The following is a 228,597-nucleotide window of genomic DNA, read 5'->3' as shown; positions in this document are numbered from 1 at the left end:
TTGCCGCGCAGGCCGGTGGAAATGTACGGATGCGTCTTGGCGTCGACGTTCGGGTTCACGCGCAGCGAAACGCGAGCGCGCTTGCCCGCTTGCCCGGCCACTTCATTGAGTCGGTCCAGTTCCGGACGCGATTCGACGTTGAAGCAGAAAACGTTCTTTTCCAACGCGTAGCGCATTTCGTCGGCGTGCTTGCCGACACCCGAGAACACGGCGCGCTTCGGATCGCCGCCCGCCGCGATCACGCGAGCGAGTTCACCGGCGGACACGATGTCGAAACCCGCACCGAGCTTGGCGAACACGCCTAGCACGGCGAGGTTCGAGTTCGCCTTGGCCGCGTAGTGCACGGCGGCGTTGCGGCCTTCGCAGGCCTTGGCATACGCCTGATAGGCGCTTGTCAGAGCCGCTTTCGAATAGACGTACAGCGGCGTGCCGAAACGCTCGGCGAGGGCCGGCAGTGCAACGCCCTCGGCATGGAGTACGTCGTTGCGGTAGGAAAAGATGGCGTCGGACATCGCGAAAACTCGGTAATCAACTAGGGCACGCCGCGGAGGCGGATGGCTTCCGGCCGGCTGAATTCGGCCTGTTCCGCATTGTCGTGGCTTATTCCGGCTTCGCCGCCGGAAGCGACGCGGCCGGCGGCACGTCCACCGACGGGCCTCGCTGTGGCTCGGGCACGAGCGGTGGCGGGGGCAGCGGGGCCCCCGGCGGCGGCGTCGGTTTCACCGGGCGGGCGGGAATGTACAACGGCCCGGCCTGACCGCAACCGGCCAATACGCTCAACAGGGCAATCGACGCTACAATCGCGCAGGTTCGAATAGGTGCAGTCATGGGGGTATCGCCGCGTGGTGCGGCATGCAAACGATGACGCAAACCGTGGAGTTTAGCATGACGGAAAGTGAATTCCTGGCGCTGGCCGAAGCTGTGTTGGCGCAGGTCGAGGCGACTGTCGAGGACAGCGACGTAGATATCGATTGCGAACGAACGGGCAACGTCCTGACGCTCGAATTCGAAGATGGCAGCAAGATCATCGTCAACCTGCAAACGCCGATGAGCGAAATCTGGGTGGCCGCGCGTTCGGGCGGCTACCACTACCGTCTCAAGGGCGACGAATGGCGCGATACGCGCGACGGCACCGAACTGTTTGAGGCCCTGTCGCGCTTCGCGTCACAACAGGCGGGCGAAACGGTAACGTTGCAGGCCGACTGACAGCGAAACCGCAGCGCGGCGGGCGCACCGAAATCGAGGCCGCCGTGCGGACCCGGCGGTCGGGGAGATTGCCGCGCCGCCGCCCATTCACCCTTCAGGGCTTGTTGTTGAACATGTCCAGGATGCGCTGACGCTCCTGACGGTCCACCGGCGCGGGACTCGGCTGGGCGGGCATATGACCGGGCAGCGGTCCCGCCGACGGCCCCAAACCCGCCGAGCCGTCCGGCACGGTATCGGCGCTCAGGCCGACGGTACTCACCGCGCGTCCCGGCGGATAGTCGTCAAAGTAGTAATCGCCATTCGCCTGAATGATCCCCGGTGGTACTGCACGTGTCGATTCCGGCACGCCACGCAAGGCTTTGGCCATGTAGTCGATCCAGATCGGCAGTGCCAGACCGCCCCCGGTTTCGCGGTCCCCCAGATTACGTGGCTGATCGAAGCCGATCCAGGCAACGCCAACCAACTGCGACTGAAAGCCGGCAAACCAGGCATCGTGCGAGTCGTTTGTCGTTCCAGTCTTGCCTGCCAGATCACTGCGTTTGAGCACATTGGTCTTGGCGGCCGTGCCGCGCGTCGCAACGTCGTGCAACATCGAATCCATAATGAACGCGTTGCGCGCCGAAATGGCCCGGATCGATTCGTCGCCCGCAGTGGACGGCTTTTCCTCCATGATCACGTTGCCCTTCGAATCGGTGATGCGCGCCACGATGAACGGATTCACGCGGAAGCCGCCATTGGCAAACACGGCGTAGGCGCTCGCCATTTGCAGTGGCGTGACCATCCCCGCGCCCAGCGCCATCGGCAGATAGGCCGGATGCTTGTCCGCCTCGAAGCCGAAGCGTCCAATGAATTTTTGCGCGTAGCCTGGGGTAATGCTCTGCAGGATACGAATCGACACGAGGTTGCGCGAGCGCATCAGCGCGACGCGCATCGGCATCGGCCCATCGAAGCCGCCTCCGTAGTTCTTCGGCTCCCACGGCTGCCCGCCTGTCTGCGCCGCCGAGAAGTACAACGGTGCGTCGTTGATGATCGTTGCCGGTGCGAAGCCCTTTTCGAGCGCCGCCGAGTAAATGAACGGCTTGAAACTGGAGCCCGGCTGGCGCCAGGCTTGCGTGACGTGGTTGAACTTGTTTCGGCTGAAGTCGAAGCCGCCGACGAGCGAGCGAATCGCGCCGTTCTGCGGGTCGAGCGACACGAATGCCGCTTCGATGTCCGGCATCTGCACAATCCGCCAGTTGTGCTTCGCATCCTGCGTCACACGGATCACCGAGCCCGGGCGAATCTTCTGCTTCGGCTGGGCCTTCGCGCTCAATCCCGCGGCCGCGAAGCGCAGGCCCTCGCCGGTCACGGTCACGTCGTCACCGTTCAGGAGCACGGCTTTAACCTGCTGCGGCGATGAAGAGAGCACGACGGCGGCGACCATATCGCCGCTGTCCGGATGCTCGACCAGCGTGTCGTCGATCAGTTGTTCGCGCTCGCCCTGGTCGTTTGGAAGGTCGATATTGGCTTCGGGCCCGCGATAGCCATGACGTAACTCGTAGGCCATGACGCCGGCGCGCAGCGCTTCGTAGGCAGCTTCCTGATCGGCCGAATTGATCGTCGTGTAGACGTTCAAGCCGCGCGTGTAGATCTCGTCCTTGAACTGCGCGTAGAGCAGCTGGCGAACCATTTCGGCCACGTATCCGGCATGAACGCTGAACTCGCTGCCCAGCCCGCGTACCACCAGTTCCTGCGCGATGGCCTGGTCGTACTCGGACTTCGAGACGTACCCAAGGTCGTACATTCGCTTGAGGATGTACTCCTGGCGGATGCGGGCGCGCTTGTAATTGACGATCGGGTTATAGGCCGAAGGGGCCTTGGGCAGGCCGGCGAGCATGGCGGCCTCGGCGAGCGTGATGTCCTTCAGATCCTTGCCGAAATAAACCCGCGCAGCGCTGGCGAACCCATAAGCGCGTTCGCCGAGATAGATCTGATTCATATACAGCTCGAGAATCTGATCCTTCGTGAGGCGCGACTCGATCTTGTAGGCGAGAAGCGCTTCGTAGATCTTGCGCGTGTACGTCTTTTCGCTTGAGAGGAAGAAGTTGCGCGCGACTTGCATCGTGATCGTGCTGGCGCCTTGCGCGGATCCGCCACGCGCGAAGTTGGCGACGCCCGCGCGGAAGATGCCGATGAAGTCGACCCCGCCGTGCTGATAGAAGCGGTCGTCCTCGATGGCGAGGACGGCCTTCTTCATCACGTCGGGAATATCGGAGAAGCGCACCAGATTACGGCGCTCCTCACCGAACTCGCCAATCTGGATGTCGTCGGCGGTATAGATGCGCAGCGGAATCTTCGGCCGGTAGTCGACGATCGTGTCGAGCGACGGCAATTGCGGCGTCATCACCACCAGGATGTACCCCGCGAGCAGCGCGCCACAGACGACCATCGCGGCGAACAGGCCAGCGAACCACAGCGTAATGCGCAGCCAGAGAGAGCGGCGCGGCTTGGGTGGGCGCTTGTCGCGGGGTGTCTCGGTTTGGGGTTTGCTTGCCATGGGGGAACCGGAAAAATCAATGAACCGATTATAACGAACGACTCGACGCCTCTCGCCGCAGGCCCCCGAAATCGGAGTTCTGGCCTATGGGGTATAGGAGTGGGACGAGAAAGTACCGGCGCGGATTCCTAAACCGCGTCGCGTTTGCCCGGCGGCCGTGAGGATTCAGACTGGTCCGATTGGGCTGCTGCGTCGCGCTGGATAGCATCGATGACATCGACTGGGTGAGAAACGGGAGGATGTCATGATCGAAGCAGTTCTGCGCGGTGTGCGCCACATGGGCAGCCAAATGGCGGCGGCGTTGCCGCGTGCCGGGGGCGGCGGTTGCGGTATTCATTTCGACGCCGGCGGCATGCATTTCGTTCGCCTGACCCGGGTGGCCGGACCCGCGCAGTTGCGTCTGGACGCCTGCGGGACTGCCGTGCTCGAGGACGACATATTGCGCGGCGCATCGATCGTCAAACCGGAGGCCGCCGCGCGTCGGCTGGAGGAGCTGTTGGAGCGACTCGGCATCCATGCGCAGGATCTGCGCGACGACACCCTCGTACTGGCACTGCCCGCCCACGGACTGAAAACGCAGGTCGTCGAGTGTCCGGAGGATTTGCCACCGCGTGCGTTGCGAGCGTGGTGCGAGCGCCGTGCCGCCTTGCTGCTGCCCGGTGACGGCGATCCCGCCTTGCGCCATCGCGTGGGCGTGACGTGGGCCGACCCGGGCAACTATCGGCTGCGTTTGTACGCCTGTGAGGCGGAATTGGTCGATAGCCGCGTCGCGGTGCTCGAAATGTCGGGACTTCGGGTGCACGCGACCGATGCGGCGCACGAGGCCGGGCGGCGGGCTTTCCGGTGGGCATGGCCGGTCGGTGGCGACGCCATCGCGCAGGCGTCGCCGCACGCCCCGATGGGGTTGCTGCAAATCGACGCGCATCACCTCGATTTATCGGTCTTCGATGGACATACCTGCGTGGCTGACGTCAGAGAACGTTTCGACGGTATCGGTGGCCATCCGGACGCGTTGGCAAGCGTGGTGCGCGAGTTGTCGGGCAAGCTGCCCGTCGCCGTAGGCGTCATGCATATCGCGACGCAAGGCGCGAGTCCTGGGGAACTCGTGGCGATCTGCGACGCGCTCGGCGCGGCCTGCGGTATCCCTGTGCGGCCGTTCGATCCGCTGAGACGATTCGAATCGTCGCGTCCGTCCGGGCCACGACGCCAGACTTTCGCGCAGCGGACTGCGCTTGCCGTGCCGTGCGGACTGGCGTTGCGTGCCATGTCGATGAGGGGCGTGACATGCGAATGAAGGTGCAATTTCCTCCCCTCGATTTCCTCCCCACGCTCGCCCAGCGCCGGCAGCGCGAGTTTGGGCGGCAATGGCGCATATGGATGTGCGTGGCCGCGTGTGGTGGGCTCGCATCGCTCGCGCCGATGGCTCGCGACATCTCCCTGCGCCAGCAAACGCAGGCGCAAATGATGACGCTACGTGCGGCAAGCGAGAAACTCGGCGGGCAGATCACTGCGTTCGAGACGGCCGGGCGCGCGTTGGCGGCCATGGATGCCCATCGCCGGGCGGCTGCGGCGTTGATCGAGCGTCGGCAGCCCGTCGCAAACCGATTGCTGGACATCATGCGCGCGTGCGCCGACGGCGTGCGATTGACATCCGTAAAAATCGGCGAGGATCAAGCGCGCATCGAAGGCTATGCAATGACGCAATCACGAGTGCGCGAAACGCAGAAGCGATTGAGAACGCTGCCATGGGTGCGCAAAGTCGCGGAAGTCGAATCGAGCGTGGTCCCGGAGACCGTCAGGCGTCAGTGGACCGGCGCAGCGACTCAGGCCTCCGTGCCGACCCTTCGCCGCTTCACATTGCGTATCGAACTCAAGCGCGCACCGAGGCCCGTTGCGCTTTCGGTCAACGCGGAGGTCGATGGGCTGCCGAGTGAGGAGGTGCCCGATGTACGGTGAACGCCCTCCGCCGGATGATGTCCGCGACATTTTTCGTGATGTAACAGACCGCTGGCGTGCGCGATGGACGGCGTGGACGTCAGTCTCGCCGGCCGAGTGGGCGCCGCCGGTGCGCTGGGGGCTGGCCATCATTGCCTGGCTGGTGGGGCTGCTGATGGCGTGGTCGGTCTGGTGGCTGGTCGGCCTGCCCGTAAGGGCAACCTTGCTGAGGGATCTTGACGCCGAGCAGCAGAGGTGGGATCGGGCGAACGACGCCGCGCGTCGCTTACCTGCGTTGATGGCAACGCTGCGTGAGGCCGAGGCCGAGACGATGGCGTGGCATCGCCGGCTTCCGCTCGCTGCACAGATCGTGGGGGACGCGGCAGCTGAGACGAGCGAAGGCGCGGGCGCGTCGGCACAGCACCCGGCGGCATACTCGCTACCGGACCTCGCTGACGACACGCGCTCGGCGTGGCGTGCCGATCTCGAGCGCCTTGCTGCACGTTCGGGCCTGACGCTGGAGGCAGCGCGGCCGGGGCCCGCCGCGTTGAGCGGAGACCTCGAAATCGAGCGTGCCGAAATGCGTGTCGGGGGGCGCGTCGCGAATCTGCTCGATTGGCTCGCCGAGGTCGACCGGATGCCTCGGCATCTATCGATCGAGCACCTGTCGCTTCAGGGCCCAGCGTTGGGAACTTCCGGTGCGACGGCAGTGGCGGAGGCCGAGGCGGGGGGCACGGTCATGGTGGCCGCCTACGCCTGGCGACGTCCCGCAGACCTCCCCGGTATGCCCGCTGGGCGGTCCTTGCCGGCGTTACCGCCGCCGGCCCCTCCTTGGCAGATGCCGGCGGACACGATCGACGTGTTTCGTACGCCACTGACGCGCCGCTCAGGACAGGACGCCGTGACGATGGCGGCCTCCGGCCCGCAGTCGCCGGTCGACGACGGCACGCCTGTCGGATCGATGCGTGCGGGATCGCGTCGGGTCGTGCTTCACCGGACGTCGGCTGCCGGATTGGCGGCGACCTGGAGCGAAGGTCCGCCGCGACAGGGGCCGGCGGCGGAAGACTCCGACACGTTGAGCGTCGACGTAACGCTTCATGGCGTGGAGGCCGCCGATGCGCTACGGGCGTTCGCCCGTCTGACCGGGCGCAGCGTGGTGATTGGCGAGCGCGTCGTCGGGCGTCTCGACATGGAAGTGCAGCGCGTCTCGGCGGCCGTGGCGTTTGACGTCATGGTCCGGAGTGCTGGTCTCGGCGTTCAATCGTTGAACGGCGTCGACTGGATTGCCCCGCGTGCCGATCTGCTGGCGGACGAGCAGACGCAACTCGAAGCGGCCGCCAAGCGCGAGGCGTTGCTGCCGCTGGCCAGCCGTCGCTTCACGCTGAACTACCCGCGTGCGTTGGCGCTGCGGGAGATCATCATGGGCGAGAAGGACCGCAAGGGGCAACGATTGTTGTCCGTGCGAGGCAGCCTGATTGCCGATCCGCGCACGAACCAATTGTTCGTGACCGATTTGCCGGAAAAGCTCGATGCGCTGGCTAAATTCATCGCACGAATCGACGTTCCGGTCCGTCAGGTGCTGATCGAGGCCCGCATTGTCGAGGCCGACGACCGCTTCAGCGAGTCGCTTGGTGTCAGGCTCACGGGACACCACGGTCGCGGCGAAGGCCAGCAAAAGCCCGGCGAGCGGCAGGCCGCGGAGGGTTCGCGGGGTGTCGGGGGCACGAATGACGGAGGTGGAACGCCATCGGGTAGTGTGCTCGACATTGGCTTGCCCGCGGCGGCGCTGGCCGGCGTGGTGCCGCCGAGCTTGGCGATCACGCTTTTTGGCCGCTCCGCCACGCGCTTCCTGCAACTGGAACTCTCGGCATTGGAGACAAGTGGGCGCGGTCGCGTCGTCTCCCGGCCTCGCGTGGTCACGGCGGATAAGGTTCAGGCACTCATTGAACAGGGCACGGAGCTGCCTTACCAGACGCAAAGTGGCCGCCGCAATGCAACGTCGATCCAATTCCGCAAGGCCACGTTGAGGCTCGAAGTGACACCGCTCATTACCCCGGACGGTCAGGTGATTCTGGATGTCGACGTGCGCAAGGACAGTGTCGGGCAGGCGGTGGCACAGGGATTCGCCGTGGATACCCGACACGTCAAGACGCAGGTGCAGGTCGAGGACGGAGGGACGGTGGCCATCGGCGGGATCTACCAGGAAGAACGGCGCGACAGTCGAGCCGGCGTGCCGTGGTTGAGCGATGTGCCGTTGCTGGGCGCGCTGTTTCGCAACCGCGCCAACGAAGACCGCCGTACGGAGCTGCTGGTGTTTCTGACGCCCAGTGTGGTGCCCGAGGGCCGGAAGGGCGGCGTGGCCGAGGATAAGGGGGCCTCCTCAGGCGCCTCGCCCGAGCCCTCGAAAAACGACCTGCCGTCCGGTCATCCCCGGCTCACCGGAGTGCGCTCCGAGTTGACGCGTTCCGCACGCCCGACGCATATCCCGGTATCATCGGGGGCTGGAACCCAAATATCAGCGATTTATGCTGGAAAACGTAATACTTGTCGGACTGATGGGGGCGGGCAAGACCACGGTTGGGCGCGCAGTGGCGCGACGTCTTGGGCGACAGTTCTATGACTCCGACCATGAGATTGAAGCGCGCACGGGTGTGCGCATTCCGATCATCTTCGAGCACGAAGGCGAGGACGGCTTCCGTCAGCGCGAAGCCCAGACCATCGACGAACTCACCCAACGCAGCGGAATCGTACTCGCCACCGGCGGGGGCGCTGTGCTGCGCGCGGAAAATCGCGAACACATCAAGTCGCGCGGCACGGTGGTCTATTTGCGCGCCAACCCGCATGACCTCTGGCTGCGCACACGTCGTGACAAGAACCGCCCGTTGCTGCAAACGGCCGATCCACGCGCGCGTCTCGAGCAGTTGTTCAAAGAGCGCGACGCGCTATATCGCGAGTGCGCCACCTTCGTCATCGAAACGGGGCGGCCGAGCGTGAATGCGCTCGTCAACATGGTGTTGATGCAACTGGAGGTCGCGGGAATCGTTCCCAGCAGCGCCGGTCTGCCATCCGATTCGCCTGACGATCGGCATGACAGCGTGCATGATGGCGTGCATGGCGACGAGCCGGACGGTGCGCACGGTGACGGTGAAGCCGCTCGGATGGCCGGGGGCGACGCGAAGCTGGCGCAGGCCGACCGCGATGACGCATCGCAGACAACGTCCGTATCGCCTGCGCCCGACACCTTTCCTCGCTGATAGCGCCGATATCGCTGACCATGACAACAAGCGGCATGAAGACCCTCAAACTCGATCTGGGCGAGCGCGCCTATCCGATTCACATCGGCACCGATCTGCTCACGCAGGAGGCCTTGTTCGCGCCGCACGTGCGCGGCACGCACGCCGTGATCGTGACGAACACGACCGTCGCCCCGCTTTACGCCGAGCGCGTCGCGGCAACGCTCCAACGGCTCGGAAAGCGTGTGGTCACCGCTGTGCTGCCCGACGGCGAGGCGCACAAGAACTGGCAAACGCTCAACCTGATTTTCGACGAACTGCTTGGCGCTCAGGCGGACCGCAAGGCGACATTGATCGCGCTGGGCGGTGGCGTCGTCGGGGACATGACCGGGTTTGCCGCGGCCTGCTACATGCGCGGTGTCGCGTTCGTGCAGGTGCCAACCACACTGCTTGCGCAAGTGGATTCGTCGGTCGGCGGCAAAACGGGGATCAACCACCCACTCGGCAAGAATATGATCGGAGCGTTCTGGCAGCCGAGCGCCGTGCTGGCCGACATCGGCACGTTGTCCACGTTGCCGGATCGTGAGCTGGCCGCCGGTCTGGCGGAAGTGATCAAACATGGCACGATCGCCGATGAACAGTACTTCGACTGGATCGAAGCGAATATCGAAGCGTTGAATGCCCGCGATACGGCGGCACTTACCTACGCCGTGCAGCGCTCGTGCGAGATCAAGGCGCAGGTCGTCGCCAGCGACGAACGCGAACAAGGCCTGCGTGCCACGCTGAATTTCGGTCATACGTTTGGCCATGCCATTGAAGCGGGACTCGGGTATGGCGAATGGCTGCATGGCGAGGCGGTCGGGTGCGGCATGGTCATGGCGTCCGATCTGTCGGCGCGTCTGGGCTTTATCGACGCGGCGTTTGTCCCGCGAATCAAGGCGCTGATCGTGGCGGCCAAGCTGCCGGTCACGGGGCCGGATCTGGGAGAGGATCGCTACATCGATCTGATGCGCGTCGACAAGAAGGCGGAAGGCGGGGACATCCGCTTCGTACTACTCAACCGGCTGGGGCAGGCGTTCATGACGGGCGTTCCCGAGGCCGAGCTTCGCGCGACATTGCGCGCCAACATCTAGGAAAGGAGGGCTGGCGATGATCGATTACGAAGCGTCGCTTGCCTCCTACGCGGCGCGCTCGAGCGCGTCACGCGGACGGCGGTTTGCGGAACCTGCGCCTACGACGCGGACCGAATTTCAACGCGACCGCGACCGCATCATTCATTCGACGGCGTTCCGCCGGCTCGAATACAAGACGCAAGTGTTCGTGAATCACGAGGGGGACCTGTTCCGCACGCGCCTGACACACAGTCTGGAAGTGGCGCAGATCGGCCGGTCGATCGCGCGAAATCTGCGCGTCAGCGAGGATCTCGTCGAGGCGATCGCACTGGCGCACGACCTCGGTCACACGCCCTTCGGTCACGCCGGGCAGGACGCACTCAACGCCTGCATGCAAGACTACGGCGGCTTCGAGCACAATCTGCAGAGCCTTGTCGTTGTCGACGAACTCGAAGAGCATTACGGCGGTTTCGACGGGTTGAACCTTTGTTTCGAGACGCGCGAGGGCATTCTCAAGCACTGTTCGCGCGCGAATGCGAGAGGGCTGGGTGAGCTTGGCGAGCGATTTCTGAAGGGGCTGCAGCCTGGGATGGAAGCGCAGATCGCCAATCTTGCGGACGAGATCGCTTACAACAATCACGATATCGACGATGGTTTGCGCTCCGGCTTGTTGTCGCTCGATCAACTCGACGACGTGCCGCTCTGGAAACGCTATTGCGCCGAGGCGCGGCTTGCATGGCCGGAAATTTCCGGCCGGCGGCTGGTGCACGAAACGACGCGGCGGATTATCAATGCGCTGATCGTCGACCTGATCACGACCACGCGTCAACGCGTGGCCGACGCTTCGCCGTTCTCCATTGACGATGTGCGCGGCGCGGGACCGTTGGTGGCCTTTAGCGGCGAGATGCGCGAGCAGGCCGGGCGACTCAAGCGGTTTCTGTTCGAGAATCTATACCGGCACTATCTGGTGATGCGCATGGCGGCGAAAGCGCAGCGCATCGTTCAGGAGTTGTTCAACGCGTTTCTTGCCGATCCCCGCTTGCTGCCACCCAACTACCGCACCGAGCACGCCGCGGATCAGCCACGCTGGATCGCGCACTACATTGCCGGGATGACGGATCGCTACGCAATCAAGGAATACAGCCGTCTCTTTACCATCGAGCCGACGCTCTGACGCTTGCCTTGGGAGTCGATGCGAAACAGCCGGCTTTCGCCGGCTGGTTCGCTATTGCCACCTCGCGTGTGACGATGAGGGCCGGTGTCCCGACGCGTCACGTCACATGTTTGCAGGTGCACAACGGCACCGCCGTCGAGTGAGTTAGCTGCGTCCCGCAATGAATCCGAGCACGAGCGCCACAGCCGCTACCGTGCCAACGGTCTGCCATGGGCGCTCGTGGACATAACCGTCGGCTTCTTCCCAGACCTCGTTGGCACGACGGCGCAGGTTGGCGCGGGCATCGCCAAACTCGCTGCGCGCTTCACGAAGCTTGTCGCCGATCTCGGCGCGCAGAGCCTCAACATCCGATGCCGACTTCGCGTTGGACAGCGCGTGGTCCAGATCGTCGAGTAGATCGCGCACGCGTGACGAGACGTCCTGACTCGCCAGACGTGCTGCGCGTGCGGTACGTCGGCCGGCAAAGCGCGCATCGTCGAGGCTGCTGTTGAGTACCGTTTCCGCTTTCGAGGCAATTCCCATTTTCAGACTCCCAAGAGGTGGTATCGAAATGCGGCGTCCGTCAGACTCGGAGAACGACGACGCCGGTGGAACCCTGAGGCGAACGGCCATTATGGCGCGACCGTTCGCGTGCGTACACCTTCAGAGACTTGCGGGAAACGAAGAAAGTTGCGTCGCGTTGGCTGAAGATCGTGTAAGACGGGGCTGACATCGCGGCCGGAAATGCGAAAACGCCGCACGGGGCGGCGTTTTCTGAACAGCCTGAATCGATTTCGTTGCGCCGAGACAGACCGAATGCACGCGCTGGCGCGAGCCGGAACGCTCGCTTGGCGCGGGACTTAGAAGCGGTAACCCAGCGACAGGAACGTGACCACCGGATTCAGCCTGACCTTGGATTCACTGGTCGTGGTAATCGGGCCGCGAGTGGTCGTCAGCTTGGCCGTGGTGCTGACCGGGATGTACGACACGGAGAATGCAAGCGTCCAGTGCTTGTCCATGTTGTAGTTGATACCGGCGTTGAACACCGGCGCCCATGAATTGGTCAGCTTGGCCGTCGTGTTGCCGCCCGGGCCGCCCGTCAGTGCATTGCTGGCCAGCGATTGGAAGCCCGGCGTCAGCTCAATGTTCGTGTACCAGAAGTAGCTGACCCCGAGGCCGACGAATGGGCGCCATGTGTCGTTTGCCTGTCCGAAGTAATACTTCAGCAACAACGCCGGGCTCCACTGCTTGGCCGATGCCAGCGAACCGCCACCTGGCAGCGCGAGGTTGCCCTGTCCGTAGAGGCGGAACTTCGGCGCGAAGCCGGTGACGGCTTCCACGGCGATGTTGTCGGTAAAGAAGTGGGCAAACGTGAGGCCCGCGGTGTCGGCGTCGTCGACTTGAGCACCCGTATTGCCCAGTCGGCTGTTCACTGCCGCGGCCAGACCCGGAACGTTCGATCCGGTCACGTGCAGCGGATCGCTGGAAACCTGGGGCGAGAGGTGGAACCAGCCAAGGTTGACAACGTTATCGCCGGCTTGCTGTGCAAACGCGGCCCCGGACACCGTGAGCGTGGCCACGGCAGCCATCGTCAAATGCTTCAACTTCATCGATTCGTCTCCTGCTCAAGATTCTTTATTGTCGAGAATTTCGGTAAATGAAATTCAGGGCCATTATGCCGACGGGGCATAGCAGCGGAAAGCAAGAGTCTGGAGTGCGCGCTCTAAAGGTGTTGTTTCCATGCATCGACTCATGGAATGCCCCTAGAAAAATGCGCTGGACGGGCGAAAAGCGTGCCCTGACGCCCAGGGCACGCCTTTAGGATTTCACTGCGGAGTCCGATATGTCGAACGCATTATGCGTCCCGCACGCTGAGTCTAGAACTTGTAGCCGAGCGAGACGAAGGTGACAATCGGGTTCAGTTTGATCTCGGCGTCGGAGGAGGAGAGGACCGTTCCGTCCTGTGCCTTGATCTTGATGTTCGCGGTGGTCTTGAGGGGAACGTAAGAAACTGAGGCGCTGGCGACCCAGTGTTTGTCGAAGGCATAGGACACGCCGGCATTGAAAACGGGTTGCCACGACGCCGACGATTTCGCTTCGACGGTGGTCGGCCCGTTATGCCCGGAAGTGAACGCGAGCACGCTGCCGAAATTCTGATTCAACGCCGCTTCGAAATTCGGATTGAGATTGACGTTCGTGAAGAACGTATAACTCACGCCGACGCCCAGAAACGGGCGCCAGGTGGAATTCGCCTGGCCGAAGTAATACTGGAACACAAGCGCCGGACTCCATTGACGAACGCTCTGCACAATCGGATTGTTTTGTGGCGCGCCAAGGTCGATACTCGTGAGCGCGCCGGCCAGTCCCGGGGGGGCGATCACGCCTTGTCCGGTAAGCTTGAACTTGGCGGGAATGCCGGCAACCGTCTGCACGGCAATGTTGTCGGTGACAAAGTGGGTGATGACGAGGCCGAGCGTGTCGGCGTTACTGACCTTCGCGCCGCTGCCGGGGGACGTGAAGCTCGACGGCACCAGGCTCGGGGTCAGCCCTTCCTGGGTGACGCGAGTGGTCATCGGCTTGCTGGAGTCTTGCGGCGCGATGTGAAACCATCCGAGATTGACGACGTTGTCGCCGGCTTGTTGTGCAATGGCGCGGGTAGGCGCCAGGGAAACGAAGAGTCCGAGCGCGCACAAGCACGCCGCGGACCGATAGGCCCGAGTTGTCATTTGTCTATCCTCCCAAGATTATTTATTTATTTTTCGATGCATTATGCGCTTGGGATTTCACGGCGCAATCGCCGTGTCTAGAGCTTTTGTACGAATCAACGGGGTTTGGCTAGATATCAGTATTTAAAGGGGTTTTTTATGATGAAAGTCCCTCGACGATCGTGATATCGAGCTTTAAAGAATTACATTTGAATCCGCATGGCCCGATTACCGCGACTTTTCATTCCACGCCAACCGCAGCATGTGATTCTGCGCGGCAATAACCGGCAGGCGATCTTCGTCGACGACGAGGACCGGCGTGTATTTCACGACCGGTTGCGCGACGCCGCGCGCGCCAACGGACTGGCGATTCACGCCTGGTGCATGATGCCGAACCACCTGCATCTGGTTGCCACGCCCGCAGACGAGCGCAGCCTTCCGGCCACGCTTCAGGCCGTTGGTCGCTACTACGTGTTGTATTTCAATCGGCGTCACCAGCGCACCGGCACGCTTTGGGAGGGCCGGTATCGCGCCACGGTCATCGAAGCGGAACACTATCTGCTGCTTGCCAGCCGGTACGTCGAGCTCAACCCGGTGCGCGCGGGGCTGGCAGATGCCCCGGGAATTACCGATGGTCGAGTTACCTCCATCACGTCGGCCTCACGGTCGATAGTCTGGTAACGGACCACGCGCTGTATTGGGCGCTCGGCAATACGCCGTTCGAACGTCAACGTGCCTACGCCGAGGGGTTCTCGATCCCGCTGCCGGCACCTGAGATTGACGCATTGCGTACGGCAACGCAGAAAGGATGGCTGCTCGGCGGGCCCGATTATCAGGCTCGCATGTCACTTGCCGCCAACCGGCGCGTGAGTCCTCTCACGCGCGGTCGTCCACGCAAAGCGATCTCGGACGCCCTCTGACGCTTGCTGGCCGCAGGCCCGTCCCGGTCTGCTTCGCTTTCTCTAGCTATTTGAAATCACAGAATTTTTTCGTGGGCACAGGTCGGACGAAATTTATCTGACCCTAATAAAAAGCAATCTTCGGTCGGCGCGGTTTTTAATGCGAATCTGACCCTATTAAAATGTTTTGTCTTTGTGAATTCCTTGGCGTATATTCCAACTTCGGCCGATTGGTGCGATGCGCAAAAGCGTGCGCGCTGAGTTGGCTCCCTGTGGCGACGCCCAAGAACGACCTTCGACGCGCGCGAATCCGCAGTCCTGGCCCACCCGGCCACCCCCACTTAACCCGGTCGAGCGCGACGAGCATGCGCGCGGCGACCTCGCCAAGAGACGGTGTAACTCGTGGAAAAGAAACAGCAACCGATTGCAGCGGCCGTAGCGATGCCGGGTGAGGCGTACTTGGCGCCGGACGCTCAGGGCATGTACGACCCGGCCAACGAACATGACGCCTGCGGCGTCGGCTTCGTGGCCCACATCAAGGGCGTGAAGAGTCATGCCATCGTCGAGCAGGGCCTGAAGATTCTCGAAAACCTCGATCACCGGGGCGCCGTGGGCGCCGACCCGTTGATGGGCGACGGGGCCGGCATCCTGCTCCAGATCCCCGATCAGTTCTACCGCGAAGAGATGGCCCGGCAAGGCGTGACCCTGCCGCCGGCCGGCGAATACGGTGTCGGCATGATCTTTCTGCCGAAGGAACACGCGTCGCGTCTGGCCTGCGAACAGGAACTCGAGCGGACCGTGAAGGCCGAGGGGCAAGTCGTGCTGGGCTGGCGCGACGTCGCGATCGATCGCGACATGCCGATGTCGCCCAACGTGAAGGCGACGGAACCGGTGATTCGTCAGATCTTCATCGGCCGTGGGCAGGACATCATGGTGACGGATGCCCTCGAGCGTAAGCTCTACGTCATTCGCAAGACGGCAAGCCATCGCATTCAGGCGCTCAAGCTCAAGCACGGCAAGGAATACTTCGTGCCGTCGATGTCGGCACGCACGATCGTCTACAAGGGGCTGCTGCTGTGCGATCAGGTGGGCCGCTACTACCGCGACCTGGCCGATCCGCGCACCGTCTCCGCGCTCGCCCTCGTTCACCAGCGTTTCTCGACCAACACGTTCCCCGCATGGGAACTGGCGCACCCGTACCGCATGGTCGCGCACAACGGTGAAATCAACACCGTCAAGGGCAACGTCAACTGGATCAACGCCCGCACGGGCGCGATCTCGTCGGCCGTGCTCGGCGACGATCTGCAGAAGCTGTGGCCGCTGATCTACCCGGGCCAGTCGGACACCGCATCGTTCGACAACTGCCTCGAAATGCTCACGATGGCCGGCTATCCGCTCGCCCACGCCGTGATGATGATGATCCCGGAAGCCTGGGAGCAGCACACACTGATGGACGACAATCGCCGCGCGTTCTACGAGTATCACGCCGCGATGATGGAACCGTGGGACGGCCCCGCCGCCATCGCCTTCACCGACGGTCGTCAGATCGGCGCGACGCTCGACCGTAACGGTCTGCGTCCGGCGCGCTTCGTGATTACCGACGACGACATGGTCATCCTGGCCTCGGAATCGGGCGTGCTGCCGATTCCCGAGTCGAAGATCGTCAAGAAGTGGCGCCTGCAGCCGGGCAAGATGTTCCTGATCGACATGGAGCAGGGCCGCATCATCGACGACAAGGAACTCAAGGACAACCTCGCCAACGCGAAGCCATACAAGAGCTGGATCGACGCCGTGCGCATCAAGCTCGACGAGATCGAGCCGAAGGTCGAAGAGGCCAGCGCGCATCACGATTCGGCCACGCCGCTGCTCGACTTGCAGCAGGCGTTCGGCTACACGCAGGAAGAAGTGAAGCTGCTGATGACGCCGATGGCGATCAACGGCGAAGAAGCCGTGGGCTCGATGGGCAACGACAGCCCGCTCGCGGTCATGAGCAACAAGAACAAGACGCTCTATCATTACTTCCGCCAGTTGTTCGCCCAGGTGACGAACCCGCCGATCGATCCGATCCGCGAGAACATGGTGATGTCGCTGGTGTCGTTCATCGGCCCGAAGCCGAACCTGCTCGACACGAACAACATCAACCCGCCGATGCGTCTTGAAGTGTCGCAGCCGGTGCTGGACTTCAAGGAAATCGCGAAGATCCGTCACATCGACAAGTACACCGGGGGCAAATTCCGCTCGTACGAGCTGAACATCTGCTATCCGGTCGCGTGGGGCAAGGAAGGCATTGAAGCGCGCCTCGCGTCGCTGTGCGCCGAAGCCGTTGACGCGGTGAAGTCGGGCTACAACATCCTGATCGTGTCGGACCGCCTGACGAATCGCGAACAAGTCGCCATCCCGGCGTTGCTCGCGACCTCGGCCGTGCACCAGCATCTGGTCGCGCAAGGTCTGCGCACGAGCACCGGCCTCGTGGTCGAAACCGGTTCGGCGCGCGAAGTGCACCACTTCGCATTGCTCGCGGGCTACGGCGCGGAAGCCGTTCACCCGTACCTCGCGATGGAGACGCTCGCACAGATCGCCCGCAAGCAAGGCGGCGACCTCACGCCCGAGAAGGCGGTCAAGCACTTCGTCAAGGCGGTCGGCAAGGGCCTGCACAAGGTCATGTCGAAGATGGGCATCTCGACGTACATGTCGTACACCGGCGCGCAAATCTTCGAAGCCATCGGCTTGTCGCAGGAACTGGTCAAGAAGTACTTCCAGGGCACGGCGTCGAACGTCGGCGGTATCGGCATTTTCGAAGTGGCCGAGGAAGCGGTGCGTCTGCATCGCGACGCCTTCAGCGACAACCCGGTGCTCGCAAATATGCTCGACGCCGGTGGCGAGTACGCGTTCCGCATTCGTGGCGAAGACCATATGTGGACGCCGGACGCCATCGCCAAGCTCCAGCACTCGACCCGTTCGAACTCGTACCAGACGTACAAGGAATACGCGAACCTCATCAACGACCAGAGCAAGCGTCACATGACGTTGCGCGGTCTGTTCGAGTTCCGCGTCGATCCGCAGCGCGCGATTCCGCTCGATCAGGTTGAATCGGCCAAGGACATCGTGAAGCGTTTCGCCACCGGTGCCATGTCGCTCGGCTCGATCTCGACCGAAGCGCACGCCACGCTGGCCGTTGCCATGAACCGTATCGGCGGCAAGTCGAACACGGGCGAGGGCGGCGAAGATGCGCGCCGTTATCGCAACGAGCTGAAGGGAATTCCGATCAAGAAGGGCGAATCGCTCGCATCGATCGTGGGGCACGACGTCATCGAGGCCGATATCGAGCTCCAGGACGGCGATTCGCTGCGCTCGAAGATCAAGCAGGTGGCCTCGGGCCGCTTCGGCGTGACGGCCGACTATCTGGTCTCGGCCGATCAGATCCAGATCAAGATGGCGCAGGGTGCGAAGCCGGGCGAAGGCGGTCAGTTGCCGGGTCACAAGGTGACCGAATACATCGGCAAGCTGCGTTACTCGGTGCCGGGCGTCGGCCTGATTTCGCCGCCCCCGCACCACGACATCTACTCGATTGAAGATCTGGCGCAGCTCATCCACGATCTGAAGAACGTGAACGCCTCGTCGTCGATCTCGGTGAAGCTCGTGTCCGAGGTGGGCGTGGGGACGGTCGCCGCCGGTGTCGCGAAGGCCAAGGCCGATCACGTGGTGATCGCCGGTCACGACGGTGGTACGGGCGCTTCGCCGCTGTCGTCGGTGAAGTACGCCGGCACGCCGTGGGAGCTGGGCCTGGCCGAGACGCAACAGACGCTGGTGCTCAATCGCTTGCGCGGTCGTATCCGTGTGCAGGCTGACGGTCAGATGAAGACCGGTCGCGACGTGGTGATCGGCGCACTGCTGGGTGCCGACGAATTCGGCTTCGCGACGGCGCCGCTCGTCGTCGAGGGCTGCATCATGATGCGCAAGTGCCACCTGAACACCTGCCCGGTGGGCGTGGCGACGCAAGACCCGGTGTTGCGCAAGAAATTCCAGGGCAAGCCGGAGCACGTGGTCAACTACTTCTTCTTCGTGGCCGAAGAAGTGCGCGAAATCATGGCGCAACTGGGCATCTCGAAGTTCGACGATCTGATCGGCCGCGCTGACCTGCTCAACACCCGCGCGGGCGTGGAACACTGGAAGGCGAAGGGCCTGGACTTCGCGCGCATCTTCCATCTGCCGGAAATGGAAGCGGACGTGCCGCGTCTGCATGTCGAAACGCAAGATCACGGTCTGGCCGCCGCACTCGATCACGCGCTCATCGAAAAGGCGCTGCCGGCGCTCGAGAAGGGCGAGCATGTCTCGTTCATTCAGCCGGTGCGCAACCGTAACCGTACGGTCGGTGCGATGCTTTCGGGCGAAGTGGCCAGGCGTTACGGCCATGACGGCCTGCCGGACGACACGATCCACGTGCAGCTCAAGGGCACGGCCGGCCAGAGCTTCGGGGCGTTCCTCGCACGCGGCATCACGCTCGATCTGGTAGGCGACGGCAACGACTATGTGGGCAAGGGCCTGTCGGGCGGGCGCATCATCGTGCGTCCGACCAACGACTTCCGCGGCAACGCCGAAGACAACATCATCGTGGGCAACACCGTGATGATCGGTGCCATCGAAGGCGAAGCCTTCTTCAATGGCGTGGCCGGCGAACGCTTCTGCGTGCGGAACTCGGGCGCCACCGCCGTGGTGGAAGGCTCGGGTGATCACGGTTGCGAATACATGACCGGCGGTACGGTGGTCGTGTTGGGTGAGACCGGGCGTAACTTCGCGGCGGGGATGTCGGGCGGCGTGGCCTACGTGTACGACGCTGACGGCACGTTCGCCGCCAAGTGCAACACGGCGATGGTCGCGCTCGACCCGGTGCTGCCGCACGGCGAGCAGGAGCGCACGGTGAGCCAGGGGTTGTGGCATCGCGGCCAGACCGACGAGGCGCAACTGCGCGAGCTGATCGAGCGTCACTTCCAGTTCACGGGCTCAACGCGTGCCAAGGCGCTGCTCGAAGACTGGGACGGCGCGCGCCGCAAGTTCGTGAAGGTGTTCCCGAGCGAATACAAGCGGGCCCTCGGCGATATGGCCAAGGCCAACGAAAAACAAGCACTGGCGGCCTGAACCCGCTAGCGCGGCGGCGCCACGGGGTGAGGGCCCCGATGGCGTGCCGCGCGCGCGGGTGAGGCACGGTAACCACAAAACTTTCCGACTGAAGAAACATGGGCAAGGTCACAGGTTTTCTCGAATTCGAGCGCCAGGGCGAGTCTTACGAAGCACCGCTGGCACGCGTAAAGCATTACAAGGAGTTCGTGCTCGCACTCTCCGACGAGCAGGCAAAGGTGCAGGGCGCGCGCTGCATGGACTGCGGCATTCCGTTCTGCACCAACGGTTGCCCGGTCAACAACATCATTCCCGACTTCAACGACCTGGTGTATCGCCAGGATTGGAAGTCGGCCATCTCGGTGCTGCACTCGACGAACAACTTCCCGAGTTCACGGGCCGTATCTGCCCGGCGCCGTGTGAAGCCGCCTGTACGCTGAATATCAACAGCGACGCGGTGGGCATCAAGTCGATCGAACACGCGATCATCGACAAGGCGTGGAGCGAAGGTTGGGTCGAGCCGCAGCCGGCGAAGCACAAGACCGGCAAGACGGTCGCCGTCGTCGGCTCGGGCCCGGCGGGCATGGCCGTGGCGCAGCAACTTGCGCGTGCCGGTCACGACGTCACCGTGTTCGAAAAGAACGACCGTGTGGGCGGACTGCTGCGCTACGGCATTCCCGACTTCAAGCTGGAGAAGTGGCTGATCGATCGCCGCATGCGTCAGATGGAAGCCGAGGGCGTGACGTTCCGCACGGGTGTCTACGTCGGCAAGGACGCGCCGGAAGCGCACGTCAACAACTTCTCCAAAGAGACGATCTCGCCGGAGCAGTTGCAGGCGCAGTTCGACGCCGTGGTGATCGCGGGCGGTGCAGAACAGCCGCGTGATCTGCCGGTGCCGGGGCGCGAGCTGGAAGGCATCCATTTCGCGATGGAATTCCTGCCGCAGCAAAACAAGGTCAATGCGGGCGACAAGCTGGCCAATCAGCTGCTGGCCACGGGCAAGCACGTGATCGTGATCGGCGGTGGCGACACCGGCTCCGATTGCGTGGGCACGTCGAACCGTCACGGCGCAAAGAGCGTGACGCAGTTCGAACTGCTGCCGCAGCCGCCCGAGCACGAAAATAAGCCGATGGTATGGCCGTACTGGCCGACCAAGCTGCGTACATCGTCGAGCCACGAAGAGGGTTGCGAGCGCGACTGGTCGGTGGCAACGAAGCGCTTCGAAGGCAAAAACGGCAAGGTCGAGAAGCTGATCGCCGTGCGTCTCGAGTGGAAGGACGGCAAGATGCAGGAAGTACCGGGCTCGGAATTCGAGCTCAAGGCCGACCTGGTGTTGCTCGCGATGGGCTTCGTGTCGCCTTTGCAGACCGTGCTCGACGCGTTCGGCGTGGACAAGGACGCGCGCGGCAACGTGCGTGCCTCGACCGAAGGCGAGCGCGCCTACACGACGAACCTGCCGAAGGTGTTCGCGGCCGGTGACGTGCGTCGCGGTCAGTCGCTGGTGGTGTGGGCGATTCGCGAAGGCCGTCAGTGCGCCCGTGCGGTGGACGAGTTCCTCATGGGCTACTCGGAACTGCCGCGCTGAGCGCGTGAGAGGGTAATGCCTGCCAAAACCACAAATACGGGGTTGAGAGGAGGGGCGCGGAGGTAGGTCTCTGCGTTGCCGTGAAGAAACCGTCCGGGCGACAACGTCCGGGCGGTTTTTTCTTGCCCGATCGCTTTGCATGTCTTCGTTTGCACGGTATTCGGGCGGCCGGGAAATGCACAAGATCGATAAATATAGGATGTCGTATGACGCGGTCGATCTTGCATTATTGGCCTTCAGGAAAACATTCCTGGCATTGGTGGGCGCCAATGAATACAAGGCTTATCGCGTCGATAAGAGGCGTCGAGCGAAATACTAGGGATTCTCCGTAAACCGACCAATTGGCCATTGTCATCGTACATCGTCTGACGTAGGATGCCTCTCCATGCGACCCCCACGTTCGCGATGAGCGTCGAGCGCGCCGACGCGGCGCCGGGTTTGTTGTGGCAAGGCGTCGTCGCATGCCCTGCGATCTACCGATGAACAAGGACTGATATGAGCCAGACATCCGACAAACCCTTCCGTCGTCTGCTGCTGACCGGCGCAGCGGGCAATCTTGGCAAACAACTGCGCGGCAAGCTCGCCGAGTGGGCGGATATCGTGCGCGTGAGCGACATCGTGCCGCTCACGGCCGATGCGCCGCACGAAGAAGCCATGCAGGTCGACCTCGCGGACCGCGCCGCCGTGCACGCGCTGCTCGAAGGCGTCGACGCGCTGGTGCACCTGGGCGGCATCTCCGTCGAGGCGCCGTTCGACGACATCATGCAAGCCAATATTCTCGGCATGTACAACGTCTATAGCGCGGCGCAGAAGCAGGGGGTGAAGCGCATCGTCTACGCCAGCTCGAATCATGCGGTGGGTTTCCATCCCGTGACGGAAGTGCTCGATGTCGACGCGCCGCACCGTCCGGACAGCATGTACGGTATCTCGAAATGTTTCGGTGAAGACCTGTCCCGCTACTACTTCGATCGCTTCGGTCTGGAGACCGTGTGCCTGCGCATCGGCTCGTCGTTCGAGCAGCCGAAGAATCCGCGCATGATGGTGACATACCTGAGCTATCGCGATTTCGTCGAACTCGTGCGCTGCTCGTTGTTCACGAATCGCGTGGGCCATGCCATCGTCTATGGCGTGTCGAACAACCCGACGCTGTGGGTCGACAATACGAAGGCCGCGTTTCTTGGCTTCCGAGCGCAAGACAGCTCGGCGGAATTCGCCGGCCTGTTTCCGGCGCAGGCGCCCGATCCGCGCATGGACGATGTGACGCAGCGCTACCAAGGCGGACCGTTCGTGCTGCTGGGTCCGATGGAACCCAAGGCATGACGGTGTCGATCGAACGGCTTGAACCGTCGCGACAGGCGCCTCATGCCGTTGGCGAGAGCCCATTGTGGCGCGCCGACGAGCAGGCGCTCTACTGGGTGGACATCCCCGCGAAGCAACTGCATCGCGTAACACCCGCCGACGGCGATCATCGGCAATGGACATTCCCCGAGCAGATCGCGTGCTTTACCTTCGACGCCTCGGGCATGTTGCTGGCGGGCTGCGAAACCGGGCTGTTCGCGGCGCGACTGGGGCCGCCGGGCACGCTTGCGGCATCTGATTGGCAGCGACTGGCCGCGCCGGTGTTCCCGTTGCCGGGCATGCGCTTCAACGACGGACGCTGCGATCGGCAGGGCCGCTTCTGGGCCGGCACCATGGTGCAGGACATGTCGCTCGCGAGCGACGCAGGCGCGCTCTTCTGTTTCGACGCGCAGGGCCGTCTGTCGGCGCCGCTCGTCGAGGGCCTGGTGACGCAGAACGGTTTGGGCTTCTCGCCGGACAGCCGCACGATGTACCTGAGCGATTCGCATCCGACGCGCCGTCGCGTGTGGGCGTTCGACTTCGACGCCGATAGCGGGGCGATCAGCGGGCAGCGGCTGTTCGTCGACATGCATGACTATCCGGGCCGCCCAGACGGCGCGGCCGTCGATGCCGACGGCGCTTACTGGACGTGCGCCAACGACGGCAGCCGCTTGCTGCGCTTCACGCCCGCGGGCGTGCTGGACCGCGAGATCGTGTTGCCGGTGTCGAAGCCGTCGATGTGCGCGTTCGGCGGGCGCGATTTCGACACGTTGTTTGTTACGTCGATTCATCCGGCAACCGGCGCGACCGAACACGACGGCCATGTGTTGGCCGTGCGTTGCGGCGTGCAGGGATTGCCGGAGGTGCCTTATGCCGGCTAGGCCGCGTCGACCACCCGTGGCGGCGCGACGTCGCCCGCGGCATGCAGCGTCATGGTGTGTTGATGGAAGCGGCCGAGCGTTTCCCGATGGGCCACGCTGACCATCGTGGTGCTCGGTAGGCGCGCATGCAGCGCTTCATACACCGCCTCCTCGGTTTCCACGTCGAGCGCGCTGGTCGCTTCGTCGAGGAACAGATAATCCGGCTTTTGCAGCAAGGCGCGCGCGGTGGCGAGTCGTTGTTGCTCGCCGCCGGACAAGCGGCGAGCCCAGTGAGCGACGGTCAGTAACTCGTCACGATACTGCTCGAGGTTGACGGCACTCAGCACGTCTCGGCATTCGTCGTCGGTAAAAGTATCGGCATGCGAAGGAAAGGCCAGGGCCGCCTTCAGTGTGTCGATCGGCAAATAGCTTTGTTGTGACAGGAACAGCACGCGGGCGTCGGCGGGAACTTCGATGCGTCCGCTGCCGAACGGCCACAGGCCGGCAAACGCGCGCAGCATGGTGCTCTTGCCGCAGCCTGAGCGGCCACGGATGAGCCAGCGCGAGCCAGGCGCGAAGGCAAACGACCCGGCGACCGCGAGCGGCGCACCGTCAGGGAGCGCGAGGCGAAGGTCGGTGGCCGTGAAGGCTGCCGAGGGCGAATGGGCGGCCTTCACGAGCGCAATGCCACCGGTGCTCGGTGCTTGCGGCGGTGCATCGATGACGCGCGTGAATTCGCGCAGCCGGTTGATCGTCGCTTTCCAGTCGGCCAACGTCGAGAAGCTATTCACGAACCACGAAAAACCGTCGCTCACTTGCCCGAACGCACCGATGATCTGCATGAGCACGCCGAGCGTGAACGCCCCGGCGAAATAGCGCGGCGCGGCCGCCATGATCGGGAACACGATGGCGATCTGCCCGTAGATCGAATTCGCGAAGATCAGCCGTTTCGTCACGACCATGATCTGCCACCAGTTGTCGCGCACGGCCCCGAAGGCCGACGTCAGCCGCGACAATTCAGCCCCTTCGCCGCGATAGAGCGCGACCTGCTCCGCCGACTCGCGCAGACGCACCAGCAGAAAGCGGAAATCCGCTTCCACCTGCTGCTGCCGATAGCTCAGCCCCACGAGCGGCCGGCCGACCTTGAAGATGAAGAACGATCCCACCAAGGCGTAGAGCGCCGCGACCCAGACCATGTAGCCGGGAATCGTCACGTTCATGCCGCCCAGCACAAATGACACGGCGCCCGAGATCGTCCAGAGAATGGTGATGAACGAAAACAGCGAGACCAGCGTCGTGAGCAAATCGAGCGACAGCGCCAGCGATGAGCTGACCAGCGTGCGGATGTCTTCCGAAATACGTTGGTCGGGGTTGTCCGCCAGATGGTCGCGCTCAATGCGGTAATAGGCCTGATGCGAGAACCACTTCGACAGGTTGGCATCGGTCACCCACTGCCGCCAGCGGATTTCGAGCATCTGGCGAAAGTAGGTACGGAAGGTCGCGATAACGATGAAACTGAACGCGAGTACCGCGAATTCGAGCAGCGACGACTTGAAGACAGGCCAATCGCGCTTGTCGAGGGCGTCATAAAAGCCGGCGTTCCACGCATTCAATCGTACGTTGATGAACACCACGGCAAGATTGAGCGCCACGACGAGTGCGAGCAACCGACGGCCCTCCCAGCGCTTCTCCGACGCCCAGTAGGGCCGGATCAACTGCCATGCGGTGGGGTGCTTCGGTGGCTTGGGGGCCGGGGCGGCCGTGTTGCCGGGAGACGGCGCCTCGGGAGGCGGTGAAGACATCGGCGTGTGGGCCATGATCGTCTGGCGGGGTTGCCGCGGAAATGCAACGTGTTATTAGGATCGACGGCCCATTTGACCGCAGTTCCGGCGGGTGCGTTGCACGATTTCCGGATCGGGGCGCTTGTCACGTCGGCTTTCAGTTTACGTGGGGTTACACGGCTCGGGGGATTCATCAAAAAACGAGACGCATCGCGCGTGCAACCGTCCGGGGCTCCTGCTTGCACGGGCGTCGGCATCTATGTTGTAATGGCTGCGGGCGAAACAGGGGTGCTCCGTGTCGAACGCAGGCGTTGACCATGCGTAACCATTCGACGTGGGGCTGAGAGAGACCCTTTGCACCCGACCCGGGTAATACCGGCGTGGGAAGTTTCCGACTCCTCCAGTGGGGTAAGGTGTTCAACACCGTTTCGTCCTTTTGCTTTCATGAGGAAAGGACCCCATGCGCTGCCTTCCGCAGATTCCTGCGCTTATCCCTGCGGTTTTCGCCGCAACGACTTCCGAGATTCCGCTCGCGAGTCTATCTTTGCCTGCTTTCGAGTGCCTGCGCGCCGTCCCGGCTTGCGCGGCAGAACGCGTATGAGCGCTTGCGCTTCGCGTCCCGACGTCGCCGTGCTCGGCGGTGGCCTGGCCGGGCGTCTTCTGGCGTGGCAACTGATTCGTGCCGGCGCACGCGTGGCGCTCTACGAGCGTGGCGATGCCGACGGGTCGTCGGCTGCCGGCTGGGTGGCAGCGGCCATGCTCGCGCCCTTGGCCGAAGCCGCCGTGGCCGAGCCGAGCATCGTCGAGATGGGCGCCGTCGGCCTGGAACGTTGGCCGGCATTGATCGACGGCCTGCCCGAACACGTCTTCTTCCAACGCAACGGCACGCTGGTCGTGTGGCACCAGCCCGATCGCGCCGAGGCGGTGATGTTCGACCGACGCATGCGCGCCAATGCCCCGCCGGCCTTGCTGCGCGAGGGTGTGCGCCGCGTGTCGGGCGCGCAATTGGCCGAGGTCGAGCCGGCGCTGGCCGGACGCTTTCAGGAAGGCTGGTGGCTGCCGAACGAGGGCCAGCTCGACAACCGGCAACTGTTGCGCGCGCTGGCGGCGGGTCTTGCGAAGGCGGGGGCGGCGCTGCATTGGCATACCGAGATCGCCGAGGGCGCGTATCCGGACGCCGGTCTGGTCATCGATTGCCGCGGGCTGGGCGCGCGCGCCGCGCTCACGCAATTGCGCGGTGTGCGGGGAGAGGTGGTGCGAATTCACGCGCCGGGCATTGGGCTGCGCCGGCCGGTGCGGTTGCTGCATCCGCGCTATCCGATCTATATCGCGCCCAAGGAAAACGACCTGTATGTGATCGGCGCGACCGAACTCGAGTCGGAAGATATGTCGCCGATGACCGTGCGCTCCGCGCTCGAACTGCTCTCGGCGGCCCATTCGCTGAACCCGGCGTTCGGCGAGGCGCGCATTGTCGAGCTCAATGTCAACTGCCGTCCGGCATTGCCCGACCATCTGCCGCGGGTCCAGTGGGACGGTGCACGGGTGCTGCGCGTGAACGGTTTGTACCGGCACGGTTATTTGCTCGCGCCGGCGGTCACGGGAGAGGCGTGCGCGCTGGCGCAGGCATTGATGCAAGCGACGAGCGCGCGAGTGGGCCTTGGGCACGCGTTCGACTGGGAGATGTGGCGAGCCAGCCGGCCGTGGCCGGACCTGTTCCGTCAGGCATGAGAGGGGAGGGACACAATGGATATTCATATCAATCAACAGACACTGAGCGTGGCCGAGGCGTCGACGCTGGCCGAGGCGCTCGCCGCCTACGGTGCCAAGCCGCCGTTCGCCGCGGCGATCAACGGGCAGTTCGTGCCCAAGACGCAATATGCCGCCCGCGCGCTCGCGCATGGCGACAAAATCGATGTAGTGCAACCGGTGGCCGGAGGCTGACATGAACGCATTCACCGAATCGGCCAATGTGGCCGCAGGCAGCGTGCGCGACGCGCTCACGCTGTATGACACGCGCTTCGGCAGTCGCTTCCTGCTCGGCACGGCGCGCTACCCGTCGCTGCAGGCGCTCAATGATTCCATCGACGCCGCCCGCCCGGGCATGGTGACGGTGGCGTTGCGCCGACAACTCTCGGGCACCGGGGCGCAGGCGTCGGAAGGCCATTTCTGGGACACGCTGCGCCGTCTCGCGGTGCCGGTGCTGCCCAATACAGCGGGTTGCCACTCGGTGCAGGAAGCGGTGACCACGGCGCAAATGGCGCGCGAAGTCTTCGAGACCGACTGGATCAAGCTCGAACTGATTGGCGACGACTACACGCTCCAGCCCGACCCGTTCGGTCTGGTGACGGCCGCCGAGCAACTGATTCGCGACGGCTTCAAGGTGCTGCCGTATTGCACGGAAGACCTGGTGCTGTGCCGTCGCTTGCTCGACGTCGGCTGTCAGGCGCTGATGCCCTGGGGGGCGCCGATCGGCACCGGCAAGGGCGTGATCAATCCGTACGGCCTGCGACTGCTGCGCGACCGTCTGCCGGATACGCCGCTCATCGTCGATGCCGGCCTCGGTCTGCCGTCGCACGCGTGTCAGGTGATGGAGTGGGGCTTCGACGGCGTGTTGCTCAACACGGCCGTGGCGCTTGCGGCCCAGCCGGTGGAGATGGCCGGCGCGTTCGCCGCCGCGATCAAGGCGGGCCGCGCGGCGTGGCTCGCCGGACCGATGGCCGAGCGCGAGAGCGCCGAAGCCAGCACCCCGGTCGTCGGGGTGCCGTTCTGGCATCAGACGGGCGCGTGACCCCCGAGGAGACGCGCTTGAATTCCACCGCAACCTCGCACCGCCTGACCCACCGGGAATCTTCATGACGACGCATAGCGGCGGCGCCACCCTGTCTCACGTGCAATGCCTGCCGGCTGACGCACCCCTCGCCACGGCATGGCAACAGGCCGCCGTCGGCATCCGCGCGCGCCTCGCGCCGTGGCCGGACGACCCCGCTACGCCAAGTTGGCGTGTGCACGCGCAGACGCCGGACCGCGCGGGGGCAGGGGACGTAGTCTGGTGGCCGCTCTCGCCGCAGGGCGCTCCCGGAACCGAAGCCGCCGTGCAGATCGACGCATGGCGGGCGGCGCACGCCGTTGTCCTTTGCTCGCGGGCGTTGCCGGCGGGGCAGGTGGAAGACACCTTGTACACGTACGACGCCGTTTATCGTGTCGCGGGCGCGGACGATCCGGCCTTCTTCCCCGCGTTCGCTGCGTTCCTCGACTGCGGATTCGCCCCGCACGACGCGCTCGTGCTCGCGCGCGCATGGCGCACTGACGGCAGCCACGCGCGCGCGGCCGATGCCGACACCCTCGGGGCATGGCCGACGGTGCTCGAAACCTTCCCGGTCGTGCTCGGCCAAGTGCCGTCACCCGGCCGGTTCCCGGCCTGCCCGTCACGCCTCGGTCTGTATCCGGTGCTGCCAGATGCCGGCGCTTGCGAGCGCATGGCCGATCTTCAGGTCGGCACCGTGCAGCTGCGGATCAAGGATCCCGCGGATCCGACGCTGCGCTCGGAGATCGAACGGACGGTGGCGGCGGCGCGGCGCGTGATGCACGACAGTGCCTGGTTCATCAACGACCATTGGCGCGAAGCCGCGCAAGCGGGTGCCTATGGCGTGCACCTCGGACAAGAGGATATGGCGGCGCTTTCCGCCGACGAGGTCGCGGCGCTGTTTGCGACCGGCATGCGCCTGGGCATCAGCACGCACGGCTATTACGAGATGCTGGCGGCGCATCACTTCCGGCCTAGCTATCTGGCCGTGGGGGCCGTGTTTCCCACAACCACCAAAGTGATCGCGACCGCCCCGCAGGGACTCGCGAAGTTGGCGCGGTACGTGAAGCTCATCGCACCGCACTATCCGCTTGTCGCCATTGGCGGCATCGATGCGGACAACCTCGCGCAAGTGCTGGACACCGGGGTGACCAGCGCGGCCGTGGTGCGAGCCGTCACGCAGGCCGTCGATGTGGCGGCGGCGGTGAAGGGAATGCAGCAGGCGTTCGCGCAACGCGCGTGATGTCTGCCGCGCGCGGCCCGTTATAGCGTGCACGTCATGAACATGGCGCCGTCGCCGTATCCGGACAACTTCACGGCCATCTGCGGCGAGACGTCGCTCGTTTCGGCATAACCGAAGCGTGCCCAGAACTCCTGCGATTGCTGCACCGCAACAAGGGCCGACGCGCGCAATCCTGACGACCGTGCCACCGCCAGGGCCGCCGCGTAGAGTTGGCGAGCCACGCCCGCGCCGCGCGTGCGTGGGGCCAGCGCCATGTCGTGCACGTACCAGCAATCGGCCGTGTCAGGCAGGGCCTTGAGGACGGTATCCAGTGGCGGCGGGGCGGCCATGCACCACGGGTGCGTCAGTAGATAGCCGACCACGGACGTATCCGTCGGCCCTGTTCCCTCCGCAACCCAACACGTTGACGGCGACAGCGCATGACGTGAGGCCAATGTGGCCTCCGACTCACGCATCGGACCGCGATACGCTGCTGCCTGTACCGTCAGGACTTGGGGAATATCGCAGGATTGCATCGGACGAATCCGAAATTCGATCTTCTCCGTATCTTGCGGCAGAAGGGGACGGAAAGGCGTTTGGGTGGTGCGCGGCATCGGGGTCAACGATTTGTTGCGTGAAACGGCGTATTGTAGCAACGGCGCAACACCCGGCACCCCGAGGTCTCGATAAGTCCTTGCTGGCGTTACGTTTTTTGTTCGTTGTGCCGGTCGGCGCACGACAAGGCGAATGGACGCCGGCCCTGTAGAATGCCGCGGGGCAGCGCCAATCCTCGATTTCGTCCATCGCCGTTGGGCGGCATCAATCGGCATTCCCCCTATAATTGGCGTTTTGCGCCGCACTATAAGACCCGAAACGTGCCTATCCCGAATCCGGAAAATTTGCTCGAATTGCGCGACGTCAGCTTTGGTTATGGCGAACGGTTGGTGCTTTCCGGGTTGAATATGCGGTTCCCCCGCGGCAAGGTCGTTGGGGTGATGGGGGGGTCCGGCTGCGGCAAGACGACCGTGCTGCGCCTGATCGGCGGGCTCGTCCATGCCAGCCGTGGCACCGTCGAATTCGACGGGACGGATGTCGCATCGCTCGATCACGCTGGCTGGTACCGCCTGCGGCGTCGCATGGGCATGTTGTTCCAGTTCGGTGCGCTCTTTACCGACATGACGGTGTTCGACAACGTGGCGTTTCCGCTGCGCGAACACACCCGGCTCGACGATGCGCTCATTCGCGACCTCGTGCTGATGAAGCTCAACGCCGTGGGCCTGCGCGGCGCACGCGACATGAAGCCGGCCGAGATTTCGGGAGGCATGGCGCGACGTGTGGCGCTGGCACGCACGATGGCGCTGGACCCGGACCTCATCATGTACGACGAGCCGTTCACGGGGCTCGACCCGATCTCGTTGGGCATCACCGCGAATCTGATCCGTAAGCTCAACGACGCGCTGGGCGCCACGTCCATTATTGTGTCGCATGATGTGACGGAGACCTTTGCCATCGCCGACTACATCTATTTCATTAGTGAGGGGCGCATCGGTGCCGAGGGGACGCCGGAGGCGCTGCGAGCCTCGAATGACCCGACGGTGCGCCAGTTCATCGATGCGCAACCGGACGGGCCCGTAAAATTTCAGTATCCCGCGCCGCCGCTTGCGGACGATTTTGGGATGGGAGCGCGTGCATGATCACGACCCTCGGCAGTTTTGTTCGCGGTCACGTAGAGCGCCTGGGGTACGGTGCGCGAATGTTTTGGCGCGTGCTCGCGTCGAGCGGGGCGATGCTGCGCCGGCCGCGTCTGGTGACCGACCAGATCCATTTCGTCGGCAACTATTCGTTCGTCATCATTGCGGTCTCGGGCCTGTTCGTCGGCTTCGTGCTGGGCCTGCAAGGCTATTACACGCTTAACCGGTACGGATCCGAACAGGCGCTGGGTCTGCTCGTGGCGCTGTCGCTGGTGCGTGAGTTGGGGCCGGTGGTCACCGCACTGCTGTTCGCGGGACGCGCCGGAACCTCGCTCACCGCCGAAATCGGTTTGATGAAGGCGGGGGAGCAATTGACCGCCATGGAGATGATGGCGATTGATCCGATCGCGCGCGTGGTGGCCCCCCGCTTCTGGGCAGGCGTGATCGCCATGCCGATTCTCGCGGCCATCTTCTCGGCGGTGGGTGTGTTTGGCGGTTACCTGGTCGGCGTGAAGTTGATCGGCGTGGACCCGGCGCGTTCTGGTCGCAGATGCAAGGCGGCGTGGACGTGTGGTCGGACGTCGCCAACGGCGTCATCAAAAGCGTAGTGTTCGGGATTGCCGTCACCTTTATCGCGCTGTACCAGGGGTTCGAGGCGCAGCCGACGCCAGAGGGCGTGTCGCGTGCGACTACCCGTACGGTGGTGCAGGCGTCCCTCGCGGTACTCGGTCTCGACTTCCTGCTCACGGCCCTCATGTTCAGCTAACGGGCCTGCGTGCCCGCCAAGACATAGATAGATTGCGCACACTGACACAATGAAAAAACACCCCCTCGACTTCTGGGTTGGCCTGTTCGTCGTTCTCGGCTTCGCAGCGCTGCTGTTCCTCGCGCTCAAGGTGGGCAACATGAGTTCGCTGTCGTTCTCGAGTTCGTATCCGGTGACGGTGCGCTTCGACAACATCGGCGGCCTCAAGCCGCGAGCGCCTGTCAAGAGCGCGGGCGTCGTGGTCGGACGCGTGGCGTCGATCAACTTCGACGACAAGCGGTACGTGGCCGACGTGACGCTCAACATCGATTCGCAATATCACTTCCCGAAGGACTCGTCGGCGAAGATCCTGACGTCGGGGCTGCTCGGCGAGCAATACATCGGGCTTGAGGCGGGCGGCGACGATCAAATGCTCAAGGCCGGTGATACGATCACGCTCACGCAATCCGCAATCGTGCTGGAAAATCTGATCGGCCAGTTCCTGTACAACAAGGCGGCAGATGCCGGGGGCGCCCAACCGGGCGGGGCATCGGCCGCACCGGTATCGACCGCACCCGCTGCTTTGCCGGCGTCTGGGGCGGCCACGGCAACCCAAGGAAAATAAAAAGATGACCCGCTTCCGTACTTCGGCAGTGCTGGCCGCCGGCGCGATGGCGCTGGCAGGGTGCGCCACTGTCACGAATCCGAGTCCCGCCGACCCCATCGAAGGGTTCAACCGTTCGATGTACACGTTCAATGACACGCTCGACAAGACGGTCATGACGCCCGTGGCCAAGGGCTACCGCTTCGCCGTGCCGCAACCGGCGCGCGACATGGTCACGAACTTCTTCTCGAACGTGGGCGATGTGTACAACTTCGCCAACAACCTGTTGCAACTGGAAGTCACGGCTGCCGTGCAGGATCTGATGCGCCTGACGATCAACACCTTCCTCGGTGTGGGCGGTCTGGTCGACTTCGCCACGCCGGCCGGCTTGCCCAAGCACAGCCAGGACTTCGGTGTGACGCTCGGCAAGTGGGGCCTGCCTGACGGCCCGTACCTCGTGCTGCCGGTGCTCGGCCCGAGCACGGTGCGCGACAGCGTCGGCATGGCCGGCAACATGTTCATCGACCCGACGTCGTATATCAATCCGACTTGGGTCAGTTACTCGATCTTCGGCGTTCGCATCGTGAATACGCGCGCGAACCTGCTCGACGCATCGAACCTTCTCGAAGCCGCCGCCCTCGATCCATACTCGTTCACGCGCGATGCCTATCTGGCACGACGCAAGTATTTGATCAATGGCGGGGCTGCGGGCAACGCGGCGTTGCCGAATTACGAAGAGGAAGACGGCGCTGGCGGCACGAACGCGCAGCCGATGCCTGCCTCAGGCGTTCAAGCCGAACCTGCCTCGGGCGTCAAAGCCGAACCGGACGCGCCGCAAGGTTCGCCCGTACCGGGCAAGATCGTGCCGGGCGGATTGCCGTTCCGCCGGTGATCGGCGCGAGTCACCTGCCGCAAGGCATCGATGCCTCCTGATGACAGGGCGCCCCGCCTTACGGGGCGCCGTTGGCAGGCCTGTCGGGCAACAGTTTGTTACACGACACTGCCGGTATTTCGCGAACTCCAGACACAACACGGGTATCCAATCCCGCAACACCCGTCACTCGAAAGAGGAAGTCCACAATGAAGAAGTTCTGGCTCATTCCCGTCATGGCTTTGATGACGTACACCGCCGCCGGCGCCGCCGTGGCCCAGGCGCAAGCCCCTGACGTTCTGGTCAAGCAGACCGTGAACGAAGTGATGGCCGCCGCCAAGTCCGATCCGAACATCCAGAAGGGTGATCTGAACAGCATCACCAAGCTGGTCGAGCAGAAGATCTTGCCGCACGCCGACTTCGCGAAGACAACGCAACTGGCGACTGGCGCCGCATGGCGCACCGCCACGCCGCAGCAACGGCAGCAACTGACCGAGCAGTTCAAGACGCTGCTGCTGCGTACGTACGCGGGCGCCATCGCGCAGATTCGTGACCAGCAGGTCAACTACAAGCCGTTCCGTGGTCAGCCGGGCGACACCGACGCCGTGGTCTATACCGATGTGCTCAACAACGGTCAGCAGATCGAGCTCGACTATCGTCTGTACAAGTCGGCCAGCGGCGAATGGAAACTGTATGACCTGAACGTGCTGGGCGCCTGGCTCATCCAGACGTACCGCAATCAGTTTGCCGAGCAGGTGAACAAGTCGGGCGTCGACGGTCTGATTCAGTTCCTGACGCAGCGCAACCAGCAACTGGCCGGCGGTAAGTAAGCGCATGCTCGCGTTGCAGACCGACCTCACGCACGACACCGCCGGCGACGTCCTCGCGCAGGCCATCGATCGCATCGACGCGGGCGAAACCCAGATCGATTGCGCCGGGCTGAAGCAGTTCGACTCATCGGCGCTCGCCGTGTTGCTGGCCCTGCGCCGCCACGCGGTACGGCGTGGTGCGACGTTGGCGTTCACTAACCTGCCAGCGGGACTGGCCAGCCTTGCGCTGGTGTACGGCGTCGACCAGTTGCTCTCGATCTGATTCGCCTGGCCGGGCCGCCGTCCCGCAGGAAAGCGCCGTCTCGCAACGGCGCTTTTTTTATGTGCAATGCGGTGACGCCGGCCGAGCGCGACGCATACCCGGCCCGAAGGGGCTTGCGGGCGTCGCGCGCGTGATCGACGTTTCCCTGGGGGCGCTGGACCGGGCGTGAGCACGGCCGCCACCGGCTTCCTTTATAATCAGGGGTTTTCTGCCGACTTTTGGGCAGTTACCCTCATCCGGGCACCCACGCCGCCGATATGGCTGCTGCCGCGATCCCCGCGGTTGCGCCGACGCGCGGGCGTGGCCGGAGAATCTATATGGCGCGCTCGCCAAGGCGGGTGCGTGCAGTCCATGGCCGCCATCGAAATCCGTAACGTCAAGAAACGCTATCAGGCATTGCAGGCGCTCAAAGGCGTCAGCTTTTCGATCGAAGAAGGGGAATTCTTCGGTCTGCTCGGTCCCAACGGTGCCGGCAAAACCACGCTGATCAGCATTCTCGCCGGCCTCGCGCGCGCGGATGCGGGCAGCGTCAGTGTGCTTGGCCACGACGTGGTGCGCGACTACCGCAATGCCCGCCGCAAGCTCGGCGTGGTGCCACAGGAACTCGTCTTCGATCCGTTCTTCTCCGTTCGCGAAACGCTGCGTATCCAGTCCGGCTACTTCGGTCTGACGCGCAACGACGACTGGATCGACGAAGTCATGGCGAACCTCGACCTGACCGACAAGGCCGGCGCGAACATGCGCCAGCTCTCGGGCGGCATGAAGCGGCGCGTGCTCGTCGCGCAGGCGCTCGTGCATCGCCCGCCGGTGATCGTGCTTGACGAGCCGACCGCCGGGGTCGACGTCGAACTGCGCCAGACGCTCTGGAAATTCATCTCGCGTCTGAACCGTGAAGGCCACACCATCGTGCTGACCACGCACTATCTCGAAGAAGCGGAAGCGCTGTGCGACCGCATCGCCATGCTCAAGCGCGGCGAAGTCGTGGCGCTCGAGCGCACCGCCTCGCTGCTGCAGCGTTTCGCGGGCACGCGTCTCGTGCTGCGCTTCAAGCACGGCACGCTGCCCGACGCACTACGCCCGTTGCTGGTCGACCCGCAGGATACGAACGGACCTCAGTTCGCGCTGCGTCTGGCGGGCTGCGATGAAGTCGAATCGATTCTCGCCACCTGCCGGGCGGCGGGCTGCATCGTTGAGGACATCGACATCCAGAAGGCCGATCTCGAGGACGTGTTCGTGCAGATCATGTCCGGTTCGCGCGCGCAGGAGGTGGCAGCATGATCGGCGGATGGGTTGGCGGATGGGTCGGATTCCGCACGCTGTTCTACAAGGAAGTGTTGCGTTTCTGGAAGGTCAGCTTCCAGACCGTGGCCGCGCCCGTGCTCACCGCGCTGCTGTACCTGATGATCTTCGGCCACGTGCTTGAAGACCGCGTGAAGGTCTATGACCAGATCACGTACACATCTTTCCTCGTGCCGGGCCTGGTGATGATGAGCGTGTTGCAGAACGCGTTCGCGAACAGCTCGTCGTCGCTGATCCAGTCCAAGATCACGGGCAACCTCGTGTTCGTGCTGTTGCCGCCGCTGTCGCATTGGGAGATGTACGGCGCGTACGTGCTCGCCGCCGTCGTGCGTGGGTTGTGCGTGGGCGCGGGCGTCTTCGCGGTCACGGTCACGTTCACGCATCTGACGTTCGCCGCGCCGCTGTGGATCGTCGGCTTCGCGTTCCTTGGGGCGGCGATTCTCGGCACGTTGGGTCTGATCGCAGGCATTTGGGCGGAGAAGTTCGACCAACTCGCGGCGTTCCAGAACTTCCTGATCATGCCGGCAACGTTCCTGGCGGGCGTGTTTTACTCGATTCACTCGCTGCCGCCGCTGTGGCAGGCTGTCTCGCACTTCAATCCGTTCTTCTACATGATCGACGGGTTCCGTTACGGCTTCTTCGGTGTGTCCGACGTTGCCCCGCAGACCAGCCTTGCCGTTGTGGGTGCGACTTTTCTGATACTCGCAACCGTGGCGCTGACTTTGCTGCGCCGTGGTTATAAATTGCGTCACTGAACTTCTCTAGGATCGGCCATGCTGCCTACCCCCGAACAAATCAAACAGTACATCGAAGCCGGTCTGGCTTGCGAGCACGTGGCCGTCGAAGGCGATGGCCAGCACTTTTACGCGACCATCGTGAGCGAGCAGTTCGACGGCAAGCGTCTCATCGCCCGCCATCAACTCGTGTACGCCGCGCTGGGCGATCGCATGAAGGCTGAAATTCACGCGTTGTCCATGAAGACCCTCACGCCTGCGGAGTATCGGGCGCAATGAGGATTACGCAAGAAAGCGCCGGCGTCGCCGGCAACGGCGAGACCGCCACCGGCGAGCGCATGGCCGCAGACCACCTGGTGATCGAGGGCGGCGAGCGGCTGGCGGGAGAGATTACCGTATCGGGTGCCAAGAACGCGGCGCTGCCGATCCTGTGTGCGTGCCTGCTGACGGCCGAGCCGCTGGTGCTCGGCAACGTGCCCGATCTGCACGACGTGCGCACCATGCTGACGCTGCTCGCACGCATGGGCGTGAAGGTCGAGCGTCACGGCGAATCCGTGACGCTCGATGCGTCGCAGATCACCGAGCCGGCGGCCCCCTACGAGCTCGTAAAGACCATGCGCGCGTCGATTCTCGTGCTCGGCCCCTGCTGGCCCGTTGCGGCGAGGCGCGCGTGTCGCTGCCGGGCGGGTGTGCGATCGGGGCGCGACCTGTTGATCAGCACATCAAGGGCCTGCAGAAGATGGGCGCCGAAATCACGCTGACGCACGGCGACATCGTCGCCAAGGCAACGCGTCTGCGTGGCGAGACGCTCGTGACCGACATGATCACCGTCACGGGCACCGAAAACCTGCTCATGGCGGCCACGCTGGCCGACGGCGTTACGGTGCTGGCCAACGCCGCCCGCGAACCCGAAGTGACGGACCTGGCCGAGCTGCTCGTGAAGATGGGTGCGAAGATCGACGGCATCGGCACCGATCGTCTGGTCGTGACGGGCGTGCCGCGCCTGTCGGGCGCGACACACGATGTTGTGCCCGATCGGATCGAAGCCGGCACGTTCCTGTGCGCGGCGGTGGCGACGCGTGGCGATATCACGCTGCAACGCGTTGTGCCGGGCACCCTCGACGCGGTGATCGAGAAGTTGCGCGAAACCGGCGCAAACGTGACGGCCGGCGCGGATTGGCTGCGCGTGACGATGGATCGGCGCGCGCGGGCGGTCAGTTTCCGAACGTCGGAATATCCGGCGTTCCCGACCGACATGCAGGCCCAGTTCATGGCGTTGAATTGCGTTGCCGAAGGGGCGTCGCAGGTCGTCGAAACGATCTTCGAGAACCGCTTCATGCACGTGCAGGAGTTGACGCGTCTGGGCGCGAATATTGGCATCGACGGCAACACGGCGCGGATTTCCGGCGTGAATCGCCTGTCGGGTGCGCATGTGATGGCGACCGACCTGCGCGCTTCCGCCAGCCTGATCGTCGCGGGTCTGACGGCCGAGGGCCGCACGCTCGTCGACCGTATTCACCACCTCGATCGCGGCTATCATCGCATCGAGGCCAAGTTGTGCGCCGTGGGCGCGCAAATCCGGCGCGTCGAAGCGCGCCAGGGAGAGATTGCATGAGTTCCGCCAAGCCCGCCCAGCCGCTCGCTCAACCGCTGACGCTGGCGCTCTCGAAAGGGCGTATCTTTACCGAGACGCTGCCGTTGCTGGCGGCCGCCGGTATCGAAGTCACGGAAGACCCCGAGACCTCCCGCAAGCTGATTCTGCCGACGACGGATCCGAACCTGCAGGTCATCATCGTGCGCGCGACCGACGTGCCGACCTACGTGCAATATGGTGCCGCCGACTTCGGCGTGGCCGGCAAGGACGTGCTCATCGAACACGGCGGCGGCGGTCTGTATCAGCCAATCGATTTGAACATTGCGCGTTGCCGCATGTCTGTTGCTGTACCGAAGGGCTTCGATTACGCGAATGCCGTACGTCAAGGGGCACGTTTGCGCGTGGCGACCAAGTACGTGCAGACGGCGCGCGAGCACTTTGCGGCCAAGGGTGTGCACGTCGACCTGATCAAGCTGTACGGCTCGATGGAGCTGGGCCCGCTCGTGGGTCTGGCCGACGCGATTGTCGATCTGGTGAGCACCGGCGGCACGCTGCGGGCCAACAATCTGGTGGAAGTGGAAGAGATCATGGAGATCTCCTCCCGCCTCGTGATCAATCAGGCTGCACTCAAGTTGAAGCGCGAGTCGTTGCAGCCTATTCTGGATGCCTTCGAGCGGGCGTCCCGGCAAACAGCATGAAACTCGATATTCGCAAACTCGATTCCTCCGCCGAAGGCTTCGCGGCGCAGCTTCGCGATGTTCTGGCGTTCGAGGCGAGCGAAGACGCCGCCATCGATCGTGCGGCGGCCGACATTCTCGCCGACGTGAAGGCGCGCGGCGATGCGGCCGTCATCGAATACACCAACAAGTTCGACCGACTGAGCGCACCCGGCATGGCGGCGCTGGAGCTGCCCATTGAAGCGCTGGCGGCGGCGCTCGAGAGCCTCGAGCCGAAGCGTCGCGCGGCGCTCGAAGCCGCGGCCGCCCGCGTGCGTGCCTATCACGAGAAGCAGCGCATCGAGTGCGGCAGCCATAGCTGGCAGTACACCGAGCCGGACGGCACGGTGCTGGGCCAGAAGGTTACGCCGCTCGATCGCGTGGGCATCTATGTGCCGGGCGGCAAGGCGGCTTATCCGTCGTCGGTGCTGATGAACGCCATTCCGGCGCGCGTGGCGGGGGTGAAAGAGATCGTTATGGTGGTGCCCACGCCGGATGGCGTGCAGAACCCGCTGGTGCTTGCCGCCGCGCAAATCGCCGGGGTGGACCGCGTGTTCACCATCGGTGGCGCACAGGCGGTCGCCGCGCTGGCCTATGGCACCGCGACGGTGCCTGCTGTCGACAAGATCGTTGGCCCGGGCAACGCTTTCGTGGCTGCCGCCAAGCGCCGCGTGTTTGGCACCGTCGGCATCGACATGATCGCCGGGCCGTCCGAAATCCTCGTCATCTGCGACGGCACGACCGATCCAGACTGGGTCGCCATGGACCTGTTCTCGCAGGCCGAACACGACGAACTCGCGCAGTCGATTCTGCTGTGCCCGGACGCCGCTTATATCGCGCGCGTGCACGCCTCGCTGGAGCGCCAGATCGACGAGATGCCGCGCCGCGAAGTGATTGCCGCCTCGTTGCGAGGCCGTGGCGCGCTGATCAAGGTGCGCGACATGGCCGAAGCGTGCGAAATCGCCAACGTGATCGCACCGGAGCACCTCGAGATTTCGGCCGAAACCCCGCAGCAGTGGGGCGACAAGATTCGCCATGCCGGCGCGATCTTCCTCGGCAAGTTCACGAGCGAGAGCCTGGGCGATTACTGCGCCGGTCCCAACCATGTGCTGCCGACGTCGCGCACGGCGCGGTTCTCGTCGCCGCTGGGCGTGTACGACTTCATCAAGCGTTCGAGCCTGATCGAAGTGAGCGAGGGCGGGGCCCGCATGCTTGGCGAGATCGCCGCGGAATTGGCCTACGGCGAAGGACTGCAGGCGCACGCGCGCAGCGCCGAATACCGTCTGCATCGCGAGTCCTGACATGCGCGACGACGCCCTGCGGCCCGCGTATTGTCCAACGACGTCGGCCACCGCTCGGCGTCGGCCCCGCGCCATCGCGCCGTCCCCGGGGTCATTGTCGTGGCCGCTGCCGGCCCGCCTCGCGCGCGCTGTGCGCAGAGTGGCTGTCGTGTGCGCCCTCGCGGCCGCGAGCAGTCCCTCGGCCTACGCCGCCGGTCAGTATTGCCAGCACGCCACCTTCGAGGGCACGTCGGTCGAGCGTATGACCGTGTGCGTGAGTCGTCAGGCGTTCGACAACGATATTTACGTGTTGCGACTCGGCGGCAAGACCGCGCTGCGCGGCACGGACGACGAAGTGGCCCACGGCGTGTTCGGCCGCGTTGGCAACCGCCTGGTCGCCATGCGTTGCGAGGCGGATGCCGCGCGCGCGCATGTGAGCCCGGCGGCGGCGCAGGCGCTGTCCTGGCAGACCGGTGTGCGGTTGCAGCGCATTACCGATGCCCTCGGCAGTGTGGAAACCGGCCGGCGCTGCGTCGTCAAGATCGACGGTGCCGACGCCGGACGGCTGACATTCGCCTTCAACTGATCCTTTATCAATGATTCCGCGCGATGTCGCGCGATCCTCCTCTACTGCCATGTCCGTCGACTCAGTGATCCGCTCCGATGTGCTCGCCATGAGTTCCTACGCCGTCCCTGACGCCAGCGGTTTCCTCAAGCTCGACGCGATGGAGAATCCGTACGGTCTGCCGCCGGCGTTGCGCACTGCGCTGGGGCAGCGACTGGCCGACGTGGCGCTCAATCGTTACCCGTCGCCGCGTCCGCAGGTGTTGCTTGAGACGCTCGCCCGCACGATGGGTGTGCCGGCCGGGGCCAAGTTGTTGCTGGGCAACGGCTCGGACGAGATCATCAGCATGATCGCAATGGCCACCGCTCGGCCGGATGCCACGGTGATTGCGCCCATGCCGGGCTTCGTCATGTACGAGATGTCGGCGCGCCTGGCGGGCATCGAGTTCGTCGGTGTGCCGCTGCGCCCCGATTTCTCGCTCGACATGCCGGCTATGCTGGGCGCCATTGCGGCGCATCCGGGCGCGGTGGTGTACCTGGCCTATCCGAACAATCCGACGGGCAATCTGTTCGCCGACGACGACATCGAGACGCTGGTGCGTGCCGCCAGCCGCGGCCTCGTGGTGATCGACGAGGCGTACCAGCCGTTTGCCGGGAAGACGTGGATGCCGCGTCTGCCGGAGTTCCCTCAACTGCTGGTCATGCGCACCGTCTCGAAGCTCGGGCTGGCGGGCATCCGGCTGGGCTATGTGGCGGGCAGCGCGCAATGGCTCGACCAGATCGACAAGGTGCGTCCGCCCTATAACATCAATGTGCTCACGCAGGCATGCGCCGAATTCATGCTCGATCACCTTGGCGTGCTCGACGCCCAGGCGGCCGAATTGCGCGCCGAACGCACGCGGCTGGCCGCCGCCGTGGCGGCGCTGCCCGGGGTGAGCGTGTTCCCGAGCGACGCGAATTTCCTGCTCGTTCGCGTGCCGAATGCCGACAAAACCCACGCGGGCCTGCTCGCACACAAGGTGTTGATCAAAAACGTGGGTAAAATGCACGTATTGCTGGCCAATTGCCTGAGATTGACGGTCGGCACCCCCACGGAGAATGCGGCAATGGTGAAAGCCCTGGCCGCATCACTCTAACAAGCCATACGACGAGAACTCACCACCATGCGCATTGCGGAAGTCGTTCGCGATACCAGCGAAACGCAAATACGCGTCAAGATCGACCTGGACGGCACCGGCCGCAAGGCCCTCGATACCGGCGTGCCGTTCCTGGATCACATGCTCGACCAGATCGCGCGCCACGGCCTTATCGACATGGATGTCGAAGCCCGCGGCGATACCTTCATCGACGATCACCACACGGTGGAAGACGTCGGCATCACGCTGGGCATGGCGGTGGCCAAGGCGATCGGCGACCGTAAGGGTATCGTGCGCTACGGCCACAGCTATGTGCCGCTCGACGAAGCGCTGTCGCGCGTTGTGATCGATTTCTCGGGTCGTCCCGGTCTCGAATTCCACGTGCCGTTCACGCGGGCGCGTGTCGGCAATTTCGACGTGGATCTGACCATCGAGTTTTTCCGCGGCTTCGTCAATCATGCGGGCGTCACGTTGCATATCGACAATCTGCGCGGCATCAACGCCCACCACCAGTGCGAAACGGTGTTCAAGGCGTTCGGCCGCGCGCTGCGCATGGCGGTCGAGATCGATCCGCGCGCAGCGGGTGTCGTGCCGTCCACGAAGGGAAGCCTGTAACGCGAGACGGGTCGGCGCAGCCGGTCCGGTAGCCCGATAGCCCGCCGGCCCGCAAGGCCGGCGCCCCTGCGACGATTCATCGACCGGCCGGCCGCCGGCGCCGCGTGCCCCCTATGACGCTCGACGCCTTCAAGTTCTTCATCTCGCTGCTGGCCCTGATCAATCCGCTCGGGGCGATCCCGCTTTTCATCAGCTTGACGTCCACCCAGACGCGCGATGAGAAGCGCCGTACGATCAATGTCGCGGCGATTGCGGTCGCGCTGGTGGTCGCGGGCTCGGGGCTGTTCGGTGAAGCCATCATCCGCTTCTTCGGTATTTCGATCGCGTCGCTTGAAGTTGGCGGCGGCATCATCATGTTGCTCATGGCAGTGAACATGATCAACGCGCAGACGGGGAACACACGCTCGACGGCCGAAGAGCGCGACGAAGCGGAGGAGCGGCCGAACATCGCCGTGGTGCCGCTCGCAATCCCGCTGCTCACTGGCCCGGGCACGATCAGTACCGTGATCATCTACTCGGGGCGTGCACACGGCTGGGCGCAGATCCTGATGCTCCTGGCGATCGGCGTGGGCCTGGGCGCGGTGTGCTGGGTGGCGCTGCGCAGCGCCGGGCGCCTTGAAGGCTGGCTCGGGCGTACGGGCATCAATATCGGCACGCGTCTGATGGGGTTGATCCTCTCGGCGCTGGCCGTGGAATTCATTATCGATGGTTTGAAAATACTGCTGCCGGGTTTGAGATGAATAAGATTGCGATTGTCGACTACGGAATGGGCAACCTGCGCTCGGTCTATCAGGCGCTGCGTGCCGCCGCGCCGGAGGCCGATGTGAGCATCAGCAGCGACGCCGCCGAGATTCGCGCCGCCGACCGCGTGGTGCTGCCGGGGCAGGGCGCGATGCGCGACTGCATGGGCTGCCTGAACGAGTCGGGCCTGCGCGACGCGGTCGTCGAGGCCGCCGCTACCAAGCCGATGTTCGGCGTGTGCGTGGGCGAGCAGATGCTGTTCGACATGTCGGATGAGGGCAACACACCCGCGCTCGGCCTGCTGCCGGGCCGCGTGGTGCGCTTCGACCTCGAGGGCCAGTTGCAGGACGACGGCTCGCGCTTCAAGGTGCCGCAGATGGGCTGGAACCGTGTACACGAGACGCAGCCTCACCCGATCTGGGCCGGCGTGCCCGATGACAGCTATTTTTACTTCGTGCACAGCTATTACGTTGTGCCTGCAAGGCCCGAGTTGACCGTCGGCGAGACGGTCTACGGGGTGCCCTTTACCTGTGCGGTGGCCCAAGATAATATCTTTGCCACCCAGTTCCACCCGGAAAAGAGCGCTCAGGCGGGCCTTACCCTTTATCGCAATTTTGCGCAGTGGAAGCCTTGAGCGTGACCCGTCTGGCGCATTCGCGCCCGGATGTCACTCGGAGCATGCCCTGCGTCACGGCTTATACTGTGTGTCATGTTGATGAATCCGATCCCGACGTGCCGATGCCCGGCAAGGCAGGGGTCGGTTTTGTATTGTCCGCGTAATTTGCGAATTTCTTTTACCTCCCTCTAGCGACGTTTCACGATTGCCTATGCTGCTCATTCCGGCCATCGACCTTAAAGACGGTCAGTGTGTTCGCCTCAAACAAGGCGACATGGATCAAGCCACCGTATTCTCGGAGGACCCCGCCGCCATGGCTCGACATTGGGTCGAGCAAGGCGCCCGCCGCCTCCATCTGGTGGACTTGAACGGCGCATTCGTCGGCAAGCCGCGCAACGAAGCGGCCATTCGCGCCATCATTCAGGAAGTCGGCGCCGATATCCCCGTGCAACTGGGCGGCGGCATTCGCGACCTGGCCACCATCGAGCGCTATCTCGACGACGGTTTGTCGTACGTCATCATCGGGACGGCGGCGGTGAAGAATCCCGGGTTCCTCAGGGACGCATGCACGGCATTCGGCGGGCACATCATCGTCGGTCTCGACGCCAAGGACGGCAAGGTCGCCACCGACGGCTGGAGCAAGCTCACCGGCCACGAAGTCGTGGATCTGGCGCGCAAGTTCGAGGACTACGGCGTCGAATCGATCATCTACACCGATATCGGCCGCGACGGCATGCTCCAGGGCATCAATATCGACGCGACCGTGCGCCTCGCGCAGGCCGTGACCGTGCCGGTGATTGCCAGCGGCGGCCTGTCGAACCTGGGCGATATCGACGCGCTGTGCCAGGTTGAGCGGGAAGGCGTCGAAGGCGTCATCTGCGGCCGCGCGATCTACTCGGGCGACTTGAATTTCTCGGCGGCGCAAACGCGTGCGGACGAGCTTTCCGGAGGAGCGGCATAAGCGAGACCACGGCTTCGGCCGCCTCGCCTGCCAACATCATGGCTCTCGCTAAACGCATCATCCCGTGTCTGGACGTGACGGCCGGCCGCGTGGTCAAGGGTGTCAATTTTGTCGAACTTCGCGACGCGGGCGACCCCGTCGAGATCGCCCGCCGCTATGACGAGCAGGGCGCCGACGAATTGACGTTCCTCGACATCACGGCGACCTCCGACGGGCGCGACCTCATTCTGCCGATCATCGAGGCGGTGGCCGCGCAAGTCTTCATTCCGCTGACCGTGGGCGGTGGCGTGCGCGAAGTGGCCGACGTGCGCCGCCTGCTCAACGCCGGTGCCGACAAGGTCAGCATGAACTCGTCGGCCGTGGCCAATCCGCAACTGGTGGCCGACGCGGCCGCCAAGTACGGCGCGCAGTGCATCGTCGTGGCAATCGACGCCAAGCGTGTGTCCGCCGACGGCGAAACGCCGCGCTGGGAAGTCTTCACGCACGGTGGCCGCAAAGCCACGGGCCTCGACGCCGTGGCCTGGGCCAAGCGGATCGAGGCCCTGGGCGCGGGCGAAATCCTGCTCACCAGCATGGACCGCGACGGCACCAAGAGCGGCTTCGACCTCGCGCTCACGCGCGCTGTGTCAGATGCCGTGAGCATCCCCGTGATCGCCTCGGGCGGGGTGGGGTCGCTGGCCGATCTGGCCAACGGCGTGACCGAAGGCCATGCGGATGCCGTGCTCGCCGCGAGTATCTTCCACTACGGCGAGCACACGGTCGGTGAAGCGAAGCGCTTCATGGCCGAGAAGGGCATTTCGGTGCGGCTCTGAACGGAATTCCACGGATCATGACGCAAGATTGGCTGGACAAGGTAGCTTGGGACGCGCAGGGCCTCGTGCCCGTGATCGCGCAGGAACTCGGCAGCAACGATGTGCTGATGTTCGCGTGGATGAATCGCGAGGCGCTCGCGCGCACCGTCGAGACCGGCGAGGCCGTCTATTATTCGCGCTCGCGCAAGCGCCTGTGGCACAAGGGCGAGGAGTCGGGCCACGTACAGAAGGTGCATGAGATTCGTCTCGATTGCGACGAAGACGTGGTGCTGATCAAGGTCGAGCAGATCGATGGCATTGCCTGCCACACCGGTCGCCATTCCTGTTTCTTCCAGAAGTTCGAGGGCAGCGTCGAGGATGGCCATTGGGCATCCGTCGAGCCGGTGCTCAAGGACCCGCACAAGATCTACAAGTGAGCACCATGAACGATACGCTGGAGCGTGTGGCCGAGGTCATCGCCTCGCGCAAGGGAGCCGACCCCGACAAGTCGTACGTTGCCCGTCTGTTCCACAAGGGTGACGACGCCATCTGCAAGAAGATCGGCGAAGAAGCCACCGAAGTGGTGCTCGCGGCGAAGGACATTCGCATTGGCGGGGCCGACAACCTGCGCCAGAAGCTCGTCAACGAGACGGCCGACCTGTGGTTTCATTGCATGGTACTGCTCGCGCATCACGACCTGAGCCCGAACGAAGTGCTCGCCGAACTGGCGCGCCGCGAAGGGTTGTCGGGTCTCGTCGAAAAGGCGCAGCGCGGCATCCGTGGCGAACACGCCGACTGATTTCCGTTGGCCTCCATGGCCGTGATCATCGATATGCCGCGCTGGCTCACGCGAGGAGACGCTTCATGAACGATTCGCAGCCCCGGGCGCGACCGGATCGCCCGGCAGCCCCGGCAATCCTTACCTCGCGACACCCCGAATGCGCCCAGCGCCGAGCAGGAGCGCGCGTTGCGCAAGCTCACGCACGTGCTTTATGCGCTCTATGCGCTGTTCTGGCTCACGGGCGGCGTGACCGCCATCGTGGCGATCATCATCAACTACATCAAGCGCGATGACGCCGCCGGCACGCTCTACGCCTCGCATTTCACGTGGCAGATCCGTACGTTCTGGTGGTCGGTGGTCTGGGGGTACTCGGCGTGGCGCTTGCCATCGTGATGGTCGGCTTCGCGATTCTCTGGGTGCTGGGCATTTGGGCGCTGTATCGGATCGTCAAGGGCTGGCTCTACCTGAACGACAACAAGCCCATGTACGCCGCGCGCGCCTGAACGATACCGAGCGGCACCTAAGCTCCCTACACGCATTCGAGAGGAAGACACACGCATGACGCACGACAACTGTATCTTCTGCAAGATCATTGCCGGGCAGATCCCGAGCGCGCAGGTCCATGCCGACGACGATGTCGTGGTGTTCAAAGACATCAATCCGGCGGCCGACCTGCACCTGCTCATGGTGCCGCGCAAGCACATCGCCACATTGCAAGACTGTCAGCCGGAAGACCAGGCGCTGCTGGGCAAGATGATGCTGCTCGCGCCGAAGCTGGCCGCCGAGCAAGGCTATCGTTTCGACGGCGATGCGTCGAACATCGAAGGCAACGGATTCCGCGTTGTGATGAACACCGGACCGGGTGGCGGTCAGGAGGTTTATCATCTTCATATGCACATTCTGGCCGGACCGCGGCCGTGGAAGCGCATGTGAATGCCGCCGGCGGCACGACGCGACGCTTTGCCGCGCTGTGCTGCCGGAGCGTGCAAGTGTTCCGCATCGACGACGGTTTCACGAAACATTTATTTCTACCCGGTGTCCGACCCGGTTACGATGCAGGACGTGCCGCGCAATGTGCCACAATGGGGCACATTGCTGCGGGCACAGCGGCAAACATGGAGCGATTGTTCGTGGCTGGCACGCCCCGGGCAACCGTGCACGACAAGATCCCGTCGCGACGCGGCAGGGGTGGGGAAACGCAAGGAGAGTGGTCATGGGTTCGTTGAGTATTTGGCACTGGCTGATCGTGCTGGTGATCGTAATGATGGTTTTCGGTACCAAGAAGCTGCGCAACATCGGCACCGATCTGGGAGGGGCCGTCAAGGGGTTCAAGGACGGCATGAAGGAGGGCGAAGGTGCCCCGGCCGCCAAGGATGACCCGGCGACTGCCAAGGAACTGCGCGACTCGACCACGATCGACGTGCAGGCCAAGGACACGAGCGATCGCAAGCAAGGCTAAGTCGGCGTCGACATGATCGATCTCGGTCTTTCCAAACTGATGTTGATCGGCGTTGTTGCGCTGGTCGTGATCGGGCCCGAGCGCTTGCCTAAAGTGGCGCGCACGGCGGGCGCGCTCTTTGGCCGCGCACAGCGCTATATCAACGATGTGAAGGCTGAGGTGAGCCGCGAAATGGAACTCGACGAGTTGCGCAACATGCGCACGCAGTTCGAGGACGCGGCCCGCAGCGCCCAGAACACCATTCAGAAGCAACTGCACGAGCAGGAGGCGTCGCTCAACGACGCCTGGGCGAGTGCCACGGGTACGTCGTCCGGCGAGATCGCCGGCGGCGGTACGGATGCGGCGACCGGGTATTCCGACAGCTACCTTTCCGAACCCGTCGTGACGTCCGGTATCCGCGCATCGACCAAGCGCCGCAACTGGCGCGTACGCCGGACTGCTACGCCGATCTGGTTCAAGCAGGCCAGCGCCACGCGCACGCAGGTGCAGTCGGGGGCGGCGCGTGTGGCGCGTCACACACCGGCCAAGCTGCGCCGGCCCGTCAAGTTCTTCTGAGGCGCTTGCGCACCGAACTTCCCGCCATCTGGCACTGTGCCGGCTTCATTCCTGGATAAGTCGACGTGAGCGACGACAAGCAAATCCCCGACGGGGGCTCCGAAGAGACCTTCATCTCGCATCTGATCGAGCTGCGCAATCGCATCATTCGCGCGGGCGCGGCGGTGATCGTGGCGTTCCTCTCGCTGGTCTACTGGGCACCGGACATCTTCCGCCTGCTCTCCCGCCCGCTGATGCAAGCGCTGCCCGCGGGCGGCAAGATGATCGTCACCGATATTACCGGCTCGTTCTTCGTGCCGATGAAGGTCACGATGATGGTGGCGTTCGTCATCGCGCTGCCCGTTGTGCTTTACCAGGCCTGGGCGTTCGTGGCGCCAGGGTTGTATCAGCACGAGAAGAAGCTGGTGATGCCGTTGGTCGTGAGCAGCTACACGCTGTTCCTGCTGGGCATGTCGTTCGCCTACTTCCTGGTGTTCCCGACCGTGTTCCACTTCATGGCGCATTACAACGCGCCATTGGGCGCGGAGATGAATACCGATATCGACAATTACCTGAGCTTTGTTCTCACGATGTTCCTATGCTTCGGGGTGACCTTCGAAGTGCCGGTGGTCGTCGTGGTGCTCGCGCGCATGGGCGTGGTGAGCATCGAGAAGCTCAAGCAGATTCGGCCGTACGTGGTGGTGGGTGCCTTTGTGCTGGCCGCCGTCGTGACGCCGCCGGACATGCTCTCGCAACTGATGTTGGCGATCCCGCTCTGTATCCTTTATGAGTTGGGCCTGATCGCGGCGCGGCTGTTCGTCAAACAGGGGCATCGGCAAGACGAAGGCAGCGAGGGGAACGGCGAGGCGACGCCGTAACCTTGGCGTGACTTGCCGCGGCACAATCGGCTCGCGACATCGATAACGCAGATTCAGGAAAGCACGGGCCTCATGGTCCGTGCTTTTTTTGTGGGCGATCGCCGCGGGTGAGGGCCGAAGATGCACGAGGGCAGGCGTGACAATGAGCGAGGCCCGTCGCAGCGATGAAAATGAAACGGCCGCGCCCAAGCGCAGCCGTTGTGTCCTTCCACTTCCAGGCCGTTCGACGCGGTCCGGCGCCCTCAGTCGGCGCTGTTCCCGTCGGTGCCATCGCCGCCGTCGGTACCGTCTCCACCGTCCTGCGCCGGTCGCTTGGGCGGCGGTGGGCGCTTGCCGATCGTCACGGTAAGATCCATCGCTTTCTTCTTGCGCGTGACGTTCAGCTTGGCCTGCGTGCCCGGCTTGATCTGGGCGATGACATTGAGCAGTTCGGTGGTGTCGCGAATCGACGCGTCGTTCACCTTTGTCAGGATGTCGCCCGGCTGGACGCCGGCCTTGTCGGCGGGGCCACCCTGCACGACGCCGGCGATGATGACGCCCGAATCCTGCTGCAGGCCAAACGACTCGGCGATATCCGAGGTGATGTCCTGCGGCTCGACCCCGACCCAGCCGCGCGTGACCGAACCGGTGGTGATGATGCTCTCGAGCACCGAGCGCGCCGTCGACACGGGGATCGCGAAGCCGATGCCCATGTTGCCGCCGCTACGCGAGTAGATCGCCGTGTTGATGCCAAGCAGGTTGCCGTTTACGTCGACCAGCGCGCCGCCCGAATTGCCGGGGTTGATGGCGGCGTCCGTCTGGATGAAGTTCTCGAACGTGCTGATATCGAGGTGATTGCGCCCCAGCGCGCTGATGATGCCCATCGTAACGGTCTGGCCGACGCCGAACGGGTTGCCGATGGCGAGGACCACGTCACCCACGCGCACCTGTTCCATGCGGCCCAGCGTGATGGCGGGGAGGTTGTCGAGCGTGATCTTGAGCACCGCGAGGTCGGTCTCGGGGTCGCTGCCGACCAGCTTGGCGCGGGCCTTGCGGCCGTCGGCGAGGGCAACTTCGATCTCGTCGGCCCCGTCCACCACGTGATGATTCGTGAGAATATAGCCTTCGCTGCTCACAATCACGCCCGAGCCGAGGCTCGAGACCGGGTCTTGCCGCATTGTGCCGCCGCCGTCGCCAAAGAAATACCGGAACAACGGATCATCGAGGCGCGGATCGCGATTCTGCTTTTGTTCCTTGCTGGAAAAAATGCTGACGACCGCGGGCATCGCCTTTTGTGCGCCATCGGCGTACGAGCCGGTCGACGGCTTCTCGGACAGACTCGGCGCGACTTCCTGCAGGGCGATGATGGGATTGGCCAGTTGCTTGCCGAACGAACCCTGGCGTTGCAGCCACTGAGGTTTGAGGGTGGCGACGATGAAGAGCAACGCAAGCAGCACGGTGACCGCTTGCGCGAACAGTAGCCAGAAGCGTCTGAGCATGAAAGAGCGAGACCTTATATGAATCGTGTTGAACTCGAATTGTATCTGAACGATACCCTGCAAATCGCGCAATTTCGCGATTACTGCCCGAATGGCCTACAGGTCGAAGGGCGCGGCGAAATTCAGAAAATCGCCAGTGGCGTGACCGCCAGCCTGGCTTTTCTCGAAGCCGCCCGCGACTGGGGCGCCGATGCCGTCCTCGTTCACCATGGTTACTTCTGGAAGAGCGAAGATGCCAGAATTACCGGGATGAAGCGACGTCGTTTGGGGGTGTTGATCGGTCACGACATCAATCTGTTCGCCTACCACCTACCGCTCGACGCCCATCCCGAACTGGGCAACAACGCGCAACTCGGCAAGTTGCTGGGTTTCACCGACGACGGCGGTCGTTTTGGCCCGGATCAGCTTGGATGGCTTGGCGCGCCCGCCGCGCCGACGACATTGGCGGCGCTTGCGGCGCACGTTGAAGCACGGCTGGGGCGCGCGCCTCTGTTGCTGGGCGACCCGAACCGCGAGGTGCGCCGTATCGCGTGGTGCACCGGCGGGGCGCAGGGCTTCTTCGAGGCCGCCATCGGGGCGGGTGCGGATGTCTATATCAGCGGCGAAGTCTCCGAGCCCACCCAGCATCTCGCGCTCGAGAGCGGCGTGGGCTATCTGGCGGCGGGGCATCATGCGACCGAGCGTGGCGGCGCCAAGGCCGTTGGCGAGCACATCGCGGCGCGGTTCGGGCTCACGCATCGATTCTTCGATATGCCGAACCCGGCCTGACCTGAGGCGCCTTCCGGGGCGGCGCGTGGCCGCCCTGCGCGGTCTTACCCGTTCTGCTTCTTGAGGCTGTCGCGGATTTCGCGCAGCAGAACGATGTCTTCCGGCGTGGCTGCGGGGGCCGCCGGGGCTTCCGGCGCCGGACGCTTGAGCCGGTTGATCTGCTTGACCATCAGGAAAATGATGACGGCCAGGATCAGGAAGTTCAGGGCCACGGTGATGAAGTTGCCGTAACCGAAGACGGCCACGCCGGCTTTGGTCAGATCGGCGTAGGACGTCGGGTTGCCCTTGAACTCGGGCGGGATGGTGCCGAGCAGAATGAACTTGCTCGAGAAATCTAGGCCACCGAAGATTGCACCGACGATCGGCATGATCAGGTCTTTGACGACCGAATCGACGATCTTGCCGAAGGCCCCGCCGATGATCACGCCGACGGCCAGATCGATCACATTGCCCTTGACGGCAAATTCCTTGAATTCCGACATGAAGCTCATGCCATTTCTCCCTGTTATGTTGAGTGACCCGGGGAGCATCGCGCTACACCGGCACTCACGAACTGGCATTGATTGACCGGTAATTCCATGCGGGCCGCACGGCTGCGGCGGGGGTCGCGTCAAATAATGTCACGCGAATGCCACAGGCCGCGCACGATGTCACCGGGACGAGACAGGGAAAATGATGACTAAATGTCGTGCACGCGTCAACGAAAGCGGCGATCATGACGGTTCTCGTGCAGCATCCCAGAAGCGAAACCCCGGGTGAGCGCTGGCCACCCGCAGGGTACGTTAATCCTTTGAAAATACGCGAAAACCACTAGGAGGCTGGGGCGTTTTGCCGTTGTTTCAGGCATTCACGCTCGCGTATGATTTAAGGTTGACGGAAATACCAATTCAACCGTGTGGGGCTTGTGATGAGTGACAATCAAGAAAAGGCCGTCGACAGTAGCCGTCGGAATCTGTTGATTGCAACGTCCGTAGCGGGAGGCGTGGGCGGCGTTGCAACGTTGGTTCCCTTTGTCAGTTCGCTCGAACCCTCGGAGCGCGCCAAGGCGGGCGGGGCGCCGGTCGAGGCAGACATCAGCAATCTCAAGCCGGGCGACAAGATGACCGTGGCTTGGCGCGGCTTGCCCGTGTGGATCGTGCGTCGCACGCCTGACGAGATGGCTTCGCTGTCCAAAGTGACGGCGGAGTTGGCTGATCCGGACTCCAAGGAAACGTTTTCCTATCCGATGCCCGACTATTGCAAGAACGCGTTCCGTGCGCGTGTCGAGCACAAGGATCTGCTTGTGGTCGTCGGTATCTGCACTCACCTCGGTTGCATCCCTTCCGGCCCTTACCAGGCGAACGCCAACGCCGCGCTGGGCCCCGATCCGGGCTTCCTGTGCCCGTGCCACGGGTCGACCTACGATATGTCTGGCCGTGTCTTCAAGAACAAGCCGGCGCCAAAGAATCTCGACGTTCCCCGGTTCATGTTCGTGAACGACACCAAGCTCGTGATCGGTAAAGACGAAAAAGGAGAAGCGTAATCATGGCCGCCGACAAACAGGTCGACACGACGGGCTTGCTGGGCTGGATCGATCGCCGGTTTCCGCTCAGCCAGCTCTGGAGGGAGCACGCGTCCGAGTATTACGCGCCCAAGAATTTCAACTTCTGGTATTTCTTCGGATCGCTGGCCATGCTGGTGCTGGTGATTCAGATCCTCACCGGTATTTTCCTGGTGATGAACTACAAGCCCGACGCCAACCTCGCGTTCGCGTCGGTCGAGTACATCATGCGCGAAGTGCCGTGGGGCTGGCTCATTCGCTATATGCACTCGACGGGCGCATCGATGTTCTTCGTCGTGGTGTATCTGCACATGTTCCGCGGGCTGTTGTACGGTTCCTACCGCAAGCCGCGTGAGCTGGTGTGGGTGTTCGGGTGTTTGATCTTTCTGTGCCTGATGGCTGAAGCGTTCATGGGCTATCTGCTGCCGTGGGGGCAGATGTCGTACTGGGGCGCGCAGGTGATCGTGAATCTGTTCTCGGCGATTCCGTTCATCGGTCCGGACCTGTCGCTGTGGATTCGCGGCGACTACGTGGTGTCGGATGCCACGCTCAACCGCTTCTTCGCGTTCCACGTAATCGCCGTTCCGCTGGTGCTTATCGGGTTGATCGTCGCGCACATCATCGCGCTGCATGAAGTCGGGTCCAACAACCCCGACGGCATCGAGATCAAGGACAAGAAAGACGCCAATGGCCGGCCGCTCGATGGCATTCCGTTCCATCCGTACTACACGGTGCACGACATCATGGGCGTGGGCGTGTTCCTGATGGTGTTCTCGGCGATCGTGTTCTTCGCGCCGACGATGGGCGGTTACTTCCTTGAAGCGAACAACTTCATTCCGTCCGACTCGCTCAAGACGCCGCCGCACATTGCGCCGGTGTGGTACTTCACGCCGTTCTACTCGATGCTGCGTGCCACGACCGACGACTTCAAGCATTTGTTGATGGGGCTGGCGGTGATCGTCACGGCGATCTGGTGGGTCAAGGGCAAAGCGGCCGCGACCACGAAGGTGGCGGCGTCTGGCGGTGTCGTGTTGCTGCTGCTGGCGATGTATCTGACCGAGGCCAAGTTCTGGGGCGTGGTGGTGATGGGCGGCGCGGTGGTCACGCTGTTCTTCCTGCCGTGGCTGGACCATAGCCCGGTGAAATCGATTCGTTACCGTCCCGGATTCCACAAAGTGTTGTTGGGTATTCTCGTCGTCGTTTTTGCGGTGCTGGGGTATCTGGGCATTCAGGAACCGACGCCCATGAAGACCGCGATTTCGCAGGTCGGCGCGCTGTACTACTTCGGATTCTTCTGGCTGATGCCGCTGTGGAGCAAACGCGGCACGTTCAAGCCGGTGCCGGATCGCGTGACCTTCGCGGCGCATTGAGCGCCCGCCAACGACTAGGGATATCACGATGAGAAAACTGTTGCTTGTCCTGGCGCTCCTGAGTGGTTTCGCGGCGCCGGTCTTGGCTGAAGAAAGTATGGCGCTGGATACGGCGCCCAATCGGATCGACGACCTGGCCTCGCTGCAGCGAGGCGCGAAGCTGTTCGTGAACTACTGTCTGAACTGCCATTCGGCGGCGTCGATGCGGTATTCGCGCCTGAAGGATCTGGGATTGTCGGATGCAGAGATCAAGAACAATCTGCTTTTCACGACGGACAAGATTGGCGACACGATGACCGTGGCCATGCGTGCGGCGGATGCCAAGGAGTGGTTTGGTGCACCGCCGCCGGATCTGTCGGTCGAGGCCCGAGCGCGGGGGACGGACTGGCTGTATACCTACTTGCGTACGTTCTATCGGGACGATGCGCGGCCGACGGGGTGGAACAACCTGGCGTTCCCGAATGTGGGCATGCCAAACCCGCTCTGGCAGTTGCAGGGACAGCGGGGATTGAAGCATGGGGAGGGGGCGGAGCATGGTCCGGCCCAGTTCGTGCAGATCACGCAGGGGACGATGAAACCGGTGGAATTCGATGCTGCCGTGGCCGATCTGGTATCTTATCTGGATTGGATGTCGGAACCGGCGCAACGCACACGCCGGCAGTTGGGTGTCTGGGTTTTGTTGTTCTTGGGACTCTTTACGGTACTTGCCTGGCGCCTGAATGCGGCCTATTGGAAGGACGTGAAGTAAAATAACGTCTGTACGACGGGGCCAGGGTTTGGGGAGCGTCGATTTCCCGCCCCGGCCCCGTTGGTTTTTAAGGAAGACGCGCTATGATGGTTTTGTACTCGGGCACTACGTGCCCCTTCTCCCAGCGTTGCCGGCTGGTTCTGTTCGAAAAAGGCATGGATTTCGAAATCCGTGACGTCGACCTGTTCAACAAGCCGGAAGACATTGCGGTGATGAATCCGTACGGTCAGGTGCCGATTCTTGTCGAACGCGACTTGATTCTGTACGAATCGAACATCATCAATGAGTACATTGACGAACGATTCCCGCATCCGCAGTTGATGCCGGCCGATCCGGTGCAGCGTGCGCGTGCGCGGTTGTTCCTGTTCAATTTCGAGAAAGAGCTGTTCGTGCATGTGAGCGCGCTCGAGAACGAAAAGGGCAAGGCGGCGGAGAAGACGCATGAGAAGGCGCGTGCGTCGATTCGCGATCGTCTGACGCAGCTTGCGCCGATCTTCGTGAAGAACAAGTACATGTTGGGCGAGGAGTTCTCGATGCTCGACGTGGCGATTGCGCCGTTGTTGTGGCGTCTGGATCACTACGGCATCGAGTTGTCGAAGAATGCCGCGCCGTTGATGAAGTATGCCGAGCGGATCTTCAGCCGTCCGGCGTACATTGAAGCGCTGACGCCGTCCGAAAAGGTCATGCGTCGCTGATGCGTTGATTGAACCGCTGGCGAGGCTGGCCTGCCGAGTGCGGTGGGCGGGTTTCGCGGCGGGATGAGTTGGTCATATGCCTGAAACGTCTACCAAGCCTTACCTTTTGCGCGCGCTGTACGAGTGGTGTACCGACAACGGGTACACACCGTATTTGGCCGTGCATGTCGATGCCAGGACGCGAGTACCGCGCGAGTTTGTGAAAGATGGCGAGATCGTGCTGAACATCAGCTTCGATGCCACGAGCGGATTGCAGATGGGCAACGACTGGATTGAATTCAGCGCCCGCTTCGGCGGCATTTCACAGAAAGTGGAAGTGCAGGTGCCGAACGTGCTGGCGATTTATGCTCGTGAGAATGGACAGGGGATGGCGTTCCCGGTCGACAAGCAGGCGTCTGCGGAAGAGGGGGCCGAGTTGGAAGCGGTGCCGTCGATGCAGGCCCCAGGCGATGACGATTCGGATCCGACGCGCCCGGGTGGCAATGGCGCTGCGGGCGGCAACACCGGACGCGCTCGCCTGAAGGTGGTGAAGTAATTCGTGAGGGTAGGTGTGCGGGGTGAGCGCTTTGTGCGCATTACCCCAATCGCTAGCGTCCACGAACAATTTTGCCCTGACAGGGAGTCGTCAGTGACCGATGAATCGGTTACAATACGCGACTTCGCCGGCTTAGCTCATCTGGTAGAGCAGTTGATTTGTAATCATCAGGTGGCGGGTTCGAGTCCTGCAGCCGGCACCAATCAATTCAAAGGGCCACGTGATTTTCACGTGGCCCTTTGACGTTTTCAATAGTTCCCGCGCTGCCAGTGTGCCGCTTGAGACGGCTCACTAACGTTCCCGGTGCAGGTCGCCGCAGGGACGCCCGACGACGCTCAGTCGCGAGGATCAGCCCGGCGAAACAAATAACGCCACGCCAAAACAATCGCCGCACCCAAACCAGCGGATCAACGCGACTGCCGCTTGTATCCTTCGCCGCCGATGCGTGCTCGGTCTACCGCCGCAATTCGGTTGCGTCCCTGATCTTTTGCCTGATAGAGCTGCGCATCAGCCAGATTGATAAACGCGGTGATATCGATGTCTCCGGTCGGCACGACGGTGGCTACCCGAAGCTTGCCGTGACTCGCTGACCGTGCGGGGAGCGCAGGTGGGCGATGGCTTCCTCCGCGATCAGCGCGCGGCAACGCTCCGCGACACGCACGGCGTCATCGGCATTCGTATCTGCGAGCACGAGTATGAATTCTTCCCCGCCAAACCTGCCCAGGAACGCGTTCGGCCCAACTGCCTCTTCGAGCACGCGCGCAAGGCGTTTCAGACATTCGTCGCCTTGAAGATGACCGTAATAATCGTTGTACGATTTGAAGAAATCGATGTCGATCATCACGAGCGAAAGCGGGTTGCCCGATGCCGCCGCGCTCGCCCATTCGCGGGCAATGACCGTGTCGAACATGCGACGGTTGCCGACCCCGGTCAAACTGTCTGACAACGAGAGCCGCTCCAGTTCGCGCTGGAGTTCCGCGAGCCGAGCCTCGGTGCGCTTACGTTCACTAATGTCGAACATAAAGCCGATCAGCGCGTCAACGTCACCGTTCTCTTTGCGCACGACGTGGACAACGTCGCGAATCCACACATACCCGCCGTCCGCAGTCAGCGCACGATAGTCCGCCTCATGATCGGCGCCCGCTTGCGACTGTGCGACGCAAAATTCCACAACCGCCTCCCGGTCCTCCGGATGCATCCGCGAGGCCCAGTCCTCGACCGTTCTCCATGTCGACGGCGCGTAGCCGAGCAGTTCCTCAATCTGCGGGCCGATATAGGTGAACTGCATTGTCGCCCAGTCGATCTTCCAGGGGATCGCTCGGGTTGACTCGAGCAACGTGCGATAAACCGCGGGGTTGTCCTCGCCGGGCTGGTGTCCGGACGATACCAGGCTGTCCTCGTGGCGCAGAAATGCGGCTTGAAGCGAGCTGGGAGCTAAATCCTTTTCTTCGTGACTCATCATGATCTTCCAATACCCTGTAAATCCATTATCGGCAGGTCCGGCAGGGCCTTGAGCACAGCGCGATGATTGAGCGCCTGCAGACCTGTGACCTGTCCGGAAAATCTCCTACCAACCGAATCTAGAGATTACGGCTCCTCAGCTCATGCGTGGTGAACGTTGGGGAGATCATGGTGGAGACGTGAATCACCGAAGCCGACCATCGCGCCAACATTGGTGTCCAATCCCCCGGCGCACGAGACTCACCATCAAACTCGAAGGGTCGTGAAGCGAGGCCCGCCGACATCGACGGGCCTCGGTCATCGCTACCCCCTCACTTTCGGCGGCAGCCCCTTGCCCGGCGAGTAGAGGATAAGACTCGGGCTAATCAATTTGTCCGACGCGACTACGGCATGTGCCAAGGTGTCGAAATAGATGGCGTGCTCCGGATCGGCAACCGGGGACTTTTTGATTTCCCTCGCCAACTCGTCCCACTCGAAGCCGAGGTATTTCCTGTGTTCGTAGAACCAGACGACGTGTCCTTCCCTTGCGAGCGACTTCGGGATGTCGCGTCCGTCATCTCTTCCATCTGCACCGCCCTTTCCGTTGTCATTGTCTGAAGTACTCATCAAGGCCTCCTGTGATGTGCGCGGGTTCAGCCGAGCTATCGGCCAAGCGCATCATCGCAGCAGTGTCGATCCTTGAGTTTCAGTAACTTCCGAATAACTTCGCCGATGTGTCGACACTCGAAACGTATCGGCCACCGACAAAAACGCTCGCGACGTACGACGGGTTGAAAATACGGATGCGTCACTCCCTTGCGGCTTCCCGCTCCCGCCGCCGGTTTCCCGCTTCTCCGCGAAGCCGGACGTCGCGTTCGATGCGCACCCGCGCGGCGCAAACGGCGGGCGATGCCGGTGTCACGCCAATCCTTCTGCTTTCAGACGCCGATACAAGGTGCGCTCGCTCAACCCCAGATGGGCCGCCAATGCCTTGCGCGTGCCCTGAAAATTGCGAACCACCGTGGCGAGATCGGCCTCGCCGCCAGCCGTGCGCATCGCCGTCTGGCGGGTTGTCGCCACGTCGAGTGCGAGGTGCTCGGGCCTGATCACGCCGTCGTCGGCAAACAGACGCGCGCGCTCAAGCACGTTTCGCAACTCCCGAATGTTGCCTGGCCAATCGTATCGAACGAGTTGCGCCATGGCCTCCGGCGAAGTATGCAGTCGTTGATCGGGTTCTTTGCCCCCTCGCTGGAGCAGCGACTCCACGAGCAGGGGAATATCGTCGCGCCGCTCCCGTAACGCGGGCAGGTGAATGGGGAAAGCGCTGATCCGGTAATAGAGATCCTGACGAAACGCGCCTTCGGCCACCATCGTTTGCAGCGGCTTGTGGGTGGCGGCGACCAAACGGAAATCTGCCTGTTGCGTGTCGACGGAACCGACCCGGCGGTAGGTGCCCGACTCGATCAGCCGCAACAACTTGACCTGCATCCCCAGCGGTACGTCACCGATTTCGTCGAGGAAAATGGTGCCGCCTTTTGCCGTCTCGACGAGGCCAGCCTTGCGCGTATGCGCGCCGGTGAATGCCCCCTTCTCGTAGCCGAACAGTTCGCTCTCGAACAGGGTTTCGGTCAGCCCCGAGCAGTCGACCACCACAAACGGGCCGCGCGAGCGCTGGCTCGCCTCATGCAACGCGCGCGCAAACAACTCCTTGCCGCTGCCCGACTCTCCCAACAGCAGCACCGGCAATTCGGCAGTCGCCACCCGCTGCAGTTCGCCGAGGGCGCGATTGAACGCGGGCGACTTGCCGACCAGCCCCTGACGACTGGCTTGCACCGACGCGTGTCGTACGGTTTGCAACCGCTCGACGAATCCAACGACTTGATGATGGCTGTCCACGATCGGCCGGAGTTCAACGTCGACATGCTCCGGACCCCGCGGCGTGTGGTGGATGTGGAGAACGCGATCCGGCCCCTTGCTGATCAGCGCGCTTTGCATAGGGCAATGCTCGCCGGCCTGATCGCAGGGCACCGCGTAATGGTGCGACATCGCATAGCACTTGTGGCCGACGTAAGGCTTTCCTGCCGTCGCGAACTGGCGCTTGTAGGCCGTATTGGCCGCCAGGATCTCGTAATCGGTGTTCATCACGATCATGGGCGCGGATTCGTGATCGAGATAGGAAATCAGGGCCTGGACCTGGAAGGCCTGAAGCACTTCGGGAACGGGGTGCATAGCGGATGCTCGCGATAGTTGAACGATAACGACTGCCAGTACTGCCATTTGGCAGTATGCCACTGCCAAATGGCACTGTCACGAGCGACAGAAATCGCTCAGTCTCATCCGAGATCAAAATTTTTATTATTTGAATCATTGAGTTAACGGAATTTCGCGAGTTGGCACGAATTTTGATAGGTATCGGACATTCGACTGATTCATGAGGAGGAGATCATGGAGAACCTGTATATCGAGGGCAACTTCGACCCGGCGACCAGCACCATCAGCTATATCGTGCTGGATCGCGCCACAAACCACTGCGCATTGCTCGACACTGTGCTTGATTACGACCCGAAGTCCGGCCGGACCTCGACACACAGCGCCGACCACCTGATCGAGCGGGTTCAGGCGCTGGGCGCGACGGTGCAGTGGATTCTGGAGACCCACGCTCACGCCGACCATTTGTCGGCCGCGCCCTATCTCAAGCAGAAGCTGGGCGGTCGTATTGGCATCGGCGAGCATATTCGCCAGGTGCAGGATGTGTTCGGCAAACTGTTCAATGCGGGCAGCGAATTCGCGCACGACGGAAGTCAGTTCGATCACCTGTTCGCGCACGGCGAGCATTTCCAGATCGGCGATCTGAAAGCCCGCGTCATGCATACGCCGGGGCATACCCCCGCGTGCATCACATACGTCGTCGAGGAAGGCGACCAGATCGCCGCCTTCGTGGGTGACACGCTCTTCATGCCCGACTACGGCACGGCGCGTTGCGATTTTCCCGGCGGCAATGCGCGCACGTTGTTCCACTCCATCAACGAGGTCCTCAGCCTGCCGGCACATACGCGGCTCTACCTCTGCCACGACTATCAACCCAACGCCCGCAAGCTGGAGTTCGTCACCACTGTCGCCGACGAACGCAAGCACAACGTTCATGTGCGAGACGGAATCAGCGAGGAAGAGTTCGTGGCCATGCGCACGACACGCGACGCGACGCTGGACATGCCGACGCTGCTGCTTCCGTCAGTCCAGGTCAACATGCGCGCGGGGCAGTTGCCGCCTGCGGAAGACAACGGCGTGCGCTACCTGAAGATTCCCCTTAACGCTGTTTGATCACGCGAGGCGCCATCATGAATATCAATGTGGGCGGTGTGGACCGTGGCCTGCGAATCGTCGCCGGCGCGGTGCTGATCTTGCTTGCGGCCACCGGAACCGTCGGGTGGTGGGGGTGGCTGGGGCTGATCGCTTTGATCACCGGACTGGTCCGGTTCTGTCCGCTTTACTCGCTGTTCGGCATCAGCAGTTGCAAGACACGGGGTCTCTGACCCATCGCTCGGTCGGCACCGGCGCGGCTTTGCCCCCGAAATGCCAACGCCGAAGCGCCTATCGTCACCGAGGAGACACTCCATGAATATCAAGCAACTGACGGCGCAATTGTCCGTCTGCGCGCAGGTCTCGCCTGCCGACGTTCCGGACATTGCTGCCGCTGGCTTCAAGTCCATCATCTGCAACCGGCCGGACGGCGAAGCTGCCGACCAACCCAGCTTTCGCGAAGTGGAGCAGCAGGCTCAGGCGGCGGGGCTGGAAATCCGCTACCTGCCGGTGACACCCGGCAGGGTGTCCGACGAACAGGCTGCCCAGTTCGATCAACTGCTCGACGTGTTGCCCAAGCCGATCCTTGCGTATTGCCGCAGTGGCATGCGAAGCACGACGCTGTGGGGACTCTCGCGCGCCGATCGCCTGTCCACCGGCGAAATCCTCAAGCGCGCCGAAGCGTGCGGCTACGATCTGAGCGCGCTGGTGCGCCGGATCTCACAGACCGCTGCCACGCCGTTCGCTGTCGCCGATTCGACCCACCGGGTCGTCATCGTGGGCGGCGGTGCGGCCGGCATATCGGTGGCGTCGAGTCTGCTGGCCCGCCAGCCGGGACTCGACATCGCCATCATCGATCCCGCCGACGTGCATTACTACCAGCCTGGGTGGACGCTGGTGGGCCGCGGGGTATTCAAGCCCGCACAGACCGCCAGGGTCATGGGGTCGCTGATTCCGCGCGGCGTGCGCTGGATCAAGTCGGCTGTCGCAGGCTTCGAACCGGAGCGCAACGCGGTCTTGCTCGAAGGCTGCCGGGTCGTGAAGTACGAGCAGTTGATTGTGTGCCCGGGGTTGAAACTGAACTGGGAGGGTATCGAAGGGCTCACGGATACGCTGGGGCGCAACGGCGTGACGTCGAATTACCGTTACGATCTCGCGCCCTACACGTGGGAGTTGGTCGAGCGCTTCAAAGGCGGCAACGCGCTGTTCACCCAACCGCCGATGCCGATCAAATGCGCCGGCGCGCCTCAGAAAGCGATGTACCTCTCGTGCGACGCGTGGCGACGCGCCGGTGTGCTCGGCCAGTCTCACGTGAAGTTCTTCTCGGCCGGTAATGCGCTGTTCGGCGTGCCGGAATACGTGCCGGCCCTCATGGCGTATGTGAAGTCTTATGCCATCGACCTCAATTTCGGCCACAACCTGACGGCCGTCGACGGCGTACGCAAGGTCGCGACCTTCAGCGTGGCGTCCGCCCAGGGCGACGCCGGGAAAATCGAAGTTCCGTTCGACATGATCCACGTGGTGCCGCCACAAACGGCGCCCGACTTCGTCAGCCGCAGTCCGCTGGCCGATCCCGCCGGGTGGATCGATGTCGATCAGGGGACGCTGCAACACAAGCACTTCAGCAATATCTTCGGACTGGGAGACGCCAGTAATTCGCCCAACGCGAAAACGGCTGCGGCCGCGCGAAAACAGGCGCCGGTGGTGGCGCACAACGTGCTCTTCAATCTTGGCCTCAAACGCGGGCAGGCACGCTACGACGGTTACGGATCGTGCCCGCTGACGGTGGAGCGCGGCAAGATCGTGCTGGCCGAGTTCAACTACGGTGGAAAGCTCGCGCCCAGCTTTCCTTCCTGGCTGATCGACGGCACGCGCCCCTCGCGTCTGGCGTGGCTGCTCAAGGAGCGCATTCTGCCGCCGCTCTATTGGGAAGGCATGCTCAAAGGCCACGAGTGGATGGCACAACCGGAAATGGTCGGCTGATGCGCGCTCGTTCCATGACAACCCATCGAGATCCTTTGCCATGACTGTCAGTCTGTTGCTGGGCGCTATCGTCGGCTGCATCATGGGCCTGACCGGTGCCGGCGGCGGTATCCTCGCGATTCCGCTGCTGGTGTTCGGCCGGCATCTGAGCGTGCCGGAGGCCGGTCCGATCGGCCTGCTGGCCGTGGGCATCGCGTCTGCCATGGGCGCATGGATGGGCGTGCGCGCCGGTATCGTCCGTTATCGCGCGGCAATGCTCATCGCCACCATTGGCATTGTGCTTACGCCATTGGGTTCATGGTTGGCGCATCACATGAATACCCGCTATCTGACGCTATTGTTCGCGGCAATCATGATTTGGGTGGCACTCAAAGGGTTATGGGAAGCACGCCGCGGCAAGTCGCTGGCGCAGGTGCGGCCCGACTGCCCTTGCTTGCGCGGCGAAAGCGGCCGCTTCGTCTGGACGCCGCGCTGCGCCAGCCGGCTCGCGGTGATGGGCAGCGTGGCGGGGGTGCTTTCCGGTCTGCTCGGTGTGGGCGGCGGATTTGTCATGGTGCCGGCGTTACAACGCTTTACCGATCTGGCGATGCACTCGGTCATCGCGACCTCGCTGGCTGTGATCGCGATGATCTCGCTGGTGAGCGTCGGTACCAGCATCTATGGCGGCCATTTCGATCTGACGATCGGATTGCCGTTCTCGGCAGGTGCGGTGGCCGGCATGCTGGTCGGCGGCAGACTGCTGACTCGATGGCATCCCTCGCATCTCAAGCAGGCGTTTTCCGTGGTGTGCATGATCGTCTCGATCGGTCTGATCGCCAAGTCGATCTGAGCGTTGCCCTGACGTGTTCCGCGACGAACCGTCGGAGAACCGCCCTTGGAATCCGGAAAACAGGGGTGCGTTCTGCACGGGCGGCCTCAGCGCGACGCGGCGAAGCCGATACGTTGAACGTGGCGGTTGCCGGGAGCGTCGCGAGCCAGTCAACTGAACGTCGCGCATCGGGTACCTCTGTATCGCCTCACTGCATTCAGGCCGCCGGCGCCGGCGCCTCACGCCGGTGCCAGTGCGGCGGCACGTCCAGCGGCTCCAGGGCGCTTGTCTCGTCCAGATGAAACACTGCATCGAACTGGTGGGCGAGTGATGTCCAGAAATAGTGACTTTCACGTTCGCTCTGAGGCAGGTAGATCACGCCGATCGCCCGCTCAAGCATGGCTGCACGAAGCGGCTCCGCCGCAACCTCGTTGAGTGGCAGGAAAAACCGGTCTAGCCCGGTGCTGTGAAACAGGTATTCATAGCTGTCATGCAATGCCGGACGCACCCACTTGTGCTCGACGTCGCCGTCCCATTGAGACGCGGCGGATACGTGCCCTGTGTAGGTGCTGAAGCCGACCAGCAGCGCCTTTTCACCGACGGCTTCACGCACCAGTTGACCAAGATTCCACTCGCCATGCTGATGCGACTCGGTCGCGCGCGCGTCGCCTAGATGCGAATTGTGTGCCCAGACGACAACGCGCCCCCGTCCGCCACGTTGCAGGCGATAGTGGGCAAGGGCGCATAGCGTGCGGTGCATGTGCGCGTCACGCAGATTCCAGGTGTTCAGGCGCCGCCCGAACATTGACCGATAGTAGTGTTCGGCATCGACGACGACTTCGGCATTCTGTTGTGCAAAGAACTGTGCGTCGAGTGCCGCAAGGCCATCCCGCGAAAGATGGAGGCGCGCGTCGGCCCGCAGTTGCAGTAACTGGGCGACGACGCCTTCACGGGCATCCGGCCGGGCGCCGACTGCGGTGGCGTACCCATACGCCTGAGGCTCGCGCACGTGATCGAGCGCCGCGTACCGATCGCGCGCCATGGCAGCCTGCTCGGGATCGACCCGCTCAAGATAGCGGATCACCGCATCCGCCGACTGGTACATGCTGTACAGGTCGAGTCCATAAACGCCGACCCGTGCTTCGGGCGACAGCGAGGCGTTGTGCTCACGTAGCCACAGGATGAAGTCGCGCATCTCACGATTGCGCCACATCCAGGTAGGGAAGCGCCTGAAATCCGCAAGTGCGGCCTCCGCATCGGCATCGCCTTCGCCTTGCACGAAACAGTTCACGCGCCAGGTATCCGGCCAATCGCCTTCGATGGCGACAGCGTCGAATCCTCCCTCCACGATCAAGCGGCGGGTGATCTGTGCCCGCATCCGGTAGAAGTCTTGTGTGCCGTGCGTGGCTTCGCCAAGCAGCACGAACTCGCGATCGTGCGCCATCTCCAGCAACGCATCGTAATCGCCATCGTTGTCATTGAGCCGTTGCGCGATCTCGCGCACGGCGAGAAAGGGTGTTGTGGCGGGATGCATTATTGAACATCCTGATGTGAGCGGGCGAGGAGCGCGCGCACTTCGGCGTCGCTCGTCTGCCCAAAGTCCCGATAGAACTGGCCAACACCACCGAACTCGCGCTCGCTGTGAGGGCAAACGAATTCATCGGCGAGACCATCCAGTCGTTTCGCTGTGCCCTCGGGGGCGACCGGCACGGCAACAACGATCCGCGCCGGTTTGCCAGTACGCAACGCCTCGATGGCGACGCGCATCGAGGCGCCGGTGGCGATGCCATCGTCGACAACGATGACGGTGCGCCCTTCTATTTTCAATGGCGGTCGATGCCCGCGGTATAACGCTTCCCGTCGTGCCAGTTCGCGGCGTTCATCGCTCAGTACGGCGACGATCTCCGGCTGGGTGATGCCGGCGGTTCGGATCGTTCGTTCGTCGAGGTAAAGTACTCCGCCGGACGCGATCGCGCCCATTGCCAACTCGGGATAGTGCGGCACGCCCAGCTTGCGCACGACCAGCACGTCGAGTTCGACCCCCAGCGCTTGCGCGACCTCATAGCCAACCGGCACGCCACCGCGCGGCAGTGCCAGTACGATCACATCGCGGCGTCCCGCATATGTGGCCAGTTGTCGTGCAAGCACGCTTCCGGCCTCGGCGCGATCGCTAAATCGCGGGTCGTTACCCACCCGGTACGAATTCATGAGATCACCGCTTCGGCTGTGGACCTTGCTCTGAGGGGAGCGTTCGCCACGTTGGCGCTCCCGTTAAGGTACGCGGTCTGGCACGAAGCGCGATGCGATGGCCGAGAGCGCGATTCCCCTTATATGAATTGTGGGCGTCCGGTCGAGGCAATCGTTGAGGTTGATCAACAAAGTGGTGCAACGGGGCGCCCCGGTCGACGCTGACTGCAAACTGGGGCAATGTCGACCCCCGTCGACGATAGTGCGAAACCGGGTCGCTAGCATGCCGGCCGGCAAGCCGTGACGCAGGCGGGACATCGGGAATGGAAACTGCCCACCGCATCGGATGGGCCTTGACCTAAGCTATCTCACCAATCGGGGTTTCTGGCCCCGTTTTGCCGAGTGAAGAATGACGTAGGGGCTCATGACGCTATTCGCCGCGACCATCGCCTCCGCGAACCCATCAAAGTAAATCGCGTGCTCGGGGTCGCGCACGTGGGCCCGCTGCGCCCGTCAATCCGACCATGAAGCGATCCGCTTCGGGAGATCCGTAGATCGACGTCGTGTGCGCTCTAGGGACCGAGGTGAACTCCAGTGCAGGAACGACGCGGATGGTTTCGGCCAACGTCCCTGTTGTGTCCATGCCCGCACTCGACCTTCGACAGGGTTTTCGGGTAAACGCGTATGCAAGATCTTGCATCCCGGCCGTAAACAGCAAGTGCAAGGGTCAATGCCTTGATCGCGTCCCGAAATATCAGGCCGGTATGGACTGATCTGAAGGCCGAACCCCTGCATTCCGGTAAAACAAGCGCGCGACAGCACGTCGAAAAGCATCAGCCTGTGTCGTATGGCCTCCCTTGGCGGTACGTTTCATGGTGCTGCCGCGTCGCCACTCATGAAGGAAGAGAAGTGCAGCGATTTGTCTTCACGATCCGATTCAAGTTGATGCTTGCCTTCGGCGCCTGGGCAACCCTGATGTTGGTCGTTGGGCTGGTGGCGCTCACCTCGCTCTGGGGCCTCGACGCGAATGCGGCGTCGTCATACCGCCTGTCGCTGACCAGCCTGATCGCCGTGGCGTCGATGGGCGGTGCCGTCGCGATCTATTGCGGTGTGCATCTGAACCGTGTTGTGTGCGGCGGGTTGAACCGCATGGGCAAAAAATTCGAGGACATCGCGGTCTCCCTTGACCTGTCAACGCGCTCATCCAGCCCGCGCATGGACGAGTTCGGCCGCGCCGCCGTGGCGTTCGACAAGCTGATGCGTCGTGTCGAAGCGACCGTGTCCGCCGTGAATGTTTCGACTGAATCGGTCGCCACCGCGACGCGCGAAATCGCGGCCGGAAATCTCGACCTTTCCGCGCGCACGGAAGAACAGGCCGCGTCGTTGGAGCAGACCGCCGCCAGCATGACGCAACTGACCGAGACGGTGAAGCAGAACGCCGACAATGCACGCCAGGCGAACGTACTGGCTACGAACGCCACGGACATCGCCGGTACCGGTAGCAACGCGGTGCAAACCATGGTGGCCACCATCGAGCGAATCAACGGCAGCTCGAACAAGATTTCCGAAATCACGAGCGTGATCGAGGGGATTGCGTTCCAAACGAATATCCTCGCGCTGAATGCTGCCGTGGAAGCGGCGCGGGCTGGCGAGCAGGGACGTGGCTTCGCGGTGGTGGCCAGTGAGGTGCGCAGTCTGGCCCAGCGATCGGCGTCCGCGGCAAAGGAAATCAAGGACTTGATTTCCTCGTCGGTCGCCACGATTCAGGATGGCTCGCAACAGGCCGTCGAAGTCAGCGCCGCGATGGACGAGATCAAGAGCGCAATCAAGCGGGTGACGGAAATCGTCGGCGAAATCGCCGGGGCGTCGGACGAGCAAAGCCGTGGCATCGAACAGGTCAGCCAGGCCGTGACGCAGATGGACCAGGTGACGCAGCAGAACGCCGCGCTGGTCGAGCAGGCGGCCGCGGCGACCCACTCGCTCGAAGACCAGGCGGCCAAGCTGAAAACCGCGGTCTCGTCATTCAAGATTACCGAGTCAGCGCACCTCGCGGTTGCCATCGCCGCATAGCCGCGAACGTCACCATTTCGCCGGTGCGGGCACCGCGCACGGCCCCTCAACGCCTACGCTGGTGAACTCCGCCGGGCCCACCACTTCCAGGTATTCCATATCCGGCGAATAGTCGAAAAGGAAGTGGCGGATGCCAGGGCGTTGATGCACGCAGTCGCCTGCTTCCACGAGCGTTTCCTTGTCTTCATACATGAACTTGGCCCAGCCTTTGAGCATGTAGACGATATGGAAATCGGCACCGTGGATATGCCACCCCGTACCCGCCTCGGGCGCCTGATTGGCGCGAACCAGATGCGCGATGACTTTGCCGCCGGTGGCGTCGGCAATGCCGAGGTCGCGATACATGAAGAAGTCGCGCAGACCGCCGCTCACAAATGCGGTGTCGCCCGGCTTGACGTGGGAAAACTGGCTTTCGTTGCTGTTCATGATGTCGATGACAAATCAATGAAAACTGCGGGTTGGGAATACGAAGTCGCCGTGCTTTGCACTCACGTCACAGCACGTGGGCCCGTCGCGCCTCTCGGTCTGCGAGGGCCCGTACCACCGGCCAATCCTATTGCGCGGTCCAGCCACCATCCGCGGCCCATGTGGCGCCGCGCACCTCAGACGCCAGCGGCGAACAAAGCATCAAGGCAAGGTTGCCAAGCGCCTCGGGCGACACGAATTGGCCGGACGGCTGCTTTTCCCCTAACAGACGAGCGCGCGCGTCGTCGGGAGAAAGGCCGTCGCGCTGCGCCAGATCGTCGATCTGCTTTTGCACCAGCGGCGTCAACACGAAGCCCGGGCAGATGGCATTGCATGTCACACCCGTGCGCGCGGTTTCCAGCGCCGTGACTTTCGTCAGCCCCACCAATCCGTGCTTTGCGGCCACATAGGCCGACTTGCCCGCCGAGCCAACAAGGCCGTGCACCGACGCAATATTGATGATGCGGCCCCAATCGCGCGCACGCATGCCAGGCAACGCGTGGCGGGTCGTGTGGAACGCCGAGCTCAGGTTGATGGCGATGATGTCGTTCCATTTGCCGAGGTCGAACGTCTCAATGGGCGCCACGTGCTGAATGCCGGCATTGTTGACGAGAATGTCCACGGTACCGAAGCGATCCTGCGCCGCAGCGAACATGGCTTCGATCGCTTCGGCGCTACGCATGTCGGCCGGATGGTGCATGACCTCGGCGCCCTCCGATGCGATCGTCGAGACCGCGGCATCCACATCGCCGAAGCCGTTGAGGATGAGGTTGGCGCCGGCGTGTGCCAGTACCCGTGCGATACCGAGGCCAATGCCGCTGGTCGAGCCAGTGACAAGCGCGGTTTTACCGTTCAGCGTCGTCATGGAATCCATCGTTCACACCAATCCAGTCGTGTAATAGAGCGCGATCACGAAGAACACGGCCATTGTCTTGATGCACGTCACCGCGAAGATGTCCCGATACGATTCGCGATGCGTCAGTCCGGTGACGGCGAGCAGGGTGATCACGGCGCCGTTGTGCGGCAGCGTGTCCATGCCGCCGCTGGCCATCGCCACCACGCGATGCAGCACTTCGAGCGGGATGTGCATCGTTTGCGCTGCCTTGATGAACGTGTCGGACATGGCCGCGAGCGCAATGCTCATGCCGCCGGAGGCCGAGCCCGTAATCCCCGCGAGCGTCGAGACGGACACCGCCGCGTTCACGAGCGGGTTGGGAATTCCCTTGAGCGCATTGGCGACCACCAGGAAGCCGGGCAGTGCGGCAATAACGCCCCCGAATCCATACTCGGACGCCGTATTGAGCGTGGCGAGCAAGGCGCCGGACACGGCGGCTTTGGTGCCGTTCGCGAAGCGGTGGCGAACCTTGCCGAAGGCCGTCAGCAGCACGAGCAGAATGCCGGTGAGCAGCGCGCCTTCGACAGCCCAGATCGCCACCACGCCTTTGATCGATATCGTCAGCGGGGCATGAATGCCGGGAAGGACGTCCGGGGTCACGGCAAAGCTATCGCCATACCAATGCGGAATCGCCTTCGTGAGCGCGTAATTGACCACACCCACCAGGACCAACGGCGTAATGGCCAGAATGGGATTGGGCAGGTTCTCCGTGTTCACGCGCTCGGGCTCGTTGTGCAGCGAATCGCCGTAGCCTTCGCCGTTGGCCGCGGCAACGCGGCGACGCCACTCGAGGTAGCTCAGGCCCACCACGATGATGAAGACCGCCCCGGCAACCCCCAGCACCGGCGCTGCCCAGGCCGTGGTCTTGAAGAACGTGGTCGGGATGATGTTCTGGATCTGCGGCGTGCCCGGCAGTGAATCCATCGTGAAGCTGAATGCCCCCAGCGCAATCGCACCGGGCATCAGGCGCTTGGGGATGTTGCTCTGTCGGTAGAGTTCCGCGGCAAACGGATAGACGGCAAATACCACCACGAACAAGGAGACGCCGCCATAGGTGAGCAGCGCACACACCGCGACGATCACGGCGTTTGCCCGTGTGCGGCCAATGTACTTGATCGCAGCGGCAACAATGGACTCGGAGAAACCGGACAGTTCGATGACCTTGCCGAATACGGCCCCGAGCAGGAATACCGGCAGGTAGAGCTTGACGAAACCGACCAGCTTTTCCATGAAGATGCCGGAAAAGACGGGCGCAACGGCGTCGGGCTGGATCAGCAGCACAGCGCCCAGCGCCGCGATCGGCGCAAAAAGAATCACGCTATAGCCGCGATACGCAACAAACATCAGAAACGCCAATGCGGCGAGCACGATGAGAAACGACATTTTGTCTCCGGTATGTTTGCCTGCACGTGGTTGTGCAGGCTGAAGTTCTTACGACCGGCAGCCGCTTATGCAATAACCGTGCCCTCGCTGCTTAAGTCCTTGATCGGGAAGGACTTCGGCAGTTCTTGCCCCGCAGTGACCAACGAAACGAACAGCGAGGCGCGGTAGGAGGAGGGCGGATTGTCTCGATTTTGAGACGGACGGCGAGCGTTGCTCGGGCTGCGATGGCCGAAATTTCCGAAAAATCAGTATCGGAAGGGCGTTTTCACTGATGGTGCTGGTGTCTCAGTTTGTGGAATAATCGTCTCGAAATATGGACAAATAGCGATTTCGAGATGACTGATGACAAAACGCCGGACACCGTCACGCTAGGCAAGGCGAGAGGCTTGCTTTCCGATTACGGATTCGTTCGCAAGCACGCCATGCAGTCGCTGTTCGAGACGCTGGACAATTCCAGCGAGGGCACCGTGGTCGTCGACAGCGATGCGCGGATTGTCTGGATCAATCGCAGTTACGCCGCTCGCTTCGGATTCACCAATCCCGATGAAGTGATCGGTCTGGATTGCGAAACCGTGATTCCCAATAGCCTGATGCGCGAAGTTGTGGCGACGGGCCGGCCAATCCTGCTCGATATTCTTGAGACCGGGCAGGAGCCGCTGGTGGTCACGCGGCTTCCGATTCGGGATTCGCGCGGTGGAACCATTGGCGCGGTGGGATTTGCGTTATTCGACGAACTGAAGGCGCTGACGCCGATGTTCAGCAAATACTCGCGACTGCAGTCGGAGCTCCTTGCGACGCGCCAGTCGTTGGCGCAGGCGCGGCGGGCGAAATACAGCTTTTCGAGTTTTGTCGGCACCAGTGCGGCAAGCCTGGAGACCAAGCGCCTCGGGCGTCGCGCCGCACAGCTCGATTCGCCGGTGTTGCTGCTCGGGGAAACCGGGACCGGCAAGGAGTTGCTGGCCCATGCGATTCATGGCGAATCCATGCGCGCAGACAAACCGCTGGTCACGGTCAATGTCGCCGCGATTCCCGATGCACTGCTCGAAGTGGAGTTCTTCGGCGCCGCGGCCGGTGCCTATACCGGGGCGGACCGAAAAGGCCGAACGGGCAAGTTTGAACTGGCGCATGGCGGAACGCTCTTCCTTGACGAAATCGGCGACATGCCGTTATCGCTGCAAGGCAAACTATTGCGAGTCTTGCAGGAGCGGGAATTCGAGCCGATAGGGTCGAACCGTGTCGTCCAGACGGACGTGCGCATCATCGCCGCCACGTCGGCGGATTTGCCGAATCTGGTCGCGCAAGGGAAGTTCCGGGCCGATCTGTACTATCGCCTCAACGTGTTGATGATTCGGGTTCCGCCGCTGCGCGAGCGTGCGTCGGACATCGAGGCCATGTCCTATGCGATTCTGGATAAATTGAGTTCGCGCCGCGATGCGGGGCATCTGGAATTGAACGAAGACGCCATCGGGCGACTCAGGGCCTATCGCTGGCCGGGGAATGTGCGTGAATTGCACAACACGCTCGAGCGCGTGGCATTGCTCTCGGAGAGCGGTCGCATCGACGCGCGTTCATTGGCTCGCTTCATTGGCGACGGCGTCGGCGCGCAAAGCGATACCGACGGGGCGGCGGATGCGGAGACGGTCGGTCAGACGAGCGGCGACCTGGGCGCGGCGGAGGTGCCGCGATACGACGAGGCGATGAAAGCGTTCGAGCGTCAACTGTTGATCGACGCGTTGCGTGCCGCAGGCGGGCGGGTCGCGGAGGCTGCCGCGCGATTGGGTATCGGGCGTGCCACATTGTATAAAAAGATGGCACTCCTTGAGATCGGCGCGTAGCCGCGCCAGCCGAACGACGATCGTTCGATGTCGGAACGTGTGAAAGCCCCGCCGGCATTGATGCCGGCGGGGCTGTTTCCAACGTATCGCAGGGGACGTTGCAATACGATCAGAAAATGACGGCCATGCCCAGCATGCCGACGAACTGGCCGGACGTGCTCGACCCGGTCAAGTTCTGCGAGTCGCCGACGGCCGGCGATGCGGCGATGATGTTCCCCGCGCCGTTCTTGCCCAGCGTCTGCCCGCTCGCGTGCTGATAGGCCTGAAGCGCATACAGCACCGTGCGCTTCGACAAGCGGTAGTACTCGCGCAGCGAAAACTGATGATAACGCGCGCTGTCGGTCACGCCGTTCGCACTCGTCGCGGCGGTGTACGAATAGCCCGCGCCGACGTCGAAGGCCGGCGTGAGCTTGTACACGCCCAGTACGCCGACCGTATTGAAGATCGCCGAGTCGGTGAAGATCGAGCGGCTGCCCGGCAGATACGTCACGTGCGAGATATTCGCGCCGAGAACGAAGTTGCCGAACGAATAGTTGCCTGCCGCCGCCCACTGCTCCAACGCCCGCGCGCTGACATATCCCTGGTTCAACACGGACGTGCCGAACGACCCCGTCGACGCACTGTCGAACCCGGTCGTCGTGGCCGCATTGTTCAGGCGCAAATACCCCGCACCGACGGACACCGGTCCATTGTCGTAACGCAAGGCCGCGCTGATCGTGCTGCCCTTGCCGGTGCTGCCCGCCTGGCCGCCGAACGCATACATCACGCTGGCTTGCAGGCCCGCATACGTCGGCGTCGTGTAGACAAGCGCGTTGTTGATGCGGATCGTCGTGTCGAGGCCGTCGATATCGCCCGGATGCGCGCCGGTGGCGCCCGTCAGCAGGTTGCTGCCCGTGAGCGGGCCGACGAACTGGTAGTACGGGGTGTATTGGCGACCGATCGTCGCCGTGCCGAACGTGTTGTCCTGCAGGCCGACGAATGCCTGACGATTGAACAACTGACCGGTGCTCGCGGCCGCGCCCGTGTTCAGGTCGAAGCCGGCCTGAACGTCGAAGATGGCCGCGGTGCCGCCTCCCAGATCCTCGCGTCCGCGCAGGCCCCACTTCGACGCATAAAGATTGCCCTGCCGCAGATAGACGTTCGACGCGCCGTTCTGGTTGTTCACGTAGGTGATCGCGCTGTCGACCATCCCGTAAAGCGTGACGTTCGATTGCGCGGCGGCCGAGCCGGCAATCGTTATCCCGGCCGCTAGTGCGACCGCGCGCCTGCACTGACGTGCATTCCTCATGTGTGTCTCCTTCTTGGTGATTGACGTGGGTGGTGCTTGTTTTTCTGGAACCCAGTGATTGCGCGACGCCGCGCTCAGCTACGCACTGCCGACTGCGCGGCCAACCGCACGGACGCATTGGGTGCGCCGTAGCCGTCATAGCCGCCGCGCCGCTCGACCAGTTCGAAGAAGAAGCGGTGATCGACCTGCGCCGTATAGGCGTGCAGGAACTCGCCGCCGCTCGCGTCGCGGTCGTAGAGAATGTTGTGCTTGCGCAGGGTGTCGACGAACGCCTCGTTCAGTCCGAAGCGCGCGGCAATGTCGTTGTAATAGCTTTGCGGAATTCGCAGGATCGGCACGCCGTCGCCTTCCAGTCGGCGAACCGCCATGGCGATGTCGTCGGTGCGGAACGCCACGTGGTTCAGCCCGGAGCCCTTGTAGGCCGAAATCGTCTCCGAGTGGATCGTGCGAGGATCGACCGACGCGTTGAGCACGATGCGCACCGACCCGTCATGGCTGCGGATCGCCTGGCTCTGAATCTGCCCGTAAGGATCGTGCAACACGACGCTGTGCTCCGCCTGGAATCCGAACACCGACCGGAAGAACAGCGCCCAACGTTCGAGCGAACCCCCCGGCACCGACAGCGCAACGTGATCGACCGCCGTGATCGGCCCGGTCTGGGTCGGCCCGTCGATGTCCGTGAGGTGGAAGTCGGACTCGAACAGTGTCGGCGCATTGGGCAACTCGTCGACGAGATAGAACAGGCTCTGGTCCGGTGCGAGCACAGCGGGCACATTGCGCTCGTTAGGCCCCACGCGTCCTTCGAAGCGCGCGTAGCCGACTTGCGTCGCACGCGTCACGGCGTCGTGCGCCGACGGCACGCGAAAGGCCGATGCGCACAGCGATACGCCGTGGTGCATGAAGAACGCGCTGGCGAACGAATCGGACTCGGCGTTGAGAATGATGGACGCGCGGCCGTGCTGAAACAGCGTGACATCCTTGGAACGATGGCGGCCCATGCGCAGGAAGCCGAGCTTTTCGAGCCACGTCGTGAGCGTGGCGCGCGCGTTCGCATCCACCGCAAATTCCAGGAACTGAAGGTCGATGGCCGCCGGGGCCGGGGGCAGGCTCGTCAGCGTGTCGAGTCCGCGCGTCGCCTTGTCGTCGACCAGCACATCGCGCACTTGGGATTCGAGATAGCGCAGCGAGCGAATGCCATCCTTGGCGGTCGACTCGGCCGGGGCGGCCCGGAAGCCGTCATTGAAAATCTCCAGCGACAGCGGACCCCGATAGCCTGCCGCCAACGCGGTGGCGACGAAGCGCGTCACATCGAGGTCGCCCTGACCGGGGAAGCACCGGTAATGGCGGCTCCATTCGAGCACGTCCATCTTGCGCAGCGGCGCGTCGGCGACCTGCAGGAAGGCCAGCTTCTCGCCGGGGATCGATGCCAGGTCGGCGAGGTCGTCGCCGATGGACAGCGTATGGAAGCTGTCCAGCCCGAGCCCGAGGTGCGGGCTGTTCACCGCCTTCACGTACTGCCACGCGTGGCGATATGAGTTGACGTGGGCGCCCCAGGCGAGCGCCTCGTAGGCAATGACGACGCCAGCCTGACGGGCGAGCTCCGCGAGTGCGCCCAGCTGATCGATCGCCAGGCGATCGTCCCGAATCACGTTCGGCGACACATTGCTGCACACCAGCATCGTGTCGACTCCGAGCGCGTGCATCACGTCGAACTTGCGCCGCGCCCGCTCGAGGTTCTGATCCAACTGGGCCGGCGACACGCCTTCGAAATCGCGAAACGGCTGATACAGAAAAATCGCCAGCCCGAGATCGGTGGCCATCGAGCGCACCGTCCTGGGTGCGCCGTCGAAGTACAGCAGATCGTTCTCGAACAGTTCGAAGCCGTCGAAGCCGGCGGCGGCAATGGCCGTCAGCTTGCTCGGAAGCATGCCCGACAGCGATACGGTGGCAATGGATGTCTTCATGCGCGGTGCGATCCGGTCGCCCCATGGCGGGGCTGAAAGCTACGTGATTCGACGATCGATGACTGGTTATACGCACCAGTTAGATCAGACATAACTAAAAGTAATTCAAGTGCCATAACGGTTGTTGTGCAAATTATAGTAACTAACTAGATGGTTAAAATTATAGTTAACCCCAGATGACGCCCGACGTTTTTGTTCTCAGAATCGGTGGCCTGATGAGCGTGAATCGGTGCCGTGCCGCCGAGTGGCGACCCGCCCCGACCCTCCCCTGAGTCCGGGAGGGTGTCGCGCCAGCAGGTAACGTGAAGAGGAGTGAAGGGATGTCGAATCGAACGAGGCCGTCGGTATGGGTGCTGAACGGGCCGAATCTGAACCTGCTGGGCACGCGCGAGCCGACCATCTACGGCTCGGAGACGCTTGCCGATATCGAGGAGAAATGCCGTCGCGTGGGCGACGCACTGGGCATGGACATTCGTTTCCATCAATCCAACGCCGAGCATCAGATCATCGACTGGATTCATCAGGCTCGTGTCGAAGCGCACGGCATTGTGATCAACCCCGCCGCCTACACGCATACGTCGGTCGCCATTGGCGATGCGTTGCGTGCGTCCGATCTGCCTGTCGTGGAGGTGCATCTCTCGAACGTGCACCAGCGCGAGGCGTTTCGCCATCATTCCTATGTGTCCGCCGTGGCGCGCTGCGTGATCTGCGGCGCGGGTTCCGACGGTTACGAGTATGGCCTGCGCTACCTGGCCAAGCTGCTGGGCGACGCGACGGAGTGAGCATGAAGAACGATCTGCGAGTCGAGCCGAAGTCGTGGCTCATCGGCCTCATCGGCGACGGCATCGGCGCCTCGATGTCCCCGGCCATGCATGAGGAGGAGGCGCGCCGCATGGGCGTGTCGTATGTCTATCGCCGTATCGATATGGCGGAACTCGGGCGCGGCGCCGCGGACCTGCCGGCCACGGTGAAGGCGCTGGAGGCGGCGGGCTACGACGGCTTCAACGTCACGTACCCGTACAAGCAGGCCATCATCGCGCAACTCGACGCGTTGTCAGAAGACGCGAAAGCGCTCGGTGCCGTGAACACCGTGGTGTTGCGCGGCGGGCGTCGGATCGGCCACAACACCGACTGGTCGGGCTTCTACCGTGCATTCCGCGAAGGCATGCCGGGCGACGTGGCGATGGCGCGCGTGGCGCTGATCGGCGCCGGTGGCGCGGGCTGCGCCGTCGGTCATGCCGCCATGAAGCTTGGCACGCAGGAACTGCGCGTGTTCGACGTCGATGCCGCGAAGGCCGACCATCTTGCGCGGGATCTCGCGGCGCGCTTCCCGCAGGCACGCGTGCTGGCCGTCACCAGCATTGCGCAGGCGCTGGACGCGGCCGACGGCGTGATCCACGCGACCCCCACCGGCATGACCAAGCTACCGGGCATGCCGATTCCGGCGACGTCGCTGCGCGCCGCGATGTGGGTGGCCGACATTGTGTATTTCCCGCTGGAAACCGAACTGATCCGTACCGCCCGGTCGCTGGGCTGCCGCACGCTCAACGGCGGCGGCATGGCCGTCTTCCAGGCGGTGGATGCCTACGAGATCTTTACGCGGATGGCACCGGATCCCGATCGAATGCTCAATCACTTCCGAAGTCTGCTGTCGAGCTGATACCCTTTCCCAAGGAGGAGACATGTCTTACCCATCACAAAGCGCCGGATCTCAAGGCGTAGAAGCACGAGCGAAGGGCGGCCCGAACGTGGCGGCCGGTACGAAACGAACCAACGCGCGCTACAAGATTCTCGCGCTGCTGGCGATCGGCACCATGATCAATTACCTCGATCGCACGGTGCTGGGCGTTGCCGCACCGCAATTGACCAAGGAGCTGGGGCTGTCGGCCGCCGTCATGGGCATCGTGTTCTCGATGTTCTCGTGGAGTTATGTGCTCGCGCAGGTACCGGGCGGCATGTTCCTCGACCGCTTCGGCAGCAAGATTACGTATTACCTGGCGATGACGCTCTGGTCGATCTGCACGCTCGCGCATGGCCTCGTCACCGGGCTGTCGGGGCTGATCACCTGCCGGCTTGGACTGGGGCTGGTCGAAGCGCCTTGCTTCCCGGTCAACAGCCGCGTTGTTGCCACATGGTTCCCGCAGACCGAGCGCGCGATGGCGACCGGCACCTATACCGTTGGCGAATACATCGGCCTGGCGTTCTTCTCGCCGGTGCTCTTCGCCATCACGGGCGCCTTCGGCTGGCGCGTGCTGTTCATCACGGTCGGCGTGGCGGGGGTGTTGTTCGGGCTGGTGTGGTGGCGCTTCTACCGTGAACCGCAGGATCACCCGGGGGCCAACGCTGCCGAGCTGGCCTACATTCGCGGCGATGAAGCGGGCACACCGGCGGTTGCCGTCGAGCGGCAGCCGTTCAGTTGGAAGACGGTCGGTCAGTTGATTCGTCGCCGCCAGTTGCTTGGCATCTGTATCGGCCAGTTCGCGGGCAACTCGACGCTCGTGTTCTTCCTCACCTGGTTCCCGACGTACCTGGCGACCGAGCGTCACATGGGCTGGCTCAAAATCGGCTTCTTCGCCATCCTGCCGTTCATCGCGGCATCGGTGGGTGTGATGTTCGGCGGCTCGCTGTCCGACTGGTTGCTGCGTCGCGGCCTCTCGGCCAACGTGGCCCGCAAGCTGCCGATCATCGCAGGGTTGCTGGGCGCATCGAGCATCGTGGCGGCGAACTATGTCGACAACAATGCCGTCGTCATCGCGATTCTGTCCGTAGCGTTCTTCGCGCAAGGCATGGCGGCGCTGGGCTGGACGCTGGTCTCGGACATCGCGCCGAAGCACCTGCTGGGCCTGACCGGCGGCATCTTCAACTTCGCGGCGAACCTCGCCGGTATCGTGACGCCGCTCGTGATCGGCTTCATCGTCGCCGCAACCGGATCGTTCGTCTGGGCACTCACGCTCATCGGCGCCATCGCGATCATCGGCGCGCTGTCCTACATCTTCGTGGTGGGGGATATCAAGCGGATCGATCTGGCAAGCTGATCGACGTGGCACGCCAATGAAACGCCCCGGCACGCCGTCAAGGCGTCCGGGGCGTTTCGCATGTCTTCGACCACGGATCGAATCGAGCGAGTGCGCAATTGGCGTCGTGCGATTCGCGCGATGGCGGGGCAATCAGCCGTACGAGCGCGATGCCACCGCTCAGGCGGCGACGTAACGCTGCACGACGTCGACGAGCGTGTCGCGATGCTGCGTGCGCAAGCGCGCGTGAGACGGGTCTCGCCCGAAGGCCGCCGCCCATGTGTAGCGGTTCGAAATGCGATGGAAGCAGAACGAGCTGATGATGAGGTGCAGGTCGACCGCGTCGATGCCCGCACGAAACTCGCCGGACGCGGTGCCGCGCGCGAGCAACGATTCCAGCGTGTTGATGATGGTGGCGTTGCGGTTCTTGAACGTCTTGAGTTGCTCGACGTACTTCGCCTGATGAATGTTCTCGATGGCCACGAGGCGCACAAAGTCGCGATGCTTGTCGTGGTAATCAAACGCGAACTCGACCAGTGTGCGCATGCCCTCGGCGGGATCCATGGCATCGACGTTCAGTGCCTGCTCGAGTACGCGGATGTCGCTGTACACCTTCTCGAGCACGGCTTCATACAGCTTCTCCTTGCTCTCGAAGTAGTAATAGATCATGCGCTTGGTCGTGTGCGTGCGCTCGGCGATCGCATCGACGCGCGCGCCCGACAGACCCATCGTGGAAAACTCGTGCGTCGCGATATCCAGAATGTTCTGCTTGGTCTGTTCGGCGTCGTACTTGCGCCGGCCTTCGGCGGCGGGCGCCGCCGCGACAGACCCCTGGTTCTCAGATTTCACCGCGCGCTTCATAGCTATTGGCTGGCAACGAAAATGAGAATGTTAGCACGCAACAATTTCGGCCAACGCCCCGCGACGCCTGCGCGCTCGATACCCGCAAGCCGTTGAGCGCCCGGCGCGGCGGCGCTTCGATCTCGGCCGGCCGCGCCTGTTCGGCGCATGGCGCGCGCGTCAGCGCGCCATGCGCCACACCACAAGTTCACTGCCGTGGCGCGGTGCGTTTCGCCCCGTTGTCACGTCGGCGGCGAACCGCATAGTGGCTCAGAAGAAGCCAAGTGGATTGACGTCGTAGCTGACCAGCAGATTCTTCGTCTGTTGATAGTGATCGAGCATCATCTTGTGCGTCTCGCGGCCGATGCCGGACTTCTTGTACCCGCCGAATGCGGCGTGCGCCGGATAGAGGTGGTAGCAGTTGGTCCACACGCGTCCGGCCTGAATGCCGCGGCCCATGCGATACGCGCGATTGATGTCGCGTGTCCATACCCCGGCGCCCAAACCGAACTCGGTGTCGTTCGCAATCGCCAACGCTTCCGCTTCATCCCGGAACGTGGTCACCCCAACGACCGGGCCGAAGATCTCTTCCTGGAACACGCGCATGCGGTTATCGCCCTTGAGCAACGTCGGCTGAATGTAAAAGCCCGACGCCAGCGGACCGCCCAGCGACTCGATGCCCCCGCCCGTCAACACCTGTGCACCCTCCTTGCGGGCGAGATCGAGATACGTGAGGATCTTGTCGTACTGCTGCTGCGACGCCTGCGCGCCGACGGCCGTTTCGGTATCGAGCGGATCGCCGCGCTTGATGCGCGCCACCCGCGCCATCACCACTTCCATGAAGGGCTCGTAGATCGATTCCTGCACGAGTGCCCGCGATGGACACGTGCACACCTCGCCCTGATTCAGGAAGCCCAGCACGAGACCTTCGGCCGCCTTCTCGATGAACGCCGGCTCGCCGTGCATGATGTCGTCGAAGAAGATGTTCGGCGACTTGCCGCCCAGCTCGACGGTGCTCGGGATCAGGTTGGCCGCCGCCATCGACAGAATGTGGCCACCGACCGGCGTCGACCCGGTGAACGCGATTTTCGCGATGCGACGGCTCGTCGCCAGCGCTTCGCCGGCTTCCTTGCCGAAGCCTTGCACGACGTTGAGCACGCCGGGCGGCAGCAGATCGCCAACCAGCTCGGCGAACAGCGTGATCGAGAGCGGCGTCTGCTCGGCAGGCTTGAGCACCACGCAGTTTCCGGCCGCGAGCGCCGGCGCGAGCTTCCATGCGGCCATCAACAGTGGGAAATTCCAGGGGATGATCTGGCCGACGACACCCAACGGCTCATGAAAGTGATACGCGGCCGTGTGCTCGTCGATCTCGGCGGCGGTGCCCTCCTGCGCGCGAATGCAACCGGCGAAGTAGCGGAAGTGATCGATCGCCAGCGGCAGATCCGCCGCGAGCGTTTCGCGCACCGGCTTGCCGTTGTCCCATGTCTCCGCCACGGCGAACCGTTCGAGATGCGCTTCGAGCCGGTCGGCAATCTGCAACAGAATGCGCGAACGCGCCTGCACCGATGTCTTTCCCCATTTGGGCGCCGCCGCGTGTGCCGCATCGAGCGCCAGCTCGATATCCGCCCCGTTGGAGCGTGGGAACTCTCCGATAACACCGCCGGTGACGGGCGATGTGTTGGTGAAATAACGGCCTTCCACGGGCGGAACGAACTTGCCGCCGATGTGGTTCTCATAGCGCGTCTGCAAAGTCAGCAGGGCACCGGGGGTGCCGGGCGGGGCGTATCGCATGGTGTGTCTCCGGATAATTGTCGTGTCGGTGGCGCGGTGGCCACACAGGGCAATAAGCAAGTCGCGGGCCACCCGGGGCCGGTCGCCGATTCACGGGCCAGACGCCGGTTCGACAACGGGGGATGTGTGCCGAATCCGAGACAGGGTTGTCTCGTGCCATGACACGGTTGTCTCATCCTCATGACAGGCAATCGCCCAATGGCCATCGATTGACATACCGCATTGCAATCGCCTCCGGCATGGGACATGCTTCGGGAACGACTACGAGATCATCCGGCACGGGGGAGACGACCAATGCCAGCCAAGACAGAATCCGCGCACGCGCGTCGTGTGCTGGATGTCGTACAAGGTCACCTGTCGTCCGTCGCGACCGCGACGGACCCGAACATCGCGAGTTCATGGCGCCGATGTCTCGACACCTACGCGCTCGATCCGGGGGCGCGCATGACGCCGCGGGTGTTGGCGTCGTCGCAACTATGTGAGCGGCGCAGCGCGATGGAGCGGCTGTGCCATGTCTCCATGCCGGTGCTCGAGCGTTTACAGCGTCAGTTGATGAATCCGCGCCAGGCCGTGCTGCTCACGGCCCCTGACGGCGTGATCGTCGACTCCCGGCTGCACGACGATACGCGCGACGACTTCCATCGCGCAGGCCTGTGGCCGGGCGCCGACTGGAGCGAGTCGTGCGAAGGGACCAACGGCATCGGCACCTGCGTGGTCGAGCGTGCGCCCGTCATCATCTGTCAGCAAGATCACTTCCGCGCGCTGCACACGCCGCTCACCTGTACCGCAAGTCCTGTCTTCGCGCCGCAGGGGGACTTGCTTGCCGTGATCGATGTCTCGTCGACGAGCGCCGATGAGACCCGGCAAAGCCAGTTTCATACGCTGGCGCTCGTGAATCTGTCGGCCAAGGTCGTGGAGCGCGACTATTTTTTTCAGCACTATCGCGACGAGTGGCTGTTGCAGTTGCAGGAACCCGGCGACCATTTGGGTGACTTCGCGCAGGCGTTGCTTGCTTTCGACGACACCGGCCATATTCTCGCTGCCAATCAGAGCGCACTGAATCGCCTCGGCGCGACGCGCGACGCGCTGGTGGGCACGCGCGTGGATCGATGGTTCGCGCAGGCGCTCGACGCCATGCTCGCGCAAGCGCATCCGGCGCCGAGTGCATGCTGGCCGATTCGGACACACACGGGCGAGGCGCTCGTGGCGATGGTGCGTTCGCCATTGCGTGCGGCGCGCCGGGCAACGCGTGCGGTGAGCGTGCCGCATGAGGCGGCGGTCGAACCGTTTTCCGACCCGGTGCTGGCGCGTGAGTTTTCGCGCGCGTGCCGCGTTTTCGCGCATGACGTGCCGGTGCTGATTCGCGGTGAGACCGGCAGCGGCAAGGAAGTCTTCGCGCGCGCCGTGCATGCCGCAAGCGCGCGTGCCAGCGGGCCGTTCGTGGCGTTGAATTGCGCGGCGATTCCGGAGTCGCTGATCGAGAGCGAACTGTTCGGCTACGTGGGCGGCAGCTTCACCGGGGCGCGCAAGGAAGGGATGGCCGGAAAGCTATGGCAAGCCAACGGCGGCACGCTGTTTCTCGACGAAATCGGCGATATGCCGTTCGCCATGCAAACCCGTTTGCTGCGCGTGCTCGAAGACCGCAGGGTGTCGCCGCTCGGCGGTGGCGAACCGGTGCCGCTCGACATTCGCGTACTCAGTGCAACGCACCGAGATCTGTCCGAACGGATTGCCGAGCGGCAGTTCCGCGAAGATCTTTTCTATCGGTTGAGCGGCCTCGAGGTCCGCGTGCCGTCGCTGCGCGAGCGCGACGACAAAGTCGACGTGATGCATACGCTGCTGGCGCAGGCCTGCCCTCAAGGCCCCATCGGCCTGACGGACGCCGCACGGGATCGGCTGTGCGCGTATCCGTGGCCCGGCAATGTGCGTCAGATGCGCAGCGTGATTCGGACGCTGGTCGCGCTCAGCGAGCGTGGCGTCATCACGCTGGACGACCTGCCGGACGCATTGCGCGACGCACCGGGGCTTCCCCCGATCGACCCGCTGGCGGAGGCGCCCCTGGAAGCGGCGGAACGTCAGGCGTTGCGCACGACACTTGACGCCTGTCAGGGGCAGGTCAGTGCCGCGGCGCGCAAGCTCGGCGTGAGTCGGAATACGCTTTATCGAAAGTTGAAGCGATTCGGCCTGCTGCGCGGATAACACCGGTCGAGCAGCCGCCGAGCGGGGGCATTCACTTCATCGGGATCGGCGTTGCTCGATCCACGGGAACGGCGGTCACGCTGTTCTGCGGGGAGCCGTCGATGAGCTTGTCGGAGTAGGTGAGATAGACGAGTGTGTTGCGCGTCTTGTCGACCATGCGCACGATGCGCAGCTTCTTGAAGAGCGGAGACAGGCCTTCCGAAAAGACTTCTTCCTTCTTGGGCAGTGGCCCTTCGAACGACACCGACCCGACCGCACGACAGGCAATCGAGGCTTCCGCCTTGTCTTCCGCAAGCCCTACCAGTCCCTTTAGACCACCGGTTTTTGCGCGCGACACGTAGCAGGTCACGCCGTGCACTTTCGGGTCGTCATAGGCATCGACGACAATCTTGTGGTCAGGTCCTACGAGCTTGAACGCGGTATCGACGTCGCCGATCTTCTCGGCATGCGCCCAACTCGTGGCGACCATCAGCGCCAGGGCGGCGGCTTTCTTCATGGGGATGTCTTCCGTCAGGAGTCTACGGCGGCTGCGTCCGCATCCGCCACGCGTCGCCCGAGACGGGCGCCGTGCGGCCGATTCTACTCGCGTCGCGCGATCTTCAACATCCCGCCAGGACGCTCACCGCGCCAGGGGCGAGCAGTTGCCGGCCGCGATCAAATACGCTATAGTCACGCCTCTTCGCGCGGGGGTATAGCTCAGCTGGGAGAGCGCTTGCATGGCATGCAAGAGGTCAGCGGTTCGATCCCGCTTACCTCCACCAAACGAATGAAGGTTTACGTCCCCTTCGTCTAGAGGCCTAGGACATCACCCTTTCACGGTGAGTACAGGGGTTCGAATCCCCTAGGGGACGCCATCTTAGGGCCGCGGTGTGACATCGACACATCGAAGCCGGCCGGCGTCAGATTCGGCAAGTCGCATCATGAAGCCGGCTGTCTTTCACGACATCCGGCTTCTTGCGTTTACGGCCTGCCCGCGTCAGGCGGCGGGGGCCGGTGTCGGCAAGGCAGTGAGCGTTGCCGGTACAATGACGGCTTTGCGCACGGCATGTTGACGCGCGCGCCGTGCTGAATTCCTCATGAGCAAACCTGCCCTCACTCTCAAGTTCAAGTGCACGAAGTGCGCCAAGCCGGTCACGTTGTATCTGCAGAAGACGACCGCGTGTTCGCACATCACGCCGTATCAGGGCTGGTGCAAGTGCGGTCAGTTGATGCGTCATGCCACCGGCGACAAAAGCGCGGTGGCGTCGTTCGTCGACTCGATGGACCCGCTATGGTCGCATCACCATCACCATTGAGCGCTGCGCTCGCGCTCGTAAGCGCGGCGTGGACTTGCGTGCGCGCGCCGTTCGCCCGGGTATTCGCTGGGCGGGCCGCTGAGGTGGCCCGGTTCGGCCGAGTGCATCATCCATGACCGCCGTGCTCACGCCGTGGCGTCCCGCGCCGAAGGATCCGATGCGCTTCATCGCCGCCTATCCCGCGGGCGTGCTTGCGCAAGTGCGAGAACTGGTCGAGGCGGGCCAACTGGCCGCACATCTTGACCGGCGCTACCCCGAGCGCCACACCGTGCAGACGGACCGCGCGCTGTATGAATTCACGGCGCAGATCAAACAGGATTACCTGCGCAGCGCTCCGCCCATCCACAAGGTGGCCTACGACGCCAAAATCGATGTCGTGCATCACGCGCTGGGCCTGCATACGGCGATCTCGCGGGTGCAGGGTGGCAAGCTCAAGGCCAAGAAGGAGATTCGGGTCGCCTCGTTGTTCCGCGAAGCTCCGCCCGAGTTTTTGCGCATGATCGTCGTACACGAACTCGCGCACCTCAAGGAAAGCGACCACAACAAGGCCTTCTACCGCTTGTGCGAGTTTATGGAGCCCCGGTACCGTCAACTCGAATTCGATACGCGGCTGTTCCTCGTTCGGCGCGAGATCGAGGCGGCCGCGCCCGCAGCCGATTGACCCGTGCGTGCGGGCCAAACGACAACGCCCGCCGGCATGACACCGGCGGGCGTTGTTTTTGGGGACCGCGTTTGCCGTGACGCGCGAGCGATCAGTACGGATACACCGTATCGTTCGCGACGGCAGCCCGCTGACCCTGCTGAACGCGCAGCGGCGGCGCTTGCGTCACGGTCGCGACGCGACCGTCGTCCAGGCGTACGGTGATGCGGTACAGCACGTTCGGTTGACCCATGTTGTTCTCGATGCGATTTCCCGCGATGGCGCCGATCAACGCACCGCCGATGGTGGTCGCAGTGCGCCCACGCCCGCCGCCCATCGTATTGCCGAGCAGGCCGCCCGCCGCGCCGCCGAGTACCGTGCCGAGAATGTTCGGGCTGTTATTGTCGCCGTTCACTTGCTCGATCGATTCGACACGGCCATACATTGCCCCCGGAATCTGCTGCTGTTGCGGCTGCTGATAGCCTTGTTGGTAGCCCGGTTGCTGCTGATAGCCCTGTTGATACCCCGGTTGCTGGTAGCCCCCCTGCTGGTATCCCTGTTGATAGCCGCCTTGTTGGTACCCGTACTGCTGTCCCGGGGCAACGCAACCGGCCAACATGAGGGCGGCCAGTGCCGCGCTGATTCCCGTAAGTGTTTTGATGTTCATTTTGGTTCGTCCTCGTGAGCGTGAGGTAAATGCGCCATCACCGACGTTCGCGGTGACACTGCGCACCCTGTGGTGAGTCTATTGCGACCACGACGCGGAATGTAGGGTTCCGCAGACCTTTGTGCTGTAAGAAAAGGTAAGCGTTTGTAATGGCGTGCTGCGTACCGCGACGACGGTTCCAGGCGCATTGTCGCCCTTTCGGGGCGCCCATCGATTATCGTCTTGCCAGGCGAGGCATGAGGGCATGCTCTGTCAATGCTTCATGAAAAGTGGGGGCTTACTAACGATTTGCGATTTGAACGGTGTTTGAGGTCACCATCCATCGGAGAGCGGCCGCGCCTGACCGCCGAGGCGACGATGCCGTCGGCCTGCCCGTGAGTGGGCGGGGGACGACATTTTGAGGCGCGACCCGAAAAAAGCGCCTCGAATGAGGCGCCATATCCCTGATTGCGCTGCCGTGATCGTCGGGTCAGCTCGGCCGCGAGGGTGTGCGGCCCGCCAGCGCGGCGCCACCGCCCATGATGTAATTCTCCAACTGGTCGATGGTGAACTGCTGTTCCGTGATGATGGCCTTGACCAGGTCGCCGATGGAAAGCAGGCCGATCAGTTCGCCGTCTTTCATGACAGGCAGGTGACGAATGCGATGTTCCGTCATCAGCGACATGCATTCGTCGTTGGTCTGCTCCGGGCCGACGTAACGCACGGCTGAGGTCATGACGTCGCGCACCGGGGTATTGACCGAGGTGCGCCCCATGAGGGCGACTTTTCGCGCGTAATCGCGCTCGGTGAAGATGCCGATGATCGTGCGACCGTCTTCGCTGACCAGCACCGCCCCGATGCGTGCTTCGGCCATCAGGGTCAAGGCATCGAGTACCGAATCGGACGGGCGCACCTTGTACACCGTGTCGACCGATTTGGACTTCAGGATCTGAGCGACTGTTTTCATGGTCATCCTCCTGCGGGCTGCGGGTACTTACAGCATAGTTGAGGGCGGGCCGCGCGTCATGCTCGCGTTGTCCCCGAGTGAATCAGGGCGCGGCAGACCCGCGCGGGCGCCACGCCCCGCCGCTTTTGTGCATTGCGCCACCCAGCGGTGGCCAGAGCCCTCCAGGTTGCTGCCCGAATGCCATTTTTTTCCCACGAGCAACGTAGAAAGGCGTATCCTAGCGGGATCGGCGAAAATTCGTCGATCATCGCCTGACGATCGCGAAAAGCTTTATCGGCGTCGCTGACAGCCATGTCTTGCGAGCCGGATCACTCGCTGTGCCGATGGCGCAGACCCCACGGTCTTCGCCCTCCCGACACACACTGCTCGTCATTGTGGCACTGCCGCAATGTGCCTTGCTCCTTCGAACCATCGCCGCGTTTCGGTGCACCGCCATGCTGTCATGGCCAGTCCACCGGGTAGGCTCCTTTTGGCGTTCGATGTGCACCCGGTCACCGCCAGGGTGCGGCGACGGTATTGGCGAACGAACCTTCAGTAACATCGGTGCTGCGCTCTCGCGAGCGGCACCCTCAAGAGGACACGATATTGGCCAAGGAAGAACTGATCGAATTCAGCGGACACGTTTCGGATGTATTGCCGGACAATCGCTTTCGCGTCACGCTCGAAAACGGCGTGGTAGTGATGGCATATGCGAGCGGCCGTATGCAGAAGAACCGCATCCGCATTCTCGCGGGTGACCGCGTGACGCTGGAAATGTCGCCCTATGACCTGAGCAAGGGCCGCATCAACTATCGTCACAAGAATTAAGTCAGCGAAAACGTCTGGCTTTTGCGCGTCGCAGGCATCGCCTTGACGCGTACGGAAGCGATGCGCGGCGACCCGAGGGTCGGTCGCTGCCCGTCACTTCGCATTTTCTGCCGAATTTCCCCTCGCGTTTCCCTCCGCATTCCCCTTCGGATTTCCCCTCCCGAGTCGATCCCCGGATAGTCCCCGTATTGCTCGCAGAACGTGCTGCCCGAGCGGCTGCCATTCGCGCCCGCCCGACGTCAGCGAGTCTCGACGGCGAGGCGTAGGCGAGGTCGGCGGGGCGCGGGTGTCGTGCCGTCAGAGTTGTTCGAAGCGATCGAACCGGCGACCCGTGTATTCCACTTCGCTTTCGAAAGCCGTCACGCGCGCGCCAGGTGGGCCGTGCCGCATCCATTCGAGCATTTTGTCGACTTGATCGGGCGTGCCTTGCACCAGCGCGAGAATGTCGCCCTCGGGCATTGCCTGCACCCAACCGCGCACGCCAATCAGGTGCCCTTCGCGCACGGCCGCCTGCCGGTACCCCACGCCTTGAATCTTGCCGCGCAAACGCACGGCAACGGTTTCTAGCGTGGAACTGGGCGAGAGTGACTTCATGGCGGCGAGCAGCGGAAAAAGCGACGACAGGGATTCGAAAGACGAGCCTTCAGGGAAGCCGCGATTGTAGCGCCATCGTTTGACGCTTGCCGGCCCGGTTGTCCGTGCGCGCGCCCTCGCGGCTCAGTCCTTGCCCGTGACCAGCCGCAGACGCGTGATCTCCGACGGGGCGCCGAAGCGCTTGGGCGGCCCCCAGTAGCCCGTGCCCCGACTGACATAGATGGCCAGCCGGCCGAGCCGGTGCAGGCCATGCACGTAAGGTTGTTGCAGCGGCACGAAGTACATCCACGGCCAGAACTGCCCGCCGTGCGTGTGTCCCGAGAGTTGCAGGTCGAAGCCGGCTTCGCGCGCCGCCGGCGCGCTGCGTGGCTGATGCGCGAGCAACACACGCGGCACACCTTCGGGGGCTCCGGCCACGGCCGCGAGCGGGTCGCTCGACTTTTCCGGGTCGAAATGGTGCGCGGTGAAGTCGGTCACGCCCGCCACGGTAAGCGACGCGCCTTCGTGAGCGAGCACCACGTGCTCGTTTTCGAGCACCGTCAGGCCGATGCGCCGCAATTCTTCGACCCAGGCCGGCGCACCCGAGTAGTACTCGTGGTTGCCGGTACACACGTAGGTGCCGTGGCGCGAGGTAAGCTGCGCGAGCGGTGCGATATGCTCGCGCAAGGCGGGCACCCCACCGTCGACCAGGTCGCCGGTAATGGCGATGAGGTCGGGCGAGAGGTCGTTGGCGGCCTCGACGATGGCCTCGATATAGCTGCGGCGAATCGTGGAACTCACGTGAATGTCGCTCAACTGCACGATCGTGAATCCGTGGAGTTCGGGCGGCAGGTTGGCGATGGGGACGTCCACGTCGACCACGCGCGCGAGGCGTCGTGCATTGTAGAAGCCCAGCAACGTGGCGATGGCGGTGAGCATCAGCACGATCACCGCCGAGCGGACGACGAGCTGCGCGTCGAGTGCCGAGATGAGCATCGCCACGCCGAGCACGACGTCGCGCAGCACTGTGAGCACGAACAGTGTCGAGAAGATGCCGATGGCCGTCATGCCGGTCCAGGTCAGCAGCGTCGCGAGCGGCTCCCGTTGGATCGCGCGGCTCATCAGGCCGAGCGGAATGAGCGCGACCGAGGCGGCGAGCCACAGTCCGCCCACCACCTTCCAGCCGACGGCGACCGGTAACGGCGTAAGCAAACGCCAGCCGATGTAGGCATGCAACAGCGCGATGAGCGCGAGCATCAACCAGCGCGGACGCGCGGGCAGGGTGCGCCGTGGCGATTTGCCGTGCGCGTGGGCGGCGTCTGGCGAGGGGCGGGATGCGGTTGAAGCGTGTGGGGAGGGTGACATGGCGTTGTCTGTTCGAAATTCGGGGGCGGACGAGCTCACTATCGGGGCGCGCGGCGCAATCGCAAGGGCGGCAGACGAATTACGCAGGCGGTGCGGGGTATTTCTGCGCGTTCATGACGAGCTTGTCTGCCACGGCGCGGTTCAGGTCGACACCAAGGACCGACGACAATCGCACGAGATACATGGCGATATCGGCCAGTTCCTGCTCGACGTGTCGGGCCTCGGTCGTCTGCATGACGGCCTGGGCTTCGGCGTCGGTTTGCCACTGGAAGATTTCGACCAGTTCCGCCACTTCAACGGACAACGCCATCGCGAGGTTTTTGGGCGTGTGGTACTGCTGCCAGTGTCGCGCATCCGCGAACGCCTGCAGGGCGGTTTCCAGTCCGGCCGTCTCGATGAGACGCGCATGAGGGGCGTCGGCGTTGCCTTGTGCAGAAGCTTCGTTCAGAGCAGCGGTCATGGGGTGCGAAGTTCGGAGAAGGTCGGGAGGCGACCCCCTGTCAGCCGGCGGGCCGACGGCGGACTGGGAAACGCGACAAAAAGCTGCGGGAACGGAGTATGGTAGCGCGTTGGCGCTGGATGCGCCGTGCACCCTCCTCGTTCCTGCCCCTGTCGCTCCCGAGCTCGCCGCCCTTGGACCGTTTCACGCCCGACCCCGCGCCATCCGACGCAAAGCCCGAGCCGGTCTCCTGCCGCGTCACGCTCGTGCCGTCGGGCTGGCACTTCGACGCCCCGGCCGACACGCCGATCCTGCTCGCGGCGCAATCCGCCGGCATCAAGCTGCCGAGCCTGTGCCGCAACGGTACCTGCCGCGCCTGTCTGTGCCGGGCCCAAACCGGTGGCGAGCCCGCCCCGGTGGCTTACCGCATCGCGTGGCCCGGGCTGTCGCGCGAGGAGAAAACCGACGGATGGCTGTTGCCGTGCTGCGCCTATGCCCGCGCCGACCTCGTCATCGACGCGCCCGACGCCACGCTTTGTTAAACTTGGCGCTATCTCACGCTCGCCCCCGAGCCGACATAACCGATTCAGGATCAGGAAAGCCGAATGGCACAGTACGTATTCAGCATGAACCGCGTGGGCAAGATCGTGCCGCCCAAGCGTCACATTCTCAAGGACATCTCCCTGTCGTTCTTCCCAGGCGCCAAGATCGGCGTGCTGGGCCTGAACGGTTCGGGCAAATCGACCCTGCTCAGGATCATGGCCGGCGTCGACAAGGAGATCGAGGGCGAAGCGGTCCCGATGCCGAACCTGAACATCGGTTATCTGCCGCAGGAGCCGCAACTCGATCCGGAGCAGACCGTACGTGAAGCCGTTGAAGGCGGCATGGGCGAAGTCTTCGAGGCCCGCACGAAGCTCGACGAGATCTACGCCGCCTACGCCGAACCGGACGCCGACTTCGACGCGCTCGCCGCCGAGCAGGCGAAGTACGAAGCGATTCTCGCCGCGAGCGACGGCAACAACATCGAACAAACGCTGGAAGTGGCCGCCGACGCGCTGCGTCTGCCGCCGTGGGACGCCAGGATCGGCGTGCTCTCCGGCGGTGAGAAGCGCCGCGTGGCATTGGCACGTCTGCTGCTCTCGAAGCCCGACATGCTGCTGCTCGACGAACCGACCAACCACCTGGACGCCGAATCGGTCGATTGGCTCGAACAGTTCCTCACGCGCTTCCCGGGTACCGTGGTGGCCGTCACCCACGATCGCTACTTCCTCGACAATGCCGCCGAGTGGATTCTCGAACTCGACCGCGGGCAAGGCATTCCCTGGAAGGGCAACTACAGCTCCTGGCTCGACCAGAAGGAGCAGCGCCTGAAGCAGGAAGAGGCGACCGAGTCGGCGCGTCAGAAGGCGCTCCACAAGGAACTGGAGTGGGTGCGTCAGAACCCGAAGGGCCGTCAGGCGAAGTCGAAGGCGCGTCTCGCCCGGTTCGACGAACTGAATAGCCAGGAATACCAGAAGCGCAACGAAACCCAGGAAATCTTCATCCCGGTGGGTGAGCGTCTGGGCAACGAAGTCGTCGAGTTCAAGCACGTGTCGAAGGCGTTCGGCGACCGTCTGCTGATCGACGACCTGAGCTTTAACGTGCCGCCGGGCGCTATCGTCGGCATCATCGGCCCGAACGGCGCCGGTAAATCGACCTTCTTCAAGATGCTGACGGGCCGCGAGCAGCCGGACAGCGGAGAGATCAAGATCGGGCCGACGGTCAAGATGGCCTATGTCGACCAGAGCCGCGACGCGCTCGATGGCAGCAAGACCGTGTTCGAAGAGATCGCGGGCGGTGCCGACATGCTGACGGTGGGCAAGTATCAAACGCCGTCGCGTGCCTACATCGGGCGCTTCAACTTCAAGGGCTCTGACCAGCAGAAGCAGGTCGGGTCGCTCTCGGGCGGTGAGCGCGGGCGCCTGCACATGGCCAAGACGCTGATTTCCGGCGGTAACGTGTTGCTGCTCGATGAACCGTCGAACGATCTGGACGTCGAAACCCTGCGCGCACTCGAGGACGCCCTGCTCGAGTTCGCCGGTTGCGTGATGGTCATCTCGCACGACCGCTGGTTCCTCGATCGTATCGCCACGCATATTCTGGCCTTCGAAGGCAACTCGCACGTCGAGTTCTTCCCGGGCAACTATCAGGAATACGAGGCGGACAAGAAGAAGCGCCTTGGCGAGGAGGGCGCAAAACCGACGCGAATCCGCTACAAGCCGATCGCGCGGTAAGGCACGAGAGGGCGCCGCAAGGCGCCTTTTCTGTTTGAACGACGGTTCGGCGAGCGCATGACAAGTGCGTGGCAGTCGGCCGGCTGTCATTACCCGTGTTCGACGTGCCATGCTGGTGCCCGGTGCGCCGCATGACCCGCCATTTTAACGAATCAGGAGTGTGCAAATGAGCCAGTCAGTGAATCAGTTGAATGGGAAAGTCGCCGTGGTGACCGGTGCCGCCAGCGGCATCGGCCGCGAAATTGCGCTCACGCTCGCGCGTGCCGGTGCGGCCGTGGCCATTGCCGATCTGAACCAGCAGGGCGCGGACGCCGTGGCGCAAGAAATCGAGGCCGCCGGTGGCCGCGCCATTGGCGTGGCGATGGACGTGACCAGCGAAGAGGCGGTGAACAGCGGCATCGACAAGGTGGCGGCGACCTTTGGGTCGGTCGACATCTTGATCTCGAACGCGGGCATCCAGATCGTCAATCCCATCGAGAACTACTCGTTCGCCGATTGGAAGAAGATGCAGGCGATTCACGTGGACGGTGCCTTCCTCACGACCAAGGCGGCGCTCAAGCATATGTACAAGGACGACCGCGGCGGCATCGTCATCTACATGGGCTCGGTGCATTCGCATGAGGCGTCGCCACTGAAGTCGGCGTACGTGGCGGCCAAGCATGCGCTGCTTGGACTCGCGCGCGTGCTCGCCAAGGAAGGCGCGAAGCACAACGTGCGCTCGCACGTCATCTGCCCTGGCTTCGTGCGCACGCCGCTCGTCGACAAGCAGATTCCGGAGCAGGCCAAGGAATTGGGGATTTCGGAAGACGAGGTCATCAAGAAGGTCATGCTCGGCGGTACGGTCGATGGCGTATTCACCACCGTCGACGACGTTGCGCAAACCGCGCTCTTCCTCGCCACATTCCCGACGGCCGCATTCACCGGCCAGTCGTTCGTAGTGAGCCACGGCTGGTTCATGCAGTAACGCGCCGACGGTGCGGGGGCGCCGGCCGCGTCATGCGCCGGCGCCGTCCCGTTCGGTCGCGCCTCGATTCAGCCTCAGAAAGCTTCAGGAGAACGGTCATGACGGCCAACCCGCCGAAAGTCCCCAAACGTGCCATTGACCTCCCACCTTACGAGACGGTCGCGCTCGTCTTGCAGGGCGGTGGTGCGCTCGGGGCCTATCAGGCAGGCGTATACGCCGGTCTGTTCGATGCCGGCATCGCGCCGAACTGGATTGCAGGTATTTCCATCGGGGCGCTCAATACCGCGATCATTGCGGGCAATCCCCCGAGCGTCGTGTGGCACAGCTCGAAGCGTTCTGGCGCACGATCTGCGAGCCCGCTGTTTTCCCGCCGTTGCCGGCACCGCTGGAGGCGGCCATCCTCAATGGCCCCGAGATGGGACGCATCGCCTACAGCGCATGGCAGGCATGGCGCGCCGTCGCCGAAGGCCAGAAGGGCTTCTTCACGCCACGCTGGCCACAGCCGTTGCCCGCGGCGATGGGCGACCCGGCGCACGCAAGCTACTACGACACCACGGCGCTGCGCGGCACGCTGGAGCGTTTCGTCGACTTCGACCGAATCAATGCATGCGAGACGCGCGTGTCCGTGGGCGCCGTCAATGTGCAAACGGGCAATTTCGTCTACTTCGACAACACGCGTGAAAAGCTGCGCGCGGAGCATTTCATGGCATCGGGGGCCTTGCCGCCGGGGTTTCCCGCCGTGGAGATCGACGGACAGTATTTCTGGGACGGCGGCCTCGTGTCGAATACGCCGCTCTCGGAGGTGCTCGGCACGTCGCCGCGCCGCGACACGCTCGCGTTCCAGGTGGATCTGTGGAGTGCGCGCGGGCCACTGCCTGACAATCTGAACGATGTCGCGGGCCGCCAGAAGGACATCCAGTTTTCGAGCCGAACGCGCTTGGTGACCGACAATCTGCAGCGCGCCCAGCACTATCGTCGCGTGTTGCGCGAAGTGCTCGAGCGTGTGCCGGCCGACGTTCGCGCGCGCGACCCGTGGTGTCACGCGGCGCAGGAGATCGCTTGCAGCAAGCGCTATAACGTCATCCAGCTCATCTATCGCAACAAGGAGAACGAGGGGCACTACAAGGACTATCAGTTCGGACTCGCGACCATGCTCGATCACTGGGCAAGCGGACTCGACGACGTGCGCCGCACGCTCACGCATGCCGACTGGCTGTCCATGCCCGACGACACCTCGGGCTTCGTCACGCACGACATCCATCGTCACGAAGTCGTCTGACCCGTCGTTATCGGGCTTCATCTCGTTCGAACTACCCCTGTGGCGTGCCCCCCGACACGCCACAGGGCCCCGCGACCGGCGCTTGCGAATCGCCGGCACTTCGTTGAACGGATCCGCTTACCTGCTCACACCACCGGCCGCGCCAGCGCCGTCTCCATCCGCTGCTTGAGCGGTTGCAGATCGAGCAGCATGGCCGTGCGCGCGGTGCCGTCTGCGGCGGGCAACTCGACGGCTTCGCGCATGTCGTTGCGCATTTCATGCGTGGCGCGTCCGAGCAGCATGGCGGGCACCGGCAGCTTGTCCGCCTCGTCGAGCGTAACGATGTTCTCGATGGCGTCGACGAGCAGCCCGAGCTTGTCCTTTCCATGTTCGATGACGAGAATCTTGCGCGCCTGCGCATCGTCTTGCGGCGGCATGCCGTACAGCGTGCGCAGATCGACGATGGCCACCAGTTCGCGTCGCAAATTGAGCATGCCGCGCACAAAGGGCGGTGCGCCCGGTGCGGGCATGATGTCCGCTGAGTCGTGAATGATCTCGCGCAACTGATCGAGACGCACGGCCAGCATGTGCTGCAGGCGGAACGACACATACGCGTGGCGTGTGCCGCGTGACGACCTGCCCCCGGTGCCGCGCCATGCCGAATCGCCTGACGTCGCGCGCTGTGCGCTGTCCGTCTCCCGGTATAGCTCGCGATGGCCGCGTGTGAGCTCGAGCACCTGCGAATGCGTGAAGAGTTCGTCGGCGTTGAGCAGCACGATATCGTCGGCTTGCTCGCGCGCGATGCAGCCCGAGAAGAGCTGCGCGTGCGAGGCGCTGAAGGACGGCATGGCGAGCAACTCGTCGGCGAAGTACGTCACGATGCTGTCCACGGCGTCCACCAGCAGACCGAAATGCACGTCTTCCTGCTTGACGATCAGAATCCGTCGCGGGTCCGACGCCGTGCCCGCAATTTCGGGCTCGGGGCGGCAAGGGTGCAGGCCGAGGAAGTGCGCGAAGTCGATGACCGGCACGACGGTGCCGCGCAGATTGAGCATGCCGACGCAAAACACGCTGGCGAGCGCCGAATTTTGCAAGTCGGGAATCCGGATGATTTCGCGAATCGCACTCATCGGCAGCGCCAGGCGCGATTGCTCGACCGTGAACGACACGCATTGCAGGCGCTGACGCTGCTGGCGGCGCTGCGGCGCGCTCAGCGCCTGACGCGCGAGCAATTGCGGCATGTTCTCGATGCGCACGAGGGCACTCGGCGCGAGAATCTGCAGGATGCGGTCGCCGTCATCGAGCTTGATGGCCCCGCAGACGACCTGCGGCGCCGTGTGCGACGGGGCGTATTCGAACCCGGTGCGCTGCGATGCGCGCACGCGCAGAATCTCGCTCGTGGCGTCGAACAGTAATCCCACCCGTACGCCCTCGACGTCGACAATTGCAATCTTCTCGCTCGCGGGTGCCGGCCTGTCCGGCGCGTCGGCAACTATTGCCAGCAGCGGCTTGAGATCGACGATGGGAATGAGCGTGCCGCGCAGGTTGAACAGGCCAAGCAAAAAGGGCGGCGAGAGCGGCACGGGCGTAACGCGCGCCGGATAGTTCACCACCTCCTGCAATGCCGCGATGGGCAGCGCGAATTCCACGTCGCCCAGATGAAACGAGCCGAAGACTTCGACGTCGTCCGGCGTTGAAGCGCGCGGCAGCACCGTGGTGTCGGCGACGGCGTCGCGCTGCGGAAGCGGAAATTCGGGGGTCGGTGCATTCATGATGGTGGTCCCGGGCGTCAGAGGGCGGGCGAGGTCGGTGCCGCCGCCGCCCCATGGGTACCGATCGTGCGCACATGGAACGTGTGGTGCGCGCAGTGGATCGTCAGTTGCCGACCGATTTCGCCGCCGACCTCGACGTGCACGATCGGAATGCCGGTCTCGGCCATCAGGGCCTGTGCCATCGCGGCGTTCGCCACGCCGATCAGCCCGTGCCGGGCGGGCGGCTGGTGCGGCATCATGTTGCCGCCGCCCGCGATCACCGCCTCGATTTCGCTGCGGCGTGCGCGGTCCGCCCGCATCAGCGCGAGGAGCGACGGCACGGCTTGCGTGACGTACTTCGCCCCGATAGCGAAGGTAGGGTTCGGCGCTTCGGGCAACAGGCAGTGCGCGAGGCCGTAGAGTCCGCGCGCGCGCCACATCAGACCGATACCCACGCATGAGCCGAGGGTAGCGCGCAGCACGTCTTCGCCGCGCCCGATGCGCACCTCGCCCATCAACACCTGGATGTCATGCGACGGCCCCATTCGATACCCCTGGTTCCGGTAAATGAGCGGTTGCTCAAACTGGTAGCCGGTCGAGAGCCGCGTCAGCGACTCCGATTCTCCGACAATCAACACGCCATCGGGGGTCAGCGTGTGGCGTACGTTCTCGAGAACGCGTTCCTGATCGGCGGATTCGAAATAGATCAGTACATTGCGCAGCATGACGAGATCGAACGCGTCGCGACGTGGCATGCGCTGGTACAGGTTGTGCTCGGCGAACGTGATGTGCGCTCGAAGTTCGGGGGCGACGGTGAAGCCGCCGGCGCCCGGGCGGAAGTACTTTGCGAGCATGGCCGGACGCTGCTGCTTGAGACCGTCGATGCTGCGCCCGCTGAAGTTGCCGGCCATGGCCACCGCCAGCACCTGGCTCGAAATATCGGTGGCGTGAATCTGGTACTGAAAGCCGCTGTGCCGAGCGCGGAATTCCTCGCAGAGCATCGCGGCAGAGTAGGACTCCTCGCCGGAAGACGCCGCGGCGGACCACATCCGGAACATCCGGCCGGGATTCGCGGCATGCCAGCGCGGCAGGTAGTGTTGCGCGAAATAATCCCAGACGCGCGGCGTGCGAAAGAACGTGGTCTCGTTCGTCGTGACCAGATTCACGAAGTTGCGCACTTCGTCGGGCGTGTTCTCGAGCAGTGCCAGATAGTCGCGGTAGCTGCACAGCGAGAGCGTGCGCAGGCGCGGGCGAAGACGGCCCTGCAACATCGTCCACTTCTTCTCGTTCATCGAGATGCCGGTGTGCCGGTGGACAGCGCGCAGAAGCGCCTGCTGGGTACCGGGATCGGCGTCGGCTTCGATTTCCATATCGGCCCTCGTGGCGGACGTGTGATCCGGCGCGGCACGAACGACCGCCACCGGGAGATCCCGGCGAACGGCCCGGGCCGATGCCCGTGGTGTTCGCCGGATGGGGCTTACACCTTGAATCGCGACACGGTCCGGTCGAGGTCTTGCGCACCGTGGTTGAGTCCGGTGGTCGCCTGCGCGATGGTCTCGCAGGCGCCGGCGGATTTCTCCGTCTCTTCCGCCACGTGCTGAATGGCAAGGCTCACTTCGCGAGCGGCAACGAGTTGCTCTTCCGCCGCGCAGGAGATTTCGGAGATCGCCTGCGTGGTACGCGATACGCCGCCGACGATCTTCTCGAACGCCTCACCGGCCTGTCGCGACACGTCGCTGCCTTGCGCCACCCGCTTGGTCGACTCGTTGATCAGCTTGGAGATTTCCTTGGTCGCCTGCGACGAGCGTTCGGCGAGCTTGCGAACTTCGTCGGCCACGACCGAGAAGCCGAGGCCGTGTTCGCCGGCGCGGGCCGCCTCGATGGCCGCGTTGAACGCGAGCAGATTGGTTTGCCCGGCGATCTCGCCGATCACCTTCACGATCTCGCTGATGTCTTCCGACGACTTGTTGATCAGCTCCATGGCTTCGACCGAACGCGCGATCGCACGGGCGCCGGTTTCGGCTTCCTGTTGCGTTGCCTTGGCGAGCTGGTCGGCGCCCTTGGTGTTGTCCGCAATCGAGTTGATCGAGGCCGTCAGCTCCTCGATCGACGCGTTCATTTCCTCTACCGTCGCACCGAGCGCTTGTGCGCCGGTGGCGACGGTATTGGCGCGGTCGGCGATATCGCGCGAGGCGCCCGAGAACTCGCCCGCCGATTTGACCACCTTGCCGATCACCCCGCGCAAGTCGTCCATCATGTGGCGAATGCCGTCGGCCAACTGGTCGATGGGGTCCTCGCCCGCCACGGCGATCTCGCCCGTGAGGTCGCCCGCCGCCGCGCGATTGACCGTGTCGAGCAGCAGCGCCACCTTGCGCTGGTCGTCTTCGGCGCGGCGCTTCACGCTCGCTTCCAGTTCGACCTGCTGGGTGATATCGGTGGCGAACTTCACAACCTTGTAGGGGCGGCCGCTCGCGTCGAGGATCGGGTTGTATGTCGCCTGGATCCAGACTTCCCGCCCGCCGCGTCCGATGCGCTTGTAGCGGCCCGCGTCGAACTCGCCGCGATTGAGCTTCCCCCAGAAATCGCGATAGGTCGGCGACGCGGCGTAATCCGCCTCGCAGAACATGCGGTGGTGTTTGCCGCGAATCTCGTCGAGCGAGTAGCCGAGCGTGGTCAGAAAGTTGTCGTTGGCGGCGATGACCGTGCCGTCGAGGTCGAATTCGATGACGGCCTGGGCGAGGTCCATGGCGCGCACCTTACCTTCGAATTCGGCCTGGCGTGCGCGATCCGCCGTGATGTCCGTGGCGAACTTGATGACCTTGTACGCGGTGCCATGGGCGTCGAACACCGGGGTGTACGACGCGCGGATCCATACCTCGCGGCCGCCTTTGCCGATGCGCTTGTATTCGCCGGCGTCGAACTCGCCGCGGCCCAGCTTGGCCCAGAAGTCGCGGTACGCACCGGACGCCACGTAGTCGGACTCGCAGAAGATACGGTGATGCTGCCCCCGTATCTCGTCGAGTTGGTATCCGACGGTCTGCAGGAAATTCTCGTTGGCGTGCAGGATCTGACCCTGCAAATCGAACTCAATGACGGCCTGCACGCGATTGAGCGCCGCGCTGACGGCCTGTAGTTCCTGTTGTTCCATCTGTAATTCAGGTGTGGCGATTTCCATGACGTTCTCCCTTGATACGCTTGCCCCGGCGCGTGTCGTGCGGCCGCCACGAAAGGGATGCTGCGCTAACGCTGCGTTGGCGTGCAGTCCTCTATAGACGCGATTACGACAGGGAAGCCGGCAACTTGAGATCGGGCCAACCCGCACGTCGTTTGTTGCCGAGAACGGTGAATCCCGTTGAAAGCCGCGCCAAATAAGACGCTCACGATAAAGCAACCGTGTGAGAAGTCGACGCGCATATGTCGTCGATACATTTCAAACGCTCAAATGAAGTGGAATTCTCAGGAGGCTTGCACAGTGGGCGATGCAGGCGAGGCGCGCGATCCGGTGTTGGGCTTCCGGGGGCATGCGGGGCGGAGGATCGGGAAAAAGTCCTCCTCCCGCGTCTGAAACGGGAGGAGGGGTAGACGCAAAGTCGCTCTCTTCGGGGCATTTGAAAGGGCGACATTCAATCTTCATGCAAGCCTCGTGCCAGATGCGCCGGCACTGGAAACCCGCGTCGCTATTGAGGCGTTGGGTGTCGCAGTGGGGCGATGTTACGGTGTCCGGTCTGATCTGTTACGTAACAAAGTGCGACGCGTTCGCCGTTTTGGCAACCTTCGCTTACACGGCTTACAGACGTGTGATGGGATTCCTGCCGGCGCGGCGATATAAAGAAGGCGAGCAGAGTCACGTTCCCCTTCCAGGAGTCAGATCATGAAGTTAGTCGTTGCTGCGCTACTCGCCGTCACGCTTGCCGGGTGCGTTGTCGTCCCGGCCCAACCGTATTACGGCGGGGGCTACGGACATCGGTGCTGTTATCGTTATTGATCGATGACGCGATTTACGAATGACAAAAAAGAAGCCCCGCCGGTTCGACCTTGCGGGGCTTTTTCTATGGCTGCGGCCATTGGTGAGGCGTTCAGCGTCGCTCGTGATCGCGCGGGGCGAGGAAGCTCGCGGGGCGGCGTGGGCGGCGCGACGATGCCGCGAAGTAGGAAGGGTGCCGCAAGTCCTGCGTGTCGTTCGGGGAGCGCCAGTAGGGCGTGCGCGGTGTGCCGAGCAGGTCACCCGGGCGATGGGGCGACAGCGGAGGCACCGACGCGGGCCAGACCATCTGACGCCACCGGGCGCCGGCAGGCACAACGAGCACCAGCATGACGAAAACGAGTGTCACAACGGCATAGACGACAACAGGCGAGAGGTGGGTTTCCATCACAAACTCCGGTCGCAAAGATGTCACGCCACGGGAATGCGGTTCGGCAGGCAGCGCGTGGCGCTTTCACTATAGGCCATGGCGGCGCTCACCGGTCCTGAGCGTCGGTCTCCTTGCCCAGGCCGCTCCAGCTCGTGGCGACGGGGGGCGCGATCCCGAACAGATCGATCACGCGTGCAACCGTGTCGTCGACCATCGCGTCGAGCGATGCGGGGTGATTGTAGAACGCGGGAAGGGGCGGGTAGACGATGCCGCCCATTTCCGTGACCGCCGTCATATTGCGCAGATGCGCGAGGTTGAAGGGCGTTTCGCGCACCATCAGCACGAGGCGGCGCCGCTCCTTGAGCGTGACGTCGGCGGCGCGTGCGATCAGGTTGTCCGACAGCCCGTGGGCAACGCTCGCGAGCGTTTTCATCGAGCAAGGGGCCACGACCATGCCCACTGTAGCGAACGAGCCGCTGGCGAGGTTGGCGCCGACTTCGCGCACGCTGTGGTACGCATCGGCCAATGCTTGCACGTCGGCGCGTTCCAGGCCGAGTTCGTGACGCAACGTCAGCCAGCCCGCACTCGACACCATCAGGTGGGTTTCGACGCCACCCATCGCGCGCAGGCGTTTGAGCAGGCGCACGCCATAGACGGCACCGGTCGCGCCGGTGATGGCAACGACCAGACGCGTGGGCTGCGAGGCTCCCGTCGACACCATCGTCAATCAGTGGGGTATTACGCCAGATCGGCGAGGACCTGCTTGAGTTCGCCGCTCTGGTACATCTCCATCATGATGTCCGAGCCGCCGACGAATTCGCCGTTGATGTAGAGCTGCGGGATAGTCGGCCAGTTGGCGAATTCCTTCACGCCTTGACGGATTTCCTCGTCTTGCAGCACGTCCACCGTGAACAGGTTGTCGACGCCGCACGCCTTCAGGATCTGAATGGCACGGCCCGAGAAGCCGCACATCGGGAATTGTGCGTTGCCCTTCATGAAGAGCACGACAGGATGTTCGGTGACGATTTGCTGAATACGTTGCTGGGTGGTCATGGTGGAAAGCCCGTGGAGATACCGGAAAGTCGGCGTATCCGGCATTTTAGCGGTTTTCCGCCGCGTCCGTCGGTGCGCGCTCAGACGCGGCGACCCCCCGTCGTGCGCTCGATACCCGCGAGATCGCGTTCGGAGGTGACGTCGGCCAAGCCTGCCGCTCGACAAAGCGCGCGTACGTCGGCGGCCTGATGGTAGCCGTGCTCGCAGAGCAGCCAGCTGTTCGGCAGCAGGCGCGACGGCGCACCGGCCACGATCGTGCGCAGGGCGGCGAGACCGTCCGCGTGATCGGTCAGCGCATCGACCGGTTCGAAGCGCAGATCGCCTTGCGAGAGATGCGCGTCGTCCGACACGATGTATGGCGGATTCGAGACGATGATGTCGAATGGCGCGGCATTGCCCGGCAATGCGGCATACCAATCGCTGGCGAGGAAGGTGACGGAGGCGGTCAATCCAAGCTGCCGGGCGTTTTCGCGGGCGACGTCGAGCGCGTCGGCAGAGCGATCGAGCGCCGTGACGTGGGCGTCGGGGCGGCAATGCGCAATGGCCAGCGCAATCGCGCCGCTGCCGGTGCCCAGATCGAGCACGCGCGGCGCCGGCCGGCCTTTCAGACGCGCCAGTGCCAGTTCGACGAGCAGTTCGGTTTCGGGGCGGGGAATCAACACGGACGCGCTGACCGTCAGCGTCAAGCCGAAGAATTCGCGTGTGCCGGTCAGGTACGCGATGGGTTCGCCCGCCACGCGACGTGCATGCAGCGCACGGTAGACAGCGAGCGTTTCGGGCGCCAGCGGCTCGCGGTCGCGGGTGATCAGTTGCGTGCGGGACCAGCCCAGCACGTGCGAGAGCAGAATGCGCGACTCCATCGGCGGCAATCCCGGCTCGCGCAGCAGCGAGGCCACCGTGGCGACGTCGTGCCCGGCGTCGGGCGCACCCTGCGACATCAGGCGGCCTCGCCCAGCGACGCCAACTGCTCGGCCTGATGCTCGGTGACGAGCGCGTTGATCATGTCGTCGAGATCGCCGTCCATGATGTATTCGAGCTTGTAGAGCGTGAGATTGATGCGGTGATCCGTCATCCGCCCCTGCGGGAAGTTGTACGTGCGAATGCGTTCCGAGCGGTCGCCCGATCCGATCAGGCTCTTGCGCGTGGCGGCTTCCTTGGCTTGCTGGGCGCGCAGTTGCGCGTCCTTGATGCGCGCCGCGAGTACCTTGAGCGCCTTGTCCTTGTTGCGGTGCTGCGAGCGGTCGTCCTGGCATTCGACGACGATGCCCGTGGGCAAGTGCGTGATGCGCACCGCCGAGTCCGTCTTGTTGACGTGCTGGCCGCCGGCACCCGACGCGCGGAACGTGTCGATACGGATGTCGGCCGGGTTGATGTCGACGTCGGCGACGTCATCGGCTTCCGGCATCACGGCCACCGTGCAGGCGGACGTGTGAATGCGGCCCTGCGTTTCGGTCGCCGGTACCCGCTGCACGCGATGGCCGCCCGACTCGAACTTGAGGCGGGAGTAGGCGCCCTGGCCGATCAGCCGGACGATGACTTCCTTATAGCCGCCCAGATCGGATTCGCTGGCCGACATGATCTCGACCTGCCAGCGGTGGCGCTCCGCATAGCGCATGTACATGCGCAGCAGGTCGCCGGCGAACAGCGCCGATTCGTCGCCGCCCGTGCCCGCGCGGATTTCGAGGAAGATGTTGCGTTCGTCGTTGGGGTCGCGCGGCAGCAGCATGCGTTGCAGCGAGGCTTCCATGTCGTCCATGCGTGCCCGGGCGCTGGCGGCTTCGTCGTCCGCGAAATCGCGCATCTCGGGGTCCAGCGCCATCTCCTGGGCCGCCGCGACATCGCTCTGGGCCTGACGGTAGTGACGATACTGCTCGACGACGGGCGCCAGCTCGGCATGTTCGCGCGTGAGCTTGCGGTAGTTGTCCAGATCGCGCGTGACGTCGCCCTGGCTCAATAGGCCATCAAGCTCGACCAGACGTTGCGTCAACTGGTCGAGCTTGGCTTGCATGCTCGCTTTCATCTATTTGTCGGCGGATCCCGAGGTGCGGAACAGTTCGGGAATGAGGTGAAGGATTTGCTCGCGCGAATCGCCGCGCGCCGTGTTCAGCGCGTGCGTCGGGCCGTGCAGGAATTTCTTGGTGAGGGACTGGGACAGGGCGTCGAGCACGGCGGCGGGATCGTCGCCGCGCGCGAGCATGCGCTGGGCACGCTCGAGTTCGGCGAGGCGCATGGCCTCGGCCGTGCCATGGATGTCACGGATGACCGGCACGACACTGCGGGCGTCGAGCCATTGCATGAAGTGCTGGACACGCGTTTCGATGATCGCCTCGGCCTGCGCGACCGCTGCCTGACGCAGCGCATTGCCTTCGCGCACGACCGCGCCGAGATCGTCGACGGTGTACAGGAAGATGTCGGTCAGACGACCGACTTCCGGCTCGATGTCGCGCGGCACCGCCAGATCGACCATGAACATCGGCTTGTGCTTGCGGGCCTTGATGGCGCGCTCGACAGCGCCCAGACCGATCAGCGGCAACGTGCTCGCCGTGCACGACACCACGATGTCGAATTCATGCAGGCGCTGCGGCAGCTCGGACAGGCGGATGGCCGTGCCGCCCAGCCGCTCGGCGAGCTTCTCGCCGCGCTCGGCGGTCCGGTTGGCGATGTACAGGGCTTTCGGGTTCTGCGCGGCGAAATGCGTGGCGCACAGGTCGATCATCTCGCCCGCGCCGATGAACAGCACCTTCTGCGTGCTGAGGCTTTCGAAAATGCGCTGGGCGAGTCGCACCGCGGCGGCCGCCATCGAGACCGAATGCGCGCCGATCTCGGTCTGGCCACGCACTTCCTTCGCCACCGCGAACGTGCGCTGGAAAAGCTGGTTGAGATAGGTGCCCAGTGCGCCCGCCTCGGCGGCGGTGCGCACGGCGTCCTTCAACTGGCCGAGGATCTGCGTCTCGCCCAGCACCATCGAGTCCAGCCCGCTCGCCACGCGAAACGCGTGGCGCACGGCGTCGGACTGGGGCAGGGCGTAAAGATGCGGCGCGAGATCGCTGGCCGGAATGTTGTGAAACTCGGACAGCCAGTGCACCGCGCGCTCGCGGGCCGCGGCGTCGTCGGTGACGCAGTAGATTTCCGTGCGGTTGCACGTCGACAGGATGGCGGCCTCGGGGGCGCTCGACCTGCCCGTCCACAGCCCCTTGAGCCCCGCCAGTGCCGGCTCGATCCGCTCGAACGGAAACGCCACCCGTTCGCGCAGCGAGACGGGCGCCGTGTGGTGGTTCAGGCCGAGAGCGAGCAGTTGCATGATATGGGGGATCTAATAACCGCTGATTATAGCGCGTCGACGTGATGCCCGTTTCGAGGGTGCCACGTGCCCGCGCGCCGGGACAGCGATGCGTCATGATCGCGCAGCCGCCCGGTTTTGACAAATACGTGTCGCTTATACCCGGCATATCGTTGGTTTTCGGTCCCGTTGTCGGCCCCCGGGAGGCCCATTGCCGGCGTGCCTTGACCCCGCTTGCGAGCGGCGGTGGCGGGCGGATGTCGCGACACGCTTGCCGAATCGTCCGATTTCGGGGCTATACTGCGTTCGGGTTCCCATCCTTGGAGAGACGTCATGGGCATCATCGGCACTATCGTTGTCGGTCTGGTCGTCGGTCTCATTGCACGCGCCCTGCATCCCGGGAGGGACAGTCTGGGCATCATCATGACCATCATCCTTGGCATTGCCGGCGCGCTGCTCGCCAAATTTGTCGGGCAATTCCTCCATCTCTACACCGAAGGCCAGTCGGCCGGGTGGATCGCGTCGATCGTCGGCGCCATCGTGCTGCTGGTGATCTACGGTGCCGTCAAGCGCAGTCGCGCTGCCTGACGCGGCGCCCCGGAGCCGCTCATGAACATTCTCGTGCTCTTGCTCGTGGGGCTGGTGGCCGGTTGGCTCGCCGGCCTCGTGGTGGGGGCGGCTACGGCATTATTGGCGACATGGTCGTCGGCGTGATCGGCGCGTTCGTCGGCGGCTGGCTGCTGCGACATCTGGGCATCGCCGTCGGATACGGCACGCTCGGGCGCATCATAACGGCGACGATCGGCGCCATCGTGTTGCTCGCCCTGCTGCGTCTGGTGCGACGATAAGCCGCACTTGGCGGGTGTCGTACGCGTTTTCCCGCATTCAGCTATGCTTGACGCCATCGCCTGGCCCAAGTCGTCTTGACGACGCGTGCGGCATCGCCGCCACGTTCGATCCCGCCTTCCGCCGTCCGACGTGACCGCCGCGCCCGACAGGGGTGGCGGCGGTACGCCTCGCAAGTCGCTTCGCCCGATTCCCCCACATCAAAAGAACACATGTCTGCGACACGCCCTTCCATGCGGCCATTCATCGTGGCATCCGTCATGGCGGCGACCTCCATGGTTGCCATCGAGGCCACGATCATTTCGACGGCCATGCCGCAAATCGTTGCCCAGCTTGGGGGGCTGTCCCTATACAGCTGGGTTTTCTCCGCCTTTTTGCTGGCGCAGACGGCCATGACCGTGGTGTTCGGCAAACTGGCCGACCTCTACGGTCGCAAGCCGGTCATGCTCGTGGGTATCGCCGTGTTTCTGGTTGCCTCGCTTGGCGGCGGACTCGCGTGGTCGATGCCGGCGATGATCGTCTTCCGTCTGCTGCAGGGCGTGGGGGCGGCGTGCATCCAGCCGGTCAGCCTGACCATCATCGCCGACTACTACCCGACCAGCGAGCGCGGCAAGGTGCAGGGTTACCTGGCGAGCGTGTGGGCCATCTCGGCCGTGCTCGGTCCGATGCTCGGCGGCATCATCATTCGCGACTTGTCGTGGTCGTGGATCTTCTGGATCAACATCCCCATCGGCCTGTTGGCCGCGGCGGGCTTCGTCGCCTATCTGCACGAGGCCGCGCCGCGCCAGCGCCCGAGCATCGACGCGCTGGGCGCCGTGTTCTTCGCGATTGCCGTGGCGGCGCTGATGATCGCGCTGACCGACGCGAACGCCTTCTCCGACACGCACGTCTGGGCTGGCGTGCTGGTGTGCGTCGTCGCGTCGCTGCTGTTCGTTTGGCAGGAGCGGCGCGCCCCGGACCCGATGATCTCGTTCGCGCTTTGGCGGCGCCGGCCGATTGCGGCGGCGAATGCGGCGACGCTGCTCTCGGGCATGGTGCTCATGGGGCTGACGACCTTCCTGCCGATGTACGCGCAGGGGGTATTGCGTCAGACGCCGGTCGTGGCGGGCATGGCGCTCACGATGATCATGGTCGGCTGGCCGATCGGTTCGACGTTCGCCGCGAAAACCTTCACGCGCTACGGCCTGCGCCGCATTCTCGTGGGCGGCAGCCTGCTGATGCCGGTGGGCGGGATCGTCTTTGCACTGCTCGGGCCGAACAGTTCGCCGTTGCTTGCCGGGTTCGGCTCGTTCCTGATGGGGTTTTCGATGGGCACGGGCAGCGTAAGCGCGCTCGTGCTGATTCAGGAGCTAGTCGATCCGTCGCAGCGCGGCAGCGCCACGGCGTCGAACATCTTCTCGCGGAATCTGGGCAGCACGCTCGGCGCGACGCTTTTCGGCGCCGTGCTCAACTTCGGATTGACGCAATCGAGCGGGCTGGCGCCCGTCACCTCCGATCAGTTGCGGCACGTGCTGGAAGACCGGGGCGTGTCGACGCTGGCCGATCAGGCGATTCGCGCGGTGCTGCAACATTCGCTGCACCTCACGTTCCTGTCGATCCTGGCGATCTCGATCGGTGTCGTGGTGTTGCTGCTGTTGGTGCCGACCAACGCCGTCGACCGTTCGCGCGATACGGCGGGGGACAAGCCCGAGTTCGTGCCCGGCGGGCATTGATCGACGTGGCGGTGCCGCCTCAACGCGCGACAACACGCCGTGCACGCGAGGCAGACGACTGGCCGGCCCTGAGTCGTGCGCCGAACGGCTTGCGCGCCGTCGGCATTCGGGGGCTCGATGGGGGCAACGGCGCGCGTGACGGCAGTTGGCTCACCTTCGCGCTCGACGGGTAGCGGCGTCGCACCAGGTACAGCGGCCGTCCTTTCGCTTCGTAGTAAATCCGGCCAACGTACTCTCCGATCACCCCGATACCGACGAGCTGAATGCCGCCGAGGAACAGCGTGCCGACGAGCAGCGAGGCGTAGCCGGGCACGTCGATGCCATGAATGAGCGTGCGCAGCACGATAAAGCCGCCGTAACCGAGCGAGACGAGCGCGAGCGAGACGCCGAGATACGTCCAGCAGCGCAGCGGCACGGTGCTGAAGCTGGTAATGCCTTCAAGCGCGAAATTCCACAGGCGCCAGCCGGAGAACTTCGACTCGCCCGCGCGGCGCGGCTCGCGCACATACTCCACGATTTCCGTCTGAAATCCGACCCAGGCGAACAACCCCTTCATGAATCGGCGGCGCTCCGGCAACTGCTTGAGCGCGGACACGACGCGTCGATCGATCAGGCGGAAATCGCCAACGTTCTCGGGCAGCTTCACTTCCGAGAGGCGATTGTGAATGCGATAGTAAAGACCCGCCGCGACCCGTTTGGCGACGCGGTCGCTCGCGCGATTCGTGCGCTTGGCGAGCACGACTTCCGCGCCATTGCGCCAGCGCTCGATCATCACGGGGATGAGTGCCGGCGGATCCTGAAGGTCGGCATCGATGGGGATGACGGCATCGCCACGCGCTTCGTCGATGCCCGCGCTCAGCGCCGCTTCCTTGCCGAAGTTGCGGGTGAAGTCGATCACGCGGATGCGCGCGTCGGCGCGGCGAAGGGCGAGCAGGGTGCCAAGCGTGTCGTCGGTGCTGCCATCGTTCACGCAGACGATTTCGAAGCGCACGTCCGCGACGGCATCGAGCACCGGGGCCAGGGCGCGGTAGAACTTGTCGAGCACCGGGGCTTCGTTGTGACAGGGCACGACGAGCGACACAAGCGGCGTACTCCGCGGGAAGGGCGACTGACGACTCTCGGTGGCGCGGGGCATGGCGGTTACCTCGTGGGCACGGGCGCGGTGGCCGACGCGCGGCGATCGGCGCAGGCAGGGTCGACGCAGTGCGGGGGCACAGCGACATGGGACACGGCGGGTACGTCGGACATTTCCGGCACGTGAGCGAGTCGGCGACGGCGGCGCCACAGCATGGCGAGCGTGGCGAGCGTGATGAGCGGCATGAACTGAAATCCAATTGGCAGCACGCCGATCAGACCGAACGCGGGGGTGAGCCACAGCACGACGAGCCATTCGCGCTCCCCGCGCAGCCAGCCGCGCGCGATGCCGTCGCGCACATACCAGGCGATGACGAGCGAGAGCATCGCGAGATCGTAGTCGTAGAGATAGGGGCTAACGAGCGTGGTGGCGCACACGAGCGTGGCGGCTCGCAGCGCGAAGGCCGCCGGACGCCGCCAGACGTCGATCATTGCCGCCACGGCGCCAAGCGCGACGCCAGCATGGACGATGGCGGCCAGCGTGACGGGTGCGCCCAGCATGCGTGCCATCACGAAAAACGTCGGCATGCGGGCAAGTTGCGCCTCGCCGTCGACGAGGCTTTGGCGTGCCAACGCCGTCGCGTGCAAGAACGTCGGATAGACGTCGAGACCGAAGACCGCGCCGGCGAGTAGCGTACTTCCGATGACCGTCACGACGCATGCGGCCAGCGCGCGCCACTCGCGGGCGCAGAGAAAGGCGAGGGGAAAGAGCAGGGCGACGTGCGGTTTGACGAAGAGCAATCCGGCGAGCGCGCCCGCCCATGCGGGACGCTTGCGCAGCAAGAGCAGTGAGAAGCCTGCGAGGGCGGTGGTGTAAAGCGCGATCTGTCCTGCGGCGATCACGAGCAGCACGCCGGGAAAACTCACGGTGGGCAGGCGGGCGTCGCGCCACGGTGCCGTGCGTCGCAGGGCGGCGTAGTACAGGACGAAGCCGATGCAGGCATAAGCCCCGTACGCGTAAGCGAAGGGCAGCAGCGCGACCGGCGCGAGCAGGATCATCATCACGGGCGGGTAAAGCCAGGGCAGGATGCCGCCCAACTTTGCCGTCCACGGCTGGGCGGCCATCTGCGCATGCGTCATCAGATCGACGTTGTAGGCGTCGAGCGGATGCCCGTGGAGCACGAAGTAGGACGCTCCCCAGAATGGCAGGAAGTCGAGGCCGATCGGGCCGAGCTTCGGGGGCACGACGAAAAAATGCTGATAGGCCCAGATGGCGAACACGGCGAGGGTGACGAACAGGCCTGCACCGCTATAGAGGCGGATGCGGGCGCGGTCGTCGGACCAATGCCGGCGCTCGATTGACACCACTTCATCGACGGCCGACGGCTTCGATGCCATGCATGAACCTCCCGGTGGACGCATGAAAACGGCGATGCTCGACTACGGAGACGGCTTGGGTGGGCGTGCGGTGCGGCCGTCTGCGCCAAGCGGGCGATGCACAGGGTTTCGACTATCGATGCATTGCGCGCGACGGAAAACACGACGCCATATTAGACGAGACGGTCTCCGAACGGACCAAAATTTCCAGCGTGTCGTGGCGACGGCGCTGCAGTACCTCGTCCGATTATCACCGGGGTCGACGTCGGGGCAACCGGTTCGCCAGGCGGCGTCCGGAGGGGGGCGGGAAGGTGGCGGGGTGATGCGAACGTTCGAGGCGAGTGCCTTCCGAAAATCGGCATTTTGTTGCGGGGGAAGTTGGTCGCGCAATCCGGGTCTCCACGCGGGTTCCGGCGCACGGCGCGCTTGGCTAGCGTCAGCTGGCCCGTCCGGTAAGGCAACGGCGTCGCCATACTTCGTATTTGCCAACGTGCCCAGGCGTTGAGTTGGGACTATAAAAGGACTATATTCAGTCCTATTCGGGAAACGGAATCATGGAAATGCGCTACTCGACGCAGGTCAAGCCGATCAGCTATTTGAAAGCGAACGCTGCGGAGGTCTTGGCAACGCTGGCGGAACAACGCTCGCCGTTGGTCATTACGCAGAACGGCGAAGCCAAAGCTGTGCTGCAAGACGTGGCGTCGTATGAAGAGACACAAGAGACGCTCGCTTTGCTGAAATTGCTTGCACTCGGCCAACAGGATGTCGCTGCGGGAAAAGTCACGCCGGTTGCCGACGTGGTGGCTCGCCTTCGTAAGAAAAGAAAGTTTGGGGAGTGACGGGTATCGTGGTCAAGTACGAAGTGATGCTGACCGACGGTGCGCAGGGAGACCTTGAAGCGATTCACGACTACATCGCTGAGTACGACTGCCCGCAAAACGCCGATTATGTGCTGGACCAACTGATGGACGTGGTGTCGGGGCTGGAACGGTGGCCCGAGCGGGGAAGCTATCCCAAGGAACTCATCTCGCTTGGCATCAAGGAGTATCGGCAGGTGGCCTTTAAGCCCTATCGAGTCATTTATCGCATCCTCGGCAAGCAGGTCGTTATTTTTCTCATTGCCGACGGGCGACGCGATATGCAAACCGTGCTGGAGAATCGTCTGCTCGCTCGGTGAATCCGTCACATTTCATCCCTCAAAAAGCAAAACACCCCGGCGCGATGGCCGGGGTGTTCATTGTCTTGCTAGTCGATTGCGTCACACGTTGATGCGGAATTGCCGCGTCAACGCTAGGAAAAATGGGGGCTTCGACGCGAGCGGCGCTGTTGTTAGTCAAGATATACCCCCATTCATACCCCCAATTTTCGAGCTTGGCACACCGTACCCCAACATGGGTGGGGCTGCACTCATCAATGAGCATGCTAGCTTGACGCGAGGGGACGCTAAGTGCAACACGTCCCGGTTGCGGGTCAATGGCTGAGGAATGTAGCTCTGGGCAATGACCGAAAAGCCGGGCCAGTAGGGACTCGCCCGACTCGTTCAACGACCACCGATCTTGAGCTTGGCGCGGATCGCGGCCAAATGCCGTAGCGCTTCCTCGCGCGTTGAGCGTTCCATCCCTTCCGGGATGCTCAACCCGAGCACCTTGGCGACGTTCGAGACAAACGGTTTTCTGGCCCCGGCCAGTTGCTCCACGGCCGCAGCGATGGCCTCATCGCTCATCTGACTGCGCAACCAAGCCAGCGTGCGCCTATCGCGGTCGTTGAGCACAAGGATGCAGTCCTCCGGGCTGCTGCCCTCCGAACTGCCCTCGCCGGTCTGCTGACCGGCTGCGGACGGCGACTCGCCTGCTGGCTCGCTCGCCGACGTTTTTGAAAGTATCGAACCCAAGACACACCCTAGGAGGAAGTCGTAGCGAAGAGCCTCATTTTTGCGTATATTTTCAAGCATACGCAAGCAACCACAAAATGAGAACCCCAGATGCAGTTCAAGATCATCCGCCACCGCGACAAGGAAGGCACTTACAGAGAGGGGCACCGTGTCCAGTGCCTGCGCCGGGTTCGCGAAGTAACGCCGGATTTTCCCGAGGGGAAGAACGTGCAGCGCGTGGTAGCCAAGTTCGACCGTGAAGCGCGCGAGCTGCCTGCGGATGTGCTTGCCATCCTCACCCCGGCCGAGGTCGAAGAGTGGAAGGAGTGGCGAGTCAAAGAGGACGAAGAGCAGTTGAAGGCGGCTGCCCAATTCGAGCTGGACACGCTGGCTGAAAGCGCGCGAGTGGCCCGCATCGGCTTGGCTAAGGGCTACGCCATCACTACCACCGAAAACGCCGTGGCCATCCGCAAGGAGGTCAGGGCACTGATGCGCGTGATCAACGAGCTGGGCCTAATGCCCGAGCCAGTGCGTGGCCGCCCGGAGAAGGAAGAAGAGTTCGAGATTCCGCTGCTGCCCAACTTCGCCCCGCGTGGCACGCCAGCGTATGAGTCGTACCAACGACTGCTCGATGAGCACGAGCGGCAGAAAGCACAGAACCAAGGAGGATGACATGCGCTACTGGACATTCGACCCCAACACCTGCCGCTTTGAGCGCGCGAGCAAGCAAGCCGCTTTACACGCGGCCGACGTGGCAGTGGTCAACGACGATACCGACGTGCAGGTCATTCGCGATCATCAGGCGCCCAAGCGCTGGCCCAGCGGTGAGCCGCTGGTGGTAGCTGGCGTCGAGTTCGAGCGCGAGCTGTTCGAGTAGGCATCTATACATGCAGACCACAAGAGCCATTGTCTTTGACGCCTTCGGCACGCTGATCCGCTACACCGTCCGCCTTTCGCCCTACGGGCGTCTGCTGGACGAGAGCAGGCGGCCGATGGATCGGCTCGCCTGCCTGACGCGCAACGTGCCGCTGGCAACCCTCGCCATCGAGGCAGGCGTGGAGGATGAGATGGACTTGATGGCGACCGACTTGGCCGAAGAGTTGCATGGGTTGCGCCTGTTCGCCGAAGTGCCCGACGTGCTGGCCAAGGCGCGGGCCGCAGGCTTGCGTTTGGCCGTCTGCTCGAACCTCGCCCACGAGTACGGCTCTGCCGTGCGCGGCCTTGTGCCTGATCTGGACGCCTACGTGCTGTCCTACGAAGTGGGCGTGGCCAAGCCACACCTAACGATGTACCGGCTCGCCTGCGCCGAGTTGGGCTGCGCCCCGTCCGAAGCGGTTTTCGTGGGCGACAGCAAGCGGTGCGATTTCGACGGGCCGCAGGCCTACGGGATGCAGGCGCGCTGGCTGGATCGCAGAGGAGGACAGTCGCTGCTCGACGCCCTCAAGGGGGTCATTTGATCCTTTTCCTCGACTACGACGGCGTGCTGCATCCCTCGCAGGTGGTGATGGGTGAGCACGGCCCGGCGCTGGTCGGGGACGGCGAGTTGTTCATGTGGGCGGACAACTTGGCCCCGTTGCTGGCAGCGCATCCACACGTCCAGCTGGTGCTCTCCACGAGTTGGGCACGGCATCTGCCTTTCGCGCAGGTGCGCGACTTCCTGCCGATGGCGCTGCGCCGTCGCGTGTTGGGATCAACCTGGCACCGCATCCAGACCGATCCCGCTTTTTCGCATGGTCTACCATATTCGTACTGGCAGGGCGCAACCCGCTACCAACAGGTACGCCGCTGGGTCACGTTGCACCGCCTGCGGCGCTGGGTGGCCATCGACGACGACGCCAAAGGCTGGGACGAACCCGCCCGCTTGGTGCAGACCAACCCGGACACCGGCCTGTCTGACCCTGCGATGATCGCTCGCCTATCTGCCCTACTGAAAGGGGCACCATGACTCCTGATGCCCCTGCATCGCGCCTTGCGAGCACAGGTGGGTGCGCCCCAGACATGCCAGGGATTCCGCGTCGGCGTGAGCCCCTAATCTTGGTCATTGACCTTGAGGCGACGTGCTGTGATCAGGGCACCATCGCGCCCGAGCAGATGGAGGTAATCGAGCTGGGGGCAGTCTGGGCCACCCCACAAGGCGAAGTCATCGACACCTTGCAGCGCTTTGTCCGTCCGACCGAGCGCCCGACACTCACGCCCTTCTGCATCGCCCTGACCCACATCCAGCAAGCCCAGATTGACACCGCACCGAACTGGTCCACGATTGCCGCCGAGCTGGCCGAGTTCGCCCGCCTGCACGCCGGGCAGTGCTGGGGTAGCTGGGGCAAGTACGACGCTCGCCAGATCGAGCGCGAGAGTGTTCGGCATGGCCTCGCTGACCCACTAGCAGGACTTCCCCACGTAAACCTCAAGGCAACCTTCGCCAAGGCCCGCAAGATCAAGCAGACAGGCATGGCCACGGCCCTGCAGATCGCCGGGATTGAGCTGGAAGGCGACCACCACCGCGCCCTCTCGGACGCCCTCAATATCGCAAAGCTGCTTCCGGCTTGCCCGCTTCGCCTGTCGTGACGCCACTATGGCGTCACAAGGCGCGGCGGTTCCGCGCCATAGGAGAAGCAGTGATGAAAACCCAGATCGACAACCTTGTGCGCGGCATCCGGCATGACCTCGCGCAGCCATCCCCAGCCGTGCCCGAGCTGGCTACCTTCTTTCGGACCATCGGCGCAGACGGCCTTTCCAAGGCCGTAGCGCAGCGGGCCATCCTTAGCCGCTGGGCTGAGGATACGACCCTCCCCCGGATGTGCGCGATTACGCGCAACAGCAGCTCGACGCCCTCCCGGCATTCTGAGAGCCCGGCGCTCCTAATCGTCCAGATAACGGTGGTTTGTTGGACGGTCGCCGCATGGGGCGCTTTTTGTCATTTTCAGAAGACGACTGCACCAGTTGATTGGGCGTAATGGCTGTTGTGCAGCCAGCTCCTGACAGTTCAATATCAGAAGTGATCTGCACCAATCTCGACTATGCTCAATACTCGTGTGCACCAAAGCGAGGTGAGCATGGCGACGGACACCCCACGGATTCCAGAACAAGGCGTGGCCACTCTGCCTGATGAGGCTTGGGAGCGTGCGCGCCGTCGTGCGGAGATCATCAGTCCGTTGGCGCAGTCGGAGACGGTCGGGCACGAAGCGGCCGATATGGCGGCTCAGGCGCTGGGCTTGTCTCGGCGCCAGGTATACGTTCTGATCCGGCGTGCCCGGCAAGGCAGCGGCCTCGTGACGGATCTGGTGCCCGGCCAGTCCGGTGGAGGTAAAGGTAAGGGGCGCTTGCCGGAACCGGTCGAGCGCGTCATCCACGAGCTACTGCAAAAGCGGTTCCTGACCAAGCAGAAGCGCAGCCTAGCGGCCTTTCACCGCGAAGTCACTCAGGTGTGCAAGGCTCAAAAACTGCGAGTGCCGGCGCGCAATACCGTGGCCTTACGGATCGCTAGCCTTGACCCGCGCAAGGTCATCCGCCGGCGGGAAGGCCAGGATGCCGCTCGTGACCTACAAGGTGTGGGCGGCGAGCCTCCTGCCGTGACCGCGCCGCTGGAGCAGGTGCAGATAGACCATACGGTCATCGACCTGATCGTGGTCGATGACCGCGACCGGCAACCTATTGGCCGCCCGTACCTGACCCTCGCCATCGACGTGTTCACCCGCTGCGTGCTCGGCATGGTCGTCACGCTGGAAGCGCCGTCTGCCGTTTCGGTTGGCCTGTGCCTCGTGCATGTCGCCTGCGACAAGCGCCCTTGGCTGGAAGGACTGAACGTGGAAATGGATTGGCAGATGAGCGGCAAGCCCTTGCTGCTCTACCTAGACAACGCGGCCGAGTTCAAGAGCGAGGCCCTGCGCCGGGGTTGCGAGCAGCATGGCATCCGGCTGGACTATCGCCCGCTGGGACAGCCGCACTATGGCGGCATCGTGGAACGGATCATCGGCACGGCGATGCAGATGATTCACGACGAACTGCCGGGAACGACCTTCTCCAACCCTGACCAGCGCGGCGACTACGATTCCGAAAACAAGGCCGCCCTGACGCTGCGCGAGCTAGAGCGCTGGCTCACATTGGCGGTCGGCACCTACCACGGTTCGGTGCACAACGGCCTGCTCCAACCGCCGGCCGCGCGCTGGGCCGAGGCCGTGGCGCGTGTCGGCGTACCGGCCGTCGTCACACGCGCTACTTCGTTCCTGGTCGATTTTCTGCCGATCCTCCGGCGCACGCTGACCCGCACCGGCTTTGTCATCGACCACATCCACTACTACGCCGATGCGCTCAAGCCGTGGATTGCGCGGCGTGAACGCTGGCCGTCCTTTCTGATCCGGCGCGATCCGCGCGACATCAGCCGTATCTGGGTCCTGGAACCGGAGGGACAGCATTACCTGGAAATTCCCTACCGTACCTTGTCGCATCCGGCTGTCACCCTCTGGGAACAACGGCAGGCGCTGGCGAAACTGCGGCAGCAAGGGCGCGAACAGGTGGATGAGTCGGCGCTGTTCCGCATGATCGGCCAGATGCGTGAGATTGTGACCAGCGCGCAGAAGGCCACACGCAAGGCGCGGCGTGACGCGGATCGCCGCCAGCACCTCAAGACATCAGCTCGGCCGGACAAGCCCGTTCCGCCGGATACGGATATTGCCGACCCGCAGGCAGACAACTTGCCACCCGCCAAACCGTTCGACCAGATTGAGGAGTGGTAGCCGTGGACGAATATCCCATCATCGACCTGTCCCACCTGCTGCCGGCGGCCCAGGGCTTGGCCCGTCTTCCGGCGGACGAGCGCATCCAGCGCCTTCGCGCCGACCGCTGGATCGGCTATCCGCGCGCAGTCGAGGCGCTGAACCGGCTGGAAGCCCTTTATGCGTGGCCAAACAAGCAACGCATGCCCAACCTGCTGCTGGTTGGCCCGACCAACAATGGCAAGTCGATGATCGTCGAGAAGTTCCGCCGCACCCACCCGGCCAGCTCCGACGCCGACCAGGAGCACATCCCGGTGTTGGTCGTGCAGATGCCGTCCGAGCCGTCCGTGATCCGCTTCTACGTCGCGCTGCTCGCCGCGATGGGCGCGCCGCTGCGCCCACGCCCACGGTTGCCGGAAATGGAGCAACTGGCTCTGGCACTGCTGCGCAAGGTCGGCGTGCGCATGCTGGTGATCGACGAGCTGCACAACGTGCTGGCCGGCAACAGCGTCAACCGCCGGGAATTCCTCAACCTGCTGCGCTTCCTCGGCAACGAACTGCGCATCCCGTTGGTTGGGGTAGGCACGCGCGACGCCTACCTAGCCATCCGCTCCGATGACCAGTTGGAAAATCGCTTCGAGCCGATGATGCTGCCGGTATGGGAGGCCAACGACGATTGCTGCTCACTGCTGGCCAGCTTCGCCGCTTCGCTCCCGCTGCGCCGGCCTTCCCCAATTGCCACGCTGGACATGGCTCGCTACCTGCTCACACGCAGCGAGGGCACCATAGGGGAACTGGCGCACTTGCTGATGGCGGCGGCCATCGTCGCCGTGGAGAGCGGCGAGGAAGCGATCAACCATCGCACACTCAGCATGGCATATCGACAACCTCTCGCGCAACCAAGACATCGCGGTCGGACTGCAAGTGATCTTGAAGCCACGGGCCCGTCCCACCCCGACATGGACCTCGATGCCCGAACGGACGTTAGATTTCGAGTTCTAGGCGTTCTGCGATGAAGGTTGGATCCCAGCCGGGATTGAAAGTGTCGACGTGGGTGAATCCGAGCCGCTCGTATAGGCCACGCAGGTTCGGGTGGCAGTCGAGCCGCAGCTTGGCGCACCCCTGCGTTCGCGCGGCATGGCGGCAAGCCTCGATCAGCGCGGAGCTGACACCCCGGCCCGCATGTGTCCGTCGCACCGCGAGCTTGTGCAGATATGCGGCCTCCCCCTTGAGGGCGTCGGGCCAGAACTCGGGATCCTCGGCCGACAAGGTGCAACAGCCGACGATGCCGTCGCTGCAACTCGCGACTAGGAGCTCGGATCTCAGGACGAAGGTCTCCGCGAATGTCCGGTCGATCCGCGCGACGTCCCAGGCGGGCGTTCCCTTGGCGGACATCCACGCCGCAGCGTCGTGCATCAGCCGCACAACCTCGTCGATATCACCCGAGCAGGCGACCCGAACGTTCGGAGGCTCCTCGCTGTCCATTCGCTCCCCTGGCGCGGTATGAACCGCCGCCTCATAGTGCAGTTTGATCCTGACGAGCCCAGCATGTCTGCGCCCACCTTCGCGGAACCTGACCAGGGTCCGCTAGCGGGCGGCCGGAAGGTGAATGCTAGGCATGATCTAACCCTCGGTCTCTGGCGTCGCGACTGCGAAATTTCGCGAGGGTTTCCGAGAAGGTGATTGCGCTTCGCAGATCTCCAGGCGCGTGGGTGCGGACGTAGTCAGCGCCATTGCCGATCGCGTGAAGTTCCGCCGCAAGGCTCGCTGGACCCAGATCCTTTACAGGAAGGCCAACGGTGGCGCCCAAGAAGGATTTCCGCGACACCGAGACCAATAGCGGAAGCCCCAACGCCGACTTCAGCTTTTGAAGGTTCGACAGCACGTGCAGCGATGTTTCCGGTGCGGGGCTCAAGAAAAATCCCATCCCCGGATCGAGGATGAGCCGGTCGGCAGCGACCCCGCTCCGTCGCAAGGCGGAAACCCGCGCCTCGAAGAACCGCACAATCTCGTCGAGCGCGTCTTCGGGTCGAAGGTGACCGGTGCGGGTGGCGATGCCATCCCGCTGCGCTGAGTGCATAACCACCAGCCTGCAGTCCGCCTCAGCAATATCGGGATAGAGCGCAGGGTCAGGAAATCCTTGGATATCGTTCAGGTAGCCCACGCCGCGCTTGAGCGCATAGCGCTGGGTTTCCGGTTGGAAGCTGTCGATTGAAACACGGTGCATCTGATCGGACAGGGCGTCTAAGAGCGGCGCAATACGTCTGATCTCATCGGCCGGCGATACAGGCCTCGCGTCCGGATGGCTGGCGGCCGGTCCGACATCCACGACGTCTGATCCGACTCGCAGCATTTCGATCGCCGCGGTGACAGCGCCGGCGGGGTCTAGCCGCCGGCTCTCATCGAAGAAGGAGTCCTCGGTGAGATTCAGAATGCCGAACACCGTCACCCTGCTGCGTAACATCGTTGCTGCTCCATAACATCAAACATCGACCCACGGCGTAACGCGCTTGCTGCTTGGATGCCCGAGGCATAGACTGTACAAAAAAACAGTCATAACAAGCCATGAAAACCGCCACTGCGCCGTTACCACCGCTGCGTTCGGTCAAGGTTCTGGACCAGTTGCGTGAGCGCATACGCTACTTGCATTACAGCTTACCAACCGAACAGGCTTATGTCCACTGGGTTCGTGCCTTCATCCGTTTCCACGGTGTGCGTCACCCGGCAACCTTGGGCAGCAGCGAAGTCGAGGCATTTCTGTCCTGGCTGGCGAACGAGCGCAAGGTTTCGGTCTCCACGCATCGTCAGGCATTGGCGGCCTTGCTGTTCTTCTACGGCAAGGTGCTGTGCACGGATCTGCCCTGGCAGGGCATCAACGAAGACCAGAACCTGGGCATCGCCATCACCCGCCGTGCGCTGGAAGCCCCGCTGCGCGCCATCGTGGCCAACGCCGGTGAAGAACCGAGCGTGATCGTGGCCAACGTCAAGGCCGGCGAAGGCAGCTACGGCTACAACGCCGCCACCGGCGAGTTCGGCGACATGATCGCCATGGGCATCCTGGACCCGACCAAGGTGACCCGCTCGGCCCTGCAGCACGCCGCTTCCGTCGCCGGCCTTGCGATCACGACCGAAGTGGTCGTGGCCGAAGTGCCGAAGAAGGAAGAGCCGGCCATGCCGGGTGCTGGCGGTATGGGCGGCATGGGCGGCATGGATTTCTGATCCGGTTGGCCCGGTCGTCAGGGAACCGGACCGCGCCAGCGCGGTCCGATCCCGGCAACGACCCGACATCAAGGCCCCAAGGACGGGGCCGGAGCCCGGCAGCGATGCCGGGCTTTTTGTTGTGCCCGCGCCGCGGCAATGTCTGACGCGAAGATCAGAACGCACCGATACGAACGTGCGAACACAGGCGCAACACTGAGCAGCCGTCCCCGCACCGGAGCGCTGCGTGCCGCGCCTCGCCACATCCCGGCGGCAAGCCGCGGGATGCGCGCCACTGCCGTCCGCCCACACCGGTTCGCGGTACGCGCGCCACGCGCCCGAGCGCACGCTGCTGTACGCGTTGGTAGAGGCGCACTACCCGGACTTCATTGCACGGATCGAAGCGGAGGGCCGCTCGCTGCCCGGGTATGTCCGCGAGGCGTTCGATGCCTACCTGCGTTGCGGCGTACTCGAGCACGGCTTCCTGCGGGTGGTGTGCGAGCACTGCCGTGCAGAGAGGCTGGTGGCCTTCTCCTGCAAGAAGCGCGGGTTCTGCCCGAGTTGCGGCGCGCGACGCATGGCCGAGAGTGCGCGGCACCTGGTCGAGGAGGTGTTCGGCCCGCGGCCTGTGCGGCAATGGGTGCTGAGCTTTCCGTACCCCTTGCGTTTCCTGTTCGCCAGCAAGCCAGAAGCCATTGGCCCGGTGCTGGGCATCGTGCAGCGCGTGATCGCCGGCTGGTTGGCCGATCAAGCCGGCATCGACCGCGCCAGCGCCCAGTGCGGCGCGGTGACGCTGATCCAGCGTTTCGGCAGCGCGCTGAACCTGAACATCCACTTCCACATGCTGTGGCTCGACGGCGTGTACGTGGAAGCCACCGAGCTGCCGCGGCGCGAACTGCGCCTGCACCGCGCCCGTGCGCCCACCACCGCGCAGTTGACCCAGCTGGCAGCTACCATCGCGCACCGGGTGTGTCGGCACCTGACGCGCAAAGGCTGGCTCGAAGGGGAGGGCGAATCGGCCTTCCTGGCAGACAGCGCTGCAGGCGACGACAGCATGGATGGGCTGCGGATGAGTTCGATCACCTACCGCATCGCCACCGGCCGCGACGCTGGCTGCAAGGTCGTCACGCTGCAAACGCTGCCCGGTGACGCCGGTTCGCTGGAGGGCGAAGCCGGCAAGGTCGGCGGCTTCTCACTGCATGCCGGCGTGGCGGCCGAAGCACACGAAAGCCACAAGCTGGAAAAGCTGTGCCGCTACATCACGCGCCCGGCGATCAGCGAGAAGCGGCTGTCGATAGCGCTCCAGGGCAGGGTGCGTTACCAGCTCAAGACCCCGTGGCGCAATGGCACCACGCATGTGGAATGGGATCCGGTGGATTTCATCGCCAAGCTGGCGGCGCTGGTCCCGCCACCTCGCGCGCATCTCACCCGCTTCCACGGCGTATTCGCCCCGAATGCAAACCTGCGTGCGCAGCTGACGCCCTCGGGGCGCGGCAAGCGGCCTGCGGGCGATGCGGCGCCAGTGGACGTCAGCGCCCACGACGCGCCGCGCAGCCCCGAGGAGAAGCGCCGTGCGATGAGCTGGGCGCAACGGCTCAAGCGGGTCTTTTCCATCGACGTCACCGCCTGCGTCCACTGCGGTGGCACCGTGCGGATCGTCGCCAGCATCGAGGAACCCACCGCCATCCGCGCCATCCTCGCCCACTTCGAGAAGCACGGCGCGCGGGAAGAAGCGCACTACAGGCCCGCAGCGCGCGCGCCGCCAGTGCAAGCCGCGTGACGATCTGCCGGCTGCACAGCCGACGGCGAAACCGGAATCCGAGCCGATGCGGCCACGATCCGCAGGGCGGCGCTCGGCCCGCTGTCGGGAATCAGCGAAGCATGGCTGCTGACAACGCCGCTGCGTGGCCCCGCGATGCCGAAATCCCACTCACAGACGTCCGATCCGTGCCCAAAACGGGGCTTGCGCGACCGCCGCCTACCCAGCAGACTGCCCGAAAAGGGCGTTTGAACTTCCTATACGCAAGGAACGTCTCGCCTGCCAAATCGGGCCATGTGACGGCTGACCGCTTGGCGAGCGGATGCCGTTCCGGTAGCACCGCCAAGAGCGGTTCGGTCCATGTGCGACGGGAATGGCAGTCGGGTGGTTGGGGCGTGCCCGCGACGAACGCCACGTCCAACCTGCCGGCGCGAAGCTGCACCACCGCTTCACGGGCCGGGCCTTCGGCGATCTCGACTTCAACATCGGGGTAATCCTTGCGGTATTGGCCGATCAGCTTTGCGAGGAAGCTATGCGGAATCAGGGCATGGATACCGATACGAAGCCGGCCGCTTTCTCCGGCTGCCGCCATGCCGGCGGTTTTCACCGCATGGTCGAGTTGGTCAATACCTACGGCTATCCGCTCGACGAAATGGCGTCCGGCCTCGGTCAGCCGAACGCCGCGCGCATGACGCTCGAACAAGAGGATGCCGAGGTCTTCTTCCAGTGCCTTCACGCGGGCGCTGACGCTGGACTGTGCAACGCCGAGCGCGTTGGCGGCGTGACGGAAGTTGAGATATTCGGCGACAGCGAGAGTGTGAACTAAGGTCATCATTGGCACTCGCCCCGAAAGGAGATGATTGCTCAACAGATTTAATCCGTCATTTCTCCTAAGTCTACGCATGCCAAATCGCCATGACTAAATCACAATGAAGTTGCGAATGGTCTGCGTAGTATTGGCAGACATATTAAATAGAGGATCGCGCCGACAATCCAAACCCAACCGTTCCATGCCCCGGCGGTGGCAGAATAGAGTGCTGTGAAGCCAAGCGGTCCTGCGATAGAGCTTAGATTGGTGAGGCTCGTTAGCGTTCCTTGCAAAGCCCCTTGCTTGTTACTGCTGACATTGTTTGAGAGCATTGCCTGCAAGGCCGGCATGCCAACACCCCCGGCGGCAAGCAGCAACAGAATCGGGAACACCATCCATCCCTGCGTGGCAAAAGCCAGAAGAACGAAGCCAGTCGCATCCGCAGCCATGCCAAACAGCAGCGTGCGCCGCTCTCCAAGCCGGCTTGAAAGCGGGCCGGTAACAAACGCTTGGAAGATCGCATGTGTTGCCCCAAACGCCGCGAGCGACAAACCAACGGTCGCGGTGTTCCACTGAAAACGGTCCTCGCCATATATGACCCATAGGGCTGCAGGCACTTGGCCGATCAGTTGAATAATGAAGAAAACTGCGAAAAGCGCACCTAGCCCGCGCAATGCATCATCCAGCCGTAACAGAACGAATGGTTTGATGCGAACCGGCTTTCCGGTCCCGCCATGGCTGTGATGAGTCTCCTTGAGGAAAATGCAGGCAAGCAGGAACGCGAACCCGTTGAGAAGGGCGGCGGCGATAAACGGGGCATGAGCAGAGATACCACCGAGCATGCCACCAAGTGCTGGCCCGGCAATCATGCCCGCCCCATAACAGGCCCCCATGTAGCCGAACCAGCGTGCGCGAGAACCTTCCCCCGTCGAATCGGCAATGGTTGAGGCTGCTACAGCTCCGGTTGCGCCCGTGACGCCGGACACGAGTCGGCCGATATAGAGCACCCATAAGACCGGCGCTGATGCCATAATCGTGTAATCGACTGCGGCTCCTGCAAGAGAAGCCAGAAGTACCGGACGCCGACCGTAAGAATCCGAAAGCTGTCCAAGCATGGGCGCGAAGACGACCTGCATCAATGCATAGAGCGACAGCAAGGCACCATAGTGTCCAGCGACCTGCTCTGCTGGCACAAGCTCACGCAGAAGCGTCGGAAGGACGGGCATGATGAGGCCGAGACCCATGGCGTCAAGACCCACGATCAGCAGGGCAATGATGGCAGAGCTGCGCACCTGAAACTCCAGCGCCGCTCAATGGAGCGACTTTATCAACGATAAGGAGATGGAAATATAACTTATCGGTGATAAATTGTCAAGCACTGGCGAAGGAACGTGAATGACCAAACTGGACAAGGGCACCGTGATCGCGGCGGCGCTAGAGCTGTTGAACGAGGTTGGCATGGACAGCCTGACGACGCGGAAGCTCGCTGAACGCCTCAAGGTTCAGCAGCCTGCGCTTTACTGGCATTTCCAGAACAAGCGAGCGCTGCTTGATGCGCTCGCCGAGGCGATGCTGGCGGAACGCCATACCCGCTCGCTACCCGAAGAGAATGAGGACTGGCGGGTGTTCCTGAAAGAGAATGCCCTGAGCTTCAGAACGGCGTTGCTCTCTTATCGGGACGGCGCGCGTATCCATGCCGGCACTCGACCGACAGAACCGAATTTTGGCACCGCCGAGACGCAAATACGCTTTCTCTGCGCGGAGGGCTTTTGTCCGAAGCGCGCCGTTTGGGCGCTCCGGGCGGTCAGTCACTATGTGGTCGGTTCCGTTCTCGAGCAGCAGGCATCTGATGCCGATGAGAGAGTTCCGGACAGGCCAGATGTGTCCGAGCAAGCACCGTCGTCCTTCCTGCACGATCTGTTTCACGAGTTGGAAACAGACGGCATGGATGCTGCGTTCAACTTCGGACTCGACAGCCTCATCGCTGGTTTCGAGCGGCTGCGTTCATCTACAACAGATTAGAGGCTTATGCCCCTTTGCCGCCCCAACTGCCACGACACCGATCCGCTTTGCACGATGCCCATGACCTCACGGCCGAGCTGGCGGTCGATGACCGGCCGCCACGGGACAAGGGAAATGAGCGGTATCTTGCCAGACAGGATACCGCCATTCACGAGGTTTCGAAGATTATTGCGCCGCATCGGAGCGGGCTTGCTTCCAGTCGTCGGCTAGACGACTGGCGACTTCTCGGTGGCAGCATCACGGGATCGAAGGAGCGCCAGCCCCAACGACACCAGCACTGCCATTGCCGTGGCGTAACAAATCACGGGCCACGCTGTATCGCCGTTTAACAGCGTCACCGCCAATGTCCCGACGATACTGACTATCAGGCTTTGGATGCAGAAGTAGAACGCGACCGCTGATCCCGCGATGTCGTCGAACTCTGCCAAAGCGCCGTTCGCGGTAACGGACACCGTGAAGACAATACCGACCGCGACAACCCACATCGGTAGGATGAAGGTGAGGAATGACGGCGAGCCGTAAAGTTCGCCGATCCCCAACAGGACCGCTCCGCAAACAAGCAACGCCATCCCACGCGCCACGCATCCTGCGATGCCCCATCTGGCGACAAAGGACTTCGCGAAACGGGTTGTCACGATCATTACAAGCGCGACAGTGGCGAAGGCAAAGCTGAATCCGATCTCGGAATATTCCGCTTGGCCTATGAGCACACGGGGAGCCGTCGAGAAGAAGACGAAGTAGGTGCCCATACCGGCGCTAAAGCCGACAGTGTAAACCCAAAAAGCCGGACTCGCGAAGATCGGCAAGACAGATCGGCGCGTCTTGACTTGATCCAGAGGGCGGGTTTCGTGCCACCTGAAACCCGCATTTAGGAGTGCGAGCATCGCCAGTATAGCCAAAGTAATGAATATCGCCTGCCATCCCAAGAACTCGCCGATCAATACTCCGGCGATAGGGCCGAGCGCAGGCACGAACGCCAGCATCGAACTGAAAAGGCCGTAGATGACGACACCCTCAGGACGGTTGGCATAAACGTCGCGAACCGTCGCGAACGTCGCCACCAGCATGGCCGACGCGCCCACTGCTTGAAGTAGACGGAAAGCGACAAAGGCCGGTGCAGTTGAAGACCAAGCTGCTCCCAGAGACGCAATGACGAAAGCCGTTGCGCCCGCAAGTAGAATTGGCCGTCGCCCGATTCTGTCTGAGAGCGGACCAAAAATCACCTGGCCCACGCCGAGCATCACCATATAGAGGCTCAACGTGAGTTGGATCATAGCGGGCGTCGTGTTCAGGATGCCGGGCATCGCTGGAACGACAGGGAGATAAATATCCATCGCCAGTGAAGCGAGGATGTCGAAAGGAGCCATCAGCAGCAGTGCTGCCGGCAGCGTATAGGCCCACGCGGGGCGTGTGGTGGTCATGACGAATCAACCCTCGATTAAGGAATACCGGGCGACGTCTGCTCGTCAGCAATCAGATGAGACTAGCCTTACAGAGCGCCGCAACAACAATACTGGTTGTTGCGGCTTACTTGTCTGCTGACTTGGAATTTCCCATCTGATTACTCCACGCTTACGAATATGAATTGCTACATTTTATCCGATTATCTTTTGCTTCGCAATGCGGCATGGGCGCACTCAGCGTTCCAGCCCCCTCTGCCGCCCTAACTGCCACGACACCGACCCGCCCTGCACGATGCCCATAACCTCGCGGCCGAGTTGGCGGTCGATGATCGGCCGCCACGGGACAAGGGTGAACTCATGGGATTTCTCGACCACGGCGAACTTGCCGCTCGATAGATGCACGGTTCCGGTAAACTTGCCGCTGACGCTCTCACCATCCTTGGCGGCGCGGAACGGCAGCGCCTTGCCCTCGGCCATCTCCGCACCGGCGCGCGCAACTTCCCGCTCGCGCAGGGTGGCGAGAAGATTGCGCCGGTAGAAGATTCGGCCGTCCCTGTTGCGCGTGGCGTCGCGCTGTTCGATATGATGCTCGCGGCGCTGGTCCATGGCTTCGCGGACCTGTTGCCCGAAGCCGGTCGGCGCAAGGTCGGCCGTTTCGCCATGGACCAATCGCCGGTCCATCCCCGGATCGAGGATGAGCCGGTCGGCAGCGACCCCGCTCCGTCGCAAGGCGGAAACCCGCGCCTCGAAGAACCGCACAATCTCGTCGAGCGCGTCTTCGGGTCGAAGGTGACCGGTGCGGGTGGCGATGCCATCCCGCTGCGCTGAGTGCATAACCACCAGCCTGCAGTCCGCCTCAGCAATATCGGGATAGAGCGCAGGGTCAGGAAATCCTTGGATATCGTTCAGGTAGCCCACGCCGCGCTTGAGCGCATAGCGCTGGGTTTCCGGTTGGAAGCTGTCGATTGAAACACGGTGCATCTGATCGGACAGGGCGTCTAAGAGCGGCGCAATACGTCTGATCTCATCGGCCGGCGATACAGGCCTCGCGTCCGGATGGCTGGCGGCCGGTCCGACATCCACGACGTCTGATCCGACTCGCAGCATTTCGATCGCCGCGGTGACAGCGCCGGCGGGGTCTAGCCGCCGGCTCTCATCGAAGAAGGAGTCCTCGGTGAGATTCAGAATGCCGAACACCGTCACCATGGCGTCGGCCTCCGCAGCGACTTCCACGATGGGGATCGGGCGAGCAAAAAGGCAGCAATTATGAGCCCCATACCTACAAAGCCCCACGCATCAAGCTTTTGCCCATGAAGCAACCAGGCAATGGCTGTAATTATGACGACGCCGAGTCCCGACCAGACTGCATAAGCAACACCGACAGGGATGGATTTCAGAACCAGAGAAAGAAAATAAAATGCGATGCCATAACCGATTATGACAACGGCGGAAGGGGCAAGCTTAGTAAAGCCCTCGCTAGATTTTAATGCGGATGTTGCGATTACTTCGCCAACTATTGCGATAACAAGAAAAAGCCAGCCTTTCATGATATATCTCCCAATTTGTGTAGGGCTTATTATGCACGCTTAAAAATAATAAAAGCAGACTTGACCTGATAGTTTGGCTGTGAGCAATTATGTGCTTAGTGCATCTAACGCCTGGCACAGCGGATCGCAAACCTGGCGCGGCTTTTGGTACAAAAGGCGTGACAGGTTTGCGAATCCGTTGCTGCCACTTGTTAACCCTTTTTCCAGATTTGGTAACTATAATTTATGTTAGAGGCGAAGTCTTGGGTAAAAACTGGCCTAAAATTGCTGGGGATTTCAGGAAAGTAAACATCACCTTCCGGCTCGATGTCTATTGTAGATATATGTAGTGTATCTACTTGATCGATCAGGCTTTTGTATATCTCCCCACCACCTGAAACAATGACATGATCCGTTATTTTCTTTAGGTTGGTTAAAGCATCTTTAATTGATGGAAAGATCAATACGTTCTCATTGTCAGATGTAAAACTTGAACGTGTTACGACCGCATACTTTCGGTTGGGTAATGCTCCCATTGATTCAAAAGTCTTGCGTCCAACCAACAGCCATTGGTTATAGGTAATAGCTTTAAACAGGAGCTGTTCACCTTTGGCACTCCATGGAATATCAGGGCCATTCCCGATAACTCCATTCTTCGATATAGCTACCATTAGTGATAGTTTCACAATTCTTCCTCAGAGGTTAATCGCGCTGATCACCGGCGGTTGAAAACCGTCCGGTGGATTGGCAGGTTATGCTCCCTCATTTTCATTTCCGGTTTCCTATAGGGCAACTAGGCTGTCCTTGCCGGCGCTTGGAACACAGACGATGGCATCAAATGCCTCGCTCAATTTCGTTTTTACAGAGGCGCTTTGAGACCGCATTCGCTTTGCTTCCATGGGGGCATCTGTCAATGTCAGACATGAATTCTCCGTACCACAGGCGTCGATGACATACTGTTCCATACTATCCTCACGGATTGCATCGGCAGGCGTGGTCACAACAGAGAATCCAAGAGGACTGTCGGGCGATGGGAAATGCATTTCCGGCACGGTGGGTCCAAGATGGGTGAATGCAATCGCACGGTAATTCACCCTCTCTGCGAGGTGCTGCCCCATGGGAACAGCCGTAAGCTCGCCTGAAAAGGAGACTGGGGTTTTTTGTAAATGATTGTTGTGCGCCAGCAGAATTATCTTCACATCCGGATTCGCTCGAACCATTCCATCTACTACGCCCGCCATATACGAGTCACGTACGGAAGTATCTCCCTCAAGAGAGGTACCATCGAAGAAAGTTTTCATTATACGCAAGGTTTCCAACGTATACTCTATCGACTCTATTCGATCAGAGGCTTTTCGGAACAAATCGCTGTTGACGTGTTTTTTCAGGACAGGGGCAAGCGACGCCAAGCGGAGCTTCAATCTGGTTACCCCTGAGATAGCTTTCTCCTGCCGAGCCGTTTCTAGCTCCCCCCATTTTGCCGATGAAATAACCGCCGACTGGCCATCAATGGACGCCAACAAGTGAGTCAGCATATCAACGTGCGGTTTCATGAGGTGATCGATGAGCTGGATAATTTCGGCCAATTGCGCTAGGTCGTCCCTTGGGTTCAGGGTGTTGGGTAAGTCGATTCCGACTAACTGCAGTTTTCTTCCTGATTCGCGGAGATATGATTTCAGCCAGATCAGCACTGAGCCATACACAGAAAAGGTCAGGGTATCCGAAAATCGCTCAAGTTCATGAGCACCGGCTGTTGAGTTGAGCCATTCAGATAACCGGGATGCCTGAATCGCCCCACATTCCAAACCAATCGCATTAAAATCATGCCTTTCGACCAAATAGCGGATAAGACTTGCTCTAGCCAGTGAAAACTCCGCGACAAAATGAGCGCCCTCGCCAATGCCGACAATTCGGGCGCCCTCAATTACGGAAGTAAGAATCTCAAACTCATTGAAGTCCAGATTTTGAGGCTGTAAAAGTGTTTTGGTCGTTCTCCATGTCATTTTTTTTCACCCTTTGCGTTTATTGCTGTAATCGTCATACGTTCGCTTCGCCAATAACCCGGCTCACAGAGCATAACGTTTGACATGAGGGCGGCCAAGGGCGCCAGCCCTTGGACGTCCCCCTCGATGGAAGGGTTAGGCAACACTGCGTGTTCGCTCGAATGCCTGGCGTGTTTGAACCATGTACACGGCTGGACCATCTGGGGTGGTTACGGTACCTTGCCTCTCAAACCCCGCTTTCTCGTAGCATCGGATCGCTCGCAAGTTGCTCGGCGACGGGTCCGTTTGGATCTTGGTGACCTCGGGATCATTGAACAGCAACTCAACCAGAGCTCGAACCAGCTTGGTTCCCAAGCCTTTGCCCAGTTGTGATGCATTCGCCAGTGACTGGTCTATTCCGCGTACTCCTGGATCGGTTTCTTCTTCCCACCAACCGTCCCCGCTTCCAAGAGCAACGTACGACTGGGCATACCCAATCGGCTCTCCATTCAGCATTGCAATGTATGGAGTGACGGACTCTTGCGCTAAAACGCTTGGCAAGTACTGTTCCTGTACGTCAGCAAGTGTCGGGCGTGCTTCTTCTCCGCCCCACCACTCGACGATATGAGATCGATTTAGCCACTCATAGAGCATCGCAAGGTCATGCTCAGTCATGAGGCGCAGTGTGACGGAATCGTTGCTGTTGGTCACGATGCTGTACTTTGTGATGCCTAACTTTGTTTTAGGGCGACTGCCCTGCTGCGTAACATCGTTGCTGCTCCATAACATCAAACATCGACCCACGGCGTAACGCGCTTGCTGCTTGGATGCCCGAGGCATAGACTGTACAAAAAAACAGTCATAACAAGCCATGAAAACCGCCACTGCGCCGTTACCACCGCTGCGTTCGGTCAAGGTTCTGGACCAGTTGCGTGAGCGCATACGCTACTTGCATTACAGCTTACGAACCGAACAGGCTTATGTCCACTGGGTTCGTGCCTTCATCCGTTTCCACGGTGTGCGTCACCCGGCAACCTTGGGCAGCAGCGAAGTCGAGGCATTTCTGTCCTGGCTGGCGAACGAGCGCAAGGTTTCGGTCTCCACGCATCGTCAGGCATTGGCGGCCTTGCTGTTCTTCTACGGCAAGGTGCTGTGCACGGATCTGCCCTGGCTTCAGGAGATCGGAAGACCTCGGCCGTCGCGGCGCTTGCCGGTGGTGCTGACCCCGGATGAAGTGGTTCGCATCCTCGGTTTTCTGGAAGGCGAGCATCGTTTGTTCGCCCAGCTTCTGTATGGAACGGGCATGCGGATCAGTGAGGGTTTGCAACTGCGGGTCAAGGATCTGGATTTCGATCACGGCACGATCATCGTGCGGGAGGGCAAGGGCTCCAAGGATCGGGCCTTGATGTTACCCGAGAGCTTGGCACCCAGCCTGCGCGAGCAGCTGTCGCGTGCACGGGCATGGTGGCTGAAGGACCAGGCCGAGGGCCGCAGCGGCGTTGCGCTTCCCGACGCCCTTGAGCGGAAGTATCCGCGCGCCGGGCATTCCTGGCCGTGGTTCTGGGTTTTTGCGCAGCACACGCATTCGACCGATCCACGGAGCGGTGTCGTGCGTCGCCATCACATGTATGACCAGACCTTTCAGCGCGCCTTCAAACGTGCCGTAGAACAAGCAGGCATCACGAAGCCCGCCACACCGCACACCCTCCGCCACTCGTTCGCGACGGCCTTGCTCCGCAGCGGTTACGACATTCGAACCGTGCAGGATCTGCTCGGCCATTCCGACGTCTCTACGACGATGATTTACACGCATGTGCTGAAAGTTGGCGGTGCCGGAGTGCGCTCACCGCTTGATGCGCTGCCGCCCCTCACTAGTGAGAGGTAGGGCAGCGCAAGTCAATCCTGGCGGATTCACTACCCCTGCGCGAAGGCCATCGGTGCCGCATCGAACGGCCGGTTGCGGAAAGTCCTCCCTGCGTCCGCTGATGGCCGGCAGCAGCCCGTCGTTGCCTGATGGATCCAACCCCTCCGCTGCTATAGTGCAGTCGGCTTCTGACGTTCAGTGCAGCCGTCTTCTGAAAACGACAGCGCTTTTGCCTGTCCAAAGCACCCTCCGACTGTTAAAATTACCGTCAACTTATCAACGTCCTGCAAACATACCTTTGCTGGACATTTTTTGTGTCTGGAAGGCGGGATCAGCCAATGGGGCAACGCATCGGGTACGCCCGAGTCTCGACGGATGACCAGAATCTTGATTTGCAGCTCGACGGGCTGCACAAGGCTGGTATCACCGACAACCACCTCTATTCCGACACCGCAAGCGGCAAGGATGCCGAGCGCAAAGAGTTGGCTGCGTGCCTCAAGGCGCTGCGTGAAGGTGACACCCTCGTCGTGTGGCGGCTGGATCGCCTCGGCCGAAGCCTGCCCGACCTTGTGCGCATCGTCGGCGAGTTGGAACAGAAGGGCGTCAGCTTCGAGAGCCTGACGGAGAAGATCGAGACGGGGAGCGCGGCAGGCAAGCTGGTCTTTCATGTTTTCGCTGCGCTCGCTGAGTTCGAGCGCAATCTGATTCGGGAACGCACACAGGCAGGCTTGGCCGCCGCGCGCGCACGAGGCCGGGCCGGCGGTCGCAAGCCAAAGCTGGACACGCAACAAATAAAAGAGATCAAGCGGCTGATGTCTGATCCGACTATCCCGGTCAGCCAGATTGCTCAACGCTATAAGGTCTCACGGACAACCATTTACAAGGTGGCCCCTCGCAGCCACGCATCGGCTGTTGACACGCAGGCGGATGCAAGCGGGGCAAAGTCACACCGGCGAGATGCCTCATGAACGCAGTAGAAATCGAACAAGCAATCACGGACCTTGCGGAGCAGCCCTTTGACTCGGCAGAGTTTCCTTATGCCTTCCTCGAAGCCTTCGGCAACAAGGCGACGACCATCAAGCGGCTTCGTGCAGGGGCATCAAACAAGTCCGACCTCGGCGGCGTGCTCCAGACAAACAACATCCACATCGCCACCTGCGCGGCCGGACGGGTACCGCAGACGCTCAAGGCGCTAAAGGACAGCCCAGCGACTGCCAAGGCCAAGGCAAAATTCATCGTCGCCACCGACGGCCAGGACTTCGAGGCTGAAGACCTCGGTAGCGGCGAGACCGTCGCCTGCGCCTTCAAGGATTTTCCTGACCATTTCGGCTTCTTCCTGCCGCTGGCGGGCATCAGCACCGTCCGCCAGATCAGCGAAAACGCCTTCGACATACGGGCCACCAGCCGCCTAAATCGCCTGTACGTCGAACTGTTGAAAGACAACCCCGAATGGGGCACGTCAGATCGCCGCCATGACATGAACCATTTCATGGCGCGGCTCATCTTCTGCTTCTTCGCCGAGGACACCGACATTTTCGTCGGCAAGGGCAAGTTCACCGAGACCATCGCGCAGATGAGCGCGAAAGATTCGAGCAACACCCACGAGGTCGTCGGCACTTTGTTCCTCGCCATGAACACCAAAAGCGAGGATCGAGCCGCAGCGAATATTCCGCGATGGGCAGACGGCTTCCCCTACGTCAACGGCGGTTTGTTCTCCGGCAGCATGGATGTGCCGAAGTTCAGCAGGATCGCCCGCTCCTACCTCCTGCACGTTGGCGGCCTCGACTGGACCAAGATCAACCCGGACATCTTTGGGTCGATGATCCAAGCTATCGCTGAGGACGAGGAGCGCGGCGAGCTGGGGATGCACTACACCAGCGTCCCCAACATCCTCAAGGTGCTAAACCCGCTTTTCCTCGACGACCTACGGGCGCGACTGGAGGAGGCGGGTGATAACGCTCGTATGTTGCTCAATCTGCGCAAGCGCATGGCGAAGATCAGGGTATTCGACCCGGCCTGCGGCTCCGGCAACTTCCTTGTCATTGCCTACAAGGAGATGCGTGCCATCGAGGCCGAGATCAACCGACGGCGCGGCGAGCCAGATCGCTGTTCGGAGATCCCACTCACGAATTTTCGCGGGATCGAGTTGCGGGACTTCCCCGCCGAGATCGCGCGCCTCGCACTGGTCATTGCCGAGTATCAGTGCGACGTACTGTATCGCGGGCAGAGGCTGGCCTTGGCCGAGTTCCTGCCCTTGCGCAACGAGAACTGGATCACCTGCGGCAATGCGCTGCGGCTCGACTGGTTGAGCATTTGCCCGCCAACGGGCGCCAGCGTGAAGGTACAGGGTGACGACCTATTCGACACGCCTGCCAACCAAGCCGAGATCGACTTCGAGAACGAGGGCGGTGAGACCTATCTTTGCGCAAATCCGCCTTACCAAGGAAGCGTCGGCCAAACTGGCCAGCAGAAGGAGGACATGGCCAAAGTGTTCGCGCCACTGCTGAAGACTTACAAGGACCTGGACTACGTCGCTGCATTCGTTCTCAAGGCGGCGCAGTACAACTACAAGACTGGTTCGGTAAGCGCATTCGTTACCACTAACTCGATCACTCAGGGTGAACAGGTTGCGATGCTATGGCCTCTGATTTTTCAGGAGAGGAATGTCATACATTTTGCGCACACGTCCTTCCTGTGGAGCAATCTTGCGAGCAACAAGGCGGCAGTCACCTGTGTGATTCTTGGCCTAACGGCAAATCCGGGCAGCGATAGACGATTGTTCGACGGCGAGGTCGTCAGGGCCGTTCCAAACATTAGCCCTTACCTAGTTGCGACGCCGACGGTGATTGCCACGAAAAGGTCGAGTGCACTATCTGCCATTGGTCGTATGCAGTCGGGGAACAAGCCAACTGATGGCGGGTACCTGACTCCATCGACAGAGGAGAAAGAAGAGATTCTGGAGACAAGCCCTAACGCCAGTCGCTTCATAAAGCGCTACGTTGGATCACGCGAATTGATCAACGGCGGTGGCCGCTGGTGTATCTGGGTCGAAGACGACGACCTAACAGAGGCTGAGAAGATCAGTGCGCTCCGTGTCCGGTTCGATAAAGTACGTCAAACACGACTGAAAAGTAACGGGACTCAGGCAAACGAAAATGCTGCGACCCCGCACCGCTTCGTCTTTGCCCCCATAGTCATCACGCTGCGATCGCGGTTCCGAACGTGTCATCGGAGCGCCGGCTTTACCTGCCATGTGAGCTGACCGGATACGACACCGTTGTCTCCAACCTAGCATCGGTGATCTACGACGCGCCCCTTTGGAATTTGGCGCTTATCGCAAGCCGCCTGCATCTAGTCTGGATCGCTACCGTCTGCGGCAAGCTGAAAACGGATTTCCGCTACTCCAACACCCTCGGCTGGAACACCTTTCCCGTGCCCGCGTTGACGGAGAAGAACAAGGCCGACCTCACTCGATGCGCCGAGGACATCCTGCTGGCGCGAGAACATCACTTCCCGGCCACCATCGCTGACCTTTACGACCCCGACAACATGCCCGCCGACCTGCGGGCCGCGCACGAGCGCAACGACGAAGTGCTGGAGCGCATCTACATCGGACGCCGCTTCAAGAACGACACCGAGCGGCTGGAAAAGCTGTTCGACCTTTACACCAGAATGACCGCTTCGGCCATACCAGCCAAAGGCCAGAAGCGCAAGGCGGGAGCCAATGCATGAACGACAAGATCAAGTCCGTACCGTCCGTTTCCGTCACCTACGCCCGAAACGGCGCATCGACCAAGGCCAATGCTCTTGGGATGCGGCCCATGCAGGAGCGGGCCTACGAGAAGCGGGGCGAACAATACCTTCTCATCAAGTCGCCGCCTGCATCGGGCAAGAGCCGCGCTCTCATGTTCGTCGCGCTCGACAAGCTCGCGAACCAAGGCTTGAAGCAAGCCATCATCGTCGTGCCGGAGAAGTCCATTGGTGCCAGCTTCAACGACGAGCAGCTATCGAAGTACGGCTTCTGGTCTGATTGGCAGGTTGAGCCGAAGTGGAACCTCTGCAACGCCCCCGGTAACGACAACGGCGGCAAGGTCAAATCGGTAGGCGCGTTCCTTGAAGGCAACGACAAGGTGCTGGTCTGTACCCATGCGACATTCCGTTTCGCGGTTGATGCCTACGGCGTAGAGACGTTCGACGACCGGCTGATCGCAGTCGATGAATTCCACCACGTTTCGGCCAACCCCGATAACAAGCTCGGTCTGCACCTGGGGCAGTTCATCTCGCGGGGCAAGACCCACATCGTGGCCATGACCGGCTCGTACTTCCGGGGCGATGCCGAAGCAGTGCTCGCCCCATCGGACGAGTCCAAGTTCGATACGGTCACTTACACCTACTACGAGCAACTCAACGGCTACGAATATCTCAAGCAACTCGATATCGGCTACTTCTTCTACAGCGGGCCTTACGTTGATGACATCCTCAACGTTCTCGACCCCGGCGAGAAGACCATCATCCACATCCCCAACGTCAATTCGCGCGAGAGCACGAAGGACAAGATGCGGGAGGTGGAACACATCATCGAGGCGCTGGGCGAGTGGCAGGGTATCGACGCCGAGACCGGCTTCCAGCTCGTCAAGCGGGCTGATGGCCGGGTGCTGCGCATCGCCGATCTGGTTGATGACGATGCCACAAAGCGTGACCGCGTTTCCGCTGCACTGAAAGACCCGGCGCAGAAGAACAACCGGGACCATGTCGACATCATCATCGCGCTGGGTATGGCGAAGGAAGGCTTCGACTGGATTTGGTGCGAACACGCGCTGACCGTAGGCTACCGCGCCAGCCTGACCGAGATCGTGCAGATCATCGGCCGTGCCACCCGCGATGCGCCGGGGAAGACCCGCGCCCGCTTCACCAACCTGATTGCCGAACCGGACGCATCTGAGGATGCCGTCACCGAAGCCGTCAACGACACGTTGAAGGCCATCGCGGCGAGCCTGCTCATGGAGCAGGTATTGGCCCCGCGCTTCGAGTTCAAGCCTAAGAACGCCGACAGCGGCCCCTCGCCCGGCTTCGACTACGGCGAGGGCGGCTACAACCCCGACAAGGCCAACGTTGGCGTCAATCACCTGACCGGCCAGGTTCAGATCGAGATCAAGGGCCTTGCCGAACCCAAGAGCAAGGAAGCTACGCGTATCTGTCAGGAGGACTTGAACGAGGTGATCGCCACGTTCATTCAGGACAAGACCGCCATCGAGCGCGGCTTGTTCGATGAAGACCTGGTGCCGGAGGAGCTGACGCAGGTCCGCATGGGCAAGATCATCAAAGACAAGTACCCTGATCTTGACGCTGAGGATCAGGAAGCGGTGCGCCAGCGCGCCATCGCCGCCCTCAACCTAACCCAGCAGGCGAAGCAGCTTGTCGCCGATGGCGACCGGAACGAGCCTACAGCCAACACCGCCCTGATTGACGGCGTGCGCAAGTTTGCGATGGACGTGCGCGAGCTGGACATCGACTTGATCGACCGCATCAACCCATTCGGCGAAGCCTACGCCATCCTCGCCAAGACCATGAGCGAGGACAGCTTGAAACAGGTCGCGGCGGCAATTTCCGCCAAGCGCACGAACCTGTCGCCGGAGGAAGCGAAGGAACTTGCCGTCCGCGCCGTCCAGTTCAAGAAGGAGCGCGGGCGGGTGCCTGCGCTCGACTCTCAAGATGCGTGGGAGCGCCGCATGGCCGAAGGCGCGTCCGCCTTCATGCGATTCAAGAAGGAGGGGCGCTATGAGTGATCCCGACCTCGACGAGCTGGCGGCGGAGCTTTCCGAGTTCGACGCGCCGGAGAAGGCGGGCGGCCGCCCGCCGCGCGAGGAGCGCGTCATCGCCGGGTTTGAGGAAATCCAGCGTTTCTATGAGAAGTACGGTCGCCCACCGCAGCACGGCGAAGACCGCGACATCTTCGAGCGGCTTTACGCCGTGCGGCTCGACCGCCTGCGGGCGCTCCCGGATTGCCGCGCCATGTTGGTTCCACTGGACCATCAAGGCTTGCTCGTCAGTGCGCCGACGCTCGCCACGCCCGACGAGGCCGAGGACATCGATATTGACGACCTGGCCGCCGAACTAGAGGGTGTAGCGGACGCGGACGACATCACCGTGCTGCGCCACGTCCGCACCAGCGCCGACAAGCGGGCTGCCGAGGAAATCGCCGACCGCAAGCGGTGCGAGGACTTCGAGACATACAAGCCATTGTTCGAGCGCGTGGCAACCGACCTCAAAACGGGTCTTCGCCAGTCGCAGCCCATCGAGGCGGGTAAGCGCGCGATTGAAGCTGGGGACTTTTTCGTTCTCGATGGCATCACGCTGTATGTCGCTGAGGTCGGCGAGCCACTGAAAACGACCGCCGGAGAGGTGGACCGCCGCCTGCGTCTGATCTTCGCCAACGGCACCGAGAGCAATCTTCTTCTGCGCTCGCTGCAACGCGCTTTCTACAACGATCCCGCCGCCCGACGACTTGTCTCGCCAGAGAGCGGGCAATTGGCCTTCGGTGGTGAGTTCGAGGCCGATGATGTCGAGAGTGGGACGATCTATGTCCTGCGCTCGCTATCGACCGACCCCTACGTGGCGCAACACCGCGACCTGATTCACAAGATCGGCGTGACCGGCGGCAAAGTCGAGACGCGCATCGCCAACGCCGAACACGATGCGACCTACCTTCTGGCGAAGGTGGAAGTCGTTGCCACCTACAAGCTGGCGGGCATCAACCGGACACGGATGGAGAGCCTGTTTCACAGGCTGTTTGCGGCGGCGCGGCTCGACATCACCATCAACGACCGTTTCGGCCACCCCGTCCAACCCGAGGAATGGTTCCTTGTGCCGCTCCATGTGATTGATGAAGCGGTACGGCGCATTCTGGATGGTTCAATCACCGATGTGGTCTATGACCCGAAGACGGCCAGGCTAGTGGGTTAGTTGTTCGCCGCAGACAAGGCTGCGCTACCAAGATTCATTAAGGGGAGATAAAAATGCGTGTGGCCCGTGTAAGGATTGAGAACTTCAGAGGCATAAAACAGGCGGACCTGGTATTTCCAAAGCATGGCGTCCTTATCGGCGACAACAATACCGGTAAAACAACGATCTTGGAGGCATTAGACCTCGTCCTTGGGCCGGATCGCTTAAACCGCCAGCCTGCAATTGACGAGCATGATTTTTTCAGAGGCATTTACGCCAAAGCACCCGATGCACCGCCAGAGAATGGCGACGCCGAGCTAGCCCATTCACCGGAACCAGGCCATGACATCGCGGAGGCTCTGACACCGAAAATTGCTATAGAGGCGACGATTGCTGACCTGACCGAGGAACAAAAGGGAAAATTCGGCGACTACATCGAATTCTGGGACTCGACCACGGACAAGTTCTACGACGCACCTGAGCCTGCCGGTGTTGATGCAGCTTCGATCACGGAGGCACTCCGCGTTACTTTCCATGGGTGGTACGACAAAGAAGAGGACGACTTCGAGGGGGCGACCTATTTCACCCGCAGCCTCACCGAAGGCGACAAGCCCGACCTGTTTTCCAGGAAGCACAAGCAGCTTTGTGGCTTTCTATACCTCCGCTCCATCCGCACCGGATCACGAGCACTCAGCTTAGAGCGCGGGAGTTTGCTCGACATCATTCTGCGCTTGAAAGAGGTCCGGCCACAGATGTGGGAGGCAACTCTCGCCACACTTACCGAAATTGTGGTGGCTAGCGACCCGGCGTTGGGTATCTCCCCAGTATTGGAGAGTATCAACACAGCGCTGAAGAAATATGTCCCCAAGGAATGGGGGGTTGAGCCTCATCTCAAGGTATCGAATCTCACTCGCGACCATCTAAGGAAAGTTATTACAGCCTTTATCGCCACGGGGGACGGCATGCATGCGGCACCGTTCTACCGGCAAGGTACTGGCACTATCAATATGCTTGTCCTGGCAATGCTATCCCAGATTGCCGAGAACAAGCAGAACGTCATATTTGCCATGGAGGAGCCTGAGACAGCGATACCACCCTATGCGCAGAAGCGAATCATCCACGAAGTCCGCAAACTGGCATCCCAGGCCCTCTTCACCTCCCATTCACCCTATGTGCTAGAAGAATTCGAAACGGATGAAACCGTTGTGCTTGCTCGTGACGCTTCGGGCCGTATGGGGCAAAAGGCTATTGCGCTGCCCGATAATGTGAAGCCAAAGCGCTACCGACAGGAATTCCGTACCCGCTTTTGTGAAGGCTTGCTGGCTCGTCGCGTTCTTCTCGCAGAAGGACCAACTGAGTATTCAGCTTTCCCAGTGGTGTGCCGCCGCCTCGCTGAACTCGACCCAGAAAACTACTACTCATTAGAAGCACTTGGGATATGCACGGTTGATGCTGACGGCGAGAAGAACGTTCCTGGCATGGCTCAGCTCTACAAAGAGCTGGGGAAGCGAACTTTTGCAATCTGCGACAAGCAAGAAGCAGCAAACAAGGCATTAATTGAAGCACAGGTCGAACTACTTTTAATGCACGACGAGAAGGGCTTTGAGGATTTGGTTCTGAAGGGCACAAGCGAAGAGGCTCTGAAGCGATTTGCAAAGCAGTTGGATTGGCCTCAGCACTTGGCGCTGAAGTACCCAGACCCGGAATTACAGGCAGAAGCCGCGCTGAGAGATTATTTTTCTTGGTCGAAGGGCAACTGGGGCATTGCCGACTTTCTCGCTCAGTGCAGCAAAGAAGAGGTGCCGGAGTGGCTTCGTGATGCTGCACTGAAATTGAAAGCGGCTTGCACGCCAGCCCCCGTAACGGTTGGCGGCGCTGCCGCGCCCGTCCCGGCTGAAGCAGCCCTGGAAGTAGGTGCCGATGGAACTGACTGAGGGTCAACTGAATGTAATGGCGGCGGAGGGACACCTGCTTGTAACAGGAGGGCCTGGGTCGGGTAAGACAACCATCTCCATCATCAAGGCGGCACAGATCGCGGAGCAATATATCCGCCCAGGTCAGAAAATTTTGTTTCTCAGTTTCGCTCGCGCGACGGTTTCCAGAGTAGTGGAGGCCATCGAATACGAACAGCAGATTTCTACAGCCAAAAAACATCTCATCGACGTCGATACTTATCACGCATTCTTCTGGCGCATCTTAAAGACGCATGGCTATCTTATAGGCCTGCCCCGGAAGTTAGGGATTCTCACCCCGCCCAATGAGGCCATCGCTCTCTCGGGAATCAGGTCGGGCTTCCCAGCCAGAAATCTCACGGATGAACAGAGGGAAGCCAAGAAGGCTGCTGAAGCGGCGGAGCGTATTCGCTTGGCGACGAACGAGGGGCGGATTTGCTTCGATCTCTTCGCTTCGTATGTAGGGGACATCCTGCATGGTAGCGAGCGTATTCGACGCCTCATTGCGACAATGTATCCGGTCGTCATTCTTGATGAGTTCCAAGATACCAACGACGCACAATGGCATGTGGTTCAAGCGCTGGGCGAGTTTTGCAGACTGATCGCACTCGCCGACCCAGAACAACGGATTTACGACTGGATCGGTGCCGACCCCGCACGCCTTGATCACTTCCGGGGGCATTCGCGCCTGCGGAAGTTGACCTCAGTACAGATAACCACAGAAGCGCAGGGACGGAAATTGCCATTTTTGGCAATGACCTACTCCTCGGCAAGTTTCGTCAGCAGGAATACAAGGGCGTTGTGTTTGATGTCTTTGATTCATTTCCAGACCCTGCGATGACCAAACTGGTGACAACAATCTATGCTGCTCGCCAGCGTCTGATAGCGCAGGGCATCGAAAGTTGGTCTTTGGCGGTTCTTGTTCCAACCAAAAAACTGACGCGCCTAGTGTCGGATGCTTTACGGTCCCCCCCGGCAGGGATGACAGAGGTGTTTCACACGGCGACTATCGAGATGGAGGCTGCGATCCTTGGAGCTGAAGTCATCGGCATTTTGATGCAACCCTCCGGTGATAGTCGTCACTTCACGCAGTTCATTGATCTGTTGTGCAATTACTTCCAAGGTAAAGATGGGGTGAACCAACGCAGGGGGCGCTGAAAGAGGCTGCAAATATCCAGAGTGCTTATGAGAAGCTGTTGACCAGCCGTGCCAATGGTAAAGCGATCCACAAGAACAGTATCCTGGTCAACGTTTTGAAGGTATACGATCAGGTACGTGCTCTTGTCTTGACGGGCGATCCAGACAAGGATTGGCGAGCTGTGCGGCGTACCCTTGAAGATGGACCATGTAAACGCCTGAAAGAGATCGCGGAAGAGGTTAAAAACATTCGCCTACTGGATCGGGGTACTCAGCTTCGCCAACAGCTTTCTCAAGATTGGCGAGATAATGGATATCGCAATGTGCTGGCGATCATTCGACAAGCGTTCGTCCAGGAGCATTTTGCTGCGAGTGCCAAACCTGAGTCCGGCGTTGTTGTGATGAATATGCACAAAGCCAAGGGGAAACAGTTTGACGAAGTGATTATTTTTGAAGGGTGGCCAAGGCGAGTAAAAAATGAAATAGTCGCCAACCCGGATCGTATTGTGCGTTTCAATTCCAGAGATCAAATCAATGACCAAGCACGTCAGAATTTTCGGGTCAGTGTCACGAGAGGAAAGCGTCAAACAACAATACTGACCCCCAAAGACGACCCCTGCGTGTTGCTCCTTGGCGAAGGTGACTGACTATGGCATTACCTTCCTTCGACAGCGACTGGAAAAGCGGCGAGCGGGTCAAGCCGCGCATCTGTGTGCTTGAGATTCGAGATCGAGACAAACCAGAAAGCGATCCAATTGCGTGGCTGTTCATCGAACGGCAGGAGACCTGCCGGAGGGATGAGCGGGACGGCTCCGTATACGAGGCATCGTTCCGCCTGTCCTACGAACGCGTTGCACCGAAGCACTCTTATCGCATGAGCAGCAAAGGTTACTTCTCCGGCGGCTATTCGCGGGGCTTCGGGGATACGCCATCGGTTTCGCTGACCTCTGAGTCTACTTCTAAAGGTGCCGTATTCCTTGATCTTCCTGGCCTTGAAGGACAACGGATCGGCACCTATCTCATGAATGAGATAGTGCTGTGGGTGCGACAGTGGCCAGAAGCCAGCGTCCGCTCTATCGAGTTGCTGTCGGGTCAGGCTCATGATGAAAACAAGGCGAGGCGGAATCGCTTCTATGAGCAGTTCGGGCTTGTATTCGATTACAGCGATCCTGAACAATGCGAGGGCTTGTCCAAGCCGATGTTGGCTGGGGCATTGACCCCCGTCGAGACGTGGAAGCAAAACCTTCGCGAACGGGATGTTCGCGAATACCTCGGCGAAGTCCTCTACGAGCGTAACCAGCTTGCGTTTGAAATGTCGCAGCGCGAGCGTGCCATCAAGAACCTGTCTGAGGAGATCAAGCGTGCCGAGGCCCGTCCTGTGCGGTGGGCATTGCGCCGGCTATGGTGGCGATTTGTTCCGTCCTTAACCCATGCCGCTATCCTGCTAATTCTGGGCGCGATGGCATGGGTAGGTTTGAAGTCCAAATGAGGAAGGAGCATGTCTGACCTGACCGCCTTCGAGCGTCGGAAGCTCGAAAAGCTGCTTGGCATGGAAAGCGGCTACGTCCTGAACTTTTCAGACCGTACATATGCGGAGTTCTTCATCGACTACCGTGTCGAGATTGACGCGGCCCAATACCGTACGGGCGGGGACTCGAAGGCCAAGCGGATGCGCGCTTTCTGGGATGTCGCCACTAACAGCACGGTAGGACGGGCGATTGAAGGCTTGATGGCCTACGGTACTCAGGAAGAATGCCTCGGCGACAGCAGTCCGGCACTGATCGACGACTGCCGAAAGATTGCTCAGCGTCTGCTCAGCGACCAGCCGGTTGCGGAACTGGACTCCCTGGCTGCGACCGTTGACGAGCGCGACTTCGAGGTGGTGGCTGAGCACGTACGCGAAGCCATCGAGAAAAACCAGCCCGAGGGTGCGCTTGATCGGCTGCACACCTTCGTCATCAAGTTCGTGCGAATTGCCTGCGAGCCTCATGGTATTGAGGTCAATCGCGACAAGCCGCTACACAGCGTGTTTGGAGAGTACGTCCGTGCCTTGCGCGATAGCGGTCACCTCGAATCGGCGATGACCGAGCGCATCCTGAAATCCAGCATCTCAGTGCTGGAGGCCTTCAACGATGTGCGCAACAACAAAAGCTTGGCACATGACAACCCGATCCTCAACTACGAGGAAAGCCTACTGATCTTCAATCATGTGGCGGCGTCGATCCGGTTCATCAAGGCCTTGGAGTTGAAGATCAAGTCGAAGACCGAGGTAGTGAAGAAAGCAAGATGGGAAGATGACGAACTGCCGTTCTAACATGCGACTTCGCCTGTATGGTCACTGATCTTCGATGAGTTGGATGCGAGTTGCCGCAAGCACAGTAGCTCGCACCTCAATGGCGTAAACAATGACCTGCGCGCCGTCATCGGTTTCGATCTGCACCATGTCGCGATGCGAAGTCAGGAACTCGGCTCGCAAAGCGCGGCCGATGTCGGCCAGAGCGATGAGATCGACCTGGCCTCGTAGGTTGTTCAATACACCACCAATCCGGTTCACTGGAGGGATGTACAGAACTTCGAGGCCGAAGTCTGAGAGGAGACCACGCAGGCACACCACGCCTCGCGCTCTGATCAAGATCGACTGCACGGCGGTGAGGGTGTTCTCGATCTGCGCGAGACTGGCCACCGACCGAGAACGAGCGGCAATCCAACGCGCAGCTAAAGCTAGCTCATCGGCCGAAAACCCAACTGGCAGTTGATGTGTGAGTGTTTCTGCGCGCTGCATTACCGCTCCATCCTCAGCTCATCATGAGCTGGATCACGGCCTTCGAGCCGGAAGAATTGATCCCGGTAGCGCTCGATCTTGGCGAGCATCCGCGAGCCGTCCGGGCCAAAGGCATAGCGCGCTGTTCGCTGGGCATAGTCATGCCAGTTGCGGCCCTCGTCTGTGGTACGGATCGACGGAGCGCAGGCCTCAAGCACGGTCGCGATCTCGTCCTGACCGTGCCCTGTGGCCCGGAGCCGCACGGCGATCATCGAATCCACGCGCGACAGGTCGATGCCGTCGCCCTTGTGGCGCGCAGCGATGTCGCGATAGTGGGCTTCGTAGGCACTGCTGGACAGTGCAGTACGCGCCGCAACGGCCAGGGCAGGCCTCCGATCCTGTGCCACCCGGACTTCCTCCTCAAGCTGGCGAGCAACGACGCAGCTCAGCGCGTATGCCTTATCGCAGGTGCAGGCCACGGCGTGCCGCAGCTCCACCACCGGAAAGGTGCCATTAGGCCGCTGGTACTTCGGCGCAGGCGCACCCGGCTCCCACTTCCGGTTTTCAAAGCCCGGCGCGCGGTGTGGATGGATGCAGGCTTGCAGTTTGGGGTCGCCGTATTGCTTGTTTAGGGCGACGATCAGGCGATTGCCCACGTCCTGATCGTCCAGGCGGCCCAGCTTGGGCACGTTCAGGATGGCCTGCAATTTGCCCGGACTGGACTCCATCACCACGGCAGGTCGGTAGCCGTCAGCGAGCATCTGGCGCAGGCTGGCGTCGCTCAAGTCATCAAGCAGCACATGGTGCATCCTCTGGCTGCGCGGGGTGTAGTACAGGTTCTCGCCGCGTGCGTGGAAGCGCAACAGCTCCCGCATCCGTCGCTCCACCACTGCTGCCTCCACTCCGTCCTTGCCACCCAAGACAAAGGCCTTGCGATGATCAGCCGCCATCTTGATCGACGTTAGCGTGTACCTGTCCGCACCGATTGCTTCGTGGTACTGGGCAAAGAGCCTCATCTGCGGTGCGCGCATTGCTTCCTCCCGTGCTATTCGGCGTGCTTCCTTGGCCGCCTCAACTTGTTCTTGAAGTTCAGGGTTGGCGATGCGGATGCCATGCTCCGCAGCAAGCCGAACGCATGTGGCCTTGTATTCGTCCGAGCCGTATACGCTGACCTTGCCCCACTTGGCGGCCCCGAGCTGTAGGGCGGCCAAGGTTGCAGCCACGTCGTGCGCCTCTTGCACGTCGATGCGACGGCCGTGGTCGGTGAATGACACTGCCTCAGACACACCCCCCGCCGCCCCTTGGCGGCGGTACTCCACCGCACTGCCGACGATCTCGCCCGCGAAGGCACGGAGATCACGCGGCAAGACCTCGTTGTCGCCGTCACCTTCGAGGCGCAGCGGTTCGTGCCGGTGGTATCGGTAGTCCCCCGCATCTTCGGCGCTGAACCACTTGGCAAGCCAGTCGTGGTACTCGGGCCATGCTTCGCGGGCATCCCGCAGCGCCTTGGCTTCCCGCCGATGCCGCTCCCTGATTTCCAGCTCAACCTTCTTGGCTTCGGCTGCCGCCACACTGCGCATGGCATTCAACAACTCACCCTTGCCCTTCCAGTTCTGGGCAGCGATGGCCGCGCTGCGCTCTGCCTTCTCTGCCCGGAACTGGGCCAACTCGCGCTCGTAGCGCTCCTTCTCTTCGCGCAGCTTCTGCGCGAGGTGTGCGCGATGATGCTTCGCGGCAGTGATGTAGTCATCCCAGCCGGGCAAGTCTGGCCGCAGCGGCTCGGGCTTGCGCTCAACCGCTACGACAGCGGAGGCAGCGGGCTCGAATGCACCAAGCCGCTTGGAGAGCTTCGGCAAGCTGCACCAGTGGCCCGCAGTGCTCGCTTTGACGGGTTGATCGCCCACGTAGATATGCGCACCGCCACCGGCCTTCACGTAGCGCATTCCGCGCTCCGCGAGGCCTTGATGCAGCTCGGCCCAGTTCGATGCAACCCGGATGAGTTCGCCAGCCTCTTCGATGGCGATTCGTGCCGCGCTCTTCTGGCCCGTGCGGTTCTCCATGTCCCCCGCACGGGTCGGCACGCTGGGCGTGCTATCCAGCCTGCCGACACGGGCGACGGTGCCATCGTCCATCACCGTGTAGCGTGCTCTTCTTTCAGGCCGCCACCCTTGGCGATGCTCGATGATTGCAAGCGTGCGTTGTCCCGCCTCTTTGTCTCGGCCCTTCGCAGGCTTGACCACTTGATAGGTTTCGGGGCTGACCTTGTTGATTGCGATGTGCAGGTGAATGTTGTCAGTGTCGCGATGCAACGCCGCAATAACTTGGTGCTTCTCAAGCCCAAGCTGCTCAAGGAACACGTCCAGCAGTTCCTCCACCTGCTCAGGTGTCGGCTGCTCATCCTCAGGCCAGCTCGCAACCCAGTGCTGAATCGGGTACTTCGACTTCTTGCACTCCATTGAGAGAGCAATCATCTCTGCCTGCTGACCCTTGAAGGTACTGGTATTGAAGCCGCGTGTCGTCAGATAAAGAACCTTCTCCGGCTGCTCACCGTCTCCGCCGTGGATCACGCCATCGTCGTCGATGTGATACCCGAGCCGGGTCAGACGGGCCGCGTCATCCGGCGCAGCGATGTATTCGGTCAGGTCACTGATGTTGGTCGCTTTTGACTTGCGCCCGGCTTTGTCCTGATCGACAGGAATCTTCTTGAGGATCATCGGATGCTCGCCCGATTGGCCTGCTCGTCGATGGCGGCATAGATGCGTCGCAGCACCCTCGCGCTTTCTGCTGCATTCACGCCACCCGACTGTAGGTAGAGCTTCTTGAGCAAGCCTCCGAGTCGGTTGAGTTCTCGGATGTGTTGCTCTTCCAAGTCGGTGATGAGCTTGCGCCCAAAGGTGATGCGACGAACCAGCTCACTGACTGTCAAGCCAGCGTCATCAGCCAGCTTCTGCAACTTCGCCTTTTCCTTCTCGGTAAAGCGAACACCGACCCGCTGCGTCAGCGGTTCTCCTTCTTTGACCTCAAACGGCATTCGCGGGCTCCTTCAACTGGCCCCGTGTGCGGCGGGGTGTGTCTGTTTGTCTACATCGTTGTCACCGGCCCCCGGCAGGGCAGGATGAGGTGAGCCACGGATCGAGACGCGGAGCGTCGAGGACACGGCGTCCCTTGGCGGGCACATGGCGCGGAGCGCTATGTGTTCGACAAGGGCCATCCTGTTACGCAGTTAGGACACACCCCAGTAGCAGTCAGTATGCAGACGCCTCTTTCCCTGAAGACAAATCCAGACAGAACAATTTTTCCCACGGCCAGCTAAAGCATGTTCAACCCAGCACGTCGCTCCTACGATGAACGAACTGAGCATTTGAGGAGCGTGTGGAAATGCGGAGAACGATTGAACAAGCGGAGCAGCTTGCGGCGAAATTGCGCGCGTTGCCCTCAGTGGAAAACAAGACTCGGGAAATCAGCAAACAGGAAGAGGTCAGATTGCTTGCAGCGGACATCCTGGCATTGATCCGGGAGCGCAATTGGACGATTCAACAGGTGGCCGAATACCTCACGGCGGAAGGGCTTGAGATTGGGGCTCCTACATTGAAGAGCTACTTGCAGCGCAGCAAGGCCAGCAGCAAGAAGCCATCGGGGAAGCGCAAGGCGGTAACCGCCAGCGCACCCCCTGATAGCACGCCGCACGCATCGCGTTCCAGCGAAAGCGTGGCATCCGCACCCACCATCGGGGAACGCGCAGCAGCGGCTCTATCGCAAACGCCGACCAACACCAGCAGCGCAACCGCTGCAATCACCCGGCCTGATCGCCAACAACTCTGAGGAAGCAATGACATGAACAAGATTTATCTGTGCGCCGGTAACAAAGGCGGGACTGGGAAGAGCATGGTGGCTACCGCCTTGATCGACGCCTTCCTACAGCGCGGCATCGAGCCTTTTGTGATCGAAACTGATGACGCGAACCCAGACGTTTTCAAGGCGCACTCGGAGACAGTCCAGTGCGCGGCCATGAGCCTCGACGAAGCGGATGGGTGGATTGAGATGATCAACTCGCTCGACAAGGCTCGCGGCATCCCGGTCATCGTGAACACAGCCGCAAGAAACAGCGCGGGGGTAGCACGCTACGGGCAGACGCTGAAAAGCACCTTGGGGGAACTCGGCAGGACGATGGTCACGATGTGGGTCATCAACCGACAAAGGGACAGTTTGGAATTGCTGGCCGACTACCTTGATGCAATGCCCGTGGGCAAAGACCATCAGGTGCATGTGGTGCGCAACGGGTACTACGGCAGCATTGAAAAGTTCCAGCTCTACAACGGCAGTCAGTTGAAGAAGCGGATCGAAGAGGGCGGCGGCCACACATTGGACTTTCCCGACCTCGCGGATAGGGTAGCGGACCAGATGGCGACGCAACGCCTGACGATTCAGGCAGCAATGAAAGAGATGCCGCTGGGGCACAGGGCCGAACTGATCCGGTGGCGTGACGAAGCATTCAAGTCGCTTGCGCAGGTGATGTGATGACCTTGGCTGTTGCTGCCGCCTTCGAGGCGGCTTTCCAGCGAAAGCCGACACAAGAAGAAGTTGATCGGCTTGCCCGTGTGATGAACGTGCTGGATGTGCGCGAGAACGACGCCATCATGGTGTTGATGATCGTGCTGGAGTTCTACAACGGGCTGTACAGCAGCATGCCGGGCCGCATCGAGGTGGCAGCCAAGACAGCAGTCCGCGAGACGCAAGAAACAACCCGGCGGGTGGCAGCTACGGCAGCTCAACTGGCACACAGCGACCTCGTTGAGCAGCTCGGCAAAGCGGTCAACCAAGTGGCCAGTGACACCGCAAAAAAACAGCAGTGGAAAGCGCTGGCCATCGGGATCGGAGCAGCCTCAATCAGCCTACTGATAACTGGCTGGATGGCCTTCGATCAAGGGAAAGAAGCAGGATATGGCGCAGCCATCAAAGTAGCGCGGAATGAATCCGCAGCAGCCACTTGGGCGAACACGCCAGAGGGGCAACTGGCATATCGCTTGGCTCTGGTGGGTAGCTTGCAGCAGGTAGCAAGATGCAGCGCACCGGGCTGGAAGGTGAAAAACGGGGCTTGCCTGCCCTACCCAGATGCGGACGGCAGTTTGCACGGATGGGCACTGCCGTGACGCTGGCGAGGGAGCATTGCGGGAGCAGCGCCCTCGCATCCCGATGACAAGCTACTTGCCGACTCTGGCCCAGTCGCACATTGTCACTGGCACATGCAAGTAGCCGTGCTGTTGCAGCCACAACAGGCCCAAGACCGCCACCACCTGCGCCGGGAAAAACCACGGCTTTCGGGTGACAGCGCTCAGACGCGCTCCAAGCTCCTTGGCGGGACGTACGACGGCCGCGCCAACCATCCTCACGCGCTCGTGCGCGGCCCCAGCCCGTGCTTTCAGGTCGGGCACCTGTATGGCCCCGGAAACAGTCGCAATCTGCATTTTTCTCTCCTTCAAAAAAGACGATTTTCTAGCGCAACCTCGACACCTCAACAATGTGTCAAACAGTGCGCAAACACTGTGCCAAACATTGTGTGTCGCTCAAAAAACATAGGCTCATTGCTTTTTGTGCGTATGGTTGCACGTGTATGCAGTATGGCCTAAGATTCTTCCAAGCGCAAAAGAACTGATCGGAGTCGAACACATGGCCCAGATGCCTTTCTCACCTTCGCCGGATGACGTGACGGTCGGCATCCTTGGTCACATCTTCGGCCCCATCATCGACGTGCTGGTGAAGGGGCAAGACCCGAACACCGTCGCCGCAGCAAGCAACTTGCTGGCGGCGGTGTTCAGCGTTTTCAACTCCGGTGTCCTGGTCGTCGGCTCGATCATCGTGTCCTACGTGGCATCGATGGGCGCGATCAACACGGCCAACGATGGCGAGGCGATGGGCAAGGCGTGGAGCACGGTCTGGACGCCCGTGCGGATCGTGGCTGGTGGCGCAGTGCTCCTGCCCTCGACCAGTGGCTACAGCTTCATCCAGATGCTCGTGCTGATGATCTCGCTGTGGAGCATCGGATTCGCCAACACCGTCTACAACGTCGGCATGGGCATGGGGTTACTCAAACCCGATGGCATCGTCGCGACCTCCTACCAGACTGGCACCTACTTCGGGCTGCGGGACTTCGCCAAGCAGTACCTCGCGGCGGCTTACTGCGCCCGCGCTGCCAACACCATCTACGCCGATGCAGCAGGCAATCCCGCTGTGATGGCGGATTCGGCCGCAGCAGACAAGCAGTTCGTCACCGGCACGCGCACGGACTACACGTTCTATATCAAGGATCGCAACGCGGCGACCAACCTCGGCGGCGGTGAGCCAATCTGCGGCACCGTCACATTGACCACCTATGCCCCCTCTGGCAACTACAGCGACACCTCGGGAACACAAGCCGCACTCGACAACGTGCGCGCAGGTTTGGCAAGCCAGAAGGCCGCTGCTGCGATGGGGTTGATGCAAGACATCGACAACTGGGTCAACACGATGCCCAGCGACGTCAGTCAGCCGGGCTGGACCAACGTGCAGTCGTCGCAGTTCAACACTATCGTGAAGAACCGAGAGGATCAGATCGTCGCCGCGATTGCGAATCAGATGACCTCCGGTGAGTCCGCAATCAACAACGGCGTTACTGCCTTCGTCGCGGACATGACGAAGGAGGGCTGGGCAATGGCCGGTGGCTGGTATCAGCGCATTGGCCTGTTGCGCACCAAGGTGGGAACGATCACCAGCGAATCGGTGGGCGGCGTCACCACGCCGTCACTGGCAGGCCTCCCGGACGACGCCCGGTCTAGCTTGCTCAAAACAAGCGTGACGACCATCGCGGAAACCATCGTCAAGAAGGCCGAGCAAGCTGGCAATGGCTATGCCGGCTCGACCACCGTCAAGCCTGAGGACATGGCGAGCTTGCTGCCTCGGGACAAGAACAGTGACGTGAATGTCGGCTCGCTGGATGCAGATATGTCCACCAAGACCACGCTCTTGATGAACGACCTGATGAAGAAGACGACTGACCTTGCCATCGGCAGCGGATCAGGCACGGATGCCATCACTCGGATGAAGTTGACTGGCGACCTGCTGGCCTCTTACCAAACCATGCTGTGGGCGGCCGAGTTCACCATCAAAACCACGATGACTGCGGCTCGCGTAGTGGTTGGCGCAGCAGGCGGGGTCGAAATCTTGGGGAACAAGGCCGATTTCCGTGGTGTGACCGACCCCATTTGGGATTGGCTGATTGAGGTCCCGTTCAAGGTTTTCGCCAAGCTGGAGAGTTACATCGGCCTGCTGGCCTTCTACTTTGGCGTCTTTCTGCCCAGCTTGCCCTACACCATCTTCATGGTGACGGTGGTTGGCTGGGTACTGGGTGTGCTGCAAACGGTCATCGCCGCACCGCTATGGGCTGTGATGCACATGCGCCCGAGTCAGACCTTCGTCGGCTCAGAAGCTCAAGGCTACCTGCTACTGATGGCGCTCTTCGTGCGCCCGGCGCTGGCTGTCATTGGCCTGTTCGCTGCGACGTTGGTTGCTGACCCTCTGGTTGACTACATCGCCAAGGCGTTCTTCGCCATGCGCGGCGACGTTGCGGCTTCGACCGGCTGGGTCGGTGTACTTGCCCAGTTCAACCAGTTTTTCTGGTGGTTCATCGCCTTCGGCGGCCTGCTGCTGCCTGTGCTGTTCATGATCTACGGCCTGCCCCAAGTGCTGCCGGATCGTGTGCTGGCATGGCTGAACGTGGGTGTCCATGACCTCGGTGCCACCAGCGCATCCAGCGAAATGCGTTCCAACCTGTCGTCTCAGGCACGCTCTCCGTTGGTGCAGGGGCTACCCAAGGACAAGGATGGCGGCTCCAGCAATGGCGGCCACATTGGTGGCCCTTCTTCCGGTGGGGGCACGCCCCGCCTTGGTGGTGGCGGTGGTGCCGGAACAACGCCTGTGAACGTGGGTGGTCAAGGTGTGGCCCCGCCTCTGGATGCAGCCGCCGAGGGCACTGGGGCATCTATGGCATCCGCCCGCAGTGGTGTTGCCTCCGCAGGTGCCGCTCGCGGATCGAATGTCGAGTCGTCGCGCCCTTTGTCGGCGGGTGACACCCCTCCGATTGAGTCGGAAGGTGGCGAGCCTCGCCGCACGATGAGCAATCGCGTCTCCGATGCACTTGGCGTCGGCATGGGCCATGCAGTGATGGCAGCGGCCTCGACCGTCAGCGAGAGCGCTGGCCGTGCCGCTCAAGCCATGCGACAAGCCAATGGCCCCGGTGACGCACTCGTGAACGGTGGGGTTGCCGCCGTCACTGGTGCAGCAGCAGCCCTCAAGCGCACGGCACCAACCATCGGCAAGGAAGCTGTCGCCGCGTTCAACGAGGGAGCGGATTCGCGCGTCGCCGCCGCGATTGAAGCGAAGCGCACTCCCGGTGACGCAGCCGAACCCGATGGCCCGATCAACACGGGCGACGCCACAACACCGAAGGAGGAAGCATGACCCACGACTATTGGAGCACCCCTGCCGCTGCTCGCGAGATGGAAAGCATCGGCTATCAGGATGGGCAGCGAGCGGGCCATCAGCGTGGCCTTAATGAAGGCTTCCGCAAGGGCATGAATCAGGGCATCCAACAGGGTCGTCAGGAGGCATGGGCCGAAGTTCAGCCGCAACTGAATGCTGCCAATGAAATGGTGCAAGGCATGGCCCAGATTCTGGCTGCCGCTGCGGACGCCCTCCTGCAAGCCGACGACGCTGCCAAGGTCGCCTTCGCGTTGAAGTACGCCGACCGGCTCGACAAGGCGATGGCGAAAGGCCTGATCCGCACTGCGCCCCACAACAACCCCCAGCTCGCCGGTCTGTCCGTGGTCATGCGTCTCGTCGATGAGTCGCGCCGGGCATGCCTGCAAGCGACTGAATCCCCTATCCCGTAAGGAGTCACCTCATGCGCCGCCCCTCAATCACCTTCCTCCACGCCACCCACCTCAACAGCCGGGTTCGCCGCGTCACTCCCTCCGCTGTACGCACGGCCCGCATCGTGGCCACCAAGGACGGCTACGAGCTGCACGCGACGCTGGCAGGCAGCACCGACCGTTGGGTGCTGACCTCTCCGGGTGGTATCGCTAGCACCTTCGGCGACCTGCCGGGCCTGCGCGAGTTCGCCTCTGTCGTCCTCGGCCGCGACCGCGTGCCGGTGTCTTACCAAGCTGCTTGAGAGGCCCGCTCACCATGAAAGCCACCCACACCCTGATCGCTTCCGTCCTGCTGTTGGTCGCTACGCTTGCCAGCGCTCAGATGCCCGCCGCCCTGCGTGATGCAAACGCACCCGCAGCCGGTGACTGGGCCAAGGCCTCGGCAATCCTGCGCGCCGCCATCGAGTGCCGCGAACCGCTGCCCTCTGCTTCGTCGGTGCTGGGCATCTTCGGCCTGACAAACCGGCAGCTCGACGGCGACCACAAGCTGCCCGAGGCACTGACCGTATTCGGCTCGCTCAAGGTGTCGGCCATCTCGATCTTCCACGGCGACGAAGATGAAGGCAGCTCGTACACCGTCCAGCCGGTAGGCGCGAAGCTGGCCGACGTGGCGAAGGCGGCAGTCCTCAAGAAAGACGGCCCGCGCTTCATCCGCAAGGTCAAGGGTGGCCTACTCGAAGCCAGCGAGCCGCAGCCCGGCACCGTCCAGCTCGCTTGCATCCGTGGAGGCGGCCATGAATAAAGCCGCCCTCACCAAGCCCGCCATCGGCGTGCTGGTGGGCGCCTCGCTCGCGCTGGCAGCCAGCGCGGGCGCGTCCCAGACCAGCGGCAACTGGTTCTCGTCCATTTTCTCGACGGGTGGCAGCGGTGCCACTACCGGGGTGTCAGCGTCGATGGCGGCCGTGGACGCGGCGATGAACCAGAAGATGCAGGACGATCTCAAGAACTGCGACGACGTGGGGATCGGTGCAAGCATCAAGACCGCCATCGGCGCGCACAGCGAGATGGCCTCGGCCACGCCGAACGTCGAAAGCCTCTTCGACGTGAACGATCAGTGCTTCGCGAGCGTGAGCCAGATCATCGACCTGTCGTTCTCGATTCCTTCGCTCGGCTCGATCCTGTCCTCGGCGCAGGACGCGGTTTTGAAGTACGCGCAGAAGAAGGTGTGCTCGACCGTGGGCAAGGTGTCCGGCATGGTCACGTCGCCGATCAACCAAGCCATCGGCCAATGGAACACGCTGGGCCAGCAGTTCACCGACATCAACGGCATGGCCGACAGCGCCGTGGGCGGCTCGATGAGCACCCTCGATCCGCAGCTCGGCAGTGGCTACAAGCCCGCCTCGGCCGCGACCGCCTACAGCGTGAACGCCAACGCCTTCGGCGCGAACCAAACTGTGTTCAGCAGCGGAGGCACCCAGCAAGGCGCACAGGCCGCTCCCGCGACCTCGGTGCAGCCGCAGGCCAGCCAGCAGGCTCAACCCACACAGACCGAACCCCAGAGCTTCACGAGCTGGGCTTCGAGCCTCTTCAACTGACCGAGGACTGAGAGATGCGCAAGTCGCTCGTTTTGACCCTCGCGCTGGCGATCAGCGGCAGCGCATTCGCTGACACCTGCATGGTGTCGCCTACCTCGAAGGAGCAAGTCTCCGGCCGCTTCGGCAAATTCCGGGAAGGCGGTGCCGCCAACTTCGGCTCGGGCAACGCCAAGCCGCACATGCACGACGGCCTCGACTTCTCGACCAGCGGGCAGACCGCCCCGCTCTACGCCACGTCGGCGGGCACCGTGACGTGGGCCAAGTTGCGCGGCAGCGCAGGCAACACCGTCGTCATCAAGCGGGACAACGGCCAATCGGCCGTGTACTACCACTTGTCGTACATCGCGGTGAAGGAGGGCGACAAGGTGCAGGCCGGGCAGGAGATCGGCCGTGCTGGCAGTACCGGCATGAAGCCGGGCGGCGCAGTCCACCTGCACTTCATCTACGGTGTGCCGAACTCGGATGACGCTCGCGCCAAGACTTTCTCGGCCGACGCCAACAAGAACCCGACGTTCAACCCGGCGCAGTTGCCGAACGCAATCACCAAGCAGAACTCGGCTTTCAACTACGCCACCGATCCATCGCCCTACTTCTGCAAGACGTTCCCGATCCAGAACGACGGCCTGTACCCCGTGCTGGGCAGCGACACGATGGCGCAATACAACAAGCTGTTCGGCGCGGCCCCGCCGATGGGCGTGCCGCCGTCCACCCAGTTCGACCCGGTGCAGGTCGCCGCAGCCAACGGCGACGCCTTGCAGGCGGCCTCCAAGGGCGCGACCTCGATGGCGAGCGTGCTCAACGACGCGGACGGCTACGGCTCACTGCCGTCGCCACCCATCGGTGACTACGAAACCATGTCGCCCGCCGAGATGATGAGCACCGAAGCTATGCGCCGCTTCGCGGACTCGGAATGGAACAAGTCCATCACGCAAGTCAGCAGCCGCGCTCTTTGGGTGGACTACCTGCGTGCGATGGGTGTGTCTGCACAGCTCAACGCAGCGATCCGGCAGAAGAAAGAGCGCATGGAAGCCTTGATGGCGCTCTACACCTCGCAAAAGCTCGTCGCCAAGCGGCAGCAGGTGGATGCGGCCCGTGAGCGGGCGCAGCGCGCCGACGTGCAACGCTCGATCCAGTGACATCGGAGGGTCAAGATCATGATCCTTTTCTTCGACTTCGAGCGGCTGCTGTACGGGCAGACCATCGGTGACATCGGGCCTGCTGCCCGGCTGGCCAAGGTGTTGATGCCCTATCCGCAGGTGGATCTCGTGCTCACGCGGTGGCGGATCGGAGCAATGCGATCAGTCGATGACGTGCGCGGTGAGGTGCCCGAACTGGGCAACCGGATCAACGACGTGGCGCACCGGTCCGTGCGCTCGGATGAGCAGCCGGAACGCGAGATCACCGGCACGCTTCGCCGGACGCGGCAGCTCTACTGGGCGGCCGTGGTGCCGAACTGGGATGCACAGGGCTACATCCAGAAGGCGACCCGCTCGGGTGCGCCGCTGATCCTGTGTCCCTGCGGTTTCGATGAGGAAGCTGCGCAGCGGCTGCACGCCGCCTTGGCGCGTGTTGTTTTCAATGAGGAGCTGGTCAGCGGTGTTCGCCGTCCGCTCCATCAACTGGGGGAGGCCTTGCCATGCTGATGCTGATTGAGCACGATTCGATTCTGTCCACGCCCGAAGCACGCCAGAGTTTGGCGGCCTTCGTCGCCAACCGGCCGAACATCAACGTAGCGGTGTTCCACTCGGCCAAGCTCTCGGCCGCTGAGGTCTGCGAGGCCTACCCACCCGAGCTTCGCGAGCGCCTGATGCTGACGCCTGACACTCCGCGGGAGCGCGACCTGCGACTTTGGCTGGGCTATGAGGCTGGATGTGTCTATGCAGCTCTGAGGCACACCGGCACGCTGGCTCAGTGCGAGGCCGTCGTGTGTCTGGTGCCTCCCGCCTGGGGCGACAGTGCCCGTGAGCAGTTCGGTGCGAAGCGAGTGGTCGTGATTGGTGAGCCTTTCAGCGCGGAGGCGGCCCGCCGCCTTGCTCGAAGCCTCTCGACCTACCGTCGCACGCCGGTCGAACCGTTGCCGCGCAGCTTGTCCAGCAAGGCATCGGTTGCGTCGATGGCAGCGACCTCGGCAGGCGTGAAAACCTCTTCACGCGGCAAGTCCTCGGGCCAGTCGATCCGCTCGGCCTCGCTCTCCCAACGCGTGGCCAGCTCGCACAGCATCTTGGGGTAGTGCTGGAGCAGTTCAGACCCTGGCCCGGCGACCTGGCAGGCGTCGATAACCTGCTGCAAGCTCGCGGCCGTCAGCCGCAGGTCGGCGATCAGCGCCTCGATTCGGCTCGGCCTGTTCACTTCTTTCCTCCCTTGACTGAGGGCGCACCAGCGCCCGCCGAAGCGGTCAGTCCTTGAACGGTGCGTTGCAGGGCATCCAACTGCCCCTGCAAGCCCTCGACGGCCTTGGCCGAGGCCCGAAGCCCAGCCAACTCCTGATCGCGTGCTGCCAGGGCGTTCTGCGCCTCCGCAAGCTGGGCGTCGAGCCGTGCCACCGACGCCACCTTCTCCTGAATCGTCGCCTGCTGGGCCGCCGTGCTCATCTCAAGCTCGCGCACACGCTGGGTGAGCGCGTCGATTTGGCCGATCTGCTCTTGCTCGACGCCTTCCAGCCGGGCGACTTCCGCCTCGGCACCGGCAAGCAGTCCCTCGGCCTTGTCGCGGGAGGCTTCGGCCAGCGCGAGCGGCTCAGCGACGGCCGCCTTCGCACCATGCAGCGCATGTGCGTACAGGGTCTGCACGAAGTCCCGGCCACGCGCCTCGATGTCGGCGGGCAGATCGACGGCGGCGATCTCGCCCTTGCGCTTGGCCTCCCACGCTTCGAGGTGCCGCTTCACGGTCGTGTACGAGCCGCCCGTGCGCTCCTGCACGAGCGTCATGCTCGGTTCCTTGCCATCGGCAACGAGGGCGTCTGCTGCCGCAAATACGGCCTCCTGTGTCGCTACCGGCTTCGCCATGTCGCTCCCCTTTGCATTACGATAATTACTGTAATTATCGTAATTACGATAATAGGAAGCAAGGGGACGTGATGGTGGTGTCGCCCGTCGCTTGCGGGGTGCGGCCCCTGCAAGGGGCGCCCGCCGATGGCGAGGTTTTTCACCGACTTTTGGTGCTGCCGCATAAATAGATGTGAGGCGACTGCCCAGAAAGGAGGTGAAAACAATGGAAATCATCGTCATCAAGCACAACGGCTATCCGTTCTGCAACAACGAGAACGCCGTGCTGCTCGCAACGGGCATCACGCACCACATCGTCCTGTTGCTCAAGACGTAAGCCATGCGCCCTCGGACTAACGCCGAGGGCGTCCATCCGGCCCGCATGTTGGTGATGTCGAGCGCCGAGGCGAGGCGGAGGCGTCGTGGCGGCCGGGCCACTCCCATGCCTCAAAAGCGCCTTGCTGGGCCTCTGCACCTTCGCGCACGTCCGTTTCGAGCAGGGACGGCGGCAGGCCCTCCCTTTTCTAAAGACCAATCGGCCTGTGCGCATCACCAGATGGTTCACCGGGGCATACCGTGCTTGGCCCTGAGTCCGGGGGACTCAGGGCTGAGGCGGTAGCGTGAAGAAAATCGGCCCAAGCCGATTTTTAGCGTAGCCCGCCGAACACATGCCACGGCGCACAGGTCGTCGAACACCACCAGGCGGCTTGCCCGCCCTTCAAGCAATGTTGCCCCGCAGGGGCCACGATTTGGGGGAGGGGGAGCCGACTTGATCGGGGAACCCCCGTAGGGGGTGCCCCGCCGAAGGCCGCAAGCGGCAGCCGGGCACTGGCGAGGGAAGGATGGCAGCCCAAAGGGGCGAGACGCCGTAGGTGGCTCGACGCGCAGCGCAACAGCCTTGCCCGCAGCGTCAGCAAAGGGAGCCGCCCGTGTGAGTTTTCGAGTTAGCGTCGAGCGGCATCGGTGCGGACGTGGCGGCACCGACCAAGGGTAAGTCTTAAAGGATAAAGACAAGGATAAAAGGATAGGGGTGTAAAAACTCGCTGTTTTTTGCTGTCGTATCAACGACATAGCAGACCCCGCCCGCGACCCATTCCACCTGCTGCACGTCGAAAGGAGTCCGAAAATTCGTCGACTTATGCACAGCTTTTGCGGCCAGCAAGAGCTTCCGGCGAGACCTGCGACCCATTCCCCCTGCGATTTCAACGACCCGCGACCCATTCCCCCTGAACTCCTCCGCGACCTGCGACCTATCCCCCTTGTCCGGCTATGGCACCCGCGAGTCAAACCCCTCGTCAATAGTCGTCCCGCGACCTATCCACCCTGCGACCTGCGACCCATTCCCCCCGATGCTCTGTCTCACCCGCGACCTATTCCACCCGTGGGCGAGGCAGGTGAAGTGTGCTCGCCACGACGTTGCCGGCACGTAGCCACCCGGCACCCGATCCGCCGGTTGACGATGGCTGGGTGGCATCTCGTTGGGCGTCACTGCGGCGGCGGTTTGCGGCTTTCTGTTCGGCCGAGAAATCACGGGCAGCTTTGATCGTGTAGGTCACATCCTCGATTTTGTTGCGGCCGCCTCGGTGTTCTTTCTTGTCGATGCTGTGCAGTGCACCCAGCGATTTCAGCTCATCCCATGCTTCATCAAGTGCCGCGACAGCATCTCGGACTCGCCCGTAGCCATTCAGCAGTGCGCTGTCGCGCTTGATCGTGCTGAAGCGCATCTCAAACCCGTCGATCATTGATGCCTGCGTGTACTTGAGGACAAGTTGGCAGAGGAGCCAGCGAGCAAGCTGCGCATCACAATTCATGAGCCGTTGATAGTTGAACTGCCGATAGGTCACCTCATCGATGCTGCGCGTCACCAGCGGATGGAACTGGGCGAGCCAGCGGGCATCTCGATCAGCTTCGTAGTCGCTGCGGCTCACGCCCGCGAGTGCGGTCAGGTAGGTAGCGCGAGCGAAGCCTTCTTCGCCGTCAGTGCCCTTGGCGATGATCTCGATGCTGCTGAGCGAGAGGATGTCCAGTCCTTCGACCAATTCGTCGTATCGCAAGCTGTGCCCCTGCTGCTCCAGCTCTCGCCGGAGACGATGCAACGAAAACCGCACCCCGCTGCGATAGTCCGGTCGGTCAAAGAAGCCCGCCTGCTGCTCGGTGGCCAACTTCCGCAGGGCGTGTTCAATCAGTTCTTCGCGGGCGCTTGGGTAGTAACTGATGCGGCGGCCATCCGCCGCACGAACTCGTGCGGGATAGATCAAGGCAGTGAGCTGTCGCTGCCTGTAGTGAAACGGAACCTCAAGAACTTCGAGGAATCCTTCGGGTGTTCGCATGCTGTTCATGCGTGAGCGGGAGATTGTGTAGCGCGGTATGCAGTCCCACAAGTCGCAAGCGTTCGACAACGCGCTGCGCTGCTGATCCGTGTTCGCCAGAAAGGTCTGGAAGAGGCACAACTGCCGGGCCTCGAAGGCCCCATCGGGCAGTGGGGCGACAGCGCGACGGCGCGTCGCCTTGGCTCGCTTCCGGCCTTGGCCCGAGGGTGGCGCTGTCGTGCTCTCGGGCAATGAGAGACTGGCTTGATGCTCTGCGCCTGGATCGCCCGATTTGCGATCCGTGTCCGGCGCGATCACGAGCGAGCAGATGTTGAGCGAAGGTCGGCCTTTTGCATCAGCCAGGCGGAGACCTCCGCTTCGATCCAACCCACGGCGCGCACCCCGAGACGGACAGGACGCGGGAAGCTACCCTCTCGGATGAGAAAGTAGATGCCTGATTTCGTTAAGCCGGTTCTCTTCTCGACCAGTGACCGACGAAGGATGACGACATCCTGTTGTTCTTTGTTGTTTTCCACTGTGAACCTCACCGCACCTCGATGAACGATGCGATCACAGTAAAAGCGGGCCAGAAAAGCAGAGAGAACGAGTTTCGACCGCTTCGCCAGCGGCGGATCACACGGTTGTCAGGGAATGCTATTCATTAAGGTAGGGAACCGTTTCTCCCAATACGCGACGAGTTCCTGCTGCTTGCGCGCCTCGCGCGCTTCGACGCCAGCCAAGGCGGTGAAGAAATCAGCGGGCAGGTCATCCGGTGTGTCCAACCAAATCCCACCGGCAAGCAACTCATTGGCGGCTTCCCATGCGTTCACCATCTCCACTATGGGATGAAGGCGCATTTGCACTCGTTGCAGCGATCTCACCAGGGCGCGGGTCCGCTCCTCATCTGGCAAGCAAGCAACTTGCTCAATGGCCCGCTGCATGAGCGCGGCCGTCCACCGCGCCAAGATGTCGCGCATCTTGTGGAACTTCATTGGCCGCCCGTCCTGCGGCAAGCCTCGCATCTGCGGCCTCGCTGGCAACTCAGCGGGGCTTTGATCTTCGTCCGAGTTCAAGGGTGGCAAAGGCGGGGCTTGGATGAGGAAAGGATCGGTGACAGCGAGTTGTCGGATCGCTTCCTTCTTACCGTACTTGCCGTACCACGTGCGCCATTCCCTCTTCTCGTGAACGTCGCGGCCCCGGTGTGCGACATAGGCCCGCCACTGGGCACCCAAGTTGTCGCCGTCCAGGCGTGTCGTACGCGCAGTGCGCGATGACAAAAGCTGTAGCTCAAGCTCGCTTTGGGTCACGCCTTCCATGCTGCCCTCGATGTAGCGGAGAAGCTCAGCTACCAGCGGGCCAGGAATGCTTCGATGGTGGTTCTGCCGCGCCTCGGCACGGTAGGCGGCCTGATAGCGAATGGCCTCAAAGACAAGTGCTTCGTCAATTGGCGGCATCGCTGGTACTCCCTGCGTGAGCCAAGGCGGCAAGATGGTCGGCCCATGCCTGCATGATCTCGCGCCGCTCGTTTAACAACAGGGCCTTGTTGTACGTAGCCCGCACCCGGTTGCTTTCAACATGCGCCAGTTGGCGTTCGATGGCGTCCGGTCGGAAGCCCTGCTCGTTGGCCCATGTTGAAAAGGTGGTGCGCCAGCAGTGCGGTGTCGTGCGCTCGCCGAGGTTCATGTCCCGCATCGCGTAGGTCAGCCGGTTCGGTGTCGTGAAGCCTTCGCCGCTACGATGTGGAAACAGGTAGCGCCCAGCCCCAGTGATGGGGCGTAGCTCTTCAAGCAGCTTTAGGACTGGCTCGGAGAGCGGCGAAACGTGGTCGCGCCGCGCTTTCATCTTGGCTGCCGGCCGCCGCCATAGCTTCCCCTCGGCGTCGAACTCGCTCCACTCCGCATCGGCAGCCTCGCCGGGGCGGCAAGCGGTGAATGCAATGAGGCGAAGACAAAGGGCTGTCTCGGGATAGCCTCTGTAGGCACGCAGCGCGCGATAGAAGGCGCGAATCTGGTCGGCCGTCAGCACGGCCTTGCTTTGGCTCGACGGAATTTTCAGCAGGCCACGCAGACCGGGGATGGGATTGGAGTCAACGAGTCCCCTCACGACTGCGTGCTGGAAAATCGCCGACAGGTCTCCTTTGACGTGGATGCCCGCCCAAGCACCGTATGCCTTGCATGCCTCCAAGATTGGCCGGATTTCTTTGGCGCTAATCTCGGTGATGGGTAGCTCATCGAGCTTGGGGCGAGGTACTTCCGAATGCGGGACTCCTTCGCCCGGTAGGAGCCCAGCGTATAGCTCGCCTTCACCTCGGCCAGATATGCGGCGGAGACCTTGGCAAACGAGATTTCCTGGGCCAGCGCCTCGGCGTGCTTGCGGGCTGCTGCGGCGTCGATGTTCCGTTGCCGCTCGTCCTTGCGATGCTGAGAAGGATTGATGCCTTGTTTCGCTAGATCACGAGCTGCGTCGCGAGCAGTGCGCGCGTCGGCTAGGCCAACCTCTGGATAAGAGCCGATAGCGAACAGGTTCTCCTTCCCGTTGAGCCGGAACTTCCAGCGCCACAGCTTGCTGCCTGAGGGCTGAATCAACAGAAAAAGACCGCCGCCGTCGCTGAGCTTGTAGGGCTTCGCGTCGGGCTTGGCGGTCCTGATCTTGGCGTCGCTGAGAAGGTCTTTGGGCATCCTGGGTCTCCGTCGAGAGAGTGGCGTACCCCCACTCATTTCGGCTCATACCCCAAAGACTACCCCAATTTTTACTGGAATGCCATGAACACTACTGAACCTCGCTGAACATTGATTCCGCAAAAAACAAAAGCAAAATCAACATGTTGGCGCGTTATTGTGGTTCATTGAGGTTCAGCAAGGTTCAGTAAACGGAGTTAGACGTTAAAACGGAAGAGTCACACGTTGAACAAGAAGTTCATGACATCGCCGTCGTGCACGACGTACTCCTTGCCTTCGGCGCGCATCTTGCCGGCTTCCTTCGCGCCTTGCTCGCCCTTGTACTGGATGAAATCGTCAAAGGCGATGGTTTGCGCGCGGATGAAGCCGCGTTCGAAGTCGGTGTGGATCACGCCGGCGGCCTGCGGCGCGGTGTCGCCCACATGGATCGTCCAGGCGCGCACTTCCTTCACGCCTGCGGTGAAGTATGTCTGCAGACCCAGCAGCTTGAAGCCCGCGCGGATCACGCGATCCAGGCCCGGCTCGTCCATGCCCATGTCGGCCAGGAATTCCGCCTTGTCGGCGTCGTCCATGTCGCCAATTTCCGCCTCGATGGCCGCACATACGGCCACCACCGGCGCATTCTCGCTCTCCGCGTACTTGCGCACCGCGTCCAGATGCGGATTGTTTTCGAAGCCGTCGTCTTTCACGTTGGCGACATACATCGTCGGCTTGGCCGTGATCAGGCAGAACGGCTTGATCAGCGCCAGCTCGTCGTCCGACAGCTTGATCGAGCGCACCGGACGCGCTTCATTGAGCACCGGCACCACCTTTTCCAGCACCGCCACGAGCTTGGCGGCTTCCTTGTCGTTGCCCGACTTGGCCGCCTTCGAGTAGCGTTGCAGCGCCTTTTCCGTCGTGGCCAGATCCGCCAGCGCCAGTTCCGTGTTGATGACCTCGATGTCCGAAATCGGATTCACCTTGCCGGCCACGTGGATGACGTTCTCGTCCTCAAAGCAGCGCACGACGTGCGTGATGGCGTCCGTCTCGCGGATGTTGGCCAGGAACTGGTTGCCCAACCCTTCACCCTTGGACGCGCCCGCCACCAGGCCGGCAATGTCGACGAACTCGACCGTCGCCGGCATGATCCGCTCGGGCTTGACGATCTCGGCCAGCTTGCCCAGACGCGGGTCGGGCACCTCCACCACGCCGACGTTCGGCTCGATGGTGCAGAACGGATAGTTCTCTGCAGCGATGCCCGCTTTGGTCAGCGCGTTGAAAAGGGTCGACTTGCCGACGTTGGGCAAGCCGACGATGCCGCATTTGAGGCTCATGCTAAATCCTGTCTAATCCGATAAATGCGCCGACAAATGCCCCGGGGTACGCCGGGTGGCGCCGTGGAGTGCGCCGGTGATTGCGTCGCGGAAAGTCCGCTATTGTACCCGTTCTGCCGCCAACGGCGCCCCGGGTGCCTAGGGTGACGAGGGGGGCGGCGTCGCGACGACCCCCGCCCGCGCCATACTCAACTCAGCGACTTCGCCGAGAACGTATCGCACTTGCGCATGTCGCCGTACTGCAACCCCTGACGCAGCCAATACACCCGTTGCGCGCTCGTCCCGTGCGTGAACGACTCCGGCACCACGCGGCCCTGCGCCTGCTGTTGCAATCGGTCGTCGCCGATCGCCGACGCTGTTTTCAGCCCCTGCTCGACGTCTCCCGGCTCCAGCAACTGCTGATTCGCCTTCTCGGCATTGTTCGCCCAGACGCCCGCGAAGCAGTCGGCCTGCAGCTCCAGGCGCACCGACAACGCATTGGCCTGCGCTTCGCTCATGCGGCGCCGCGCCTCGTCGAACTTCTCGGAAATGCCCAGCAGATTCTGGATGTGATGGCCCACTTCGTGCGCGATCACATACGCCTGCGCGAAATCGCCTCCCGCGCCGAAGCGCTGACGCAATTCGTCATAGAAGGCGAGATCGATGTAGACCTTGCTGTCGCCCGGGCAGTAAAACGGCCCCATCGCCGTTTGTCCGGTGCCGCATGCGGTGGGCGTTGCGCCGGAGAACAGCACCAGTTTCGGCGCCACGTACTGACGGTTCACCTGCTGCGGGAACACGGTTCCCCAGGTGCGCTCGATGTTGCCGAGTACCTTGCGGGTGAAGACGGTCTTCGGATCGTGGGCCGGCGCGGCATTCGGCGCGGACTGGGGCGGCGATTGGGTCTGCCCCTGCAGCATCTGCGAGCCCTGGATGATGACGCGCGGGTCGATGCCGAAGAAATACGAGGCGGCCAGCGCCACCACGATCGTGCCGATGCCGAGGGTGGTACGTCCCCCGAAACCGCCGCCCCGTCGATCTTCGACGTTGTCGCTTTCGGATTCGTTGTCGAGGCGCATTGGAGGACTCCCTGTCTGATAATCGGTATGCGCGGAAGTATAGCGCCGGGCTGTGGCACGCGACGCTGTGCCACAGCCGCCCCCGGGGGAGCGGGCATCGCTTGCGCGGCAGGCGTGCGACAATACGCCATCTCGTTTTCTGAACCAGCCGGCTCGCGCGATTCAGGCGCTGGCGCTGCATTCGCCGCATGTCTCTAACGCAAACCTCCAGCCAAACGCACGATGTCGTCGTCGTCGGTGGCGGTCTGGTCGGCAAGGCCGCCGCCCTGCTGCTCTCGCAGGCGCGCCTGTCCGTCGCACTGCTCGCCCAGCCGGCCGTAGCCGCCCCGGCCCGGGCGACCTGTGGGACGCCCGCATCTATTCGCTCTCGTCCAGCTCGCAAGCCCTCTTCGAGCGCATGCGCGTATGGCAGGCCGTCGATCCCGCGCGCATCAATCCTGTCTATGACATGGAAGTCTTTGGCGACGAGCGCGGCAGCCTGCATTTCTCGGCGTACCAGGCCGCCGTGCCGCAACTCGCCTGGATCGCCGAATCGTCGAACCTCGAGCGCGCGCTCGACGCCGCCCTGCGCTTCTCCCCGCAAGTGCATTGGCTCGACGCCCGGGCCGACGCGCTCGAAGTCGATGCCGCCGCCGCCTCGGTGCGTCTGTCGGACGGCAAGACCCTGCGCGCGTCGCTCGTGGTGGGGGCCGACGGCGCCCACTCGTGGGTGCGCAGAACCGCCGGGCTGGACGGCTCGGTGCGTCCCTACGAACAACTCGGCGTGGTCTGCAATTTCCGCGCGGAGCGCGCGCACCGCGACACCGCATTTCAATGGTTCCACGACGGCGAGATCGTCGCGCTGCTGCCGCTGCCCGACCAGCACGTCTCGCTGGTCTGGTCCGCCGCGCATGATCATGCCCAGGCGTTGCTCGCGCTTGATCCCAAAGCGCTGGCCGAACGCGTCGGCACCTTCTCGAACGTTGAACTCGGCCACCTCACGCCGGTCTCATCGCGCGCCCAGGGTTTCCCGCTCGTGCTGGCACAGGCCAAACGCCTGATCGCGCCGCGCGTGGCGCTGGTGGGCGACGCGGCGCACGTCGTGCATCCCCTCGCGGGCCAGGGCATGAACCTCGGTTTGCGCGACGTGGCGGCGCTCGGCGACGCGCTCGCCGCCCGCGAATCGTTCCGCGATTGCGGCGATGCGGCGGTATTGCGTCGCTACGAGCGCGCCCGCAAGGAGGACATCGGCAGCATGGCGCTCACCACCGACGGCCTGCACAAGCTGTTCGCCACGCACAGCCCACTGGTCAGGTTTGTGCGCAACGCGGGGCTCGACTGCGTGAACGTGCTGCCTTTCGTCAAGAAATTCCTGATCGGCCGCGCGCTGGGCTGACCCCTCGGGGCGCCTATGCCGGGCTATGCCACCCAATTCCGGTCGATACCGGGCGTGTCCGGACGCGCCTCTCGCTCGACACACTTCTGGAGATACTCGATGTTGAAACGTTATCGCGCTGCGGCGCTCGCAGCGCTCGGTCTGGCGACAATTTGCGCCGCGACTGTCACGACGTTCGCCGTCGCGCAGAACAAGTCCGACGCGGCCCTCGACCGTGTGAAGGCCGCCGTGCAAAAGACGCTCGGCGCCGAGGCCCCCGTCAAGTCGGTGGCACGTACGCCCATCCCCGGCCTTTTTGAGGTGGCCGTTGGCAGCGACATTCTCTATGCCGACGAGAAGGCGAAATACGTGATTGTCGGCGGTAACCTCGTCGATACGAAAACGCGTCAGAACCTGACGGAAGCGCGTCAGTCGGAACTGAACAAGATCGACTTCGCCAAGCTGCCGCTCGATCGCGCCATCAAGTACGTGAAGGGTAACGGCAGCCGCAAGGTCGCCGTGTTCTCCGATCCGAACTGCCCGTACTGCAAGCGCTTCGAGGAAACGCTCAAGACGTCGAAGCTCGACAACATCACCGTCTACACCTTCCTGTACCCGGTGCTCGGCCCCGATTCGGACGCCAAGTCGAAGGCGATCTGGTGCGCCCCCAATCCGCTCACCGCGTGGCATGACTGGATGCTCGACAAGAAGGCGCCGCCGGCCCCTTCGGCCAAGTGCGACGACACCGCGGTGGTGCAGAACGTAGCGCTGGGGCATCAGTTCAACGTGACCGGAACGCCGACGATCATACTGTCCGACGGCCGCCGTCTGCCGGGCGCCGTGCCTGCAGAAGCCCTGGAAAAGGCGCTCGCCACGGTCAAGTAACCGTCCATTCGCTTGTCTGGCCAACGCCCGACCGTTCCGACAACAAGAAGCCGCCACCTCATGAAAGCCACGTCTGCCCAGCCTGCCATCCGGTATGCGATTGTTCCGAAGTCGCCTGCCGCGCATCTGTTCGAAGTGACCGTCACGGTCTCGAATCCCGCCCCGAAGGGCAGCGTTTCTCGCTGCCCGCGTGGATTCCGGGCAGCTATATGGTGCGCGAGTTTGCCCGCAACATCGTGACGATCGGGGCGACGTGCCGCGGCCGCAAGGTGGCGCTCGACAAGCTGGACAAGCACACGTGGCAAGCGGCGCCGTGCAAGGGCACGCTGATCGTGACCTACGAGGTGTACGCGTGGGATCTGTCGGTGCGCGCCGCGCATCTCGACGACACGCACGGCTTCTTCAACGGCACGAGTGTGTTCCTGCGTGTCGAAGGCCAGGAGCAGGCGCCATGCGAAGTGGATGTGCTGCGCGCGCGCGGCGCGGCGTTCAAAGCGTGGCGCGTCGCGACTGCGCTCACGCCGGCCGAAGGCACGGCGGCGCTCGAGTTCGGGCGCTATCTGGCGGCCGACTACGACGAGTTGATCGACTCGCCGGTCGAAATGGGGACCTTCGTGCATGGCACGTTCAAGGCTTGCGGCGTGACGCACGAAGTCGCCATTACCGGACCGGTGCCGAATCTCGATCTCGATCGGTTGCTGCGCGACATGAAGAAGATCTGCGAAGCGCAGATCCGTTTGTTCGAGCCGGGCGCGAGTTCGCGCTCGCGCGTGCCGATGTCGCGCTATGTCTTCCTGCTCATGACGGTCGGCGAGGGGTACGGCGGTCTGGAGCATCGTGCATCCACGGCGCTGCTCGCGAGCCGCAACGATCTGCCGGTGCAGGGACAGGCGCGCATGAGCGAAGCCTATCGCGGCTTCCTCGGCCTGGTGAGCCACGAGTACTTCCACACGTGGAACGTCAAGCGCATCAAGCCGGCGGTGTTCGCACCGTACGTGCTCGATCGCGAAGTCTATACGCGACTGCTCTGGCTGTTCGAAGGCTTTACGTCCTATTACGACGATCTGATGCTCGTGCGCAGCGGCGTGATTCCGCCTGCCGATTACTACGAACTCGTCGCCAAGACGGTGGCGGGTGTGCTGCGTGGCAGCGGCCGTCTCAAGCAGACCGTGGCCGAGAGTTCGTTCGATGCCTGGACGAAGTACTACCGCCAGGACGAGAACGCGCCGAACGCCATCGTCAGCTATTACACGAAGGGGTCGCTGGTCGCGCTCGCGCTCGATCTGACGATCCGTTCGAAGACGCGCGGCCAGAAGTCGCTCGACGACATCATGCGTGCGTTGTGGCAACGCTATGGCCGCGACTTCTATCGCGGCGCGCCCGTGGGTATCGACGAGGACGCCGTGCAGCCGTTCTTCGAGGACGTCTCGGGACTCGACCTGTCGGAATTCTTCGCCACCGCCATTCACGGCACGCGCGATCTGCCAATCAAGACGCTGCTCGAACGCGTGGGACTCACGCTGGAACCGGTCAAGCCCGAGGAGGGCCGTCCTGCACTGGGGGTGAAGACGGCAAAGCGCGGTGACGACCTTACGCTCTCACAGGTGCTCGACGGGGGCGCGGCGCAAGCGGCCGGATTGTCGGCGGGCGATGTGCTGGTCGCCATCGACGGTCTGCGCGTCACGCAAGCCAATCTCGACAAGCTGCTCGATCGCTATCGCCCGGGCGACCGAGTGACGGTCCACGCGTTCCGCCGCGACGCCCTGCGCGAGACCGCGCTCACGCTCGACGCGCCGGAGATTTCGAAATACCGCATCGCCGAGACGCGCGATCGCGCCGCGGCACAGCGTCGTGAAAAGTGGCTGTCGGCCTGAGCGGGCGAGCGCTTTATCCTTGCGCTGGGCCCGGCACGCGCGGGTCCCGGTTTTCCTCCGGACACGACTTGGCGACGGCGAGCATGTGCTCGATGAAGACCTGCGTCTTGCGCGGGAGGAAGCGTCGCGATGGCGTGACCAGATGCACCGGACTGGACGGTAACGACCACTCGGGCAGCACCTTGATGAGACGGCCGGTGCGCAACGCATCCTCGGCCAGGATGTCCGTCAGCGCGGCGATGCCACTGCCCGCCACCGTCATTTCCTTGACCATGCCCATGCTGTTGACCTGAATCGCCCCTTGCATGGTGATGTCGGCGCGCTGACGTCCCCTGTGCAGCGTGTCCGAGTTGAAAAGACGCCGCGCGCCTTGCAGGATCACGAAGCGATGGCCCGTCAGCTCGTCGGGCGTGGCGGGCAACCCCGTCGCACTCAGATACAGCGGGCTGGCATACAGACTGCGTGTGAGCGCCAGGAGGGGGCGCGCCACGAGAGTGGAGTCGGAGAGTTGTCCGGCGCGGATGGCGACGTCGATGCGCTCGGCGATCAGATCGACCTGTCGCGAACTCAGATCCACATCGACCGTAATCTCGGGATAGGCCGCGCAGAACGTGGCGAGCGGCACCGCCAGCCACTGCGCCGCAAAGTCGCCGGGCGCCGTGATGCGAAGCCGTCCACGCGGCTTGCTCGAGAGCTGCGAGGCGAAGTCTCGCGTCTCTTCCACTTCCTCGAGAATCGGCAGGCAACGCTCGTAATAGGCCTCGCCGACTTCGGTCAGTTCCAGCCGCCGTGTGGTCTTGTGCAGCAACTTCGTGCCCAGCCGCATCTCCAGCCGCGACAGACGCCGACTCACGGTTGCCTTGGGCAGATCGAGCCGCTCGCCGGCCCGGGTGATGCTGCCCGAGCGAACGACCTCGGCGAAGATCAGCATGTCATTCAGATCGTCAATCATCGCGCGCGCTCCTTGGTGACGCGGCCATCCGGCCAAGGAAAGGGGGATGGCATGCATTGTTCCAAAAAAGGAACAAACAATTCGATTTTACCGGCTTGTTTCATTTTTGTGGGTAACTAGAATTCATACCAAGCCGACGCGCCATTCACGGCAATCCCGAGATGGGGGCCAGCGCGGACGGATTTTCGAACCCCCAGGCTCAGGAGCCAGAGACATGACCACGATTCTCCAAATCAATTCCGCCGCCCGCTCGCAAGGTGCCAACTCGACCACACTCGCCAACGAATCCGTGGCGCAACTGGTCGCGAAGCACGCAGGTGCCAAGGTCGTCGTGCGCGATCTGCTGGCCGATGGCGTGCCGCACCTGGACGAAGCCGTGATCGGCGCGTTCTTTACGCCGGAAGACCAACGCTCGGCAGAACAAAACGCCATCATCGCCCGCAGCGACGAACTGGTCGCCGAGATTCAGGCAGCCGACTACGTGGTGTTCGGCGTGCCGCTGTACAACTTCCAGGTGCCGTCGCAACTGAAGGCGTACTTCGACTGGATCGCCCGTGCCCGCGTGACTTTCCGCTATCGTGAAGACGGTACCGTGGAAGGTCTTATCCAGGGCAAGAAGGTGATCGTGGCATTCGCCCGTGGCGGCAACTACAAGGACACGCCGGCCGACAGCCAGACCCCGTACCTCAAGACGATTCTCGGCTTCCTCGGCATGACGGACGTGACGTTCATCTTCGCGGAAGGTCTGGCTCGCGGTCCGGAATCGGCCGCCGCCGGATTTGCCAATGCTCGCGAAGCGATTGCAGCGCTCTAAGCCCTCGGGCCGACGCTGACAATACGGCTGCTCTCCCGCACGCGCAGGTACCCCCATGGCCCATCCGACGCCCTTGCATCCGCGTCAGACGAAGCGTCCGGCGGCTCACGCCGACGCGAGCGCCATCCCGCGCGTGCTTCCCGTCACCCGGCCCGGCCGCTGCGCCGCGGCGGCGGGGGCGGGTGTTTTCGATCAGGTCGCCGAAACGGATCCGTTTCTGTCGATCGATCTCTTCCGTCGTCATGGCGCGTGCATACCGCCGCATCCGCATGCCGGATGCGTGGTGGCGACCTACCTGTTTCCCGAGTCGACGACGTCGCTGCGCTGCCGTCACGCCCATCAGGGCGACGACACGCTGCGCGCCGGCGATCTGCTCTGGCTCGAAACCAACTGCGGCACCGTGCACGAGGACATTCCCGAGAACGCTCACGGTACCGCGCGTGGCATACGGATGATCGTGAGCCGCGCCGGCCGCCATGCGCACGGCGCTCCCGCGCAAACCGTGGTTCGTGCCGAAGCCATGCCGCATTGGCGCGAAGGCGCCGTCGATCTCACCTTGATCTGCGGGCAGTGGGGCGAGCGTCATGTCGCCCATGTCGTCCGTACGGAAAGTGAGCGCACGACGCTGTTGCAGCTCGACTGGCGTGAGGACGAACTGCGCACCCTGACGATCCCGTGCGATGGCCGTCGCTGGGTCGCATTGATTGCGCAGGGCGAGGCGGCACTGGCCAATCATGCGTTACGCGCGGAAGGCGGCGGCGCGCAAGCGGTGTTGCTTGCGCCCGGTGCGTGGCAACTGGCCGGACGCACCGGCGCGCGTCTCCTGCTCGCCGGTGGCGAGCCGCTCGACGAACCCGTGGTCTATCGCGGCAACTTCGCGGCGCGCGACGAAAGCGATCTCGTGGCGCTCACTCGCCGCTATCAACAGGGCGCAATGGGCACCCTGGCGCCCATCACCGAGTCATCGCGCGACTGAGTCCCGCTGCAACGCCCTTACGCCGGCAGGCGCCAGTCGATGGGCGCCTTGCCGTGCTGTTCGAGGAAGGCATTGGCGGCGCTGAAGTGGCCGCAGCCCAGGAAACCGCGATGTGCCGAGAGCGGCGAGGGGTGCGGGGCTTCGAGCAGCAGATGACCGTGACCGGCGAGCAGCGGTGCCTTGGCCTGCGCATGGCTGCCCCACAGCAGGAAGACGAGCGGCGCTTGCCGGGCGGCCAGCCCCTTGAGCAACGTGTCGGTACAGGCTTGCCATCCCCCCTTCTTGAACGGCTTCGCATGACTCGCGGCGTTGCTCGCTTCCACCGTGAGCGTCGTGTTGAGCAACAGCACACCCTGTTTCGCCCAGGCATCGAGATTGCCGTGCGGCGGCGCGGCGATCCCCAGATCGCGTTCGATTTCCTTGTAGATGTTTCGCAACGACGGCGGCACGCGCACGCCGCGCTGCACCGAAAACGCCAGGCCGTGCGCTTGCGCGATGCCGTGATCGTCACCGTGATAGGGGTCCTGCCCAAGGATCACGACCTTCACGTCCATGGGCGACGTCACGCGCAGCGCGTGAAAGATGTCCGCCGGGTAGACAGTCTTGCCTGCGGCGACTTCGGCATCGACGTAACGGCAAAGCGGCGCGTACGCGTCGCTCTCGACGAACGGCGCGACAAGTGTCTTCCACTCGCCGGGCAATGCGGCGAACTGATCCTCGACGCGACCCTTGAGCGGGCCGGCGACGTCGGCGCTCGCGGCTACCGAGTGAGCGATTGATGTGACGGGCATCGATGCAGATGTCACCGGCGCACCCGCTTTCGGCGGACGTCCGCGTCGCCGCGGTGAGAGCGCGGCAGAAGCGGTGGAAGCGGCGACATCGACGGGGGGCTGCGGCGGAGTCATCGTGTCGTTCGTGCCGGTCACTGGCGTCGGTTCGTCGAACAGTGAGCGTTGCCTTTCATCGGTAGGCGATGGCGATGCCGCGCGTGAGCGTGAGGTCATGCGATGAGTCGGTTGAGTGGACTTGGGAGAGTGACGCGTGCATCGTGCGCGTGTCCGTGAACGACGCTCAGCGACCGAGCACCTTTTGCCGCAGACGATACCCGCGCTGCGCCTTGCTCACGTCGTCGCTCTGCAATTCGGGCAGTACGTCGCGCAATTCCTGCGCGAGCGCGTGCAGAATGCGTTCGCCTTGGCCCTCGCGGTCGTCCTCCGGAGCATCGAGCAATTCCAGTTCGACTTCCACGAGTGGCTCCGTGTGGCGCTTGCCGCCGGCGTCAACCGCGACTTCGCCCCGGTCAAAGGCGATTTCGACCGCCGTGCCGTCCCCTGCGATATAGCGCCACAGGCGTCGCACGAAATTCGTTTCGAACTGGGCGACGACATTCGCCCCCTCGGCGCGCAGCAAATCCGCCGTGCCGGGCACGTCGCAAGCGGCGATCAGCGGTGCAAGTTCAAGCGCTTCGCCTTGCACGGCCTGCTCCCACTCGTGGCGCACATGTAGCCCGTCGCGCGCGTCGCCCACCGACTTGAGGGTTTGCAGCCATTGTCCGGGGTGGCCGTCGCGCGCCACGAAACGCAACCGCAGCGCGGCCTTCGCTTGCGAGAGCGCCAGCGAAGGCGTGTCGAAATAGCGATTGACGAGATGCCGTTCCCCCGGGCTTCCGCTCCAGGCAAACGGTCCAGATGAGAAATCAGCGCGACGGCGCGCTCGGCAGACAGGTCGCCCGGGAGGGCCAGTTTGAGTTCGCGTTCGATGGCCATCGGGGCCGCTCCTGTGAGGGGGGACGCCGCGCCATCGATCGCTCGCGTGGCGCGTGGCAGGGTGTTAGCGGGGCATGTCGAACAGCGTGGCGAGGGCTTCGCCCGGCTCGGGCGCGCGCATAAAGGCTTCGCCGACGAGGAAGGCATTGACGCCCGCCGCGCGCATGCGCATCACGTCGTCACGGGAGAGGATACCCGACTCCGTCACGACGATACGATTGTCCGGAATGTGCTTCAACAGACCCAGCGTGGTGTCGAGCGACACTTCGAAGTTGTGCAGGTTGCGATTGTTGATGCCCAGCAGCGGCGTGCTCAACTCGAGCCCGGCGTCCAGTTCCTGGCCGTTGTGCACTTCGACGAGTACCGCCATGCCCAGCTCGTGCGCTTGCGCTTCGAGATCGCGCATATGGGCCAGTTCCAGCGCCGCGGCGATGAGCAGAATGCAGTCGGCGCCCATCTCGCGCGCCTCGTACACCTGGTAGGCGTCGATCATGAAGTCCTTGCGCAGCACCGGCAGATCGCAGGCGGCCCGCGCGGCCTTCAGATACTCGGGCGAGCCCTGGAAGAACTGCACGTCGGTGAGCACCGACAGGCATGCCGCGCCGCCTTGCTGATACGACTCGGCAATCTGCGGCGGCACGAAATGCTCGCGAATCACGCCCTTCGACGGGCTGGCTTTCTTGATCTCGGCGATCACGCCGGGCAGACCGCCGTCGAGCTTCGTGCGCACCGCGCCCACGAAATCGCGTGTGCGCAGCGCGCTGTCGGCGACGGTGGCTTCGGCGTCGCGGCGCAGGCTCGCGAGGTCACGCACGCGCTTCGCAGCGGCGACTTCTTCAGCCTTGACGGCCAGGATCTTGTCGAGAACGGTGGACATATCGATGGATGATTCGGGGGCTACTGAATAAGAGGGGCGTCATCGAAGACTACGCCCGTCGTGATCGAAATCGGGAGGCGCTGGACGCGGCACCTGCGAGGGTGCCGACGCCATGCCTTACCCTTTGAATCGCTGCGTGAAGGCGACGAACTCGTCGAGCTTCGCGCGCGCCGCGCCGCTGGCGATGGATTCGCGCGCCAGCTGGATTCCTTCACCAATCGACGCCGCACGGTTGGCGGCATACAGCGCGGTACCGGCATTGAGGGCGACAATCTCGCGCGCGGTGCCCGGCTTGTTGTCGAGTGCTTCGATCAACATCGTTTTCGATTCGTCGGCGCTACCGACCTTCAGGCCACGATTGCTCACCATCTGCAGGCCGAAGTCCTCGGGATGAATCTCGTACTCGGTGACCTTGCCGTCCTTCAACTCGCCCACCAGCGTGGCGGCGCCGAGCGACACTTCGTCCATGCCGTCCTTGCCGTAGACCACGAGCACGTGTTCGGCGCCCAGGCGCTGCATCACGCGCACCTGGATACCGACCAGATCGGGGTGGAACACGCCCATCAACTGGTTCGGCGCACCGGCCGGATTGGTGAGCGGCCCGAGGATGTTGAAGATCGTGCGTACGCCCATTTCCTTGCGCACGGCCGCCACGTTCTTCATCGCGGGATGATGGTTCGGCGCGAACATGAAGCCGATGCCGACTTCGCGCAGACACTCGGCGACCTGCTCGGGCGAGAGCATGATGTTCACGCCCAGGGCCTCGAGCACGTCGGCGCTGCCCGACTTGGAACTCACACCGCGGTTGCCGTGCTTGGCGACCTTGGCGCCCGCGCCTGCTGCCACGAACATCGACGCGGTGGAGATATTGAACGTGTGCGACACATCGCCGCCGGTGCCCACGATGTCGACGAAATGCTCGCCGGGGGGCGCGTCGACATGGTTGGCGAACTCGCGCATCACTTGCGCGGCCGCTGCGATTTCACCGATGGTTTCCTTCTTCACGCGCAGGCCGGTGATGATGGCCGCGCACATGACCGGCGAAATTTCGCCCTTCATGATGAGACGCATCAGGTGCAGCATTTCGTCGTGGAAGATTTCACGGTGCTCGATGGTGCGCTGCAGGGCTTCTTGCGGGGTAATCATGGATTGTTCTCGCTTCTGTCGGATCGGCTCGGGTGGCTCAGATGGCTCAGGTGGCTCAGGTGGCTCAGATGGCTCAGATGGCTCAGGTGGCTCGCTCGGGTAGCAGCGCGCTCAGGCAGCCTGCGCCACGCGCGGTGCGGCTTGCAGGAAATTGCGCAGCACGTCGTGGCCGTGCTCCGACAGAATCGATTCGGGGTGGAACTGCACGCCTTCGACATCGAGCGTCTTGTGACGCACGCCCATGATCTCGCCGTCGTCCGTCCAGGCGGTGACTTCGAGGCAGTCGGGCAGCGATGCGCGCTCGATGGCCAGCGAGTGATAACGCGTGACGGTAAAGCGCTTGGGCAAATTCGCGAACACGCCCTGTTGCGTGGTCTCGATCTCGCTCACCTTACCGTGCATGATCTGCTGGGCGCGCACGACCTTGCCGCCAAAGGCTTCGCCGATCGCCTGATGGCCGAGGCAGACGCCGAGGATCGGGATTTCGCCGGCGAAGCGCTTGAGCACGTCGAGCGTGATGCCCGCGTTGGCCGGACAGCTCGGACCCGGCGAGAGGCAGATGCGCTCGGGGCGAGTTCGGCGATGGCGTCGAGTGTGATTTCGTCGTTGCGAAACACCCGTACGTCTTCGCCCAATTCACCGAAGTATTGGACGATGTTGTAGGTAAACGAGTCGTAGTTGTCGATCATCAGCAGCATGATGGTCCCTGTTCGTCGGGTGACAAAGGATTGTCGAACGCATGAGATTTGCGAATTCCCCCTGAGCGTGCCCCCACATTGAGTTCGCGATCCGCGGGGAGGGCGCTATGGGGATGAGATGGACGTGGCGGGTTACCGCCACCAGCGCAGGGCGGCGGTCAGAGGCGACCAGAGGAGGGGGGAAGACTGATACGACATCATAGTGACGAGGATTGTAGCAGTATCTGCGGGGTGTCGTGGGCGGGGCGTCGCAAAAAGCAGCCGATCGACGGGTTTCTCGCGAGATCGAGCCATTTTTCGCAAGAATGTACGTGCCGCAGCGGCGGTCGTTCGACGATTCTGCGACGCCCGGGCCGGGGTTGTTCGCCTACGGGGGCGGCGGCACCGGAGCTCGATGAAGGCGGCGTTGCAGCGTGTCGCGCAGACGTGCCGCCGTCAGTTCGCCCAAATGCGCTTCGACGCGACGACCCTGCGTATCGTAGAACAGCGTGGTGGGCAGTGCGCGCGCGCTCGCTGCCTGCATGGCTTGCGATGCGGGATCAAGCAGCAGATGGTTGAATTGCAGCCCTTGCGATTGCACGAATGCTTCGACCGTATGTGCGGCTTCGCCCTGATTGATCATCAGGAACGTCACGTCTGGGTAGTCCGCTTGGGCCTTTTCCAGTACGGGCATTTCGCGACGGCACGGTGGGCACCAACTCGCCCACAGATTGACCACGACGGGGCGGCCACGATAGGCGTCGAGCGTCACCGGCCGGCCGTCGATTGTCGCGAGCGTCAGCGACGGCAGCGGCGGTGCGGTGCGCTGCAGGGCGCCCAGCCCAACCTGTGCGGCGGCCCAAAGTGCCACGCCCGCGACGAAGCCGCATAGCATCGGGCGACGCGCTGATGCATCGCGGCGCACACGCCACAGCGCCCAGCCCAGTGCGACGGGCAGCCCGACCCAAACCGTGAAGCCACCGTCGCCAATCGCGACGATGGACAGTGGTGCCGCGGCGTAATCGGGCCACCAGCGCAGCACGTAGGCGGTGCGCGCCGCGACCAGGCCGACGAAGAGCGCGTCGAGCAGCAGGCTCGCCGCCCTGCGGCGTGCCGTGGCATCTGTGCCGCGCAGGAGGTAGCGCGCGACGAGCCAGGCCAGCAACGCCGCTGCGGCCGCGGCGAGCGTCGGTATGGAGAACGGGCCAAAGCTGGTGGTCATGCGTTCCCCGCTGCGTCGAGATGGCGCAGGAAGCGACGCGCATCCAGCTCGCCGACCATGCGTTGCGCACGCACCTCCTGACCGTTCGCATCGATGAGAATGAGCGTGGGCGGGCCGAGCACCCCCCACCGTTTCATCAGGGCCTGATCGATCGCGTCGTTCTTCGTCACGTCAGGGCGCAGCACTTGCATCGTCGCCAGGCGAGCCGCGACCCCCGGATCGCCGAACACATTGCGCTCGATGACATGGCAGCTCACGCACCAGTCGGCGTAGAAGTCGATCAACGTCCATTGCCCCTTCGCGACCGCCTGAGCAATGCGCGCATCGACATCCTCCGCAGACTTGACGCCGATGTAGTTCAATCGCTTGTCACTCTGCACGGCCGCGCCATGCGTGACTGACGCGTTTGCCCGTGCGAGAGGACTGAGTACCGCGTCGCTGCCAGACGCGGCGCCCACGAGCATGAGTACGGACCAGATGCCGGCCAACGACGACGCGAACAACAGCGTCCATCCTGAGGACTGGCCGCGCATCGTCCATGACCACGCGCCTAGGCCGACGGCGAGACCGAGGCCGAGCGCGCCCCACAGCATCAGGCTGACGCTGCCGGGCAGGAAGCGGCTCAACATCAGAATGGACATGCCCGTCATGACATAGGCGAACGCGATTCGCACGCGGACCATCCACGCTCCCGGACGCGGCAGAATCCGCGAGCCGAACAGCGCGATGGCCAGCAACGGCAGTCCCATGCCGACACCCAGTGCAAACAGCGCGACGCCGCCCGTCCATGCGTTGCCCGTCTGACCGATATAGAGCAAGGCGCCGGCCAGCGGGGCCGTCATGCAGGGGCCGACGAGCAGCGCCGAGAGCAGGCCGAGTGCGGCCGCACCGACGAGGCTGCCGCCGGGGCGCGGTTGCGCGGTGGCGTTGAGTCGATTCGCGACGAACGTCGGCAGACGCAGCTCGAACAGACCGAACAACGACGCCGCCAGTACCAGAAAGAGCCCCGCGAACGCGCCGAGCAGCCAGGATGATTGCAGGGTTGCCTGCAAGTTCGCTCCGGCCAGGCCCGCCGCGACGCCCACCGACGCATACGTCAGCGCCATCGCCAGCACGTACGACAGCGAGAGCGCCAGCGCGCGCAACGGCGCGGGACGATGGCCCACAATCATCGTCGAGACGATGGGGATCATCGGCAGCGTGCACGGCGTGAACGCCAGCAGCAACCCAAATCCGAAGAACAGCAGCGTGCCGGTGATGGGACCCAGCGAGGAGAGTCGTTGCGCCGCCGCCTGGTCCTGTGCGAGTGGCGCGGCGTTATCGGCGGCGGGCGCAGGGAAATTAGGGGGAGTCGGCACCTGGGCGGTGCCAGAGGCAACCGGACTGGCCGAGGTGGGCGGGATCGCCGGGGTGGCTGCGCCTGAGGCCAACCCGGCGGGCAAGGCGATCGTCATCGTTTGCGGCGGATAGCAGATGCCGGCGTCGGCGCAGCCCTGCCAGTGCAGCGTTACCGGACCGGGTGTCGTTGCGGGCAGCTGCATGCGCAACGCATCGCCGGTATAGATCTCCGTCTCGCCGAAGAACTCATCGGTGTGTGTCGACCCTGCCGAGAGCGTTAGCGCCACGGGGCTGCCCGACGCATCCTCGGCGCGCAGCGAATGACGATAAACGTAGTAATCCTTGGCAATATGGCCAACGACGTCGAGCCGGCCGTCATCGTGGCTGACCGGGGCAAGCGTCAGCACCTGAGACGCTTCCAGAAATTTCGGCGTGATCTGCCAGGGCAAGGCATCGGCGGTGCGCGTCCAGCCGATGGCACCGAGAAAAATCACAAACATGAAAAAGGCGCGACGTAGCAAATCTGTTCTCCCGCGGAAATCCCGAAGCAGGCAAGAGTGTGGCCTACGCCGATTAACCGAGAGTTAACGAGCGTCAGCGCTTGGGTCGGGGTGGGTGATACGCCGACACCTGCGGGATCGCCGTCCAATTCATTACGCAAAGTACGTAACATGGCGCGATATTCACAAGAGGTGCGGAATCGTGCGAGTGCTGTTGGTGGAAGACGACGACTTGATTGCGAGCGGCATTGTCGCGGGGCTGCACGCGTTGGGTATCGCGGTCGAGCATGCGGCGTGTGGTGCGGCGGCGGTGGCGGCGCATGCGGAAAACACGTTCGATGCGCTGGTGCTCGATCTGGGATTGCCCGATGGCGATGGCCTCGGCGTTCTGGCAGAGATTCGCGCGATGGAGCGCGACGTGCCCGTCCTGATCCTGACGGCGCGCGACGGCATCGAGCACCGCATTGCCGGCTTGAATGGCGGGGGTGACGACTACATGGTCAAGCCGTTCGACCTGCGTGAGTTGGCGGCGCGACTGCATGCGTTGATTCGCCGGGTGCAGGGGCGTGCGGCCCCGATCATTGAGGCCGGGCCGCTGCGCCTGGAGCCGGCGAGCGGACTGGCGTGGCTCGATGGCGAGCCGGTCGAACTCTCGCGCAAGGAAGTCGATTTGCTGGCGCATCTGGCGAGCTGTCGAGGCCGGTGGCTCACGCCCGACATGTTGCACGAGCGGCTGTATGGGTTGACCGACCGACTGGGTAGCAATGCATTGAACGTACACATTCACAACGTGCGTCGTAAATTGGGGGGCGGTGTCATTCAGACGGCGCGGGGCCTGGGCTACCGGTTGGGATGGGCGTTGTCATGAGTCTTCGTTTGCGTGCGGTGTTGATCGCTGGCGTGGCACTCGTGGTGCTTTGGGCGGTGGTGGCGGGTTGGATGATGCGCGGGGTGCAAGCGAATCTCGACCGGGCGCTCGATGAGCGTCTCGCGATGTCGGCCCGGATGGTGTCGGGACTGCTGGCGCGGGCCGCGCTGTCGCCGCTTGCGCCGGGCGTGGGTAAGGCTGATTGGGACGACGTGATTCGCGTGGGAACTGACGACCGGATTGCGTGCGAGATTCGCTCGGTGCATGGCGCGGTGCTGGCGCGCACCGATGGCGGGCCGCAGTCGGCTGGGCGGTCGCTGCCGCTGGGTTTCAGCACCATGGCGTTCGAAGGCAAACACTGGCGCATCTACGTGTTGCAGGACGCGCGCGGATATCAGGTGATGACGGCGGACGGACTCGACAAGCGGGCAGCGCTGACCGGCGCCTTGCTGCGTGCGGTGGGGGTGCCGTTCATGATTGCGGTGGTGGGCGGGTTGATCGCGTTGTGGATCGGCATTGGACGCGGGTTGTCGCCGTTGGAGACCTTGCGATTGGCGTTGCGTCGCAAGCATGCCGACGACACGGCGCCTATCGACCTGGGGCGTGCGCCGACGGAGTTGCGTCCGGTCGTCTCGGCGCTTAACGGTCTGCTAGACCGACTGACTCAGGCGATGGCGTATCAGCGGGCATTCACCGATGCGGCGGCGCACGAATTGCGCACGCCGTTGACGGCGGTCGACACACACTTGCAGGTGGCGGAGATCACGCGGGGCGAGTCGGCCAGGCGGGCGTTGCATCAGGCGGGGGTAGGCGTGCGTCGCTTGCGGCATACGCTGGATCAGATGATGACCCTTGCGCGTGCGGAGGCGCCTGCGCATTCGCCGGACGCGTGCATGTCGGTGCGCGAAGTGATGGAGGAAGTCCTTGCCGTATGGGAGGAGACGGATCGGGGCCCCGTTCCGCTGCGAGTTGGGTCACTGTCTGAGTGGCGGAATGGGGCCCCGGTCCGTCGTGGCGTTCCACGGATCTCCTTTAGCATGTTGTGCGACGACGGAGGCGCACCGATCCCTCGTTCGATGCTCGCCACGGCGGTGCGCAATCTCGTGGATAACGCGCTGCGGTTTTCCCCGGCGGAGCGTCCGATTGAAGTGACAGTGGGGATGGACGAACACCGCCAGCAGTACTGCATCGTGGTGGCGGACCGAGGCCCGGGCTTGGCGCCGGAGCAGGCGATGCGATTGGGCCAGCGTTTCTGGCGCGGCGATCAGGGTCGGCAGCAAGGGGAGGGGCGGGTTTGGGGATTTCCATTGTGCGGGCCATCGCGTCACGCTTTGGCGCCACGCTCGAATTTGCGTCTCGCGACGGTGGCGGTTTGCTGGCGCGGTTGTCCGTGCCCGTTGGCCGATGAGCGAGCCTAACGCGTGCCATGGCACCTATCGCACGCGCTAAGCCATCGAACTGAGCGTGCGACGAAACCGTCGCAGTGAGACGGCGAAGAAAACGGCGCCGATGAGCGCGAGCGCCATGAACTGCACCCACACCACGCCGATCCCGGCCCCTCGGAACAGGATGGCCTGACTCAGTTCGACGAAATGCGTGGTGGGCGCGGCCAGCATGATGTCTTTCACCAGAGGTGGCATGCTCTCGCGCGGCGTGTTCGCGCCCGAGAGCATTTCCAGTGGCAGCAGCACCAGAATCAGCAGCATGCCGAACTGCGGCATCGACCGCGCGAGCGTCGCAAGAAAAATCCCCATCGACGTGGTGGCGAACAGGTGCAGCGTTGCCCCCAGCAGGAACAGCGCCACCGACCCGCCGATCGGCACATGCAGCGCGCCGCTCACGATCAGCCAAAGCGACGTCGCGGCAGCGATCAGCACCACCAATCCCATCGACCAGATCTTCGCGGCCATGATTTCGGTCGGTGTCACCGGCATGACCAGCAGATGCTCGATCGTGCCGTGCTCGCGCTCGCGAATGAGCGCAGCGCCCGTGAGAATGATCGAGAGCATCGTGATGTTGTTGACGATCTCCATGAGCGCGCCGAACCACGCGCGCTCCAGCGTCGGGTTGAAGCGCACGCGCAACGCCAGATCAATTGGCAATGCCGGGTTCGATCGGTATCGCTGGAGGAACTCGCGCACCTCTGCCGAAACGATCTGCTGCACATAGCCGCTGCCGGTGAACGCCTGACTCATGCGCGTGGCGTCGACATTGAGCTGGACTTCGGCCGCACGTCCCGCCAGCACGTCGCGCTGAAAATTGGGCGGAATGTTCAACGCGAACGTGTACGCGCCTTCGTCCATGCCGCGATCGACGGCGTCCGCCGTAATCATGCGCGGCGCGGTGAACTGTGGCGGATAGAACGCCGAGACGATGCGCTGCGAGAGCGGTGAAGCGTCTTCGTCCACAATCGCGATCGGCGCAAGATGCAATGTGTCGGGCAATGCTGTCGCTGCGGAATAGACCGATGCCGTGAACGTATAGACGATGAGCACCAGCATCGTCACATCGCGCGCCAGACTCCATAGCTCCTTGATACCGAGCCGATAGATGTTTGCCAGATGCCGCGGCCACGGATGCGGGTTCTGCGGCGGCGCATCGGGACGAGAGGCCTGCGGAAGCGTCGGGCTTGCCATCACGTCTCCTGTTTGTTGAGCAACAGGATCGTGGCGCCCATCACCACGGGCACGGCCATCAGCATCGGCCAGAACGCGTTGCCGAGGTCGGCAAACCCGAGCGCCTTGTTGAAGACGCCGCGGCTGATGATCAGCATGTAGCTCGACGGATAGATCTCCCCGATGATCCGGCCCGAGCCCTCCATCGAGGGCACCGGCGTGAGCATCCCGGAAAACTGAATCGCCGGGATCATCGTGCCGATCATCGTGAAGAACAGCGCCGCGATCTGGCTACGGGTGAAAGTGGACGCCAGCAGGCCAATGCCCGTGGCGACGACGTTGAAAATGAAGACGGCGCTCACGAGTGTCAGGAAGCTGCCCTTGATCGGCACGCCGAACAGCGTCACGGCGATGAGCGCCATGAGCAGGAAGTTCAGCATGGCAAGCGCGACGTACGGAATCTGCTTGCCGATCAGGAATTCCGTGCGGGTGACCGGCGTCACGTACAGGTTCAGGATCGAGCCGAGTTCCTTCTCCCGCACCACGGACAGGGCCGTGAGCATGGCCGGCAGCATCAGCAGAAGCAGCGGAATCACCGCCGGCACCATTGCGGGAAGGCTCTTCACGTCGGGGTTATAGCGATACCGGGTCTCGATGTCGAGCGACGCCGTCGGGCGCGCGCCGAGGCGGTGAAGGGACTGATCCGCCAGCCAGTTCTGATGCATCCCCTGCACATAGCCCTGCACTGTCTCTGCGCGCATCGGCATCGCCCCGTCGATCCATGCGCCGATCTCGACCGCCTTGCCGCGTAACACGTCGCGAGCGAAGCCCGGCGGGATCTCGATGGCCAGCGCCAGTTCGCCGTCGCGCAGACGCCGGTCCATATCGGCGTCGTCCTTGATGGGCGGCCGCTCGATGAAGTAGCGCGACCCCGCGATATTGAGCGCGTAGTTCTGGCTCAACGTGGTCTGGTCGCGGTCGAGCACGGCGTAGCGCAAATCTTCCACGTCCATGCTGATGCCGTAGCCCATCACCAGCATCAACACGAGCGAGCCCACCAGCGCAAGCGTGGCGCGCACCGGGTCGCGCTGCAGCTCCAGCGTCTCGCGCCAGAGATAGCTGAGCAGGCGGCCGAGCGAGAATGCCTTGTGCTGCGGATGCGCCGTCTCGACGAAGACAGTGGACTCAGATGGGTTGGCCGCGTCAGACGACGCTGGCGCCAGCGATGCGCCGCCCCCCGCTTCCACGAGATACTCGATGAAGGCCTGCTCGAGCGTCGCCGCGCCCTTGTCGTGCGTAATCTTCGCGGGCGGATCGGACACGAGCACCTTGCCCGCGTGCATCAGCGAGATGCGGTCGCAGCGTTCCGCCTCGTTCATGAAGTGCGTGGAGATGAAGATCGTCACGCGATCCCGGCGCGACAGTGCCACCAGCAGACGCCAGAAGTTGTCGCGCGCGATCGGGTCGACCCCCGACGTCGGCTCATCGAGAATCAACAGTTCGGGCTTGTGTACCATCGCCACGGCGAGCGACAGGCGCTGACGCATGCCGAGCGCGAGGGTGTCGGGTAGTGCGCCCAGCACGTCCGCCAGACCGAAGCGACGGGCCATCTCCGCCACGCGTGCGCCGACCTGGGCCTCGGGCACATGGAACAGCCTGGCGTGCAGCACGAGGTTCTGATGCACCGTCAGCTCGGTATAGAGCGAAAACGCCTGCGACATGTAGCCCACGCGGCGGCGTGTGCCGATGTCCTTCGGATCGACCTCGTGGCCGAAGAGCCAGGCTCGGCCGTCGCTCGCTTGCAGCAGGCCGGTGAGCAACTTCATCGTGGTGGTCTTGCCGCAACCGTTCGAGCCGAGGAAGCCGAAGATCTCGCCGCGGCGAATGCGGAAGTCCACGTGATCGACCGCAACGAAATCGCCGAAGCGCATCGTGAGGTCTTTGGCCTCGATAGCGATCTCCGTGTGTTCGTCGATCGGCAGCGGCGGAATCGCGACCGGCTCGTAGCCGCGCGTCTTTTCCGCAGGCAGCAGGTCGATGAACGCCGCTTCCAGGGTGTCTCGCCGCGTGTGCGCAAGCAACTCGGCGGGCGTGCCGGTCGCGAGCACCTTGCCCGCGTCCATGGCGACGAGCCAGTCGAAGCGCTGTGCCTCATCCATATACGCGGTGGCGACGATCACGCTCATCGTCGGTCGCGCGCGACGAATGCGCGCGATCAATTCCCAGAACTGAGCGCGCGCGAGCGGATCCACCCCGGTCGTCGGCTCGTCGAGCACCAGCAGATCGGGATCATGAATCAGCGCGCAACACAGCCCGAGCTTCTGCTTCATGCCGCCGGAGAGCTTGCCGGCCGGTCGGTCGAGAAACGCATGCAGGCCGGTGCTGTGCGTGAGGTCATCGATGCGGCGGCGCCGCTCCGGGGCATCGTGACCGAAGAGCCGCGCGAAGAATTGCAGGTTCTCCTCGACGGAGAGCGTCGGATAGAGATTCTTGCCGAGCCCCTGCGGCATATAGGCGATGCGTGGACAGACGCGGTCGCGATGCGCCTTGCTCGCCATGTCGCCGCCGAGCGCTTCGACGGTGCCCGCTTGCACCACCCGCGCGCCCGCAATGAGCGATAGCAGGGTGGACTTGCCGACGCCGTCGGGACCGATCAGGCCGACCATGCCGTGGGCGGGGAGGTCCAGGCTGACGTTGTCCAATGCGACGGTCTTGCGGCCGTAACGCAGCGTCACGCCGGCGACATGCACCGCCGGCGGCAAACCGCTGCCGGGCGGGGACGATATCGAAGGCGAAGGTGAGGGAGGCGCCGTCATGATGTGCGGCTCACCGCGGCAGCTTCGTCTGCAGTTGGGGCGGCCACGGCACCTGACTATCGGTCTTCACCCAGGCGACGCCGGGCAGGCCCGTCTTCACGAGCTTCAGATGCTGTCGCAGCAATTCAGGCGCAATCTGCGCGCGCACGCGGAACATCAGCTTCTGGCGCTCGCTCTCGGTCTCGACGGTCTTCGGCGTGAACTGCGCCGTGCTCGAGACGAAGGACAGGGTCGCGGGAATGACGTACTGCGGCGCCGCGTCGAGAATGATGCGAACTTCGGCGCCCATGGCAAGTCGGCCCGCCACCGTCTCGGGCAGGAAGAACGTCATGTACACATCCGACAGGTCGACGAGGTTGAGCACCTTGCCACCCGCCGCCAGCACTTCGCCGGGTTGCGCCACGCGAAATTGCACGCGGCCGTCGCGCGGCGCCTTGAGTTCGCTGTCGGCAATGTCGGCTTCGATACGGTGGATGGTGGCCTGCGCGGCTTCGACCGTCGATTTCGCGCCAATCACCTGGGCGTTGGCCGCCTCCACAGCCGATTGCGCGGCGGCGACCTGCGCGCGCGCCGCGGTAACGGCGGCGCGCGTGCTGCGAACGCGCGCACGATCGTCGTCCAGCTCCTGCACCGACGACGCGCCTTCTTTCGACAGAGTCTCCGAGCGCGACAGACGCCGCGCGGCGGCATCGAGTTCGGCCTCGCGTGCCGCCACGTTCGCCTCGGCGGTCGCCTTGTCCGACACGCGCGCGGCGGCCTGTGCCTGAATTGCCGCCACGTTGGTCACGGCCTGCCGATACTGCGCACTGGCCTCGTCGCGCTGCGCGTTGAGCGTGTCGATCTGCATCTTGGCAAGCACCTGGCCCGCCGTCACGAAATCGCCTTCCCGAACATAGATGGCGTCGACGCGCCCGCCGAGCTTGGTGGCGATGTCGACTTCGGTGGCTTCGATACGGCCGTTGCCGCTGGCAAACCCTTCTCCCGGTCCGGCGTTTCGGAAGGTCGTCCATCCGTACCAACCCAAACCGATCATGGCGAGCACGATCAGGGCGGGGACCAGTGTCTTGGCGTTGGGGAGCGTCATTGGGGGCTGACCTCGGGCATTGAGTGGGCGCCCGGCGCGGTGTACGCCGGACGCGCTGGGCCGGCCGGGCCGGCAGGCGGCGGCACGACGAGCCGCGGCGTGCGAGCGAACGGTCCGCCCGGAGCATGGGCAGGGGGCATGAGCCGGCTGCCGCCCCCGAGCGCCGTATAGAGCGATACCCGTGCGGAGAGCAGCGCGCGGCGGGTCTGCACGGTCTGTTGTTCAATGGCGAGGAGGTCGCGTTGGGCATCGAGCACTTCGAGAAACGCGGCCGCACCGTGGTCGTAGCGCAGCTTGGCGAGCCGTGCGCGCTCAGCCTGGGCGTCCTGCGTGGCTTGCAGGATGGTGACCTGATCGGCCAACCAGCGGCGCGCACTCAGGGCATCGGCCACGTCGCGGAATGCGCCCTGGATCGTCTTCTCGTAATTCGCGACCGACTCCACGCGCCGCGCTTCGGCGAGGTCGAGATTGTTGACGAGGCGGCCGCCCTGGAAGATCGGCAGACTGAGGCTGGGCGTGAACGTCCATGCGGCGCTGCCGGCCTTGAACAGGCCATCGAGCGCGCTGCTCGCCGTGCCCACCGAGCCGGTGAGCGTGATCTGTGGGAAGAATGCCGCGCGCGCCGCGCCGATGTTGGCGTGTGCCGCGCGCAACTGATATTCGGCCGCGATGATGTCGGGTCGGTCTTCCAGCAACGACGACGGCAGGCCGGGGTCGAGATCGCGCATCAGGCGGGCGTCGTCGACCGTGGTGTCCAGGGCCGCGGGCGACGTATCGATCGGCGCGCCCACGAGCACTTGCAGCGCGTGGGCCTGTGCTGCCCGCTGCTGCTGAAGTTGCGCGACGAGCGCGCGGGCCTGCTGCCACAGGGTGGTGACTTCGGTGAGATCGAGCTTCGAGGTCGCGCCGACCTGTTCGCGGCGCGTGAAGATGCGCAGCGACTCGGCACGGCTGTCCACCGTCTGCTGCGCGAGGGCGATCCGCTCGTCGAATTCGCGCAGGCTCAGCCACGTTTGCGCGACCTGCGAGACCAGACTGAGCGCCAGCGCACGCCGAGCGGCATCGGACGCGAGGTAGTCGTCGAGCGCGGCATCCTTCAGATTGCGGATCCGCCCCCAGAAGTCCAGCTCCCACGTCGACAGGCCAAGGCCGACCTGATATTGGCTGCTGATATAGGGGTTGCCGGTGAGACTGAGATCGCCGGGCAGACGTTGACGTGTCTGGTTGCCGCCCACGCCGAGCGACGGCAGTTGATCGGCGCGTTGAATCCCGTACACCGCTCGCGCTTGTTCGACCCGGGCGAGCGCGACGCGCAGATCGCGATTGTTGGCCAGGGCGGTTTCGATGAGCACGCGCAGTCGGGGATCGGCGAAATACTCGCGCCAATCGAGCCCTGACGCCGGCCGCGCGGCCGGCGTGGCGGGCGACGTGCTTGCATCTTGGGGCCACACGTCGGCGACCGGCGGTGCCGGGCGTTCGTAGCGGGGCGCCAGCGAAAGACAGCCGCCAAGCAGGGTCGTGACGAGCGCGGCAATCACGGGCGTCGCGGCGGTGTTCGCGACGCCTGAACGCCTGGGTGAATTGCAGGGTTTCGCCATAGAAGTCCCAACCTCGCGACGGACACTTCACTATAGCGCGGCGACGCCGCAGGGCGTAGGCGGGAGGGGGGTGAAAATGGCGAACGCTTGTGCTAAATCAACAAGGGCCCCGCATCGAGGTTCGATTCGGAGCCCTGCGTATTCCTCTATTGCACCCGGCCGATATGACCGAGGCCGCTGCGTCTCAAACCGGCGCAGGCGTGACATCGGTGCGGCGGCGCGGCGCCTGGAAGGCTGCGCCGCACGGATCAGTATTCGGCGTCGAGGCCGTCCTGCACCTGCTCGGCCGCCCGCAGCACGGCGCGCGCCTTGTTTTCCGTCTCTTGCCATTCGGATTCGGGCACCGAATCGGCCACGATGCCGGCCGCGGCCTGCACATAGAGATTGCCGTCCTTGACGACACCGGTGCGGATTGCGATGGCGACATCCATTTCGCCGCCGAACGAGAGGTACCCCACGGCGCCGCCGTACAGGCCGCGCTTGACCGGCTCGAGTTCGTCGATCAGTTCCATCGCGCGAACCTTCGGCGCGCCGGTGAGCGTGCCGGCCGGGAACGTCGCGCGCAGTACGTCGATATTCGACAGCCCCGGTTGCAGCCGGCCTTCCACCGAACTCACGATGTGCTGCACGTGCGAGTATTTCTCGATCACCATCTTGTCGGTGACTTCGACGGTGCCTGTTTGGGCGATGCGCCCGACATCATTGCGCGCCAGATCGATGAGCATGACGTGCTCGGCGATTTCCTTCGGATCTCCAAGTAATTCGGTGGCCAGTTCGGCGTCTCGCTCGGGCGTGGCGCCGCGCGGACGCGTACCGGCAAGCGGGCGAATCGTCACGATTTCCTGCTCGCCGTCGGGCGTTTGCCGACGCTCCTGCCGCACGAGGATCTCGGGCGACGCGCCCACCACCTGGAAGTCACCGAAGTTATAGAAGTACATGTACGGCGACGGATTGAGCGAGCGCAGGGCACGGTAGAGCGAGAGCGGGGCGTCGCGATACGGCTTGATGAGACGCTGGCCCACTTGCACCTGCATCAGCTCGCCGGCGGCGATGGCGTCCTTGGCTTTGGCCACGGCTGCGAGGTAGTCCGGCTTGGCGAATTCGCGGAAAGTTTCGGTGCGCACGCTGCCGGACGTGACCGGCGCATCGACCGGCGCCTTCAAACGAGTGCGCAGCTCGCGCAGACGCAGGCGAGCCTTCGAAAACGCTTCGGGCTGGGTCGGGTCCGCATAGATGATGAGGTAGAGCTTGCCGGTCAGATTGTCGATCACGGCGAGTTCTTCCGTGAGCAGCAACTGGATGTCGGGCAGGTTCAGGTCGTCGTGTGGGGTGGTGTGCGCCAGCTTCTTCTCGATGTAGCGCACGGCGTCGTAGCCGAAGTAGCCCGCAAGACCGCCGCAAAAGCGCGGCATGCCCGGGCGCAGGGCCACCTTGAAGCGTGCCTGGAACTGGGTGATGAATTCGAGCGGATCGCCATCGTGCGTCTCGACGACGACGCCGTCGCGCACGACTTCGGTCTTCGGGCCGAAGCTGCGCAGCAGCGTGTGGGCCGACAGGCCGATGAACGAGTAGCGGCCGAAGCGCTCGCCGCCGACCACCGATTCGAGCAGGAAGGTGTTCGCGCCGCGCCGGTCGCCCAGCGCGAGCTTCAAATACAGCGAGAGCGGCGTGTCGAGATCGGCCAGCGCCTCGGCGATCAGCGGAATGCGGTTAAAGCCTTGGTTGGCCAGCGATTTGAATTCGAGTTCGGTCATTTTGCACTCTGCCTGCAAGTTTGCCGGCGGGCGTTCCCGCAAATTCGGCGTGGATTGGCGTTGAGAATACCTGAGTCGTGTCGGGGTGGGGGTGCTGACCCACGTCGAGCCCCGTGAACGCGCGTGCACCGGCAATGCGATGGCGCTTGCCGCGGCTCGGCGAACCCGCGCACTGTGCGAGACAGCGCGCCGAGGTATGACGTCTTGGGAACAACAACGATGCAAGAAACGGGTTGCCGAAGACGAACTTCAGCGGTCCCGGCCACCCCTTGGAAGGGTTCAGCAGGACCAGCGTCGCCAGGGCCAGGCCCCCCGGTCGATCACGCTCAGACTCCGTTTCTTGTTCAGGAACATGCGCTTGAATGCAGTGTGGAAGATGGCGAACTCAGCTCGCCAGTGCGGGCGTAGCCTTGGGCAAAATCGCCCGGGCGGCGCCCAGAATGGAGCCGACTATACCATCCGTGTCGATCGTTTGTACAGATTCGCCATGGTTGTAGCCATACGGCACGGTCAACGACCGGCAGCCGGCCGCACGGGCCGCCTGGGCGTCGTTGCCCGAGTCCCCGACGAGCACGGCTTGCGCCGGCGACACGCCGAAGACTTCGCACGCCTTGACGAGCGGCATCGGGTCCGGTTTGCGCCTGGGCCACGAGTCGCCGCCATACACCAGGTCGAACTGATCGGTCAGGTCGTAATGCGCGAGCAACGCGACCGCGAAGCGATGCTGCTTGTTGGTGATGCAGGCCACGGGCAGACCGGCGGCGCGCAAGGCGGCCAGTCCTTCGCGCACTTCGGGATAAAGCGTCGTGTGCGCGCCGTTGATCGACGTGTAGACGGCTTCGTACTTGTCCTGTGCCCGTTCGAACAGGCCGTCGATCTCGGCGTCGGCGAAGCGCTCGGCGAGCGTCTTGCGGATGAGATTGGCGGTGCCCTTGCCGACAAACGTCATCAGGCGCTCGGTCGGCACCGGCGCTACGCCCAGATCGGCCAGCATGGCGTTCAGCGCCATGCCGAAGTCGCCCGCCGTGTCGACGAGCGTGCCGTCGAGGTCGATCAGCACTGCGCGAATGCCGTCCAGCTGAAGGTCTTGGGTATCGGTCATGCCACGCTCGCCAGTTGGGCGCGCATCTGGTCGATGACCGCCTTGTAGTCGGGTTTGCCGAAAATGGCCGATCCGGCGACGAACGTGTCCGCCCCGGCGGCAGCAATCTCGGCAATGTTCTCGACCTTCACGCCGCCGTCGATTTCCAGACGAATCTCATGACCGGTCTCGGCCGTGTAGGCGTCGATGCGGGCACGCACGGCGCGCAGTTTGTTGAGCGCTTCGGGAATGAACGATTGGCCGCCGAAGCCAGGGTTCACCGACATGATGAGCACCATATCGAGACGATCCATCACGTGGTCGAGGTAATGCAGCGGCGTACCCGGGTTGAACACGAGACCGGCTTTGCAACCGTTGTCGCGAATCAGGGAGAGCGTGCGGTCGACATGTTCCGACGCTTCCGGGTGGAACGTGATCAGGTTCGCGCCGGCCTTGGCGAAATCGGGCACGATGCGATCGACTGGGCGTACCATCAGATGCACGTCGATCGGCACGTCCACGTGTGGGCGGATTGCCTCGCACACCATCGGGCCGATGGTCAGGTTGGGAACGTAATGGTTGTCCATCACGTCGAAGTGAATCCAGTCGGCGCCGGCCGCCACGACATTACGGACTTCTTCGCCCAGCCGGGCAAAGTCGGCGGACAGGATGCTGGGGGCGATACAGAATTGCGTCATGGCGGGCGGGGGAAGGGCGTCAAAAGCGTCATTTTAAAGCTTTCGCTTGATGCCTGCCGGTCGTGGGCCGAACCGGCGGGCGCCGATACCCTTCGAATCGGTCGCCGACTGGCGTCTTTGCCGGTTGCGACCCGCGACGACTTGCCGCAGAATGCGTTGCAAAACGCCACCCGAGAGCCCGCATGCGCTACAGGAACACCCGATGAGCCAGTATGAATTTACCGTCACAGTGCGCCCGCAATACCTCCCGGAGCAATCGGAACCGGATCGCCAGCAATTCGCCTTTGCCTACACGATCACGATTCGCAACAGCGGGGAAGTGCCGGCACAACTGATCTCGCGCCATTGGGTGATTACCGATGGCGATAACCATGTGCAGGAAGTCAACGGCCTGGGCGTGATCGGGCATCAACCGTTCCTGCAACCCGGTGAGCAGTTCGAGTATACGAGCTGGGCGATGGTCGCCACGCCGGTCGGCACCATGCGCGGCGAGTACTTTTGCGTGGCCGAGGATGGCACGCGTTTCGACGTTCCCATCGCCGAATTCGCGCTGACCATGCCGCGTACGTTGCACTGAGCCGGGCATGCGCGCATCGTTCGGACGTCATCGGCGGTCGTCGGACCAGTCTTCGCGTTTGAGCGGATCGTCGGCCGCGCCTGCGGCCGCGTCCCGATCGCGCGAATCCACCGGGTCGACGGTATCGCTCGGCATCGGCCGGATCGCGCGCATCTGGCGAACCCTGCGTTGGGGCGACGGCTTGCGACGCATCACCACGATCGCGGCGACGATCGCGATCGCTAGCAACACCTCCGGCAAGACCAGCAAGGCCGGATATTCATCGAACAGATTACCCATGACGCTCTTCCTGACGAAGTTCGGGCGGTGGCGCGCCGGCCGGGGCCTGGCGTTCGCCGCGTTTGCCGCATTGCTCTACGGTTGTTCGAGTGTGCCTCCGACGAGCACGTCTCGTCCAGGCACGCCACCGTCGAGCGTGGCCACGCCGCCCTCGGGCGCGGGTCGCATGCAGCCCGTGTCGTGGTCGCAGGTCGACGGCTGGCAGGACGACTCGCTCATCGGCGCGCGCCTCGCGCTCGCCCAGAGCTGCGTGAAGCTCGGTCGTCAAACCAACTGGCAACCTGCGTGCCGCGCGTCCGAGCGTATCGACGATCTGGATCCGGCGGCGGTCCGGCAGTTCTTCGAACAATACTTTACGCCGTTTCGCATCGCGAACGCCGACGGCACGCAGACGGGCCTGATCACGGGCTACTACGAGCCGCTGCTGCACGGCTCGCGCGTGCGTGGCGGCGTGTATCAGACACCGCTTTACAAATGGCCCACCGGGCGCCGGGCCGGATCGCTGCCCGCGCGCGCCGAACTCATGCGCAGCGGCATCCTGCGCGGCCACGAGCTGGTGTACGTCGACGATCCGGTCGAGGCTTTCTTCCTGCAGGTGCAGGGCTCCGGGCAGGTGCTGCTCGACGATGGCACGATTATGCGCGTGGGCTACGCGGGCAACAACGACCAGCCGTACAAGTCGATCGGACGCTGGCTGATCGATCATGGCGAGATCACGCCCGCGCAGGCGACGATGCAGGGGATTCGCGCGTGGGCGCGTGCCAATCCGTCGCGCGTCGATGCCTTGCTCGATGTGAACCCGCGTTTCGTCTTTTTCCGCGAGATGCCGAATCACGGCGTGGGCGGTATCGAGGGGCCGGTGGGCGCCTTGGGCGTACCGCTCACGGCGGAACGATCGATCGCCGTGGATCCGGCCTCGATCCCGCTCGGCAGCCCGGTGTTCCTCGCGACCACGCGCCCGCCGTTCGGCGCCCAGGCGAATACGCCGATCAACCGGTTGATGTTCGCGCAGGACACCGGCAGCGCCATCAAGGGCGGCGTGCGCGCCGATTTCTTCTGGGGGCTGGGCGATGACGCCGGGGATCTGGCCGGGCGGATGCGCCAGAGCGGCCGTATGTGGGTGTTCCTGCCCAATCAGTGAGCGTCGAGCGTCAACGAAAAAGCCCGCGAATCGATCGCGGGCTTTTTTTCATCGTGACGGACACGGCCGGCGCTTATCGCACCCGCTTGTCCAGAACCCGGCGTGCCTTGCCCACCGAGCGCTCGATGCCGCCGACCGGCTTCACGCGCACCGCGCACGACACGCCGATGAGCGTCTTGATGTCGCGCTTGAGTTCGCCGCCCGCCGATTGCAGCGCCGTGTCGTCATGGCAGCCGACGGCCGCCTCGACTTCAACGGCCATCGTGTCCATCGGGCCTTCCTTGTCCAGGATGATCTGATAGTGCGGTGAGAGCAACGGCTGGCGCAGCAGCAATTCCTCGATCTGCGACGGGAAGACGTTCACACCGCGAATGATCATCATGTCGTCGGAGCGACCGGTGATCTTCTCCATGCGGCGCATCGTGCGCGCCGTGCCCGGCAGCAGGCGCGTGAGATCGCGCGTGCGGTAGCGGATGATCGGCAGCGCTTCCTTCGTGAGCGACGTGAACACCAGTTCGCCGAACTCGCCGTCGGGCAACACTTCTCCGGTCACCGGATCGATGATCTCGGGGTAGAAGTGATCTTCCCAGATCGTCGGGCCGTCCTTGGTCTCGGCACATTCACTGGCGACCCCGGGGCCCATCACTTCCGACAGACCGTAGATGTCGACCGCGTCGATGCCCATGCGCTTCTCGATGGCCGAGCGCATGTCGTTCGTCCACGGCTCGGCGCCGAAGATGCCGATGCGTAGCGACGATTCGGCGGCCACCAGGCCTTGACGCTCGAGTTCGTCGGCAATCGCGAGCATGTAGCTCGGCGTGACCATGATGATGTCGGGCTTGAAATCCTGAATCAGTTGCACCTGCTTCTCGGTCTGACCGCCCCCGAACGGGATCACCGTCAACCCGGCACGCTCGGCGCCGTAGTGCGCGCCGAGACCGCCCGTGAACAGGCCGTAGCCGTAGCTGACGTGCACCTTGTCGCCGCGACGCGCGCCGGCGGCACGGATCGAGCGCGCCACCAGATCGGCCCACGTGCTGATGTCGTTGGCCGTGTAGCCCACGACCGTCGGCTTGCCGGTGGTGCCCGACGACGCATGCACGCGCGAAACCTGTTCCATCGGCACGGCGAACATGCCGAACGGATAGCTGTCGCGCAGATCCTGCTTCGTCGTGAACGGGAACTTGGCCAGATCGGCCAGCGAGGTCAGATCGTCCGGGTGGACGCCGGCCTCATCGAACTTGCGGCGATACACCGGCGAATTCTCATAGGCATGCCGCAACGTCGTCTTCAGACGGTCGAGCTGAAGGGCGCGCAGTTCGTCGAGGCTCGCTTTCTCGATCGGCTCGAGCGGCAAGGCGGTGGTCATGACTGTCTCCTTGGGACTGGCTACTGACTAATACTGATATCTGTGTCTCGCGAACCCATGCCGGGATACGCGTGCTGCCGGGACGCGTCAGACGACGTTGCCCTTGATCTGTGCGGACTTGCCGCGGAACATCGCAACGGCTTCTCCGGCCGAGTTCGTCAAGCGAATGTCGTAGATGCCATGACGCCCCGAGAGTACCTGTTCCTGTGCCTCGGCCGTGAGCGTATCGCCCCCCGAGACCGGCTTCAGGAACTCGATGCTGCACCCGGCGGCGACAGTATTGATGTTGTAGCTGTTGCACGCGAACGCAAAGGTCGAGTCGGCCAGCGTGAACATCAGGCCGCCGTGACAGATGGCATGGCCGTTGAGGAATTCGTCGCGAATACGCATCGTCATGCGCGCATAGCCAGGACGCACTTCCTGCAACTCCATGCCAAGCCACTGGCTAGCGCGGTCGCTGCGGTACATGGCCTCGCCCGTGGCGCGGGCGAGTTCTTCCGGGGTCATCTCACTGGTTGCCTTGGGGGCCGGGGAGGTCAGGCTCATCGTGTCTCTCGTCTTGTAATGGTGTCAGTCGATCAGCGGCCTTCGAACTTCGGCGCGCGCTTCTCCAGAAACGCGTTCACGCCTTCGGCATAGTCATACGATGCGCCCAGTGCGCGCTGCCCGTCGCGTTCGAGATCGAGTTGTTGGTCGAGCGTGTTGGTCGCCGAGGCGTACAGCGCTTCCTTGATGGTGGCGAGCGCCTTCGTGGGTTGCAACGCCAATTGCGCGGCGAGCTTCTGTGCTTCTGGCATGAGCGCGCCGTCGTCCACGCAGCGCCAGATCAAGCCCCACTGCTCGGCCTGTTCGGCCGAGAGCTTGTCGCCGAGCATGGCCAGCCCCATGGCGCGCGCCATGCCGATACGTTGCGGCAAGAACCAGGTGCCGCCGGTGTCGGGCAGCAGCCCGATCTTGACGAACGCCTGGAGGAAATTGACCGACGCGCCCGCCAGCACGATATCGCAGGCGAGCGCCAGATTCGCGCCCGCGCCCGCGGCGATACCGTTCACGGCGGCAATCACCGGCAGCGGCATCGCGCGCAGTTTGCGAACGAGCGGGTTGAAGTTCTCGTCGATCAGCGCCCCGAGATCGGTCGAGGCACCCGGCGTGAAGTCCAGATCCGCCAGATCCTGCCCGGCGCAGAAGCCGCGTCCGGCACCGGTCAGCACAATGGCGCGCGCCCCTTGTGCCTGCGCGGTGTCGAGGGCGTCGCGCAACGCCGCATGCATCTCCCGCGTAAAGCTGTTGAGCTTCTCGGGTCGGTTGAGCGTGATCGTCGCGACGTTGGCTTGCAGCGTCAGTTGAACCGTGGCGGTCATCGGTGTCTTCCTCCGGGTGTCGTTATATCGATTGAGGGGGCAGCGCTCGCGATCAGAGGCGCTCGATGGCGATCGCGATGCCCTGGCCCACGCCGATGCACATCGTGCACAGCGCGTAGCGCCCGCCGGTTCGGTGCAACTGATACATCGCCGTGGTCACCAGACGCGCGCCCGAGGCGCCCAGCGGGTGGCCCAGCGCAATCGCGCCGCCGTTCGGGTTCACGCGGGCGTCGTCGTCGGCAATGCCGAGCTGACGCAACACCGCCAGCCCCTGGCTCGCGAAGGCTTCGTTCAGTTCGATCACGTCGAACTGATCCAGCGTCATGTTCAATTGCCGCAGCAGCTTGAGCGTAGCCGGGGCCGGGCCGATGCCCATGATGCGGGGGGGCACGCCGGCGGTCGCCATGCCGAGCACGCGCGCGCGCGGCGTGAGGCCGTGCAGCTTGGCGGCGCTCTCGCTCGCAATCAGCAGGGCGCATGCACCGTCGTTGACGCCGGAGGCATTGCCTGCGGTCACGGTGCCGTCGGCCCGGACCACGCCCTTGAGCTTGGCCAGCGCTTCGACGCTCGTGGCGCGCGGATGCTCGTCACGGTCAACGATGATCGGGTCGCCCTTTTTCTGTGCGATCGAGACCGGCGTGATTTCCTGTGCGAGCGTGCCGTCGGCCTGCGCGCGCGCCGCCTTTTCCTGGCTGCGCACGGCGAAGCGGTCCTGATCTTCGCGGCTGATCTTGAAGTCGTCAGCGACGTTTTCAGCCGTCTCCGGCATCGAGTCCACGCCGTATTGCGCCTTCATCAGCGGGTTGATGAAGCGCCAGCCGATGGTCGTGTCGAAGATCGCGGCCTGACGCGAAAACGCGCTGTCGGCCTTGCCCATCACGAACGGCGCGCGGGTCATCGACTCGACGCCGCCGGCGATCATCAGTCCGGCTTCGCCCGCCTTGATGGCGCGTGCGGCCGTGCCGATGGCGTCCATGCCCGAGCCGCACAGGCGGTTGAGCGTGGCGCCCGGTACGTCGATCGGCAGTTCGGCGAGCAGCGATGCCATGCGGGCCACGTTACGGTTGTCTTCGCCGGCCTGATTGGCGCAACCGTAGATGACATCGTCGATCAGGGTCCAGTCGACGTTCGGGTTGCGCGCCATGAGCGCCTTGAGGGGAACCGCGCCGAGGTTGTCGGCGCGTACGTCCTTCAGGGCACCGCCGTAGCGGCCGATGGGGGTGCGGATCGCGTCGCAGATGAAGGCTTCGGTCATGATCGTTGATTCCTGTCTTGTATTGGCGGGGCGGGGTTTGCACGGTGGCGGCCGTGCGACGGTCGGTGATGCGGGTCGTCACTGACCGTCGCGTTGGTGTGTCCGGCGGCGCGCGTAGCGCAGGGCTTCCCGTCTCCTTCTCTCTATATATAGATGTATCGGCGGCTCAGGCAGCGCTGGTGTCGGACTTGGCCGGCACATGATGGCGACTTTGCACGACACGGAAGCGATTGGCGACGAAAGCGGTGTCGGCCAGGCTCGCGTTGGCGGCTGGGTTGCCGCCTGTGCCGTGGTAATCCGAGTAGGCTGCGGATTGGTTCACGAACACACCGCCCGTCAGGTTCAGCGACAAGGCGACGCGCCCTTCGATGGCGGCGTCGAGCGCCTGGGCTTCGCCCTCGGCGGACGTCGTGTACGCCGACAACGTGAGCGCGCCATGCTCGGCGGCGGTGCGGCCGGCCAGGGCGAATGCCTGGGCGCTGTTGTCCACGGCGATCACAAAGGCGATCGGGCCGAACCATTCGCGCGTGTAGGTGGCGTCGTCGGCGACATCGAGCGCGACAATCAACGGCGTGCGCACGCGGGCGTCGGCGAAGGCCGGGTGCTGGAGCGTCTGGCTCTCGAGCACGACGCGGCCGACCTTGCGGGCGTCGTCGATGCGAGCGAGCACGCCTTCATTCTGGATCGCGCCGAGCAGCTCGACGGCCTTGGCCGGATCGCTGCAGGTCTTCTGCACGCTGCCCGCGATGGCGGCGACCACGTCCTCGAACGACACCTTGCCATCGGGCGTCTGGATGCCGTCACGCGGAATGTAGATGTTCTGGGGAGCGGTGCACATCTGGCCCGAGTACAAAGCCAGCGAGAAGCCAATGTTGCGGGCCATGCCCTTCAGATCGTCGGTCGAATCGATCACGATCTGGTTCACGCCGGCCTTCTCGGTGTAGACCTGCGCCTGACGCGCGTGGGTTTCCAGCCAGTCGCCGTTGGCGGTGCTGCCGGTGAAGTCGATCACACGCACTTCGCGGCGCGTGGCCAGTTCTTGGACGATGGCGCCGTCGTTGGGGTTGGTGGCCGCGAGCGTGACGACGTCTGGATCGAAACCGGCGTCGCGCAGGACCTCACGCGCGATCTTCACCGTGATGGCGAGCGGCAGGATCGCGCCCGGATGCGGTTTGACGATCACGGCGTTGCCGGTGGCCAGGCTGGCGAACAGGCCCGGATAGCCGTTCCACGTCGGGAACGTGCAGCAGCCGAGCACGAGCGCCACGCCGCGCGGCACGACCGTGTAGCGCTTTTCCATGGCGAGCGGCGGGTTCTTGCCTTGCGGCTTTTCCCAATAGGCGCCCGCCGGGATGCGGCGCAGTTCGTCCCATGCATAGGCCACGGCTTCGAGGCCGCGATCTTGCGCGTGCGGGCCGCCGGCCTGGAAGGCCATCATGAACGCTTGGCCCGTCGTGTGCATCACGGCATTGGCGATTTCAAAGCTGTGCGCGTTCAGGCGCTTGAGAATTTCCAGCGACACACCGACCCAGGCGTCCGGGGTGGCGGCGCGCCATGCCTTGTGGGCGTCGCTCACGCGGGCGAGCAGGGCGTCGATCTCGAAGCCGGGATATGTCGTGCCGAGCGCGAAGCCGAACGGGGAGACCTCCTGGCCGACGCTACCCGTGCTGCCGCGCTGTTCCAACGGGAAGGCGGCATTCAGATACTGCTTGAAAGCGGCTTCGCCGTCGGCGGCGGCGGTCTCGCCATAAGCACGCGGGCTCGGCATTTCCGTAAACGGGCTCCAGTAACCACGCGTGGCGATGGCCTGAAGGGCGCGCTCGAGAGTCTCTTGGTGTTTGGCGAAGAGGGGATGAGTCATGGTTGTGGATCTGTCCGTGTCGGGATGCGGCTGGCGGATTCGCTGTCTGCCGACGGGCGGCAAGACGCAGGTGACGGCACCGGGTCGTCGTCGATCGCTTTCATCGACATTAATTAACCGACCGGTTGGTTTGTTAATATAGCACCAAATCTTCCGGGCGTGGCACACGATGATGCCGGGTTTTCCCCGACGACTTTGGTGGCGCCTGGCGAGTTGAGCGTAGGCGGTGACGATGACGGTGATGAGGCTGTGCCCCGGCTTTCGTGGCGGTGACTCGGCGCGGAGCGCGGGTCGTCTGCTTGGCGGAACGCCAGGTGCGTGGTCGGGGGATCGATGGCATCATGCCTAACCACTGCAGTCGACGCCTGGCGGGTCTTGCTACCCCTGCTCGCCGTGTGCGCCGCAGCGCTGTTGCGAACCAACGGTGTGTCCATCGCCTGATGCCTGTTTCCGGTGACTGCCAGGGTATCGATTTCCTGAATTCGCCGGCCCCCGAAACAAAAGACGAGACTTTGACTGGAGGAAGAAGAGGATGACGTACGAGAATATTCTGGTGGAAACGCGCGGCCGCGTCGGCCTGATCACGCTGAATCGTCCGAAAGCGCTCAACGCCCTGAACGATGCGCTGATGGACGAACTGGGCACCGCGCTCACGGCGTTCGATGCCGACGAAGCCATTGGCTGCATGGTGATTACCGGCAGCGAGAAGGCGTTCGCTGCGGGCGCCGACATCGGCATGATGTCGAAATACACCTTCGCGGATGTATTCAAAGGCGACTACATCACGCGCAACTGGGAAACGGTGCGCCGCATCCGCAAGCCGGTCATCGCGGCCGTGTCGGGTTTCGCGCTCGGCGGCGGCTGTGAACTGGCGATGATGTGCGATTTCATCATCGCCGCCGAGAACGCCAAGTTCGGCCAGCCGGAAATCAAGCTTGGCGTGATCCCGGGCGCCGGCGGCACGCAGCGTCTGACGCGCGCCGTGTCGAAAGCCAAGGCCATGGACATGTGCCTGACCGCGCGCTTCATGGACGCCACCGAGGCCGAGCGCGCTGGGCTGGTATCACGCGTGGTACCGCTCGAAACGCTGCTCGACGAGGCGATCGGCGCGGCCAACACCATCTGCGAATACTCGTTGCCGGTCGTGATGGCGGCGAAGGAAGCCGTCAACCGCGCGTTCGAGTCAACGCTCGACGAAGGCGTGCAGTTCGAGCGTCGGATGTTCCATTCGCTCTTCGCGCTCGAGGATCAGAAGGAAGGCATGGCCGCGTTCGTCGAGAAGCGCAAGCCGGTTTTCAAACATCGCTGATTCTGGCGTGAAGTACCGTGACGACCTCCTGCGGGGAGGTCGTCCTATGATAGGCTGCCGGTTTTTTCAGCAAGGGACAAAACGATGTCGATCAACCGACGCACATTTGCGCTGGCCTTAGTCGTGGCTTCGGGGCTGCTGTTGAGTGCCTGCGGGAAGAAGGAAGAATCGGCGGCGGGCCGGTCGGCGGGAGCGGACGGCGCGCAGCCTGTGTACGTTGTCGGTACCGACGCGGCGTACGCGCCATTCGAATTCGAGACCGATACGCGGCAGATTGCCGGCTTCGACATCGATGTGATGAAGGCGGTCGCGGACAAGGCGGGCATCTCCGTGCGGTTCATGAACACGCCTTTCGAGGGCATTTTCAATTCGCTGGTGCAGGGTGACAGGGATATTCTGATTTCGGCGATCACGATCACGGACGAACGCAGCAAGCAGATGGACTTCTCGGCGCCGTACTTCGAGGCGTCGCAGTTGATTGCCGTGCCGCTGAACTCGACCGTGCAGAAATTCGACGATCTGAAGTCCCTCAAGGTGGGCGTGCAGACGGCCACCACGGGCGACGAGGTGGTGCAGAAGCTCATGGGCAAGAACAATCCGTCGGTCAAACGCTTTGAGGGCACGCCGCTCGCCATGAAGGAGCTGGAGGCCGGCGGTGTCGACGCGGTGGTGGCGGACAACGGCGTCGTGGTGAACTTTGTTGCCAACAATCCGGATGCCAAGCTGCGTACGGTCTCCGATAGCAGCTTTCCCAAGGAGTATTACGGGATCGCGGTACGCAAGGGGGATGCCGAGTTGCTGGGCAAGATCAACAAGGGGATCGAGGCGATCAAGGCGGACGGGACATATGACGCCATCTTCGCGCGCTACTTCGGCAAGAAGTCCTGAGGTCTGTCGTACCAAGGCGTTTGCGGGCGCCGCGATCATTTAAAGAAACCCCGTCACGTATCGTGACGGGGTTTTTTCATGGGTTTTCAAATTATTTTCACAAAGGGCTTGCCAGGGTACGGGGTTTTCACTAATATTCCGTCTCTCGCAACGACGGCGACGCAGCGCAAGCGGCGAAGCGGTGGAGGCGACGGGCTGGAAAGCCCGGTGGTTGGTGGTTTTGGAGCTTGTGAGTCGCTACGGCGGCGAGCGAAGAAGGCGAAAAAAACTGTTGACGACGACGAGAAGCTGCGACATAATCTTGCTTCTCTGCTGCAGATGCAGCGACGCGGAAAACGAAGCGACGGCGCGGTAAGTGTGCGACGAAGCGAAGTTCGATGCGATTGATCTTTAAAAACTAGACAACCGATAAGTGTGGGCACTCGATGAATGGTGCGTCTGCTTCGGCAGATAAGCTTTAAATTTATTGAGGCTCACATAAGTAATAGGTAAGTTAAGTAATTAACTTGTCAGCATACTTTGAGAGCGACCGGTTCGAGTGATTTATCACGAAAAACCGAAAACAGTAACAGGTTTAAACTGAAGAGTTTGATCCTGGCTCAGATTGAACGCTGGCGGCATGCCTTACACATGCAAGTCGAACGGCAGCACGGGTGCTTGCACCTGGTGGCGAGTGGCGAACGGGTGAGTAATACATCGGAATGTACCTTGTAGTGGGGATAGCTCGGCGAAAGCCGGATTAATACCGCATACGCTCTGAGGAGGAAAGCGGGGGACCTTCGGGCCTCGCGCTACAAGAGCAGCCGATGTCAGATTAGCTAGTTGGTGGGGTAAAAGCTCACCAAGGCGACGATCTGTAGCTGGTCTGAGAGGACGACCAGCCACACTGGGACTGAGACACGGCCCAGACTCCTACGGGAGGCAGCAGTGGGGAATTTTGGACAATGGGCGAAAGCCTGATCCAGCAATGCCGCGTGTGTGAAGAAGGCCTTCGGGTTGTAAAGCACTTTTGTCCGGAAAGAAATCCTCTGGGTTAATACCTCGGGGGATGACGGTACCGGAAGAATAAGCACCGGCTAACTACGTGCCAGCAGCCGCGGTAATACGTAGGGTGCAAGCGTTAATCGGAATTACTGGGCGTAAAGCGTGCGCAGGCGGTTTTGTAAGACGGATGTGAAATCCCCGGGCTTAACCTGGGAACTGCATTCGTGACTGCAAGGCTAGAGTATGGCAGAGGGGGGTAGAATTCCACGTGTAGCAGTGAAATGCGTAGAGATGTGGAGGAATACCGATGGCGAAGGCAGCCCCCTGGGCCAATACTGACGCTCATGCACGAAAGCGTGGGGAGCAAACAGGATTAGATACCCTGGTAGTCCACGCCCTAAACGATGTCAACTAGTTGTTGGGGATTCATTTCCTTAGTAACGAAGCTAACGCGTGAAGTTGACCGCCTGGGGAGTACGGTCGCAAGATTAAAACTCAAAGGAATTGACGGGGACCCGCACAAGCGGTGGATGATGTGGATTAATTCGATGCAACGCGAAAAACCTTACCTACCCTTGACATGTACGGAATCCTGCTGAGAGGTGGGAGTGCTCGAAAGAGAACCGTAACACAGGTGCTGCATGGCTGTCGTCAGCTCGTGTCGTGAGATGTTGGGTTAAGTCCCGCAACGAGCGCAACCCTTGTCCTTAGTTGCTACGCAAGAGCACTCTAGGGAGACTGCCGGTGACAAACCGGAGGAAGGTGGGGATGACGTCAAGTCCTCATGGCCCTTATGGGTAGGGCTTCACACGTCATACAATGGTCGGTACAGAGGGCTGCCAAACCGCGAGGTGGAGCTAACCCCAGAAAACCGATCGTAGTCCGGATCGCAGTCTGCAACTCGACTGCGTGAAGCTGGAATCGCTAGTAATCGCGGATCAGCATGTCGCGGTGAATACGTTCCCGGGTCTTGTACACACCGCCCGTCACACCATGGGAGTGGGTTTTGCCAGAAGTAGGTAGCCTAACCGTAAGGAGGGCGCTTACCACGGCAGGATTCATGACTGGGGTGAAGTCGTAACAAGGTAGCCGTAGGGGAACCTGCGGCTGGATCACCTCCTTTCTAGAGCATGCACTGGAAGTTGAGTGTTCACGCTTATCGGTTGTTTGACTGCGTAGATCTAAGTCGGGTCTGTAGCTCAGGTGGTTAGAGCACCGTCTTGATAAGGCGGGGGTCGAAGGTTCAAGTCCTTCCAGACCCACCAAACTCTTTCCACCGACGCCTGGTAGAAAGAAATCTGGCTGAGGCAAGGCACAAAAAGCCGCCGCATACATGGGTATGCAAGGTTTTTTGTAACGCCGCATCAGACTGATTTGGGGGCATAGCTCAGCTGGGAGAGCACCTGCTTTGCAAGCAGGGGGTCGTCGGTTCGATCCCGTCTGCCTCCACCAATTCCTTAGATCGCACATCGATGTCAGTCAAAAGCTTTTACGTCTGTAGTAAATCCCAATAGTGATTTAGCGTGAATGTTTTTGAATGACAGCAATGTCATGCAGTATTTGTTCTTTAACAATTTGGAAGAAGTAGTAGTACAACGGAAGCGCGTTAGAGATGGCGCGTGGAAATTGTACGGGTTGTGATTGTATCAACTAGTATTTAAGTGATCGAAAGATGACTTGGAATACGGCACAACGCGAAAACTCAACCTATAACGGGGAGACATTCTCGTTATAGGGTCAAGCGAATAAGTGCATGTGGTGGATGCCTTGGCGATTACAGGCGATGAAGGACGCGATAGCCTGCGAAAAGTTGTGGGGAGCTGGCAAATAAGCTTTGATCCACAAATGTCCGAATGGGGAAACCCGGCCCTCTGGGTCATCCTAGACTGAATACATAGGTCTAGTGAAGCGAACGCGGCGAACTGAAACATCTAAGTAGCTGCAGGAAAAGAAATCAACCGAGATTCCCAAAGTAGTGGCGAGCGAAATGGGACCAGCCTTCAAGATTTAGCACCGGTGTTATCAAAACGGAATGGAAAGTCCGGCCATAGTGGGTGATAGCCCCGTATGAGAAAACCCTGGTGTGGAACTAAGCTTGAGAAAAGTAGGGCGGGACACGTGAAATCCTGTCTGAAGATGGGGGGACCATCCTCCAAGGCTAAATACTCGTAATCGACCGATAGTGAACCAGTACCGTGAGGGAAAGGCGAAAAGAACCCCGGGAGGGGAGTGAAATAGATCCTGAAACCGCATGCATACAAACAGTAGGAGCCTCGCAAGGGGTGACTGCGTACCTTTTGTATAATGGGTCAGCGACTTACATTCAGTGGCAAGCTTAACCGAATAGGGAAGGCGTAGCGAAAGCGAGTCCGAATAGGGCGTTCAGTCGCTGGGTGTAGACCCGAAACCAAGTGATCTATCCATGGCCAGGTTGAAGGTGCGGTAACACGTACTGGAGGACCGAACCCACTAATGTTGAAAAATTAGGGGATGAGCTGTGGATAGGGGTGAAAGGCTAAACAAACTTGGAAATAGCTGGTTCTCTCCGAAAACTATTTAGGTAGTGCCTCGTGTATCACCTTCGGGGTAGAGCACTGTCATGGTTGAAGGGTCCATTGCGGATTACTTCGCCATAGCAAACTCCGAATACCGAAGAGTGCAATCACGGGAGACAGACATCGGGTGCTAACGTCCGGTGTCAAGAGGGAAACAACCCAGACCGCCAGCTAAGGTCCCTAAATATTGCTAAGTGGGAAACGAAGTGGGAAGGCTAAAACAGTCAGGAGGTTGGCTTAGAAGCAGCCACCCTTTAAAGAAAGCGTAATAGCTCACTGATCGAGTCGTCCTGCGCGGAAGATGTAACGGGGCTAAGCAATATACCGAAGCTGCGGATGCGAGCTTGCTCGCATGGTAGGAGAGCGTTCTGTAAGCCTGTGAAGGTGTCTTGTGAAGGATGCTGGAGGTATCAGAAGTGCGAATGCTGACATGAGTAGCGATAAAGGGGGTGAAAGGCCCCCTCGCCGTAAGCCCAAGGTTTCCTACGCAACGTTCATCGGCGTAGGGTGAGTCGGCCCCTAAGGCGAGGCAGAGATGCGTAGCTGATGGGAAGCAGGTTAATATTCCTGCACCGTCGTATGATGCGATGGGGGGACGGATCGCGGAAGGTTGTCCGGGTGTTGGAAGTCCCGGTCCCTGCAGTGGAGAAGGCGCTTAGGCAAATCCGGGCGCGTAATTCAAGGCTGTGGGGCGAGTACCTTCGGGTACGAAGCAATTGGAAGTGGTTCCAAGAAAAGCCTCTAAGCTTCAGTCATACGAGACCGTACCGCAAACCGACACAGGTGGGCGAGATGAGTATTCTAAGGCGCTTGAGAGAACTCGGGAGAAGGAACTCGGCAAATTGGTACCGTAACTTCGGGATAAGGTACGCCCTTGTAGCTTGACTGGCCTGCGCCAGGAGGGTGAAAGGGTTGCAATAAACTGGTGGCTGCGACTGTTTAATAAAAACACAGCACTCTGCAAACACGAAAGTGGACGTATAGGGTGTGACGCCTGCCCGGTGCCGGAAGATTAAATGATGGGGTGCAAGCTCTTGATTGAAGTCCCGGTAAACGGCGGCCGTAACTATAACGGTCCTAAGGTAGCGAAATTCCTTGTCGGGTAAGTTCCGACCTGCACGAATGGCGTAACGATGGCCACACTGTCTCCTCCCGAGACTCAGCGAAGTTGAAGTGTTTGTGATGATGCAATCTACCCGCGGCTAGACGGAAAGACCCCATGAACCTTTACTGTAGCTTTGCATTGGACTTTGAACCGGTCTGTGTAGGATAGGTGGGAGGCTTTGAAGCAGGAACGCTAGTTTCTGTGGAGCCGTCCTTGAAATACCACCCTGGTTTGTTTGAGGTTCTAACCTAGGTCCGTAATCCGGATCGGGGACAGTGCATGGTAGGCAGTTTGACTGGGGCGGTCTCCTCCCAAAGTGTAACGGAGGAGTACGAAGGTACGCTAGGTACGGTCGGAAATCGTGCTGATAGTGCAATGGCAAAAGCGTGCTTAACTGCGAGACTGACAAGTCGAGCAGGTGCGAAAGCAGGTCATAGTGATCCGGTGGTTCTGTATGGAAGGGCCATCGCTCAACGGATAAAAGGTACTCTGGGGATAACAGGCTGATACCGCCCAAGAGTTCATATCGACGGCGGTGTTTGGCACCTCGATGTCGGCTCATCTCATCCTGGGGCTGTAGCCGGTCCCAAGGGTATGGCTGTTCGCCATTTAAAGAGGTACGTGAGCTGGGTTTAAAACGTCGTGAGACAGTTTGGTCCCTATCTGCCGTGGGCGTTGGAAGTTTGAAGGGGCTGCTCCTAGTACGAGAGGACCGGAGTGGACGAACCTCTGGTGTACCGGTTGTCACGCCAGTGGCATCGCCGGGTAGCTATGTTCGGAAGAGATAACCGCTGAAAGCATCTAAGCGGGAAACTCGCCTTAAGATGAGACTTCCCTGGGAACTCGATTCCCCTTAAGGGTCGTTCAAGACCAGGACGTTGATAGGTCAGGTGTGGAAGCGCAGTAATGCGTTAAGCTAACTGATACTAATTGCCCGTGAGGCTTGATCCTATAACCAGTGTGTTTTCCTGGTGTGAGTGTCGTGCAACGTGCCGATACAACTCACAACCCAACCAATGTAGTACTACACTTCTTCCGAATTGGTTTTGTTGAGCCCCGCTCAGCAGAACATACAAGTTATGCCTGATGACCATAGCGAGTTGGAACCACCCCTTCCCATCCCGAACAGGACCGTGAAACAACTCCACGCCGATGATAGTGCGGATACCCGTGTGAAAGTAGGTAATCGTCAGGCTCCCCCTAAAAACCCCTTGCTAACTCGTGTAGCAAGGGGTTTTTGCTTTTCTGGGAAATTCCGCCTGGATCGATATCCATTTCTCGCTTAGCATTTGGCCTCGGGTTAGGGGAAGTTCGGGGAGCGAAACAGGTGGTCAATCAGGATCGAAGCAAGCGCCATGCAAGATGGCGTGCAGGAGCGGCATGGGTTGTAACCGCCATGGTTGTCTGGGGAATTGGTGGATGTACGTTGCCGGGAACCTCGTCGAAACATGCCTCGGCATTGTCTTCGCCGGTACAAAGCGATGACATCGCTCCCCTTTCCGCCGCTGTGAATCCCGACGGTTTGCCCCCGCACTGGGAGACGTATCTCGTCACCCGCAACAAACGGCCCACCCATTACGAACAAACGATCGATAGCCACGGCATCGCGGTGATTCGCGCCTCGGTCGACAAATCTGCGTCTGGCATCGCACAGACGCTCGACATCCCGGTGTACCCAGGCGCCAAGCTGACGTGGCGCTGGCGTGCGGATGCCATCCCCGCGAGTGCCGACATTCGCACGAAGGCATTCGACGACGCACCCGTACGTATTGCCCTTGCGTTCGATGGCGATCCCGCAAAACTCACCATGCAAGATCAACTTCATCGCGAATTGGCGCGTATGGTCAGCGGTCGCGACTTACCGTTTGCGACCCTGATGTACACCTGGGCCGATGATAAACTCTCGGTGGACGATATCGTCACCAATCCTTATACCGGTCGTATTCGCTCCCTCGTTGTCGAGCGCGGTGAGGAGCGCCTTGGAAGATGGCAGACGTATTCTCGCGATATCGCCAGGGATTACGAGAAAGCGTTTGGCGAACCTCCCGGGCGTCTGATCGGCATTGCAATCATGAGCGACGGCGACAATACTCGATCGAAATTCACCGCGTGGTACGGTGACATTCGTCTCGAAACGGAGGGTGTTCCCACGACAACGGCCGCGAAATAGCACGATCTCGTTCGAATCAAAAGCGAAAAAGCCGGCAAGTATCACTTGTCGGCTTTTCTCATTGTTGCCTGACTCGCGGACCAATGCAGCTTAAGGATTGCGTCCAAAATAGGTCTCGACCAGCTTGACCCAGTAAGTGCCGCCAAGCGGGAGCAGATCGTCGTTGAAATCATAACTGGCATTGTGCAGGTTGCACGGACCCAGGCCATGGCCGTTGTCCCGGTGCGTGCCGTCGCCGTTTCCGATGAACACGTACGCGCCCGGCTTCTTCAGGAGCATGAACGAGAAGTCCTCCGCCCCCATCGTCGGTTCCACCTCGTCGTTGACGTTCTCGTTGCCGACTACCTCGCGCATCACATCGGCACACAGCGCCGCCATGCCCGGATCATTGATCGTCGGCGGGTAATTGCGAAGGAATTCAATTTCCGCTGAGCAGCCGAACCCCTTGGCCACGAATTCGGCAATCTCTCGCAGACGTGTCTCGATGAGATCCAGTACCTCGATCGAAAACGTGCGAACCGTGCCGCCCAACCATGCCACATCGGGAACCACGTTTGTGGCGTCACCCGCATGGATCTGCGTAATGGAGAGCACCGCGGCGTCGATCGGCCGCTTGTTGCGCGTGATGATGCTTTGCAACGCCTGCGCCACCTGAACGGCCGCAATCACCGGATCGATGCCGGCATTCGGAATACCCGCATGGGTTCCCTTGCCGCGAAGCGTGATCTTGAATTCGTTGCTCGAGGCCATCATGGGGCCGGGCGTCACTGCGAAGGTGCCAGTCGGTGCGCCCGGCCAGTTGTGCATGCCGAACACCGCCTGCATGGGGAAGCGCTCGAACAGTCCGTCCTTGATCATTTCACGCGCACCGCCGCCGCCTTCCTCGGCCGGCTGGAAAATCAGGTAGACGGTGCCGTCGAAATGGCGATGCGTCTGGAGATACTGCGCGGCGGCAAGCAGCATGGCCGTGTGACCATCGTGACCGCAGGCGTGCATCTTGCCTTCATGTTTTGATGCGTGGTCGAACGTATTGGCCTCACGAATCGGCAGCGCATCCATATCGGCGCGCAGACCGATCGCGCGGTCGCTGCTGCCTTGCTTGATGATGCCGACAACGCCGGTTTTGCCGAGTCCGCGATGAATGGGGATACCCCATTGGGTCAGCGTATCCGCCACTACGTCCGAAGTGCGCTTCTCTTCGAAGCACAGTTCGGGATGCGCGTGAATATCACGTCGGATGGTCTGGATTTCGCCGCGAGCGGCGTCGATTTCTGGAATGAGCTTCATGTTCGGGTTTCCTGCGGGGCGCAATGATCCATCTTACCCCTAATGACCTGATCTGACACCTTGGTAGGAAACGTCCGAGCGCTGCACCGGACACGTCTGGAAAATGTCGCAAGTGACCGTGCTGCGCGGTTAGGCGGGGGGAACGTAATACAATGTCGTCAACGTCGCGCCGTTGGCGGTCGCGGCAATTTCGTAAAGAGAGGAGTCGTTTCATGACGACCAACACCCGCGTCGTTCGGGCCGCATGCCCGCATGACTGTCCCGATACGTGCGCCATGCACGTTACGGTGGAAAATGGCGTCGCTATCAAGGTCCAGGGCGATCCGGACCATCCGACGACCAAGGGCGTCTTGTGTACGAAAGTCTCTCGATACACTGAACGAACCTATCATCCGGATCGCTTGTTGCATCCGCTCAAGCGCGTCGGACCGAAGGGTAGCGGGCAATTCGTGCCAGTCAGTTGGGATGAGGCGCTTGACGAGATCGCCTCGCGACTGGGGGCGATTGCGGCACGCGAGCCCGAAGCGATTCTCCCCTACAGCTATGCTGGCACAATGGGATTCGTCCAAGGCGAGTCGATGGCGGCAAGGTTCTTCAACAAGCTCGGCGCGTCCGATCTCGATCGCACGATCTGTGCGAGCGCAGGTGCTGCGGGCCTGCGATACACGTACGGTGCTGGCGTCGGCATGCACGTCGAACACTTTGTCGACAGCAAGCTGATTCTTATCTGGGGCAGCAATCCGATTACGTCGAGTGTGCATTTCTGGGCCATCGCGCAGGAGGCCAAGCGTCGCGGTGCGAAGTTGATCGCCATCGATCCCTATCGCTCGCTCACGGCGGAAAAATGCCATCAGCATATTGCCTTGCTGCCAGGCACGGACGCGGCGCTGGCATTGGGCATGATGCATGTCCTGATCGATGAGGATCTGGTTGATCACGAATACATTGCGCGACACACAGTGGGCTACGCGCAGCTCAAGGAGCGCGTACGACGCTACACGCCGGCCCGCGTCGCGGAAATTTGCGCGATCCCCGAAGACACAATCACGACATTGGCGCGCGAGTATGCGAACGCGAAGCCTGCGGCGATCCGGCTGAACTACGGCATGCAGCGAGCCAGAGGCGGCGGGCAGGCGACCCGCGCGGTCGCCTGCCTGCCGGCGCTGATTGGCGCGTGGCGCGATCCGGCGGGCGGGCTGCTGATGTCGGCGTCGGGTTACGCACCCGTTGATTCGGTGGCGCAGGCACGGCCCGATCTGCGGCCACATCAGGAAAAACCGGCCCGCGTGGTGAACATGAGCGCGATCGGTGATGCCCTTTGCCATCCGGGCGACGATTCGTTCGGGCCGAAGATCGAGGCGCTGGTGGTCTACAACAGCAATCCAGTGGCGGTGGCACCGGAGTCGGGCAAGGTGGCAGCGGGCTTCGCCCGGGAAGATCTCTTCACCGTGGTGTTGGAACATTTCCAGACCGATACCGCCGATTATGCGGACTTCGTGCTGCCGGCAACGACGCAGCTCGAGCATCTGGATATCCACAAGGCTTACGGCCATACCTATCTGCTGGCGAACAATCCGGCCATTGCGCCGCTCGGCGAAGCCAAGCCCAACTCGGAAATCTTTCGTCTGTTGGCAGGGCGCATGGGATGGCAGGAGACCTGTTTCTCCGATACCGACGATCAATTGGCCGCGCAATCCATTCGCTGGAACGATGCTCGCATGGCAGGGAGTGACTGGGAGACCCTCAAGCGTGATGGATGGATCCGATACGATCTGCCGGACGCGCCTTTTGCGAACGGGCAGTTCTACACGCCGTCGGGCAAGTGTGAGTTTTATTCAGAGCGCATGTTGCAGGAAGGTTTCGATCCGCTACCCGACTGGGTGCCGCCGTACGAATCGGTGGCGAGCAATCCGGATCTGGCGGCACGCTATCCCCTGGCAATGATTTCACCGCCCGCCCGTCACTTCCTGAATTCGAGCTTCGTGAATGTCGATAGCCTGCGCGCCTCGGTGGGAGAGCCGACGCTCGATATTCATCCCTCAGATGCCGCGCCACGAGGCATTGAGAATGGTGGCGATGTGCGAATCTTCAACGATCGAGGCATCTTGAGCGCAAAGGCTCGGGTGACGGAGAAGGCGCGTGAAGGCGTCGTGGTGGGTCTGTCTATCTGGTGGAAGAAGCTCGCTCCGGACGGCAAGAATGCCAACGAGGTCACCAGCCAGCAGCTGACCGATCTGGGACGAGCGCCAACGTTCTACGATTGCCTGGTCGAAGTCGCGCCGGCATAAGGCCGGTCGTCACGCCTGCCGATGCCGAGCTGACGCCGAGGAGCCCGCGATGCGTAACCCTGCTGCGATGCTCACTCCGTTCCCGGTGTTCTCGGCATGCCGGCGTTCGATGTTTCGCGCCGCCGTGGGTTTAGGCGCCGGTTGGGCGGTACTGTTCGGTCTTGCCGGATGCGGCCAGGTCGGTTACTACGCGCAGTCGATTAACGGGCACTTCACCGTGTTGCATCAAGCGCAGCCGGTGTCCGATTTGCTTGCCGACCCATCGGTTGCCCCGCATTTGCGCACACGGTTGATAGACGCCGAGCAAATCCGAAGCTATGCCGTGTCCGCGCTCGGTGAGCCGGACAACGGAAGTTATCGCAGCTATGCGGACCTCAAGCGACCGTTCGTCGTCTACAACGTCTTCGCCGCGCCCGCGCTGTCGCTGAAGCTTCGCGAGTCCTGCCTGCTGGTCGTCGGATGCGTCGAGTATCGGGGCTATTACTCTCGCGAATCCGCCGAGGCTTATGCGGCCGAGTTGCACCGCGACGGCTGGGAGACGTTCGTCGCGGGGATTCCGGCGTATTCGACGCTGGGCTATTTCGACGATCCGCTGCTCAACACATTCATCTATCTTCCGCGGGCGGAAGTGGCTCGGATGATTTTCCATGAACTCGCGCATCAGATTCTATTTGTTCGAGGCGATACGGCATTCAACGAGTCTTTCGCCGTGACGGTGGAAACCGTGGGCGTCCGGCGCTGGCTCGCGGCGCACCCCGACGCGGCCATGGAATACGAGCGATACGACGCGCACCGACGCCAGTTCCGTCAATTGGTGGAGGGTTATCGCAAGCGCTTGGAAACCCTGTACGACGGCTCGGAAACGAACGCGCAGAAGATCGCGACCAAGGACGCGCTGTTCGCCAGCATGCGCGCTGACTACGAGCGGTTGAAGGCGTCCTGGGGGGATACAAGGGGTTTGACCTTTGGTTTGCCTCGCACTTGAATAACGCCAAAATCGGATCGTTCGCGACGTATAACCAGTGGGTGCCGGCGTTCATGGCGATGCTGGCGGAAGAGCATGACGACCTGCCGGCCTTTTATGCCGCCGTCAAAACTTTATCGAAGCGGCCAGAGGCCGAGCGCATTGCAGCGCTCACCGCGCTAGATAGCACCCCGGCGGCCGCCGCAGCGCGCGACGTGCTCGACAAGCCGATGCAGGCGCGGCGATAGACTGTCTGAGGAATACCACAGAATCTGGATCCGAGCATCAGAGCCCGGCGTTCGACGCTTGAGGCTCGAACGGCGAAGGGCGGAGGGTGAAGGGTGAAGGGCGGGGGGCGGGGGCGGGGGGCGGGGGGCGAGGGGCGACGCCGAGCCTTGAGCGTTAACGCGGCACAAGTCGAACGTTGGAGATCCCGGATCCAAAGTGAACGTAGGTATCGCCGTTTCAAATGGAACACGGCGCCTCGCACCCCTCAGGCAATCACCGACTTCAGGTCGCCCAGCAGGGCATATAGTTGCTTCTGCCTGTCTTCCGGCAGCTGTCCGAGGCGCTGCTCGATCCACTGTTCATGAGCACGAGCCATATCGGAGAACGCCTTCTTACCGCGTGGCGTAAGCTTGATCAGAAAGGCGCGCCGGTCGTTGGCGACCGTCTGGCGCGTTACCCAGCCTTCCTTTTCCAACTGATCGGTAATGCCCGTGACGTTTCCGCCGGTGACCATCATCCGCTTGCTAAGCTCCCCCATCTTCAGCCCCTCGGGATGTCGGTCGAGTTGCGCGAGCAGATCGAAGCGAGGCAGCGTGCAATCGAAATCCTGGCGCAAACGCGAGCGGATGTCCGTCTCGATCATATTGGCGCAGGTGAGGAGGCGCAGCCATAGCCGCAGGGCATCGTGCTCGCGATCGTGGGCTCGGGTTTCGAGATCGAGAGAGTCGGCATCGGCGAGGCTCATGGTGGGCAACGTAAAATTTACAGTATGGAAATTTTAGGTTTGAAATAAACCATCGGTCAAGCTGGGGTCGATACGAAGTTCTGGCGTACGCTATGCTGGCAAACGGCAAACGGCAAACGGCAAACGGCAAACGGCAAACGGCAAACGGCAAACGGCAAACGGCAAACGGCAAACGGCAAACGGCGGCAGCAGTTGCTTCTTCGCCAGCACCCATAAAAAAAGGGCACCCGAAGGTGCCCTTTCGTCAAAGCCTAAGTGACAGAAGCAGTCAGCTTAGAACTTGTGACGGATACCAGCCGTAACGGCGAACTGGTTCGTGCTTTGCGCGAAACCTTGGCCGTTCATCGACGCGCCGCCAGGAGCGTCGTTGTTGGCGTGTTGCCACAGACCAACCAGGTACGTGTCCGTGCGCTTCGACAGGAAGTAGTCGACGCCCAGGTTGACTTGGTGGTACTTCGGCGACAGGTCGGTCGTGCCCGATGCCAGCTTCGTCCAGGTGTACGTGTAAGCCAGGCCCAGTTGCAGGGCCGGGGTCAGCATGTACTTGCCGTTCAGTTCGACGTTGTCGAACTTCCAGCTGCCACCGCCGATGTAGTCATACTTGCTGTGGCTGTAGACCAGGCCAACCGTGGCCGGGCCGAAGGCGTACGAACCGCCTGCCGAAGCAATGTATGCCTTGTCGCTCGTGCCGCCAGCCGACATCGCCGTGTTCTGGTCGCCGCTCAGCAGCACGCCGCTCGAGTTGCTGCCCGGTGCGCCGAGGTACAAGTAGCCAGCGCCCAAGGTCAACGGACCGTTGGCGTAGCCCATACCAACCGACCATGCACGGTTGTTCGCGAAGCCCGTGCCCGTCGAACCGTTGTTAGCCGAGTTCGAGAAGCCGTACAGAGCGCCAGCGCTGAAGCCGTTGTAGTTGGCGGTCGTGTACTTGATCGAGTTGTTGACGCGGAACGAGTTGTTCAGGTTGTCGTTATCGAACGGGTGAGCGCCCGAATACGTTGCCCATTGGCTACCCGAAGCGAACGGGCCAACGAAGTCAACCACGGAGTCGTACTGACGACCGATCGACACCGTGCCAGCCGTTGCGCTGCTCAGGCCAACGTAAGCTTGACGACCGAACAGGCGACCGCCTTGAGCCGACATGCCGTTGTTGACGTTGAAGCCGCTTTCCAACACGAAGATCGCCTTCAGGCCGCCGCCCAGATCTTCAGCGCCCTTCAGGCCCCAACGCGAACCTTGCAGGTTGCCGCTGTTCAGCGAGATGTTCTTGGCGGTTTGCGCGGTGCCGGCAATGTTGCCGCCCGTCTTGTTCACGTACGTGAAGCCACCGTCGATGATACCGTACAGGGTCACGCTGCTTTGAGCGTGAGCAGCGCCAGCGAATGCGCCGAGCACACCCAGAGCGAGAAGCGACTTTTTCATTGAGTGATCTCCAAAGGATTGTGAGATTTGTTTAACAAGGTCACTAGTGATAACGTCCTTGCTAATCAACTTCGCGAGAAGTTGGACGTAATGTAACAAATTCACTGTGGGCGGCAAAGGAAAAGGCCCGTTTTGCGCGGGTTTGCGGCGTCCTTTGTTTCGTTTACGCAACAGCCCGCAAACCGGCGTCCAGCGGGGCTTTCGTGCCTTTGCGCCCGCGCAAGGCGCGCCGGACAAAGGCGCGTATCATCCGTGACGGACGTGATGCAATCGTCTGACGTCCCACATAGTGAAAAAACGAAGTGAGTTGAAAGTACGATGTTTTCCGACAGCCTGATCTCCGAACTTGACCGCGGCCTGCGAGCGATCGCCGGCGTTACGCAAGCCTCTCGCCCGACACCTGCTGCCGATGCTTCTCCCGCATCTATATCGGGTGACGCATCGATCGGCGACGACGCATTGACGCCGCAAGAGCGGCGCCATGTGGCGGGTCTCATGCGCGTGAATCACGTGGGGGAGGTTTGCGCGCAGGCGCTTTATCAGGCACAGAAGCTGGCGACAAAACGCCCGGAGCTGCGTTCCGCCTTCGAGCACGCCGGCAAGGAGGAAGAAGATCACCTCGCCTGGACGGCGCACCGTCTCTCGGAACTCGGCTCGCGCCCGAGCCTGCTCAACCCGCTTTGGTATGCCGGCGCGTTTGCCATTGGGTTTGTCGCCGGCAAGTGTGGCGACAAGGTCAGCCTCGGGTTCGTCTCGGAGACGGAGCGGCAGGTGGAGCACCATCTGGATGGCCACCTCGACGACTTGCCGTCGCATGACCTGCGCTCACGCGCCATCGTCGACCAGATGCGACGCGACGAGATCGCGCACGGTCAGGCGGCGCGCGATGCCGGCGGGATCGAACTGCCCGCCCCTGTACAGCACGTAATGCGCGCCGCCGCGAAAGTCATGACGACGACGGCCTACTATATATAGAGCAGTTGAAATTGAGCACCCGAAATAGAGCACTTGAATAGAGCCCCTGAAGCGTTTCCTCGATTGACCCCTACCTCCTGTGTCGATCTTCCCCTCGTGTGGCGCGTGCCAACCGGCAGTTGTCGCGCTTTGGCTCGGCGTAAGTGCGCACTACTCGCCAGCGATAGTGCTGGCGGGCCTCCCGCGAGGCGGCATCTAAAGTTTGAGGTTCCACATTCACTATCGCAGTTATGTCTTTAATTTTCCTGACAAAATTCCGTTTTCCGGCTTTAGGAAAGTGAGCTAAGTCATTGTTCTGTCTGACAAATTCCCTCCGAAATTCGGGTGAAACGCTTGACCGCCCAAACACTCTCCTCTAAAGTGGGAAATAGTGTGAGAAAGTGTATTTTTGTGTGGTGTAAGGCACAAAATCTTTCTCTTTCGGCATGACGGGCAGGCGGACGAAACCTCACGGGAGCGCATGTGTTTCAGGGAGCCTCGGCACTTTCACTGGATGCGAAGGGACGGATGTCGATTCCGGCCCGGCATCGTGACGTGCTGCAAGGCGATGCGCAAGGCAAGGTGACGATCACCAAGCACCCCGACGGATGTCTGCTGCTGTTCCCGCGTCCCGAATGGGAAATCTTCCGCGGCAAGATCGCCGCACTGCCGATGGACGCGCACTGGTGGCGACGCATCTTCCTGGGCAACGCCGCCGACGTCGAGATGGATTCGGCGGGCCGTGTCCTGGTGGCGCCCGAGTTGCGCGCGGCCGCGGGCATGGACAAGGAAGTCATGCTGCTGGGCATGGGCAGTCACTTTGAACTCTGGGATGCCGCGACGTACGCCGCCAAGGAACAGGCGGCAATGGCGCAAGGCATGCCGGATGCATTGAAAAACTTCACTTTTTGACAGATCAGGTGGTCCGACGAGCATGACGCACGCGGTGGAAACGGTTATGCAGCACCGCACGGTCCTGCTTGAGGAGGCCGTGGATGCCTTGCTGTGGCGCGACGACGGCGTCTACGTCGACGGCACCTTCGGCCGCGGCGGGCACAGTCGCAGGCTTCTCGAGCGGCTGGGCGCCAAGGGAGGCTGATCGCGTTCGACAAGGATCCCCAAGCGATCGCGGAGGCGGCAAAAATTGCCGATCCGCGATTTTCGATTGAACACGACAGCTTTGCGACGTTGCGCGAGGCGCTAGCCCGCCGCGGTATCGACAAGGTGTCGGGGGTGTTGCTGGATCTGGGCGTGTCGTCACCGCAGGTCGACGACCCCGCGCGCGGATTCAGTTTTCGTTTCGACGGCCCGCTCGACATGCGCATGGATCCCACGCGCGGTGAGTCGGCCGCCGATTGGCTGGCCCGGGCAACGCTGGAAGACATGACGGAGGTCATCAAGGACTATGGGGAAGAACGGTTTGCTTTTCAGATTGCAAAGGCGCTTGTTGCTCGCCGGGCAAACGCCGATCGCCTCGGTCCACTCGTCAGCACACGCGAGCTTGCCGAGATCGTGGCGGGCGCCGTCAAGACCCGTGAGAAGGGCAAGGACCCGGCAACACGCACCTTTCAGGCTCTACGGATTCACGTCAATCAAGAGCTTGCGGACTTGCAGATAGCCCTCGAGGTAGCAGCCGATGTCCTCGAAACGGGAGGCAGACTCGTGGCGATCAGCTTTCATTCGCTGGAAGACCGCATCGTGAAGCGCTTCATGCAAGCGCGCTCAAGTGCGCCGGTGGTGGATCGCCGCGTGCCCTTGCGCGCCCACGAAATTCCCGAGCCGCCGTTCAAGGCCAGCCGCAAGATCAAGCCGTCCGCCGCCGAGGTGGGGGCGAACCCGCGTTCGCGTTCGGCGATCATGCGGGTCATGGAGCGGGTGTCGCCATGAGCCGGCTCAATGCGCTTCTGCTCGTGTTGCTCATCGGCTGCGCGCTGTCGCTGATCAATGCCCAGTATCGGGCACGCGGTACGTTCGTCGAACTCAATCGCGAGCAGGCGCTCGAGCATCAATTGTTGCAGGACTGGGATCGCCTCCAGTACGAACAGAGCGCACAAAGCAAGAGCGCCCGCATCGAAAGCGTTGCGCGCAACGACCTGAAAATGCAGGCCGTCTCGCCCGGTCGCACGCAATATCTGTCCGCACCGGCCGGTAGCGCCGGCGCGATGGTTGACGTGCCGGTGCCGAGCGCGAGTGCCGCGTCCGCGCCCGAGAGCGGAGGCAAGCGATGAATCGCCGCAAGGACGCCAAGGCCAAGACCAAGGATGTGCAGTTCTCTGCCAGCCCGGTCCTGTCCGTGCGTCTGCCGATGTGGCGATCGAAGATGCTCGTCTTCGTGATATTCGGTGCGTTCGGATCGCTGGTCGCGCGCGCCTTCTGGATTCAGGGCCCGGGCAACGCCTTCTATCAGCGCCAGGGCGAGAGCCGTTACGAACGCACACTGGAGATGTCCGCCACGCGCGGAAAAGTGTTCGACCGTAACGGACAGGTGCTTGCCACCAGTCTGCCCGTCAAGGCCATCTGGGCCATTCCCGAAGACGTGCCCGACGATATCTCGACGCAACAGGTGCGCCAGCTCGCGCGTCTGCTCGAGATGGGCGAGCCGGATCTGCGCCGGAAGCTGAATCAGGAAAAGAGCTTCGTCTATGTGAAGCGCCAGGTGTTGCCGGACGTGGCCAAGCAGGTCGCCGATCTGGACATCCCGGGCGTGTACCAGCGCAAGGAATACAAGCGTTTCTATCCGGAAGGCGAGATCACGGCCCACGTGGTCGGCTTCACGAACGTGGAAGACATCGGGCAGGAAGGCGTCGAGTTGTCGATGCAGAAGGATCTGGCGGCCACGCCGGGAAGCCGTCGCGTCATCAAGGACCGTCTCGGCCGGGTGGTCGAAGGGGTCGACATCCTGGCGCAGCCGCGCGACGGCCATGACATCACGCTCTCGATCGACAGCAAGATCCAGTTCCTCGCCTACAGCGAACTGAAAGACGCCATCGAGCGCACGGGTGCGAAGGCCGGCAGCGCCGTGGTGCTCGATGTACGCACGGGTGAAGTGCTGGCGCTCGCGAACCTGCCGACGTACAACCCCAACAACCGCACCAACCTGACCGGCGCGCAGTTGCGCAACCGGGTGATGACCGACACGTTCGAGCCGGGCTCGATCATGAAGCCGATCACCATCGCCGCTGCCCTCGAAAATGGGCACGTGACGCCGACGTCGACCGTAATGACGACCGGCCGGGCGAACTTCTTCGGCGCGAACATCACGGACACGCACGACTACGGTCTGCTTACCGTGGCGGGCGTCATCCAGAAGTCCAGCAACATCGGCACGGCCAAGATCGCGCTGCAGATGAAGCCTCAGGAAATGTGGGACATGTTCACGAGCGTCGGCCTCGGCCAAGCGCCGAAGATCGGTTTCCCCGGCGCGGTGGCGGGGCGGTTGCGTCCGGCCAAGAGCTGGCGTCCGATCGAGCAGGCGACGATGGGCTACGGCTATGGCCTGTCGGCGTCGCTGATTCAACTGGCGCGCGCCTATACCGTGTTCGCGCATGACGGCGAGCTGCTGCCGATCTCCATCTACAAGACAGATGGCAGCGTCGTGAAGGGCACGCCGGTGATTTCTCCCGCGACGGCCCGCGAAGTGCGCAAGATGCTGGAAATGGTGACGTCGCCCGGCGGTACCGCCACGCGGGCGCAAGTGATCGGCTATCGCGTCGGTGGCAAGACCGGCACGGCGTACAAGCAGTCGGGCAAGGGATACGACAAGAGCAAATATCGCGCGTCGTTCGTTGGCATGGCGCCGATGTCCGAGCCGCGCATCATCGTGGCCGTCACGCTCGACGAGCCGGGGCGCGGGTCGCACTACGGTGGCGTGGCCGCCGGTCCGGCGTTCGCGGCGATCGTGGGCGGCACGTTGCGCGCGTTGAATGTGGTGCCGGATTCGCCGGTCACGAAGCTCGTCGTGAGCGACAAGGTGGAGGAGAGCGAGCCATGGGCACCGTGACCCCGACGCCGCATAACCCCGCCACGCTCGCGCTCATCGCAGATGCCGCCGAGCGCGCCACGCTGACGCAGGCGTGGGACTGGCTGCGCCTGACAGTGCCGGCCGGTGCGGCGCTGCAGGCCGACAGCCGTCGCGTGACGTCGGGTGATGTTTTCGTCGCGTACGCCGTCAAAGGCGCCGACAGCCGCGGTTTCATCGCCGACGCCGTGGAGCGCGGCGCTGCCGCAGTGCTTTGGCAGAGCGATGACTTCACCTGGCCGGCGTCGCTGGCCAGTCTCGCGAACGTGCCGGCGTTCGGCGTGCCGCGACTTGACTGGCTGGCGGGCCCGCTGGCGGCGCTCTGGTGCGGTGAGCCGAGCGTTGGCATGACGACGCTGGGCGTAACCGGCACGAACGGGAAGACATCGTGCAGCCAGTGGATCGCGCAACTGTTGTCGAAGGCGGGCAAGCGCAGCGCGGTGATCGGCACGCTGGGCAGCGGTTTTCCCGGGCATCTGACGATGACCGGGTTCACCACGCCCGATGCGGTCCAGTTGCAACGCAGCCTGAGCGACCTGCGGGCGCAGGGCGCGGCGGCGGTCGCGATGGAAGTGTCGTCGCACGGTCTCTACCAGGGACGCGTGAACGGCGTGGCCTTCGACATCGCTGTCTTTACCAATCTGACGCAAGACCATCTCGATTACCACGGCACGATGGCCGAGTACGAGGCGGCGAAGACACGTCTGTTCGACTGGCCGGGCCTCAAGGCGGCCGTCATCAATCGCGACGATGCGATGGGGCAACGCCTGCTCGCGCGTCTGGCCGGGAAGACGCCGGTCTATGAATACGGCCTGCATGGCGACGCGAAGTCGGCGCATGGCAACGTTGTGCTGCGCGCCGAGGATATCCGCGCGACCACTGCAGGTACGCGCTTCACGCTGTATCTCGGCGATCACAGTCAGCAGATCACCGTGCCGCTCATCGGCGAATTCAATGTGAGCAACGCGCTCGCCGTGCTGGGTGCGGCGCTCGCCGCCGGGGTGCCGCAAGACGCCGCCATTGCCGGGCTCGCCGCACTCACCCCCGTGTCCGGGCGTATGGAGCAAATCGGACAGCCGGGGCAGCCCCTGGTCGTCATCGACTACGCGCACACCCCCGACGCACTCGACAAGACGCTCGACGCGTTGCGGCCGGTCGCCTCGGCGCGTGGCGGCAAGCTCGTCTGTGTGTTCGGCTGCGGTGGTGACCGCGATACGGGCAAGCGTCCGCAAATGGGCGCAGTGGCGGAGCGCCTGGCCGACGCCGTCGTGCTCACGAGCGACAACCCGCGCACGGAAGTGCCGGCCGACATCATGGCGCAAATCGCCGCGGGCCTTGCGCACCCGGACGCGGCACGCTGTATCGAAGACCGGGCGAGCGCGATTCTGCAGGCCGTGCGCGGTGCGCAAGCCGCCGATGTCGTGCTCATCGCCGGCAAGGGACACGAAAGTACGCAGGAAATCATGGGTAAGAAACGGCCGTTCTCCGATCAGGAGCATGCGCGTCTGGCACTCGCCGCGCGTGCGACCACCGTGCGCGGAGGTGGCGAATGACGATGATGTGGCGATTGAGCGATGCCCAGGCCGCCGTGCGCGATTCGCGCGTGACGGGCGCACCAACGACCGCCTTTGCGCGCATCGTGACCGACAGCCGCTCGGTGCAGCCGGGCGATCTGTTCGTGGCGATCCAGGGCGAGCGCTTCGACGCGCACGACTTCCTGGCCGACGTGGCGCGTGCAGGGGCGGCCGCCGTGGTCGCGTCGCGCGTGCCGGAGGGGTTCGCGACGCCGGCGCTCATCGTGCCCGACACGCGCATCGCGCTGGGTGAGCTGGCGGCCGCGTGGCGCCGCCGCTTTGCGATTCCCGTGGTCGCCGTCACCGGCAGTAACGGCAAGACGACCGTCAAGGAAATGATCTCGGCGATCTTCGCCGAGGCGGTGGGGGCCGAGGCGCGTCTGGCGACTGCCGGCAACCTGAACAACGACATTGGCCTGCCGCTCACGCTGTTCCGTCTGAAGGACAGCGACAAGCTGGCGGTGCTGGAACTGGGCATGAATCACCCCGGCGAAACGGCGTATCTCGCGGCGATTGCACAACCGACGGTGGCCGTCATCAACAACGCGCAGCGAGAACATCAAGAGTTCATGGTGAGCGTGGCCGCTGTCGCCGAAGAGCATTCAGCCGTGCTGGCAGCGCTGTCCCACGACGGGGTTGCCGTATTCCCGGCGGAGAGCGAATTTGCGCCGATGTGGCGCGAGATCGCAGGCAAGCGCCGTGTACTCGACTTCGCGCTAGATGGCCGCGCCGCTGTCACGGGACGCTACGACGTCGCCACGCGCGTACTACGTGTGGCGTCGCCGGCCGGTGAGTTCTCGCTCGCATTGCCGCTGCTCGGCGAGCACAACGCGCGTAACGCGTTGGCTGCGATTGCCTGTGCGTTGGGGCGCATGTCGACATTGGCTCGATCGTGCGGGCACTCGAAGGGTTTTCCGCCGTCAAAGGCCGTCTCCAGGTGTCAACGCTCTCCAAGGGGCCGCTCGCGGGTGTCACATTGATCGATGACACCTATAATGCGAACCCCGATTCGGTCCGCGCCGCGATCGACGTTCTGGCGCAGACGCCGGCCCCACGGGTGCTGGTGCTCGGCGACATGGGCGAAGTCGGCGACAACGGACCGGCGTTTCACCGCGAGGTGGGCGAGTACGCCGCCCAGCGCGGTATCGATCGTTTGCTCGCGATGGGCGAGCAAACGACAGCCAGTGTCGCGGCCTTCGGCGACGGCGGCGAGCATTTTTCCGACGTGACGGATGTGGCGCCGCTCGTGGCCGAGCTGAATGCCACGTTGAGCGCGCCGGCCACGATATTGGTCAAGGGAAGCCGCTTCATGCGGATGGAGCGCGTGCTTGAGCAGTTGCGCGCGACGAGTGAAAGCGGGGGCGGCAACGCCCCTGCCAAGTGATAAAGGATTGATGGAATGTTGCTGACGTTGGCGCAATGGCTGCAAGCGGATGCGAGCTATTTGCGCGTGTTCAACTACCTGACGTTTCGGGCCGTGATGGCAAGCCTCACGGCGCTGGTGATCGGGCTCGCGTTCGGGCCGATGGTCATCCGCAAGCTCGCCGAAATGAAGGTGGGCCAGGCGGTGCGTACCGATGGCCCGCAGACTCACCTGGTGAAGTCGGGCACGCCCACGATGGGCGGGGTGCTGATTCTCATCGGCATCACGGTCGCCACGCTGCTGTGGGCGGACCTGAGCAACCGCTTTATCTGGATCGTACTGACCGTTACGCTCGGCTTCGGCATCATCGGCTGGATCGACGATTACCGGAAGGTCGTCTACAAGGACCCGCGTGGCATGTCGTCGCGCGAGAAGTACTTCTGGCAGTCGATCATTGGCCTGTTTGCCGCGATCTATCTGGCGTTCTCTGTGTCGGAGACGAGCAACCTGAAGGTCTTCGAGCTGTTCATCAGTTGGGTGCGTAACGGCTTCCCGCTCGATCTGCCCCGAAGGCCGACTTCATCGTGCCGTTCTTCAAGACGATGAGCTACCCGCTGGGCGTGTTCGGTTTCATCGCGCTCACGTACTTCGTCATCGTCGGCTCGTCCAACGCGGTGAACCTGACCGACGGTCTCGACGGTCTCGTCATCATGCCGGTCGTGTTGGTCGGCGCGGCCCTCGGCGTGTTCGCGTATGTGATGGGTAACGTCGTGTACTCGAAATACCTGCTGTTCCCGCATATTCCGGGCGCGGGCGAATTGCTCGTGTTCTGTTCGGCGATGTCGGGCGCGGGGCTTGCGTTCCTCTGGTTCAACACACACCCGGCCCAGGTGTTCATGGGCGACGTTGGGGCCCTGGCGCTCGGCGGCGCGCTCGGCACGGTGGCCGTGATCGTACGTCAGGAAGTCGTGCTCTTCGTGATGGGGGGCGTGTTCGTGGTGGAAACGTTGTCGGTGATGCTGCAGGTGATCTGGTTCAAGTACACGAAACGGCGCTTCGGAGAAGGACGACGCATCTTCAAGATGGCGCCGCTGCACCACCACTTCGAATTGTCCGGATGGAAGGAAACGCAGGTGGTGGTTCGCTTCTGGATCATCACGCTGATGCTGGTGCTGATCGGTCTGTCGACGCTGAAGCTGCGCTGACGAGGCCCGGGGCCCGCGAAACGGCGACGTTGTGAAATGACAATGTCGCCTTTTCGCAAAGCAGGACTCAAGGTAAGGCCGCTCGCGCCGATAGCGGAATATCGGCGACGTTGAGGTGACGCATTCGTCGGTGGTTTGAATCGATAAAAGGGAAAGAGCGACGTGTTCGGCGAGAAGTTTGGTGAATCCTGGCAACCGCGTGTCCTGATCCTGGGTCTGGGAGAGTCCGGCCTGGCGATGGCACGTTGGTGCGCGCGTTACGGCTGCCGTGTGCGGGCGGCCGACACGCGCTTTGCGTCGTCGGAGACACCGCCGAATGTTCTCGCCTTGCGTGCCGACGCCGCGCAGGCCGAATTCGTCGGCGGTGCATTCGGGGCCCAGGTCGACACGTTGCTCGCCGACATCGAACTGATCGGTATCAGCCCAGGCCTGTCGCCGCTCGCCGCCGATGTGGCGGCGCTGCTGACGGTGGCGGCCGAGCGGGGCATTCCCGTGTGGGGCGAGATCGAATTCTTCGCGCAGGCGCTGCGCCACATGCACGCGACGAGCGGCTACGCGCCCAAGGTGCTGGCCATTACCGGCACGAACGGCAAGACGACGACCACGAGTCTGACGGGGTTGCTGTGCCGTCGCGCCGGCAAGCGCACGGCGGTCGCGGGCAATATCAGTCCGACCGCGCTCGACCGTCTGAGCGAATGCATCGCCGACGCCACGTTGCCCGATGTCTGGGTGCTTGAACTTTCCAGCTTTCAGCTCGAGGCCACGCATTCCCTCGCGCCCGATGCGGCCGCGATTCTCAATATCACGCAGGACCATCTGGACTGGCATGGCGATATGGACGCCTATGCCAAGGCCAAGGCGCGCATTTTCGGCCCGCAGACCGTTCGCGTGCTCAACCGCGACGATGCTCGCGTGATGAGTTTCGCCACGCCCGAGGCCAATGTCGTGACCTTCGGCACCGGCAAGCCCGAGGCTGTCGGCGACTTCGGCCTGGAGATGGAGGGCGGGATGTCGTGGCTGGTCGAGGGCTTCTCGCGCGACGACGCCCCGCCGGCGCCGAAGCGGCGCAAGGCCGGCGCCGTGGAGGCGACGCTCGAGGTGATCGGCAAACGCCTCATGCCCGCCGACGCGCTGCGCATCCGCGGTCAGCACAATGCCGCCAACGCGCTGGCGGCGCTCGCGCTCACGCGCGCCATCGACCTGCCGATGGCCAAGCTCTTGCACGGCTTGCGCGAATACCCGGGCGAGCCGCATCGTGTGCAGCTCGTCGGCGCGATCAACGAAGTCGAGTATTACGACGACAGCAAGGGCACCAACGTGGGCGCGACGGTCGCGGCCATCAACGGCCTGCAGAAGACGTTGCTCCTGATCGTCGGCGGCGACGGCAAGGGGCAGGACTTCTCGCCGCTGGCCAACCCTGTGGCGCATCACGCGCGCGCCGTGTTGCTGATCGGCCGCGACGCGCCGCGGCTGCGCGAAGCGCTGGCCGACACGGGTGTCGATCTGATCGATGCCCCGACGCTCGAAGCCGCCACGCGAGACGCTGCGAAGCTGGCCCAGCCGGGCGACGCGGTGCTGCTCTCGCCGGCCTGCGCGAGCTTCGACATGTTCCGCAACTACGAGCATCGCGCGCAAGTGTTTCGCGACACCGTGGTTGATCTGGCCGCCGACGCGGGGGTGATGCTATGAACCGTATCAAGTCGTTCTTCAGCAAGAAGCGTCAGGCCGGCTTTGCCGGGGCAGGTACGGCGGCCGCCGCTCCGGGCGCCGCGACCCATGCCGCGAGCCGTACGCTCGGCAGCATCAAGCCGACCCGCTCGCGCATGCTCGAATACGATCACGCGCTCGTCTGGGTGGTGATTTCGCTGCTGTCGCTGGGGCTGGTGATGGTGTATTCGGCATCGGTCGCGCTGCCGGACTCGCCGAAGTACAGCGGATACACGACGTACCACTTTCTCGTGCGTCATATCGTCTCGCTGACGATCGGACTGGTCGCGGCCCTCATTACGCTGCGTATTCCAGTCAAGACACTCGACAAGCTCGCGCCCAAGGTCTTTCTGCTGGCGCTGATGTTGCTCGTGATCGTGCTGATCCCGCACCTGGGCAAGGGCGTGAACGGCTCGAAGCGCTGGATTCCATTCGGGGTGCTCAATCTGCAGCCGTCGGAAATCATGAAGCTCGCGGTCACGCTGTACGCCGCGAACTACACCGTTCGCAAGCAGGAATTCATGCAGAGCTTCCGCAAGGGCTTCTTGCCGATGGGCATCGCCGTTGTGTTCGTCGGTATGTTGCTGCTGCTCGAGCCGGACATGGGCGCCTTCATGGTGGTCGCGGCCATCGCGATGGGGGTGCTGTTCCTCGGCGGCGTGAACGGTCGCCTGTTCGGCGGGCTGGCGCTCACGGCCGTGGGCACGTTCGCCATGCTGATCTGGTTGTCGCCGTGGCGTCGCGAGCGGATTTTCGCGTATCTCGATCCGTGGCGCGAGGACTACGCGCTCGGCAAGGCGTATCAGCTTACACACTCGCTCATCGCGTTCGGACGCGGTGAATGGACGGGCGTGGGGCTGGGCGGGAGCATCGAGAAACTGCACTACCTGCCCGAAGCGCACACCGACTTCATCCTCGCGGTGATCGGCGAAGAGTTCGGCTTCGTGGGCGTGCTGGTCGTCATCCTGCTCTTTTACTGGATGGTGCGCCGCGCGTTCGAGATCGGGCGTCAGGCACTGGCGCTCGAACGCACGTTCGCCGGCTTGCTCGCGAAGGGCGTGGGCGTGTGGCTCGCTTCGCAGACCTTCATCAACATGGGCGTGAATCTGGGCTTGCTGCCGACCAAGGGCCTCACGCTGCCGCTGGTCAGCTACGGCGGCTCGGGCATCTTGCTCAACTGTGTGGCCGTGGCGATTCTGCTGCGGGTCGATTACGAGAACCGCGTGCTGATGCGGGGAGGGAAAGTATGACCGAGCGCGCCGCCGCGATGCCGGCCCCGGAAACGAAGACGCGCACGCTGCTGGTGATGGCCGGCGGCACGGGCGGTCACGTCTTCCCGGGGCTCGCGGTCGCCAACTTCCTGCGTGTGCAGGGGTGGCGCGTGGTGTGGCTTGGGAATGCGACAGGCATGGAAGCGACGCTCGTGCCGAAGTACGACATTCCGATGGCGTTCGTGAAGTTCGGCGGCTTGCGCGGCAAGGGCCCGATGACCAAGCTGCTGCTGCCGCTCAATCTGCTGCGCGCGTTCTGGCAGAGCCTGCGTGCGATCCGCCGCGTCAAGCCGAACGTGGTGCTCGGGATGGGCGGCTACATCACGTTCCCGGCGGGCATGATGGCGTCGCTGCTGGGGCGTCCGCTCGTGCTGCACGAGCAGAATTCGGTGGCCGGCATGGCGAACAAGGTCCTTGCGCGCGTGGCCGACAAGGTGCTGCTCGCGTTCCCCGACACCATCGCCGGGGCGAATGGGTCGGCAATCCGATCCGTGCCGACTTCGACGAGATGGTGCCGCCGGCCGAGCGCTACCGCGCGCGCACCGGGCCGCTGCGTATTCTGGTGGTGGGCGGCAGTCTCGGCGCGACGGTGC

Annotated in this window: 195 protein-coding genes, 5 tRNA genes, 3 rRNA genes, 22 pseudogenes and 1 riboswitch (2 of these 226 cut by a window edge); of the genes and pseudogenes, 138 read left to right on the top strand and 87 right to left on the bottom strand. The window is 62.8% G+C overall.

Features of this window, described 5'->3' with window-relative positions:
* Together lysA and DRB87_RS21130 are read right to left on the bottom strand one after the other, a co-directional pair.
* Nucleotides 1–512, bottom strand: partial view of a diaminopimelate decarboxylase gene (lysA, locus tag DRB87_RS21135; protein WP_130027420.1) — the beginning only. 757 nt of this gene lie to the left of the window's left edge; only the first 512 of its 1,269 coding nucleotides appear in the window; its start codon is at nt 510–512; its stop codon lies off the left edge, out of view.
* 88 nt (nt 513–600) lie between these two features.
* Nucleotides 601–828, bottom strand: coding sequence for a lipoprotein (locus DRB87_RS21130; RefSeq protein WP_085982717.1), 228 nt, complete (start codon nt 826–828; stop codon nt 601–603).
* A gap of 57 nt (nt 829–885) precedes the next feature.
* Here DRB87_RS21130 and cyaY point away from each other — a divergent pair, with 57 nt between their 5' ends.
* Nucleotides 886–1,206 carry an iron donor protein CyaY gene (gene cyaY / locus DRB87_RS21125; protein ID WP_130027419.1) on the top strand — a complete coding sequence of 107 codons (321 nt, stop codon included), beginning with the start codon at nt 886–888 and terminating at the stop codon, nt 1,204–1,206.
* Nucleotides 1,207–1,300: 94 nt separating this feature from the next.
* On the opposite strand, the gene DRB87_RS21120 is transcribed toward cyaY, so the two are convergent.
* Complete coding sequence (locus DRB87_RS21120) at nt 1,301–3,742, bottom strand: penicillin-binding protein 1A (protein WP_130027418.1); 2,442 nt, start codon at nt 3,740–3,742, stop codon at nt 1,301–1,303.
* Nucleotides 3,743–3,986: 244 nt separating this feature from the next.
* Between DRB87_RS21120 and pilM the strand changes: the two genes are divergently transcribed.
* The 6 genes and pseudogenes from pilM (at nt 3,987) to DRB87_RS21090 (ending at nt 11,196) form a co-directional block, all read left to right on the top strand.
* Entirely contained in the window at nt 3,987–5,036 is a 1,050-nt protein-coding gene (pilM, locus tag DRB87_RS21115) for a pilus assembly protein PilM (RefSeq protein WP_130027417.1), read from the top strand.
* A gap of 2 nt (nt 5,037–5,038) precedes the next feature.
* A complete protein-coding gene (locus tag DRB87_RS21110) occupies nt 5,039–5,698 on the top strand; it encodes a PilN domain-containing protein (RefSeq protein WP_165385384.1) in 660 nt (219 codons plus the stop codon).
* The gene (gene pilQ / locus DRB87_RS21105; protein WP_165385383.1) at nt 5,688–8,297 is read left to right on the top strand and encodes a type IV pilus secretin PilQ; all 2,610 of its coding nucleotides are present in this window, start codon (nt 5,688–5,690) and stop codon (nt 8,295–8,297) included. Before DRB87_RS21110 ends, pilQ begins: the two co-directional genes overlap by 11 nt.
* Nucleotides 8,203–8,721, top strand: a pseudogene (locus DRB87_RS21100) (shikimate kinase); the annotation flags it as partial. The gene pilQ and the pseudogene DRB87_RS21100, both read left to right, overlap by 95 nt.
* Before the next feature lie 245 nt (nt 8,722–8,966).
* Nucleotides 8,967–10,043, top strand: a complete 1,077-nt coding sequence (gene aroB / locus DRB87_RS21095) for a 3-dehydroquinate synthase (RefSeq protein ID WP_130027413.1) — start codon at nt 8,967–8,969, stop codon at nt 10,041–10,043.
* A gap of 16 nt (nt 10,044–10,059) precedes the next feature.
* Entirely contained in the window at nt 10,060–11,196 is a 1,137-nt protein-coding gene (locus DRB87_RS21090) for a deoxyguanosinetriphosphate triphosphohydrolase (RefSeq protein WP_130027412.1), read from the top strand.
* Between the two features lie 144 nt (nt 11,197–11,340).
* Here the strand turns inward: DRB87_RS21090 and DRB87_RS21085 are convergent, their stop codons facing one another.
* The 3 genes from DRB87_RS21085 to DRB87_RS21075 form a co-directional block, all read right to left on the bottom strand.
* A complete protein-coding gene (locus tag DRB87_RS21085) occupies nt 11,341–11,718 on the bottom strand; it encodes a YqjD family protein (RefSeq protein WP_165385382.1) in 378 nt (125 codons plus the stop codon).
* 317 nt (nt 11,719–12,035) lie between these two features.
* The gene (locus tag DRB87_RS21080) at nt 12,036–12,785 is read right to left on the bottom strand and encodes an OmpW family protein (RefSeq protein WP_130027410.1); all 750 of its coding nucleotides are present in this window, start codon (nt 12,783–12,785) and stop codon (nt 12,036–12,038) included.
* 267 nt (nt 12,786–13,052) lie between these two features.
* A complete protein-coding gene (locus DRB87_RS21075) occupies nt 13,053–13,901 on the bottom strand; it encodes an OmpW family protein (RefSeq protein ID WP_130027409.1) in 849 nt (282 codons plus the stop codon).
* Nucleotides 13,902–14,099: 198 nt separating this feature from the next.
* Here DRB87_RS21075 and DRB87_RS21070 point away from each other — a divergent pair.
* The 5 genes and pseudogenes from DRB87_RS21070 (at nt 14,100) to DRB87_RS21050 (ending at nt 23,698) form a co-directional block, all read left to right on the top strand.
* Nucleotides 14,100–14,800, top strand: a pseudogene (locus tag DRB87_RS21070) (transposase).
* A gap of 420 nt (nt 14,801–15,220) precedes the next feature.
* Complete coding sequence (locus tag DRB87_RS21065; RefSeq protein ID WP_130028003.1) at nt 15,221–19,915, top strand: glutamate synthase-related protein; 4,695 nt, start codon at nt 15,221–15,223, stop codon at nt 19,913–19,915.
* Between the two features lie 98 nt (nt 19,916–20,013).
* Nucleotides 20,014–21,479: pseudogene (locus DRB87_RS21060) on the top strand (glutamate synthase subunit beta).
* A gap of 495 nt (nt 21,480–21,974) precedes the next feature.
* Nucleotides 21,975–22,799 carry an NAD(P)-dependent oxidoreductase gene (locus DRB87_RS21055; protein WP_130027408.1) on the top strand — a complete coding sequence of 275 codons (825 nt, stop codon included), beginning with the start codon at nt 21,975–21,977 and terminating at the stop codon, nt 22,797–22,799.
* Complete coding sequence (locus DRB87_RS21050) at nt 22,796–23,698, top strand: SMP-30/gluconolactonase/LRE family protein (protein WP_130027407.1); 903 nt, start codon at nt 22,796–22,798, stop codon at nt 23,696–23,698. Before DRB87_RS21055 ends, DRB87_RS21050 begins: the two co-directional genes overlap by 4 nt.
* Here DRB87_RS21050 and DRB87_RS21045 read toward each other — a convergent pair.
* Nucleotides 23,695–25,479, bottom strand: coding sequence for an ABC transporter ATP-binding protein/permease (locus tag DRB87_RS21045; RefSeq protein WP_165385381.1), 1,785 nt, complete (start codon nt 25,477–25,479; stop codon nt 23,695–23,697). The genes DRB87_RS21050 and DRB87_RS21045 overlap by 4 nt on opposite strands.
* A 253-nt stretch (nt 25,480–25,732) precedes the next feature.
* Nucleotides 25,733–25,862, top strand: a riboswitch (TPP riboswitch).
* A 193-nt stretch (nt 25,863–26,055) separates the two neighbouring features.
* Between DRB87_RS21045 and DRB87_RS21040 the strand changes: the two genes are divergently transcribed.
* From DRB87_RS21040 to DRB87_RS21025, 4 genes are all read left to right on the top strand, one after another.
* Nucleotides 26,056–27,186, top strand: coding sequence for an FAD-dependent oxidoreductase (locus DRB87_RS21040; protein ID WP_130027406.1), 1,131 nt, complete (start codon nt 26,056–26,058; stop codon nt 27,184–27,186).
* A gap of 15 nt (nt 27,187–27,201) precedes the next feature.
* Nucleotides 27,202–27,399, top strand: coding sequence for a sulfur carrier protein ThiS (thiS, locus tag DRB87_RS21035; RefSeq protein WP_130027405.1), 198 nt, complete (start codon nt 27,202–27,204; stop codon nt 27,397–27,399).
* Nucleotide 27,400: 1 nt separating this feature from the next.
* Nucleotides 27,401–28,246 (top strand): thiazole synthase, encoded by an 846-nt coding sequence (locus DRB87_RS21030; RefSeq protein WP_130027404.1) that lies wholly within the window; start codon nt 27,401–27,403, stop codon nt 28,244–28,246.
* A gap of 64 nt (nt 28,247–28,310) precedes the next feature.
* A complete protein-coding gene (locus DRB87_RS21025; protein WP_130027403.1) occupies nt 28,311–29,504 on the top strand; it encodes a thiamine phosphate synthase in 1,194 nt (397 codons plus the stop codon).
* A gap of 20 nt (nt 29,505–29,524) precedes the next feature.
* On the opposite strand, the gene DRB87_RS21020 is transcribed toward DRB87_RS21025, so the two are convergent.
* On the bottom strand, nt 29,525–30,019 hold the full coding sequence (locus tag DRB87_RS21020; RefSeq protein ID WP_240756089.1) for a GNAT family N-acetyltransferase: 495 nt from the start codon (nt 30,017–30,019) through the stop codon (nt 29,525–29,527).
* Between the two features lie 363 nt (nt 30,020–30,382).
* On the opposite strand from DRB87_RS21020, the gene DRB87_RS21015 reads away from it, so the two are divergent.
* The 26 genes and pseudogenes from DRB87_RS21015 (at nt 30,383) to tatC (ending at nt 49,185) form a co-directional block, all read left to right on the top strand.
* Nucleotides 30,383–31,177, top strand: coding sequence for an ABC transporter ATP-binding protein (locus DRB87_RS21015; protein WP_370364038.1), 795 nt, complete (start codon nt 30,383–30,385; stop codon nt 31,175–31,177).
* A pseudogene (mlaE, locus tag DRB87_RS21010) lies at nt 31,174–31,940 on the top strand (lipid asymmetry maintenance ABC transporter permease subunit MlaE). Before DRB87_RS21015 ends, mlaE begins: the two are co-directional and overlap by 4 nt.
* Nucleotides 31,941–31,989: 49 nt before the next feature.
* Nucleotides 31,990–32,544, top strand: coding sequence for an outer membrane lipid asymmetry maintenance protein MlaD (mlaD, locus tag DRB87_RS21005; RefSeq protein ID WP_130027401.1), 555 nt, complete (start codon nt 31,990–31,992; stop codon nt 32,542–32,544).
* 4 nt (nt 32,545–32,548) lie between these two features.
* A complete protein-coding gene (locus tag DRB87_RS21000; RefSeq protein WP_017231781.1) occupies nt 32,549–33,415 on the top strand; it encodes a VacJ family lipoprotein in 867 nt (288 codons plus the stop codon).
* Between the two features lie 188 nt (nt 33,416–33,603).
* Nucleotides 33,604–34,224 carry a phospholipid-binding protein MlaC gene (locus DRB87_RS20995; protein WP_017231782.1) on the top strand — a complete coding sequence of 207 codons (621 nt, stop codon included), beginning with the start codon at nt 33,604–33,606 and terminating at the stop codon, nt 34,222–34,224.
* A 4-nt stretch (nt 34,225–34,228) separates the two neighbouring features.
* Nucleotides 34,229–34,486 (top strand): lipid asymmetry maintenance protein MlaB, encoded by a 258-nt coding sequence (locus DRB87_RS20990; protein ID WP_017231783.1) that lies wholly within the window; start codon nt 34,229–34,231, stop codon nt 34,484–34,486.
* A gap of 351 nt (nt 34,487–34,837) precedes the next feature.
* Nucleotides 34,838–35,764, top strand: coding sequence for an ABC transporter ATP-binding protein (locus DRB87_RS20985; protein ID WP_130027400.1), 927 nt, complete (start codon nt 34,838–34,840; stop codon nt 35,762–35,764).
* Nucleotides 35,761–36,540, top strand: a complete 780-nt coding sequence (locus tag DRB87_RS20980) for an ABC transporter permease (protein WP_130027399.1) — start codon at nt 35,761–35,763, stop codon at nt 36,538–36,540. The genes DRB87_RS20985 and DRB87_RS20980 overlap by 4 nt, the downstream gene beginning before the upstream one ends.
* A gap of 18 nt (nt 36,541–36,558) precedes the next feature.
* Complete coding sequence (locus tag DRB87_RS20975; RefSeq protein ID WP_017231786.1) at nt 36,559–36,798, top strand: BolA family protein; 240 nt, start codon at nt 36,559–36,561, stop codon at nt 36,796–36,798.
* Nucleotides 36,795–38,134: pseudogene (gene murA / locus DRB87_RS20970) on the top strand (UDP-N-acetylglucosamine 1-carboxyvinyltransferase). Before DRB87_RS20975 ends, murA begins: the two are co-directional and overlap by 4 nt.
* Nucleotides 38,131–38,811, top strand: a complete 681-nt coding sequence (gene hisG / locus DRB87_RS20965) for an ATP phosphoribosyltransferase (RefSeq protein WP_130027398.1) — start codon at nt 38,131–38,133, stop codon at nt 38,809–38,811. Before murA ends, hisG begins: the two are co-directional and overlap by 4 nt.
* The gene (gene hisD / locus DRB87_RS20960; protein ID WP_130027397.1) at nt 38,808–40,130 is read left to right on the top strand and encodes a histidinol dehydrogenase; all 1,323 of its coding nucleotides are present in this window, start codon (nt 38,808–38,810) and stop codon (nt 40,128–40,130) included. Before hisG ends, hisD begins: the two co-directional genes overlap by 4 nt.
* Before the next feature lie 148 nt (nt 40,131–40,278).
* Entirely contained in the window at nt 40,279–40,695 is a 417-nt protein-coding gene (locus tag DRB87_RS20955; RefSeq protein WP_130027396.1) for a hypothetical protein, read from the top strand.
* A 49-nt stretch (nt 40,696–40,744) separates the two neighbouring features.
* Nucleotides 40,745–41,809, top strand: coding sequence for a histidinol-phosphate transaminase (hisC, locus tag DRB87_RS20950; protein ID WP_130027395.1), 1,065 nt, complete (start codon nt 40,745–40,747; stop codon nt 41,807–41,809).
* Nucleotides 41,810–41,836: 27 nt separating this feature from the next.
* Complete coding sequence (hisB, locus tag DRB87_RS20945; protein ID WP_017234571.1) at nt 41,837–42,424, top strand: imidazoleglycerol-phosphate dehydratase HisB; 588 nt, start codon at nt 41,837–41,839, stop codon at nt 42,422–42,424.
* Nucleotides 42,425–42,537: 113 nt separating this feature from the next.
* Nucleotides 42,538–43,164 carry a MarC family protein gene (locus DRB87_RS20940; protein ID WP_130027394.1) on the top strand — a complete coding sequence of 209 codons (627 nt, stop codon included), beginning with the start codon at nt 42,538–42,540 and terminating at the stop codon, nt 43,162–43,164.
* Nucleotides 43,161–43,799 (top strand): imidazole glycerol phosphate synthase subunit HisH, encoded by a 639-nt coding sequence (gene hisH / locus DRB87_RS20935; protein WP_130027393.1) that lies wholly within the window; start codon nt 43,161–43,163, stop codon nt 43,797–43,799. The genes DRB87_RS20940 and hisH overlap by 4 nt, the downstream gene beginning before the upstream one ends.
* 193 nt (nt 43,800–43,992) lie before the next feature.
* Entirely contained in the window at nt 43,993–44,742 is a 750-nt protein-coding gene (hisA, locus tag DRB87_RS20930; protein WP_017234574.1) for a 1-(5-phosphoribosyl)-5-[(5-phosphoribosylamino)methylideneamino]imidazole-4-carboxamide isomerase, read from the top strand.
* 38 nt (nt 44,743–44,780) lie between these two features.
* Nucleotides 44,781–45,554 carry an imidazole glycerol phosphate synthase subunit HisF gene (gene hisF, locus DRB87_RS20925; protein WP_130027392.1) on the top strand — a complete coding sequence of 258 codons (774 nt, stop codon included), beginning with the start codon at nt 44,781–44,783 and terminating at the stop codon, nt 45,552–45,554.
* Nucleotides 45,555–45,571: 17 nt separating this feature from the next.
* On the top strand, nt 45,572–45,970 hold the full coding sequence (gene hisI, locus DRB87_RS20920) for a phosphoribosyl-AMP cyclohydrolase (protein ID WP_017234576.1): 399 nt from the start codon (nt 45,572–45,574) through the stop codon (nt 45,968–45,970).
* A gap of 5 nt (nt 45,971–45,975) precedes the next feature.
* A complete protein-coding gene (locus tag DRB87_RS20915; RefSeq protein ID WP_130027390.1) occupies nt 45,976–46,332 on the top strand; it encodes a phosphoribosyl-ATP diphosphatase in 357 nt (118 codons plus the stop codon).
* Between the two features lie 96 nt (nt 46,333–46,428).
* Nucleotides 46,429–46,817: pseudogene (locus DRB87_RS20910) on the top strand (DUF4870 family protein).
* Nucleotides 46,818–46,872: 55 nt separating this feature from the next.
* Entirely contained in the window at nt 46,873–47,247 is a 375-nt protein-coding gene (locus DRB87_RS20905) for a histidine triad nucleotide-binding protein (protein ID WP_017234579.1), read from the top strand.
* A gap of 280 nt (nt 47,248–47,527) precedes the next feature.
* Nucleotides 47,528–47,773, top strand: coding sequence for a Sec-independent protein translocase subunit TatA (gene tatA, locus DRB87_RS20900; RefSeq protein ID WP_017234580.1), 246 nt, complete (start codon nt 47,528–47,530; stop codon nt 47,771–47,773).
* A 12-nt stretch (nt 47,774–47,785) separates the two neighbouring features.
* Nucleotides 47,786–48,328 carry a Sec-independent protein translocase protein TatB gene (tatB, locus tag DRB87_RS20895; RefSeq protein ID WP_017234581.1) on the top strand — a complete coding sequence of 181 codons (543 nt, stop codon included), beginning with the start codon at nt 47,786–47,788 and terminating at the stop codon, nt 48,326–48,328.
* Between the two features lie 65 nt (nt 48,329–48,393).
* Nucleotides 48,394–49,185, top strand: coding sequence for a twin-arginine translocase subunit TatC (tatC, locus tag DRB87_RS20890; protein WP_130027388.1), 792 nt, complete (start codon nt 48,394–48,396; stop codon nt 49,183–49,185).
* A gap of 242 nt (nt 49,186–49,427) precedes the next feature.
* On the opposite strand, the gene DRB87_RS20885 is transcribed toward tatC, so the two are convergent.
* Nucleotides 49,428–50,663 carry a Do family serine endopeptidase gene (locus DRB87_RS20885; RefSeq protein ID WP_130027386.1) on the bottom strand — a complete coding sequence of 412 codons (1,236 nt, stop codon included), beginning with the start codon at nt 50,661–50,663 and terminating at the stop codon, nt 49,428–49,430.
* Nucleotides 50,664–50,681: 18 nt separating this feature from the next.
* Here DRB87_RS20885 and DRB87_RS20880 point away from each other — a divergent pair, with 18 nt between their 5' ends.
* On the top strand, nt 50,682–51,431 hold the full coding sequence (locus tag DRB87_RS20880) for a Nif3-like dinuclear metal center hexameric protein (protein ID WP_130027384.1): 750 nt from the start codon (nt 50,682–50,684) through the stop codon (nt 51,429–51,431).
* Nucleotides 51,432–51,475: 44 nt separating this feature from the next.
* On the opposite strand, the gene mscL is transcribed toward DRB87_RS20880, so the two are convergent.
* Entirely contained in the window at nt 51,476–51,922 is a 447-nt protein-coding gene (gene mscL, locus DRB87_RS20875) for a large conductance mechanosensitive channel protein MscL (protein WP_130027382.1), read from the bottom strand.
* A 416-nt stretch (nt 51,923–52,338) separates the two neighbouring features.
* Between mscL and petA the strand changes: the two genes are divergently transcribed.
* From petA to DRB87_RS20845, 6 genes are all read left to right on the top strand, one after another.
* Nucleotides 52,339–52,953 carry a ubiquinol-cytochrome c reductase iron-sulfur subunit gene (gene petA / locus DRB87_RS20870; RefSeq protein WP_130027380.1) on the top strand — a complete coding sequence of 205 codons (615 nt, stop codon included), beginning with the start codon at nt 52,339–52,341 and terminating at the stop codon, nt 52,951–52,953.
* Between the two features lie 2 nt (nt 52,954–52,955).
* Nucleotides 52,956–54,341 (top strand): cytochrome bc complex cytochrome b subunit, encoded by a 1,386-nt coding sequence (locus tag DRB87_RS20865; protein WP_017234587.1) that lies wholly within the window; start codon nt 52,956–52,958, stop codon nt 54,339–54,341.
* A 28-nt stretch (nt 54,342–54,369) separates the two neighbouring features.
* Nucleotides 54,370–55,089: a cytochrome c1 gene (locus tag DRB87_RS20860; RefSeq protein ID WP_130027378.1), complete on the top strand. Its 720-nt coding sequence runs from the start codon at nt 54,370–54,372 to the stop codon at nt 55,087–55,089.
* An 83-nt stretch (nt 55,090–55,172) separates the two neighbouring features.
* A complete protein-coding gene (locus tag DRB87_RS20855; protein WP_023593906.1) occupies nt 55,173–55,784 on the top strand; it encodes a glutathione S-transferase N-terminal domain-containing protein in 612 nt (203 codons plus the stop codon).
* Between the two features lie 76 nt (nt 55,785–55,860).
* On the top strand, nt 55,861–56,319 hold the full coding sequence (locus tag DRB87_RS20850) for a ClpXP protease specificity-enhancing factor (RefSeq protein WP_130027376.1): 459 nt from the start codon (nt 55,861–55,863) through the stop codon (nt 56,317–56,319).
* Between the two features lie 126 nt (nt 56,320–56,445).
* Nucleotides 56,446–56,521: transfer RNA gene (locus DRB87_RS20845), tRNA-Thr, on the top strand.
* A gap of 205 nt (nt 56,522–56,726) precedes the next feature.
* Here DRB87_RS20845 and DRB87_RS20840 read toward each other — a convergent pair.
* The 3 genes and pseudogenes from DRB87_RS20840 to DRB87_RS20830 form a co-directional block, all read right to left on the bottom strand.
* Nucleotides 56,727–57,778, bottom strand: a pseudogene (locus DRB87_RS20840) (diguanylate cyclase).
* 305 nt (nt 57,779–58,083) lie between these two features.
* Nucleotides 58,084–58,386, bottom strand: coding sequence for a hypothetical protein (locus DRB87_RS20835; RefSeq protein WP_130027374.1), 303 nt, complete (start codon nt 58,384–58,386; stop codon nt 58,084–58,086).
* 291 nt (nt 58,387–58,677) lie between these two features.
* A complete protein-coding gene (locus DRB87_RS20830) occupies nt 58,678–59,988 on the bottom strand; it encodes a sigma-54-dependent Fis family transcriptional regulator (RefSeq protein WP_130027372.1) in 1,311 nt (436 codons plus the stop codon).
* 216 nt (nt 59,989–60,204) lie between these two features.
* On the opposite strand from DRB87_RS20830, the gene DRB87_RS20825 reads away from it, so the two are divergent.
* The 4 genes from DRB87_RS20825 to DRB87_RS20810 all read left to right on the top strand — a co-directional run bounded on the left by DRB87_RS20825 (nt 60,205) and on the right by DRB87_RS20810 (nt 63,871).
* Nucleotides 60,205–61,080, top strand: a complete 876-nt coding sequence (locus DRB87_RS20825) for an MBL fold metallo-hydrolase (RefSeq protein ID WP_130027370.1) — start codon at nt 60,205–60,207, stop codon at nt 61,078–61,080.
* A 17-nt stretch (nt 61,081–61,097) separates the two neighbouring features.
* On the top strand, nt 61,098–61,292 hold the full coding sequence (locus DRB87_RS20820) for a DUF2892 domain-containing protein (protein WP_130027368.1): 195 nt from the start codon (nt 61,098–61,100) through the stop codon (nt 61,290–61,292).
* An 82-nt stretch (nt 61,293–61,374) separates the two neighbouring features.
* The gene (locus DRB87_RS20815; RefSeq protein WP_130027366.1) at nt 61,375–63,042 is read left to right on the top strand and encodes a bifunctional protein tyrosine phosphatase family protein/NAD(P)/FAD-dependent oxidoreductase; all 1,668 of its coding nucleotides are present in this window, start codon (nt 61,375–61,377) and stop codon (nt 63,040–63,042) included.
* Nucleotides 63,043–63,082: 40 nt separating this feature from the next.
* Complete coding sequence (locus DRB87_RS20810) at nt 63,083–63,871, top strand: sulfite exporter TauE/SafE family protein (protein ID WP_130027364.1); 789 nt, start codon at nt 63,083–63,085, stop codon at nt 63,869–63,871.
* A gap of 196 nt (nt 63,872–64,067) precedes the next feature.
* Here the strand turns inward: DRB87_RS20810 and DRB87_RS20805 are convergent, their stop codons facing one another.
* Complete coding sequence (locus tag DRB87_RS20805; protein WP_130027362.1) at nt 64,068–65,384, bottom strand: erythromycin esterase family protein; 1,317 nt, start codon at nt 65,382–65,384, stop codon at nt 64,068–64,070.
* Entirely contained in the window at nt 65,384–66,058 is a 675-nt protein-coding gene (locus tag DRB87_RS20800) for a phosphoribosyltransferase (protein WP_130027360.1), read from the bottom strand. The genes DRB87_RS20805 and DRB87_RS20800 overlap by 1 nt, the downstream gene beginning before the upstream one ends.
* A gap of 888 nt (nt 66,059–66,946) precedes the next feature.
* On the opposite strand from DRB87_RS20800, the gene DRB87_RS20795 reads away from it, so the two are divergent.
* The gene (locus tag DRB87_RS20795) at nt 66,947–68,107 is read left to right on the top strand and encodes a methyl-accepting chemotaxis protein (protein WP_130027359.1); all 1,161 of its coding nucleotides are present in this window, start codon (nt 66,947–66,949) and stop codon (nt 68,105–68,107) included.
* 9 nt (nt 68,108–68,116) lie between these two features.
* Here DRB87_RS20795 and DRB87_RS20790 read toward each other — a convergent pair whose 3' ends face one another.
* The 3 genes from DRB87_RS20790 to DRB87_RS20780 form a co-directional block, all read right to left on the bottom strand.
* Nucleotides 68,117–68,533 carry a cupin domain-containing protein gene (locus DRB87_RS20790; RefSeq protein WP_240756088.1) on the bottom strand — a complete coding sequence of 139 codons (417 nt, stop codon included), beginning with the start codon at nt 68,531–68,533 and terminating at the stop codon, nt 68,117–68,119.
* Between the two features lie 127 nt (nt 68,534–68,660).
* Nucleotides 68,661–69,437 carry a 3-hydroxybutyrate dehydrogenase gene (locus DRB87_RS20785; RefSeq protein ID WP_130027355.1) on the bottom strand — a complete coding sequence of 259 codons (777 nt, stop codon included), beginning with the start codon at nt 69,435–69,437 and terminating at the stop codon, nt 68,661–68,663.
* 12 nt (nt 69,438–69,449) lie between these two features.
* Nucleotides 69,450–70,850: a GntP family permease gene (locus DRB87_RS20780; RefSeq protein ID WP_130027353.1), complete on the bottom strand. Its 1,401-nt coding sequence runs from the start codon at nt 70,848–70,850 to the stop codon at nt 69,450–69,452.
* A 335-nt stretch (nt 70,851–71,185) separates the two neighbouring features.
* On the opposite strand from DRB87_RS20780, the gene DRB87_RS20775 reads away from it, so the two are divergent.
* Nucleotides 71,186–72,685, top strand: coding sequence for a sigma-54-dependent Fis family transcriptional regulator (locus tag DRB87_RS20775; protein ID WP_130027351.1), 1,500 nt, complete (start codon nt 71,186–71,188; stop codon nt 72,683–72,685).
* 109 nt (nt 72,686–72,794) lie between these two features.
* Here DRB87_RS20775 and DRB87_RS20770 read toward each other — a convergent pair whose 3' ends face one another.
* Together DRB87_RS20770 and DRB87_RS20765 are read right to left on the bottom strand one after the other, a co-directional pair.
* On the bottom strand, nt 72,795–73,973 hold the full coding sequence (locus DRB87_RS20770) for a porin (protein ID WP_130027350.1): 1,179 nt from the start codon (nt 73,971–73,973) through the stop codon (nt 72,795–72,797).
* A 74-nt stretch (nt 73,974–74,047) separates the two neighbouring features.
* Nucleotides 74,048–75,937, bottom strand: coding sequence for a bifunctional sugar phosphate isomerase/epimerase/4-hydroxyphenylpyruvate dioxygenase family protein (locus tag DRB87_RS20765; RefSeq protein ID WP_130027348.1), 1,890 nt, complete (start codon nt 75,935–75,937; stop codon nt 74,048–74,050).
* A gap of 320 nt (nt 75,938–76,257) precedes the next feature.
* On the opposite strand from DRB87_RS20765, the gene aroQ reads away from it, so the two are divergent.
* Genes aroQ through DRB87_RS20750 form a run of 3 tightly spaced genes read left to right on the top strand, consistent with a single transcriptional unit; the run spans nt 76,258 to nt 78,972 of the window.
* Nucleotides 76,258–76,719 (top strand): type II 3-dehydroquinate dehydratase, encoded by a 462-nt coding sequence (gene aroQ / locus DRB87_RS20760; protein ID WP_130027346.1) that lies wholly within the window; start codon nt 76,258–76,260, stop codon nt 76,717–76,719.
* Nucleotides 76,720–76,721: 2 nt separating this feature from the next.
* Complete coding sequence (locus DRB87_RS20755; protein WP_130027344.1) at nt 76,722–77,597, top strand: shikimate dehydrogenase; 876 nt, start codon at nt 76,722–76,724, stop codon at nt 77,595–77,597.
* Between the two features lie 22 nt (nt 77,598–77,619).
* Entirely contained in the window at nt 77,620–78,972 is a 1,353-nt protein-coding gene (locus DRB87_RS20750; protein WP_240756087.1) for an MFS transporter, read from the top strand.
* 159 nt (nt 78,973–79,131) lie between these two features.
* Here DRB87_RS20750 and DRB87_RS20745 read toward each other — a convergent pair whose 3' ends face one another.
* Nucleotides 79,132–79,812 (bottom strand): TetR family transcriptional regulator, encoded by a 681-nt coding sequence (locus DRB87_RS20745; RefSeq protein WP_130027342.1) that lies wholly within the window; start codon nt 79,810–79,812, stop codon nt 79,132–79,134.
* A gap of 249 nt (nt 79,813–80,061) precedes the next feature.
* Nucleotides 80,062–81,582, bottom strand: a complete 1,521-nt coding sequence (locus DRB87_RS20740; protein ID WP_130027340.1) for an aldehyde dehydrogenase family protein — start codon at nt 81,580–81,582, stop codon at nt 80,062–80,064.
* Between the two features lie 294 nt (nt 81,583–81,876).
* Between DRB87_RS20740 and DRB87_RS20735 the strand changes: the two genes are divergently transcribed.
* A complete protein-coding gene (locus tag DRB87_RS20735) occupies nt 81,877–83,781 on the top strand; it encodes a sigma-54-dependent Fis family transcriptional regulator (RefSeq protein WP_130027338.1) in 1,905 nt (634 codons plus the stop codon).
* Nucleotides 83,782–83,812: 31 nt separating this feature from the next.
* On the opposite strand, the gene DRB87_RS20730 is transcribed toward DRB87_RS20735, so the two are convergent.
* Entirely contained in the window at nt 83,813–84,277 is a 465-nt protein-coding gene (locus tag DRB87_RS20730; RefSeq protein ID WP_130027336.1) for a CreA family protein, read from the bottom strand.
* A 189-nt stretch (nt 84,278–84,466) separates the two neighbouring features.
* Between DRB87_RS20730 and DRB87_RS20725 the strand changes: the two genes are divergently transcribed.
* The 4 genes from DRB87_RS20725 to DRB87_RS20710 all read left to right on the top strand — a co-directional run bounded on the left by DRB87_RS20725 (nt 84,467) and on the right by DRB87_RS20710 (nt 85,737).
* A tRNA-Ala gene (locus DRB87_RS20725) sits at nt 84,467–84,542 on the top strand.
* Nucleotides 84,543–84,559: 17 nt separating this feature from the next.
* Nucleotides 84,560–84,635 (top strand) — tRNA-Glu (locus DRB87_RS20720).
* A gap of 222 nt (nt 84,636–84,857) precedes the next feature.
* A complete protein-coding gene (locus DRB87_RS20715; RefSeq protein WP_130027334.1) occupies nt 84,858–85,076 on the top strand; it encodes a hypothetical protein in 219 nt (72 codons plus the stop codon).
* Between the two features lie 157 nt (nt 85,077–85,233).
* A complete protein-coding gene (locus tag DRB87_RS20710) occupies nt 85,234–85,737 on the top strand; it encodes a M48 family metallopeptidase (protein ID WP_130027999.1) in 504 nt (167 codons plus the stop codon).
* Between the two features lie 91 nt (nt 85,738–85,828).
* On the opposite strand, the gene DRB87_RS20705 is transcribed toward DRB87_RS20710, so the two are convergent.
* Nucleotides 85,829–86,383 carry a glycine zipper 2TM domain-containing protein gene (locus DRB87_RS20705; RefSeq protein ID WP_130027332.1) on the bottom strand — a complete coding sequence of 185 codons (555 nt, stop codon included), beginning with the start codon at nt 86,381–86,383 and terminating at the stop codon, nt 85,829–85,831.
* Between the two features lie 469 nt (nt 86,384–86,852).
* Complete coding sequence (locus tag DRB87_RS20700) at nt 86,853–87,329, bottom strand: CBS domain-containing protein (protein WP_130027330.1); 477 nt, start codon at nt 87,327–87,329, stop codon at nt 86,853–86,855.
* 585 nt (nt 87,330–87,914) lie between these two features.
* On the opposite strand from DRB87_RS20700, the gene infA reads away from it, so the two are divergent.
* The gene (infA, locus tag DRB87_RS20695; protein WP_017234638.1) at nt 87,915–88,136 is read left to right on the top strand and encodes a translation initiation factor IF-1; all 222 of its coding nucleotides are present in this window, start codon (nt 87,915–87,917) and stop codon (nt 88,134–88,136) included.
* A gap of 297 nt (nt 88,137–88,433) precedes the next feature.
* On the opposite strand, the gene DRB87_RS20690 is transcribed toward infA, so the two are convergent.
* The 3 genes from DRB87_RS20690 to DRB87_RS20680 form a co-directional block, all read right to left on the bottom strand.
* Nucleotides 88,434–88,730, bottom strand: a complete 297-nt coding sequence (locus DRB87_RS20690) for an acylphosphatase (RefSeq protein ID WP_165385380.1) — start codon at nt 88,728–88,730, stop codon at nt 88,434–88,436.
* A 123-nt stretch (nt 88,731–88,853) separates the two neighbouring features.
* Nucleotides 88,854–89,966 carry a metallophosphoesterase gene (locus tag DRB87_RS20685; RefSeq protein ID WP_130027326.1) on the bottom strand — a complete coding sequence of 371 codons (1,113 nt, stop codon included), beginning with the start codon at nt 89,964–89,966 and terminating at the stop codon, nt 88,854–88,856.
* A 187-nt stretch (nt 89,967–90,153) separates the two neighbouring features.
* Nucleotides 90,154–90,534: a nucleotide pyrophosphohydrolase gene (locus DRB87_RS20680; RefSeq protein WP_130027324.1), complete on the bottom strand. Its 381-nt coding sequence runs from the start codon at nt 90,532–90,534 to the stop codon at nt 90,154–90,156.
* A 173-nt stretch (nt 90,535–90,707) separates the two neighbouring features.
* On the opposite strand from DRB87_RS20680, the gene DRB87_RS20675 reads away from it, so the two are divergent.
* From DRB87_RS20675 to DRB87_RS20660, 4 genes and pseudogenes are all read left to right on the top strand, one after another.
* The gene (locus DRB87_RS20675; protein WP_017234642.1) at nt 90,708–91,055 is read left to right on the top strand and encodes a 2Fe-2S iron-sulfur cluster-binding protein; all 348 of its coding nucleotides are present in this window, start codon (nt 90,708–90,710) and stop codon (nt 91,053–91,055) included.
* Between the two features lie 63 nt (nt 91,056–91,118).
* Nucleotides 91,119–92,786 carry an energy-dependent translational throttle protein EttA gene (gene ettA, locus DRB87_RS20670; protein ID WP_130027322.1) on the top strand — a complete coding sequence of 556 codons (1,668 nt, stop codon included), beginning with the start codon at nt 91,119–91,121 and terminating at the stop codon, nt 92,784–92,786.
* Nucleotides 92,787–92,952: 166 nt separating this feature from the next.
* Nucleotides 92,953–93,750 carry a 3-hydroxybutyrate dehydrogenase gene (locus DRB87_RS20665; RefSeq protein ID WP_130027320.1) on the top strand — a complete coding sequence of 266 codons (798 nt, stop codon included), beginning with the start codon at nt 92,953–92,955 and terminating at the stop codon, nt 93,748–93,750.
* Between the two features lie 98 nt (nt 93,751–93,848).
* A pseudogene (locus tag DRB87_RS20660) lies at nt 93,849–95,029 on the top strand (DUF3734 domain-containing protein).
* 125 nt (nt 95,030–95,154) lie between these two features.
* On the opposite strand, the gene DRB87_RS20655 reads toward DRB87_RS20660, so the two are convergent.
* The 9 genes from DRB87_RS20655 to hemA form a co-directional block, all read right to left on the bottom strand.
* Nucleotides 95,155–96,780 carry a chemotaxis protein CheW gene (locus DRB87_RS20655; RefSeq protein WP_130027318.1) on the bottom strand — a complete coding sequence of 542 codons (1,626 nt, stop codon included), beginning with the start codon at nt 96,778–96,780 and terminating at the stop codon, nt 95,155–95,157.
* A 17-nt stretch (nt 96,781–96,797) separates the two neighbouring features.
* Nucleotides 96,798–98,129 carry a CheR family methyltransferase gene (locus DRB87_RS23845; protein WP_240756086.1) on the bottom strand — a complete coding sequence of 444 codons (1,332 nt, stop codon included), beginning with the start codon at nt 98,127–98,129 and terminating at the stop codon, nt 96,798–96,800.
* Nucleotides 98,130–98,236: 107 nt separating this feature from the next.
* A complete protein-coding gene (locus DRB87_RS20640) occupies nt 98,237–99,934 on the bottom strand; it encodes a methyl-accepting chemotaxis protein (RefSeq protein WP_130027996.1) in 1,698 nt (565 codons plus the stop codon).
* A 901-nt stretch (nt 99,935–100,835) separates the two neighbouring features.
* On the bottom strand, nt 100,836–101,129 hold the full coding sequence (locus DRB87_RS20635) for a hypothetical protein (protein WP_130027316.1): 294 nt from the start codon (nt 101,127–101,129) through the stop codon (nt 100,836–100,838).
* Between the two features lie 88 nt (nt 101,130–101,217).
* Complete coding sequence (locus DRB87_RS20630) at nt 101,218–101,832, bottom strand: UbiX family flavin prenyltransferase (protein WP_165385379.1); 615 nt, start codon at nt 101,830–101,832, stop codon at nt 101,218–101,220.
* A gap of 17 nt (nt 101,833–101,849) precedes the next feature.
* Nucleotides 101,850–102,164, bottom strand: a complete 315-nt coding sequence (gene grxD / locus DRB87_RS20625; protein ID WP_130027315.1) for a Grx4 family monothiol glutaredoxin — start codon at nt 102,162–102,164, stop codon at nt 101,850–101,852.
* A gap of 80 nt (nt 102,165–102,244) precedes the next feature.
* Entirely contained in the window at nt 102,245–103,102 is an 858-nt protein-coding gene (gene prmC / locus DRB87_RS20620) for a peptide chain release factor N(5)-glutamine methyltransferase (protein WP_130027313.1), read from the bottom strand.
* Nucleotides 103,102–104,184 carry a peptide chain release factor 1 gene (prfA, locus tag DRB87_RS20615; RefSeq protein WP_130027312.1) on the bottom strand — a complete coding sequence of 361 codons (1,083 nt, stop codon included), beginning with the start codon at nt 104,182–104,184 and terminating at the stop codon, nt 103,102–103,104. The genes prmC and prfA overlap by 1 nt, the downstream gene beginning before the upstream one ends.
* A complete protein-coding gene (gene hemA / locus DRB87_RS20610; RefSeq protein WP_130027310.1) occupies nt 104,185–105,465 on the bottom strand; it encodes a glutamyl-tRNA reductase in 1,281 nt (426 codons plus the stop codon). It lies immediately after the preceding gene.
* A 312-nt stretch (nt 105,466–105,777) separates the two neighbouring features.
* On the opposite strand from hemA, the gene DRB87_RS20605 reads away from it, so the two are divergent.
* From DRB87_RS20605 to DRB87_RS20595, 3 genes and pseudogenes are all read left to right on the top strand, one after another.
* Complete coding sequence (locus DRB87_RS20605; protein ID WP_130027308.1) at nt 105,778–106,032, top strand: GlsB/YeaQ/YmgE family stress response membrane protein; 255 nt, start codon at nt 105,778–105,780, stop codon at nt 106,030–106,032.
* A gap of 21 nt (nt 106,033–106,053) precedes the next feature.
* Nucleotides 106,054–106,292, top strand: a pseudogene (locus DRB87_RS20600) (GlsB/YeaQ/YmgE family stress response membrane protein).
* Between the two features lie 210 nt (nt 106,293–106,502).
* Complete coding sequence (locus DRB87_RS20595) at nt 106,503–108,002, top strand: MDR family MFS transporter (protein WP_130027306.1); 1,500 nt, start codon at nt 106,503–106,505, stop codon at nt 108,000–108,002.
* Nucleotides 108,003–108,021: 19 nt separating this feature from the next.
* Here DRB87_RS20595 and DRB87_RS20590 read toward each other — a convergent pair whose 3' ends face one another.
* Nucleotides 108,022–109,137, bottom strand: a complete 1,116-nt coding sequence (locus DRB87_RS20590; RefSeq protein ID WP_130027304.1) for a glycosyltransferase family 2 protein — start codon at nt 109,135–109,137, stop codon at nt 108,022–108,024.
* Between the two features lie 5 nt (nt 109,138–109,142).
* Complete coding sequence (locus DRB87_RS20585; RefSeq protein ID WP_130027303.1) at nt 109,143–110,474, bottom strand: glycosyltransferase family 87 protein; 1,332 nt, start codon at nt 110,472–110,474, stop codon at nt 109,143–109,145.
* Between the two features lie 539 nt (nt 110,475–111,013).
* On the opposite strand from DRB87_RS20585, the gene DRB87_RS20580 reads away from it, so the two are divergent.
* Together DRB87_RS20580 and DRB87_RS20575 are read left to right on the top strand one after the other, a co-directional pair.
* Nucleotides 111,014–111,292, top strand: a complete 279-nt coding sequence (locus DRB87_RS20580) for a type II toxin-antitoxin system Phd/YefM family antitoxin (RefSeq protein WP_130027994.1) — start codon at nt 111,014–111,016, stop codon at nt 111,290–111,292.
* 26 nt (nt 111,293–111,318) lie between these two features.
* Nucleotides 111,319–111,630 carry a type II toxin-antitoxin system RelE/ParE family toxin gene (locus tag DRB87_RS20575; protein WP_130027993.1) on the top strand — a complete coding sequence of 104 codons (312 nt, stop codon included), beginning with the start codon at nt 111,319–111,321 and terminating at the stop codon, nt 111,628–111,630.
* A 363-nt stretch (nt 111,631–111,993) separates the two neighbouring features.
* Here DRB87_RS20575 and DRB87_RS20570 read toward each other — a convergent pair whose 3' ends face one another.
* Nucleotides 111,994–112,404, bottom strand: a complete 411-nt coding sequence (locus DRB87_RS20570; protein ID WP_130027301.1) for a hypothetical protein — start codon at nt 112,402–112,404, stop codon at nt 111,994–111,996.
* 30 nt (nt 112,405–112,434) lie between these two features.
* On the opposite strand from DRB87_RS20570, the gene DRB87_RS20565 reads away from it, so the two are divergent.
* The 8 genes from DRB87_RS20565 (at nt 112,435) to DRB87_RS20530 (ending at nt 118,051) form a co-directional block, all read left to right on the top strand.
* Nucleotides 112,435–112,995, top strand: coding sequence for a hypothetical protein (locus DRB87_RS20565; RefSeq protein WP_130027299.1), 561 nt, complete (start codon nt 112,435–112,437; stop codon nt 112,993–112,995).
* Between the two features lies 1 nt (nt 112,996).
* Nucleotides 112,997–113,200 (top strand): hypothetical protein, encoded by a 204-nt coding sequence (locus DRB87_RS20560; protein ID WP_130027297.1) that lies wholly within the window; start codon nt 112,997–112,999, stop codon nt 113,198–113,200.
* A 10-nt stretch (nt 113,201–113,210) separates the two neighbouring features.
* A complete protein-coding gene (locus DRB87_RS20555) occupies nt 113,211–113,780 on the top strand; it encodes an HAD family hydrolase (RefSeq protein WP_130027295.1) in 570 nt (189 codons plus the stop codon).
* Nucleotides 113,777–114,268 carry an HAD domain-containing protein gene (locus DRB87_RS20550; protein ID WP_130027294.1) on the top strand — a complete coding sequence of 164 codons (492 nt, stop codon included), beginning with the start codon at nt 113,777–113,779 and terminating at the stop codon, nt 114,266–114,268. Before DRB87_RS20555 ends, DRB87_RS20550 begins: the two co-directional genes overlap by 4 nt.
* Before the next feature lie 53 nt (nt 114,269–114,321).
* Nucleotides 114,322–114,888 (top strand): 3'-5' exonuclease, encoded by a 567-nt coding sequence (locus DRB87_RS20545; RefSeq protein ID WP_130027292.1) that lies wholly within the window; start codon nt 114,322–114,324, stop codon nt 114,886–114,888.
* A gap of 53 nt (nt 114,889–114,941) precedes the next feature.
* Entirely contained in the window at nt 114,942–115,277 is a 336-nt protein-coding gene (locus DRB87_RS24365) for a hypothetical protein (protein ID WP_370363117.1), read from the top strand.
* A 99-nt stretch (nt 115,278–115,376) separates the two neighbouring features.
* Nucleotides 115,377–117,056: a Mu transposase C-terminal domain-containing protein gene (locus tag DRB87_RS20535; RefSeq protein ID WP_000179844.1), complete on the top strand. Its 1,680-nt coding sequence runs from the start codon at nt 115,377–115,379 to the stop codon at nt 117,054–117,056.
* Nucleotides 117,057–117,058: 2 nt separating this feature from the next.
* Nucleotides 117,059–118,051: a TniB family NTP-binding protein gene (locus DRB87_RS20530; RefSeq protein ID WP_003107582.1), complete on the top strand. Its 993-nt coding sequence runs from the start codon at nt 117,059–117,061 to the stop codon at nt 118,049–118,051.
* On the opposite strand, the gene DRB87_RS20525 is transcribed toward DRB87_RS20530, so the two are convergent.
* Together DRB87_RS20525 and sul1 are read right to left on the bottom strand one after the other, a co-directional pair.
* A complete protein-coding gene (locus DRB87_RS20525) occupies nt 118,020–118,520 on the bottom strand; it encodes a GNAT family N-acetyltransferase (RefSeq protein WP_000376623.1) in 501 nt (166 codons plus the stop codon). The two genes, DRB87_RS20530 and DRB87_RS20525, sit on opposite strands and share 32 nt — an antisense overlap.
* 127 nt (nt 118,521–118,647) lie before the next feature.
* Nucleotides 118,648–119,499 (bottom strand): sulfonamide-resistant dihydropteroate synthase Sul1, encoded by an 852-nt coding sequence (gene sul1, locus DRB87_RS20515; protein WP_000946487.1) that lies wholly within the window; start codon nt 119,497–119,499, stop codon nt 118,648–118,650.
* Between the two features lie 101 nt (nt 119,500–119,600).
* Between sul1 and intI1 (DRB87_RS23840) the strand changes: the two are divergent.
* From intI1 (DRB87_RS23840) to DRB87_RS20500, 3 genes and pseudogenes are all read left to right on the top strand, one after another.
* Nucleotides 119,601–119,900, top strand: a pseudogene (gene intI1 / locus DRB87_RS23840) (class 1 integron integrase IntI1); the annotation flags it as partial.
* A gap of 3 nt (nt 119,901–119,903) precedes the next feature.
* A pseudogene (locus tag DRB87_RS23140) lies at nt 119,904–120,254 on the top strand (TCP-1/cpn60 chaperonin family protein); the annotation flags it as partial.
* A gap of 274 nt (nt 120,255–120,528) precedes the next feature.
* A complete protein-coding gene (locus tag DRB87_RS20500; RefSeq protein ID WP_022742855.1) occupies nt 120,529–122,013 on the top strand; it encodes an IS91 family transposase in 1,485 nt (494 codons plus the stop codon).
* A gap of 91 nt (nt 122,014–122,104) precedes the next feature.
* On the opposite strand, the gene DRB87_RS20495 is transcribed toward DRB87_RS20500, so the two are convergent.
* Nucleotides 122,105–122,827: a LysR family transcriptional regulator gene (locus DRB87_RS20495; protein ID WP_223151157.1), complete on the bottom strand. Its 723-nt coding sequence runs from the start codon at nt 122,825–122,827 to the stop codon at nt 122,105–122,107.
* An 89-nt stretch (nt 122,828–122,916) separates the two neighbouring features.
* A complete protein-coding gene (tet(G), locus tag DRB87_RS20490; protein WP_001257840.1) occupies nt 122,917–124,092 on the bottom strand; it encodes a tetracycline efflux MFS transporter Tet(G) in 1,176 nt (391 codons plus the stop codon).
* A gap of 103 nt (nt 124,093–124,195) precedes the next feature.
* On the opposite strand from tet(G), the gene tetR(G) reads away from it, so the two are divergent.
* Nucleotides 124,196–124,822 carry a tetracycline resistance transcriptional repressor TetR(G) gene (gene tetR(G), locus DRB87_RS20485; protein ID WP_000163574.1) on the top strand — a complete coding sequence of 209 codons (627 nt, stop codon included), beginning with the start codon at nt 124,196–124,198 and terminating at the stop codon, nt 124,820–124,822.
* Here the strand turns inward: tetR(G) and DRB87_RS23315 are convergent.
* The 7 genes and pseudogenes from DRB87_RS23315 to DRB87_RS20450 all read right to left on the bottom strand — a co-directional run.
* A pseudogene (locus DRB87_RS23315) lies at nt 124,819–124,935 on the bottom strand (DUF3363 domain-containing protein); the annotation flags it as partial. The gene tetR(G) and the pseudogene DRB87_RS23315 sit on opposite strands and share 4 nt — an antisense overlap.
* A 93-nt stretch (nt 124,936–125,028) precedes the next feature.
* Nucleotides 125,029–126,243 carry a chloramphenicol/florfenicol efflux MFS transporter FloR gene (floR, locus tag DRB87_RS20475; RefSeq protein WP_130027288.1) on the bottom strand — a complete coding sequence of 405 codons (1,215 nt, stop codon included), beginning with the start codon at nt 126,241–126,243 and terminating at the stop codon, nt 125,029–125,031.
* A 216-nt stretch (nt 126,244–126,459) separates the two neighbouring features.
* Nucleotides 126,460–127,431 (bottom strand): dihydropteroate synthase, encoded by a 972-nt coding sequence (gene folP, locus DRB87_RS20470; RefSeq protein WP_001747810.1) that lies wholly within the window; start codon nt 127,429–127,431, stop codon nt 126,460–126,462.
* On the bottom strand, nt 127,425–127,772 hold the full coding sequence (locus DRB87_RS20465; RefSeq protein ID WP_000679427.1) for a quaternary ammonium compound efflux SMR transporter QacE delta 1: 348 nt from the start codon (nt 127,770–127,772) through the stop codon (nt 127,425–127,427). Before DRB87_RS20465 ends, folP begins: the two co-directional genes overlap by 7 nt.
* Nucleotides 127,773–127,963: 191 nt before the next feature.
* The gene (dfrA1, locus tag DRB87_RS20460; RefSeq protein WP_071846295.1) at nt 127,964–128,437 is read right to left on the bottom strand and encodes a trimethoprim-resistant dihydrofolate reductase DfrA1; all 474 of its coding nucleotides are present in this window, start codon (nt 128,435–128,437) and stop codon (nt 127,964–127,966) included.
* Nucleotides 128,438–128,533: 96 nt separating this feature from the next.
* Nucleotides 128,534–129,786, bottom strand: a pseudogene (ere(A), locus tag DRB87_RS20455) (EreA family erythromycin esterase).
* A 103-nt stretch (nt 129,787–129,889) separates the two neighbouring features.
* Nucleotides 129,890–130,444: an aminoglycoside N-acetyltransferase AAC(6')-Ib' gene (locus tag DRB87_RS20450; protein ID WP_014454105.1), complete on the bottom strand. Its 555-nt coding sequence runs from the start codon at nt 130,442–130,444 to the stop codon at nt 129,890–129,892.
* Between the two features lie 160 nt (nt 130,445–130,604).
* On the opposite strand from DRB87_RS20450, the gene intI1 (DRB87_RS20445) reads away from it, so the two are divergent.
* From intI1 (DRB87_RS20445) to DRB87_RS20400, 11 genes and pseudogenes are all read left to right on the top strand, one after another.
* A complete protein-coding gene (gene intI1 / locus DRB87_RS20445) occupies nt 130,605–131,618 on the top strand; it encodes a class 1 integron integrase IntI1 (RefSeq protein ID WP_000845048.1) in 1,014 nt (337 codons plus the stop codon).
* A gap of 317 nt (nt 131,619–131,935) precedes the next feature.
* A complete protein-coding gene (locus DRB87_RS20435) occupies nt 131,936–132,565 on the top strand; it encodes a recombinase family protein (protein ID WP_130027286.1) in 630 nt (209 codons plus the stop codon).
* A pseudogene (locus DRB87_RS20430) lies at nt 132,562–135,329 on the top strand (class I SAM-dependent DNA methyltransferase). Before DRB87_RS20435 ends, DRB87_RS20430 begins: the two are co-directional and overlap by 4 nt.
* Nucleotides 135,326–137,383, top strand: a complete 2,058-nt coding sequence (locus DRB87_RS20425; RefSeq protein WP_130027284.1) for a DEAD/DEAH box helicase — start codon at nt 135,326–135,328, stop codon at nt 137,381–137,383. The pseudogene DRB87_RS20430 and the gene DRB87_RS20425 overlap by 4 nt, the downstream one beginning before the upstream one ends.
* Entirely contained in the window at nt 137,376–138,560 is a 1,185-nt protein-coding gene (locus tag DRB87_RS20420) for a GIY-YIG nuclease family protein (RefSeq protein ID WP_130027282.1), read from the top strand. The genes DRB87_RS20425 and DRB87_RS20420 overlap by 8 nt, the downstream gene beginning before the upstream one ends.
* A 53-nt stretch (nt 138,561–138,613) precedes the next feature.
* Nucleotides 138,614–140,473 (top strand): ATP-dependent endonuclease, encoded by a 1,860-nt coding sequence (locus tag DRB87_RS20415; RefSeq protein WP_130027280.1) that lies wholly within the window; start codon nt 138,614–138,616, stop codon nt 140,471–140,473.
* Nucleotides 140,460–141,332, top strand: a complete 873-nt coding sequence (locus tag DRB87_RS23835; RefSeq protein WP_240756083.1) for a UvrD-helicase domain-containing protein — start codon at nt 140,460–140,462, stop codon at nt 141,330–141,332. Before DRB87_RS20415 ends, DRB87_RS23835 begins: the two co-directional genes overlap by 14 nt.
* Nucleotides 141,329–141,649: a hypothetical protein gene (locus DRB87_RS23830; protein WP_240756082.1), complete on the top strand. Its 321-nt coding sequence runs from the start codon at nt 141,329–141,331 to the stop codon at nt 141,647–141,649. Before DRB87_RS23835 ends, DRB87_RS23830 begins: the two co-directional genes overlap by 4 nt.
* A gap of 38 nt (nt 141,650–141,687) precedes the next feature.
* Nucleotides 141,688–142,275 (top strand): 3'-5' exonuclease, encoded by a 588-nt coding sequence (locus DRB87_RS23825; protein WP_240756081.1) that lies wholly within the window; start codon nt 141,688–141,690, stop codon nt 142,273–142,275.
* 2 nt (nt 142,276–142,277) lie between these two features.
* Nucleotides 142,278–143,117, top strand: coding sequence for a hypothetical protein (locus DRB87_RS20405; protein ID WP_206100043.1), 840 nt, complete (start codon nt 142,278–142,280; stop codon nt 143,115–143,117).
* Nucleotides 143,118–143,126: 9 nt separating this feature from the next.
* A complete protein-coding gene (locus tag DRB87_RS20400) occupies nt 143,127–143,942 on the top strand; it encodes an abortive infection family protein (RefSeq protein ID WP_130027278.1) in 816 nt (271 codons plus the stop codon).
* 21 nt (nt 143,943–143,963) lie between these two features.
* Here the strand turns inward: DRB87_RS20400 and DRB87_RS20395 are convergent, their stop codons facing one another.
* Genes DRB87_RS20395 through DRB87_RS20385 form a run of 3 tightly spaced genes read right to left on the bottom strand, consistent with a single transcriptional unit; the run spans nt 143,964 to nt 147,420 of the window.
* Nucleotides 143,964–144,410 carry a hypothetical protein gene (locus DRB87_RS20395; RefSeq protein WP_130027276.1) on the bottom strand — a complete coding sequence of 149 codons (447 nt, stop codon included), beginning with the start codon at nt 144,408–144,410 and terminating at the stop codon, nt 143,964–143,966.
* Nucleotides 144,410–147,103: a TraI/MobA(P) family conjugative relaxase gene (gene traI / locus DRB87_RS20390; RefSeq protein ID WP_130027274.1), complete on the bottom strand. Its 2,694-nt coding sequence runs from the start codon at nt 147,101–147,103 to the stop codon at nt 144,410–144,412. The genes DRB87_RS20395 and traI overlap by 1 nt, the downstream gene beginning before the upstream one ends.
* Complete coding sequence (locus DRB87_RS20385; RefSeq protein ID WP_130027273.1) at nt 147,100–147,420, bottom strand: ribbon-helix-helix protein, CopG family; 321 nt, start codon at nt 147,418–147,420, stop codon at nt 147,100–147,102. The genes traI and DRB87_RS20385 overlap by 4 nt, the downstream gene beginning before the upstream one ends.
* 347 nt (nt 147,421–147,767) lie before the next feature.
* Between DRB87_RS20385 and DRB87_RS20380 the strand changes: the two genes are divergently transcribed.
* Genes DRB87_RS20380 through DRB87_RS20370 form a run of 3 tightly spaced genes read left to right on the top strand, consistent with a single transcriptional unit; the run spans nt 147,768 to nt 149,539 of the window.
* Nucleotides 147,768–148,211 (top strand): hypothetical protein, encoded by a 444-nt coding sequence (locus DRB87_RS20380; protein WP_206100042.1) that lies wholly within the window; start codon nt 147,768–147,770, stop codon nt 148,209–148,211.
* 12 nt (nt 148,212–148,223) lie between these two features.
* Nucleotides 148,224–148,907 (top strand): protein mobD, encoded by a 684-nt coding sequence (locus DRB87_RS20375; protein ID WP_130027269.1) that lies wholly within the window; start codon nt 148,224–148,226, stop codon nt 148,905–148,907.
* Complete coding sequence (locus DRB87_RS20370; protein WP_130027267.1) at nt 148,907–149,539, top strand: hypothetical protein; 633 nt, start codon at nt 148,907–148,909, stop codon at nt 149,537–149,539. Before DRB87_RS20375 ends, DRB87_RS20370 begins: the two co-directional genes overlap by 1 nt.
* A 51-nt stretch (nt 149,540–149,590) precedes the next feature.
* Here the strand turns inward: DRB87_RS20370 and DRB87_RS20365 are convergent, their stop codons facing one another.
* Complete coding sequence (locus tag DRB87_RS20365; RefSeq protein ID WP_018746206.1) at nt 149,591–149,854, bottom strand: hypothetical protein; 264 nt, start codon at nt 149,852–149,854, stop codon at nt 149,591–149,593.
* 202 nt (nt 149,855–150,056) lie between these two features.
* Between DRB87_RS20365 and DRB87_RS20360 the strand changes: the two genes are divergently transcribed.
* The 8 genes from DRB87_RS20360 to DRB87_RS20325 are packed head-to-tail and all read left to right on the top strand — an operon-like array spanning nt 150,057 to nt 157,117.
* A complete protein-coding gene (locus DRB87_RS20360) occupies nt 150,057–152,882 on the top strand; it encodes a DotA/TraY family protein (RefSeq protein ID WP_018746207.1) in 2,826 nt (941 codons plus the stop codon).
* Nucleotides 152,879–153,313: a hypothetical protein gene (locus tag DRB87_RS20355; RefSeq protein ID WP_130027265.1), complete on the top strand. Its 435-nt coding sequence runs from the start codon at nt 152,879–152,881 to the stop codon at nt 153,311–153,313. The genes DRB87_RS20360 and DRB87_RS20355 overlap by 4 nt, the downstream gene beginning before the upstream one ends.
* A gap of 11 nt (nt 153,314–153,324) precedes the next feature.
* Nucleotides 153,325–153,594: a hypothetical protein gene (locus DRB87_RS20350; protein ID WP_130027263.1), complete on the top strand. Its 270-nt coding sequence runs from the start codon at nt 153,325–153,327 to the stop codon at nt 153,592–153,594.
* A gap of 14 nt (nt 153,595–153,608) precedes the next feature.
* On the top strand, nt 153,609–154,094 hold the full coding sequence (locus DRB87_RS20345) for a hypothetical protein (RefSeq protein ID WP_130027261.1): 486 nt from the start codon (nt 153,609–153,611) through the stop codon (nt 154,092–154,094).
* A complete protein-coding gene (locus DRB87_RS20340; protein WP_130027259.1) occupies nt 154,087–154,887 on the top strand; it encodes a hypothetical protein in 801 nt (266 codons plus the stop codon). The genes DRB87_RS20345 and DRB87_RS20340 overlap by 8 nt, the downstream gene beginning before the upstream one ends.
* 14 nt (nt 154,888–154,901) lie before the next feature.
* On the top strand, nt 154,902–156,023 hold the full coding sequence (locus DRB87_RS20335) for a M23 family metallopeptidase (protein WP_130027258.1): 1,122 nt from the start codon (nt 154,902–154,904) through the stop codon (nt 156,021–156,023).
* A gap of 18 nt (nt 156,024–156,041) precedes the next feature.
* Nucleotides 156,042–156,530 (top strand): hypothetical protein, encoded by a 489-nt coding sequence (locus DRB87_RS20330; protein ID WP_130027256.1) that lies wholly within the window; start codon nt 156,042–156,044, stop codon nt 156,528–156,530.
* A complete protein-coding gene (locus DRB87_RS20325) occupies nt 156,524–157,117 on the top strand; it encodes a hypothetical protein (protein ID WP_130027254.1) in 594 nt (197 codons plus the stop codon). Before DRB87_RS20330 ends, DRB87_RS20325 begins: the two co-directional genes overlap by 7 nt.
* 115 nt (nt 157,118–157,232) lie before the next feature.
* Here DRB87_RS20325 and DRB87_RS20320 read toward each other — a convergent pair whose 3' ends face one another.
* The 8 genes from DRB87_RS20320 to DRB87_RS20290 all read right to left on the bottom strand — a co-directional run bounded on the left by DRB87_RS20320 (nt 157,233) and on the right by DRB87_RS20290 (nt 165,229).
* The gene (locus tag DRB87_RS20320) at nt 157,233–157,892 is read right to left on the bottom strand and encodes a DNA-binding protein (protein WP_130027252.1); all 660 of its coding nucleotides are present in this window, start codon (nt 157,890–157,892) and stop codon (nt 157,233–157,235) included.
* Nucleotides 157,893–159,241: 1,349 nt separating this feature from the next.
* Nucleotides 159,242–160,201 carry a hypothetical protein gene (locus DRB87_RS20315; protein WP_206100041.1) on the bottom strand — a complete coding sequence of 320 codons (960 nt, stop codon included), beginning with the start codon at nt 160,199–160,201 and terminating at the stop codon, nt 159,242–159,244.
* 293 nt (nt 160,202–160,494) lie between these two features.
* The gene (locus DRB87_RS20310) at nt 160,495–160,716 is read right to left on the bottom strand and encodes an AlpA family phage regulatory protein (protein ID WP_130027249.1); all 222 of its coding nucleotides are present in this window, start codon (nt 160,714–160,716) and stop codon (nt 160,495–160,497) included.
* Nucleotides 160,717–160,824: 108 nt separating this feature from the next.
* Nucleotides 160,825–161,634 (bottom strand): hypothetical protein, encoded by an 810-nt coding sequence (locus DRB87_RS20305; protein WP_130027247.1) that lies wholly within the window; start codon nt 161,632–161,634, stop codon nt 160,825–160,827.
* The gene (locus tag DRB87_RS23820; protein WP_240756080.1) at nt 161,621–162,283 is read right to left on the bottom strand and encodes a site-specific integrase; all 663 of its coding nucleotides are present in this window, start codon (nt 162,281–162,283) and stop codon (nt 161,621–161,623) included. The genes DRB87_RS20305 and DRB87_RS23820 overlap by 14 nt, the downstream gene beginning before the upstream one ends.
* Complete coding sequence (locus tag DRB87_RS23815) at nt 162,280–162,858, bottom strand: integrase arm-type DNA-binding domain-containing protein (RefSeq protein WP_240756079.1); 579 nt, start codon at nt 162,856–162,858, stop codon at nt 162,280–162,282. Before DRB87_RS23815 ends, DRB87_RS23820 begins: the two co-directional genes overlap by 4 nt.
* 218 nt (nt 162,859–163,076) lie before the next feature.
* A complete protein-coding gene (gene ychF, locus DRB87_RS20295) occupies nt 163,077–164,171 on the bottom strand; it encodes a redox-regulated ATPase YchF (protein ID WP_130027245.1) in 1,095 nt (364 codons plus the stop codon).
* A gap of 188 nt (nt 164,172–164,359) precedes the next feature.
* Nucleotides 164,360–165,229: a neutral zinc metallopeptidase gene (locus tag DRB87_RS20290; protein ID WP_130027243.1), complete on the bottom strand. Its 870-nt coding sequence runs from the start codon at nt 165,227–165,229 to the stop codon at nt 164,360–164,362.
* Nucleotides 165,230–165,417: 188 nt separating this feature from the next.
* On the opposite strand from DRB87_RS20290, the pseudogene DRB87_RS20285 reads away from it, so the two are divergent.
* The 3 genes and pseudogenes from DRB87_RS20285 to DRB87_RS20275 all read left to right on the top strand — a co-directional run bounded on the left by DRB87_RS20285 (nt 165,418) and on the right by DRB87_RS20275 (nt 169,342).
* Nucleotides 165,418–166,604: pseudogene (locus DRB87_RS20285) on the top strand (UbiH/UbiF family hydroxylase).
* A 99-nt stretch (nt 166,605–166,703) separates the two neighbouring features.
* Nucleotides 166,704–167,468, top strand: coding sequence for a DsbC family protein (locus tag DRB87_RS20280; RefSeq protein WP_130027241.1), 765 nt, complete (start codon nt 166,704–166,706; stop codon nt 167,466–167,468).
* A gap of 60 nt (nt 167,469–167,528) precedes the next feature.
* Nucleotides 167,529–169,342: pseudogene (locus tag DRB87_RS20275) on the top strand (M61 family metallopeptidase).
* 13 nt (nt 169,343–169,355) lie between these two features.
* On the opposite strand, the gene DRB87_RS20270 reads toward DRB87_RS20275, so the two are convergent.
* Nucleotides 169,356–170,294 carry a LysR family transcriptional regulator gene (locus DRB87_RS20270; protein ID WP_165385378.1) on the bottom strand — a complete coding sequence of 313 codons (939 nt, stop codon included), beginning with the start codon at nt 170,292–170,294 and terminating at the stop codon, nt 169,356–169,358.
* A 214-nt stretch (nt 170,295–170,508) separates the two neighbouring features.
* Here DRB87_RS20270 and DRB87_RS20265 point away from each other — a divergent pair, with 214 nt between their 5' ends.
* A complete protein-coding gene (locus tag DRB87_RS20265) occupies nt 170,509–171,108 on the top strand; it encodes an FMN-dependent NADH-azoreductase (protein ID WP_130027237.1) in 600 nt (199 codons plus the stop codon).
* Nucleotides 171,109–171,163: 55 nt separating this feature from the next.
* Complete coding sequence (locus DRB87_RS20260; RefSeq protein ID WP_130027235.1) at nt 171,164–172,084, top strand: pirin-like C-terminal cupin domain-containing protein; 921 nt, start codon at nt 171,164–171,166, stop codon at nt 172,082–172,084.
* 17 nt (nt 172,085–172,101) lie between these two features.
* Here the strand turns inward: DRB87_RS20260 and DRB87_RS20255 are convergent, their stop codons facing one another.
* The 7 genes and pseudogenes from DRB87_RS20255 to dsbD form a co-directional block, all read right to left on the bottom strand.
* A complete protein-coding gene (locus tag DRB87_RS20255) occupies nt 172,102–173,088 on the bottom strand; it encodes a uracil-DNA glycosylase (RefSeq protein ID WP_130027233.1) in 987 nt (328 codons plus the stop codon).
* Between the two features lie 67 nt (nt 173,089–173,155).
* Nucleotides 173,156–173,701 (bottom strand): CYTH domain-containing protein, encoded by a 546-nt coding sequence (locus tag DRB87_RS20250; RefSeq protein WP_370364033.1) that lies wholly within the window; start codon nt 173,699–173,701, stop codon nt 173,156–173,158.
* Between the two features lie 213 nt (nt 173,702–173,914).
* Nucleotides 173,915–174,727 (bottom strand): indole-3-glycerol phosphate synthase TrpC, encoded by an 813-nt coding sequence (gene trpC, locus DRB87_RS20245; RefSeq protein ID WP_130027231.1) that lies wholly within the window; start codon nt 174,725–174,727, stop codon nt 173,915–173,917.
* A 117-nt stretch (nt 174,728–174,844) separates the two neighbouring features.
* Complete coding sequence (gene trpD, locus DRB87_RS20240) at nt 174,845–175,873, bottom strand: anthranilate phosphoribosyltransferase (protein WP_017234672.1); 1,029 nt, start codon at nt 175,871–175,873, stop codon at nt 174,845–174,847.
* 111 nt (nt 175,874–175,984) lie between these two features.
* A pseudogene (locus tag DRB87_RS20235) lies at nt 175,985–176,571 on the bottom strand (aminodeoxychorismate/anthranilate synthase component II).
* A gap of 367 nt (nt 176,572–176,938) precedes the next feature.
* Nucleotides 176,939–177,772 (bottom strand): TlpA disulfide reductase family protein, encoded by an 834-nt coding sequence (locus tag DRB87_RS20230; protein WP_130027229.1) that lies wholly within the window; start codon nt 177,770–177,772, stop codon nt 176,939–176,941.
* Complete coding sequence (dsbD, locus tag DRB87_RS20225) at nt 177,769–179,610, bottom strand: protein-disulfide reductase DsbD (protein WP_130027227.1); 1,842 nt, start codon at nt 179,608–179,610, stop codon at nt 177,769–177,771. Before dsbD ends, DRB87_RS20230 begins: the two co-directional genes overlap by 4 nt.
* Nucleotides 179,611–179,812: 202 nt before the next feature.
* On the opposite strand from dsbD, the gene DRB87_RS20220 reads away from it, so the two are divergent.
* Together DRB87_RS20220 and DRB87_RS20215 are read left to right on the top strand one after the other, a co-directional pair.
* On the top strand, nt 179,813–180,478 hold the full coding sequence (locus DRB87_RS20220) for a response regulator (protein WP_130027225.1): 666 nt from the start codon (nt 179,813–179,815) through the stop codon (nt 180,476–180,478).
* Entirely contained in the window at nt 180,475–181,896 is a 1,422-nt protein-coding gene (locus DRB87_RS20215; RefSeq protein WP_240756078.1) for an ATP-binding protein, read from the top strand. The genes DRB87_RS20220 and DRB87_RS20215 overlap by 4 nt, the downstream gene beginning before the upstream one ends.
* A 27-nt stretch (nt 181,897–181,923) precedes the next feature.
* Here the strand turns inward: DRB87_RS20215 and DRB87_RS20210 are convergent, their stop codons facing one another.
* The 7 genes from DRB87_RS20210 to rpe form a co-directional block, all read right to left on the bottom strand.
* Nucleotides 181,924–183,114, bottom strand: a complete 1,191-nt coding sequence (locus tag DRB87_RS20210; protein WP_240756077.1) for an ABC transporter permease — start codon at nt 183,112–183,114, stop codon at nt 181,924–181,926.
* The gene (rbbA, locus tag DRB87_RS20205) at nt 183,114–185,909 is read right to left on the bottom strand and encodes a ribosome-associated ATPase/putative transporter RbbA (RefSeq protein ID WP_240756076.1); all 2,796 of its coding nucleotides are present in this window, start codon (nt 185,907–185,909) and stop codon (nt 183,114–183,116) included. The genes DRB87_RS20210 and rbbA overlap by 1 nt, the downstream gene beginning before the upstream one ends.
* Nucleotides 185,910–185,919: 10 nt before the next feature.
* A complete protein-coding gene (locus DRB87_RS20200; RefSeq protein WP_240756340.1) occupies nt 185,920–186,942 on the bottom strand; it encodes an HlyD family secretion protein in 1,023 nt (340 codons plus the stop codon).
* 47 nt (nt 186,943–186,989) lie between these two features.
* On the bottom strand, nt 186,990–188,591 hold the full coding sequence (locus DRB87_RS20195; RefSeq protein ID WP_130027221.1) for an efflux transporter outer membrane subunit: 1,602 nt from the start codon (nt 188,589–188,591) through the stop codon (nt 186,990–186,992).
* Nucleotides 188,592–188,839: 248 nt separating this feature from the next.
* Entirely contained in the window at nt 188,840–190,345 is a 1,506-nt protein-coding gene (trpE, locus tag DRB87_RS20190) for an anthranilate synthase component I (protein WP_130027219.1), read from the bottom strand.
* 385 nt (nt 190,346–190,730) lie between these two features.
* Entirely contained in the window at nt 190,731–191,447 is a 717-nt protein-coding gene (locus DRB87_RS20185) for a phosphoglycolate phosphatase (protein ID WP_130027217.1), read from the bottom strand.
* Nucleotides 191,444–192,124 (bottom strand): ribulose-phosphate 3-epimerase, encoded by a 681-nt coding sequence (gene rpe, locus DRB87_RS20180; protein WP_130027215.1) that lies wholly within the window; start codon nt 192,122–192,124, stop codon nt 191,444–191,446. Before rpe ends, DRB87_RS20185 begins: the two co-directional genes overlap by 4 nt.
* A 202-nt stretch (nt 192,125–192,326) precedes the next feature.
* On the opposite strand from rpe, the gene apaG reads away from it, so the two are divergent.
* The gene (gene apaG, locus DRB87_RS20175; RefSeq protein ID WP_130027213.1) at nt 192,327–192,701 is read left to right on the top strand and encodes a Co2+/Mg2+ efflux protein ApaG; all 375 of its coding nucleotides are present in this window, start codon (nt 192,327–192,329) and stop codon (nt 192,699–192,701) included.
* 27 nt (nt 192,702–192,728) lie between these two features.
* On the opposite strand, the gene DRB87_RS23810 is transcribed toward apaG, so the two are convergent.
* Complete coding sequence (locus DRB87_RS23810; RefSeq protein ID WP_240756075.1) at nt 192,729–192,980, bottom strand: hypothetical protein; 252 nt, start codon at nt 192,978–192,980, stop codon at nt 192,729–192,731.
* On the opposite strand from DRB87_RS23810, the gene DRB87_RS20170 reads away from it, so the two are divergent.
* Nucleotides 192,979–194,121: a murein transglycosylase A gene (locus DRB87_RS20170; RefSeq protein ID WP_240756074.1), complete on the top strand. Its 1,143-nt coding sequence runs from the start codon at nt 192,979–192,981 to the stop codon at nt 194,119–194,121. The genes DRB87_RS23810 and DRB87_RS20170 overlap by 2 nt on opposite strands.
* Nucleotides 194,122–194,194: 73 nt before the next feature.
* Here DRB87_RS20170 and paaK read toward each other — a convergent pair whose 3' ends face one another.
* The 5 genes from paaK to paaN form a co-directional block, all read right to left on the bottom strand.
* Nucleotides 194,195–195,490, bottom strand: coding sequence for a phenylacetate--CoA ligase PaaK (gene paaK, locus DRB87_RS20165; RefSeq protein ID WP_017233189.1), 1,296 nt, complete (start codon nt 195,488–195,490; stop codon nt 194,195–194,197).
* Between the two features lie 87 nt (nt 195,491–195,577).
* A complete protein-coding gene (gene paaI / locus DRB87_RS20160) occupies nt 195,578–196,036 on the bottom strand; it encodes a hydroxyphenylacetyl-CoA thioesterase PaaI (RefSeq protein ID WP_174966715.1) in 459 nt (152 codons plus the stop codon).
* A gap of 32 nt (nt 196,037–196,068) precedes the next feature.
* A complete protein-coding gene (paaG, locus tag DRB87_RS20155) occupies nt 196,069–196,851 on the bottom strand; it encodes a 2-(1,2-epoxy-1,2-dihydrophenyl)acetyl-CoA isomerase PaaG (RefSeq protein WP_130027211.1) in 783 nt (260 codons plus the stop codon).
* Nucleotides 196,852–196,903: 52 nt separating this feature from the next.
* Nucleotides 196,904–198,106: a 3-oxoadipyl-CoA thiolase gene (pcaF, locus tag DRB87_RS20150; protein ID WP_130027209.1), complete on the bottom strand. Its 1,203-nt coding sequence runs from the start codon at nt 198,104–198,106 to the stop codon at nt 196,904–196,906.
* Nucleotides 198,107–198,272: 166 nt separating this feature from the next.
* Nucleotides 198,273–199,967 (bottom strand): phenylacetic acid degradation protein PaaN, encoded by a 1,695-nt coding sequence (gene paaN, locus DRB87_RS20145; protein ID WP_130027988.1) that lies wholly within the window; start codon nt 199,965–199,967, stop codon nt 198,273–198,275.
* Nucleotides 199,968–200,499: 532 nt separating this feature from the next.
* Between paaN and DRB87_RS20140 the strand changes: the two genes are divergently transcribed.
* From DRB87_RS20140 to DRB87_RS20100, 9 genes are all read left to right on the top strand, one after another.
* Nucleotides 200,500–201,276: an enoyl-CoA hydratase gene (locus tag DRB87_RS20140; protein WP_017233195.1), complete on the top strand. Its 777-nt coding sequence runs from the start codon at nt 200,500–200,502 to the stop codon at nt 201,274–201,276.
* A gap of 84 nt (nt 201,277–201,360) precedes the next feature.
* Nucleotides 201,361–202,164 (top strand): basic amino acid ABC transporter substrate-binding protein, encoded by an 804-nt coding sequence (locus DRB87_RS20135; RefSeq protein ID WP_130027207.1) that lies wholly within the window; start codon nt 201,361–201,363, stop codon nt 202,162–202,164.
* A 78-nt stretch (nt 202,165–202,242) separates the two neighbouring features.
* The gene (locus tag DRB87_RS20130) at nt 202,243–202,551 is read left to right on the top strand and encodes a hypothetical protein (protein WP_130027206.1); all 309 of its coding nucleotides are present in this window, start codon (nt 202,243–202,245) and stop codon (nt 202,549–202,551) included.
* Nucleotides 202,552–202,740: 189 nt separating this feature from the next.
* Nucleotides 202,741–204,271 (top strand): 16S ribosomal RNA (locus tag DRB87_RS20125).
* Between the two features lie 65 nt (nt 204,272–204,336).
* Nucleotides 204,337–204,413 (top strand) — tRNA-Ile (locus DRB87_RS20120).
* Between the two features lie 111 nt (nt 204,414–204,524).
* A tRNA-Ala gene (locus tag DRB87_RS20115) sits at nt 204,525–204,600 on the top strand.
* Nucleotides 204,601–204,883: 283 nt separating this feature from the next.
* Nucleotides 204,884–207,759 (top strand): 23S ribosomal RNA (locus tag DRB87_RS20110).
* Nucleotides 207,760–207,890: 131 nt separating this feature from the next.
* A 5S ribosomal RNA gene (gene rrf, locus DRB87_RS20105) occupies nt 207,891–208,003 on the top strand.
* The 16S, 23S and 5S rRNA genes sit together here with 2 tRNA genes alongside, the layout of an rRNA operon.
* Nucleotides 208,004–208,135: 132 nt before the next feature.
* On the top strand, nt 208,136–208,978 hold the full coding sequence (locus tag DRB87_RS20100; protein WP_130027204.1) for a DUF3047 domain-containing protein: 843 nt from the start codon (nt 208,136–208,138) through the stop codon (nt 208,976–208,978).
* Between the two features lie 90 nt (nt 208,979–209,068).
* Here the strand turns inward: DRB87_RS20100 and DRB87_RS20095 are convergent, their stop codons facing one another.
* A complete protein-coding gene (locus tag DRB87_RS20095; protein ID WP_130027202.1) occupies nt 209,069–210,265 on the bottom strand; it encodes a M20 aminoacylase family protein in 1,197 nt (398 codons plus the stop codon).
* Between the two features lie 212 nt (nt 210,266–210,477).
* On the opposite strand from DRB87_RS20095, the gene DRB87_RS20090 reads away from it, so the two are divergent.
* Together DRB87_RS20090 and DRB87_RS20085 are read left to right on the top strand one after the other, a co-directional pair.
* The gene (locus tag DRB87_RS20090; RefSeq protein ID WP_130027200.1) at nt 210,478–212,553 is read left to right on the top strand and encodes a molybdopterin-dependent oxidoreductase; all 2,076 of its coding nucleotides are present in this window, start codon (nt 210,478–210,480) and stop codon (nt 212,551–212,553) included.
* Nucleotides 212,554–212,602: 49 nt separating this feature from the next.
* A pseudogene (locus DRB87_RS20085) lies at nt 212,603–213,765 on the top strand (aminopeptidase).
* A 245-nt stretch (nt 213,766–214,010) separates the two neighbouring features.
* On the opposite strand, the gene DRB87_RS20080 reads toward DRB87_RS20085, so the two are convergent.
* Both DRB87_RS20080 and DRB87_RS20070 read right to left on the bottom strand, forming a co-directional pair.
* On the bottom strand, nt 214,011–214,490 hold the full coding sequence (locus DRB87_RS20080; RefSeq protein ID WP_130027198.1) for a MarR family winged helix-turn-helix transcriptional regulator: 480 nt from the start codon (nt 214,488–214,490) through the stop codon (nt 214,011–214,013).
* Nucleotides 214,491–214,763: 273 nt separating this feature from the next.
* Complete coding sequence (locus tag DRB87_RS20070; RefSeq protein ID WP_130027195.1) at nt 214,764–215,912, bottom strand: porin; 1,149 nt, start codon at nt 215,910–215,912, stop codon at nt 214,764–214,766.
* Between the two features lie 318 nt (nt 215,913–216,230).
* On the opposite strand from DRB87_RS20070, the gene coq7 reads away from it, so the two are divergent.
* The 11 genes and pseudogenes from coq7 to murG form a co-directional block, all read left to right on the top strand.
* Nucleotides 216,231–216,887, top strand: coding sequence for a 2-polyprenyl-3-methyl-6-methoxy-1,4-benzoquinone monooxygenase (gene coq7, locus DRB87_RS20065; RefSeq protein WP_130027193.1), 657 nt, complete (start codon nt 216,231–216,233; stop codon nt 216,885–216,887).
* A gap of 462 nt (nt 216,888–217,349) precedes the next feature.
* Nucleotides 217,350–217,778, top strand: a complete 429-nt coding sequence (gene mraZ, locus DRB87_RS20060) for a division/cell wall cluster transcriptional repressor MraZ (RefSeq protein ID WP_026132111.1) — start codon at nt 217,350–217,352, stop codon at nt 217,776–217,778.
* A 22-nt stretch (nt 217,779–217,800) separates the two neighbouring features.
* Nucleotides 217,801–218,753, top strand: a pseudogene (gene rsmH / locus DRB87_RS20055) (16S rRNA (cytosine(1402)-N(4))-methyltransferase RsmH).
* Nucleotides 218,750–219,094: a cell division protein FtsL gene (ftsL, locus tag DRB87_RS20050; protein WP_017234761.1), complete on the top strand. Its 345-nt coding sequence runs from the start codon at nt 218,750–218,752 to the stop codon at nt 219,092–219,094. Before rsmH ends, ftsL begins: the two are co-directional and overlap by 4 nt.
* Entirely contained in the window at nt 219,091–220,866 is a 1,776-nt protein-coding gene (locus DRB87_RS20045) for a penicillin-binding protein 2 (protein WP_130027191.1), read from the top strand. Before ftsL ends, DRB87_RS20045 begins: the two co-directional genes overlap by 4 nt.
* Nucleotides 220,854–222,437, top strand: a complete 1,584-nt coding sequence (locus DRB87_RS20040; RefSeq protein ID WP_130027190.1) for a UDP-N-acetylmuramoyl-L-alanyl-D-glutamate--2,6-diaminopimelate ligase — start codon at nt 220,854–220,856, stop codon at nt 222,435–222,437. Before DRB87_RS20045 ends, DRB87_RS20040 begins: the two co-directional genes overlap by 13 nt.
* Nucleotides 222,434–223,842, top strand: a pseudogene (gene murF / locus DRB87_RS20035) (UDP-N-acetylmuramoyl-tripeptide--D-alanyl-D-alanine ligase). Before DRB87_RS20040 ends, murF begins: the two are co-directional and overlap by 4 nt.
* A 15-nt stretch (nt 223,843–223,857) precedes the next feature.
* Nucleotides 223,858–225,026 (top strand): annotated as a pseudogene (gene mraY, locus DRB87_RS20030) (phospho-N-acetylmuramoyl-pentapeptide-transferase).
* A gap of 162 nt (nt 225,027–225,188) precedes the next feature.
* On the top strand, nt 225,189–226,715 hold the full coding sequence (gene murD, locus DRB87_RS20025; protein WP_130027188.1) for a UDP-N-acetylmuramoyl-L-alanine--D-glutamate ligase: 1,527 nt from the start codon (nt 225,189–225,191) through the stop codon (nt 226,713–226,715).
* Nucleotides 226,712–227,983, top strand: a complete 1,272-nt coding sequence (gene ftsW / locus DRB87_RS20020) for a putative lipid II flippase FtsW (protein ID WP_130027186.1) — start codon at nt 226,712–226,714, stop codon at nt 227,981–227,983. The genes murD and ftsW overlap by 4 nt, the downstream gene beginning before the upstream one ends.
* Before the next feature lie 17 nt (nt 227,984–228,000).
* Nucleotides 228,001–228,597, top strand: a pseudogene (gene murG / locus DRB87_RS20015) (undecaprenyldiphospho-muramoylpentapeptide beta-N-acetylglucosaminyltransferase); it runs 485 nt beyond the window's last position.

The organism is Pandoraea sp. XY-2, from assembly GCF_004193915.1.
Taxonomy (GTDB): domain Bacteria; phylum Pseudomonadota; class Gammaproteobacteria; order Burkholderiales; family Burkholderiaceae; genus Pandoraea; species Pandoraea cepalis.
Note: the sequence above shows the minus strand (reverse complement) of the source record. Positions and strands in the feature narration are given on the sequence as shown.

Bases quoted from the DNA above. Each gene is read 5' to 3' on its own strand.
- DRB87_RS20290 (WP_130027243.1), bottom strand. From the start codon at position 165,229: ATGCGCCTCGACAACGAATCCGAAAGCGACAACGTCGAAGATCGACGG.
- DRB87_RS20370 (WP_130027267.1), top strand. From the start codon at position 148,907: ATGACCTTGGCTGTTGCTGCCGCCTTCGAGGCGGCTTTCCAGCGAAAG.
- DRB87_RS20815 (WP_130027366.1), top strand. From the start codon at position 61,375: ATGAATATCAAGCAACTGACGGCGCAATTGTCCGTCTGCGCGCAGGTC.
- DRB87_RS20585 (WP_130027303.1), bottom strand. From the start codon at position 110,474: ATGGCATCGAAGCCGTCGGCCGTCGATGAAGTGGTGTCAATCGAGCGC.
- DRB87_RS20170 (WP_240756074.1), top strand. From the start codon at position 192,979: ATGACGCTCTTCCTGACGAAGTTCGGGCGGTGGCGCGCCGGCCGGGGC.
- hisG (WP_130027398.1), top strand. From the start codon at position 38,131: ATGAGTTCCGCCAAGCCCGCCCAGCCGCTCGCTCAACCGCTGACGCTG.
- DRB87_RS20080 (WP_130027198.1), bottom strand. From the start codon at position 214,490: ATGAGCCTCGCCGATGCCGACTCTCTCGATCTCGAAACCCGAGCCCAC.
- DRB87_RS21045 (WP_165385381.1), bottom strand. From the start codon at position 25,479: ATGTCTTCACCGCCTCCCGAGGCGCCGTCTCCCGGCAACACGGCCGCC.
- paaG (WP_130027211.1), bottom strand. From the start codon at position 196,851: ATGACCGCCACGGTTCAACTGACGCTGCAAGCCAACGTCGCGACGATC.
- DRB87_RS20230 (WP_130027229.1), bottom strand. From the start codon at position 177,772: ATGACCACCAGCTTTGGCCCGTTCTCCATACCGACGCTCGCCGCGGCC.
- DRB87_RS20395 (WP_130027276.1), bottom strand. From the start codon at position 144,410: ATGCAGCGCGCAGAAACACTCACACATCAACTGCCAGTTGGGTTTTCG.
- DRB87_RS20045 (WP_130027191.1), top strand. From the start codon at position 219,091: ATGAATCGCCGCAAGGACGCCAAGGCCAAGACCAAGGATGTGCAGTTC.
- folP (WP_001747810.1), bottom strand. From the start codon at position 127,431: ATGGTGACGGTGTTCGGCATTCTGAATCTCACCGAGGACTCCTTCTTC.
- DRB87_RS20135 (WP_130027207.1), top strand. From the start codon at position 201,361: ATGTCGATCAACCGACGCACATTTGCGCTGGCCTTAGTCGTGGCTTCG.
- paaN (WP_130027988.1), bottom strand. From the start codon at position 199,967: ATGACTCATCCCCTCTTCGCCAAACACCAAGAGACTCTCGAGCGCGCC.
- DRB87_RS20260 (WP_130027235.1), top strand. From the start codon at position 171,164: ATGGCCCATCCGACGCCCTTGCATCCGCGTCAGACGAAGCGTCCGGCG.
- DRB87_RS20590 (WP_130027304.1), bottom strand. From the start codon at position 109,137: ATGCCCCGCGCCACCGAGAGTCGTCAGTCGCCCTTCCCGCGGAGTACG.
- DRB87_RS20680 (WP_130027324.1), bottom strand. From the start codon at position 90,534: ATGACCGCTGCTCTGAACGAAGCTTCTGCACAAGGCAACGCCGACGCC.
- DRB87_RS20365 (WP_018746206.1), bottom strand. From the start codon at position 149,854: ATGCAGATTGCGACTGTTTCCGGGGCCATACAGGTGCCCGACCTGAAA.
- DRB87_RS20355 (WP_130027265.1), top strand. From the start codon at position 152,879: ATGACCCACGACTATTGGAGCACCCCTGCCGCTGCTCGCGAGATGGAA.
- DRB87_RS20825 (WP_130027370.1), top strand. From the start codon at position 60,205: ATGGAGAACCTGTATATCGAGGGCAACTTCGACCCGGCGACCAGCACC.
- hisF (WP_130027392.1), top strand. From the start codon at position 44,781: ATGGCTCTCGCTAAACGCATCATCCCGTGTCTGGACGTGACGGCCGGC.
- DRB87_RS20690 (WP_165385380.1), bottom strand. From the start codon at position 88,730: ATGAAGTCACTCTCGCCCAGTTCCACGCTAGAAACCGTTGCCGTGCGT.
- mlaD (WP_130027401.1), top strand. From the start codon at position 31,990: ATGAAAAAACACCCCCTCGACTTCTGGGTTGGCCTGTTCGTCGTTCTC.
- hisA (WP_017234574.1), top strand. From the start codon at position 43,993: ATGCTGCTCATTCCGGCCATCGACCTTAAAGACGGTCAGTGTGTTCGC.
- DRB87_RS20040 (WP_130027190.1), top strand. From the start codon at position 220,854: ATGGGCACCGTGACCCCGACGCCGCATAACCCCGCCACGCTCGCGCTC.
- DRB87_RS24365 (WP_370363117.1), top strand. From the start codon at position 114,942: ATGAAAACCCAGATCGACAACCTTGTGCGCGGCATCCGGCATGACCTC.
- DRB87_RS20570 (WP_130027301.1), bottom strand. From the start codon at position 112,404: ATGCTTGAAAATATACGCAAAAATGAGGCTCTTCGCTACGACTTCCTC.
- DRB87_RS20070 (WP_130027195.1), bottom strand. From the start codon at position 215,912: ATGAAAAAGTCGCTTCTCGCTCTGGGTGTGCTCGGCGCATTCGCTGGC.
- DRB87_RS20495 (WP_223151157.1), bottom strand. From the start codon at position 122,827: ATGATGACCTTAGTTCACACTCTCGCTGTCGCCGAATATCTCAACTTC.
- tatA (WP_017234580.1), top strand. From the start codon at position 47,528: ATGGGTTCGTTGAGTATTTGGCACTGGCTGATCGTGCTGGTGATCGTA.
- DRB87_RS20400 (WP_130027278.1), top strand. From the start codon at position 143,127: ATGTCTGACCTGACCGCCTTCGAGCGTCGGAAGCTCGAAAAGCTGCTT.
- DRB87_RS20360 (WP_018746207.1), top strand. From the start codon at position 150,057: ATGGCCCAGATGCCTTTCTCACCTTCGCCGGATGACGTGACGGTCGGC.
- prmC (WP_130027313.1), bottom strand. From the start codon at position 103,102: ATGTCGCAGGGTGCGCCCGACGCCGGGCACGACGTCGCCACGGTGGCC.
- DRB87_RS21130 (WP_085982717.1), bottom strand. From the start codon at position 828: ATGACTGCACCTATTCGAACCTGCGCGATTGTAGCGTCGATTGCCCTG.
- DRB87_RS20980 (WP_130027399.1), top strand. From the start codon at position 35,761: ATGATCGGCGGATGGGTTGGCGGATGGGTCGGATTCCGCACGCTGTTC.
- DRB87_RS20525 (WP_000376623.1), bottom strand. From the start codon at position 118,520: ATGGACAGCGAGGAGCCTCCGAACGTTCGGGTCGCCTGCTCGGGTGAT.
- DRB87_RS20990 (WP_017231783.1), top strand. From the start codon at position 34,229: ATGCTCGCGTTGCAGACCGACCTCACGCACGACACCGCCGGCGACGTC.
- cyaY (WP_130027419.1), top strand. From the start codon at position 886: ATGACGGAAAGTGAATTCCTGGCGCTGGCCGAAGCTGTGTTGGCGCAG.
- DRB87_RS21000 (WP_017231781.1), top strand. From the start codon at position 32,549: ATGACCCGCTTCCGTACTTCGGCAGTGCTGGCCGCCGGCGCGATGGCG.
- DRB87_RS20800 (WP_130027360.1), bottom strand. From the start codon at position 66,058: ATGAATTCGTACCGGGTGGGTAACGACCCGCGATTTAGCGATCGCGCC.
- DRB87_RS20745 (WP_130027342.1), bottom strand. From the start codon at position 79,812: ATGAAGCGCGCGGTGAAATCTGAGAACCAGGGGTCTGTCGCGGCGGCG.
- DRB87_RS20255 (WP_130027233.1), bottom strand. From the start codon at position 173,088: ATGACCTCACGCTCACGCGCGGCATCGCCATCGCCTACCGATGAAAGG.
- trpE (WP_130027219.1), bottom strand. From the start codon at position 190,345: ATGACCGAACTCGAATTCAAATCGCTGGCCAACCAAGGCTTTAACCGC.
- DRB87_RS20380 (WP_206100042.1), top strand. From the start codon at position 147,768: ATGCGGAGAACGATTGAACAAGCGGAGCAGCTTGCGGCGAAATTGCGC.
- DRB87_RS20775 (WP_130027351.1), top strand. From the start codon at position 71,186: ATGACTGATGACAAAACGCCGGACACCGTCACGCTAGGCAAGGCGAGA.
- ychF (WP_130027245.1), bottom strand. From the start codon at position 164,171: ATGAGCCTCAAATGCGGCATCGTCGGCTTGCCCAACGTCGGCAAGTCG.
- DRB87_RS23835 (WP_240756083.1), top strand. From the start codon at position 140,460: ATGGAACTGACTGAGGGTCAACTGAATGTAATGGCGGCGGAGGGACAC.
- DRB87_RS20535 (WP_000179844.1), top strand. From the start codon at position 115,377: ATGGCGACGGACACCCCACGGATTCCAGAACAAGGCGTGGCCACTCTG.
- DRB87_RS23810 (WP_240756075.1), bottom strand. From the start codon at position 192,980: ATGGGTAATCTGTTCGATGAATATCCGGCCTTGCTGGTCTTGCCGGAG.
- DRB87_RS21020 (WP_240756089.1), bottom strand. From the start codon at position 30,019: ATGCAATCCTGCGATATTCCCCAAGTCCTGACGGTACAGGCAGCAGCG.
- ftsW (WP_130027186.1), top strand. From the start codon at position 226,712: ATGAACCGTATCAAGTCGTTCTTCAGCAAGAAGCGTCAGGCCGGCTTT.
- DRB87_RS20320 (WP_130027252.1), bottom strand. From the start codon at position 157,892: ATGGCGAAGCCGGTAGCGACACAGGAGGCCGTATTTGCGGCAGCAGAC.
- DRB87_RS21030 (WP_130027404.1), top strand. From the start codon at position 27,401: ATGAACGCATTCACCGAATCGGCCAATGTGGCCGCAGGCAGCGTGCGC.
- DRB87_RS20835 (WP_130027374.1), bottom strand. From the start codon at position 58,386: ATGAGTACTTCAGACAATGACAACGGAAAGGGCGGTGCAGATGGAAGA.
- DRB87_RS21040 (WP_130027406.1), top strand. From the start codon at position 26,056: ATGAGCGCTTGCGCTTCGCGTCCCGACGTCGCCGTGCTCGGCGGTGGC.
- DRB87_RS20905 (WP_017234579.1), top strand. From the start codon at position 46,873: ATGACGCACGACAACTGTATCTTCTGCAAGATCATTGCCGGGCAGATC.
- DRB87_RS20210 (WP_240756077.1), bottom strand. From the start codon at position 183,114: ATGGCAAGCCCGACGCTTCCGCAGGCCTCTCGTCCCGATGCGCCGCCG.
- DRB87_RS20985 (WP_130027400.1), top strand. From the start codon at position 34,838: ATGGCCGCCATCGAAATCCGTAACGTCAAGAAACGCTATCAGGCATTG.
- hemA (WP_130027310.1), bottom strand. From the start codon at position 105,465: ATGCAACTGCTCGCTCTCGGCCTGAACCACCACACGGCGCCCGTCTCG.
- DRB87_RS20415 (WP_130027280.1), top strand. From the start codon at position 138,614: ATGCGTGTGGCCCGTGTAAGGATTGAGAACTTCAGAGGCATAAAACAG.
- rpe (WP_130027215.1), bottom strand. From the start codon at position 192,124: ATGACGCAATTCTGTATCGCCCCCAGCATCCTGTCCGCCGACTTTGCC.
- DRB87_RS20655 (WP_130027318.1), bottom strand. From the start codon at position 96,780: ATGAATGCACCGACCCCCGAATTTCCGCTTCCGCAGCGCGACGCCGTC.
- DRB87_RS21075 (WP_130027409.1), bottom strand. From the start codon at position 13,901: ATGACAACTCGGGCCTATCGGTCCGCGGCGTGCTTGTGCGCGCTCGGA.
- DRB87_RS21025 (WP_130027403.1), top strand. From the start codon at position 28,311: ATGACGACGCATAGCGGCGGCGCCACCCTGTCTCACGTGCAATGCCTG.
- prfA (WP_130027312.1), bottom strand. From the start codon at position 104,184: ATGAAAGCGAGCATGCAAGCCAAGCTCGACCAGTTGACGCAACGTCTG.
- DRB87_RS20975 (WP_017231786.1), top strand. From the start codon at position 36,559: ATGCTGCCTACCCCCGAACAAATCAAACAGTACATCGAAGCCGGTCTG.
- DRB87_RS20830 (WP_130027372.1), bottom strand. From the start codon at position 59,988: ATGCACCCCGTTCCCGAAGTGCTTCAGGCCTTCCAGGTCCAGGCCCTG.
- ettA (WP_130027322.1), top strand. From the start codon at position 91,119: ATGGCACAGTACGTATTCAGCATGAACCGCGTGGGCAAGATCGTGCCG.
- DRB87_RS20465 (WP_000679427.1), bottom strand. From the start codon at position 127,772: ATGAAAGGCTGGCTTTTTCTTGTTATCGCAATAGTTGGCGAAGTAATC.
- DRB87_RS20555 (WP_130027295.1), top strand. From the start codon at position 113,211: ATGCAGACCACAAGAGCCATTGTCTTTGACGCCTTCGGCACGCTGATC.
- DRB87_RS20215 (WP_240756078.1), top strand. From the start codon at position 180,475: ATGAGTCTTCGTTTGCGTGCGGTGTTGATCGCTGGCGTGGCACTCGTG.
- DRB87_RS20140 (WP_017233195.1), top strand. From the start codon at position 200,500: ATGACGTACGAGAATATTCTGGTGGAAACGCGCGGCCGCGTCGGCCTG.
- DRB87_RS20765 (WP_130027348.1), bottom strand. From the start codon at position 75,937: ATGAAGACATCCATTGCCACCGTATCGCTGTCGGGCATGCTTCCGAGC.
- DRB87_RS20580 (WP_130027994.1), top strand. From the start codon at position 111,014: ATGCGCTACTCGACGCAGGTCAAGCCGATCAGCTATTTGAAAGCGAAC.
- sul1 (WP_000946487.1), bottom strand. From the start codon at position 119,499: ATGTTACGCAGCAGGGTGACGGTGTTCGGCATTCTGAATCTCACCGAG.
- DRB87_RS20315 (WP_206100041.1), bottom strand. From the start codon at position 160,201: ATGCGAACACCCGAAGGATTCCTCGAAGTTCTTGAGGTTCCGTTTCAC.
- coq7 (WP_130027193.1), top strand. From the start codon at position 216,231: ATGTTTTCCGACAGCCTGATCTCCGAACTTGACCGCGGCCTGCGAGCG.
- DRB87_RS20665 (WP_130027320.1), top strand. From the start codon at position 92,953: ATGAGCCAGTCAGTGAATCAGTTGAATGGGAAAGTCGCCGTGGTGACC.
- DRB87_RS20685 (WP_130027326.1), bottom strand. From the start codon at position 89,966: ATGCTCGCGCTCATCGCGCTGTTGCATGCCTACATCGGCTGGCGTTTG.
- traI (WP_130027274.1), bottom strand. From the start codon at position 147,103: ATGATCCTCAAGAAGATTCCTGTCGATCAGGACAAAGCCGGGCGCAAG.
- DRB87_RS20790 (WP_240756088.1), bottom strand. From the start codon at position 68,533: ATGAACAGCAACGAAAGCCAGTTTTCCCACGTCAAGCCGGGCGACACC.
- DRB87_RS21120 (WP_130027418.1), bottom strand. From the start codon at position 3,742: ATGGCAAGCAAACCCCAAACCGAGACACCCCGCGACAAGCGCCCACCC.
- DRB87_RS20810 (WP_130027364.1), top strand. From the start codon at position 63,083: ATGACTGTCAGTCTGTTGCTGGGCGCTATCGTCGGCTGCATCATGGGC.
- DRB87_RS20435 (WP_130027286.1), top strand. From the start codon at position 131,936: ATGGGGCAACGCATCGGGTACGCCCGAGTCTCGACGGATGACCAGAAT.
- DRB87_RS20770 (WP_130027350.1), bottom strand. From the start codon at position 73,973: ATGAGGAATGCACGTCAGTGCAGGCGCGCGGTCGCACTAGCGGCCGGG.
- DRB87_RS20420 (WP_130027282.1), top strand. From the start codon at position 137,376: ATGAGTGATCCCGACCTCGACGAGCTGGCGGCGGAGCTTTCCGAGTTC.
- DRB87_RS20305 (WP_130027247.1), bottom strand. From the start codon at position 161,634: ATGCCGCCAATTGACGAAGCACTTGTCTTTGAGGCCATTCGCTATCAG.
- DRB87_RS20345 (WP_130027261.1), top strand. From the start codon at position 153,609: ATGAAAGCCACCCACACCCTGATCGCTTCCGTCCTGCTGTTGGTCGCT.
- DRB87_RS20335 (WP_130027258.1), top strand. From the start codon at position 154,902: ATGCGCAAGTCGCTCGTTTTGACCCTCGCGCTGGCGATCAGCGGCAGC.
- DRB87_RS23815 (WP_240756079.1), bottom strand. From the start codon at position 162,858: ATGCCCAAAGACCTTCTCAGCGACGCCAAGATCAGGACCGCCAAGCCC.
- trpC (WP_130027231.1), bottom strand. From the start codon at position 174,727: ATGTCCACCGTTCTCGACAAGATCCTGGCCGTCAAGGCTGAAGAAGTC.
- pcaF (WP_130027209.1), bottom strand. From the start codon at position 198,106: ATGACCGAAGCCTTCATCTGCGACGCGATCCGCACCCCCATCGGCCGC.
- DRB87_RS20605 (WP_130027308.1), top strand. From the start codon at position 105,778: ATGGGCATCATCGGCACTATCGTTGTCGGTCTGGTCGTCGGTCTCATT.
- DRB87_RS20575 (WP_130027993.1), top strand. From the start codon at position 111,319: ATGCTGACCGACGGTGCGCAGGGAGACCTTGAAGCGATTCACGACTAC.
- DRB87_RS20940 (WP_130027394.1), top strand. From the start codon at position 42,538: ATGACGCTCGACGCCTTCAAGTTCTTCATCTCGCTGCTGGCCCTGATC.
- DRB87_RS20715 (WP_130027334.1), top strand. From the start codon at position 84,858: ATGAGCAAACCTGCCCTCACTCTCAAGTTCAAGTGCACGAAGTGCGCC.
- paaK (WP_017233189.1), bottom strand. From the start codon at position 195,490: ATGACCACCGCCTTGCCGCTCGAGCCGATCGAGAAAGCGAGCCTCGAC.
- hisC (WP_130027395.1), top strand. From the start codon at position 40,745: ATGTCCGTCGACTCAGTGATCCGCTCCGATGTGCTCGCCATGAGTTCC.
- DRB87_RS21080 (WP_130027410.1), bottom strand. From the start codon at position 12,785: ATGAAGTTGAAGCATTTGACGATGGCTGCCGTGGCCACGCTCACGGTG.
- petA (WP_130027380.1), top strand. From the start codon at position 52,339: ATGAGTGACAATCAAGAAAAGGCCGTCGACAGTAGCCGTCGGAATCTG.
- DRB87_RS20735 (WP_130027338.1), top strand. From the start codon at position 81,877: ATGCCAGCCAAGACAGAATCCGCGCACGCGCGTCGTGTGCTGGATGTC.
- apaG (WP_130027213.1), top strand. From the start codon at position 192,327: ATGAGCCAGTATGAATTTACCGTCACAGTGCGCCCGCAATACCTCCCG.
- DRB87_RS20865 (WP_017234587.1), top strand. From the start codon at position 52,956: ATGGCCGCCGACAAACAGGTCGACACGACGGGCTTGCTGGGCTGGATC.
- DRB87_RS20785 (WP_130027355.1), bottom strand. From the start codon at position 69,437: ATGACGACGCTGAACGGTAAAACCGCGCTTGTCACTGGCTCGACCAGC.
- DRB87_RS20340 (WP_130027259.1), top strand. From the start codon at position 154,087: ATGAATAAAGCCGCCCTCACCAAGCCCGCCATCGGCGTGCTGGTGGGC.
- hisD (WP_130027397.1), top strand. From the start codon at position 38,808: ATGAAACTCGATATTCGCAAACTCGATTCCTCCGCCGAAGGCTTCGCG.
- DRB87_RS20635 (WP_130027316.1), bottom strand. From the start codon at position 101,129: ATGGAAACCCACCTCTCGCCTGTTGTCGTCTATGCCGTTGTGACACTC.
- hisI (WP_017234576.1), top strand. From the start codon at position 45,572: ATGACGCAAGATTGGCTGGACAAGGTAGCTTGGGACGCGCAGGGCCTC.
- DRB87_RS20880 (WP_130027384.1), top strand. From the start codon at position 50,682: ATGAATCGTGTTGAACTCGAATTGTATCTGAACGATACCCTGCAAATC.
- DRB87_RS20095 (WP_130027202.1), bottom strand. From the start codon at position 210,265: ATGAAGCTCATTCCAGAAATCGACGCCGCTCGCGGCGAAATCCAGACC.
- DRB87_RS20385 (WP_130027273.1), bottom strand. From the start codon at position 147,420: ATGCCGTTTGAGGTCAAAGAAGGAGAACCGCTGACGCAGCGGGTCGGT.
- DRB87_RS20805 (WP_130027362.1), bottom strand. From the start codon at position 65,384: ATGCATCCCGCCACAACACCCTTTCTCGCCGTGCGCGAGATCGCGCAA.
- DRB87_RS20200 (WP_240756340.1), bottom strand. From the start codon at position 186,942: ATGATCGGTTTGGGTTGGTACGGATGGACGACCTTCCGAAACGCCGGA.
- DRB87_RS20630 (WP_165385379.1), bottom strand. From the start codon at position 101,832: ATGGTGTCGACGGGAGCCTCGCAGCCCACGCGTCTGGTCGTTGCCATC.
- paaI (WP_174966715.1), bottom strand. From the start codon at position 196,036: ATGAGCCTGACCTCCCCGGCCCCCAAGGCAACCAGTGAGATGACCCCG.
- DRB87_RS21090 (WP_130027412.1), top strand. From the start codon at position 10,060: ATGATCGATTACGAAGCGTCGCTTGCCTCCTACGCGGCGCGCTCGAGC.
- DRB87_RS21085 (WP_165385382.1), bottom strand. From the start codon at position 11,718: ATGGGAATTGCCTCGAAAGCGGAAACGGTACTCAACAGCAGCCTCGAC.
- DRB87_RS20270 (WP_165385378.1), bottom strand. From the start codon at position 170,294: ATGATTGACGATCTGAATGACATGCTGATCTTCGCCGAGGTCGTTCGC.
- aroQ (WP_130027346.1), top strand. From the start codon at position 76,258: ATGTCGAATCGAACGAGGCCGTCGGTATGGGTGCTGAACGGGCCGAAT.
- DRB87_RS20885 (WP_130027386.1), bottom strand. From the start codon at position 50,663: ATGCTCAGACGCTTCTGGCTACTGTTCGCGCAAGCGGTCACCGTGCTG.
- DRB87_RS20860 (WP_130027378.1), top strand. From the start codon at position 54,370: ATGAGAAAACTGTTGCTTGTCCTGGCGCTCCTGAGTGGTTTCGCGGCG.
- hisB (WP_017234571.1), top strand. From the start codon at position 41,837: ATGCGCATTGCGGAAGTCGTTCGCGATACCAGCGAAACGCAAATACGC.
- DRB87_RS20820 (WP_130027368.1), top strand. From the start codon at position 61,098: ATGAATATCAATGTGGGCGGTGTGGACCGTGGCCTGCGAATCGTCGCC.
- DRB87_RS20755 (WP_130027344.1), top strand. From the start codon at position 76,722: ATGAAGAACGATCTGCGAGTCGAGCCGAAGTCGTGGCTCATCGGCCTC.
- DRB87_RS20195 (WP_130027221.1), bottom strand. From the start codon at position 188,591: ATGGCGAAACCCTGCAATTCACCCAGGCGTTCAGGCGTCGCGAACACC.
- DRB87_RS20915 (WP_130027390.1), top strand. From the start codon at position 45,976: ATGAACGATACGCTGGAGCGTGTGGCCGAGGTCATCGCCTCGCGCAAG.
- hisH (WP_130027393.1), top strand. From the start codon at position 43,161: ATGAATAAGATTGCGATTGTCGACTACGGAATGGGCAACCTGCGCTCG.
- DRB87_RS20375 (WP_130027269.1), top strand. From the start codon at position 148,224: ATGAACAAGATTTATCTGTGCGCCGGTAACAAAGGCGGGACTGGGAAG.
- DRB87_RS20330 (WP_130027256.1), top strand. From the start codon at position 156,042: ATGATCCTTTTCTTCGACTTCGAGCGGCTGCTGTACGGGCAGACCATC.
- rbbA (WP_240756076.1), bottom strand. From the start codon at position 185,909: ATGACGGCGCCTCCCTCACCTTCGCCTTCGATATCGTCCCCGCCCGGC.
- DRB87_RS20730 (WP_130027336.1), bottom strand. From the start codon at position 84,277: ATGAAGAAAGCCGCCGCCCTGGCGCTGATGGTCGCCACGAGTTGGGCG.
- DRB87_RS20995 (WP_017231782.1), top strand. From the start codon at position 33,604: ATGAAGAAGTTCTGGCTCATTCCCGTCATGGCTTTGATGACGTACACC.
- DRB87_RS20565 (WP_130027299.1), top strand. From the start codon at position 112,435: ATGCAGTTCAAGATCATCCGCCACCGCGACAAGGAAGGCACTTACAGA.
- DRB87_RS20560 (WP_130027297.1), top strand. From the start codon at position 112,997: ATGCGCTACTGGACATTCGACCCCAACACCTGCCGCTTTGAGCGCGCG.
- DRB87_RS20710 (WP_130027999.1), top strand. From the start codon at position 85,234: ATGCGCTTCATCGCCGCCTATCCCGCGGGCGTGCTTGCGCAAGTGCGA.
- DRB87_RS20130 (WP_130027206.1), top strand. From the start codon at position 202,243: ATGGGTTTTCAAATTATTTTCACAAAGGGCTTGCCAGGGTACGGGGTT.
- DRB87_RS20280 (WP_130027241.1), top strand. From the start codon at position 166,704: ATGTTGAAACGTTATCGCGCTGCGGCGCTCGCAGCGCTCGGTCTGGCG.
- DRB87_RS20855 (WP_023593906.1), top strand. From the start codon at position 55,173: ATGATGGTTTTGTACTCGGGCACTACGTGCCCCTTCTCCCAGCGTTGC.
- trpD (WP_017234672.1), bottom strand. From the start codon at position 175,873: ATGATTACCCCGCAAGAAGCCCTGCAGCGCACCATCGAGCACCGTGAA.
- DRB87_RS20595 (WP_130027306.1), top strand. From the start codon at position 106,503: ATGTCTGCGACACGCCCTTCCATGCGGCCATTCATCGTGGCATCCGTC.
- DRB87_RS20325 (WP_130027254.1), top strand. From the start codon at position 156,524: ATGCTGATGCTGATTGAGCACGATTCGATTCTGTCCACGCCCGAAGCA.
- intI1 (WP_000845048.1), top strand. From the start codon at position 130,605: ATGAAAACCGCCACTGCGCCGTTACCACCGCTGCGTTCGGTCAAGGTT.
- DRB87_RS20425 (WP_130027284.1), top strand. From the start codon at position 135,326: ATGAACGACAAGATCAAGTCCGTACCGTCCGTTTCCGTCACCTACGCC.
- pilM (WP_130027417.1), top strand. From the start codon at position 3,987: ATGATCGAAGCAGTTCTGCGCGGTGTGCGCCACATGGGCAGCCAAATG.
- DRB87_RS21050 (WP_130027407.1), top strand. From the start codon at position 22,796: ATGACGGTGTCGATCGAACGGCTTGAACCGTCGCGACAGGCGCCTCAT.
- grxD (WP_130027315.1), bottom strand. From the start codon at position 102,164: ATGACCACCCAGCAACGTATTCAGCAAATCGTCACCGAACATCCTGTC.
- DRB87_RS20090 (WP_130027200.1), top strand. From the start codon at position 210,478: ATGACGACCAACACCCGCGTCGTTCGGGCCGCATGCCCGCATGACTGT.
- DRB87_RS20405 (WP_206100043.1), top strand. From the start codon at position 142,278: ATGGCATTACCTTCCTTCGACAGCGACTGGAAAAGCGGCGAGCGGGTC.
- DRB87_RS20780 (WP_130027353.1), bottom strand. From the start codon at position 70,850: ATGTCGTTTCTCATCGTGCTCGCCGCATTGGCGTTTCTGATGTTTGTT.
- DRB87_RS23845 (WP_240756086.1), bottom strand. From the start codon at position 98,129: ATGGAAATCGAAGCCGACGCCGATCCCGGTACCCAGCAGGCGCTTCTG.
- floR (WP_130027288.1), bottom strand. From the start codon at position 126,243: ATGACCACCACACGCCCCGCGTGGGCCTATACGCTGCCGGCAGCACTG.
- DRB87_RS20740 (WP_130027340.1), bottom strand. From the start codon at position 81,582: ATGCGATACGCCCCGCCCGGCACCCCCGGTGCCCTGCTGACTTTGCAG.
- DRB87_RS21065 (WP_130028003.1), top strand. From the start codon at position 15,221: ATGCCGGGTGAGGCGTACTTGGCGCCGGACGCTCAGGGCATGTACGAC.
- DRB87_RS20185 (WP_130027217.1), bottom strand. From the start codon at position 191,447: ATGACCGATACCCAAGACCTTCAGCTGGACGGCATTCGCGCAGTGCTG.
- thiS (WP_130027405.1), top strand. From the start codon at position 27,202: ATGGATATTCATATCAATCAACAGACACTGAGCGTGGCCGAGGCGTCG.
- DRB87_RS20265 (WP_130027237.1), top strand. From the start codon at position 170,509: ATGACCACGATTCTCCAAATCAATTCCGCCGCCCGCTCGCAAGGTGCC.
- dsbD (WP_130027227.1), bottom strand. From the start codon at position 179,610: ATGTTTGTGATTTTTCTCGGTGCCATCGGCTGGACGCGCACCGCCGAT.
- DRB87_RS23830 (WP_240756082.1), top strand. From the start codon at position 141,329: ATGACCAAACTGGTGACAACAATCTATGCTGCTCGCCAGCGTCTGATA.
- DRB87_RS20545 (WP_130027292.1), top strand. From the start codon at position 114,322: ATGCCAGGGATTCCGCGTCGGCGTGAGCCCCTAATCTTGGTCATTGAC.
- DRB87_RS20750 (WP_240756087.1), top strand. From the start codon at position 77,620: ATGTCTTACCCATCACAAAGCGCCGGATCTCAAGGCGTAGAAGCACGA.
- DRB87_RS20705 (WP_130027332.1), bottom strand. From the start codon at position 86,383: ATGAACATCAAAACACTTACGGGAATCAGCGCGGCACTGGCCGCCCTC.
- ftsL (WP_017234761.1), top strand. From the start codon at position 218,750: ATGAGCCGGCTCAATGCGCTTCTGCTCGTGTTGCTCATCGGCTGCGCG.
- aroB (WP_130027413.1), top strand. From the start codon at position 8,967: ATGAAGACCCTCAAACTCGATCTGGGCGAGCGCGCCTATCCGATTCAC.
- DRB87_RS20850 (WP_130027376.1), top strand. From the start codon at position 55,861: ATGCCTGAAACGTCTACCAAGCCTTACCTTTTGCGCGCGCTGTACGAG.
- DRB87_RS20350 (WP_130027263.1), top strand. From the start codon at position 153,325: ATGCGCCGCCCCTCAATCACCTTCCTCCACGCCACCCACCTCAACAGC.
- DRB87_RS21055 (WP_130027408.1), top strand. From the start codon at position 21,975: ATGAGCCAGACATCCGACAAACCCTTCCGTCGTCTGCTGCTGACCGGC.
- tatB (WP_017234581.1), top strand. From the start codon at position 47,786: ATGATCGATCTCGGTCTTTCCAAACTGATGTTGATCGGCGTTGTTGCG.
- pilQ (WP_165385383.1), top strand. From the start codon at position 5,688: ATGTACGGTGAACGCCCTCCGCCGGATGATGTCCGCGACATTTTTCGT.
- DRB87_RS20700 (WP_130027330.1), bottom strand. From the start codon at position 87,329: ATGAAAACAGTCGCTCAGATCCTGAAGTCCAAATCGGTCGACACGGTG.
- mscL (WP_130027382.1), bottom strand. From the start codon at position 51,922: ATGAGCTTCATGTCGGAATTCAAGGAATTTGCCGTCAAGGGCAATGTG.
- DRB87_RS20640 (WP_130027996.1), bottom strand. From the start codon at position 99,934: ATGGAAATCGCCACACCTGAATTACAGATGGAACAACAGGAACTACAG.